At 60.1% G+C, this 228636-nt stretch carries 209 protein-coding genes, 2 tRNA genes, 1 other RNA gene, 1 pseudogene and 1 riboswitch (1 of these 214 only partly in view); of the genes and pseudogenes, 119 read left to right on the top strand and 94 right to left on the bottom strand.

Annotated features, from left to right (window positions below; all coding sequences use genetic code 11):
• A protein-coding gene (locus tag ACGHU1_RS10425; protein ID WP_390586601.1) for a dihydroorotase family protein crosses the window boundary here: on the top strand, positions 1–1013 show its 3' portion. The gene continues 217 nt to the left of window position 1, outside the view; 1013 of the gene's 1230 nt are visible here — the last part of the coding sequence; its start codon lies off the left edge, out of view; it ends in the stop codon at positions 1011–1013.
• 81 nt (positions 1014–1094) lie between these two features.
• On the opposite strand, the gene ACGHU1_RS10420 is transcribed toward ACGHU1_RS10425, so the two are convergent.
• The 3 genes from ACGHU1_RS10420 to ACGHU1_RS10410 are packed head-to-tail and all read right to left on the bottom strand — an operon-like array spanning position 1095 to position 3827.
• On the bottom strand, positions 1095–2438 hold the full coding sequence (locus tag ACGHU1_RS10420; protein WP_390586598.1) for a tetratricopeptide repeat protein: 1344 nt from the start codon (positions 2436–2438) through the stop codon (positions 1095–1097).
• 27 nt (positions 2439–2465) lie between these two features.
• The gene (locus tag ACGHU1_RS10415; protein WP_390586596.1) at positions 2466–3089 is read right to left on the bottom strand and encodes a hypothetical protein; all 624 of its coding nucleotides are present in this window, start codon (positions 3087–3089) and stop codon (positions 2466–2468) included.
• Positions 3090–3104: 15 nt separating this feature from the next.
• Positions 3105–3827: an AAA family ATPase gene (locus ACGHU1_RS10410; protein ID WP_390586593.1), complete on the bottom strand. Its 723-nt coding sequence runs from the start codon at positions 3825–3827 to the stop codon at positions 3105–3107.
• Positions 3828–4181: 354 nt separating this feature from the next.
• Between ACGHU1_RS10410 and ACGHU1_RS10405 the strand changes: the two genes are divergently transcribed.
• The 5 genes from ACGHU1_RS10405 (at position 4182) to ACGHU1_RS10385 (ending at position 8233) form a co-directional block, all read left to right on the top strand.
• Positions 4182–5189, top strand: a complete 1008-nt coding sequence (locus tag ACGHU1_RS10405; protein WP_390586590.1) for an SPOR domain-containing protein — start codon at positions 4182–4184, stop codon at positions 5187–5189.
• A 79-nt stretch (positions 5190–5268) separates the two neighbouring features.
• Complete coding sequence (locus ACGHU1_RS10400) at positions 5269–6555, top strand: DUF418 domain-containing protein (protein ID WP_390586587.1); 1287 nt, start codon at positions 5269–5271, stop codon at positions 6553–6555.
• A 114-nt stretch (positions 6556–6669) separates the two neighbouring features.
• Positions 6670–6861, top strand: coding sequence for a bacterioferritin-associated ferredoxin (locus ACGHU1_RS10395; RefSeq protein ID WP_390586585.1), 192 nt, complete (start codon positions 6670–6672; stop codon positions 6859–6861).
• Between the two features lie 161 nt (positions 6862–7022).
• Complete coding sequence (gene bfr, locus ACGHU1_RS10390; protein ID WP_390586583.1) at positions 7023–7505, top strand: bacterioferritin; 483 nt, start codon at positions 7023–7025, stop codon at positions 7503–7505.
• Between the two features lie 263 nt (positions 7506–7768).
• The gene (locus ACGHU1_RS10385; RefSeq protein ID WP_390586581.1) at positions 7769–8233 is read left to right on the top strand and encodes a hypothetical protein; all 465 of its coding nucleotides are present in this window, start codon (positions 7769–7771) and stop codon (positions 8231–8233) included.
• Positions 8234–8297: 64 nt separating this feature from the next.
• Here the strand turns inward: ACGHU1_RS10385 and ACGHU1_RS10380 are convergent, their stop codons facing one another.
• Genes ACGHU1_RS10380 through ACGHU1_RS10365 form a run of 4 tightly spaced genes read right to left on the bottom strand, consistent with a single transcriptional unit; the run spans position 8298 to position 10782 of the window.
• Positions 8298–8780 (bottom strand): DUF2721 domain-containing protein, encoded by a 483-nt coding sequence (locus ACGHU1_RS10380; protein WP_390586579.1) that lies wholly within the window; start codon positions 8778–8780, stop codon positions 8298–8300.
• On the bottom strand, positions 8780–10225 hold the full coding sequence (der, locus tag ACGHU1_RS10375) for a ribosome biogenesis GTPase Der (RefSeq protein WP_390586633.1): 1446 nt from the start codon (positions 10223–10225) through the stop codon (positions 8780–8782). Before der ends, ACGHU1_RS10380 begins: the two co-directional genes overlap by 1 nt.
• Before the next feature lie 52 nt (positions 10226–10277).
• Positions 10278–10562: a DUF3297 family protein gene (locus ACGHU1_RS10370; protein ID WP_390586577.1), complete on the bottom strand. Its 285-nt coding sequence runs from the start codon at positions 10560–10562 to the stop codon at positions 10278–10280.
• Positions 10563–10602: 40 nt separating this feature from the next.
• The gene (locus tag ACGHU1_RS10365) at positions 10603–10782 is read right to left on the bottom strand and encodes a hypothetical protein (RefSeq protein ID WP_390586574.1); all 180 of its coding nucleotides are present in this window, start codon (positions 10780–10782) and stop codon (positions 10603–10605) included.
• 253 nt (positions 10783–11035) lie between these two features.
• Here ACGHU1_RS10365 and ACGHU1_RS10360 point away from each other — a divergent pair.
• Together ACGHU1_RS10360 and tig are read left to right on the top strand one after the other, a co-directional pair.
• A tRNA-Leu gene (locus ACGHU1_RS10360) sits at positions 11036–11120 on the top strand.
• Between the two features lie 79 nt (positions 11121–11199).
• Positions 11200–12771 (top strand): trigger factor, encoded by a 1572-nt coding sequence (gene tig / locus ACGHU1_RS10355; RefSeq protein ID WP_390586572.1) that lies wholly within the window; start codon positions 11200–11202, stop codon positions 12769–12771.
• 22 nt (positions 12772–12793) lie between these two features.
• Here the strand turns inward: tig and ACGHU1_RS10350 are convergent, their stop codons facing one another.
• The gene (locus ACGHU1_RS10350; RefSeq protein WP_390586569.1) at positions 12794–14371 is read right to left on the bottom strand and encodes an amidase; all 1578 of its coding nucleotides are present in this window, start codon (positions 14369–14371) and stop codon (positions 12794–12796) included.
• Positions 14372–14539: 168 nt separating this feature from the next.
• Here ACGHU1_RS10350 and ACGHU1_RS10345 point away from each other — a divergent pair, with 168 nt between their 5' ends.
• From ACGHU1_RS10345 to ACGHU1_RS10325, 5 genes are all read left to right on the top strand, one after another.
• On the top strand, positions 14540–15838 hold the full coding sequence (locus ACGHU1_RS10345; protein WP_390586566.1) for an acyltransferase family protein: 1299 nt from the start codon (positions 14540–14542) through the stop codon (positions 15836–15838).
• Positions 15839–15923: 85 nt separating this feature from the next.
• Positions 15924–16628 (top strand): ATP-dependent Clp protease proteolytic subunit, encoded by a 705-nt coding sequence (locus ACGHU1_RS10340; RefSeq protein ID WP_390586563.1) that lies wholly within the window; start codon positions 15924–15926, stop codon positions 16626–16628.
• A gap of 195 nt (positions 16629–16823) precedes the next feature.
• Complete coding sequence (gene clpX / locus ACGHU1_RS10335) at positions 16824–18098, top strand: ATP-dependent Clp protease ATP-binding subunit ClpX (RefSeq protein ID WP_390586560.1); 1275 nt, start codon at positions 16824–16826, stop codon at positions 18096–18098.
• Positions 18099–18443 (top strand): DUF1648 domain-containing protein, encoded by a 345-nt coding sequence (locus ACGHU1_RS10330; RefSeq protein WP_390586557.1) that lies wholly within the window; start codon positions 18099–18101, stop codon positions 18441–18443. It begins immediately after the preceding gene.
• Entirely contained in the window at positions 18430–18786 is a 357-nt protein-coding gene (locus tag ACGHU1_RS10325; RefSeq protein ID WP_390586554.1) for a low molecular weight protein tyrosine phosphatase family protein, read from the top strand. The genes ACGHU1_RS10330 and ACGHU1_RS10325 overlap by 14 nt, the downstream gene beginning before the upstream one ends.
• Positions 18787–18906: 120 nt before the next feature.
• On the opposite strand, the gene ACGHU1_RS10320 is transcribed toward ACGHU1_RS10325, so the two are convergent.
• From ACGHU1_RS10320 to ACGHU1_RS10290, 7 genes are all read right to left on the bottom strand, one after another.
• On the bottom strand, positions 18907–19476 hold the full coding sequence (locus ACGHU1_RS10320) for a fasciclin domain-containing protein (protein WP_390586552.1): 570 nt from the start codon (positions 19474–19476) through the stop codon (positions 18907–18909).
• A gap of 153 nt (positions 19477–19629) precedes the next feature.
• Positions 19630–20415, bottom strand: a complete 786-nt coding sequence (locus ACGHU1_RS10315) for a hypothetical protein (protein WP_390586551.1) — start codon at positions 20413–20415, stop codon at positions 19630–19632.
• Positions 20412–20993, bottom strand: a complete 582-nt coding sequence (locus ACGHU1_RS10310; RefSeq protein ID WP_390586548.1) for a sigma-70 family RNA polymerase sigma factor — start codon at positions 20991–20993, stop codon at positions 20412–20414. The genes ACGHU1_RS10315 and ACGHU1_RS10310 overlap by 4 nt, the downstream gene beginning before the upstream one ends.
• Positions 20993–21976 (bottom strand): cation diffusion facilitator family transporter, encoded by a 984-nt coding sequence (locus ACGHU1_RS10305; RefSeq protein WP_390586546.1) that lies wholly within the window; start codon positions 21974–21976, stop codon positions 20993–20995. Before ACGHU1_RS10305 ends, ACGHU1_RS10310 begins: the two co-directional genes overlap by 1 nt.
• A 5-nt stretch (positions 21977–21981) precedes the next feature.
• Complete coding sequence (mtgA, locus tag ACGHU1_RS10300) at positions 21982–22653, bottom strand: monofunctional biosynthetic peptidoglycan transglycosylase (RefSeq protein WP_390586543.1); 672 nt, start codon at positions 22651–22653, stop codon at positions 21982–21984.
• A gap of 156 nt (positions 22654–22809) precedes the next feature.
• Positions 22810–23715 carry an RNA polymerase sigma factor RpoH gene (gene rpoH, locus ACGHU1_RS10295; RefSeq protein ID WP_390586540.1) on the bottom strand — a complete coding sequence of 302 codons (906 nt, stop codon included), beginning with the start codon at positions 23713–23715 and terminating at the stop codon, positions 22810–22812.
• A 113-nt stretch (positions 23716–23828) separates the two neighbouring features.
• Positions 23829–24782 carry an RluA family pseudouridine synthase gene (locus tag ACGHU1_RS10290; protein WP_390586537.1) on the bottom strand — a complete coding sequence of 318 codons (954 nt, stop codon included), beginning with the start codon at positions 24780–24782 and terminating at the stop codon, positions 23829–23831.
• A 70-nt stretch (positions 24783–24852) separates the two neighbouring features.
• On the opposite strand from ACGHU1_RS10290, the gene ACGHU1_RS10285 reads away from it, so the two are divergent.
• From ACGHU1_RS10285 to ACGHU1_RS10265, 5 genes are all read left to right on the top strand, one after another.
• On the top strand, positions 24853–25266 hold the full coding sequence (locus ACGHU1_RS10285; protein ID WP_390586535.1) for a Mov34/MPN/PAD-1 family protein: 414 nt from the start codon (positions 24853–24855) through the stop codon (positions 25264–25266).
• A gap of 197 nt (positions 25267–25463) precedes the next feature.
• Entirely contained in the window at positions 25464–26117 is a 654-nt protein-coding gene (locus tag ACGHU1_RS10280) for a histidine phosphotransferase family protein (protein WP_390586532.1), read from the top strand.
• A 4-nt stretch (positions 26118–26121) separates the two neighbouring features.
• On the top strand, positions 26122–26859 hold the full coding sequence (locus ACGHU1_RS10275; RefSeq protein ID WP_390586529.1) for an N-acetylmuramoyl-L-alanine amidase: 738 nt from the start codon (positions 26122–26124) through the stop codon (positions 26857–26859).
• Positions 26860–26915: 56 nt separating this feature from the next.
• Positions 26916–27343: RNase P RNA component class A (gene rnpB, locus ACGHU1_RS10270), an RNA gene on the top strand.
• 75 nt (positions 27344–27418) lie between these two features.
• The gene (locus ACGHU1_RS10265) at positions 27419–28207 is read left to right on the top strand and encodes a hypothetical protein (protein ID WP_390586526.1); all 789 of its coding nucleotides are present in this window, start codon (positions 27419–27421) and stop codon (positions 28205–28207) included.
• Here the strand turns inward: ACGHU1_RS10265 and ACGHU1_RS10260 are convergent.
• Complete coding sequence (locus tag ACGHU1_RS10260) at positions 28204–29688, bottom strand: FMN-binding glutamate synthase family protein (RefSeq protein WP_390586524.1); 1485 nt, start codon at positions 29686–29688, stop codon at positions 28204–28206. The two genes, ACGHU1_RS10265 and ACGHU1_RS10260, sit on opposite strands and share 4 nt — an antisense overlap.
• Before the next feature lie 113 nt (positions 29689–29801).
• Positions 29802–30599 carry a metallophosphoesterase family protein gene (locus ACGHU1_RS10255; protein WP_390586521.1) on the bottom strand — a complete coding sequence of 266 codons (798 nt, stop codon included), beginning with the start codon at positions 30597–30599 and terminating at the stop codon, positions 29802–29804.
• Between the two features lie 312 nt (positions 30600–30911).
• Here ACGHU1_RS10255 and ACGHU1_RS10250 point away from each other — a divergent pair, with 312 nt between their 5' ends.
• Positions 30912–31832: a TorF family putative porin gene (locus ACGHU1_RS10250; RefSeq protein ID WP_390586518.1), complete on the top strand. Its 921-nt coding sequence runs from the start codon at positions 30912–30914 to the stop codon at positions 31830–31832.
• Positions 31833–31932: 100 nt separating this feature from the next.
• Here ACGHU1_RS10250 and ACGHU1_RS10245 read toward each other — a convergent pair whose 3' ends face one another.
• The gene (locus ACGHU1_RS10245) at positions 31933–32589 is read right to left on the bottom strand and encodes an SIMPL domain-containing protein (RefSeq protein ID WP_390586631.1); all 657 of its coding nucleotides are present in this window, start codon (positions 32587–32589) and stop codon (positions 31933–31935) included.
• 187 nt (positions 32590–32776) lie between these two features.
• On the opposite strand from ACGHU1_RS10245, the gene ACGHU1_RS10240 reads away from it, so the two are divergent.
• Positions 32777–33214, top strand: a complete 438-nt coding sequence (locus ACGHU1_RS10240; protein WP_390586515.1) for a VOC family protein — start codon at positions 32777–32779, stop codon at positions 33212–33214.
• A 34-nt stretch (positions 33215–33248) separates the two neighbouring features.
• On the opposite strand, the gene nhaA is transcribed toward ACGHU1_RS10240, so the two are convergent.
• Positions 33249–34442, bottom strand: a complete 1194-nt coding sequence (nhaA, locus tag ACGHU1_RS10235) for a Na+/H+ antiporter NhaA (protein ID WP_390586513.1) — start codon at positions 34440–34442, stop codon at positions 33249–33251.
• A 134-nt stretch (positions 34443–34576) separates the two neighbouring features.
• Between nhaA and ACGHU1_RS10230 the strand changes: the two genes are divergently transcribed.
• From ACGHU1_RS10230 to ACGHU1_RS10210, 5 genes are all read left to right on the top strand, one after another.
• Positions 34577–35986: a glycosyl transferase family protein gene (locus tag ACGHU1_RS10230; protein ID WP_390586510.1), complete on the top strand. Its 1410-nt coding sequence runs from the start codon at positions 34577–34579 to the stop codon at positions 35984–35986.
• Positions 35983–37122: a hypothetical protein gene (locus tag ACGHU1_RS10225; RefSeq protein ID WP_390586507.1), complete on the top strand. Its 1140-nt coding sequence runs from the start codon at positions 35983–35985 to the stop codon at positions 37120–37122. The genes ACGHU1_RS10230 and ACGHU1_RS10225 overlap by 4 nt, the downstream gene beginning before the upstream one ends.
• Positions 37123–37205: 83 nt before the next feature.
• Positions 37206–38120 carry a sulfite exporter TauE/SafE family protein gene (locus ACGHU1_RS10220; protein ID WP_390586504.1) on the top strand — a complete coding sequence of 305 codons (915 nt, stop codon included), beginning with the start codon at positions 37206–37208 and terminating at the stop codon, positions 38118–38120.
• The gene (locus tag ACGHU1_RS10215) at positions 38117–38896 is read left to right on the top strand and encodes a TIGR02186 family protein (protein WP_390586501.1); all 780 of its coding nucleotides are present in this window, start codon (positions 38117–38119) and stop codon (positions 38894–38896) included. The genes ACGHU1_RS10220 and ACGHU1_RS10215 overlap by 4 nt, the downstream gene beginning before the upstream one ends.
• Positions 38897–39062: 166 nt before the next feature.
• Positions 39063–40736 carry an ATP-binding protein gene (locus ACGHU1_RS10210; protein WP_390586498.1) on the top strand — a complete coding sequence of 558 codons (1674 nt, stop codon included), beginning with the start codon at positions 39063–39065 and terminating at the stop codon, positions 40734–40736.
• 8 nt (positions 40737–40744) lie between these two features.
• On the opposite strand, the gene ACGHU1_RS10205 is transcribed toward ACGHU1_RS10210, so the two are convergent.
• From ACGHU1_RS10205 to ACGHU1_RS10190, 4 genes are all read right to left on the bottom strand, one after another.
• The gene (locus ACGHU1_RS10205; RefSeq protein WP_390586495.1) at positions 40745–41479 is read right to left on the bottom strand and encodes a 7-carboxy-7-deazaguanine synthase QueE; all 735 of its coding nucleotides are present in this window, start codon (positions 41477–41479) and stop codon (positions 40745–40747) included.
• A gap of 337 nt (positions 41480–41816) precedes the next feature.
• The gene (locus ACGHU1_RS10200; RefSeq protein ID WP_390586493.1) at positions 41817–42650 is read right to left on the bottom strand and encodes a hypothetical protein; all 834 of its coding nucleotides are present in this window, start codon (positions 42648–42650) and stop codon (positions 41817–41819) included.
• Between the two features lie 237 nt (positions 42651–42887).
• Complete coding sequence (locus ACGHU1_RS10195; RefSeq protein ID WP_390586490.1) at positions 42888–44135, bottom strand: hypothetical protein; 1248 nt, start codon at positions 44133–44135, stop codon at positions 42888–42890.
• A gap of 100 nt (positions 44136–44235) precedes the next feature.
• Positions 44236–46995 carry a valine--tRNA ligase gene (locus ACGHU1_RS10190; RefSeq protein ID WP_390586487.1) on the bottom strand — a complete coding sequence of 920 codons (2760 nt, stop codon included), beginning with the start codon at positions 46993–46995 and terminating at the stop codon, positions 44236–44238.
• 158 nt (positions 46996–47153) lie between these two features.
• On the opposite strand from ACGHU1_RS10190, the gene ACGHU1_RS10185 reads away from it, so the two are divergent.
• Genes ACGHU1_RS10185 through ACGHU1_RS10170 form a run of 4 tightly spaced genes read left to right on the top strand, consistent with a single transcriptional unit; the run spans position 47154 to position 50720 of the window.
• Positions 47154–48266, top strand: a complete 1113-nt coding sequence (locus ACGHU1_RS10185; protein ID WP_390586484.1) for an MlaE family ABC transporter permease — start codon at positions 47154–47156, stop codon at positions 48264–48266.
• Positions 48267–48269: 3 nt separating this feature from the next.
• Complete coding sequence (locus ACGHU1_RS10180) at positions 48270–49076, top strand: ABC transporter ATP-binding protein (protein ID WP_390586481.1); 807 nt, start codon at positions 48270–48272, stop codon at positions 49074–49076.
• A 55-nt stretch (positions 49077–49131) separates the two neighbouring features.
• Positions 49132–50079 (top strand): MlaD family protein, encoded by a 948-nt coding sequence (locus ACGHU1_RS10175; RefSeq protein WP_390586480.1) that lies wholly within the window; start codon positions 49132–49134, stop codon positions 50077–50079.
• 14 nt (positions 50080–50093) lie between these two features.
• Positions 50094–50720: an ABC-type transport auxiliary lipoprotein family protein gene (locus tag ACGHU1_RS10170; RefSeq protein WP_390586477.1), complete on the top strand. Its 627-nt coding sequence runs from the start codon at positions 50094–50096 to the stop codon at positions 50718–50720.
• A 1-nt stretch (position 50721) separates the two neighbouring features.
• On the opposite strand, the gene ACGHU1_RS10165 is transcribed toward ACGHU1_RS10170, so the two are convergent.
• The 5 genes from ACGHU1_RS10165 to crcB are packed head-to-tail and all read right to left on the bottom strand — an operon-like array spanning position 50722 to position 53975.
• Positions 50722–51435, bottom strand: coding sequence for an ATP12 family chaperone protein (locus ACGHU1_RS10165; protein WP_390586475.1), 714 nt, complete (start codon positions 51433–51435; stop codon positions 50722–50724).
• The gene (locus ACGHU1_RS10160) at positions 51432–51671 is read right to left on the bottom strand and encodes a hypothetical protein (protein WP_390586473.1); all 240 of its coding nucleotides are present in this window, start codon (positions 51669–51671) and stop codon (positions 51432–51434) included. The genes ACGHU1_RS10165 and ACGHU1_RS10160 overlap by 4 nt, the downstream gene beginning before the upstream one ends.
• The gene (locus ACGHU1_RS10155; RefSeq protein WP_390586471.1) at positions 51668–52333 is read right to left on the bottom strand and encodes an HAD-IA family hydrolase; all 666 of its coding nucleotides are present in this window, start codon (positions 52331–52333) and stop codon (positions 51668–51670) included. Before ACGHU1_RS10155 ends, ACGHU1_RS10160 begins: the two co-directional genes overlap by 4 nt.
• A gap of 2 nt (positions 52334–52335) precedes the next feature.
• The gene (locus ACGHU1_RS10150; RefSeq protein WP_390586470.1) at positions 52336–53571 is read right to left on the bottom strand and encodes an RluA family pseudouridine synthase; all 1236 of its coding nucleotides are present in this window, start codon (positions 53569–53571) and stop codon (positions 52336–52338) included.
• Entirely contained in the window at positions 53568–53975 is a 408-nt protein-coding gene (crcB, locus tag ACGHU1_RS10145) for a fluoride efflux transporter CrcB (RefSeq protein ID WP_390586468.1), read from the bottom strand. Before crcB ends, ACGHU1_RS10150 begins: the two co-directional genes overlap by 4 nt.
• 268 nt (positions 53976–54243) lie before the next feature.
• Between crcB and rpsU the strand changes: the two genes are divergently transcribed.
• The 5 genes from rpsU to ACGHU1_RS10120 all read left to right on the top strand — a co-directional run bounded on the left by rpsU (position 54244) and on the right by ACGHU1_RS10120 (position 57220).
• Complete coding sequence (gene rpsU / locus ACGHU1_RS10140; protein ID WP_006834591.1) at positions 54244–54450, top strand: 30S ribosomal protein S21; 207 nt, start codon at positions 54244–54246, stop codon at positions 54448–54450.
• Between the two features lie 153 nt (positions 54451–54603).
• A complete protein-coding gene (locus ACGHU1_RS10135) occupies positions 54604–55194 on the top strand; it encodes an FKBP-type peptidyl-prolyl cis-trans isomerase (protein WP_390586466.1) in 591 nt (196 codons plus the stop codon).
• 21 nt (positions 55195–55215) lie between these two features.
• Positions 55216–55518 (top strand): Asp-tRNA(Asn)/Glu-tRNA(Gln) amidotransferase subunit GatC, encoded by a 303-nt coding sequence (gene gatC, locus ACGHU1_RS10130; RefSeq protein WP_390586465.1) that lies wholly within the window; start codon positions 55216–55218, stop codon positions 55516–55518.
• 1 nt (position 55519) lies between these two features.
• Complete coding sequence (gatA, locus tag ACGHU1_RS10125; protein WP_390586462.1) at positions 55520–57001, top strand: Asp-tRNA(Asn)/Glu-tRNA(Gln) amidotransferase subunit GatA; 1482 nt, start codon at positions 55520–55522, stop codon at positions 56999–57001.
• Positions 57002–57220, top strand: a complete 219-nt coding sequence (locus ACGHU1_RS10120) for a hypothetical protein (RefSeq protein WP_390586460.1) — start codon at positions 57002–57004, stop codon at positions 57218–57220. It abuts the gene before it with no gap.
• Positions 57221–57253: 33 nt separating this feature from the next.
• Here the strand turns inward: ACGHU1_RS10120 and ACGHU1_RS10115 are convergent, their stop codons facing one another.
• The gene (locus ACGHU1_RS10115) at positions 57254–58114 is read right to left on the bottom strand and encodes an FkbM family methyltransferase (RefSeq protein ID WP_390586457.1); all 861 of its coding nucleotides are present in this window, start codon (positions 58112–58114) and stop codon (positions 57254–57256) included.
• A 104-nt stretch (positions 58115–58218) separates the two neighbouring features.
• Here ACGHU1_RS10115 and gatB point away from each other — a divergent pair, with 104 nt between their 5' ends.
• The gene (gatB, locus tag ACGHU1_RS10110; RefSeq protein WP_390586455.1) at positions 58219–59718 is read left to right on the top strand and encodes an Asp-tRNA(Asn)/Glu-tRNA(Gln) amidotransferase subunit GatB; all 1500 of its coding nucleotides are present in this window, start codon (positions 58219–58221) and stop codon (positions 59716–59718) included.
• A gap of 4 nt (positions 59719–59722) precedes the next feature.
• Positions 59723–60712, top strand: coding sequence for an esterase-like activity of phytase family protein (locus ACGHU1_RS10105; RefSeq protein WP_390586453.1), 990 nt, complete (start codon positions 59723–59725; stop codon positions 60710–60712).
• Between the two features lie 69 nt (positions 60713–60781).
• Here the strand turns inward: ACGHU1_RS10105 and ACGHU1_RS10100 are convergent, their stop codons facing one another.
• The 3 genes from ACGHU1_RS10100 to ACGHU1_RS10090 all read right to left on the bottom strand — a co-directional run bounded on the left by ACGHU1_RS10100 (position 60782) and on the right by ACGHU1_RS10090 (position 66462).
• A complete protein-coding gene (locus ACGHU1_RS10100) occupies positions 60782–61084 on the bottom strand; it encodes a hypothetical protein (RefSeq protein WP_390586451.1) in 303 nt (100 codons plus the stop codon).
• Between the two features lie 232 nt (positions 61085–61316).
• A complete protein-coding gene (locus ACGHU1_RS10095; protein WP_390586449.1) occupies positions 61317–64169 on the bottom strand; it encodes a M16 family metallopeptidase in 2853 nt (950 codons plus the stop codon).
• Between the two features lie 70 nt (positions 64170–64239).
• Entirely contained in the window at positions 64240–66462 is a 2223-nt protein-coding gene (locus ACGHU1_RS10090; protein ID WP_390586447.1) for an acylase, read from the bottom strand.
• Between the two features lie 225 nt (positions 66463–66687).
• Here ACGHU1_RS10090 and clpB point away from each other — a divergent pair, with 225 nt between their 5' ends.
• The 3 genes from clpB (at position 66688) to ACGHU1_RS10075 (ending at position 75221) form a co-directional block, all read left to right on the top strand.
• Positions 66688–69264, top strand: coding sequence for an ATP-dependent chaperone ClpB (clpB, locus tag ACGHU1_RS10085; protein WP_390586446.1), 2577 nt, complete (start codon positions 66688–66690; stop codon positions 69262–69264).
• 344 nt (positions 69265–69608) lie between these two features.
• Positions 69609–73070 carry a TonB-dependent receptor domain-containing protein gene (locus ACGHU1_RS10080; RefSeq protein ID WP_390586444.1) on the top strand — a complete coding sequence of 1154 codons (3462 nt, stop codon included), beginning with the start codon at positions 69609–69611 and terminating at the stop codon, positions 73068–73070.
• Positions 73071–73223: 153 nt separating this feature from the next.
• Positions 73224–75221: an alpha/beta hydrolase family protein gene (locus ACGHU1_RS10075; protein WP_390586442.1), complete on the top strand. Its 1998-nt coding sequence runs from the start codon at positions 73224–73226 to the stop codon at positions 75219–75221.
• A gap of 125 nt (positions 75222–75346) precedes the next feature.
• Here ACGHU1_RS10075 and ACGHU1_RS10070 read toward each other — a convergent pair whose 3' ends face one another.
• Positions 75347–75901 carry a hypothetical protein gene (locus ACGHU1_RS10070; RefSeq protein WP_390586441.1) on the bottom strand — a complete coding sequence of 185 codons (555 nt, stop codon included), beginning with the start codon at positions 75899–75901 and terminating at the stop codon, positions 75347–75349.
• A 304-nt stretch (positions 75902–76205) separates the two neighbouring features.
• Between ACGHU1_RS10070 and ACGHU1_RS10065 the strand changes: the two genes are divergently transcribed.
• A complete protein-coding gene (locus ACGHU1_RS10065; protein WP_390586439.1) occupies positions 76206–79091 on the top strand; it encodes a TonB-dependent receptor domain-containing protein in 2886 nt (961 codons plus the stop codon).
• A gap of 119 nt (positions 79092–79210) precedes the next feature.
• Here ACGHU1_RS10065 and ACGHU1_RS10060 read toward each other — a convergent pair whose 3' ends face one another.
• From ACGHU1_RS10060 to ACGHU1_RS10050, 3 genes are read right to left on the bottom strand one after another with little or no spacing between them, the layout of a single operon-like run.
• A complete protein-coding gene (locus ACGHU1_RS10060; RefSeq protein ID WP_390586438.1) occupies positions 79211–80128 on the bottom strand; it encodes a class I SAM-dependent methyltransferase in 918 nt (305 codons plus the stop codon).
• Positions 80125–81750: a putative 2OG-Fe(II) oxygenase gene (locus tag ACGHU1_RS10055; RefSeq protein WP_390586436.1), complete on the bottom strand. Its 1626-nt coding sequence runs from the start codon at positions 81748–81750 to the stop codon at positions 80125–80127. Before ACGHU1_RS10055 ends, ACGHU1_RS10060 begins: the two co-directional genes overlap by 4 nt.
• Positions 81732–82463 (bottom strand): 2OG-Fe(II) oxygenase, encoded by a 732-nt coding sequence (locus tag ACGHU1_RS10050; RefSeq protein ID WP_390586435.1) that lies wholly within the window; start codon positions 82461–82463, stop codon positions 81732–81734. Before ACGHU1_RS10050 ends, ACGHU1_RS10055 begins: the two co-directional genes overlap by 19 nt.
• Positions 82464–82620: 157 nt before the next feature.
• Between ACGHU1_RS10050 and ACGHU1_RS10045 the strand changes: the two genes are divergently transcribed.
• From ACGHU1_RS10045 to ACGHU1_RS10025, 5 genes are all read left to right on the top strand, one after another.
• Positions 82621–83793 carry an acetyl-CoA C-acetyltransferase gene (locus tag ACGHU1_RS10045; protein ID WP_390586433.1) on the top strand — a complete coding sequence of 391 codons (1173 nt, stop codon included), beginning with the start codon at positions 82621–82623 and terminating at the stop codon, positions 83791–83793.
• Between the two features lie 42 nt (positions 83794–83835).
• Complete coding sequence (locus ACGHU1_RS10040) at positions 83836–84621, top strand: SDR family NAD(P)-dependent oxidoreductase (protein WP_390586431.1); 786 nt, start codon at positions 83836–83838, stop codon at positions 84619–84621.
• Positions 84622–84835: 214 nt separating this feature from the next.
• Positions 84836–87007: a S9 family peptidase gene (locus tag ACGHU1_RS10035; protein WP_390586430.1), complete on the top strand. Its 2172-nt coding sequence runs from the start codon at positions 84836–84838 to the stop codon at positions 87005–87007.
• Positions 87008–88192: 1185 nt separating this feature from the next.
• Positions 88193–89065 (top strand): crotonase/enoyl-CoA hydratase family protein, encoded by an 873-nt coding sequence (locus ACGHU1_RS10030; RefSeq protein WP_390586426.1) that lies wholly within the window; start codon positions 88193–88195, stop codon positions 89063–89065.
• A gap of 60 nt (positions 89066–89125) precedes the next feature.
• Positions 89126–89641 carry a MarR family winged helix-turn-helix transcriptional regulator gene (locus tag ACGHU1_RS10025; protein WP_390586424.1) on the top strand — a complete coding sequence of 172 codons (516 nt, stop codon included), beginning with the start codon at positions 89126–89128 and terminating at the stop codon, positions 89639–89641.
• Between the two features lie 92 nt (positions 89642–89733).
• Here ACGHU1_RS10025 and ACGHU1_RS10020 read toward each other — a convergent pair whose 3' ends face one another.
• The 7 genes from ACGHU1_RS10020 to ACGHU1_RS09990 form a co-directional block, all read right to left on the bottom strand.
• Entirely contained in the window at positions 89734–90735 is a 1002-nt protein-coding gene (locus ACGHU1_RS10020; RefSeq protein WP_390586422.1) for a type II secretion system F family protein, read from the bottom strand.
• Positions 90736–90753: 18 nt separating this feature from the next.
• Positions 90754–91725 carry a type II secretion system F family protein gene (locus ACGHU1_RS10015; RefSeq protein WP_390586420.1) on the bottom strand — a complete coding sequence of 324 codons (972 nt, stop codon included), beginning with the start codon at positions 91723–91725 and terminating at the stop codon, positions 90754–90756.
• A 131-nt stretch (positions 91726–91856) separates the two neighbouring features.
• Positions 91857–93140: a pilus assembly protein CpaE gene (locus ACGHU1_RS10010; protein ID WP_390586418.1), complete on the bottom strand. Its 1284-nt coding sequence runs from the start codon at positions 93138–93140 to the stop codon at positions 91857–91859.
• Between the two features lie 3 nt (positions 93141–93143).
• Entirely contained in the window at positions 93144–93788 is a 645-nt protein-coding gene (locus ACGHU1_RS10005) for a CpaD family pilus assembly protein (protein WP_390586415.1), read from the bottom strand.
• A gap of 19 nt (positions 93789–93807) precedes the next feature.
• Complete coding sequence (locus ACGHU1_RS10000; RefSeq protein ID WP_390586413.1) at positions 93808–95397, bottom strand: type II and III secretion system protein family protein; 1590 nt, start codon at positions 95395–95397, stop codon at positions 93808–93810.
• A gap of 80 nt (positions 95398–95477) precedes the next feature.
• On the bottom strand, positions 95478–96581 hold the full coding sequence (gene cpaB, locus ACGHU1_RS09995; protein ID WP_390586410.1) for a Flp pilus assembly protein CpaB: 1104 nt from the start codon (positions 96579–96581) through the stop codon (positions 95478–95480).
• Between the two features lie 88 nt (positions 96582–96669).
• Positions 96670–97152 carry a prepilin peptidase gene (locus tag ACGHU1_RS09990; protein ID WP_390586407.1) on the bottom strand — a complete coding sequence of 161 codons (483 nt, stop codon included), beginning with the start codon at positions 97150–97152 and terminating at the stop codon, positions 96670–96672.
• Between the two features lie 111 nt (positions 97153–97263).
• Between ACGHU1_RS09990 and ACGHU1_RS09985 the strand changes: the two genes are divergently transcribed.
• The 3 genes from ACGHU1_RS09985 to ACGHU1_RS09975 all read left to right on the top strand — a co-directional run bounded on the left by ACGHU1_RS09985 (position 97264) and on the right by ACGHU1_RS09975 (position 99635).
• Positions 97264–98262 carry an alpha/beta fold hydrolase gene (locus ACGHU1_RS09985; RefSeq protein WP_390586404.1) on the top strand — a complete coding sequence of 333 codons (999 nt, stop codon included), beginning with the start codon at positions 97264–97266 and terminating at the stop codon, positions 98260–98262.
• A 5-nt stretch (positions 98263–98267) separates the two neighbouring features.
• Positions 98268–99395: an NAD(P)/FAD-dependent oxidoreductase gene (locus ACGHU1_RS09980; RefSeq protein ID WP_390586401.1), complete on the top strand. Its 1128-nt coding sequence runs from the start codon at positions 98268–98270 to the stop codon at positions 99393–99395.
• 63 nt (positions 99396–99458) lie between these two features.
• Complete coding sequence (locus tag ACGHU1_RS09975) at positions 99459–99635, top strand: YegP family protein (protein ID WP_390586398.1); 177 nt, start codon at positions 99459–99461, stop codon at positions 99633–99635.
• Between the two features lie 61 nt (positions 99636–99696).
• Here the strand turns inward: ACGHU1_RS09975 and rnhA are convergent, their stop codons facing one another.
• From rnhA to ispH, 3 genes are read right to left on the bottom strand one after another with little or no spacing between them, the layout of a single operon-like run.
• Positions 99697–100152, bottom strand: a complete 456-nt coding sequence (gene rnhA / locus ACGHU1_RS09970) for a ribonuclease HI (protein ID WP_390586629.1) — start codon at positions 100150–100152, stop codon at positions 99697–99699.
• A 22-nt stretch (positions 100153–100174) separates the two neighbouring features.
• Complete coding sequence (locus tag ACGHU1_RS09965; protein ID WP_390586396.1) at positions 100175–101149, bottom strand: homoserine kinase; 975 nt, start codon at positions 101147–101149, stop codon at positions 100175–100177.
• Between the two features lie 21 nt (positions 101150–101170).
• Positions 101171–102160, bottom strand: a complete 990-nt coding sequence (ispH, locus tag ACGHU1_RS09960) for a 4-hydroxy-3-methylbut-2-enyl diphosphate reductase (RefSeq protein ID WP_390586393.1) — start codon at positions 102158–102160, stop codon at positions 101171–101173.
• A 105-nt stretch (positions 102161–102265) separates the two neighbouring features.
• Here ispH and ACGHU1_RS09955 point away from each other — a divergent pair, with 105 nt between their 5' ends.
• From ACGHU1_RS09955 to tatC, 9 genes are all read left to right on the top strand, one after another.
• Positions 102266–102916 (top strand): hypothetical protein, encoded by a 651-nt coding sequence (locus ACGHU1_RS09955; protein WP_390586391.1) that lies wholly within the window; start codon positions 102266–102268, stop codon positions 102914–102916.
• 91 nt (positions 102917–103007) lie between these two features.
• Positions 103008–104756 carry an arginine--tRNA ligase gene (gene argS, locus ACGHU1_RS09950; protein WP_390586388.1) on the top strand — a complete coding sequence of 583 codons (1749 nt, stop codon included), beginning with the start codon at positions 103008–103010 and terminating at the stop codon, positions 104754–104756.
• Between the two features lie 52 nt (positions 104757–104808).
• A complete protein-coding gene (locus tag ACGHU1_RS09945; protein ID WP_390586386.1) occupies positions 104809–105522 on the top strand; it encodes an SPOR domain-containing protein in 714 nt (237 codons plus the stop codon).
• 106 nt (positions 105523–105628) lie between these two features.
• Positions 105629–106651 carry a beta-N-acetylhexosaminidase gene (nagZ, locus tag ACGHU1_RS09940; RefSeq protein WP_390586383.1) on the top strand — a complete coding sequence of 341 codons (1023 nt, stop codon included), beginning with the start codon at positions 105629–105631 and terminating at the stop codon, positions 106649–106651.
• Positions 106652–106719: 68 nt separating this feature from the next.
• Complete coding sequence (locus tag ACGHU1_RS09935; protein WP_390586627.1) at positions 106720–107508, top strand: segregation and condensation protein A; 789 nt, start codon at positions 106720–106722, stop codon at positions 107506–107508.
• A gap of 65 nt (positions 107509–107573) precedes the next feature.
• Complete coding sequence (gene scpB, locus ACGHU1_RS09930) at positions 107574–108197, top strand: SMC-Scp complex subunit ScpB (RefSeq protein WP_390586625.1); 624 nt, start codon at positions 107574–107576, stop codon at positions 108195–108197.
• 82 nt (positions 108198–108279) lie between these two features.
• On the top strand, positions 108280–108519 hold the full coding sequence (locus tag ACGHU1_RS09925; RefSeq protein WP_390586381.1) for a twin-arginine translocase TatA/TatE family subunit: 240 nt from the start codon (positions 108280–108282) through the stop codon (positions 108517–108519).
• A gap of 54 nt (positions 108520–108573) precedes the next feature.
• Positions 108574–109011, top strand: coding sequence for a Sec-independent protein translocase protein TatB (gene tatB / locus ACGHU1_RS09920; protein ID WP_390586379.1), 438 nt, complete (start codon positions 108574–108576; stop codon positions 109009–109011).
• A 9-nt stretch (positions 109012–109020) separates the two neighbouring features.
• Positions 109021–109833 (top strand): twin-arginine translocase subunit TatC, encoded by an 813-nt coding sequence (gene tatC / locus ACGHU1_RS09915; protein WP_390586377.1) that lies wholly within the window; start codon positions 109021–109023, stop codon positions 109831–109833.
• Positions 109834–110053: 220 nt separating this feature from the next.
• Here tatC and ACGHU1_RS09910 read toward each other — a convergent pair whose 3' ends face one another.
• From ACGHU1_RS09910 to ACGHU1_RS09900, 3 genes are all read right to left on the bottom strand, one after another.
• Positions 110054–110275: a hypothetical protein gene (locus ACGHU1_RS09910; protein ID WP_390586376.1), complete on the bottom strand. Its 222-nt coding sequence runs from the start codon at positions 110273–110275 to the stop codon at positions 110054–110056.
• Between the two features lie 421 nt (positions 110276–110696).
• Positions 110697–112352, bottom strand: coding sequence for an amidohydrolase (locus ACGHU1_RS09905; RefSeq protein ID WP_390586373.1), 1656 nt, complete (start codon positions 112350–112352; stop codon positions 110697–110699).
• 5 nt (positions 112353–112357) lie between these two features.
• Entirely contained in the window at positions 112358–113272 is a 915-nt protein-coding gene (locus ACGHU1_RS09900) for an NAD(P)-dependent oxidoreductase (protein WP_390586372.1), read from the bottom strand.
• A 205-nt stretch (positions 113273–113477) separates the two neighbouring features.
• On the opposite strand from ACGHU1_RS09900, the gene ACGHU1_RS09895 reads away from it, so the two are divergent.
• The 4 genes from ACGHU1_RS09895 to ACGHU1_RS09880 all read left to right on the top strand — a co-directional run bounded on the left by ACGHU1_RS09895 (position 113478) and on the right by ACGHU1_RS09880 (position 122299).
• On the top strand, positions 113478–114743 hold the full coding sequence (locus ACGHU1_RS09895; RefSeq protein WP_390586623.1) for a threonine ammonia-lyase: 1266 nt from the start codon (positions 113478–113480) through the stop codon (positions 114741–114743).
• A 198-nt stretch (positions 114744–114941) separates the two neighbouring features.
• The gene (locus ACGHU1_RS09890) at positions 114942–115787 is read left to right on the top strand and encodes an arginyltransferase (RefSeq protein WP_390586370.1); all 846 of its coding nucleotides are present in this window, start codon (positions 114942–114944) and stop codon (positions 115785–115787) included.
• A 30-nt stretch (positions 115788–115817) separates the two neighbouring features.
• A complete protein-coding gene (locus ACGHU1_RS09885; protein WP_390586368.1) occupies positions 115818–118085 on the top strand; it encodes a BamA/TamA family outer membrane protein in 2268 nt (755 codons plus the stop codon).
• On the top strand, positions 118085–122299 hold the full coding sequence (locus ACGHU1_RS09880; RefSeq protein ID WP_390586365.1) for a translocation/assembly module TamB domain-containing protein: 4215 nt from the start codon (positions 118085–118087) through the stop codon (positions 122297–122299). The genes ACGHU1_RS09885 and ACGHU1_RS09880 overlap by 1 nt, the downstream gene beginning before the upstream one ends.
• Here ACGHU1_RS09880 and ACGHU1_RS09875 read toward each other — a convergent pair.
• The 3 genes from ACGHU1_RS09875 to ACGHU1_RS09865 form a co-directional block, all read right to left on the bottom strand.
• Positions 122293–122886: a fasciclin domain-containing protein gene (locus ACGHU1_RS09875; protein ID WP_390586364.1), complete on the bottom strand. Its 594-nt coding sequence runs from the start codon at positions 122884–122886 to the stop codon at positions 122293–122295. The genes ACGHU1_RS09880 and ACGHU1_RS09875 overlap by 7 nt on opposite strands.
• An 11-nt stretch (positions 122887–122897) precedes the next feature.
• On the bottom strand, positions 122898–123905 hold the full coding sequence (locus ACGHU1_RS09870) for a hypothetical protein (RefSeq protein ID WP_390586361.1): 1008 nt from the start codon (positions 123903–123905) through the stop codon (positions 122898–122900).
• Between the two features lie 61 nt (positions 123906–123966).
• On the bottom strand, positions 123967–124632 hold the full coding sequence (locus tag ACGHU1_RS09865) for a lysozyme (protein WP_390586360.1): 666 nt from the start codon (positions 124630–124632) through the stop codon (positions 123967–123969).
• A 715-nt stretch (positions 124633–125347) separates the two neighbouring features.
• Between ACGHU1_RS09865 and ACGHU1_RS09860 the strand changes: the two genes are divergently transcribed.
• The gene (locus ACGHU1_RS09860) at positions 125348–127237 is read left to right on the top strand and encodes a hypothetical protein (protein WP_390586358.1); all 1890 of its coding nucleotides are present in this window, start codon (positions 125348–125350) and stop codon (positions 127235–127237) included.
• Between the two features lie 111 nt (positions 127238–127348).
• On the opposite strand, the gene glnA is transcribed toward ACGHU1_RS09860, so the two are convergent.
• The 5 genes from glnA to ACGHU1_RS09835 all read right to left on the bottom strand — a co-directional run bounded on the left by glnA (position 127349) and on the right by ACGHU1_RS09835 (position 132253).
• Positions 127349–128758, bottom strand: coding sequence for a type I glutamate--ammonia ligase (glnA, locus tag ACGHU1_RS09855; RefSeq protein ID WP_390586357.1), 1410 nt, complete (start codon positions 128756–128758; stop codon positions 127349–127351).
• Between the two features lie 80 nt (positions 128759–128838).
• A complete protein-coding gene (locus tag ACGHU1_RS09850; RefSeq protein ID WP_390586355.1) occupies positions 128839–129177 on the bottom strand; it encodes a P-II family nitrogen regulator in 339 nt (112 codons plus the stop codon).
• A 214-nt stretch (positions 129178–129391) separates the two neighbouring features.
• Positions 129392–130327 carry an N-acetyl-gamma-glutamyl-phosphate reductase gene (argC, locus tag ACGHU1_RS09845; RefSeq protein WP_390586353.1) on the bottom strand — a complete coding sequence of 312 codons (936 nt, stop codon included), beginning with the start codon at positions 130325–130327 and terminating at the stop codon, positions 129392–129394.
• A gap of 30 nt (positions 130328–130357) precedes the next feature.
• The gene (locus tag ACGHU1_RS09840) at positions 130358–130711 is read right to left on the bottom strand and encodes a hypothetical protein (RefSeq protein ID WP_390586352.1); all 354 of its coding nucleotides are present in this window, start codon (positions 130709–130711) and stop codon (positions 130358–130360) included.
• 144 nt (positions 130712–130855) lie between these two features.
• Complete coding sequence (locus tag ACGHU1_RS09835) at positions 130856–132253, bottom strand: leucyl aminopeptidase family protein (RefSeq protein WP_390586350.1); 1398 nt, start codon at positions 132251–132253, stop codon at positions 130856–130858.
• 65 nt (positions 132254–132318) lie between these two features.
• On the opposite strand from ACGHU1_RS09835, the gene ACGHU1_RS09830 reads away from it, so the two are divergent.
• On the top strand, positions 132319–133173 hold the full coding sequence (locus ACGHU1_RS09830; RefSeq protein WP_390586348.1) for a PdaC/SigV domain-containing protein: 855 nt from the start codon (positions 132319–132321) through the stop codon (positions 133171–133173).
• 32 nt (positions 133174–133205) lie between these two features.
• The gene (gene map, locus ACGHU1_RS09825; protein WP_390586347.1) at positions 133206–134033 is read left to right on the top strand and encodes a type I methionyl aminopeptidase; all 828 of its coding nucleotides are present in this window, start codon (positions 133206–133208) and stop codon (positions 134031–134033) included.
• On the opposite strand, the gene ACGHU1_RS09820 is transcribed toward map, so the two are convergent.
• Positions 134030–134698, bottom strand: a complete 669-nt coding sequence (locus ACGHU1_RS09820) for a hypothetical protein (protein ID WP_390586345.1) — start codon at positions 134696–134698, stop codon at positions 134030–134032. The genes map and ACGHU1_RS09820 overlap by 4 nt on opposite strands.
• A 180-nt stretch (positions 134699–134878) precedes the next feature.
• On the opposite strand from ACGHU1_RS09820, the gene ACGHU1_RS09815 reads away from it, so the two are divergent.
• Positions 134879–135187 carry a hypothetical protein gene (locus ACGHU1_RS09815; RefSeq protein WP_390586343.1) on the top strand — a complete coding sequence of 103 codons (309 nt, stop codon included), beginning with the start codon at positions 134879–134881 and terminating at the stop codon, positions 135185–135187.
• On the opposite strand, the gene ACGHU1_RS09810 is transcribed toward ACGHU1_RS09815, so the two are convergent.
• Positions 135184–135834 (bottom strand): heme exporter protein CcmB, encoded by a 651-nt coding sequence (locus tag ACGHU1_RS09810; RefSeq protein ID WP_390586342.1) that lies wholly within the window; start codon positions 135832–135834, stop codon positions 135184–135186. The genes ACGHU1_RS09815 and ACGHU1_RS09810 overlap by 4 nt on opposite strands.
• Positions 135831–136445, bottom strand: a complete 615-nt coding sequence (gene ccmA / locus ACGHU1_RS09805) for a heme ABC exporter ATP-binding protein CcmA (protein ID WP_390586340.1) — start codon at positions 136443–136445, stop codon at positions 135831–135833. The genes ACGHU1_RS09810 and ccmA overlap by 4 nt, the downstream gene beginning before the upstream one ends.
• A 61-nt stretch (positions 136446–136506) precedes the next feature.
• Here ccmA and ACGHU1_RS09800 point away from each other — a divergent pair, with 61 nt between their 5' ends.
• Positions 136507–136812 carry a 4a-hydroxytetrahydrobiopterin dehydratase gene (locus tag ACGHU1_RS09800; RefSeq protein ID WP_390586338.1) on the top strand — a complete coding sequence of 102 codons (306 nt, stop codon included), beginning with the start codon at positions 136507–136509 and terminating at the stop codon, positions 136810–136812.
• On the opposite strand, the gene ACGHU1_RS09795 is transcribed toward ACGHU1_RS09800, so the two are convergent.
• From ACGHU1_RS09795 to ACGHU1_RS09780, 4 genes are all read right to left on the bottom strand, one after another.
• Positions 136813–137640 (bottom strand): SDR family oxidoreductase, encoded by an 828-nt coding sequence (locus tag ACGHU1_RS09795; protein WP_390586337.1) that lies wholly within the window; start codon positions 137638–137640, stop codon positions 136813–136815.
• Between the two features lie 57 nt (positions 137641–137697).
• Positions 137698–139668: a S9 family peptidase gene (locus ACGHU1_RS09790; RefSeq protein ID WP_390586335.1), complete on the bottom strand. Its 1971-nt coding sequence runs from the start codon at positions 139666–139668 to the stop codon at positions 137698–137700.
• A 136-nt stretch (positions 139669–139804) separates the two neighbouring features.
• On the bottom strand, positions 139805–140905 hold the full coding sequence (locus ACGHU1_RS09785; protein ID WP_390586333.1) for an endonuclease/exonuclease/phosphatase family protein: 1101 nt from the start codon (positions 140903–140905) through the stop codon (positions 139805–139807).
• Between the two features lie 416 nt (positions 140906–141321).
• Positions 141322–141939 (bottom strand): DNA-3-methyladenine glycosylase family protein, encoded by a 618-nt coding sequence (locus ACGHU1_RS09780; protein ID WP_390586331.1) that lies wholly within the window; start codon positions 141937–141939, stop codon positions 141322–141324.
• Between the two features lie 127 nt (positions 141940–142066).
• Here ACGHU1_RS09780 and ACGHU1_RS09775 point away from each other — a divergent pair, with 127 nt between their 5' ends.
• From ACGHU1_RS09775 to ACGHU1_RS09630, 30 genes are all read left to right on the top strand, one after another.
• Positions 142067–142384 (top strand): 2Fe-2S iron-sulfur cluster-binding protein, encoded by a 318-nt coding sequence (locus ACGHU1_RS09775; RefSeq protein WP_390586328.1) that lies wholly within the window; start codon positions 142067–142069, stop codon positions 142382–142384.
• A 42-nt stretch (positions 142385–142426) separates the two neighbouring features.
• The gene (locus ACGHU1_RS09770) at positions 142427–143449 is read left to right on the top strand and encodes a cysteine synthase A (protein ID WP_390586326.1); all 1023 of its coding nucleotides are present in this window, start codon (positions 142427–142429) and stop codon (positions 143447–143449) included.
• Positions 143450–143462: 13 nt separating this feature from the next.
• A complete protein-coding gene (locus tag ACGHU1_RS09765) occupies positions 143463–143876 on the top strand; it encodes a hypothetical protein (RefSeq protein WP_390586324.1) in 414 nt (137 codons plus the stop codon).
• Entirely contained in the window at positions 143857–144654 is a 798-nt protein-coding gene (locus ACGHU1_RS09760) for a hypothetical protein (RefSeq protein ID WP_390586322.1), read from the top strand. The genes ACGHU1_RS09765 and ACGHU1_RS09760 overlap by 20 nt, the downstream gene beginning before the upstream one ends.
• 404 nt (positions 144655–145058) lie before the next feature.
• Positions 145059–145571: a division/cell wall cluster transcriptional repressor MraZ gene (locus ACGHU1_RS09755; RefSeq protein WP_390586319.1), complete on the top strand. Its 513-nt coding sequence runs from the start codon at positions 145059–145061 to the stop codon at positions 145569–145571.
• Positions 145568–146521, top strand: coding sequence for a 16S rRNA (cytosine(1402)-N(4))-methyltransferase RsmH (gene rsmH / locus ACGHU1_RS09750; RefSeq protein WP_390586318.1), 954 nt, complete (start codon positions 145568–145570; stop codon positions 146519–146521). Before ACGHU1_RS09755 ends, rsmH begins: the two co-directional genes overlap by 4 nt.
• A complete protein-coding gene (locus tag ACGHU1_RS09745; RefSeq protein ID WP_390586315.1) occupies positions 146518–147081 on the top strand; it encodes a hypothetical protein in 564 nt (187 codons plus the stop codon). The genes rsmH and ACGHU1_RS09745 overlap by 4 nt, the downstream gene beginning before the upstream one ends.
• Positions 147078–148874: a peptidoglycan D,D-transpeptidase FtsI family protein gene (locus tag ACGHU1_RS09740; protein WP_390586313.1), complete on the top strand. Its 1797-nt coding sequence runs from the start codon at positions 147078–147080 to the stop codon at positions 148872–148874. The genes ACGHU1_RS09745 and ACGHU1_RS09740 overlap by 4 nt, the downstream gene beginning before the upstream one ends.
• Positions 148871–150370 (top strand): UDP-N-acetylmuramoyl-L-alanyl-D-glutamate--2,6-diaminopimelate ligase, encoded by a 1500-nt coding sequence (locus ACGHU1_RS09735; protein ID WP_390586312.1) that lies wholly within the window; start codon positions 148871–148873, stop codon positions 150368–150370. Before ACGHU1_RS09740 ends, ACGHU1_RS09735 begins: the two co-directional genes overlap by 4 nt.
• Positions 150367–151827 carry a UDP-N-acetylmuramoyl-tripeptide--D-alanyl-D-alanine ligase gene (murF, locus tag ACGHU1_RS09730; RefSeq protein ID WP_390586310.1) on the top strand — a complete coding sequence of 487 codons (1461 nt, stop codon included), beginning with the start codon at positions 150367–150369 and terminating at the stop codon, positions 151825–151827. Before ACGHU1_RS09735 ends, murF begins: the two co-directional genes overlap by 4 nt.
• Positions 151828–151849: 22 nt before the next feature.
• Positions 151850–152920 (top strand): phospho-N-acetylmuramoyl-pentapeptide-transferase, encoded by a 1071-nt coding sequence (gene mraY / locus ACGHU1_RS09725; protein WP_390586307.1) that lies wholly within the window; start codon positions 151850–151852, stop codon positions 152918–152920.
• Between the two features lie 10 nt (positions 152921–152930).
• Entirely contained in the window at positions 152931–154310 is a 1380-nt protein-coding gene (murD, locus tag ACGHU1_RS09720; RefSeq protein ID WP_390586305.1) for a UDP-N-acetylmuramoyl-L-alanine--D-glutamate ligase, read from the top strand.
• Complete coding sequence (locus ACGHU1_RS09715; RefSeq protein WP_390586303.1) at positions 154307–155566, top strand: FtsW/RodA/SpoVE family cell cycle protein; 1260 nt, start codon at positions 154307–154309, stop codon at positions 155564–155566. Before murD ends, ACGHU1_RS09715 begins: the two co-directional genes overlap by 4 nt.
• A complete protein-coding gene (murG, locus tag ACGHU1_RS09710) occupies positions 155563–156798 on the top strand; it encodes an undecaprenyldiphospho-muramoylpentapeptide beta-N-acetylglucosaminyltransferase (RefSeq protein ID WP_390586300.1) in 1236 nt (411 codons plus the stop codon). Before ACGHU1_RS09715 ends, murG begins: the two co-directional genes overlap by 4 nt.
• Positions 156795–158231: a UDP-N-acetylmuramate--L-alanine ligase gene (gene murC, locus ACGHU1_RS09705; RefSeq protein WP_390586298.1), complete on the top strand. Its 1437-nt coding sequence runs from the start codon at positions 156795–156797 to the stop codon at positions 158229–158231. Before murG ends, murC begins: the two co-directional genes overlap by 4 nt.
• Positions 158228–159202, top strand: a complete 975-nt coding sequence (gene murB / locus ACGHU1_RS09700; protein ID WP_390586295.1) for a UDP-N-acetylmuramate dehydrogenase — start codon at positions 158228–158230, stop codon at positions 159200–159202. Before murC ends, murB begins: the two co-directional genes overlap by 4 nt.
• Positions 159199–160209, top strand: coding sequence for a D-alanine--D-alanine ligase (locus tag ACGHU1_RS09695; RefSeq protein WP_390586294.1), 1011 nt, complete (start codon positions 159199–159201; stop codon positions 160207–160209). Before murB ends, ACGHU1_RS09695 begins: the two co-directional genes overlap by 4 nt.
• Positions 160202–161113, top strand: coding sequence for a cell division protein FtsQ/DivIB (locus ACGHU1_RS09690; RefSeq protein WP_390586292.1), 912 nt, complete (start codon positions 160202–160204; stop codon positions 161111–161113). The genes ACGHU1_RS09695 and ACGHU1_RS09690 overlap by 8 nt, the downstream gene beginning before the upstream one ends.
• Positions 161113–162465, top strand: coding sequence for a cell division protein FtsA (gene ftsA, locus ACGHU1_RS09685; RefSeq protein WP_390586622.1), 1353 nt, complete (start codon positions 161113–161115; stop codon positions 162463–162465). Before ACGHU1_RS09690 ends, ftsA begins: the two co-directional genes overlap by 1 nt.
• Positions 162466–162645: 180 nt before the next feature.
• Positions 162646–164370, top strand: a complete 1725-nt coding sequence (gene ftsZ / locus ACGHU1_RS09680) for a cell division protein FtsZ (RefSeq protein ID WP_390586291.1) — start codon at positions 162646–162648, stop codon at positions 164368–164370.
• Positions 164371–164511: 141 nt separating this feature from the next.
• Entirely contained in the window at positions 164512–165903 is a 1392-nt protein-coding gene (locus ACGHU1_RS09675) for a tetratricopeptide repeat protein (RefSeq protein ID WP_390586290.1), read from the top strand.
• 144 nt (positions 165904–166047) lie between these two features.
• The gene (locus tag ACGHU1_RS09670) at positions 166048–166554 is read left to right on the top strand and encodes a YbjN domain-containing protein (protein ID WP_390586288.1); all 507 of its coding nucleotides are present in this window, start codon (positions 166048–166050) and stop codon (positions 166552–166554) included.
• Positions 166555–166598: 44 nt separating this feature from the next.
• The gene (locus ACGHU1_RS09665) at positions 166599–167411 is read left to right on the top strand and encodes a pyrroline-5-carboxylate reductase family protein (protein ID WP_390586286.1); all 813 of its coding nucleotides are present in this window, start codon (positions 166599–166601) and stop codon (positions 167409–167411) included.
• Positions 167412–167556: 145 nt separating this feature from the next.
• Positions 167557–168330 (top strand): Bax inhibitor-1 family protein, encoded by a 774-nt coding sequence (locus ACGHU1_RS09660; RefSeq protein WP_390586284.1) that lies wholly within the window; start codon positions 167557–167559, stop codon positions 168328–168330.
• Between the two features lie 186 nt (positions 168331–168516).
• A complete protein-coding gene (locus tag ACGHU1_RS09655) occupies positions 168517–169503 on the top strand; it encodes a hypothetical protein (protein WP_390586282.1) in 987 nt (328 codons plus the stop codon).
• A 71-nt stretch (positions 169504–169574) separates the two neighbouring features.
• Positions 169575–169786, top strand: a riboswitch (cobalamin riboswitch).
• 117 nt (positions 169787–169903) lie between these two features.
• Positions 169904–171847: a TonB-dependent receptor plug domain-containing protein gene (locus ACGHU1_RS09650; RefSeq protein WP_390586280.1), complete on the top strand. Its 1944-nt coding sequence runs from the start codon at positions 169904–169906 to the stop codon at positions 171845–171847.
• A 50-nt stretch (positions 171848–171897) separates the two neighbouring features.
• Entirely contained in the window at positions 171898–172956 is a 1059-nt protein-coding gene (gene obgE, locus ACGHU1_RS09645; RefSeq protein WP_390586277.1) for a GTPase ObgE, read from the top strand.
• Positions 172957–173003: 47 nt separating this feature from the next.
• On the top strand, positions 173004–174137 hold the full coding sequence (proB, locus tag ACGHU1_RS09640; RefSeq protein ID WP_390586275.1) for a glutamate 5-kinase: 1134 nt from the start codon (positions 173004–173006) through the stop codon (positions 174135–174137).
• Positions 174138–174142: 5 nt separating this feature from the next.
• Positions 174143–175057, top strand: a complete 915-nt coding sequence (locus ACGHU1_RS09635; protein ID WP_390586620.1) for an NAD-dependent epimerase/dehydratase family protein — start codon at positions 174143–174145, stop codon at positions 175055–175057.
• 106 nt (positions 175058–175163) lie between these two features.
• Positions 175164–175580, top strand: coding sequence for a hypothetical protein (locus ACGHU1_RS09630; RefSeq protein ID WP_390586272.1), 417 nt, complete (start codon positions 175164–175166; stop codon positions 175578–175580).
• Positions 175581–175642: 62 nt separating this feature from the next.
• On the opposite strand, the gene ACGHU1_RS09625 is transcribed toward ACGHU1_RS09630, so the two are convergent.
• The 6 genes from ACGHU1_RS09625 to cobA are packed head-to-tail and all read right to left on the bottom strand — an operon-like array spanning position 175643 to position 180240.
• Positions 175643–176254, bottom strand: a complete 612-nt coding sequence (locus ACGHU1_RS09625; RefSeq protein ID WP_390586269.1) for a hypothetical protein — start codon at positions 176252–176254, stop codon at positions 175643–175645.
• A 47-nt stretch (positions 176255–176301) separates the two neighbouring features.
• A complete protein-coding gene (locus tag ACGHU1_RS09620; protein WP_390586266.1) occupies positions 176302–177111 on the bottom strand; it encodes a phosphoadenylyl-sulfate reductase in 810 nt (269 codons plus the stop codon).
• Positions 177098–177565 carry a DUF934 domain-containing protein gene (locus ACGHU1_RS09615; RefSeq protein WP_390586263.1) on the bottom strand — a complete coding sequence of 156 codons (468 nt, stop codon included), beginning with the start codon at positions 177563–177565 and terminating at the stop codon, positions 177098–177100. Before ACGHU1_RS09615 ends, ACGHU1_RS09620 begins: the two co-directional genes overlap by 14 nt.
• Positions 177558–179186, bottom strand: coding sequence for a nitrite/sulfite reductase (locus ACGHU1_RS09610; protein WP_390586260.1), 1629 nt, complete (start codon positions 179184–179186; stop codon positions 177558–177560). The genes ACGHU1_RS09615 and ACGHU1_RS09610 overlap by 8 nt, the downstream gene beginning before the upstream one ends.
• Positions 179186–179485 carry a DUF2849 domain-containing protein gene (locus ACGHU1_RS09605; RefSeq protein ID WP_390586257.1) on the bottom strand — a complete coding sequence of 100 codons (300 nt, stop codon included), beginning with the start codon at positions 179483–179485 and terminating at the stop codon, positions 179186–179188. The genes ACGHU1_RS09610 and ACGHU1_RS09605 overlap by 1 nt, the downstream gene beginning before the upstream one ends.
• A complete protein-coding gene (gene cobA, locus ACGHU1_RS09600) occupies positions 179482–180240 on the bottom strand; it encodes a uroporphyrinogen-III C-methyltransferase (protein WP_390586254.1) in 759 nt (252 codons plus the stop codon). Before cobA ends, ACGHU1_RS09605 begins: the two co-directional genes overlap by 4 nt.
• A gap of 200 nt (positions 180241–180440) precedes the next feature.
• Here cobA and ACGHU1_RS09595 point away from each other — a divergent pair, with 200 nt between their 5' ends.
• Entirely contained in the window at positions 180441–181106 is a 666-nt protein-coding gene (locus ACGHU1_RS09595; protein WP_390586252.1) for a hypothetical protein, read from the top strand.
• 27 nt (positions 181107–181133) lie between these two features.
• Here the strand turns inward: ACGHU1_RS09595 and ACGHU1_RS09590 are convergent, their stop codons facing one another.
• From ACGHU1_RS09590 to ACGHU1_RS09575, 4 genes are read right to left on the bottom strand one after another with little or no spacing between them, the layout of a single operon-like run.
• On the bottom strand, positions 181134–182258 hold the full coding sequence (locus ACGHU1_RS09590; RefSeq protein ID WP_390586249.1) for a mechanosensitive ion channel family protein: 1125 nt from the start codon (positions 182256–182258) through the stop codon (positions 181134–181136).
• The gene (gene metC, locus ACGHU1_RS09585; RefSeq protein WP_390586246.1) at positions 182255–183475 is read right to left on the bottom strand and encodes a cystathionine beta-lyase; all 1221 of its coding nucleotides are present in this window, start codon (positions 183473–183475) and stop codon (positions 182255–182257) included. Before metC ends, ACGHU1_RS09590 begins: the two co-directional genes overlap by 4 nt.
• Entirely contained in the window at positions 183472–184326 is an 855-nt protein-coding gene (locus tag ACGHU1_RS09580; protein WP_390586244.1) for a sulfurtransferase, read from the bottom strand. Before ACGHU1_RS09580 ends, metC begins: the two co-directional genes overlap by 4 nt.
• A gap of 59 nt (positions 184327–184385) precedes the next feature.
• Positions 184386–185288, bottom strand: coding sequence for a hypothetical protein (locus tag ACGHU1_RS09575; protein WP_390586242.1), 903 nt, complete (start codon positions 185286–185288; stop codon positions 184386–184388).
• Positions 185289–185304: 16 nt separating this feature from the next.
• Between ACGHU1_RS09575 and ACGHU1_RS09570 the strand changes: the two genes are divergently transcribed.
• From ACGHU1_RS09570 to ACGHU1_RS09560, 3 genes are all read left to right on the top strand, one after another.
• A complete protein-coding gene (locus ACGHU1_RS09570) occupies positions 185305–185694 on the top strand; it encodes a hypothetical protein (RefSeq protein ID WP_390586240.1) in 390 nt (129 codons plus the stop codon).
• A gap of 158 nt (positions 185695–185852) precedes the next feature.
• On the top strand, positions 185853–186323 hold the full coding sequence (queF, locus tag ACGHU1_RS09565) for a preQ(1) synthase (RefSeq protein WP_390586237.1): 471 nt from the start codon (positions 185853–185855) through the stop codon (positions 186321–186323).
• Positions 186324–186508: 185 nt separating this feature from the next.
• The gene (locus ACGHU1_RS09560) at positions 186509–190573 is read left to right on the top strand and encodes an autotransporter domain-containing protein (RefSeq protein ID WP_390586235.1); all 4065 of its coding nucleotides are present in this window, start codon (positions 186509–186511) and stop codon (positions 190571–190573) included.
• Positions 190574–190727: 154 nt separating this feature from the next.
• Here ACGHU1_RS09560 and ACGHU1_RS09555 read toward each other — a convergent pair whose 3' ends face one another.
• Positions 190728–192011 (bottom strand): NADH:flavin oxidoreductase/NADH oxidase family protein, encoded by a 1284-nt coding sequence (locus ACGHU1_RS09555; RefSeq protein ID WP_390586233.1) that lies wholly within the window; start codon positions 192009–192011, stop codon positions 190728–190730.
• A 139-nt stretch (positions 192012–192150) separates the two neighbouring features.
• Positions 192151–192226, bottom strand: a tRNA-Thr gene (locus ACGHU1_RS09550).
• Between the two features lie 178 nt (positions 192227–192404).
• Between ACGHU1_RS09550 and ACGHU1_RS09545 the strand changes: the two genes are divergently transcribed.
• Positions 192405–192812 (top strand): TM2 domain-containing protein, encoded by a 408-nt coding sequence (locus tag ACGHU1_RS09545; RefSeq protein WP_390586231.1) that lies wholly within the window; start codon positions 192405–192407, stop codon positions 192810–192812.
• 15 nt (positions 192813–192827) lie between these two features.
• Here ACGHU1_RS09545 and ACGHU1_RS09540 read toward each other — a convergent pair whose 3' ends face one another.
• Both ACGHU1_RS09540 and ACGHU1_RS09535 read right to left on the bottom strand, forming a co-directional pair.
• Positions 192828–193727 carry a hypothetical protein gene (locus tag ACGHU1_RS09540; RefSeq protein WP_390586229.1) on the bottom strand — a complete coding sequence of 300 codons (900 nt, stop codon included), beginning with the start codon at positions 193725–193727 and terminating at the stop codon, positions 192828–192830.
• Complete coding sequence (locus tag ACGHU1_RS09535) at positions 193727–195079, bottom strand: replication-associated recombination protein A (protein ID WP_390586228.1); 1353 nt, start codon at positions 195077–195079, stop codon at positions 193727–193729. Before ACGHU1_RS09535 ends, ACGHU1_RS09540 begins: the two co-directional genes overlap by 1 nt.
• A 103-nt stretch (positions 195080–195182) precedes the next feature.
• Between ACGHU1_RS09535 and ACGHU1_RS09530 the strand changes: the two genes are divergently transcribed.
• Both ACGHU1_RS09530 and ACGHU1_RS09525 read left to right on the top strand, forming a co-directional pair.
• Positions 195183–195836: a PadR family transcriptional regulator gene (locus ACGHU1_RS09530; protein WP_390586226.1), complete on the top strand. Its 654-nt coding sequence runs from the start codon at positions 195183–195185 to the stop codon at positions 195834–195836.
• A gap of 128 nt (positions 195837–195964) precedes the next feature.
• Complete coding sequence (locus tag ACGHU1_RS09525) at positions 195965–196402, top strand: hypothetical protein (protein ID WP_390586224.1); 438 nt, start codon at positions 195965–195967, stop codon at positions 196400–196402.
• 7 nt (positions 196403–196409) lie between these two features.
• On the opposite strand, the gene ACGHU1_RS09520 is transcribed toward ACGHU1_RS09525, so the two are convergent.
• Positions 196410–197597: a glycosyltransferase family 4 protein gene (locus tag ACGHU1_RS09520; RefSeq protein WP_390586221.1), complete on the bottom strand. Its 1188-nt coding sequence runs from the start codon at positions 197595–197597 to the stop codon at positions 196410–196412.
• Positions 197598–197754: 157 nt separating this feature from the next.
• Between ACGHU1_RS09520 and ACGHU1_RS09515 the strand changes: the two genes are divergently transcribed.
• The 4 genes from ACGHU1_RS09515 to ACGHU1_RS09500 all read left to right on the top strand — a co-directional run bounded on the left by ACGHU1_RS09515 (position 197755) and on the right by ACGHU1_RS09500 (position 202237).
• A complete protein-coding gene (locus ACGHU1_RS09515) occupies positions 197755–198933 on the top strand; it encodes a phosphoserine transaminase (protein WP_390586218.1) in 1179 nt (392 codons plus the stop codon).
• 99 nt (positions 198934–199032) lie between these two features.
• A complete protein-coding gene (gene serA, locus ACGHU1_RS09510; protein ID WP_390586215.1) occupies positions 199033–200616 on the top strand; it encodes a phosphoglycerate dehydrogenase in 1584 nt (527 codons plus the stop codon).
• Between the two features lie 85 nt (positions 200617–200701).
• A complete protein-coding gene (locus tag ACGHU1_RS09505; RefSeq protein ID WP_390586214.1) occupies positions 200702–201823 on the top strand; it encodes an ATP phosphoribosyltransferase regulatory subunit in 1122 nt (373 codons plus the stop codon).
• A gap of 21 nt (positions 201824–201844) precedes the next feature.
• Positions 201845–202237: a RidA family protein gene (locus tag ACGHU1_RS09500; protein ID WP_390586211.1), complete on the top strand. Its 393-nt coding sequence runs from the start codon at positions 201845–201847 to the stop codon at positions 202235–202237.
• Here ACGHU1_RS09500 and ACGHU1_RS09495 read toward each other — a convergent pair.
• On the bottom strand, positions 202234–203271 hold the full coding sequence (locus ACGHU1_RS09495) for an alpha/beta hydrolase (RefSeq protein WP_390586209.1): 1038 nt from the start codon (positions 203269–203271) through the stop codon (positions 202234–202236). The genes ACGHU1_RS09500 and ACGHU1_RS09495 overlap by 4 nt on opposite strands.
• A 178-nt stretch (positions 203272–203449) precedes the next feature.
• Here ACGHU1_RS09495 and ACGHU1_RS09490 point away from each other — a divergent pair, with 178 nt between their 5' ends.
• Positions 203450–204739 carry an adenylosuccinate synthase gene (locus tag ACGHU1_RS09490; RefSeq protein ID WP_390586206.1) on the top strand — a complete coding sequence of 430 codons (1290 nt, stop codon included), beginning with the start codon at positions 203450–203452 and terminating at the stop codon, positions 204737–204739.
• Positions 204740–204782: 43 nt separating this feature from the next.
• Positions 204783–205352, top strand: a complete 570-nt coding sequence (locus ACGHU1_RS09485; RefSeq protein WP_390586204.1) for a murein L,D-transpeptidase family protein — start codon at positions 204783–204785, stop codon at positions 205350–205352.
• On the opposite strand, the gene ACGHU1_RS09480 is transcribed toward ACGHU1_RS09485, so the two are convergent.
• On the bottom strand, positions 205349–205723 hold the full coding sequence (locus tag ACGHU1_RS09480) for a DUF6768 family protein (RefSeq protein ID WP_390586203.1): 375 nt from the start codon (positions 205721–205723) through the stop codon (positions 205349–205351). The two genes, ACGHU1_RS09485 and ACGHU1_RS09480, sit on opposite strands and share 4 nt — an antisense overlap.
• On the bottom strand, positions 205720–206295 hold the full coding sequence (locus ACGHU1_RS09475; protein WP_390586201.1) for an RNA polymerase sigma factor: 576 nt from the start codon (positions 206293–206295) through the stop codon (positions 205720–205722). Before ACGHU1_RS09475 ends, ACGHU1_RS09480 begins: the two co-directional genes overlap by 4 nt.
• A 128-nt stretch (positions 206296–206423) precedes the next feature.
• On the opposite strand from ACGHU1_RS09475, the gene ACGHU1_RS09470 reads away from it, so the two are divergent.
• On the top strand, positions 206424–207404 hold the full coding sequence (locus tag ACGHU1_RS09470; protein WP_390586199.1) for a MarR family transcriptional regulator: 981 nt from the start codon (positions 206424–206426) through the stop codon (positions 207402–207404).
• A gap of 14 nt (positions 207405–207418) precedes the next feature.
• Here ACGHU1_RS09470 and ACGHU1_RS09465 read toward each other — a convergent pair whose 3' ends face one another.
• The 4 genes from ACGHU1_RS09465 to argH are packed head-to-tail and all read right to left on the bottom strand — an operon-like array spanning position 207419 to position 211222.
• Positions 207419–208294: an NAD(P)-dependent oxidoreductase gene (locus tag ACGHU1_RS09465; protein ID WP_390586197.1), complete on the bottom strand. Its 876-nt coding sequence runs from the start codon at positions 208292–208294 to the stop codon at positions 207419–207421.
• Between the two features lie 19 nt (positions 208295–208313).
• On the bottom strand, positions 208314–209573 hold the full coding sequence (lysA, locus tag ACGHU1_RS09460; protein ID WP_390586194.1) for a diaminopimelate decarboxylase: 1260 nt from the start codon (positions 209571–209573) through the stop codon (positions 208314–208316).
• Between the two features lie 24 nt (positions 209574–209597).
• Positions 209598–209849 carry a hypothetical protein gene (locus ACGHU1_RS09455; RefSeq protein WP_390586192.1) on the bottom strand — a complete coding sequence of 84 codons (252 nt, stop codon included), beginning with the start codon at positions 209847–209849 and terminating at the stop codon, positions 209598–209600.
• The gene (argH, locus tag ACGHU1_RS09450; protein WP_390586618.1) at positions 209846–211222 is read right to left on the bottom strand and encodes an argininosuccinate lyase; all 1377 of its coding nucleotides are present in this window, start codon (positions 211220–211222) and stop codon (positions 209846–209848) included. Before argH ends, ACGHU1_RS09455 begins: the two co-directional genes overlap by 4 nt.
• Positions 211223–211265: 43 nt before the next feature.
• Between argH and ACGHU1_RS09445 the strand changes: the two genes are divergently transcribed.
• The 8 genes from ACGHU1_RS09445 to ACGHU1_RS09410 all read left to right on the top strand — a co-directional run bounded on the left by ACGHU1_RS09445 (position 211266) and on the right by ACGHU1_RS09410 (position 220495).
• Positions 211266–211856, top strand: coding sequence for a TlpA family protein disulfide reductase (locus ACGHU1_RS09445; RefSeq protein WP_390586189.1), 591 nt, complete (start codon positions 211266–211268; stop codon positions 211854–211856).
• A gap of 254 nt (positions 211857–212110) precedes the next feature.
• On the top strand, positions 212111–214126 hold the full coding sequence (locus tag ACGHU1_RS09440; RefSeq protein WP_390586187.1) for a hypothetical protein: 2016 nt from the start codon (positions 212111–212113) through the stop codon (positions 214124–214126).
• A gap of 206 nt (positions 214127–214332) precedes the next feature.
• Entirely contained in the window at positions 214333–214779 is a 447-nt protein-coding gene (locus ACGHU1_RS09435; RefSeq protein WP_390586185.1) for a hypothetical protein, read from the top strand.
• An 87-nt stretch (positions 214780–214866) separates the two neighbouring features.
• Entirely contained in the window at positions 214867–215271 is a 405-nt protein-coding gene (locus tag ACGHU1_RS09430; RefSeq protein ID WP_390586182.1) for a YybH family protein, read from the top strand.
• A 1-nt stretch (position 215272) separates the two neighbouring features.
• On the top strand, positions 215273–216652 hold the full coding sequence (locus ACGHU1_RS09425; RefSeq protein ID WP_390586180.1) for an SMP-30/gluconolactonase/LRE family protein: 1380 nt from the start codon (positions 215273–215275) through the stop codon (positions 216650–216652).
• A complete protein-coding gene (locus tag ACGHU1_RS09420; protein WP_390586178.1) occupies positions 216646–217602 on the top strand; it encodes a sulfotransferase domain-containing protein in 957 nt (318 codons plus the stop codon). The genes ACGHU1_RS09425 and ACGHU1_RS09420 overlap by 7 nt, the downstream gene beginning before the upstream one ends.
• 206 nt (positions 217603–217808) lie before the next feature.
• On the top strand, positions 217809–219146 hold the full coding sequence (locus ACGHU1_RS09415; protein ID WP_390586176.1) for a DUF418 domain-containing protein: 1338 nt from the start codon (positions 217809–217811) through the stop codon (positions 219144–219146).
• A complete protein-coding gene (locus tag ACGHU1_RS09410; protein ID WP_390586172.1) occupies positions 219143–220495 on the top strand; it encodes an APC family permease in 1353 nt (450 codons plus the stop codon). Before ACGHU1_RS09415 ends, ACGHU1_RS09410 begins: the two co-directional genes overlap by 4 nt.
• A gap of 800 nt (positions 220496–221295) precedes the next feature.
• Here the strand turns inward: ACGHU1_RS09410 and ACGHU1_RS09405 are convergent.
• The 8 genes and pseudogenes from ACGHU1_RS09405 to ACGHU1_RS09370 form a co-directional block, all read right to left on the bottom strand.
• On the bottom strand, positions 221296–222309 hold the full coding sequence (locus ACGHU1_RS09405; protein ID WP_390586170.1) for a Rieske 2Fe-2S domain-containing protein: 1014 nt from the start codon (positions 222307–222309) through the stop codon (positions 221296–221298).
• The gene (locus tag ACGHU1_RS09400) at positions 222309–223460 is read right to left on the bottom strand and encodes an ATP-grasp domain-containing protein (protein WP_390586169.1); all 1152 of its coding nucleotides are present in this window, start codon (positions 223458–223460) and stop codon (positions 222309–222311) included. The genes ACGHU1_RS09405 and ACGHU1_RS09400 overlap by 1 nt, the downstream gene beginning before the upstream one ends.
• Entirely contained in the window at positions 223453–224631 is a 1179-nt protein-coding gene (locus tag ACGHU1_RS09395; RefSeq protein WP_390586166.1) for a hypothetical protein, read from the bottom strand. The genes ACGHU1_RS09400 and ACGHU1_RS09395 overlap by 8 nt, the downstream gene beginning before the upstream one ends.
• 43 nt (positions 224632–224674) lie before the next feature.
• Positions 224675–225523 carry an MBL fold metallo-hydrolase gene (locus ACGHU1_RS09390; protein ID WP_390586163.1) on the bottom strand — a complete coding sequence of 283 codons (849 nt, stop codon included), beginning with the start codon at positions 225521–225523 and terminating at the stop codon, positions 224675–224677.
• Entirely contained in the window at positions 225520–226509 is a 990-nt protein-coding gene (locus ACGHU1_RS09385) for an NAD-dependent epimerase/dehydratase family protein (protein WP_390586160.1), read from the bottom strand. The genes ACGHU1_RS09390 and ACGHU1_RS09385 overlap by 4 nt, the downstream gene beginning before the upstream one ends.
• 26 nt (positions 226510–226535) lie before the next feature.
• Positions 226536–226970 (bottom strand): 3-oxoacyl-[acyl-carrier-protein] synthase III C-terminal domain-containing protein, encoded by a 435-nt coding sequence (locus ACGHU1_RS09380; protein WP_390586616.1) that lies wholly within the window; start codon positions 226968–226970, stop codon positions 226536–226538.
• A 24-nt stretch (positions 226971–226994) separates the two neighbouring features.
• Positions 226995–227177: pseudogene (locus ACGHU1_RS09375) on the bottom strand (3-oxoacyl-ACP synthase); the annotation flags it as partial.
• 12 nt (positions 227178–227189) lie between these two features.
• Positions 227190–227531, bottom strand: coding sequence for a hypothetical protein (locus ACGHU1_RS09370; protein WP_390586157.1), 342 nt, complete (start codon positions 227529–227531; stop codon positions 227190–227192).
• Between the two features lie 100 nt (positions 227532–227631).
• Between ACGHU1_RS09370 and ACGHU1_RS09365 the strand changes: the two genes are divergently transcribed.
• On the top strand, positions 227632–228231 hold the full coding sequence (locus tag ACGHU1_RS09365) for a TetR/AcrR family transcriptional regulator (RefSeq protein WP_390586156.1): 600 nt from the start codon (positions 227632–227634) through the stop codon (positions 228229–228231).
• Positions 228232–228636 lie beyond the last annotated feature (405 nt).

The following is a 228636-nucleotide window of genomic DNA, read 5'->3' as shown; positions in this document are numbered from 1 at the left end:
GCTTTGGCGGGATCACACGCGCCGCCTTGATGCCTGACCAATCCCCGCCGCTCGATTACCCGAGCCGGGTCAATTACATCGCGAAGAGCGGTAAGCCGGATTTGTGGGTCCACCCGCTGGCTGCGGCAACGCGCGGGCTGGAGGGCAGCCAGCTTGCCGAAATCGCACTGATGAAGGATGCTGGCGCGCGCGGCGTTGCAACCGGTCGCGGATGGATCGCCGATAGCGGGGTGATGCTGCGACTGCTGCAATATGCGGCGATGCTTGACCTGATCGTGGTCGCGCACCCGGAGGATTGCGGTTTGAGCGCAGGAGCGGCTGCGACGGCGGGTGAGATCGCAACGCGGCTTGGTCTGCCAAGTGCACCTGCCGAAGCGGAAGCGCTGGCACTTGCGCGCGATATCGCGCTCGCTGAGATGAGCGGTGCGCGGGTGCATTTCCGCCAAGTCACGACCGCTCGCGGTTTCGATCTGGTGCGCGCGGCCAAAGCGCGCGGCGTTAGCGTCACCTGCGGAATTACCCCTGCGCATTTCATGCTTTCAGACCTCGCAACCGCCGATTTTCGGACCTTTACCCGGCTTTCGCCTCCGCTGCGCTGCGAGGCAGACCGGCAGGCCGCTTTGGCCGCGATTGCAGACGGCACTGTCGATGCGATATCGAGCGGGCACGACCCGTGCGGTGCGGAAGGCAAGCGGTTGCCCTTTGCCGATGCTGACCCGGGAATGGCCGGGGCGGAGACGGTACTTGCGATAGCGTTGGGACTGGTGCGCGACGGTGTGATTAACGAAACCCGCGTGTTTGAGCTGCTGGCAGGCAATCCGGCAAGGTTGCTTGGCGTGAAAGCGGGCGCTCTGGCTGAGGGATATGAGGCAGATATTGCCGTCATCGATCCTGAGGCCCCGTGGTTTGTGGACCGGACCAAGATGGAATCGAGCGCAGACAACACCCCGTTTGATCGGCAGGGCACGCAGGGAAGAGTGACGGCACTGATTAAAGGCGGCGTTGCCCTCTGACTACACCCGCTATCACCGGGCAAAGAAAAAGCCCCCGGAGGTCAGATCCGGGGGCTTTTCGCGTAAGAAATTCGGGCCGCTTTAGCGAGTGCGTGCGGCAACCCGTACGACCTGCTTCACAGCGCCCGCTGGCGGAGTTGCCGCTGCGTAAGAAAAACAGCCAGCGACTGACGATTTGACCGCTGAACACATCTGGTTCGCGCTCGACTGGCCGAAACCGGCCGCAGCAAGGCGGAAATAAGTCTGCCCGTTCACGACGGCTTCGGTAATGACCGAGTCGCGCCCTTTAAGCTGCGGGAATTGGGCTTTGAATTCGTTCCACTTCGCCTCGGCGACAGCGCGGCTGTCAAAGCTGCCGAGCTGGACAAGGTGTGTTGCCGCTTTGCCGGTGGCAACCGCCATGCGGCGCTGCGATGCGGCTTTGACAACACGCTTTGGCGCAGGCTTGGACGCGGCTTTCGCCGGGATGTCCTGAACAACCGCTTTTGAAATGTAGCGCATCGCCGGTTTTGCTGCAGGCTTGGCAGCTGCGGGAGCGTCAGTCACTTCGGCGACTGCAACCCTTGGTGCTGCTGGTTCGGTAGTCGCTCCAAACGCGAGAGCTTCCGTTTCGGAAGGTGCAGCTGCAACTTCGACCGGTGCCTGGTCTGCGGCTTCGGCCACCATCATTTGCTGGCTGGGGAAGTTCGACAGCGCAAGATACCTTGGCTGGCCGCCATCGCTGGTCGGGCGGACGTTCAGCAGCCCGGCAACGCGAACCTGATAATCTTCGGGTTTGGCATTGGCTGCCCAGTCCGAAATGCGTGCGTCAAGCTCGTTTGCAGGAACATCTTCGGCAGCCATCACCCGCGCGGCGCGCCAGTTTCCGGCGAGCGCATAGGTGTAGGCGAGATTCTGGCGAACCTTGGCCGTGTTCTGTCCGCCGCGCAGCGTATTGGTAAGGATGTGCACGCCGCGTTCCGGCTGACCGGCCAGCGCAATTGCTAGGCCCATGTCGGCAGGATTGATCGCGCCTTCCCATTCATTCAGCATTGCAAGCGCCGACCCGTGGTCGCCCAGCGCCGTCTTGGCCAAAGCATAGCTCAATACTGTGCGCGGATCCTCGTCGCCCAGCTCAAGCGCGTCGTCAAAGCTGGTTGCTGCCGAATTGAAACGGCCTGCTTCGAGATAGGCTGCGCCCAGCATGGCGCGGAAACTGGAATTGCGAGGCTCTGCCAAAACGGCGGCCTCTGCATAGGTGATCGCTTTGTTGACCTGACCCTTTTCAAGCGCGCTTTGCGCCTTTGCAAAGGAGGTTGCAGCCGGAGCCGCAGCGTTGGTTGAACACCCGGACAAAGCGACGCTGGCGAGCGCCGTTGTCATGATCAGGCCAATCTTGGGGGCGCTGATGCGACCTTTAGTGATGCGATCCGTTTTACCGACCATTGTCCAAATTTCCCTGTGTGGTGATGCTTATTTAAGCGGCACGGCGCCGTTGTTGAGCGACATGCGTGCTGCAAGCGCGTCAAGTTCTTCAAATTGCTCGAGCATTGTGTCGAGTGCTTCGGTGACCAGTGCCTGCGCGCTGATCCCGCGCATTGTCGAGGCAAGACGTAACTTAAGGTGGCGTTCGGTATCCAACCTTAATGTGAATGCGGCCCGTTTTGAGCATTTGCTGGGCGCTACAGCAGGTTTTGCTGCCTGGCGGGCCCGTTTCGCTATTTTGGCGGATTTCACGATCTGTTCGTCGATCTTGCTCGGCTCGGCCTGTGCGGGCGCATGTTCGGAAAGACGCTCTGACAGTTCGTTTTGCTGACGGCGAATTGCCGGGCGCTTGGGAACTGTGATGCTTTCGTTAGCAGCTTTGCTGACAATCGAGACAATATCGGCACTGCCGACACCGTCGGGCAGGGCAGGCATTTCATTATCCTGACCCATGTCATTCCAGCCAAGGTCTTCGAGCTGTTCGTCGGCAAGAGCGGCCATTGCGGCGGGATCCTGCGGCAAGGGCGCCAGTTGCGGACGCATTGCGGGTTTTGCTCCGCCCTTGCGGGCAAGCAGTGCTGGATTCAGCGAGGCGAAGCTGGCTTCTGACATCGCGCAACCCGCCTTTTACTGAGCGACCCGGCGACCGAAGCCGCCTTGGGGACGTCCTGCGTTGACAGCCTGCGGCTGACCTCCGCCCGGTGCAGCGGCAAAGATGGTGCGGCGGAAATTTTTCTCGAGACGATCCGAAATATACTTCCAAAGCGCGGTAATCTCTGCAGCGCTGCGGCCATCCGGCTCCACTTCCATGACGGTGCGGCCATCGATCATCGATGCTGCAAAGTCCGTGCGGTGGTGGAGGGTTATAGGTGCAACCGTGCCGTGCTGCGACAGCGCAACGGCTGCTTCAGATGTGATCTTTGCTTTAGGAGTTGCTGCGTTGACGACAAAAACCAGCGGCTTTCCAGCGCGCTCGCACAGGTCGACTGTTGCACCAACAGCGCGCAGATCATGCGGGCTGGGGCGGGTCGGAACCACGATGAGTTCGGCAACGGCAATGACCGATTGAATGGCCATTGTAATGGCTGGCGGCGTGTCGATCACGGCCAGCTTGAAACCCTGTTGACGCAGAACCGCTAGGTCGTTTGCCAAACGCGAAACGGTGGTTTGGGCAAAGGCGGGATATTCCGCTTCACGCTCGTTCCACCAATCGGCTAGTGATCCCTGAGGGTCAATGTCGATAAGTACGACCGGGCCAGCGCCTGCGCGCTGGGCCTGGACGGCCAGATGTCCGGAAAGGGTCGTTTTCCCCGATCCGCCTTTCTGCGATGCCAAAGCAAGTACACGCAACGCCTGGGTCCCCCTGAATTGAACCATGTCGCCGCCCAATCGCGGCTGGATGACCATGGGATCGCAGTATACCCCTAATTTTGGGTTAATGAGGCGGCGTTTTCCTTGCCTTCGCGTTGAGGAAGCCAAAGGGTTTGAAGGCGATTTCGCCTGCGCAAGAGCGGATGCTGTCAGTTCACGCAAAGACGTCGGTATTGTGAGCCATTGATTGCTCGCGCGCCTGAAGAGGGCGTCACTAAACCATTTGCTAACCATAAGCGCGTATTTCCCCTGCTCAGTTTCAACGCGATCCCGCTGCTTTCGGGATCAGGCCCGTCTCGGTTTGGCGGGCCGGGCAAGAGGGAAACCGAGATTATGGCTCGTTCAATTCTTTATGCTTCGGCAGCTTTATGTGCGGTGATTGCCATCCCGGCTCAGGCAGACGTCAAGGAAGGCGTGGATGCGTGGAGCGCGGGCGATTATCAGCGCGCCGTCAGCGAATGGAATGGTCCGGCTGAGGCTGGCAATGCCGATGCGCTGTTCAACCTTGCGCAGGCTTACCGGTTGGGCCGGGGCGTGACCGCCGATATTCGCAGGGCGCGCGAATTGTATGCGCAGGCAGCAGATGCAGGGCATGTAAAGGCGGCAGACAATTACGGTCTGTTGCTGTTCCAGCAGGGCGAGCGGGAGGCCGCAATGCCGCTTATCAAGTCAGCCGCCGAACGCGGTGATCCGCGCGCGCAATACGTGCTTGGCCTGTCGCATTTCAACGCCGATCATGCCGAAAAGGATTGGACACGTGCCTATGCCTTTATCACGCTGGCGCATTCTGCCGGGCTGCCCCAGGCGGCGTCTGCGCGCGCGCAGATGGATGAGTATATCTCTGCCCAGACCCGCGAAACCGCGCAGACCCTTGCCCGCCAGATCGAAAATTCAGCCAACCAGCGCCGCGCAGCAGACCTCGCGGCGGCCGAGCTTGCGCTGCGCAGCCGGCCTACCAGCGATTTGGGGGTTAAGGTTGCTGCACTGCCGGCAGCGCCGGCCGCTCCTTCTATGTTCGCAACGACTAGCGCCAGCATTCCGGCTGCGGCATCGCCCGTCGCCTATTCGAAACCTGCACCCAATCCCGCACCAAAACCCGCTGGTAAAAACGTGAGCGAATGGCGCGTCCAGCTCGGCGCTTTTGCGGTAGACGGCAATGCAGAACGTTTGTGGGCCAAGCTTTCCGGTAATTATGCCCTTGCAGGGACAAGCCGGAAACTCATCCCGACCGGGCGCGTAACCCGGCTTCAAGCGTACGGTTTTGAGAGCCTTGATGCTGCGAAAACAGCATGCGCCGCGCTGAAACGTGAAGGGCAGACCTGCCTCGTCACGAACAAGTGATCGGCTACTGCGCATATAATCCTTTCCCCCCATCGCTCTCATGCTACCATCGCGTGAAAGATCGTGTGGGGGATCAACAATGAACGAAGCGGTTATTCAGCCAGCAGCACCAGCAGCCGCGCCGTCCGCGCACGCGCCGGTATCCGGTGCAGAGCGTATTTCCAGTCTGGATTTCATTCGCGGTATTGCCGTCATGGGTATCTTGGCGGCAAATATCGTCGCGTTTGGCCAGCCATTTGCCGCTTACATGTATCCGCAAGCGTTTCTGACCGAGCACGGGGCTGCGTCTGACTGGCTGCTGATCGCGCAATTCGTCATCATCGATAACAAGATGCGCGGCCTGTTCACGCTGCTGTTCGGGGCAGGGATTTACCTGTTTATGGAGCGCACATGGGCGCGGGGCGGCACACGCTGGCGTCAGATGTGGCGGCTGGCCGTTCTCTTGATGTTTGGCCTGCTGCACTTCTTCGTCATCTGGATGGGCGATATCCTGCTGTATTACGCGCTGATCGGCTTTGCCGTGGTTCCCTGCCTGCGCTGGAGCGCGAAGACGCAATTCATCACAGGGCTAATCGCCTATATCGTCGGCGCGCTCCTTTACGCAGCGGTGCTGACTTTCCCCTATGCCATTGCTGAAACATCCTTTGGCGACCAGAGTTCTATGGCAGAGACAAAGGCCAGTATGATCGAGGCGCAAGACGCGGCGATTGCGGATGGAGAGATCGAGACTGCCTATAAAATCTCAGGTGACTTTGCCGGTCTGATTCAACACCGGATCAGCGAACACTGGGCGGATCCGATCGGGAACGTATTTTTCTTCAGCCTTGAATCGCTGCCGCTGATGTTTCTCGGCGTTGCACTCTACCGGTTTGGGTTCTTCAGCGGGGGTTTCTCATCTGAGAAGATGCGGCGCTGGGGCTGGATCGGCGTGATTGGCGGCGCGGCCCTCACATTTGGGCTGGGACTATTTCTGAAAAGCGCCGATTTCGGGTATTATGCGATGCTGGCGGCCTTTGTCGGGTGGAGCCCGATCCCCCAGCTGATGATGGTGCTGGGCCTCGCGGCCCTGATGGTCGAATATTCGCCCGGGTGGAGCGGCTGGTTGTCCGAGCGGATTCGGGCGGCAGGACGCGCGGCGTTCACCAATTACCTTGGAACGTCGATTGTGATGGTGGCTGTGTTCCATGGTTGGGGGCTGGGCCTGTTTGGCGAGCTTAATCGACCGATGTTGTATGTTGTCACGCTATTGGCGTGGATAGCGATGCTTGCCTGGTCCAAGCCATGGCTCGATCGGTTCCGCTATGGCCCGCTGGAATGGCTCTGGCGGTGCCTGACCTATGGCAAGATGTTTCCGCTGAAGCGGTGACGTATCTGACTGGCGCACAGGCTGCACAGAAAATTGCCGCCTAAGGCTTGCTATTGCGAATAATTCGCATATCTTGGTTTTGCAAACGCTTCGCAGGAGTGATTCTTAACCCATATGTATATCTGCATTTGCAACGCGATCCGTGAAACCGACCTTCGTGTCGCAGCTTTGGGCCATGGCGGCGATGCCGAGGCGACCTATGCGACTTTGGGTAAGCGGCCCAATTGCGGCCAATGTCTTGCAAAGGCTGGGAAAATTATCGCCCAGGAACGCGCGCTGTCTTCTTGCGAAAACGTCGCAATCTAAACAGCGCACGCGCTACTGCGAACGGATCGCAAATACCTGATTCATAAGGATAAATTTGCGTTCGCCCCCTTGCTGAATGGTGAGAATGTGCGCATATAGAGCACACACATTCACTCATTGCGCCGTGCATCCACATGGCCCATGCAAAGGAACGAACCGCCATGAAGGGCGATCCGAAAGTAATCGAATTCCTAAATAAGGCTCTGACGAATGAGCTGACCGCCATCAACCAGTACTGGCTGCATTACCGCGTGCTGGATGATTGGGGCGTGACGAAGCTTGCCGAGTATGAGCGCAAGGAATCCATTGAGGAAATGGAGCACGCCGACAAACTGGCTGCGCGTGTGCTGTTTTTGAATGGCCTTCCAAATTTTCAGGCGATCCACAATCTGCGCGTCGGCGAAACGGTCGAGGAAATTCTGAAAGCGGATATGGCGCTCGAAGAAGATGCCATCCCGCTGCTTCGCGAAGCAGTGGAATACAGCGATAGCGCCCGCGACTATGTTAGCCGCGACCTGTTTTCCGGCATCCTCACCAATGAGGAAGAGCACGTCGATTTCCTCGAAACGCAGTTCGACATGATCAAAAATATGGGGCTGGAAAACTACGTCCAGCTACAAAGCAAGGCTGCGGGCGAGGAATAAGCGCTCAAACCGACTCAAAAAGGGCGGCTCGCGTAAAAAGCGCGGGCCGTTTTTTTGTCTCTATTCACCAAGATGCTGGGGTTTTGGCGCATTTATACAAGTGGTTAAAATTTCGTGTTTGACAGCGCCATGCACTATGGTCAGCAATGTGTTCAGGGAGAGTGATACGGGGGAAACCACAGCCGGGTCGCGCCTCATCAGAGAGGTCGTACACCTTCCAATTCGATTGGGTCGCAAATCCACTCGAAATTTGGAGCACACTTATGAAAGCTTTCACGAAAACGATACTCGGCTCAATCGCCGCAGCATCCCTGACTGTTGCCTCACCAGCGATGGCACAGATGGAAGTTTACGAAGATTACGAACCGTCCGAGGAAGTCATCGAACTGACATTCGTCAAAGTCGATGAAGGCCAGTTTGAAACCTATCTCGAAGGGCTGAAAAGCACGTGGGTTGCTGCCAACGAGATCCAGAAAGAACTCGGCTACGTTTCAAGCTACGGCATTTACGGTGTCCCGTATGGCGAGAACGATTTCAACATGGTTCTGCGCGTGACATTCCCGAACACGGCCATGATCGGCCCGAGCAAGGAACGCTACATGGCATTCCTCGAAGCTTACGGAAAAGCCAACATCGACCAGAGCAACACGACTGTCCTGGAGCTTTACAACAACATCCGCAAAATCCAGGGCACCTACCTGCTGCGCGGAGTTGAGATTTCCGAATAAGGCATCGACCTTCAATGACAAAAACAGGGGGCGGGGCCAGCGATGGCTCCGCCCTTTTGTTACCTCACGTTCGGCGATGCCTTTTCGTGTCCGGCCCGCGCGATGCCTGGCGGGTTTCGAGCAGGAAGTGGAACAGGGCACTGATCAGCAGGCTCATTGTGATGACCCACAAGAACGCGACCAGCGTCCCGATCTTGGCCTTTATGTAGACCGAGCAAAACAGAACCGCGATGACGATGCTGATCGTCACAGCCGCGGCTGTTGCGAGCATGATTGCGCGGCGCGAAAGTTTTCGTCGCAGGATCAGCCAGCTCATTTCCCGATTGATTTTTGCTGATCTCGCGCTTTCCTCCTGCTCGGAAAGACGCTCAATTCGGCCTGCAATCCAGTTCAGGCGCGTAACCATGACGTTCATGACGCTGCCAATACCCACCAGCAGGAATGCGGGCGCGAGGCTCAATTGCACCGCCTGCAAGGTATCAGGCGTGCTCGATGTGCGCTCGATAATTTCGTTGGCGATGTTTGCCGCACTCAGCAAGTCGATCATCACCGCTCTCCGCTGTAATTGCCCCCGCCACCTTTGTTGGCGTTGTACGGGTTCTTGGGACTTTTAAGCGTTACGCGCACGGGAACAGCGTCAAAGCCCAGCTTGGCCCGGATACCGTTCACCAAATAGCGTTCGTAGCTTTTGGGAAGATCATCCAGCCGCGTGCCGAACACGACAAAGCGCGGCGGGCGTGTGCTCGCCTGTGTGATATATCTCAGCTTGATCCGGCGGCCACCGGGTGCGGGCGGCGGATTGGCCTCCAGCGCATCGTCGAACCACCGGTTCAGCGCGGCGGTTGGCACGCGCTTTGACCAGCTTTCGCGAATTTCGAATGCAGCGCTAAGCATTTCATTCAGACCTTTGCCCGTCTTGGCGCTGACGGCAAACAATGGCAGCCCGCGAACCTGCGCGAGCCCTTCGTTAAGTGCGCCTCGAATGCCGTTGAAAATGCCGCTGGGGCTTTCTTCGCCGACCGAGCCTGCAATGTCCCACTTGTTGATCGCGATCATCAGCGCGCGACCCTCTTCAAGGACGTGGCTGGCGATTTTCAGATCCTGATGCTCAAGCCCTTGCGTCGCATCGAGCAGCAGGACCACGACTTCGGCAAAATCGACTGCGCGCCGCGCATCGGCGACGGAAAGTTTTTCCAGCTTTTCGGTCACATTGCGCTTTTTGCGCATTCCGGCCGTGTCGATCAGGCGAATCTCGCGTTGTTCGCCCGATTTCGGATCATCCCACGTCCAGTCGATCGCGATGGAATCGCGGGTGATCCCAGCCTCTGGTCCGGTCAGAAGGCGGTCTTCACCCAGCATACGGTTGATAAGTGTGGATTTACCCGCATTCGGCCGTCCAACAATCGCTAGTTTCAGCGGGCCGAGCGGTGCGTCCTCATCGTCTTCCAGTGCGGCGAGCGCGGCGGCCTCGTCTGCGGCCACGGCGGCGTCTGCCTTGTCACCGATAATGGGCCATAGTTCGCCAAACAGGTCAGCCACGCCTTCGCCGTGTTCGGCAGAGAGCGGCACAGGTTCGCCGAGGCCCAGCGAATACGCCTCCAACACGCCGCTTTCCCCGGACGAGCCTTCCGCCTTGTTCGCGACGAGCACGATGGGCACGTCATATTCGCGAAGATAACGCGCGATTTCATTGTCGAGCGGGGTCAGTCCGGCGCGCGCATCCACGACGAACATCGCCGCATCTGCGCCTTCAAGGCTGGCTTCGGTTTGTTTACGCATCCGTCCGGGGAGGGTGTAATCGTCCTCGTCTTCCCAGCCAGCGGTATCGACCACCGTGAATTCCAGACCGGCAATGTCGGCATCGCCCATACGGCGGTCGCGCGTGACGCCCGGCTGATCATCGACCAGCGCAAGCTTTTTGCCGACGAGCCGGTTGAACAGCGTCGATTTACCCACATTCGGGCGTCCGATGATGATGACCTGAGGTTTCATTTCGCCCATGCAAGTGGCCCCTTACCCGCCACTTGGCAAGCGAGGGCCGCTTTTAGTCCTTCTTGGCAACCGGCGGATTATCGCCGAGGTCTTCGTACCACGCCTCCACCGGGCCTGTCAGCTTGATTGTCAGCGGCTGCCCTTTGCGGTCAACGGTTTTGCCAGCTTGAACGCGGACCCAGCCATCTGTGATCGAGTATTCCTCAATATCGGTGCGGACGCGGTCCTTGAACCGGATGCCGACGCCGCGCTGCAAAGCCTCTGCATTGAAGGCAGGGCTGCGCGGATTGACCGAGAGGTGATCGGGCGGAGTGTCTGTTTTTGCTTCGTCTGTCATAAGGCGCGCCGAATACTGGCCTCTTTCATTCCGGGCAAGCTCAATCGGGCAGAACCGGCGTCTCGGGCGGATTTTGGCTTGGATTGTCGCGGTCGGGCATCGGCGCGGGCGTTTCATCCGGCGCGCTGTCCGGCAAAGGATCGGTGGTGCGACCGGGAGGCGATTCTGGCGGAGCGACAGGTTCGATCGTGTCCGGAGATGGTTCGGGCTGGGTGGCCATGGTCAGGGTTTCCTTTATCGAGGGACGATTGCCGGCTGGACTGCGCGCTGTGCTGGCGGCTGTTTGCATAGGGTAATTGCCGCCGCCGCGCGTGTCCTTATGGACATTTAACGGACGACAGCGCCCAGATGTTCCACACGCACCCGCAGTCAATATCACCGCTGCGCTTGCCCTTTTGCGCAAGCAAGGATAGAGGGCCAGCGCAGATGCGCGCGGGGGCTTTCGAGTTTCCCGCGCGGCTTCGTCTGGGCAAGCGGGCGTGGCGAAATTGGTAGACGCGCCAGATTTAGGTTCTGGTATCGCAAGATGTGGGGGTTCGAGTCCCTTCGCCCGCACCAATACCTCGCCCAGACCGAGCGCGAACGAAGGTCGACAGTTACAAACGAATGCAAGCTCAAGAAGGCTCTAGTACACCTCATGCAGACCAAGCAGACCACCAATGAAGGCCTCAAGCGCGCCTATCTGATCACCATCACCGCTGACGAGATCAGCGCAAAAGTGGATAGCGAGATCAAGAAGATCGCGCCGCAGGTGAAAATGCCTGGGTTCCGCCCGGGCAAGGTTCCGGCCAATCTCGTCAAGAAAATGCACGGCGAACAGCTGCACGCACAGACGCTGAACGATACGATCCGCGAATCGGTCGATTCTGTCCTTCAGGAAGAAAAGCTGCGTCCCGCCATGCAGCCGTCGATTTCGCTCGGCGAAGGATACGAAGAAGGCAAGGACGCGGAAGTCACGGTCGAGCTGGAAGTGCTCCCAGAAATCGACGCGCCCGACATTGATGGCATCAAGCTGGAAAAGCTGGTTGTCCCGGTGAAGGACGACCAGATCGACGAAGCAATCCAGAACATCGCTGGCCAGAACAAGAGTTACAAGGATGCGGCCAAGACCAAGAAGGCTGCTGACGGAAACCAACTGATCATCGATTTCGTCGGCAAGCTGGGTGATGAGGAATTCGAAGGCGGCAAAGCCGAAGATGCGGCGCTGGTGCTGGGTTCAAACACCTTCATTCCCGGTTTTGAAGAGCAGCTCGTCGGCGTGAAGACCGGCGATGAAAAAACCATCACCGTCACCTTCCCGGAAGATTACCAGGCCGATCACCTCGCCGGTAAGGAAGCTACTTTCGATGTAACGGTGAAGGCTGTTAAGGTCGAAACCGACACCAAGATTGACGATGAGTTCGCCAAGCAGCTCGGCCTCGACAGCATCGACAAGCTGAAAGAGATCATGAAAGGTCAGCTGGAACAGCAGACCGCCGGTCTGACGCGCACTCAGATGAAGCGCGCGCTGCTAGATCAGCTTGCCGCTGGACATGATTTTGCCGTGCCTGAAACCATGGTTGAGGCAGAGTTTGAGCAGATTTGGGCGCAGCTTAAGCAGGAAGCGGCTCAGGACGAAAATCCAGAAGACGCTCTCAAGCAGATCGAAGACGAAAAAGACGATTACAAGGCTATCGCGGAGCGCCGCGTGCGTCTTGGCCTGCTGCTGTCCGAAATCGGTCAGGCAAACGGTGTCGAGGTCAGTTCGCAGGAAATGTCGATGCTGATCCAGCAAGCTGCGCAGCAATACCGCGAAGAGGATCGCGAGCGCTTCATGCAGTATGTGCAGCAGGAGCCGATGGCCGCAGCCCAGCTGCGCGCGCCGCTTTACGAAGACAAGGTCGTCGACTTCCTGTTCGACAAGGCTGACGTGACCGAGCGCGAAGTCACGCAGGAAGAGCTGCAGGCAGCAATCGAAGCAGACGACGAAACCGAAGCCGAAAAGGCGAAGGCCGCTCCAAAGAAAAAGGCAGCGGCCAAAAAGGCTCCTGCGAAGAAAGCTCCGGCCAAGAAGCCAGCGACCAAGAAGGCGCCCGCAAAAAAAGCCGACGCTGAAGAAAAGCCAGCTGCCAAGAAGGCGCCCGCAAAGAAGGCTCCAGCAAATAAAGCCGCGGCAAAGCCAGCTCCAAAGAAGCCCGCCGGAAAGGCCCCGGACAAGAAGGCTGACTGATCAACCGGAAAACGGCGCGGGCTTACTCCTTCGCCGGTTTCCAGCGTTTGAATGAAGGCGCGGGCAGGGTGGCTGTCCGCGCCTTTTCATATGCAGCGCCCGCTTTCAGCACCGCGTGGTCTTCCCATTTCGCTCCGAAGAAACTGATGCCAACGGGCAGTCCCTCGACCGCGCCCATCGGCACGGTCAGATGCGGATAACCGGCAATTGCGGCTGGTGAGCCGAAGCCGATGGAGCCGTTGAAATTGTCGCCAACCACCAAATCGCTCACCCATGCCGGACCGCGTGTGGGGGCAACGAGGAATTGCACGTTGTTTTCGGCCAGCAGCGTGTCGAGCGTTTCCGCCCCTGCGATCCTGACTGCGTTTTCGCGCGCTTTCTCATAGGCTTCGCGGTCAGTCGTGCTTTCGGCGGTTTCGAAAATTCCCTGATCGAACCAACGCATTTCGACCGCAGCATTGGCCTCATTGAAAGCGATAAGGTCTGCAAGACTGCGCGGCGTCGGCTGGCCCTCCATCGCCGGAATGGACGAGAGGTATTTGCCCATCTCTTCGCGCAGCTCGAACAGCAGCACGGTGTAGCTGTCGCGGAACATCTCGCCGTTGGGTTCAAATTCGATATCGACCAGTACAGCGCCTGCCCGCTGCATATCGGCGAGCGCGCCGTCAAACACCTGCGCCACATCTTCACGGCTGCCAATCTGGCTACGCATCACGCCGATCCGCACCCCTTCTAACGAAGCAGCTTCGAGGCCGGCTGTGTAATTCGCCAAGCGCGGCGCGCCGATGGTGGAAGCATCGGCGGGGTCTTCGCCAGCAATCGCGCTAAGCAATAACGCCGCGTCGTACACTGTCTGGGTCATCGGACCGGCGGTGTCCTGCGTGCTGGAAATCGGCACGACATGGGTGCGGCTGACCAATCCGACGCTCGGCTTGAAACCGACGACCCCGTTGATCGAGGCCGGGCATGTAATCGAGCCATTGGTTTCCGTACCAATCGCGCCCCACGCAAACCCTGCCGCAATTGCCGCACCGCTGCCGGATGACGAGCCGCAGGTGTTGCGATCAATTGCGTAGGGGTTGCGCGTAAGTCCGCCAATTGCGCTCCACCCGCTGGTGGAATCGTTGGACCGGATGTTAGCCCATTCGGAAAGGTTGGTTTTGCCCAGAACCACGCCGCCCGCTGCGCGAAGATTGGCGATGAGCGGCGCGTCACGGCCGGTACGGTTGTTTGCAAGGGCATAACTGCCGGCTGTGGTCGCAAATTCGCGCGTTTCGATGTTGTCCTTGACCAGCACACTGCGTCCGCGCAGCAATCCTGTCGTGACGAGCGTGCGCGCCTCCATCGGCGCATCGGGATTGTAATCGATCACCGCATTCAGCTGCGGACCGGCATCATCCAGTGCCTGAATTCTAAGTATGTATTCCTCGACCGCATGCGCCTCGGCAAAGGAACTGGTGTCGACTGCAACCGTATCGCCTTGCTCGTCTGACGCGCTTTGTTTTGCCATAGCCGCGCCAGCACTGGCGGCGATCGAAGCGGAAAGAATGAAGGCCAGCGTCCGGTGGCCATCCTGCGATGCGGTGATTTTTGCGCTCATGCCGGAGTGATTGCGCGAATTTCTTCGCTCTGCAAGAGGCCGTCGCGCGAAAGGCGGGTAACCTTTTGGAAGGGCTACGTCTCAATAATGGACGCATGATTTGCTGTCATTGAGGATGACGGGGCGGTGGTTAGACGCGCATGCTCCGAACCGGCCGATTTTTATTGGATGACGATGCAAGCTGCCGAAACAGCCACACAGCCCGAGGCGCGAAAGCACTATCACGATATTGATGGTGCGCGTTCTGTGCTGATGTTCCTGTCGGTCGCTCTTCATGCGGGCACGGTTTATGCGCCTGCGCGGCCCTGGATCACGGCCAATACAGCCCGCGCAGATTTCTTTGACTGGCTTATCTTCGGCTTCCATTTGTTTGTCACCCCGACGTTCTTTTTCGTCGGCGGTTTCTTCGCGGTTCTGCTCCTCACGCGCCGCACGCCGGGTGATTTCCTCTGGAACCGGTTCCTGCGCAGCGCCGTGCCGCTGATCGCAGTTGCGCTTACTTTCAACATGTTGGAGCATTATCTGCGCTGGGGGGATGCAGGCGGCGAGGGCTCTGTGCTGGATTGGGTTTCCAGCCCCGCTTTCGTGAGCATTTGGGCAGATGGCACCTGGCAATTGCACCTCTGGTTTTTGGTCAGCTTGCTGCCCATGTTCCTGCTCGCGGCGCTGGTTCAAGTGATTTTGCCAAAGGACGCGCGTATCCGCTCCTTGGCCGCAACACTGGCTGACAGGTTTGCAGTGTGGATTTCCGGCAGTCTCGCTTTTGGATTTGCGCTGCTAGTGTTGGCGGCAGGGAATACCGCCAATTATTCTGCTGCGGCGATGGTTCCGGGTGGATACGATCTGATCTTTCCCGGCTTTCAGAGCCTTTACAAACTGACCTCGGAATTCCCGTTTTTCGTGGTTGGCGTCATGGCGGCATTATCGCCCCGTCTGCTCGCCGCGCTGTTCAAATGGCGCGCATGGATGCCTTTCGCTGCCGCTGCGGCACTGATCATCCAGCCTTATCCCGACACACAGCAAAGCTTTGCCGTGGGGCTGGGCATGTTGTTTTTGAACCAGCTGGCGATCTGGACGCTGGTGCTGTTCATCCTCCAGTTCTTTCACCGATTCTTCAGCGAAGGCGGTCCGCGCACGCGCTGGCTGGCCGACTGCGCCTTGTCGATGTATCTGTTCCACCACTGCTTCGTTTATATTTACGGACAAGCATTCACGGCGGCGGATTGGCCGATCTGGATTGAATTCGGCCTGGTCACCATCGGTGCAGCTGTGACGGTGATCGCTATCCACGAATTGCTGATCCGCCGTTTCGGGCTGCTGAGGCTGCTGTTCAACGGCAAAACCGATGTCGAGGCGGTCCGCCGCCAGCCGGGCGTTATCGCCGCCTTCTTCGGCTCACCGCATAGCCCACCGAAAGGACAGCAGGCGGGCGCACTGGGTTCTGGCGGGCAGCTTTCCCCCAGATGATTGATGCTGGAAAGGTTAAAGCCCTTGAATCCGGCATTGCCTGCCCCGACATTGCGTATCCGATATTCAAGAGGAACAATCCCATATGATCGACCTGTTCGGCAATTCCGGCGAAACCCACGGCACGCAAGGCCAATTCACGACTGACCCGCTCACCGGTGCACTGGTGCCGATGGTGGTGGAGCAGACCAGCCGGGGCGAACGCAGTTTCGATATTTTCAGCCGCCTGCTGCGCGAACGCATCGTGTTTGTAACCGGCCAGGTCGAGGACGGCATGGCTTCGCTGATCACGGCGCAGCTGCTGTTCCTTGAAAGCGAAAATCCATCAAAGCCGATTTCGATGTACATCAACTCGCCCGGCGGCGTGGTAACGGCCGGCATGGCGATCCATGACACGATGCAATACATCAAACCGCGCGTTTCGACCGTCTGCATGGGTCAGGCTGCATCGATGGGGAGCTTCCTGCTCGCCGCAGGTGAGCCGGGTATGCGCGTGGCCCTGCCGAATGCCCGCATCATGGTTCACCAGCCATCAGGCGGTGCGCGCGGTATGGCATCCGATATCGAGATCCAAGCGCGCGAGATCCTTCGCATTCGCACCCGCATGAACGATCTCTATGTCAAATACACTGGTCGCAGCCTTGAGGAAATCGAGAAAGCGATGGACCGCGATACCTTCCTCGAAGCGGAGGAAGCGAAAAAGTTTGGTCTGGTCGATAAGGTTTTTGAAACCCGGCCGGAAAATGAAGAATCTGACGATGAAAAAGGCTCCGGCGGCGCGCCCGAATAACGGGCGACTGCGCCTTGCGGCCCATCCCATGGGTGAACAAGAACAGCATTGGCCCGCGAAAAAGGTTAGAAAACTATTGCCCTCGCGGGCCAAAATACGCCTCCATGAGTTGATTCATCTGGAGTCGAAACTACACTCGGCGAATCCCCCAAGGCGCTTTGCGTCCTTTCGGCAAGGGGATTCGAGGATAACAGGATGACCAAATTGAGCGGATCTGACAGCAAAAGCACTCTCTACTGCAGCTTCTGTGGGAAGTCGCAACACGAGGTGCGCAAGCTTATTGCAGGCCCCACCGTCTTCATCTGCGATGAATGCGTTGAGCTGTGTAACGACATAATCCGCGAAGAGACGAAAGCGGGCATTGCAGGCAAGAAAGAGGGCGAAGTCCCCAGCCCGCGTGAGATCTTCGAAACGCTGAATGATTATGTAATCGGCCAGAACAGCGCGAAACGGAACTTGTCCGTCGCAGTTCACAACCATTACAAGCGCCTGAAACATTCTGGCAAATCGGGCGGCGACGTTGAGCTGGCGAAATCCAACATCCTTCTCGTCGGGCCGACCGGTACGGGTAAGACCCTGTTGGCGCAGACCCTGGCGCGCACATTTGACGTGCCCTTCACGATGGCCGATGCGACCACGCTGACAGAGGCGGGTTACGTCGGTGAAGATGTCGAAAACATCATTCTCAAACTGCTGCAATCGAGCGATTACAACGTAGAAAAAGCGCAGCACGGCATCGTGTACATCGACGAAATCGACAAGATTACCCGCAAGGCCGAAAATCCTTCGATCACGCGCGACGTGTCGGGTGAGGGCGTGCAGCAGGCTCTGCTGAAACTGATGGAAGGCACCACCGCCTCTGTACCGCCGCAGGGCGGACGCAAACACCCGCAACAGGAATTTTTGCAGGTCGATACAACGAACATCCTGTTTATTTGTGGCGGCGCGTTTGCCGGTCTCGACAAGATTATCGCGGACCGTCTGCAAAAACGCTCCATCGGGTTTGGCGCGCATGTGGCCGATCCTGACAAGCGCAAAGTTGGCGAACTGCTCGAAAAGAGCGAGCCGGAAGATCTGCTGAAGTTTGGCCTGATCCCGGAATTTGTGGGCCGTCTGCCGGTCATCGCGACCCTGCACGACCTCGATGTCGATGCGCTGGTCACGATCCTGCAAGAGCCGAAGAACGCCTTGGTGAAGCAGTATCGCAAGCTGTTTGAACTTGAAGACGTCGAGCTTACTTTCACCGATGAAGCCCTGAAAGCCATCGCTGAGCGTGCAATCCTTCGTAAAACCGGCGCACGCGGCCTGCGGTCTATCGTCGAAGGCATTTTGCTCGATACGATGTTCGATCTGCCCGACATGAATGATGTCAGTGAAATCGTGATCGACGATGAAGTCGTGGCGGGTAAGAAAGACCCGATCCGCGTCGTGGCGAACGACGATGACGGCGAAAAAGAAGAAGCGGCCTAAATGGTATCCGGCGGCGCCTTACTGGTCGCCGCCGCTGCTTCTTTGCTGCTGATCTTATCAGGGCTTTGGGCTGAAAAGCGTTTTGCCAGCTTCGACAGACTGCCCGCGCATTTCAATGGTGCGGGAAAACCAACCCGTTTTGCATCGCGTCGGCTGATGATATGGCTGACCCCGGTGATTTTTATCGCGTTGATCACGCTTGTAATTAGCCTGCTTGCGACCTTGCCTGAAAATCAGATCAACGGTGACCCTGACGATGCTGTCGTCCTGATGAGCACCATCATTATCGGCGCGCAGGCGTTCATCCTTTGGCTGACGACCCGCTGGGCGCGTGGGCAGGAGTGAGGCGGACCGCTCACGGCGGCGCAATTTTCTATTCGTCTGCGGAAAGAACCGCCTGCGAAGTCCAACGGCTGAGGCGATTTTCGCGGATACGTCCGGCATTGCCGTGCTGTCCGCCGGGGTGAACCGTGACGCAGACGAGCGGGTGTCCGATGAGCTGATCGAATGGGCTGACATCATTTTTGTGATGGAGCGAGAGCACCGCCGCAAATTGCAGGCAGCGCATGCCGGGGCGTTAAAAGACACGCACATCGCCGTGTTGGGCATCCCGGACGATTACGCATATATGGACCCAGAACTCACCGCGATCCTGCGGGCAAAGATGGCTCGCTGGCTTCCTCGCTGAATTGCAGAAAAAACCCCGCCCGGCCTGGAGGAAAGTGGCCGGACGGGGTGGTTTTTGCGTCGCTCCGGATGGGAGGGGTAGGGGACTTGGAACGACGCGAAAAATTCTATTGCAGCGGGATCAGGCTGGCAGGAACACTCCATCGGTCACGTGGATCGTGCCGTTTGAGGTCGATACATCTGCCTGCGTGACGGCCGTGGGGCGGCCCTTTGCATCAGTGATGATGATTGTATCACCGGCGAGGCGCGCGGTGAGCTTACCGCCAGCGACAGTGTCAATCGTGGCGCTGCCGCCGTGCTTGTTGATGAGCGCGACGAGATCGCTGCTCGTTACGTTACCCGCAACAGCGTGATAGGTGAGAATACCTGTCAGGGTGCCGCGGTTTTCCGGCTTCACCAGCGTGGCGACGGTGCCTTCTGGCAGCTTGGCGAAAGCTGTGTCGGTCGGCGCGAACACGGTGAATGGACCGGGGCTGGCGAGTGTATCGACAAGGCCGGCGGCCTGAACTGCGGCCACGAGTGTGGTGTGCACGCCGGTGCTCTGCGCGGTTTCGACGATGTTCGGCGCGGATGCCGCAGGCGTGTTGTGGTGGTGGGCTGATACTGGCGCGGCGCCAATTGCAGAAAGTCCGGCAGTCGCGGCGAGAGCTGCAAACGCAGCGGCTTTGATAGTCTTCGGGGTCACAGGCATTGGTATCTCCTTTGTCTGCAAGCCCCTCCCGGATCTTGCATGTGGAGCTACGCGGCCCTTTCAAAATCGGATGCGAAAAAGATTCCGATTTCCAAAAATATCGTTATGAAATAGCGTATTAACGCCTGAGACAGCACGGCGCATCCGGTTATGTCAAACCTGAGAGAAGGCACCTTCGGCCACAACCGGGCCTGCGCCGACACCTTCTGGCTTTCCGCCAATCGGTTCACGGGTAAGCAGCAATTGCACACCATCGCCAAGGTTGCGGGCAACCTCATCCGGCAAATCCATCGCGCGCACTTCGCCCGGAGTTACGACGCCCAGCGATTGCAAATCGCTGCCATCAGCGGGCACCAGCCACAGTTCGTGATCGTGCACGCCGTCGGCCGTGAGGCCAATCGCGCCAACCAGCATTTCCTCGGTCTCGGGAATATAGGTCACGTCGAGCCGCAATCCGGTTTCCCCAATGGGAACCTGCGCGACCAGCGGATCAGCACTGGCGAGGCGAGGCGTTTCGGTGCCAGCCGGGGCGACTACAGAAGTCTCTGAAGGTGCAAAGGCGAGCAGGGCCAGCGCGAGAGCCGCCGCTGCAGATGTAAGGCCTGCGGTCCACTGCCAGCGCCGCACTTTGGCATTGAGGGCAATGACGTTGGGACTGGCCAACCCGTCAACAGCGGTGCCGCCAACAGCCTGCGCCGATTGCTGCGCTTTCACACGGGCTTCGATTCGCGCCCAAAGTTCAGCGCTGGGCACCATCGGGGCGACTTCATCGAGCAGCGGCGCAAGCCGGTCTTCCCACTGGGCAACCTCTGCCGCGAATGCGTCATCCGTAACCAGACGCCCGCGCGCGGTCAGCAGCTCTTCACCTTCAAGCAGGCCAAGCGCATACTCCGCGGCGATCATGGCATCGTCACGCTTCATTTCGGTCTCAACAGTCATTCCCCTGCCTCCAGGCAGGTGCGCAGCTTCATCATGCCGCGCCGTATCCAGCTTTTCATCGTTCCAAGTGGCACATCCGCCGCATCGGCCAGTTGTGCGTAAGTCTTTCCATCAAAAAATGCCGCGCGGATATTGCCGCGGGCCGGGTCTTCGAGTGTCTCAAGACAGGTGTGAACACGCGCTGCACGTTCCCCGTCGATCATTATTTGATCGGCGAGCGGTGCGGCATCGGGGAGCGGTGCGGCCTCTTCGACCGGCACAGCTCCGCCGCGCACTTTACCCGTGCGCAGCCGGTCGATTGCGCGGTTGCGCGCAAACGTCGCCAGCCACGAAATCGGGCTTGCGCGTTCCGGATCGTAGCGATCGGCCTTTTGCCACAGGTTCACATAGACGTCTTGCAAGGCGTCTTCCGCCTCCTTCCTATCTCCCAAGATACGAAGGCATATTCCAAACAGTTTCACGCGGGTTGCGGAGTAAATCTGTTCCAGCGCTGCACTGTCCCCTTCACCAAGGCGAACCATTGCCGCGCGCAGCGCTTCGCGGGCTTCGTTGCTGGCTGGGGTAGGGCTGTCGGCCATCAGCAATCGGCCTCACAATCGGTGCCATCGCCGCGTTCGACCTGGATTGTCGCGTGATTGATCCCGAAATTGTCTTCGAGTGAATGCGCGATGTCATGCAGAAACGCGTCGTTACACGGGGCACCTGGCATCACCAGATGCGCGGTAAGCGCCGTTTCGGTCGTCGACATTGGCCAGATATGCAAATCGTGCACGGCTTCCACCCCTTTAAGTCCAGCCAAATGGCCGCGCACTTTGCCCACGTCAATCCTTGCAGGAACTGCAAGCAAGCCCAGCTTGAGGCTGTCTTTCGCCAGTCCCCATGTGCCCCATGCAATCATCGCAACAATTCCAACGCTGACCAGCGGATCTATCCACCAAAAACCGCTCAACAGGATTGCAAGACCGGCGATTACTACACCGACAGAGACAAGCGCGTCCGCCGCCATGTGAAGATATGCGCCGCGAATATTGAGATCTTCCTGTCCACGCATGAACAGCATCGCGGTCCCTGCATTGATCGCAATGCCGATCCCGGCGACAATAACCATGACCATACCTTGAGGCTCTTGCGGTTCAAAAAACCGGTGCGCGGTTTCATAAAGGATCGCGCCAATGGCCACCGCCAGCAGCAATGCGTTTGCCAGCGCGGCCAGAATGGTTGAGCTCTTATAGCCGTAGGTAAAGCGTTCGGATGGCGGTTTTTTCGCCGCTATGCTCGCAACCCACGCCAGCACGAGAGCAAGAACATCGGAAAGGTTGTGTCCCGCATCGGCGACCAGCGCCATTGATCCATAAAGAAAGCCGAAAGCCGCCTCGACCACCACAAACACCGAATTCAGGGCGATGCCGATAATAAATGCATTGCCGAAATCAGCGGGTGCGTGATGATGACCATGGTGGTTGTGCAGTCCGTGGCAATCATCGCCGCCCGCTTCGCCGGCGTGCGTTTGATCGACCGATTGCCCGTTTCCGGGATGGCTATGATTGTGACCCGAACCCATTGAGATCACTCATAGACGCAGGAATCGAGCCCGTCACCTTTAACCGTGTTCATACGCGAGGCGACAGTGCCGCCATACCGCGCAAGCCATCCGCCCGGATTTGTGACAGACCGCGTCTTCGGGCTGGGCAGGGCCACCGCCATCCGGGCGGCCTCTCGCTGTGAAAGCTGGGCTGCCGACTTTCCGAAATATCGCTGTGCGCCCGCTTCCGCGCCGTAGGTGCCGATGCCGGTTTCCGCGACATTAAGGTAGACTTCCATAATGCGCCGCTTGCCCCAGATGGTTTCAATCAGGGGCGTGAACCACGCCTCCAGCCCTTTGCGGAAATAGCCTCCGCCTTGCCACAGGAACACGTTTTTCGCGGTCTGCTGACTGATTGTGGAGCCGCCCCTGATCCGACCGCCTTGCGCGTTTTCTTTCATGGCTGTCTCGATCGCTTCAGTGTCGAAACCCCAATGCTCGCAGAACTTGGCGTCCTCGGAAGCGATGACTGCCGCGACCAGATTGGGGTCGATATTGTCGAGGCTTTCCCAGTCTTTTGTAATCCCGTTTTCATCCATCAGCATGGTCGCGGTGACAGGCACGGGAAGCCATTTGAATGCGACCACCAAAATCAGGCTGATGCCGACGAACCACAGGATTGTTTTTGCAAGGATGCGCACAAGGGTGAGAGCCATGCCAGTCATTTAGGGCCGGATGACCCTGCGCGCAAACGTGCTGTTGTGACGAGGGCAATGCGCACGGTGCTGTAAACAGAAACGCCGGAGGAAGTTCCCCCCGGCGTTTCAATGTTTGGTAATGAGGCGCCCCGTCGGAGCGTCATGAAAAGCTGATTACGCCATTCCCGGCAGCAGCCGATCTCCTGCGATGCGCTGCATGGCTTTTTGCAGCTTTTCAAAAGCGCGCACTTCGATCTGGCGAATTCGCTCACGCGACACGTCATAGACCTGCGACAGCTCTTCGAGAGTCTGCGGTTTTTCCGTCAGGCGGCGTTCGGCAAGAATGTGTTTCTCGCGGTCATTCAGGCTGTCCATCGCCTCGACGAGCATATCATGACGCACTTCGGATTCCTGAGCGTCGGCGACGAGTTCATCCTGTAGCGGGCCATCGTCCGTCAGCCAGTCCTGCCATTCACCGCTGCCGTCTTCGCCATTGCGCATCGGCGTGTTGAGCGAACCATCGCCGCCCATCATCATCCGGCGGTTCATGTTGACGACTTCCTGTTCCGGCACGCCCAGATCGGTTGCGATCTTGTTGACGTCGGCTGGCGACAGGTCGGTGTCTTCGTATGCTTCCAGCTGTTTTTTCATCCGGCGAAGGTTGAAGAACAGTTTCTTCTGTGCGGCGGTCGTGCCCATTTTGACGAGCGACCAGCTGCGCAGGATGTATTCCTGGATCGAAGCCTTGATCCACCACATCGCATAGGTCGCGAGGCGGAATCCGCGATCGGGTTCGAATTTCTTGACGCCCTGCATCAGCCCGACATTCCCTTCGGAAATGAGGTCGGAAACCGGCAGGCCATATCCGCGATAACCCATCGCGATCTTGGCGACGAGCCTCAGGTGGCTCGATACCAGCTGCGCGGCGGCATCGGGATCTTCGTGTTCAGCGTACCGTTTGGCGAGCATGTATTCATTCTCAGCCGTCAGCACCGGGTATTTCTTGATTTCCGACAGGTAGCGATTGAGGCCTTGCTCACCGCTCAGTGACGGGACCGTGGAGGTCTTTGCTTTACTCACTTTAGTCCTAACCTTTCTTGCGTCGACACCGGGTGCTGGACCCCTGATGGGCATCCGGCTTTTCGGGCCACACGGTTACATATAAACAGATTTCGTGGCTTTTGCCGCGACTTTCATCGATTAAAACGCCCAAGTTCGTCGATAAGTTCCTGCATATCTGCTGGCGTGGCCGCTGTGAAAGATACGGTCTCACCAGAGATTGGATGCACGAAACCCAATTCGGCGGCGTGCAGGGCCTGACGGGCGAATTTCCGTTCGGAAAGCAGGCTTTTCAACGATTTGGGAGTTTTCCCATACAGTGGATCTCCTAATAACGCATGACCAATTGACGCACAATGAACGCGGACCTGATGCGTGCGGCCTGTTTCAAGGCGGCATTCAATCAGGGCGCTATCATCAAGGCGCTTTAGAACCTTATAATGGGTGATTGCGTGTTTGCCGCGCGAGGAATTCTTTTCGAGCACAGCCATTTTCTTGCGATTCGCATCGCTCCGGCCGATTCGTTCATCAATCGTCCCGGCGGCGGGGATGGGGTGGCCTCCGCACAGGGCGAGATAGCGCCGATGGATCGAATGGTCGGCGAATTGCGCAGCCAGCCCCTCATGCGCAGCATCGGATTTTGCCACCACCAATAGGCCGGATGTGTCCTTGTCGATCCGGTGCACGATGCCCGGGCGCGCGACGCCGCCAATCCCGGAAAGCTGACCGCGGCAGTGATGCAGCAGGGCATTGACCAGCGTGCCGTTGGGATTGCCCGCTGCCGGGTGCACCACCATGCCCGCAGGCTTGTTTACTACCACAAGGTGCTCGTCCTCGAATGCGATATTCAGCGGGATATTCTGCGGCATAGCCTCGGCATCGGCGGCTGGCGGAACATAGATGGTGAACAATGCGCCGGGTGCAGCTTTCGCGGAAGGAGATGTCGCAGCCGCCCCATCAAGCTCGACATGACCGGCCGCGATCAGGGCCTGCACCCGCGCGCGTGACAGGTCGGTCGCATCGGCAAGCGCTTTATCGAGGCGCGCTGTAGCCGTAACCGTGCCGGTGATGGTTTTGCCAGAAGACATCGCATTTGCCATGCGCGATGGCATCGCAAGTGACAAGTTTGACCGCTTTGCCTAGGCAGGCCGGGTGCAATTGAAACTGACCAAAAACGGCGATTTGCCAGTTCCGCAGACGCTGATCGAAACGCTGGTCCGCGCTGCCAATGCTGCCGGTGTGCGCGAATGCTGCGGATTGCTGGTGGGCCGGGGCGGCGAGCTGTCCGATGCGATTGAAACCCGCAATGTCCATCCATCGCCCGAAACGCATTTCGAGATCGATCCGCAGCCGCTGATCGGTGCGCACCGCGCCGAACGCGGTGGCGGTCCGGCGCTGATGGGGTATTTCCACTCCCACCCGGCCGGTGATCCGCGCCCCTCTCGCACCGACCGGGCGATGGCTTCGCGCGATGGCAGGATATGGGCAATTGTTGCAGGCGGCGACGTGATGTTCTGGCAAGACGACGAAGATGGTTTTCGCGCGCTTTCATACGAGGTTGTAAGCGGCTAGGGTGCCTCTCCGAAAGCAGGGGGCAATTCTGGCGGTGCGTTCGCGCAGGATATTCCCGGCATTAGAAAACAAGCACTTTGACCGAGTGAAATCGAGATAGTTACCGCCACAACAATGATTTACCCCGTCCCAGGCATCCTGGACATATCCGTCCCGATGTCGCCATCTTTCTTCCAAAACGTAATCGAGGTGCCGGCATGACGTCGCAAACCGATCTCGCCGCGCTGCTGTGTTCGCGCCTGTGCCATGACATGCTTTCGCCCGTCGGGGCGCTTTCCAACGGATTGGAATTGCTCGCCGATGAGCAAGATCCTGAAATGCGCAAACGCTGTATCGAATTGCTTGAACAGAGCGCGAAAATCAGCACGGATAAGCTAAAGTTTTTCCGGCTCGCCTTTGGTGCGGCAGGTGGATTTGGCGACAATGTCCCGGTCGAAGAAGCGCAGGAAGTGATCGGCGCGCTGGCTGGCGACAACAAACGCATCGAATTGAACTGGGCCATTGGTGAAAACAGCCTGCCCAAACCCGCCGTTAAAGTCCTGCTCAACCTGTCGCAGATCGCGTTGGAGGCGCTGGTCCGGGGCGGGACGCTGGATATTGGCGCGGAAAAACTCGACGGTAACGTGGAAATCGTTGCGCGTGCCACGGGCAAGAAGATCGCCTTTGACGAAACGATCGGACATGCCTTGCAAGGCGAAGTTTCCGCCGCCGAAGTGACCAGCCGGACGGCGGCGGCCCACATGGTTGCCCTGCTGGCAGAGGAGCTGGGCGGCGGGCTGCAATACGCGCTTGGCGAGGGATCGCTGGTGCTCGGCGCGGTCATTCCCGAGCCGGAAGGGATGATCGGATAAACATATGGCGACACCGTTCGAACCGAAAAAAGACGATGCCGAGCTGGTCCACCGGGAGCAGCTGTCTCCCAATTTCGACGAGCGGTCGATGCCAATCACTATGGCGGTGATGCATTACACCGAGATGAAGCCGGTCGAAAACGCGCTGAACCGGCTGACCGATGCCGATGCCAAGGTTTCCGCGCATTACCTTATCACCGAAAAAGGCGAAGTGATCCGCCTAGTGCCCGAGGAAAAGCGCGCGTGGCATGCAGGCGCATCGTATTGGCGCGGGGTCAAAGACGTGAATTCCGCAAGCATCGGGATCGAGCTTGATCACCCTGGCCATCGCGGCGGCGGTTACCGCGAATTTGCGTCAGCGCAGATTGATGCGCTAATCCCGTTGCTCGCGCGGATTGTGAAGCAATACGACATACCGCGCGCCAATGTGGTGGGCCATTCCGATGTCGCGCCGATGCGCAAAGTCGATCCGGGCGAACTGTTCCCATGGCCGAGGCTGGCCGAATACGGATTGTGCCTGCCGATCCCGGAAAAGCTGGAGAAAGGCGATCCCTTCCATAACGAAGGCGCGTTTATTCTCGCGCTCGAACGGTACGGTTATGACATCACCGAGGGGCGCAAGGCTATCGAGGCATTTGAACGGCGTTGGCGGCCCGAATTGATCGAGGGCAAGGTCGATGCCCAGCTGGGCGCGATATTGTGGCACCTGCTGCTGGAACGCGACAGGGGCGCTTCGCGGTAGGCACGGCTTTGCAAAGGGTTCCCTAGGCTGCGCGCCTCGTATACAGGCAGCCACGTCAGGGGGCCGAGGCAGCCGCGGGGCCTTAGGGCCGCGAGGAAAGTCCGGGCTCCACGAAACAAAGGTGGCGGGTAACGCCCGCCGAGTGTCTGCCCGTGAGGGCGGGCGCTTAGGGAAAGTGCCACAGAGAGTATACCGCCGATGGAGGGAGACCTCACAGGCAAGGGTGAAAGGGTGCGGTAAAGGCGCACCGGGGCGCTGGTAACAGCGTCCGCATGGTAAACCCCACCTGGAGCAAGGCCAAATAGGGGTTTCGCGCCCAGAGTCTTCGGACGAAAGGCAGGAGCGTTTCGCTCTGGGAAACCCGGGTTGGCTGCTTGAGCGCGCGCAGCAATGTGCCGCCTAGATGAATGGCTGCTGCCGCAGAGCTGGTCCTTCGGGATACCGTTTGCGGATACAGAACCCGGCTTATGACGCCCCCTGACACATTTATAACGGGCTGAGGGCGACTGAACGATCGCCTTACGCCGGAACTTCGCCAATCAAAGGCAGTTGGACGCGCATGACAATTGATACAGCCACCAATCGCAGCGCGTTTCAGCGCGCCGCCATAATTCTGGCAGTCGTGATCCAGATTGGCGCGACATTCCTCCCGCAGCTGGGTTTCGGGGAGCCTATCGGCGACCGATCCGATAGCGTGCGCACTTTGATTACGCCTTCGGGCTGGGCGTTCGCGATCTGGGGACCACTGTTTCTCGGCTCAGCGATTTTTGCGATCTGGCAGGCATTGCCGGCGCAGCGGAAAAACGCGCTCGTCGATGCGATTGCATGGCCAGCGGCCATTGCGCTTTCGGCGCAGGGCGTCTGGGCGACCTACACCCAATTCGCCAATCTAACCGCCATTTCGGCGATCATCATTCTCGTGTCGCTTGGCGGATTGCTGCTGGTGCTGCGCCAGCTCGTCGCGGCGCGCAGCCTTTCATCCGGTGAGCGGTGGTTCGTCGCACTGGTGTTCAGCGCGCTCGCCGCGTGGCTGACCGCAGCGAGCATCGTGAATGTCTCCGCCACGCTCGCCTATTACGGCATTGGCGGCAATTTCACAGTGCCGTGGGCAGCGGCGATCATGGTCGCAATCGGCGGAGTTATCGCGGCCATTGCCGTGCTCAGCAGCCGTGGCAATCCATGGTATGCGGCGGTTTTCTGCTGGGCGCTGACGGCCATCTATTTCCGCGGCGGGCAGGAGGCGCAATCCATCGCCATTGCCTGCATATTCGCCGGAATAATCACGGTGGTTGCCGCAATTATTGGGCTGTCGAAGGCCAGCAACCGGCGTCACTGGATCGGCGTTTAGCCCGGCTGGACACCAACGGCGGGATACAGCTCATCTAGAGGGCGTGACCGGCCATCGGCGCAAACCAGCCGAACGTGATACCGTTTCATCCCGCGCGGGCTGGGCACGCCGACACTGTGAGCGATCACGCCCACTTCCTTGCGCATCTGCTTGACGAAATTCGCAACTCGAACCGCCTTGTTTGCCGGGTCCAGCCCGCGCTGCAGACTTGGGTCGTGCGTTGTGATGCCGGTGGGGCAAGTGTTCTTGTTGCACTTCATCGCCTGTATGCAGCCGAGCGCGAACATGAAACCGCGCGCTGAAATGACAAAATCCGCCCCTGCACAAAGAGCCCAGGCCACTTCGCTGGGCGTGACGAGTTTTCCGCTGGCGACCACGCGAATGCGATCTTTCAGCCCGGCCTCGTCCCGGATATCGACCAGCATCGGCAGCGCCTCTCTCAGCGTTAGGCCAACATTGTCGATCAGCGGCAGCGGCGCGGCGCCCGTGCCGCCATCGCCGCCATCAACCGTGATGAAATCGGGGGCGCTTTCCGGGCCGCGCCGGTTGATTTCCTCAAACAGCGTCTCAAGCCAGCCATACGCGCCCATCACCGTCTTGAACCCGACAGGTTTGCCAGTGACTTCGCGGATATGAGCGATCTGGTCGAGCAGTTCGTCATTTGAAGAAATGTCGATATGGCGGTTGGGAGAGATCGATGCCTCGCCCTGTGTGATGCCCCGGATCTCGGCGATTTCCTTGTTCACCTTGGAGGCGGGGAGGATGCCGCCTTTACCCGGCTTTGCGCCTTGCGAAAGCTTGATTTCAAACATGCGGACCTGATCGTGCGCCGCGATTTCGCGCAGCTTTTCGTCCGACAAATTGCCGTCTTCGTCGCGCACGCCGTATTTCGCTGTACCGATCTGGAAAACGAGGTCGCAGCCGCCCTCCAGATGGTACGGGGCAAGACCGCCTTCGCCGGTGTTGAGCCAGCATTCCGCCTTTGCTGCGCCGTGCGACAAGGCGCGGATTGCGGGCGTAGACAACGCGCCGTAGCTCATGCCGGATATGTTGAACACCGATGGCGCGTCATAGGGGATGCGCGCAGCCCCATCGCCAATGCGCAGCGGCGCCGATGTTTCCGCATCACGTTCCAACGTGGGCCACGGGCAATTGACGAAAATTGGCGTTCCCACCGGATCAAGATTGCGCGTCGAACCGAATGCTACATTGGTGGATTTTGCTTTCGAGGCATCATCCACCCAGTCGCGCTGTGCGCGGTTGAACGGCATTTCCTCGCGGTCCATCGCAAAGAAATACTGGCGGAAGAACTCGCCCAGTTCTGACAGGATGTAGCGCATCCGGCCGATGACCGGATAATTGCGGCGCACGGTGTCTTCGGTCTGGAAACGGTCGATGAAAAACAGGACAATCAGGCCAAGCACAGCCAGCCCGATGATAAAGACGAAGATGTCGCTGAGCGCCTCGATAAATGTCGTCACGGCTGCCTCTCCCTGCAATCGGCGTTATGCCCGGCTTCGCGATTAGCGGCGAAACCGCTATTTCCAAACACCGTCAAGCGCGTTCGGTTTCGCAGGTGCAATCGGCCCGGCTGTCAGGCAGCGATGCCGAGCACGCCGATTTCGTCCCCGTCCATCCTGGTTTGCAGCATCCGTTTCGTGTCACCTTCCAGCACGAGCGCGGTCAGCACGCCCGACCGGAAAGCGCCGGTATCAATGCCGATCCGGTTGCCGCAGTCCAAGACTTCATCGAAAATCGTATGGCCGTGGACGACCACTTTTTGCAAAGGCCCCTTGTGGTCGAGGAAGCGGTCGCGAATCCACAAAAGATCGCTGCGTTTCTGCCGGTCGAGCGGCATGGCAGGATCGATGCCCGCATGGACAAACACGTAATCGCCAGCGACAATCATTTCCTCGAAACTGTCGATGTAATCACGCTCAGATTGCGGGATGAGCTGGGGGATGAAGGCAAACATTTCTTCCAGCGTCATCGCGTTGAACTGTTTTTTCGTCAGGCCATAGCTCATGATCGTTTCGCGCCCGCCATGTTTCAGGAAATGGCGCAAAATGTCGGGTTTCTCGAAAGACTGGAGGAACATGTCTTCGTGATTGCCAGCGAGGACGCGGACGCTGCGCTGTGATTGCCATTGCCGGGTCCGCGCGATCACGCCTGCGCTGTCCGGGCCGCGATCAACCAGATCGCCCAGCAGGATAACTTCGCTCTGAGCAGGCGGGCTTTGCGCATCATCTTGTTCGATGGCGTCGATCAGGGCTTCATAAAGATCCAGCCGCCCGTGGATGTCCCCTAGCAGGTAATACCGTTTACCGGCAGGGACCGATGGACCCGGCACGTCGGGTTTCGATCCGAAGAGAGAGCGGAGCTTGGTAAGCATGGCTGTGTCGTTTGCGGCCCTGTAGTCTGCGTAGTGGGTTGAATCGGTTGGGGGACCGAGACTGCGCGGCGTTGACCGTGCACATAAGCATCGACGCCCTGAACGGCAAATGAGTACGCGTTTTCCGCCGCCACCTTCAGTGGTGCATAAATCCCACAAGAGTGTGACTTTGTGGAAGCGTGCGCAATTTCCCTTGTGTAAGAGACGCAATGTGTGCACGATTGTTCCACATTCGGATGAGATCGCCCACAAAAATGGCGGCCGACGGATGTGCAGGTGGGACGAAGCAACAACATAAATAAGGAAGTTGTCATGCTCACGTCCATCCGCGGCCTTTCGGCTGCAACACTTTCCGCGGGCCTTTTGTTCTCTGCTGCGCCCGCATTCGCTTCTGATACGGTTTCAGAAGAAGCGAAAACAAATACCAAAACCAGCGATGTGCAATTCAGCGATGAAATGATCGCCGCTGCCGCCGTGCTGGAAGAAACCGACGCCGATGCGCCAGTCCTCTCACTGACCCCGGCAACAGAGCGTGCAAACGCACCTGTAGAGGCGGACACGGCCAGCAATGCTGGCGGTGAGAGCGGGATAACCTTTTCCGCAAACGTGGCTCTTGCCTCTGAATACCGTTTCCGCGGCGTCAAACTGACTGATGGCGAACTGGCCATTCAGGGCGGATTCGACCTCAGCCACTCCTCCGGTTTTTATGTTGGAACATGGGCATCCAATCTGGATGAACAGACCGTCGGTTATGGTTCGACCGAGCTTGACCTTTATGGCGGCTGGAGCGGCGATCTCAGCGATGGTGTGTCGGCGGATGTCGGCCTCATCGCCTACACCTATCCCGATGCAGGCGCCGGTGATTTCGATTACCTCGAAGTCTACGGCTCGCTGTCCTTCGCGATTGGCCCGGCTTCGGTCACAGGCGGCGTCGCCTATGCACCGGAGCAGGATTCGCTCGGCGGAACGGACAACCTGTATCTTTATACCGATGTCGGCTTTTCCATCCCGGACACGCCGGTTTCGATCACCGGTCACCTCGGCTACACCGATGGTTTCCTGACCTTTACCAATGACAGCGAAGCGATCGACTGGTCGATCGGTGCTGACGTGGCACTGGGTCCGGCAACGCTGAATGTGGCCTATGTCGGGGTTGAGGGCGATACCCTGATTGATCCGGCTGGCACGTTCACCGATGACGGCTTTGTCGTAACAATCAGCGCAAGCTTCTAATCATTCTGCTCAGTCGCAGGAGCGAACGCCCTATCCGCGTATAAGCGGAATAGCGGGACCTCTAAAGAGGCGCGGGATCAGCCAGGATCCCGCGCCTTTTTTAGTCGAGCGAGAAATTGACCGTCGTAACGACGCGGACCTTTTTATACGGACTGTCCGATTTGCCCCAGCCGCCGCTGTCACCGTCGCGCGCCTCGATTGAGAAATACCCCTGCGTCGCATTTTTGATCGCGCCCACACCCGCGCCGGAATCCTCGGCAAACTGCTGCGCCGATGCGCGCGCATCGCGGGTCGCCTGCGCCACCATTTCAGGTTTGATATCGTTGAGCCGGGTGAAGGTGTAACTCATGCCGGACCCTTCCTCCAGAAATACGCCGCGTCCGACCAGATCGAACTGCCGGGCGACGGCGCGCTGGGCGCGTTCGATATCGTCGGTGCGCAGCGCCAGCCTTTGGCGGACGGTGTAGGTCGTGACGCCGCGATTGGTGTAGCTGGAAACATTGGCACCGGTCGGCTGCAACGCCTTTTGCGGAAAGCCAAGGTCGTCAAAGAATGCCTCGATACTGGCGGTGTCGCGCCGCACCTTTGCCTGCGCTTCGGCAAGGCTCGCTGAACTGGCCGAATACGATATCGTCCATGTGGCAAGGTCGGCGGTGACATCCCGTTCTGCCAGCCCCCTTACTGTGACGGATCGTTCAGCCTCTTTTGCGCGCAGCAATCCATCGCCGAGCAGGTATCCGCCAAGGACAATTCCCATGGAAGCTATGGCCGCTGTGCCGAACCACCGCAGCGTCGCCGATCCAACGTTTGCCTTGCGCCTAGGTTTACCCTCCACCATGTCTGCCTCTGTAGTGTCCGTGTTATCTGTCATCGCATCCTCCTTTTCCTGCGATGAAGTGTGCATGGTTGTCGATGAACCGTTTTTGAATTGCCGGGAGATGAACATGGTCAAATACCTCCACTCTATGATCCGGGTCACCGATCCCGACGCAACGGTGGATTTTTTCAAGCTGATCGGGCTGGAGGAAGTGCGCCGTTTCGACGTTGAGGCCGGGCGTTTCACGCTCATCTTCCTCGCCGCCCCCGGTCAGGAGGGCGTCGCCGAGGTTGAACTGACCTATAACTGGCCCGCCGAAGACGGTAGCGAAGGCGAGCAATATGACGGGGGGCGCAATTTCGGCCACCTCGCATACCGCGTCGATGACATCTACGCGACGTGTCAAAAGCTGGCCGATGCAGGACACACCATCCACCGCCCGCCGCGCGACGGGCACATGGCGTTCGTCAAATCACCCGACGGCATTTCGGTCGAGCTGCTTCAGGAAGGCAATCTTGAGCCGCGCGAGCCGTGGGCAAGCATGGAAAACACCGGCAGCTGGTAAGGCCTGATCGGTAGATGAGCCGCCGGGCGAACGCTTACGCTTCGCTCGGCTGGTTCACCTGATCATCGCATTCAGCATCGGTGTGCGTCGTTGTCAGCCTCAGCACGATGTAGCCAAGCACGGCAGAGATGGCCGATCCGGTGAGGATGCCAATCTTTGCCTCTTCCACGAACATCGGCTGCTGCGGGAATGCAAGGCCGCCGATAAACAGGCTCATCGTAAAGCCGATGCCGCACAGGATCGAAATGCCCCAGATCTCCGGCCAGCTTGCATTGGCGGGGCGGGGGGCAAAACCGACCTTGTCCGCCAGCCACACGATCGAGAAGATGCCGACCTGTTTGCCCAAAACCAGCCCTGCGGCGATGGCGATGGGCAGCGGATCGGTGAATGCCTCGATACCCATGCCGCCCAGAGAGACGCCGGCATTGGCAAAACCGAAGACTGGTACGACCAGATAGGCGCTCCAAGGGGCGAGCCTGTGCTCCAGTTTTTCTAGCATCGAATTGCCGTCTGGGCGCTGCATCGGAATTGTCAGAGCCGCCAAGACACCTGCAATTGTTGCGTGAACACCGGTGTTCAGCACACAATACCATAGCACCACGGACATCAGCACATACGGCCATAGCGATCCGACCTTGGCCCGGTTCATGGCCAGCATAATGCCGAAAACTACTGCGGAAATCAGCAGCCAGACAAGCTTGATCGTGGGCGTATAGAACACCGCGATCACCAGCACCGCACCGATATCGTCGACAATCGCGACGGTCAGCAGGAACAGACGCAATGAGGCGGGCACACGATTTCCAAGCAGGCCGAGAACACCCATCGCAAACGCAATGTCGGTCGCGGCCGGGATGGCCCAACCGTTTGAATATTGTCCGCCGCCCGATACGGCGATGAAGACCGCCGCCGGGGCAAGCATACCCGCAGCCGCCGCCACCATGGGCAGGCGGCGCGCAGCCGGATCGGCGAGTGAGCCGGACACCAGCTCCCGTTTCACCTCAAGACCGACGACGAAAAAGAAGATCGCCATCAGGCCGTCATTGATCCACAGGTGCAGGTCATCCAGCTTGGGGATCGGGGTCCAGGCCAGCTCGCCGTAGAACAGCTGTTTGTATTCGGCTGCGAACGGGGAATTTGCTGCCAGCATCGCCGCTGCTGCGACAATGATCAGCAGAATGCCGGCGGAGGCATCGCTTACGAAGAGAGCGCGGACCGGCGCGAACATTCTTTTCAGCGGGGCCCTGCGGGAAGTGTTTGCATCAGACATGTTGCGGGCTCTCTTTGAGAAAACTTCAAGCGGTTGCAAGGGCTATCGCGGCCCGTTAGTCTCTTTTTCACACAGGGGATGGGGGTCGCACCTTGGCACTTTGGGGCTATGAACTGTGGCAATGGTTTGCATTGCTGCAACACGAACTGCTTTTATTTGCAGGAATATTCTTTCTTATCGGGGCGATAGATGATTTCGCGGTCGATCTTACGTGGCTGTGGCTAAAGCTGACAGGCCGGGCCAGGACGCCGGTGTTTGATCGCAAAGAATTGCAGCACACTTCGCTTTCGGGGGCAGCGGCGATCTTCATCCCGGCATGGAACGAGGCCGAGGTAATCGGGGATACGATTTCGCACACCCTGCAAAGCTGGCCGCACCGCGCCATGCGGCTGTATGTCGGTTGCTATCGAAATGATCCCGCGACGATGCAGGCCGCCATCCGCGCAGCTGGCGGTGATCCGCGGCTGAGGATCGTCATCCATGGCCGGACCGGACCGACCACAAAGGCCGATTGCCTCAACCGGCTTTACGATGCGATGCGCGATGATGAACGCCGCTGGGGCAAGCAGTTTGCCCAGGTCGTCTTTCAGGATGCCGAAGACATGGTCGATCCCGCTGCACTGGGCCTGCTGGACGCCGCAATCGCGGGCGGTGCCGACTTTGCGCAATTGCCGGTCGAGCCGCTGCCGCAGGCCGCCAGCCCGTGGCTCGGCAGCCATTACTGCGAAGAATTTGCCGAGGCCCATGCCAAGGGGATGGTCGTGCGCGATCAGCTGGGCGCAGCTCTGCCCGGAGCCGGCGTGGGCTGCGCCGTGTCGCGCAGCGCGCTTACGCAATTGAGCGCCAATCGAGCCGGCGGCCACCCGTTCGCATCCGATTCGCTGACAGAGGATTACGAGCTCGGGCTGGCGATTACGCGCAATGGCGGAACCAGCCGGTTTGTGCGCGCTCGCGGGGACGACGGGCGGCTGATTGCGACGCGGGCCTATTTTCCTGCGCGCCTTGACCATGTGGTCCGCCAGAAAACGCGCTGGGTCCACGGCATTGCATTACAGGGATGGGACCGGACAGGCTGGAGCAGCGGTCTGGCCGAGCTGTGGATGCGCGCCCGCGACCGGCGAGGCCCGCTGACTGCGCTGGTCCTGCTGTTCGGATACGCTCTGCTGGGCATCACCGCGATCAGTTGGACGGCCATCGGGCTGGGCTATGGGGAGCCAGCTGCGCTTTCCCCACTGCTCGAATGGTTGTTGATCGCGAATTTCGCCGCGTTTGTGTGGCGCGCGCTGATGCGATTTGGCTTCACGGCCCGTGAACACGGCGCAATTGAGGGGGTTAGGGCGGTGCTGCGCATCCCGGTCACCAATATCATTTCGATCATGGCTGGCTGGCGCGCGATTGCCGCCTATGCCATGACCCTGCGCGGGCGGGCGATTGTCTGGGACAAGACGCCGCACTCGGCCCATCCGGCGCGAACGATGACGGACAGGGCAGGGGCGGCATGAGCGTGCAGAAAACCCTTTCGCGCCGCGGCAGTCCGCTGGCCATGCTGGTGGCGGTGTTGGCCGTGTGGGCCGGCGGGCGGGCGATGACATGGGAAGATCCGTTTGCGCAGGCGATAAAGGATATCGCGGCCGAGGTGCCTTTCCTTGCAAGGGACGAAACCGGCGCTCTGCCGGGTGACGTCACCGTAAAAGGCGAAGCGAAAGAGACTGTAGGTAGCAGCGCTTTCCTGCATGCGCGCGCCGTCTCCACTGGCGATCACCGATTTGCGGTGCTCGGCGTGCAGGACAGGGGAGCAGCGCCGGCAGCCGCCGATGCGCTGGGGCACGAATTGCTGTGGCTGAGGGCAATGGGCGCAAAGCTGCCGGTCGGATCGCCGCATGGCCCCCGGCTCCACGGTCTGGAAACCCCGCAATCCGTTGCCGGCGTCACGCCCCTTGCGCCTGCATTCGAAGGTCGGCCAGCAGCGGATCGCTGGTCGCTGGATGCCTGGGCATTCTGGCGTCAGGGATCCAATGCCGCGCCGATTTCGCAGGGCCGCGTTCCTATATACGGAGCAAGCCAGGCGGGCGCGAACCTGCAATACCGGGTTGATCCTGCATCGCGGTTTGATCCGCGGGTCTATATGAGGGGTTACCGCGCGCTCGTTTCCGGCGGCGAAACCGAAATTGCTGCCGGTGCATCTGCGCGCCCGTTCGCCAGCATCCCGCTGCGCGTTTCTGCCGAAGTGCGCGCGGCTGAAAACCGATTTGGCCAGACGATCCGTCCCGCTGTCATCGCGACCACTGAATTGCCCGCCGCGCGCCTGCCCGCCAGCTTCCGATTGGAGGCATATGGCGGCGCTGGCTATGTCGGCGGCAAGGGCGCTACGCCGTTTGCCGACGGTCAAATCGCTGTGACCCGCGAACTTGCCGACATTGCCGGACCGGTCGATACGCGTGCGCAAGTAAGCATCGGCGCGGGTGCATGGGGCGGAGCGCAGAAAGACGCCAGCCGGGTGGACGTAGGCCCGACCATGCGCGTCGACATGACCATCGGGAAAGTGCCGGCGCGCCTCGCCCTCGACTGGCGCGAACAGATTACCGGCGATGCTGCCCCCGGATCAGGCGTCGCGGCGACTTTATCGACGCGGTTCTGATCGCGGCGGAACACTCGAAATGACGGGGATCGCGGCGGTATAGCGGCTATCATCGCGGCGCGCGCTGCGTTAGTGCTCAGCCCATGGATGTTTACCTTCCCATAGCGAATCTCTCGGTGAACGGATTGTTCATCGTGTTGCTTGGCGGGCTGACGGGCATCTTGTCGGGATTGTTCGGCGTCGGCGGAGGGTTTCTGACCACGCCGCTGCTGATTTTCTACGGAATTCCACCAACCGTTGCCGCTGCGTCGGCGGCGACTCAGGTGACCGGCGCCAGCGTGTCCGGCGTGCTTGCCCATTCGAAACAGCGCGGCGTCGATTACCGCATGGGCGCGGTCATGGTCGGCGGCGGCATTGTCGGCGCGTTGATCGGTGCGCTGCTGTTCAGTGCGCTGCAGGCGCTTGGCCAGATCGATGTCGTCATCAACGTGCTGTATGTCTTGATGCTGGGGACGATCGGATCGCTCATGATGCGCGAATCCATCGACGCGCTGCGGCCTGCGAAAAGCGGCAAGGCCAGCCAGCCCAGAAAACGCCGCCACCACCCGCTTGTCGCGGGGCTGCCGTTTCGCTGGAGGTTCTATCGCTCCGGCCTTTATATCTCTCCTCTCGCGCCGCTGATTTTGGGTGTGCTGGTCGGCATCCTCACCATGCTGATGGGCGTGGGCGGCGGGTTCCTGCTGGTCCCTGCCATGCTATATTTGCTGGGGATGAGCGGCAATGTGGTTGTCGGGACATCTTTGTTTCAGATCCTGTTTGTGACGATGGTGACGACGATGACACACGCCCTCACAACCAAGGCGGTGGATATCGTGCTGGCCGGATTGCTGCTGCTTGGCTCTGTCATGGGCGCGCAGTTTGGTACCCAGATAGCGATGAAGGCGCGGCCCGAAGTGCTGCGGCTGGTTCTGGCCGGTATCGTCATTCTTGTCGCGCTGCGGATGCTTTATGGCCTCGGCGTTCAGCCTGACGAGATTTACACGGTAAGCCCGCTATGATCTGTGGCGTGTGGGGGCGGACATCGAAAGCGGCGGCTCTGTGCATTGCGGCGGTGTTTCTCAGCGCGCAAAGTGAGCCGATCCTTGTCCCCGAGGTCAGCCAGTCACGGGTCGAGGTGCGGCAGGGATTTACTGGCGCAAACCTCCTTTTATACGGCGCGGTGATCGATCCAAACGGCGGCCGGCGCACAACCGAATACGATATCGTGGTGGTGCTGAAAGGCCCGACCGAGCCGATCCGCCTCCGCGAAAAAGAGCGGGTCGCGGGTATCTGGATGAACGCGGATTCCAGCGATTTCCGCTCTGCACCCTCGTTCTTCGCGGTCGCATCGTCCCGTCCCGTTGGCGAGATCGTGGATGAACGCACGGCCTCCATATACGAGCTTGGCACCGACTTCATCCAGCTTAGCCCCAGCGGATTGATCGAACCGGAGGAACAGGCGCGATTCGCAGCGGGCCTGGTTGATCTGCGCCAGCGCGGCGGATTGTACAAGGAAGACCCCGGCGGAGTGCGCATCAGCCAGGGGGTGCTGTACCAGGCGCGCATCGCCTTGCCTTCCAACGTTACAACGGGGCCATATACGGCGGAGACATTCGCCATCGCCGATGGCCGCGTTCTCGCCAGTGCGACGGCGGAAATCGCGGTCGAGAAAGTCGGGCTGGAAGGCCGGGTTGTCAACGCGGCGGAGCGGTCTTCGCTGCTATACGGGCTTGGCGCGATATTTCTGTCCCTTTCGATGGGCTGGATCGCTGGCAGGTTCTTCAGCCGGACCTGATAGTGCGTCAGGTGGAAGAATGCGGCGGGCAGCGAGCGGCTGGCGCGCACGCTTTCCGGCATTATCGTTGACGCGATTTTAACCGAAATCCTCCAAGGATGGCGTCTCATACGGGCGCTGCCGGGCGGTGCCTGAACCACATTACCGATTGGGTAAGGGACCGGAAATGAACGACATGTCCAACCAGAATTTCGCTGAAACCTCCGGCGAACAGGCACATGCGCCTGTGCAGGAAGGCGATAATTCGCGCACTCCGATTGGCATTGTGCTCGAAATTTCCGGTGCCGGTTCGCAGATTGCTCTCGACCTGCAGCGCCTGAATGAATGTATGGATGATGACGATCCCTCGATCATGCTTGCCGGACAGGTCGGCAGCCAGATCAAAATTCGCGTCGGTGATGCCTGGCTGCTCGCCAGCGTCCGTGACCAGCGCAAGGATCGCCGCAGCGAAAGCGGCATCATCGCGCATATCGACTTTCTTGGCGAAGGCGGCGAGGAAAAGCTCACCGGCCGTATCAACGGGTTCAAACGCGGTGTTACCCGCTATCCCGTGCCCGGCGCGATGGTCTATCCCGCCAGCACCGAAGATCTCGAACAAATCTACGCCAGCGATGGCCGCGCCAACATCACGATCGGCCGCGTTTTTCCGACCCGCGATATTCGCGCCGGATTGTATATCGACGCGATGCTGGGCAAACACTTTGCGCTGCTCGGATCGACCGGTACAGGTAAATCCACCAGCGCCGCGCTGATCCTCCACAAGATTTGCGAGGCCGCGCCCAACGGCCACATCGTCATGATCGATCCGCACGGCGAATATTCTGCGGCGTTCCGCCAGAGCGGCCAGATACTCGACGTGTCGAACCTGCAAATGCCGTACTGGCTGATGAATTTCGAAGAGCATTGCGAGGTGCTCCTCACCAGCGACGGCAACGAATTGCAGACCGACATGGACATTCTGGCCAAGTGCCTGCTCGCCGCGCGATCCAAGAACCGGCTGGCGGAAACGATGGGCAAGATCACGGTGGATTCGCCGATTCCATACCTGCTGTCCGATCTTTCCAACATCATTCAGGATGAGATGGGCAAGCTCGACAAGGCAACCTCTTCCGCGCCGTATATGCGGATCAAGGGTAAGCTGGATGAGCTGAAAGCCGATCCGCGCTACCAGTTTATGTTCTCCGGTATGCTGGTGGGCGACACGATGGCCGACTTTATCGGCAAGGTTTTCCGGATGCCTGGCAATGGTAAGCCTATCTCCATCATCGACGTTTCCGGCGTTCCTTCCGACATCACCTCCACCGTGGTCGCGGTGCTTAGCCGCCTTGTCTTCGACTTTGCGATCTGGGGCCGCGAGGAACGCCAGCGTCCGATCCTGCTCGTTTGCGAGGAAGCGCACCGCTATGTTCCGAACGAGAAAAACTCGGACGGTTCCTCGGTCGCGAAAATCCTCAGCCGGATCGCCAAAGAGGGCCGTAAATACGGTATCTCGCTTGGCCTCATCACGCAGCGTCCATCCGATCTTGCCGAAGGCGTGCTGTCACAGTGCGGCACCATTATCTCGATGCGTCTCAACAATGACCGCGACCAGGCGTTTGTGAAGGCTGCCATGCCCGAAGGTGCGCGCGGTTTCCTCGATTCCATTCCCGCGCTGCGCAACCGCGAATGCATCATTTGCGGCGAGGGTGTCGCTATCCCCATCCGCGTCAGTTTCGACACGCTTGAGGAACACAAACGCCCCGCCTCCGAAGACCCCAGCTTCGTCGATCTGTGGAGCACCGGCGGCGGCGAGGAAGAGATTGTCGAACGCGTCGTCCTGCGCTGGCGCTCGCAGGGGTAAGCATCGCGTCACGTGCCGCGCGTATCGCCGTATAGGTGGATGTGCATCCGGTCGCTCATGCGAAATCCGTGCTTCAGGCAAAGCGGGGCGAGCCATTGCTCGCGCTGTCTTAACGTCTCGCTATCGGTGCCTTCAGGCATGAGGAAAACATGACCCGGTTTGAACCGGTATTTGCGCTGCAATCCTAGCACTTCGTCGACGTCTTCCGGTGCGGCGATCACGAACTTGAAAAATGCGCGCGGGTCGCTGGCGTAAAAATCCAGCCGCTCCGGGATCAGCGCAAGATCGGCGGCATTGCCGCTATGGCTGAGTTTCGGGCTGACATTGTATTGATCGACGCGAATATCGACGTGACTTGGCGCTTTGGTGGTGCCGTTGGTTTCAATCTCGATTTCCATGTCGGGCAGATGCGCCAGCATATCCGCCAGCGCTCCGCCCTGCATCAGCGGCTCGCCGCCGGTTATGACCAGCCGCTTTTGCCCCAAAGCCGCAATCCGATCAGCGGCATCTTTTGGATCGAGCGAGACCTGATTGGCCTTGCGGTCGAAGGTCACGCCGCCGCGATGCTCGCGCTCATCACCCTCGAAATGCCACGTATAGGCCGTGTCGCACCACGTGCAGGCAAGGTTGCAGCGCGACAGCCGCACGAAAGCCACCGGCACGCCCGCGCTTGGCCCTTCGCCCTGTAAAGAGGCGAATATTTCCGGCCCGCCAGTGTCATCGGCGGCGAGGATTAGAGCCATCGCGAATTCCTATTGCCCGAAACACATGACACATTGTCCAACATGTCACCCGTGTCATACACACTCAAACCCGCAGCAATCAGCCATTCCGCACCTGTAGGACACGGATGACAACTCTCCAACTTCGGCGACATTTCAGCGGCGTAAATCATCCACCCGCGTTACAGCGATTGGCCCGCGTAGGAAAGGTGGGGGCGGAGTGATGACGGCGGATCGGCGGGTGTATAGCGGACTGTCCGCTCACGACCCAGAAGTGGGCATTTCATTTCCGGAAAGAAGTGCTCGAAAGCGGTCAGAAAGCGGCGCTAGCCGAACTGAGAATAGATTGACGCCAAATCTAACTTGCAATTGACCTTTCAATGGCGCTTCGAACATCGTTACATTCAGTGTTGTCAACTGGAGCAATAGAAGCGAGCTCCAAATCCTCGATTGAAAGCGCCGCAAAGCAAGCAGCTTTCCTGCGAACCTCTTCCCAATCGTCAATCCGGTCTGGATGAAAAGTTACCCTTAGTCGTGCTCCAGTCGTACCTCGGTATGGTTTGTTTTTCCCAAGGTACAGCGGCGAATGACCTGCAAATTCCTGTGGTACAACCAAGTCTGCGGTACATTTCCAATCGGAGGCGCAATCGACAATTACGGGGTTTCCGTCAAGATCACCTTTGGAAGGTTGATTGAAGAAGTACTGCATGGTGCTGCGCCCTCCAGGAAACCTCTCACTTGTGATAATCACATGGTCATCTGTCTCGGTGATCTCTCCATCCCAAATGTTAGTGATGCGCTCTGGTGTGAAATATGAAGATGGCTCATATCCTCCGAGCTGGATAAGAACTTCGTCGGGTTTCGCCTCCTCTCGAGTTCCCCAACCAAAACTTCTGTCCGGAGGCAATGCAGTCAAACGGTCGAGATCAAAACCAAGATAGGCAACGTCATAGATTTCCTTAGCCCAGGGCTGATAGTTTCTCGTTATCCTTGAAAGGTACGAGGTGGGCAGTGAGGCGTTCATTTCAGTCGGCCTAAGCGTAGTCTCGAAATATCGACCCGGTGCCTGTTCGTGCCAGCGGATTGGTGGGATCGTTATGTTTTCCTGCCAAGCTTCGCGGTAGAAGAAATCAGTCGGATCACTTGGAGGTTCCGGTGAGGCAGGTTGTCCACCGCATGCTGCGAGTGTCATCAGGACAATGCTAACGAGCGGCTTACAGTTCATAAGTCTTCGATAGCAAAAGGTGATTAACGAATGTCCCTCGTACTCGTGAGCGGACGTTCCGCTCCCACCCCCAGTTCCGGTCATAAAAACACGCCCGCCGTATCCTGAAAGCTGTCGGACCGCTTCACTAGGCTTTCAACCGATAACGGATCGCCGGTTTGCGACCCAATAGCGGACGCGCTCCAAAGCCTGACCGATCCGTTTCTATCCTGCTTTTAGCGTAAAGAACATTGCCGCCATTGCAAACATTACGACGATCCCTGTCAGGCTGAGCATCCTGACGCCGGTGCTTGGGCGGTGCTCTTCGGACATGGCGCAACGGGTAATAACGAGATGATTGAGTAGGGCGATGACCGGCCCGACCACGAAATAAATCGAAGTGACCAAATCGATAAACGCGCTGAAGCTTTCCATCATCAGCGCAAGGATGGTCAGGCTTAGGGCGGCCAGCAGCACCAGAAAAAATGCATATCCGCTCTGGCTCGCGCGGCCGCCAATATTGCCGCGATATTCTTCGTAAACCGCGCCAAATCCGCGCGCCGCACCATCGAATGAGGCGATCATAGTTGTCGCCATGACGCATAGGGCCGCAATCGCTGCAAGATAGGCAGGGATCGTGCCAAGCGTTTCGCGGTAAAGGCCGATTATCTGTGATGCGAGATCGGCGGCGCCGCTTTGCGGAGCGACCCCTCCTGCGTGCATTACCCCTGCCCCCATCACGCAAAAGCACAGCGCGAGGAAGCCGGTTAGCATGTAGGCGGCGAGAAAGCCTTTGCGCATGTCAGTCATGGACAGCCGCTCGCCTTCGATTTCATTCTCCTGCGCTTTGAGCGTCCAGAGTGAAATCTGAACCGATTGGCCAACAGGGCTGGGCATGAACCCGGCCAAGGCGATGACGAACAGCAGGGCCACCGGATCAAAGCTCCAATCGAAACTTGCCGCGCTTTGCCATTCCACCCGCGGTAGCGCCAACGCCGCAGCCGTGATGGTTGCGACCGTCAGGAACGCGATCAGGATTTTGTTGAGGCCATCCAGCCAACTGAAACCGCCCAGCAGCAAGAGCATCAAAGTTGCCCCTACCGCCAACGCAGCCAGGACAAGGATCGGAAGATCAACGCCCGTGATTGCGGCCAGTATTGCCGCCGTAGTCACGGTCACTGCCGCCAGCCCTATTGGTGCAATCGTCAGCGATGTGGCTGCATAAAGCGGCACAGCCCAAGAACCCAGTTCGCGGTAACCGCCGATGATCGTCTTTCGGGTAGCGTGAGCGTAATCCATGCCAAACCGGAAGGCTGGATATTTGAGTACGTTGATCAGGATAATGACCACGACCAGAGCCAGCCCGAACATGGCGCCTGCGCGGGTCGATTGGACCAGATGCGATACGCCGATTGCGGAACCTGAAAAAATGAGTCCAGGAGCCGCAGCCCGCTGCCATGCGCGAAAATCCATCAGCCCCCCAAAAACCTGATACTGCCGCGCCCCATCGGCAGCTTACACGCAACACCATCCTGCACAACAGCGCATGACATTCAGGTGTGGAGGTTGCGACCTACCCAAGCCGTGCCAGCGCGCCTTCCAGCCGTTCCACTTCTGCTGAATGGTGGGCGAAGTCGGCTTTGGCTTTCTCCACCGCTTCGGGTTTTGCGCGGTCGACGAAATTGGCGTTACCCAGCCGGCCTTCGAGGCTCTTTGCCTCTTTCTGCGAGGCGGTGAGAGCTTTTTCCAGCCGCGCTTTTTCCTCGGCGATGTCGATGATCCCTTCCAGCGGGATGATGAACACGTCGCTGCCGCCGCCAGCCTGCGCGGTGACTTGCATGGCGGGGCCGGAGGGCGCTTCGGACAGCGTCACAGGCGTCAGGCGCGCCAAGCGCTCGATCGCGGCGCTGCTGCGCTCTACCGTGCTGGCCGCCAGCGGGGAGGCATCGGGCAGGAACGCTGCCAGTTTGGCGCCGGGCGGAATGCCAAGCTCGTTTTTGGCGCTGCGGACATTGGTGGTGAGGTCGATCACCCAGTCAATCGCGTCGGTCGCATCCTTGGAAACCTCGGCGCGCGGATCGGGCCATTTTGCGGTGATGAGATCGTAGGGGCGTTTACCCTGCGAATGCCACAGCTCTTCGGTGATAAACGGCATGAACGGGTGCAGCATGACGAGGATCTGGTCGAGCGCCCATCCGGCCACTTCGCGTGTTTCGACCGCAGGCGGGCTGTCCGCATCGGCCGCAAACAGCGGCTTGATCAGCTCAAGATACCAGTCGCAAAACTTGCTCCACGTAAACTGGTAGATGGCGTTTGCCGCCGCATCGAAGCGCAGATCGGCCATTGCTGCGTCCAGTTCATCGCGGACCTGCTGGACCTCGCCAATGATCCACTGGTTCGCTGCGAGGCGCGCGGTCGGAGCCTTTAGCGTGGTGGATGCGCCGATGCCGTTTGACTGGCAGAAACGGGTCGCGTTCCAGAGTTTCGTGGCAAAGTTGCGGTATCCCTCGACCCGCTTTTCATCCATCTTGATGTCGCGGCCCTGGCTTTCCATCGCCGCCATGAAGAACCGCAGCGCATCCGCGCCGTACTGGTCGATCAGGCCCAGCGGATCGACGACATTGCCCTTCGACTTGGACATTTTCGCGCCGTCGGCTGCGCGCACGAGGCCGTGCAGATAGAGCTTTGGCCACGGAGCCTCGCCCATATTGTACTGCCCCATCATCATCATCCGCGCATCCCAGAAAAACAGGATGTCAAAGCCGCTAATAAGCAGGTTGTTGGGGAAGTGTTTCTTGACGAGATCGGTGTCGTCCGGCCAGCCGAGCGTGGCGAACGGCCACAGTGCGGAGGAGAACCACGTGTCGAGGACGTCGGGATCTTGCGTCAGGGCAACGCCTGCACCGGCCTGCTGCTGCGCCGCTTCGAGGCTTTCCGCCACAAAGACACTGCCGTCATCTGCGAACCACGCAGGAATGCGGTGCCCCCACCACAACTGGCGGGAGACGCACCATGGCTGGATGTTCTCCATCCAGTTGAAGAACGTTTTTTCCCACGTCTTGGGGACGATTTCAATGGTGCCGTCTTTCACCTGCTTGATTGGTTTGGCGGCGAGTTTTTCGGCGTCGACATACCATTGATCGGTCAGCCACGGCTCGATCACCACGCCGCCGCGGTCGCCGAACGGCGTTGCGATCTGGCGTGGTTCCGCGTCGTGTTCGACTTCCTCGCCCTTTTTCGTCTTGGCGATGTGCGGGATGAGGTAGCAATCGGCTTTCAAGCGCGCGACGACTGCCTCGCGCGCGCCGTCTACCCCGTCCCGCTTGAAACGGTGCAGGCCGATAAATTCATCCGGGATCAGCTCGTCTGCGACCTGGCAAACATTCGCGTCGCCATCGAACATGTTGAGCATCGCGGCGGGCGCAAAGCCAGCGCGCTTACCCACCTCGAAATCGTTGAAATCGTGCCCCGGCGTGATCTTAACAGCGCCGCTGCCCAGTTCCGGGTCGGCGTGTTCATCGGCGACGATAGGGATGCGGCGGCCCGTGATCGGCAGCACGACATGTTTACCGACGACGCTGGCATAGCGTTCATCACTGGGGTGCACGGCGACCGCCATATCGGCGAGCATCGTTTCGGGCCGGGTCGTCGCGACCTCGATGTAATCCTGCCCGGATGCAAGCGTCACGCCGTCTTCGAGCGGGTATTTGAAGTGCCAGAAATTGCCCGCAATCGTCTGCTGTTCGACTTCAAGGTCCGAAATTGCGGTCTTCAGCTTCGGATCCCAGTTTACCAGCCGCTTGTCGCGGTAGATCAAAGGTGCGGGATTCCCTTCCTCATCTTTGTTATTATACAGGTCGACGAACGTCTTCAGCACTGCCTTGGTAAAGTGCGGGTCCATCGTAAACTGTTCACGGGACCAGTCCATCGAACAGCCAAGACGGCGCAGCTGGTTGGTGATCGTCCCGCCGCTCTCCGCTTTCCAATCCCAGACTTTCTCGACAAATTCCTCACGCGTGTAGTTCGTCCGTTTGTCCTGTTTTGCCTCCATCTGGCGTTCGACCACCATCTGCGTCGCGATGCCCGCGTGGTCGGTGCCGACGACCCACAGCGCATCCTTGCCGCGCATGCGTTCATACCGGATCACGATGTCCTGCAACGTGTTGTCGAGCGCGTGGCCGATATGCAGGCTGCCGGTGACGTTGGGCGGCGGGTTCACGATGGTGAAGGGTTCCGCATCCTGGCGTTCGGGGCGAAAACCGCCGGTTTCTTCCCAATGTTTGTACCAGCGCGCCTCGATATCGGCGGGGTTGAATGTGGTGTCGAGGGTCATGATCTGGTGCCGTTTCTGATTGCTTTGGGCGCGGGCAGCTCGGCCCGCCCGTGTGAAAAGCCCAATGCCAGCCGCGATTGTGCCGTGCAACAATTCTCGCGCGGTAACTGGCAATACGCGCTTGTGATGCGCACGAATTGCTCTCATAGATCGGCGCGATGAATGGGGCCGCGCAATATACGCTGGATGAAACCGCCGATGGAGGCGCGCAGCTGGCGCTTTCCGGGCCGTTTCTGATCTCGTCCGTCGGCGCGGTTGACCACGAACTGTTTCGCATCAGCGGGCCGATCCGCGAAATCGAAGTGTCGGGTATCGACGATATCGACACGACCGGCGCGTACGTGATTGTCCGCCTTGCCTCCGATCACGATGCGCGCATCACAGGGGCCAGCAATTCGTTGCAGCGCGTGCTCGATGCGATTGACCGGTCCGGCAATGATGTCGACATCGGGCCCGACCGCCCGCCGGTATGGAAGCGCGTGCCCATCGAAATGGGCGAGAAAGTGTATGCCGCCCGCTCCGGCGTTTACGGCGTGGTCGGGTTCTTTGGCCTCATAATGCTCGGCATGGGAAACCTGATGCGCCGTCCGCGCAGTTTCCCGATGAAGGCGCTGGTGCACCAGATGGAGCTGGTGGGCGTTGCGGCGCTGCCGATCATCGGGCTGATGAGTTTTCTGATTGGGGTCGTCATCGCCCAGCAGGGCGCAGTGCAGCTTGAACAATTCGGTGCGGAGGCGCTGACGGTGAACCTCGTCGGCAGGCTGACCCTGCGCGAACTGGGCGTGCTGATGACCGCGATCATGGTCGCTGGCCGATCCGGCAGCGCGTTTGCAGCGCAAATCGGGACGATGAAACTGACCGAGGAAGTCGATGCGATGCGCACCATCGGCATCTCCCCGATAGAGGTGCTGGTGATCCCGCGCATCCTCGCCTGCACATTCATGATGGTACTGCTGGGCTTTTACGCATCGATGGTTGCCATCGTCGGCGGCGCTGTGGTGGGGCAATTGGCGCTTGGCATTCCGTTTTTCACATTTCTGGAACGGATACAGGAGGTCGTACCGACCTATGATCTTTGGGTTGGCCTGATCAAGGCGCCGGTTTTCGGCCTGATCGTCGCGCTGGCGGGCTGTTATCACGGGATGCAGGTCAAGGGGAATTCGGAGGAAGTGGGCAGGCGCACCACTATGGCCGTCGTTTCCGCCATTTTTGCCGTCATCGTGCTCGATGCGTTTTTCGCGGTGTTCTTCACCGAAATCGGGTGGGGATAGGCGATGCTGGACAGAGATACATCCGACCAGGCGCAGCCGCCCATCGTGGTAGAGGGGATCGTCAACCGGTTCGGCGATTTCACCGTGCATGACGGGCTGGACCTGACTGTGCAGCCGGGAGAGATCCTGGGCGTTGTCGGCGGATCGGGCACCGGCAAATCGGTGCTGATGCGATCCATCATCGGCCTTCAGCAACCAAATGCGGGCAAGGTGCACGTGCTGGGCCGCGACATTACCGAAGCGGACCCCGATGAAAATATCGGCGTGCGCTGTCAGTGGGGCGTGCTGTTTCAGGGCGGGGCGCTGTTTTCGACGCTGACCGTGGGCGAAAATGTCGAAGTGCCGATCAAGCAGTTTTTTCCCGACATCGACCCCAGCCTGCGCCGCGATATCGCCCGCTACAAGGTCAAGCTGTCGGGTCTGCCAGAGGATGCGATTTCCAAATACCCGTCGGAATTGTCGGGCGGGATGAAGAAACGCGCCGGGCTTGCGCGGGCATTGGCGCTCGATCCAAAGCTGCTGTTCCTTGATGAACCCACTGCCGGTCTCGACCCTATCGGTGCATCGAAATTCGACCGCCTGACCAAGGAGTTGCAGGAAACACTGGGCCTCACGGTGTTCCTGATCACCCACGATCTCGACACGCTTTACGAAATTTGCGACCGGGTTGCCGTGATCGCCGATCGCAAGGTGATCGCGGTGGGAACGATCCCTGAATTGAGGGAGACGAAACATCCTTGGATCGAGGAGTATTTTGGCGGTCCGCGCGGCCGCGCTGCACACTCTGCGCATATGCGCGAAAAGGGGTAGGGCGATGGACAAGTCGATGGACATCCACTCCCAAGTGCGGCCATAGGAGAAGCCAATGGAAACACGGGCAAATCATCTTTGGGTCGGTGCTGTCACGCTGCTGCTGATGGCGGCCCTGGCGGCGTTCATCATCTGGATTGCCCGGCTGGGGCAGGGCCAGCAGAACGAATACGACATATTCTATTCGCAGTCGGTTTCCGGCCTCGCGAGCGGCAGTCAGGTGTCCTATGCCGGGGTTCCGGTCGGGCAGGTGACACAGATCGCGCTGTCGGATGAAGACCCGGAATTCGTGCGCGTGCGCGTGAAAGTGAAAGAGGAGGTTCCGATCCTCGTCGGGACCACCGCGACCATTCAGGCAAGTTTCACCGGCGTTTCAACAATTCTGCTGGATGGTGCGCGCAAGGATGCGCCCGCGATCACCTGCGAGACAACCGCCTGTCCCGAAGGGCGCCCGGTCATCCCGCCCAAGGATGGCGGCATCAATGCGCTCCTGAACAATGCGCCGTTGCTGCTTGAGCGATTGGCGACGCTGACCGAAAATCTCAATATCCTGCTCGGTCCGGAAAATCAGGAACAGCTCACCGCCATCCTGCGCAACTCCAATCGCCTTACAGAGGAGCTGGCGCAGGCCGCGCCCCGATTGGAAGGCACTTTCACCGAACTGGAATTCGCACTGAAAGAGGCGGGTGAGGCGCTGGATGCGTTTGAGAAAGCCACCGAGACAACCGACCAGCTGCTGAATGAAGAAGGTCCGGCACTGGCGCAGGAACTGCGCGGCACTTTGGCCTCCGCCAATCAGGCTGCGGCGGCTTTGGCGGCGACGCTGGAAGACACACGGCCTGCCGCGCGGCAATTGCGCGAATCCACGCTGCCCGCGGCAGAGGCGACGTTGCAGGATCTGCGCGTAACCAGCCGCAGCCTGCGGTCGCTGACAGAGAAGCTGGACAATCAGGGCGCAGGCGCGCTGCTGCAAGGGCAGTCGCTACCGGATTATGAGCCATGAGGGGAACTGGACCGATGAATTCACCGCGCCGCTTTTCAGCGTCTGCCGTCAAAGCGTCCCTGATCGCCGCCGCTGCGCTGGGCCTGTCCGGCTGTATCAGCCTGGGGTCGGAGCCGCCCGAAAGCCTGCTGACATTAAGCCCGCAAACCAGCGCGCAGGCCGGTTCTGGCGCGCAGGCGAGTGTTTCGAATTCGTCGCAGTCAATCGCGATCCTGCCGCTCGAAACCCCGGCAAAGCTGGATGTGCAGCGCGTCCCGGTCAGCGTTTCCGCGACCGAGATCGCCTATCTTCAGGAAGCGTTCTGGGTTGAAAAGCCTGCGCGGCTGTTCCGCCGCCTGCTGGGCGAGACACTGCGAGCGCGCGGCAACACTCTGGTGCTCGACAATGATGATACGCCGCTTTTGGCAGCGCAAAGCGTGCGCGGCACCCTGATGGAAATGGGATATGATGCGGACAGTTCTTCGGTCATCGTACGGTTCGACGCGATCCGCACGCAGGCAGACGGCACGGTCATGTCGCGCCGGTTCGAAGCGCGCGAAACCGGGATTTTGCCAGAGGTTGGCTCTGTCGGCCCGGCGCTGAACAATGCGGCGAACACCGTCGCAGGCGAAGTTGCCGACTGGGTTTCCGCCGGATCGTGATTTAATCCGTCAGCCCATCAGCCGCTGCGCGCACGAATCTCCACGCCCCCAGAAAATCCGCCTGTCGCCGCGCCCTGTGCTCCTCGGCCTCTCCGTCGCGGCCCCATAGATCGGCCTGCCATTCTTCCTCGAGACTGGCCGCGCGCCATAGCTGCGTGGCTTCTTCGGCGTCGGAGACGCGGGCGGCGGACAGCGCAATGGTCAGCGATGCGGCGAGCGATGTCATGGCTTCGATCCCGGCAAGCTCGAATGCGCTGGCCGAACTCAGCGTGCCGCGCAGTTTTTCCAGCGCGGTTTCGCTTTGCGGGCGATGCATGACGCCGCTGATGCGGGTCAGCGCGATCTCTTCGCGGGCTTCGAATGCGGTGACAATCGGCTCCCACACCTCGACCTGGCGGGCGTAGAGATGTTCGTCGGGATCGGCGCGGTACAGCAGCGTGTCAGTGTCTCCGTACGCAACCAGTCTGCCGGCCAGTGCAGCGATATCCTTGCCAACGATGTCGATTGCGTAATCGGTCATATCGCGCAAGGGGAACAGCTGCGGGTCCAGTTCCTCGCCCTGAATATCCCATTCCTGCGCGAGCATCCGGGCAAGCGGCCGTGTCGGCACGATTTGCGGTGATCCTTTCACCGATTTCAGCCCGCGCCCATCCAGCGTGACTTGCCAGCCCCCGTCAACCTGACAGAGATCCACCGCATCATAAAAACGCTTCAATTCGTATCGCCCCCACCTTGCGATTTCCATTTGCGTGCCAGCAGCGTCGGGCCAAAGTAAAACGCCAGCAAACCGGCGACGGCCAAAACTACACCTACGGCATATGGTGCATCAATGACCGCGCGGGCGATGGCAATTCCGATAATTACCGCAGCAATTGAGCCGATGCGCACGCCGTTCATGATCCAGTACCGTTTCGCCGCAAGCGTTTCGGCGGCGCCGGGTTGCTTGCTCATTCGGGCGTCTCCAGCATCGCTCTCAGGTCTGCGACCGTATCGGCGACCTGCGCCGCGCCGGTTGCGATCAGTTCTTCGGGCGGGTGATAGCCCCATGCCACGCCGAGCGTGCGCACGTTCGCAGCGCGGCCCATCTGCATGTCGAAACTGGTGTCTCCGATCATAACTGCCTGCGCTGGCTGCGCGCCTGCCTCGAACAGGGCGGCTTCCAGCATGGCGGGATGCGGTTTCGACGGGTGGCGGTCTGCCGTCTGCAGGGATACGAACAGGTCGGTCAGCCCGTGCCCAGCTAGGCACGCGGTCAGTCCGCGATCCGATTTGCCCGTGGCGACTGCCAACGCCCAGCCATCTGCGTGCAGGGCGCGAAGCAGGTCGGCGATGCCATCGTATAACGGTTCATCAAGCAGACCTTCGTCGCGGCGTGCGCGAAAGCTGGATTTGTAAAACTCGGTGACCTCGCCCGCTTCCTCATCGGAAAGCTGCGGGGCGAGGCCGCGTATGGCAACCCCCAGGCTCAATCCAACGGCGCGGCGGACCTCGTTTTCATCGGGCGGTGTGTGGCCTGCGCGGGTAAAGGCCTGCTCCATCGCCCAGCACACATCGGCCTGCCCGTCGACCAGCGTCCCGTCGCAGTCGAAAACGGCAAGGCGCGTGCTGCTCACGATCACTTCTTTCGGCGGTCAGGGCGAGGCTTACCCTTGCCCTTGGTCTTGTTGCGGGCGGCGGCTTTCGCTTTGGCTTTCTTCTTTGTGGTTTCCGCCGAGATTGTGCGGGTCTTGCGTTCTCCGCGGCGGTCCTTGCGGTATTGTTTTGCATGGCGGCGCGCGGCCTGCTTTTTCTCTGCCGGAGTGCGCTCTGGCGCTTCGTCGCGGATGGGGGAGGCGTCGGACAGGTTCTCGTCAAAGCCCAGCGCCTCCATGCTGGCGGCGAAATGGTCCGGCAAGTCGGCAGTCACGTCCAGCTTTCCGCCGCCGGTCGCCGCGCCCGGCGCATCATTGTTGGGCTGGGAGATGATCAGGCGGCGCGCGTGCAGGTGCATCTTGCGGCTGATCGCGCCGGTTAGAAACGCGTCCTGCCCGCCATATTTGCCGTCGCCCACAATCGGGTGGCCGATCGCCGCCATGTGGACGCGCAGCTGGTGGGTGCGGCCCGTCAGCGGTTCCAGCTCCACCCATGCGGCGCGCGTGCCTGCGCGTTCGATCACGCGGTAGCGCGTTTTTGCGATCTGGCCGTTTTCCTCATCCACGTGCATTTTCTCGCCGCCGGTGCCCGGCTGTTTGGCGAGCGGCGCGTCGATGGTCCCTTCGCGCACATCGGGAATGCCGACGATCAGCGCCCAGTAAACCTTGCGCGCGCTGCGCCCTGAAAACCGGCGCGAATACGATGCCGCGCTGCCCGGAGTGCGCGCGATCAGCAGCACGCCCGACGTATCCTTGTCCAGCCGGTGGACAAGGCGCGGGCGGGGTGTGTCTTCATCTTCGACAAACGCATCGAGCAGCCCGTCGACATGTTTCGTCGTCTTGCTGCCGCCCTGTGTGGCGAGGCCGGGCGGTTTGTTGAGCACGATGGCGCTGGGCGTTTCGCGGATCACCATCGCGCGCGCTTCGGCGATGTCTTCCTCGGTCAGTTCGCGCTTGGGCTTTGGCCCCTTGTGCTTGGCCTCTCCGCCGGGCGGGACACGCAGGGTCTGCCCCGCCTCCAGCCGGTCTTCGGGTTTGGCGCGTTTGCCATCGACGCGGACCTGCCCCGTGCGCGCCCAGCGCGACACCGTGGCAAAGCCGATCTGCGGCAGATTGCGTTTGAACCAGCGGTCCAGCCGGATGCCGTCATCGTCCTGCGTGACGGTAAACTGGCGAACCTGCGCGGCGGGCGCCGATGGCGGTGCGGGTTTATCGGTCATGCGGCATCTCCCATAAGGATCAGGCCCAGATACAGCGCGATAATCCCGGCGATAACCGATGCCCCGGCATAAACGCACGCCAGCGCAACATCGCCGCGCTGGATCAGCAGAACGATCTCCAGACTGAATGCGCTGAAGGTCGTGAACCCGCCCAGCAATCCAACGCCCAGCAGCAGGCGCATGGTTTCGGTCCCGCCGCCTTGCCGTGCGAGCCAACCGAACAGGATGCCCATGGCAAGGCTGCCGATCACGTTTACCGAAAGGATCGCCCACGGAAACCCGCGCTCCGCGCTGCCGAGGGATGCCAGCGCCCCGCCGATTTGGTATCGCATGGCAGAGCCTGCCGCGCCGCCAACAGCGACAAGCGCGGTTGCAGCCAAGGGAGAGAGGGTGGCAGTTGTCATTCGCAGCCCTTTAACGAGCGAGGCCGCCTCTGCATAGCGTATCTGGGCGTATCTGGGTGCATCTGGGGCGCTCATGGCGTGAATTTGGCTCTTTCGGCCCGCTATGACCTTGCCATTTCGCGCCGATAGGGTTAAGCGGGCCTCAGTTTGAACGCATTCTTTGCCTGAAAAGGCGCAGAATCGCGTCGTTTTCAGCGTCAGATTTACGCGTAGGCCCCGCGATTCGACAGCGGGCCGCCGCGCTTTTGGAATGAGGTAGTAGTCGTTTATGCAAATCATGGTTCGCGATAACAACGTCGATCAGGCACTCCGCGCGCTCAAGAAGAAGCTGCAGCGCGAAGGTGTGTATCGCGAAATGAAGCTGCGTCGTCACTATGAAAAGCCCAGCGAAAAGCGCGCCCGTGAAAAGGCAGCAGCCGTACGCCGCGCCCGCAAGCTTGAGCGTAAGCGTATGGAGCGTGACGGCATCAAGTAAATGATGCTTTTCAGGCGCAAATACGCTTGAACACACACCATTGATAAGCCATCAGGGCGCGGCACAAGTTCCGCGCCCTTTTGCTATGCGAATTCCGCGCCGAATTTCTAAGCACGTTCCGCGAAACGCCGCGCATCCGTTCAGGGAAACAAAATGACCGAAATTACCCGCGTTCCTATCAAGCCTGTCTCGGAAGGCTCGCTGACCAAGCTGTGGCTTGGCATTGCGATTGCCATCCTGCTGGGCGCTGGCCTTGCCTGGGCGGCGATGCCATCCGGCCCGCGCGGGCTGGAGGTTGAAACCCTGGTTGAGGGTGAGGGGCCGATGGTCCAGGTCGGCGATGTGGCATTCGTCCGGTATAAAGGCAAAATCGCAGACACCGGCGAAGTGTTCGACGAATCGCGCGACATCCCGCTGCCCGTGCAGGGTCTTTTCCCAGAAGGCACGCCGTTCCCCGTGGACGAAGGCGCCACGATCGACGGGTTTTTCAACGGCCTGCAGCAAATGCAAAAGGGCGGCGAGTACGAGCTGTATATCCCGTCCGATCAGGCATACGGATCGGAGCCGCCCCCCGGTGCGCCGATCCCGCCGGATGCAGACCTGATCTTTGAAATCGAAGTGGTCGATTTCATGAGCAAGGACACGTTCGACCGGAACCTGCAAATCCTCCAGCAGCAGATGCAGCAGGGCATGGGCGCGCCGCCGCCTGCGCAGGATGCGCCCGGCGCAGCGCCCGGCAATTAATCTCGATTATCGGAAGCATATATGTCCGTAGACAAACAGACCGTCGCCAAGATTGCCGGGCTCGCCCGGATCAAGATGGGCGACGATGAACTCGAAACGATGGTGCCAGAGCTTAACAACATCCTCGAATGGGTGGAGCAGCTGGGCGAGGTCAACGTTGACGGTATCGAGCCGATGAGCGCGGTGATCCCGAACACTTTGCGCCTGCGCGATGATGTGATCGATGCCGATCCGAAAACAGCAGGCGGCCGCCGCGAGGATGTGCTCGCCAATGCGCCCGCCGCCGAACACGGGTTTTTCGGCGTTCCGAAGGTGATCGAATAATATGACCGACCTTACACAGCACGGCGTGAAAGCCATTCGTGACGGTGTGCGCGGCGGCGATTTTACTGCCCGCGAAGTCGCCACCAGCTTTAACGAAGCCGTGGCCGCGGCGGCTGACCTCAACGCGTTTATCGTGACCACACCGGATCATGCGCTGGCTGCGGCCGACGCTGCCGATAAAGCGCGCGCCGATGGCAAAGATATGGGGCCGATGGCCGGTGTGCCGATTGGTATGAAGGACCTGTTCGCCACGCACGGCGTGCAGACTACCGCCGCATCCCACATCCTCGAAGGCTTCATTCCGCAATACGAAAGCACCGTCTCGCAAAACCTGTGGGATGCAGGGGCGGGGATGCTGGGCAAGCTGAACCTTGATCAGTTCGCGATGGGAAGCTCGAACGAGACGAGCTATTTCGGCAACGTCTCTTCTCCGTGGCAGAAGGCCGGTTCAAATGCCGCCATGTCACCGGGCGGTTCATCGGGTGGTTCATCCAGCGCCGTCGCCGCGCGCATAGCGCCTGCTGCGACCGGAACCGATACCGGCGGTTCGATCCGCCAGCCCGCCGCCTTTACCGGCATTTGCGGGATCAAGCCGACCTATGGCCGCTGTTCGCGCTGGGGCGTGGTGGCATTTGCCTCCTCGCTCGATCAGGCTGGCCCGATGGCGCGTTCGGTTGAGGATTGCGCAATCATGCTGGGCGCGATGGCGGGCTTTGACCCGAAGGATGCGACCAGCCTCAAAATGGACGTGCCCGATTGGGAAAGCGCGCTGAACGCGGACCTGAAAGGCAAAAAGGTCGGCATTCCCAAAGAATACCGGATGGAGGGCACCGATCAGGCGATCCTCGATAGCTGGGAACAGGGCAAGGCGTGGCTGAAAGATGCAGGCGCGCAGATCGTCGATATCTCGCTCCCGCATACGAAATACGCGCTGCCCGCCTATTACATCATCGCTCCGGCAGAGGCGTCTTCCAACCTCGCGCGCTATGACGGGGTGCGATACGGCCTGCGCGATCTGCCCGAAGGCGCCGGCTTGCAGGACATGTATGCCGAAACCCGCGCCGCCGGTTTCGGTGACGAGGTAAAGCGCCGCGTGCTGATCGGCACATATGTGCTGAGCGCGGGCTTTTACGATGCCTATTACAATCAGGCGCAGAAGGTGCGGACGCTGGTCGCGCGCGATTTTGAGCAGGCGTGGGACCAGTGCGACATCATCCTCGCGCCGACCACACCGACCGCGTCATTCCCGCTCGGCAGCCTGAACGATGATCCGCTGACGATGTATCTGAACGATGTGTTCGCCGTGCCCGCTTCGCTCGCCGGATTGCCCGCGATGAGCGTACCCGCTGGCCTCAATCCCGATGGCCTGCCGCTGGGTCTGCAATTGGTCGGCAAACCGTTCGACGAACAGACCGTGCTCGATGCAGGTCTCGCGATCCAGCAGCGCAGCGGTTTCGATCATGCGCCGGAGAAGTGGTGGTAGATGGTTTTCACCGTTGTCTTTGCGACCATATTCCTCGTCGCCTTTGCGGTGATCGCTGGGGTTGTGATGTACCTATCCAAGACAATCGATCACGGAGAGGCGCGCTTTGACAGTAAAGGCAAGGTTATGAATGACGAACCTGCTGATATTGGCCCCGCGCGTCCTGCCCAACGATTGGCAGACCCCGGTGAAGCAGAGCGACGCGATAGCGAGGACTGATTACGCTTTCGCGGGCCTTTTTGAGATGCCCGATTATCGCGGTGCAAACATATTAAGCAACCTGTCGTCGCGCACAGCAATCATGTTGCCCATCCGATAGTGATCGTCTTCATAGCCATAGTCTTTGAATTCAACATGTGTGGGATAAAGACGGCCGAGCCGGTAGCCCGCTTCTGTCAGCAGACGACTGCAATTTTCGAGCGTTTCGTTCGCTGGTAGCCACGTCTCACCGTATTCAAATTGGATCATCGCTGGCGCATTGCCGCTAGTCAGCAATTGCTTTCCCCCGCGCAGAACTGAAAGATCATGACCTTCAGTGTCTATCTTCAACAAGACAGGTGGAGCCAACCCACGTGCAATCACTGCATCAATCGTCTTGACCGAGCATTCGACGGTCTTGATATCCGTACCGAATTCATCGGTGGCGCGGTAATTGATTGAACTGGTAGAATGATATTTGACGTTATAAGATACATCTACAGTGCATTCATGGTCTGAAAGACCGAAACGGTGCAACGCGACGTTTGGGTTGCTGCTGAATTGTTTTTCGAACGTGTCTGCGATCGTCGGCACTATTTCGAACGAATGGATCTTTGCTTCTGGGAAGAAACCGACTGCTTCTGTGGCCCAGCCCCCGTCATTCGCGCCAACGTCCCAAATTACCCCTACGTTGTTTCCCGCCCATTCGGCGAAGGTGCGTAATGCAAAGGATTCGCCGTTTTCAGCGAATTCATAGAACCCTTCATTGTAATAGGCCCGCAAGTATTTGGTCGAAATATCAGCCAACAACCGAAATGGCCTGCTGCGCCGGCGGGTGCGGATTGTCTGACGCGCAGATGCAGCCCAGCCAGATGACAAACGCCAAGACTTCGAACTGTTTGATTTTTCTGCCATATTTTATCTTACAGCACCGATCATAATGAACGTAGTACACGAAACATATGCGGTCTGTGCAAACACCCTTTCGTACCGTGCAAATCGCACTATAGACTGAGGTCATGAGCAATTACAAAATTCAGGGACAGACTGGCGATTGGGAGGTCGTAATCGGCCTGGAGGTCCACGCGCAGGTCACTTCCAATTCCAAACTGTTCTCCGGCGCCTCGACCACGTTCGGTGCGGAGCCGAATTCGCAGGTCAGCCTAGTCGATGCAGCGATGCCTGGAATGCTGCCTGTGCCCAATGCTGAATGCATCCGTCAGGCGGTGCGCACCGGCATGGCGATTGAGGCGGAAATCCACAAATGGAGCCGGTTCGACCGCAAGAATTATTTCTATGCCGACCTGCCGCAGGGATACCAGATCAGCCAGCTGTACCACCCCATCGTGGGTGAAGGGCAACTGCTGATTGAGGCGGATGAAAAGGGCGGCATACCCGAGGACAAGATCATCGGGATTGAACGCATCCACGTAGAGCAGGACGCGGGCAAGCTGATGCACGATCAGCATCCGACCATGTCCTATGTCGATCTCAACCGCAGCGGCGTTGCGCTGATGGAAATCGTGTCGAAACCGGACATGACCTCTCCGGCAGAGGCGGGGGCGTATGTGCGCAAATTGCGCAGCATCCTGCGCTATGTCGGATCGTGCGATGGCAATATGGAAGAAGGCTCCATGCGCGCCGATGTGAACGTGTCCGTTCGCAAGGTCGGTGACCCGGAGCTTGGCACGCGCACGGAAACGAAAAACGTGAACTCCGTTCGGTTCGTCATGCAGGTCATCGAATATGAGGCTGGCCGTCAGGTCGATGTGCTGGAAAGCGGCAGCAGCGTCGATCAGGAAACGCGGCTGTTCGACGTTGCGACCGGCACGACCCGTACGATGCGCTCCAAAGAGGACGCGCACGATTACCGGTATTTCCCGGACCCCGATCTGCTGCCGGTTGTGCTGGAGGAGGACTTCCTCGCCGATTGCCGCGCTAGCTTGCCCGAATTGCCCGATGCGAAACGCACGCGCTACACCGATGAGCTGGGCCTGACGCCGTATAACGCCCGCGAACTAACCGCAGAGGTTGAAACCTTTGGCAGGTTTGAAACCCTGCTGGCGGCCACCGCTGAAAAGATCGGTAAGCCAGAGGCAAAGGTTGCAACGCCGGTTGCCAACTGGGCGCTTTCGGTCGCGCCGGGCGTGATGAAGGCGCTGGGTGATGAAGGCGATGCCGCCCACGCCACAGCCGCGCGGCAGGCAAGCATCCTTGCGATGCAGGACAAAGGCGAGATTTCCGGCGGTCAGGCCAAGGAAATCTTCGAAATCGTCCTCAAAACAGGCCGCGAACCCGATGAAATCGCCGACAGCGAAGGCCTGAAACAGGTCAGCGACACCGGCGCGATCGAAGCGGCGATTGATGAAATCCTCGCGAACAATCAGGACAAGGTCGAACAGTATAAGGGCGGCAAGGACAAGCTGTTCGGCTTCTTCGTTGGCCAGACGATGAAAGCGATGCAGGGCAAGGCGAACCCGGCGGTGGTGAACCAGATACTCAAAGACAAACTGGGGTAATCCGGTGGCGGCGCGGACACGCTTCGCGCTGTTTGCAGCGGTAATTGCCTTTGCCATGATGGCAGCGGCTTATGTCTATTTGCACCGTCCGTTTGCGGTGAACTCGCCTGTTCTGTCTGCAGTGGCCCTATCCGAAACCGATCCTGCGCTGGAGCGCGTGGGCGATCTCATTTATCGCGGCGGCATTGATATTCCGCGCATGGATCGAAATATCGGCGGGCTGTCGGCGCTGCGCTGGGACGCGAAAAGCGGCCGATTGTTAGCGTTGACCGACGATGCGCGCTGGGTCTGGATCGTGCCGGACGAACCGGACGGAGAGCTCTCTGGCCTCGAGAACATTGATACCGGCGAATTGCTTGGCCCCGATGGCGCCACATTGATTGGAAAAGAGCAGGGCGACAGCGAAAGCGTCACCCGCAGTGCAGAGGGCGGCTGGCTGATCGGGTTTGAGCGCGATCACCGCATCTGGCGATATCCCTCACTCACCGGCCCGCCGGCACCACCAGCGCCGATGGCCGTTCAGCCGGAAACCGTACTCGGACCGCTTGAAAACAACAGCGGTGTCGAGGCCTTGGCCGGGGACGAAAACTCGCTGTTCCTGTGCGCTGAGCAGGTTTCACTGGGCGGTGAGCCAAACTGCGCTGCGATGTCGGAGCGCGGTGTGTTCGAGCGGCAAACGCATCAGGCGCCTGAGCCGTTGCTTGGGTATGGAGCAGCGCCAACAGACGCGGATATGGCCGCAGATGGGACGCTCTACATTCTGTTCCGCAGCTATTCCAAACTGCGTGGCAATGACGCGGCGATCATCGCAATCGATCCCAACGGTGCGCGGCGCGATCTGGCGGTTCTGGCCAGCCCGCTGACGGTCGACAATTTCGAAGGGATCGCCGTGCGCGAGGACGACGGGCGGTCATTCCTCTACATTGTCAGCGACGATAACTTTTCCGCCGATCAGCGCACGCTGCTGATGAAATTCGAAATCAGCCGCGACTGAACGGCGCGCATGCAAAAGGCCGCCAGAGCGCGAACTCCAGCGGCCTCTGCAATTTTTGAAAAAGCGCGCTTAGGCGGTTTTCGTACCGGTCAGCGGCATTGCGCCGAATGCGCCTGCGTTGACGTTGCCAGCCAGCGTGTCGCCTTCGACTGTGGCTTCGCAATCGAGCGTCATCGGCATCGGCACGGTCATGTTCATTTTCCATGTCATGGTGTTGCCGTCGATCTTGCCGTCTTCGACATCCATCGAACCCATTCCGCCGGCCATGTTGCCGGAGAATGTGCCGTCGCCGTTATCGACTACGGTGAAAGTGCCGCTCTGGTCGCCCATCGGGCTTTTGACTGTGGTATCGTAAGAACCTGAAAGTGACATCGTGTTTCTCCTTTGTATCGGGAGCAACAGCGTTGCCCCATTATCGTTCTCGAGCGCCGTCAGCTTGAAAAGCCGCTGACCTCTTGAGCCGTTGTTTACACGTGTGTCAGTGCCTTTCAACCTCAATCACACCGCTGGTCCCGGCCCGAAATAGCAAGGGCGAGAGCCGCCTGTGCGTGCTCTCGCCCTGCCATTTTACCGAAGGCTGCGGTGCCCCCAGAAAGCCGTAGCGTCAGTCTTCGCTGGGCAGCTCGCGAACTTCCAGCGGAAGGCCGAGGGTTTCCAGCTGCGACTGGACCTGGCTGGCATCGCCAACCACGACCCAGACAAAATTATCGACATTCAGCGCCGCACGGGCTGCCGCGTCGAGGCCTTCTGCGGTCTGGCTTTCGTATTGTTCGACCAGCTGCTCGTAATAATCGTCAGCGCGGCCATACAGGGCATTGCTTTGCAGTGCACTTAGGACGGCTGGCGAGGTTTCGAACCGGCCCGGCAGCTCGCCGATTTCCGAAGCGACATTGCGCTCCAGCTCTTCGGCGGTGACGCCGCTGGTGGTCAGGAATTCACGCGTTTCGCGAATCATCTCGGCGACGGAATCGCCAGTCCGGTCCGCCTGCACGCCGCCTGAGATGTTGTAGACGACCGCGTTTTCACGCGCCTGAGGCCCGCCGCGAACGCCGTAGCTCCACCCCTTGGTCTCCCGCAGGTTCATGTTAAGCCGTGCGAGAAAATTTCCGCCGAGCGAATTGTTCGCATTGGTGAAATCGATGAACGCCGGATCGCGCGCATCAAGCGGTGTGAGCTGCGCGCCCAGAATAAAGCTTTGCGGGCTGTTCGGGCGGTCGATCAGGATGATCCTGCCGCCTGCTGCGGGCGCACCGTCGAGCGAAAAGCTCTTGGCGCCCTTTGCCGTGGCGGGCGCTTCCCAATCGCCGAACACGCCGTTCAGCGCGGTGACGATTTCTCCGATGGGACGGTCCGAAATGACGAAAACTTCGCCATTGTCCGGGCGGATCCACGTGTCCTTGAAATTGACGAGGTCATCGCGCGTGATCGAACTGACACTCGCCACGGAATTGCTGCCGCCATACGGGTTGCTGGCGCCGAAAACTTCCGGTCCGATCGCGCGGAATGCGAGCGCGCCAGGCGATTTCAGCTGCTGTTTGATCCCCGTGATCGTCTGCGTGCGCACACGCTCCAGATCGTTTTCATTGAACGCGGGGTTGCGCATGATGTCGCTCATCAGTTCAAGCGACGGGGTGAGATTGGCCGACAGCGCGGACAGGGTGAAAGTCGAACGGTCGCTGCCGCCTCCCGTGCCGATGGTCAGGCCCAGACGCTCGCGCTCTTCGGCGATTTCCTGGCTCGACATATCGGCGGTGCCTTCGTCGAACAGCGCCATGGTGAGGTCTTCGAGACCGCGCTTGGCAACCGGATCGGCAGCCGAGCCTGCGTTGAATGACATGGTGACATAGGTCGCCGGGACAGCATCGCGCTGCGCATATGTCAGCTGCATTCCGTTGGCGAGCACCGCGCGCTCGACATCGGGGAAGTCCAGCGTCGCAATCGTATCAATCGGCGGAGCGGGACGTTCCACTGATACGGTGACCGTATTGTCGGCTGGCGCTGCTTCTGCTTCGTCGGTTTCGACAGAGGCCGCTTCTTCGTAATCGGCATCGCGCTCACCCGGCTCCAGCACCAGCGTAAAGCTTGGGCGGGTCAGCCAGTTCTGCATTGCTGCTGTCACATCGGCGGGCGTCAGGGTGGCGAGGACATCGAAGTTCTTTTTGTAGTTGGCCGGATCACCGGCGAGCACTTCGCCCCGGGCCAGCGTCACTGCCTTGCCGCCAAATCCGCCAACCTGTTCCAAACCGCGGATCGTGCCTGCCAGACGGCTGGTCGCCGCGCGGCGCACTTCATCTTCGGTTGGCCCCTCGGCGATATATTCCGCGATCAGTTCATCAAGGCGCGCCTCCAGCGTGGCAAGCTCAACGCCCGGTTTCAGCGTCGCGCTGACCGTCAGGATACCGACGCGTTGGAAATCGAAATTGCCTGCCGAAACGCCCACGGCGAGCTGTTCGTCACGGACCAGGATTTCATCGAGACGGCTTGAGGCAAGGCCGCCAAACACGCTCGTTCCAATGTTGAGAGCTGTCAACTCATCGCTCGTAATGCCGGGCGCAGGCCAGTATTTGGTAATCGTGGTGGCCGCGACCTGATCTTTCATGACGCTGCGAATATCTTCAGGCAGCACAGGGATTTCGGCCTGCGCTGGATTGTTTACCGGACCGCGCGCGATAGGGCCAAAATACCGCTCCATCAGCGGGCGGGCTTCGGCCGCTGAGATGTCTCCGGCCAAAACGACTGTCGCGTTGTTTGGGCCGTATTTGTCGCGGAACCAGTTGCGAACGTCTTCCATCGATGCGCTGTCGAGGTCGGCCATTGAGCCGATCACAGAGTGGCCGTAAGGGTGGCCCTCAGGAAACATCTTGTCGAGGATTTCGTAAAAGACGAGGCCGCCGGGCTGGTTATCACCCTGACGTTTTTCGTTCTGGACAACGCCGCGCTGGTTATCGAGCTTTTCCTGCGTCACCGCCCCCAGCAAATAGCCCATGCGGTCGCTTTCCAGCCACAGCGCACGTTCGAGCGCCGGGGTGGGGACAGTCTGGAAATAATTGGTGCGGTCGAAATTGGTCGTGCCGTTGTAATCGGTCGCGCCCATTTCCTGCAGATACTGGAAGTAATCGGCTGGCGCGTTTTCGCTGCCGTTGAACATCAGGTGTTCGAACAGGTGGGCAAAGCCGGTCTTGCCATCAGGCTCATCCTTGGAGCCGACATTGTACCACACGGCCAGCCCGACAACGGGCGCCTTGCGGTCTTCGTGAACGATCACGGTGAGGCCGTTTTCCAGCTCGAATTCTTCGTAAGGGATGCCGACCTGTGCGACCAGATCGGTCAGATCGCCTGCCGCTGCGGTTTCAGCAGTGGCGTGATTGCCATGCCCATCGGCAAAGGCGGGGGCGGCAGGCGCTGCGATCGCGATGGCGATGGCGGCCAGACTGGACGTTGCGAGGCGTATATTCATGAATTTGCTCCGGTTGCGACAGATGCTGGAATAGACCGTGCGCAATGCAGCGGTGCAATTCAAGCGGGAATTATTCGGCGTTGGTTACCCTGTATTGCCGTGTGGCATGGGCGATTGCATCTTCCCGCCAGAAATAGACGGGTTTTAATTTGTGATCGACGAACAGCTGCATCTGGTCGGTGTGATGCGGGCTTTCTGGCCGGGTGATGGCCGAGCCAAAGGGCTGGATCGAACGGGACGAGACACGCGCATCGCCTTCGCTGCCCGGCGCGGGCCATTCGACCCACTGGATAAAGCTGTCGCCGTGCACCAGGCTAAGCCGTCCGTCATCGTCCACTTCCCACGTGGTTGAGGCGCGCAATGTGTCAGAGCCGCCGTCCAGCGGCAGATCGACTTCGCCCTGACGCAGACGGATAAGATCGGACATGGGCGGATCGATCCGGCCGAAATGTTCTTTGAGATGGTCGGCTGCCTCTCTCAAGGCTTGCTTTGCGTCAGGGGCCTCGCTCTTGTTCTGATATTCCGCCGACATGAAATCGCGGATCATCAGCAGGGCGAGCGCATCTGCGCGGCCTTCATTATCGGCATCGAAATCCCACGTCAGCAGCAGGTCGCGCGCCTCGGCCAGATCACCTTGTGCCTCCATCGCCTCCAGGGCGCCCCACAGGTCGGCAACGTAGCCTTCGCGTTCATAAACCGTGTCGTATTTGATCCGCTCCAGGGTTTCCCTGTCCAGCAGGTTCGCCTCCGACAGCAATTTGTATGCCCGGCGCGAACGATTGGTCTGTTTCAGCTCGACGCCCAAGATGGGCGAGACATTTTCGGGGCGGATATCATCGGCTGCACCGGCGGCGGTGTAGGGTTCGTTATTCGCGTTATACAGCCAGCCTGAGGAGGGATTGATGATCTTTGGCAGTTCGCTGTAATCGACGCTGCCCTCCCAGATCAGGTCGCTGCGGCTGCCGTCCAGCACACCGCGCCAGTTTGCCTTCACATCTTCGGGCCGGTCAGGGATCGCGGCATTGTAGACATAGGCGATATTGCCTTCGCGGTCGGCATAGATGAAATTGGTGGACGGCACGGCCATGCGGGCCATCTGGGTTTGCCATTCGTCAAGGTTCTCCGCCTTGTTCAGGCGGTAATACGCATCGAGCTGCTGGACGCTGTCCATCCCGCCATACCGGATTGCGAAGAACCCTTCGTCATTTTCGATCACGGGGCCGTGGATGCTGCGATGGATGGTGCGCCGGATTGGCAGCACGACCGGACCCATGCGCACGGGCAGGGTAACAGTGCGGCTTTCCAGATCGCGCCATTCGCCATCGAGCCGGTACTGCGTCCCCGCCTCATTCATCTCAAGCTTGTAAACATCGGTCATGTCCGGGCGGTTGACCGTGTTGGTCCAGCCCAGATTTTCATTATGGCCCAAAAAAGGGAAGGGGGAGCCGGGAAAGTTCGCCCCTGTAAAATGCCAGCCTTCGCCGCTTTCCACGGTCAATTCATACCACGCCACACCGCCACGCAGAGGCTGATGCGAATTGGAGATCAGCGTGGTTGGTCCGCCCGATTTTTCCGGCGTGACGGCCCACGCATTTGATCCCAGCAGCGCGGCATCTTCGCCCCACGGCAGCGGGTGGACGCCGCGATGCGCCTGATCTGGCTGACTAAGTGCCGAAGGACCGGCAGGGGGTGTGTTTTCGAAACCGGGGATTTCCGGGCCGAATTCGCGCCGCAGCGGCGTGCCCTCGACCAGCGGCTGGATGATGTTGGCCAGGCCAAAGAAAAACGGCTGGCGCAGCACGAAACCTGCCGCGACATCCTCTCCATTGACGGGAAACAGATTGGCAAGCTTCACTTCATCAGGATTGTCGGCGGCAAACTGGTTGAGCCCTGCGGCATACGCTTCGAACAGGGCGCGCGTGTCTGCGGGCAGTTTCGGGTATTCGCGCATCGCCGTGCCGCGCGCATCGAGCAGATGATAGGCGTAATCGAACACCGCGCCGTCCTGACCCGCGATCGCGCCGTATCGCCCGCGGCTCATCGCAATGACATCCTGCAAAGTAAAAAAATCATCTTCCGATTGCGCCATGGCCACGCCGAACGCGACATCTGCGTCAGTCTCACCATAGATATGCGGCACGCCGTAAGGATCGCGGGTAATCTCCGCAGTGTATTCGCGCGGCGCCGGAGCGTCGGCGGTGTGGGCGGCAAATGGCTCCCAAGTGGCAAGCGCCACGAATGCGGCGATCAGCACCACAACCAGCGCAAAGGCGCTGCGTTTGACCCATTCCATAAAAAGCACGCTCCCCAATCTTTCGCGCAGATCATTGCCTGCGGGCAGCGACAGGTCAAGGGATGGAGCGGAGGAAAGCTGGCGACCTTTATCCAAGGGTTGCAATGCGTTTTGACGAACCCACCTAGCCAAGTAACACACCTGCGATGCAAAAAATGCGCGCATCCCTTGTGTTGCGAATATGCAACACTATCTGGAGCGGGTAATTCTGATGAGGGTAATGCCATGAATCTCGAAAAATTTACCGACCGCGCCAAGGGTTTCCTGCAAAGCGCGCAGACGGTTGCGATCCGCATGAACCACCAGCGGATCACGCCGCTCCACCTGCTGAAAGCTCTGCTCGAAGATGAAGAGGGCATGGCTGCAGGCCTGATCCAGCGCGCCGGCGGCGAAGCTGCGCTTGCCGTAAGCGCCGTTGATGCCGGGCTGGGCAAGATCCCGGTTGTGACCGGCGGCGGCGCGCAGGACACGCCGGGCCTCGACAATGACACTGTGCGGCTGCTGGACCAGGCGGAAACCGTCGCTGAAAAAGCGGGCGATAGCTATGTCACGGTTGAAATGATGCTGGTCGCCATCGCGCTATCCAGCGGCAAAGCGGGCGAGGCGATGAAGGCGGCTAGCGTTACCCCGCAGTCGCTTAATTCGGCCATTGACCAGCTTCGCGGCGGGCGCAAGGCAGACAGCGCGAATGCGGAAAGCAGCTATGACGCGATGGAGAAATTTGCCCGCGACCTGACGCAGGCCGCGCGCGATGGTAAGCTGGACCCGGTAATCGGGCGCGACGAGGAAATCCGCCGCACGATCCAGATCCTTGCCCGGCGGACAAAGAACAATCCCGCACTGATCGGTGAGCCAGGCACAGGTAAGACCGCCATTGCCGAAGGGCTCGCCCTGCGCATCGCCAATGGCGACGTGCCTGACAGTCTGAAAGGCCGCACCCTGATGAGCCTCGACATGGGTTCGCTGATTGCGGGCGCGAAATATCGCGGTGAGTTTGAAGAACGGCTGAAATCCGTGCTCGACGAGGTGAAGAATGCTGACGGGCAGATCGTCCTGTTTATCGACGAAATGCACACTTTGATCGGCGCAGGCGCAAGCGAGGGGTCGATGGATGCCTCCAACCTGCTGAAACCGGCCCTGTCGCGCGGTGAGCTGCACTGCATCGGCGCGACCACCCTCGATGAATACCAGAAATATGTCGAGAAAGACCCCGCGTTGCAGCGGCGTTTCCAGCCGGTCTATATCGAAGAGCCGAGCGTCGAGGACACGATCAGCATCCTGCGCGGGATCAAGGATAAGTATGAACTGCACCACGGGGTGCGCATCACAGATGGCAGCATCGTGGCCGCCGCGCGCCTGTCCGACCGGTATATCCAGAACCGGTTTCTGCCTGACAAGGCCATCGATCTGATGGACGAGGCAGCTTCGCGCATCCGCATGGAAGTGGAATCGAAGCCCGAGGAAATCGACGAACTTGACCGCCGCATCATCCAGCTCAAGATTGAAGAATCCGCGCTGGAGAAAGAGGACGACGCAGGATCGCGCGACCGGCTGGAAAACCTGCGCAAGGAACTGGCCGAACTGGAACAGCAATCGTCCGAACTGACGACCCGCTGGCAGAATGAGCGCGACAAGATCGAAGGCGAAAGCAAGATCAAGGAAGAGCTCGACCATGCCCGGCTGGAGCTGGAACAGGCCCAGCGCGAAGGCGATCTCGCCAAGGCTGGTGAGCTGTCATACGGCACGATCCCCGAGCTTGAAAAGCGGCTCGAGGCCGCAGAGGGCATGACCGAAAACGCATTGCTGCGAGAGGAAGTGACCGAAGAGGACATCGCCGGCGTCGTCGCCCGCTGGACCGGCATCCCGATGGAGCGGATGATGGAAGGCGAGCGTGAAAAGCTTTTGGAGATGGAGAGCATCCTTGGCAAACGCGTGATCGGCCAGAGCGATGCGATCGCGGCAGTATCAAAAGCCGTCCGCCGCGCGCGGGCTGGTTTGCAGGACCCGGGCCGCCCGCTCGGCAGCTTCCTGTTCCTCGGCCCCACCGGCGTCGGCAAGACGGAATTGACGAAGGCGCTCGCCGGGTTCCTGTTCGATGATGACAGCGCGATGGTCCGCATCGACATGAGCGAGTTCATGGAGAAGCACTCCGTCGCCCGCCTGATCGGCGCGCCTCCGGGCTATGTCGGTTATGACGAAGGCGGGGTGCTGACCGAAAGCGTGCGCCGCCGCCCATATCAGGTGGTGCTGTTCGACGAGGTCGAGAAAGCGCACTCCGATGTGTTCAACGTGCTGCTTCAGGTGCTCGACGATGGCCGCCTGACCGACGGGCAGGGCCGCGTGGTCGATTTCTCGAACACTCTGATCATTCTGACCTCGAACCTTGGCAGCCAGTTCCTCTCCAATCTTGGCGACGATCAGAAAGTTGCCGATGTGGAGGATCAGGTGATGGATGTGGTGCGCGGACATTTCCGCCCCGAATTCCTCAACCGTCTGGACGAGATCATCTTGTTCCACCGCCTCGCGATGGAGCACATGGCCCCGATTGTCGCGATCCAGGTGAAGCGGGTGCAGAAACTGCTCGACGATCGGAAGATCACAATCGACCTGACCGATGCGGCGCTGCGCTGGCTTGGCCGGGTGGGATATGATCCGGTTTACGGAGCGCGGCCATTGAAGCGCGCGGTGCAGCGATACCTGCAAGATCCGCTCGCCGAAATGCTGATCGAAGGCACTGTGAGCGACGGGACGACTCTGAAGGTCGATGAAGGCGATGGAGAGCTGAAAATAACCGCTGTATGACTGTTACAATACAGTGAAACAACCTAACTCGCCGGTTACGCAAAAGACGCAAAGGGTGGTATATTTCGTATGTGCCACCCTTTTTTGTATTTAATGAAAAGTCATGGTCCTCTCAAATTGCGAACTGCAACCCTGTCTGTGGGATTAACGCAACACAGGGGCAAAAAGGTTAAATTCACACGTTCGTCACTTTGACATCACTCCTTCGCTATTGCACAAATTTGCCACCGCAGGGGCTTAGTCGCAAATTGAGCAGGGGATTCTCTTCGCCGCATTGGGTAGTGTGGCGATCAGAGATTGTTTGACAGCGAGATTAAGCTCCGGTTGTCGCAACTGGAGTGATCATGAAAAAGTTTAACAGCAATTCCGTTAAGGCGTTGGCGTTCTCGGCTTCGGCCATTGCCTTCGTAATGGCCGGACCTGTTTATGCACAGGACGAAGGCGAAGAAGAAGCGCAAGAAGAAGGCGCTGATGGCGTCGTTGGCGACGAACAGGTCGACATCACAACCGGCGCCACGGGTGAGCCAAACACCCCGCAGGGCGGCATTACCGTCACCGGCTCGCGTATCGTCCGCGACACCTACAGCTCGATCTCGCCGCTTCAGGTGATCAGCACCGAAAACCAGCAGGCCATCGGCGCATTCGATCCCGCGCAGATCCTGCAGCGTTCGGAAGCAGCCTCGGGTACGCAGATTGACGCGACCTTCCAGGGCTTCGTTCTCGACAACGGTCCCGGTTCGCAGACGATCAACCTTCGCGGCCTCGACGCTGACCGTACACTGGTTCTCGTTAACGGCCGCCGCCTTTCGCCTTCGGGTGTTGAGGGCGCTCCGTCGAACCCATCGATCAACCTGATCCCGGCAACCCTCGTTGACCGCTATGACCTGCTGCTTGACGGTGCGTCTTCGGTTTACGGTTCGGACGCTGTTGCAGGCGTTGTGAACGCTGTTCTGCGCAAAGACTTTGACGGTCTTGAGCTGCAGGTAAACGGTGACATCAACCAATCGGGCGGCGGTGATGATTTCACCGTTAGCGGCGCATGGGGCTTCACCACCGACCGCGCTGTGTTCGGCATCGGCGCTGAATATCGCCGCGTTGACGAAGTGCTGATCAGCGACCGTGACTTCTTGTCGGGTTGCGATACGAATTACGAAATTGATCAGAACGGCAACATTCGCACAATCGACGTAGCATCGAACGCCTTTGCTCTCGAAGATAGCGGCGGCACCGTTGGCCTTTCGCAGCAGCCTTGTAAGATTTCGGGCGTCGTCGGCCGTATTCAGGCGGACCAGACCCGTGTTGGCTCGATTTACTTCGACACGCGCGACTATGGCGTCACCAACATCAATGGCGACGCAGTGCTGGGTAACACCGGCATTCCGTTCTTCTCCGATTCGACCAACGCTTTCGGAACGCCGGTAGATGCAAATGGCGACGGCATTCGTGACGTTGATTTTGCATTGGTGAACACCAACGCGGCAGAGCAGGATGTGACTTTCATCCCGGAACAGGAATACATCAACGTCTTTGCATATGGTGAGTACACCTTCCCGGGTGATGCAAACCTGACGCCCTTCTTCGAAGCGCAATACAGTCGTCAGGACACTTCGACGGAGAATAACGGTACGCCGCAATTCTTCCCGTGGGTGCCAGCTTCGAATGCGTTCAACCCTTGTAATATCGATACAAACCCTGACGGCATCGATTGCCGTTTGCAGGACAACGTGTTCAGCGGTCTCGATACGTTCGCTGGCGGTGCTTTCGCACTTCCAAGCGTAGGTTCAGTTGCAGCACGTCCGATCCCCGCCGTCCGCGGCGATCGGAACAATGTTGACATCAACCAGGAACAGTACCGCGGTGTGCTCGGCCTGCGCGGCGATCTTCCGTTCATCGGTTCGAGCTGGTCATTTGAAGTTGCGGGTGTCTATTCGCGGTCGGAATCGTCTTCGGTCCGTATAGGTATCCGTGAAGACCGTCTGGCTCTCGCGCTCGGTATTGACCCGACCGCCGATTTCGACGGTGACGGCGTCGTCGACAACGATGGCGACGGTATTGCTGATGATTACAACAGCCAGCCTGTTTCGCCTCTGCTTGCCGGCGGTGCCTGTGACACGAGCGGTTTTGCCAACCCTTCTATGGTTGATCCGACATTGCTCGACGCGACTTGCGTTCCGGTAAACCTGTTTTCCGCTTCGCTCTACGAAAACGTTATTGGTGACCTTTCAACCCAGGCGGAACGCGATTTTCTGTTTGGGGAGCGGTCCTTTGATACGACCTACGAACAAAAAATCATCAGCGGTTTTGTAACCGGTGATCTATTTGAACTGCCTGCCGGTCCGGTTGGTGTGGTTCTTGGCGCTGAATGGCGCGAAGACTCGATCGACTCGCAACCAAATTCGATCGCTTCGAACGGTCTCTTCTGGGGCTTCTTCGCCGATGGCGGTGCAAAGGGTTCCAAGTGGATTCGCGAAGCATACGGTGAAATCGACATTCCTTTGATCGCGGGTGAAACTCTGGTCGAAGAATTGACGTTCCGCGCTTCGGGCCGTGTCACGGACGAAGAGTTCTACGGCACCAACGGCACTTTCTCGCTGCAAGGCGGCTGGCGCCCGGTTTCGCCGCTTCTCATCAAGTTCAGCTACGGTACTTCGTTCCGTGCGCCGAACCTGCGTGAGAACTTCCTGCGTAACCAGTCCGGTTTCGGGAACATCTTCGATCCGTGCGCCGTACCGGATGTTGCGTTTGATTCGACTGATGGCGGATATCAAGCAGATCGCGAGACGCGTGATCCTGCGATCCTCGCGAACTGTATTCGTGAAGGCCGTGACCCTACGTCCGTCGGCATTGACCAAACGGGCCTGAATACAATTCAGGCAAGCAGCACGCAGATCTTCACCGGCGGTAGCCTCGACATCGATCCGGAAACCTCGCGATCGATCACGACCGGCTTTGCCTTTGAAGAAAGCTTTGCGAGCGGTTTCGACTTCTCGTTCAACTTCAACTATTTCGATATCAAGCTGAAGGACTCCATTGTTGAGCCGAGCTCGCAGTTTATCGTCAATGACTGCTTCACTCGCGCAGATGGCAACCGCAGTCCTTTCTGTGACCGTATCGAAGTCAGCAGCCAGCCTGCTGATCGCTTCCTGATCAGCCAGATCAATTCCGGGTTCATCAACCTGAACCAGGAATCGGTCCGCGGTATCGATCTGAACGCGACCTTCGGCAAAGACGTCACAGTCGGCGGCGAAGTTTTCGACATTGCGCTTGAATTCCGGGCAAACCGCCTGATCGAACGTTCGACTTTGTTTATCGATGATAACGGCAACGTGGACGAAGAAGACTTCGCCGGTGAGCCTAGCTTCCCGAGCTGGACTGGCCGTGCGACGCTGGCGATTGACTGGACCGACTTCCGTTTTACGTGGCAGACGTTCTACACTGGCCGGATGGATCAGGATCCCGATGGGCTCGATCCGTTTTCCGATGCATTCGGTAACGGCCCGGATGGCAACCCGACAGGCTTCTTTGCTGATACCTGTCTTGGCGGCGGTTCGGCAGACGGAACGGTCGCTGGTGATGGTGTATTCTGCCGCGACGTTGGTTTCCTCGAAGAGTATTTCGAGCACACCGCTTCGATCCGTTGGGATAATGGCGATCTGCGCATCATCGCGGGTGTCACCAACATTTTTGATACCGATCCACCGCTGATCGACACCAACGAAGTGTTCGGTATCTCGAACACTCCGATCGGTAACCCGTACGATTTCGATGGCCGCGAATTCTTCGCTCAGCTGCTTTACCGCTTCTAGGAGCCAGCAGCGTTTTATCGATTAAAAAAAGCGGCCTCTCGCACTTGTCGAGGGGCCGCTTTTTTGATTTAATTCAAGTGTTCATGCCGCTGGACGGGAGGCCAGGCTGCAATTTCGAACACTCAATCATTCTAGCTTGGGAAGATTCCTGAAATGAAATTTATGAAAGCCCCAATGATGGCCGCGCTGGTTGGCGTTTCGGCACTGGGTCTCACAGTAGCCGCCCCCACCGAAACACAGGCGCAGGCAAGCGTGCCTGTCGATGTCTGGGCATTGCGTGATGTCGTCAGAACCGTTCAGATTTCGCCGGACGGTAAGCACCTGCTTGTGCATATCAGCCCAAGCCGTGAAGGAGATTACCTGCTCCAGATTTTCAAAACCGACGATCTGAGCACGCCGTTCCGCACGCTTGCCGCCGATCCGATGGAAATCACCAGCGCGCAATGGGTTAGCGATAATATCATTCTCGGCAGCGCCTGGGAGGTAAAGCGCAAGAGCGTACGCCGCCAAGAAGGCAACGTGCGCAACTTTGCCACTTATTTCTACGATCTTGACGCGAACAAATTCGACCAGATCGAAGGCAATATGCAGGTTGTGAACCGGCTTCCTGATGAACCGAACCACGTGCTTATCGCGCAAGGTGCCGCTGTCGGCGACGGTGTCGGCAATGATCCGAATGCTGCGTTTCGCCCGCGTTCCTATTACAAGCTCGACCTTACAAACGGCGCGCAAGAGCTGGTTGTGCGCGGCACCCGCAAATACGCGGAGGTCTCATTCGATAACAAGGGCAACCCTCGTTTTGCGACGGGCATCGATTCCGATAACACGATCAAGTTCTATTATCGCCAGCCCGGCGAAAGTTCGTGGACCCAGTTTGGCGACACAATCGATCAGGACAAGAAAGAGAACCTTTACCGGATGCTCGGCGGTTTTCAGGGTTTTCAGGGCTTCAGCGCCGAGAATCCCGATATCGCTTACATCATCGATGCCCGTAATGGCGATGACAAGGCAGCGTTGTGGGAATTCAACGTAAAGACCGGTCAGTTTGGCGAAAAGCTTTTCGCCGCCGAAAACGCCGATGTAATGGGTATCGGGACGCATTCCGTTCCCGGTAATGACAAGCTTGCATTCGCATTCTATCCCGGTGCGAAGCTTGAGCGTCACTATTTCGACGAAGAGGAAAAGGCTCTTTACGAAGCGCTCGAGCAGCAGATCCCGTATGCGCATCAGGTCACCATTTCCAGCCGCTCATACGATGGCAGCCGGATGGTTGTGCGCAATACCGGACCGAAAGATCCAGGTTCGTTCTGGCTTGTTCAGGACGGAAAGCTGGCGAAACTCGGCAGCAGCAACCCTCTGCTGAACCAAGAACGCCTCGCTGATGTCGAATTCATCCGCTATCCTGCGCGCGACGGAATGATGATCCCGGGTTATGTCACGAAGCCACAGGGCGAAGGACCGTTCCCTCTGGTCGTCATGCCGCATGGCGGCCCCGCTGTCCCAGAAGTTGTCGGCTATGACGAATGGGGCCAGCTGCTGGCCGACGCCGGTTACATGGTGCTTCAGCCTGGCTACCGCCAAACGGTTGGTTGGGGAGCCAAGCATTTCGACGCCGCTTATGACGAGCATGGCGGGGCGATGCAGGACGATAAGGATGACGGCGCTCTCTATCTGGTAGAGCAGGGGCTGGTCGATCCAGACCGGATTGCGATGTTTGGTTGGTCTTACGGCGGATACGCTGCTCTGGTAGCGGCTGCGCGCGAAGATAATATCTATCAGTGCGCAATTGCCGGTGCCGCCGTATCCCGTGCGGATGTTTGGGCGCGCGACGTGATCAATTCACGGACGCCGAAAGCCATTGCAGACTGGTTCTGGACGCGCGGTGCAGTGACGGGATCGCATCCCTATAACGAAGTGGAGAAGGTCAACATTCCGCTTCTTATGGTCCACGGCGACTATGATGCGCGCGTGCTCTATTACCACTTCGAAGACTACAAAAAGGCATTCGAAGCTGCAGGTAAGACCGGTGAGTTTGTCACTCTCAAGGGGGCCGATCACACGAGCAACACGTTGATGTTCAACCACCAGCAGCAGTTCTATACCAAAATGCTCGATTATCTTGCCAATGATTGCGGTCCGGGCGGCCTGTAAAAAGGATCCTGCGCAATCGGCATTGCCAAACAAAAAGGCCCGGTCCTCTGTGACCGGGCCTTTTTCGTTCATGGTGGTGGGCGCTGGCAAAAATGGCTGGCGCCGTCACGGCGGCAAAAACAGCCTTACTGAATGCGCCGACCCCGAACACCCAACTGGCCGTTGATACGGACAAAGTAGGTGCCGAGCGATGCCTCTTTGAAGATCGCGGTATCGCCGGATTTGATCGTGCGCAGGCGGCGCGGCAGGTTCTTCATTTCCCAGACTGCCCCTTCGGCAGTGGTGAAACGGACGGTCTTTGACGAGAGATAGCGGGCGCTCGTGATTGTCGTCTCGAACAGCTCGTCTTTTTCTTCCTCGTCATCACCGCCCCCAAAAATGCCAAGATCGGGCAGGTTGAACCCGAACAGGCTGCGGCGGGTTTCGCGTGCTTCTTCGCGGTCGACCACACGGATATCGCCGGTATCAGCGGCGGTTACGATTGTGCCGACGGCGAGGTCAAAACATGCAAGCCGCTCTGCATCGTCGGCGATCAATTGGCAGGCTTTCAGCCCGTCCAGTGTTTCATCCTTGTCGGCGTCATCCGCCGATTGCGCGTTGGCTGCACCCGCTGCCAATCCGGCAGCCAGCAACATTGCAAGTGTTTTGCCCGTAATGAAAGCGAAGGTCGAAATGCGCATGATATTCCCTTGATAAACATCGGACAGAGCAAACCGGTGCGGTGCTGGATAACATGATTACTCGCTGGTCCAGGCAAGGGAAACCCTGAGATTGCGGGGGTGTAGCGTGAATGTCACACTTCGAAATCAACCTTTATGAGTAATCCAAAGCGAGATTGCGAACGTGGTTTGCGCTGTCATATGACTGCCCAATCCGAGCAAGTGCTTGCGACAATACGTGAATTGCCGACCGGTTTGGTCGGCACATCCAAGGGGAATTACATTGAACCGTTTTAGCAAAGGCAGTCTGCTGTGCGGAACGATTATGGCAGGCGCCATGGTCGCAACGCCCGCATACGCACAGGACGCAAACGACGAAGTCGTAACCGTTGAATCCGGTGCCGCAGCGGCCGAAGACGATAACTTCATCGTCGTAACTGGCTCGCGCATTCAGCGCCGCAATGTCGACACCGCCGCTCCGGTTGCTGTCGTGGGCGCTGAAGAATTTCAGCTTTCGGGCACGGTCAACGTTGAAAACGTGATCAACACCCTCCCACAGGTTGTTCCGGGCACGACTTCGTTCTCGAACAACCCAGGTAACGGCACTGCGTCGCTGAACCTGCGCGGTCTGGGTTCGACACGGACCTTGGTCCTCGTCAACGGTCGTCGATGGAAATTCTTCGATACGAACCAGACTGTCGATCTCAACACCATTCCAAACTTCCTGCTGGAATCGGTTGACGTTGTGACCGGCGGTGCTTCTGCTGTTTATGGTTCCGATGCCCTGGCCGGTGTCGTCAACTTCCGTATGAAAGAAGTTGTCGGCGTCGAACTTGGTGGTCAATACTCGATCACCGAGCGTGGTGACGGCACCCGTTATCAGGTCCATGGCGCCATCGGTTCCGATTTCGCAGATGGCCGCGGCAACGTCACTGTTTACGGTGAATACTTCAATCGTGAAGACATCTTCCAGGGCGACCGCGGGTTCTCCGAATTCGTTCTCGCGGGTGATCCCTTCACTCCAGGTGGCTCTTCGCTTCCGCCCGAGACGCGTCTTACCTACCAGGGTGATGGCGACGTAACCGGAACTGCTTTCGAAGCGAACAACAACCTCGCTATCTTCGGCACGCCGGGCTCGCTGCGCGCGTATGAAACACCGCGCGATCTCTACAACTATGCTCCGGTGAACTACCTGCAGCTTCCTCAGGAACGTTATCTCCTCGGCGGTAACGCCAGCTACGAGATCAGCGAAGGCTTTGAAGCTTACGGCGAAGTCTCGTACGCAAACAACCGTGTCGATTCGGAACTGGCGCCTACGCCGATCCTCGTGAACACCTTCCTCGACATTGATTCGCTCGTCTCAAACGGCTTCATCGATGCAGCGACCGAAGCTCAGCTTCGCCAGCTCGATGCTTCGGAAACCGGTGCTGATGCGGACAACGGCCAGGTCGATGTTCAAATCCGTCGCCGCCTTCAAGAAGCAGGCGGCCGCCGCAACCTCGATGAGCGCGCAGCATTCCGCGTCGTCGCCGGTGCTCGTGGTGGTATCACCGATTACCTGAACTACGACGCATACTATCTGTTTGCGCGCACTCGTAACTCCAACATCCAGCAGGGTAACGCGTCTGTTTCGCGTTTCACGGCGGCTGTTAACGGAACCGGCGATGATCAGATCAACATCTTCGGCCGCGACACGCTTTCGGATGATGATGTCGATGTATTCCGCATTCAGGCGCAGAATGGCGATATCTCTACCTTGCAGGTCATTTCTGGTGTCGTTTCCGGTACCTTTGGTGACTTCGCTCTTGGCGCTGCAGAGCCTGTTGGTTTTGCTGTCGGTGTCGAGCGCCGTCTGGTGTCATCGCAGTTCCTGCCCGATGAATTTCTCGCATCGGGTGACGTTGCCGGCTTCAACGCTGGTCTGCCAACAGAAGGCGGCTACAACGTTAATGAAGTGTTCGGCGAGCTTAACCTGCCGTATGAAACCGAAGGCGGTATGCGTTTCGAACTGAACGGCGCTGCGCGTTATTCGGATTACTCGCTTGACGCTGTTGGCGGTGCTTTCACTTATGCGGGTGGCGTTCAGTTCCAGCCGATCCGTGACATCACTTTCCGTGCACAGTACCAGCGCGCAATTCGTGCGCCTAACGTTGACGAGCTTTTCGCAGGTGCAGCTAACAACTTCCCGACCGCTAACGATCCGTGTGCGGGAATTGGCGCAAACACACCAACTGGCGGCACTCTCGCTACTTGTATTGCAAACGGCGTTCCCGCTGCTAACATCGGCATCGAAACCAGCCCGACAGTGAATCGCAACGAGGTGGTTCAGCCAGACGCGCAGATTGCAACATCGCTTGGTGGTAACCCCAACCTGTTCGAAGAAACGTCTGACAGCTACACCGTCGGTGTGGTGCTTCAGCCCAGCTTTATCCCTGGTCTGACTCTAACGGCCGATTACTTCAACATCACGATCGAAGACGCCATCGTTACGCTGCCGTTCCAGACATCCTTGGACAATTGCTTCAACGTGGCTCAGGATCTGAGCAGCCTCAGCTGTCAGCCGTTCATTGGCACACGTGATCAACAGGGTGCGTTTGGTCGCGATGTTCTGCCGACGCAGGGCGATGCGAACATCGGTGAGCTGAAGACGTCGGGTATTGACCTTGAAGTGAACTACCGGACCGATGTCGGCTTCTCCCTTATGGGTGAAGGTGATGCGGCTCTTGATTTGAACTTCCTCGGAACATGGACCGACGTGAACGACACATTCTCTGATCCGAACGATCCGAGCATTGTTGACCGTTGTGCAGGTCGTTTCGGCCTCACTTGCGGTGATCCGCAGGCGTCGTTCAAGTGGTTCACGCGCGCAAGCTACATCGATGGTCCAATGACCTTCTCGACCCGTTGGCGTCACCTGTCGGCCACCGACGATGATACCATCGATGGTGACCGTGTTGAGCGGATCAGTGCATACGACCTGATCGATCTGACATTGTCGTTCGATGCTTCCGAGAACTTCACCATCACAGCCGGTGTGAACAACCTGTTCGACACTCTGCCTGACACACCGATCTTCGAAAACGGTGTTGTGGTGAACGACACCAACTCGATCCTGGTTGGTGATGACAACTCGCAGCAGGCCAACACCTTCCCGAGCACGTTCGACGTGCTCGGCCGTGACTTCTTCGTCTCGGCACAGTTCCGCTTCTAATCGGACAACGGCGTCCCCGGCCTCGTGCCGGGGATACCAAAAGGAAAAGGGCGCTGGACCATCACGGTTCAGCGCCCTTTTCCTTTGTGTTTGGCCACCCTGTGCGGGTGCGGGACCGATTAGCCTGTGAACTGGCGGAAATCGGCGAATTCGCGTCCGGCAGGTTCACGCAGCGGCTTGATTTCTTCGCTGGTAATCTCGTGTTTCGCGAATGACTGTTCGATCGCATCACGCTTGTCAGCGTTGGTGCACGCACTGGCGAGCGAGCTGATCCGGCCAAGCTCGTTTTTCGCGTGCCCTTCGATTGTGGCGATCGTCTCCACAATCGATCCCACGCCGGATGCGCGCCCCATGAGGCAGGTGCGACGGACAGCTTCGGGGATTTCCCAAGCGGGTGATTTCTGGCCGAATTTCTCCGCGCCCTGCTGCGCAATCTTGCCCGCGTAATTGGCGCTCCAATCGATCCCCTGCGGCCCTTTTTTAAGCGCGACGCGCGTTTTCTTGGCCACCGCCTTGTCCTTAAGCGCCCATAGCAGCTCTTTGCGTCTTTGCTGGTTGTGCTCCAGAATGGGGCCATCCCCGCGGTGCATGATCAGGCCGATTTTGCCGCCGGGTTTCAGGACGCGCCGGATTTCCGCCGTGACCTTGGCAGTGTTGCCGTATTCAAACCCAAACTGACTAACCACCGCATCAAAGCTCGCATCGCCGAACGGTAGGTCCTCCATAGGAATACCGCTGCGGGTTTCGGTGCCTGCTGGGGCGGGGGGCAGAGATGGCGAAAGGTCGATGCCAGTTAAAACCAGATCGGGTCGCACCTGCCGCATCCAGTTGAGCACACGCCCGTCGCCCGTCGCCAGATCGATAACCCGCGCGTCCTTTGGAAGTTCAGCGGCAAAGCGTTGCCACGTATTGCGCTGCGCGGTTTCGATGGCCGCCCATCGTTGCGGCAGGCATCCGCCGCCTTCGCCGCTGGTGTTGCCGCGCGCATTCAGCGCCCAAAAGTCACCCCATGGGTCCTGCGAATTCGGCGTGCTCATAGTTCTGAAGGTCTTCCGTGGCTCACGACATCGAACGCGGTCGTCATGCGCTCTGCCGAGGTAAAAGGGGTCGTCCCGTGATAAAGCGTGCTGGGGAACAGAGCCAGATGCCCGGCGCGTGGCTGGATGGTTTGCAGCGGCTCCAGATCCAGTCCCAGATCAGGCGGAGGACGCCCGATTTCCAGCCATCCGGGCCGCTCGGTCTCTTCCGAGCTATCCTGCGGCACGACAAGGTAAAGGGCAGACGAAATCACGCCCAACGGGTGAATGTGCGAGGTGTGAAAGTCGCCGCCTCCGGTCAGCCGTACGGACCACGATCCAGCAAATTTCCACACGGCGCTGCGATGCCTTAGCAGCGGATGTGCGGCATCGTGATCGGGCAGCGCACTGCGATAATCCTCCAGCGTTTCACGGATCGCCTCGCGCAATTCCTGCATGATGGGGGAGACATTGTGAAACAGGATGCCCCGCGTCTGCGTCCCCCCGCGCAGGCTTTGGCCAAGCGGGATGGCCGAATTTTCGTGCATCACGCGAAGCTCATCAACGCAGCGTTCAATCAGGCCGTCCGCTCCGCGCAGTCGGAGGAACTGGACCAGCCCATCCTGCCCGTGTAGCCACTGCGCGCGCGGATCATCCAGCACCCGCCATACGATCCCGCGCAGCGCCCATGCGGCAATGTCCCACGGTCGCTCTGCCAATGACTGATCGAGCAACGCATCGGCGGCCTGCGCATCGCCGCCGCGCAGTCGGTGCCGCGCTTCGTGCAGAAGTCGCACCGCGCCGGTCATTTGCAAGGTGGCAAAAATAGCCTCTGCTCGGTCCCAGTCGCCAGCAGTCCCACTATGCACTGCCTCGAGAAAGGCGAAATGTTCGATGTTCGGAAATCGCGTGCGCGCCCCGGCTGCGATATCGGCGGCCTCTGCCGCGCGTTCCAGCCCGGCAAGGACTTCGCAATGCGCCATGGGGATGTTTGGGTCCTGCGGATGCTGCGCGGCAGCTTTCGCGTAATGGGAGGCAAAATCTGCCTCCCCATGAGCCAGCCGCATCTGCGCGAGGAAAAACTGTCCCGGCAGGTATCCCGGCGCCTGATCGGCAATCTGCTGCGCGACCATCAGCGCACCCTTCGCATCGCCCGACACGTCCAGCGCGTTTGCCTTGCCCAGCCAGAGATCGGCATCACCGGGATTATCGGCGATGGCAGCATCGAACCGGGCCAGCGCATCCGCCTCCCCGCGCTCCAGCGCGATCCGCGCGCGTCCGTGCATGGCGCGCGGGTGCCGTGCGTTAAGCGACAGGGCAACGTCGTACCAATCGGCAGCATCGGCAATCTGCCCCAGCGATTTGTGCGAGAGCGCGCGCGTGCTGGCATAACGGGGCGATGACCGGCCAGCCTTTTCGCGCGGAGCCAACAGTTCGATCACGTCGAGGTGCCGCTGCATTCGTTGCAGGGCAATTGCATGGTCCAGCGCATAGTCCAGATTGGCGGGCTGCGCTTTTGAGGCGGTCTCGAAATGCGCTACAGCGGCCCGCGCATCGCCAGATCTGAGCGCGGCATTTCCGGCTGCGTGTACCCGCGCCGCGTCCTGTGCAGAAACCGCCGGTGTCATTGCGAGCGCAGCCACCCCGTCACCGCCATCCGGCCGACAGGCGCGAAAGGCGGCACGTAACTGACCAGATGCGATTGCGGTACCTTAAAGAGGTTCAGCGCATTGAAACGCGGCCTGAACCCTTCGACCACATCGCCATCATCATCCAGAAACATCAGATACCCGCCCCAGTCGGGATGCCAGTCCGGCGGGGAGAAATTGAGCACATAGGCGACCTCCCAGCCTTCACCCACATGGCTGTCGATATGGCGGCCCAGATAATGGTTTGGCGCAAACAGAGTTGCCTGCCCGTCCGCTTTCTCCAGCGCATCAATCCCTGTCACCTCCCGCGCGAACTCCATGAAGTCGGGCGCGTTGAGGTGCTCCAGCAAAATTTCATGTGCGCTGCCGGGCGCCCATTGTTCCTGTATGGCGGTAAGGATCGGATAATGAGCAAATCGAAAACCGTATTCGCCTTGCGCGCTGTTCTTTTCTGCCTGAACGGCGGCCGCGTTGATTTCTTGCTGCCCTTGCGGCGTGCGCATCTTTTCGGCCGGAAAGCTCTGCCGGTTTTCGTCGCCTGCGCCGGTCGCCATGCCCCACGGCGTCGCTTTGCTCAGGACGGTGAGGATTTCGCGTGCGGTAGCCGGTGTCAGGACATCGCGCACCTGCACCCGTCCGGTCTCGCGGAAACGCTGTGCCAGCGCGGCGCGGTCCAGCGCGGGGTTGAGTTCAAACAGCTTATTCATCGCGAGATCATCCGTAGCGAGAGCGCCCATCACAAGGCAAGGGCGTGCGCAAGTTGCGAATGCCGCACCTGACCGCCAATTCGCCAGTTGATTTGACGCGCGCGCTCCCATAGTCCGTGGCAAACAAAAACGCATCACGAGAGAGAGGAACCCCCAGATGCCAACAGCTTATATCGTCGACGCCGTCCGCACTGCAGGCGGCAAACGCGGAGGCCGCCTTGCCGGTGTCCACCCGGTCGATCTGCTTGCAAAATCGCTGGACGCTGTGGTCGAACGCAGCGGCGTCGATCCCAAAGCGGTCGATGATGTAGTCACCGGCTGCGTCAGTCAGGCGGGCGAACAGGCAGGTCAGGTTGGCCGTATGGGCGTGCTCGCATCGAAACTGCTGCCGCAATCCACGCCGGCTGTCTCGATTGACCGGCAGTGCGGTTCTTCGCAGCAGGCGATCCAGTTCGCCGCGCAGGCCGTGATGAGCGGGACGCAGGACGTGGTGATCGCCAGCGGTGTGGAAAGCATGACGCGCGTGCCGATGGGTTCCAACATGACGCTCCATATGAAGGAAGGGCTGGGCAATTACATGTCGCCCGGCGTCATGGAGAAATATCCGAACGTCCAGTTCAGCCAGTTCATGGGCGCGCAGATGATCGCGGACAAGCACAATTTCTCGAAAGAGCAACTCGATAGCTTTGCGCTTGAAAGCCACATGCGCGCGATCAAGGCAACCGAGGCTGGCGCTTTTAAAAATGAGATCGTGCCGGTGCAGATTGAAACGCCAGAGGGCGAGGAGATGCACACGGTTGATGAGGGCATCCGTTTCGATGCCACGCTTGAAGGGATTGCGAGCGTCAAACTGCTGGCGCCCGATGGCAAGATCACAGCGGCCAGCGCGAGCCAGATTTGCGACGGGTCATCCGCCGTCCTTGTGGTCAGCGAAGAGGCGCTGAAACGGCACAACCTCACCCCAATGGCGCGCATCCACAACCTGACGGTTACAGCAGGCGATCCGGTCATCATGCTGGAAGAGCCGCTGTTCGCGACCGATCGCGCGCTGGAGCGTGCGGGCATGAAAATCGACGACATCGACCTTTACGAAGTCAATGAAGCCTTCGCTCCGGTTCCGCTGGCGTGGCTGAAGCACACTGGCGCCGATCCCGACCGTCTCAACGTCCATGGCGGCGCAATTGCGCTGGGCCATCCGCTCGGCGCGAGCGGTACAAAACTGATGGCGACGCTGGTTCACGCGCTGAAACGCCACGGCAAAAAATACGGCCTGCAAACGATGTGCGAAGGCGGCGGCGTCGCCAACGTGACCATCGTAGAGGCGCTCTAATCACCAACGAACAACTCCCCTAATTCGAGAGGAAATACCAAGATGGAAGTTTCAGCCAACACCCCAGCCGTCGTCACCGGCGGCGCATCGGGCCTGGGCGCGGCCACTGCGCGCGCGCTGGCGGCCAAAGGCGCGAAAGTCGCGATCTTCGACATGAACGAAGAAAAGGGCGAGGCCATGGCTGCCGAAATCGGCGGCGTGTTCTGCAAGGTCAATGTGACCAGCGACGACGATGTCGATGCCGGTTTTGCAAAGGCCCGCGAAGCCCACGGGCAAGAGCGCATCCTTGTAAACTGCGCGGGCATCGGCAACGCGATCAAAACCGCCAGCCGCGACAAGCAGTCTGGCGAGATCAAGCATTTTCCAATCAGCGCATTCGACTTTGTTATTCAGGTGAACTTGATTGGCACGTTCCGCTGCATCGCGAAATCGGCAGCGGGCATGATGACGCTCGACCCGATGAATGACGAAGGCGCCCGCGGCGCTATGGTCAACACCGCTTCGGTCGCTGCCGAAGACGGGCAGATGGGCCAGGCTGCATACTCCGCGTCAAAGGGCGGCGTTGTCGGTATGACCCTGCCAATCGCGCGCGACCTGATGCGCGAGGGTATCCGTATCAACACCATCCTGCCGGGCATTTTCGAAACCCCGCTGATGAACGCCGCACCGCCGCAGGTGAAGGAGGCGCTGGCCGCATCGGTCCCGTTCCCCAAACGTCTCGGCATGCCGGAAGAATACGCGAAACTCGCCATGTGCATGATTGAGACCGGCTATTTCAACGGTGAGGACGTGCGTCTCGACGGCGCAATCCGCATGGCACCGCGTTAATGTGACCAAAACCCTCGCCGTCCGCGCTGCCTGAATAGCCGGCGCGGGCGGCGGAGTTGGTTTGCGGCAGCTTTGCTATCGCTGTCCTGATATGGTTATGCTTTAGCCCATGTCGCAGATCACGATAATTCGCACGCGGCTTTGGGCCGCGCTTGCACCCATTTTTGCCATCGCCGTCGCTTTAATTTCGGCCACCCAGGCCAATGCGCGAGCGATGACCATTGAAGACGTGTTGCAGATTGTCGCGGTGGACCGTGCGACAATCGCCCCGCATTCAAACAAAACAGCGATATCGGTGCAGCGTCCGGCAGGTTCGGGCGAAGTCTATGGCCGCAACGCCTATGAAATCGACCCGTCTCGCAATGACATCTGGCTTGTTTCCCCGTCAGGAGACGCGATCCGCAACCTTACCAATGGCAGGGCGCGCGGGGCGGGGTATTGGTGTCCGTATTGGAGCCCGAATGGCCGGTACCTGGCCATGCTTTCAACCAATCCCGAAGGTGCAGAGCCGTTTGGCGGCAACAATGTCCGGCTGTACATCTGGGACAGCGAAACCGATGTACTGAAGCGCGCGGATGAGCGGGCGATCATGACGCAGACCCGCTATGGCAGCCCGCTCAATGAAATGGACTTGCGGATCAGCGGGAAAAATTCAGCAAACGTCTGCCGGGAGAACGATGAGAATGCGCCGTTCCTTTGGTTAGCCGATGATCGCCTGCTGGCCGTGATGATGCCGCCGGGGCAAAAATCTGCTCATGTGGACCGCTATGCCAAGTTCTATGCCGAGGCGGCGAAGCAGGGCCATCAGATCCGTGCAGGCGAGGCGGCGACCGTATCCCGTTCCGACAGCGGCGGCTCTCCGCCTGCCGCGCTGCAAACGGATCCGTCACAGCGATATTACGGCGATCTCGTCGTCATTGATGTTGCTGCCGATGCCCAGCTTAGCCTTGGCCGGGTGCCCGCTTTCCCGATGTTCGGTGCGCTTACCATCGCGCTTTCACCCGGCGGTAACAGGGCAGCTGTGCTTGCCCCGCGCCGCGCGATCCCGCCGCATTTACGGACGAGGCCGCTTCCCATCCGAAGCGAATTTGCCATCGAGAATGCACTCGGATTAATCACGCTTGATGATGAACAACCGATCCGCTGGGTGACGCCCGGTGCTGCTGCGCTATATCCCCTCGCAATTTCAGGCTGGGCCGCAGACGGCACCGGTTTTTTACTGCGCGCCCGGTCCGATGCATCGCTGCAAACCAGTGCTGAGTGGATGGTAGACGCGCGGACCGGCGAATTGACACCGCTGGAGACCGCCGCCAACTTTGAAACTCAGCTTTCGCCGCCCTGCCTAGATGAAACAGAGATCGTTCTGCCTGAAAATGCGCAGCTTCTTGACCGCAATTGCGAACGCGCCGTCTGGCAGATCGAAGGTCGGCAAGGCACCGAAATAGGGTTTTCCGCACGCGGCGATGCAGGCGAACCAGCCATTGTCATGCGGCTCAACAATCATCTGTCCGAGATTGCATGGAGTGAGCGGCGGATGATCGATTACTCCGATGTGCACGGAAACGCGCAGCAAATGGCGGTGATGTTCCCGCCCGATTATGATCCGCAGCAATCCTATCCGACGCTGTTTTGGGTTTATGGCGGTTACAGCCCGCGTTCCGTCGACAACTTCTTTTTCGACCCGCAAATGTCCGCATTTTACAACATGCAGCTGTATGCCTCGCGCGGCTATGTTGTCGTGATCCCGTCAATGCCGATCCCGCAATCGGATGCTTCTAGTGAGCCGATCAAGCACGTCGGGGATGGCGTGATCCCAGCGATCAATCATCTGGTCACGCTCGGCATAACGGACAATGCACGGGTCGGTGTGTTTGGTCAGAGCTTTGGCGGGTTTTCCGTTTATGCGCTCACCGGGCAAAGCAACCGGTTTGCGGCTGCTGCAGGGCTGGCCGGGCTTTCACAGATTGCGGTCGATTACGGCACGTTCGATCCGACTGCGCGCGGATTTCCGGGGATCGAACAGGACATGTCAGCCTCGCCGCAGATCTATGAAGCCGTGATCGGCCTGCGCTCCAGTCCGGGTGCCGATGCGCAGCTTTATCAGCGAAACTCACCGCTTACCTATACGGGTGAAATCAATACGCCCCTGCTCCTGATCCATGGCGAACATGACATTCGCGGAGGTCTGGATCAGGCAGAGGCGCTTTACTCATCGCTTTACCGAGAGGGTAAAACCGCGCGATTGCTGAGATATTGGGGTGAGAACCATTCGCTTGCCAATTCGCCTGCCAATGTGCGCGACATCTCGCGCGAATTGATCGAATGGTTCGATATGTTCCTGATGTGTGAAGATGCAGGGCCGTGCGCGACCATGCAAGGCGATTAGCCGCTCGCAGGAAGCAGCGTTTGTTTCAGCGGCAGCTCGTCGCCTGTTTGCTTTATGACCAGGTCGATCCATTCGCCGACTTGACCAATGTCCTCGGCAATCGCGCTGTCTGATGCGGGGGGGGGCCTCGGCGGCATCGCGATTGAACCCGCCACCCAGTTTGGCGTGGGCTGCAAATGCCGGGCCGGTTGCCGCGGCGTCAATCTGAGCATCGGTTGCAGAAGTGCCTGTGAAATCAAGCGTGGCTTTAATTGCGGATGCGCGGTGGCGGTTGAATTCGTCCCCGTCGAGCACCCGCAGCCGTTCGCCCAGCGCGCTTTTGGTGAGCGCGTGGAAATAGTTCTGGTTGAGAAACCATGCGAGGCCCGCCGCCTGCATGTCGGATATGCAGAACAGCTCGCGTTCGTTCATCCCGAAATCCATCCCGGCATAGGCTTGTAATTCCAGAAACAGGTTCCGGCCCCAGCGGCGCCCATGCATCCCCTTTCGCGCAACGCTGGAGAGGAATGTTTTCAGCGGATTGCTCATCAATATGGCGCGCGCCTGCGGCACTGCTTGCAGGAAATGCGGGATCAAAGCGTTGGAATGGTTGGAAGGTTTGACGAACACCGCCTCTCCGCCGGACCGCTTGCGGGCAAGCAGTTGGGCGACCTGCTTCACAAAAGGCAAAGCCCTGTCGCCGCCGCCTGCCAGGCTCGCGAATATGCCCGGCTCGCTAAGCCCGGCGCTTACGCCCGGAATATTCAACGCCTTGCTAAGCAAGGTGGAGCGGCAGAATGCGGTGTGAAAGATGAAATGGAGCGGGCCGGTTTCCGGCGCCAGCTCGGCCAGTTCGGAAAGCGGCAGCTCGGCCTGATCGGATGCAGCAGCGGGTTGATGATCGGCCAGAAATCCCGGTGACAGATAGGCGTCTTTGGCAATCTTCAGGAATGTGATTGTGCCCGCATTCCAGTCAATCCGGTGCGGGAGCCAATCGGCATCGCGCTCTATCTCTTGTGACAAATGCATTCCTGTTCTTACCAGTCTGCGGCGAGCAGGAAAGCCATCTGTGGCCTGCCGCTTTTCTTCCGGCGGTGAAACCTGCGCCGCGCTGCCGCTCTGCCACCAATTTTTCAAACCATTCCTTTTCATCGCAGGATCAGTGTTTCATGTATTCTAAAACGCAGGAATTGTCGGAGATAAAGTATGTCGCAATTTACCCAGATCCTCGTCGAAAAAGATGACGGCATTGCAACCATCACGCTCAATCGCCCGGACAAGATGAACGCCTATACCCGCACGATGGGCGCGGAAATCATGGCGGCTATGGACGATATCGACGACGATGACAGTGTGCGCGCGGTGATCTTCACCGGGTCTGGAGAGCGCGCCTTTTGTGCAGGAGCGGACCTGACACCGGAAGGGGGAGGGCACGTGTTTTCCGATCCGGCCGAGGTTGACGATCTGAGCGATCCGACCGTGCGCGACGGGGGCGGGCTGCTTACCCTGCGGCTGTTTGAATCGAAAAAGCCCCTGATTTCAGCGTGTAACGGTGTCGCGGTGGGCGTTGGCGCGACGATGCAGCTGGCGATGGATATCCGGCTGGCAAGCGAGACGGCGCGTTTTGGGTTTGTATTTGCGCGGCGCGGGATCGTACCCGAAGCCGCCTCCAGCTGGTTTCTGCCGCGTATTGTCGGGATCAGCCAGGCGCTCGAATGGTGCTATTCAGGCCGGGTGTTCAATGCCGCCGAAGCGAAGGAGGGCGGTTTGGTCCGGTCCGTTCATTCGCCGCAGGCTCTCATGATCGAGGCCCGCGAACTGGCGAGCGAGATTGCGCAGAACACCTCGGCCGTGTCGGTTGCCATGACGCGGGCAATGATGTGGCGCCTGATGAATGCGGACCACCCGATGGAGGCGCACAAGATCGATAGCCGCGCCATTTACCGCCTGTCGCGCGGCACGGACGCGAAAGAAGGCATTGCCAGTTTCCTCGAAAAACGCAGCCCCGAATATCCCGCCAAAGTGAGCGAGGACATGCCCGATTTTTACCCGTGGTGGGAAGACCGCGCCTACGAATGACGCGGCGCATGGCGCTCTGGCACTTGCAAACCGCGATGGTTTCATGTGAAACCGGTTTTCATGAGCACAAACCCTGTCCCTGTCGAACCTGAAACCGCCGCTGAAGCAACATTCGAAACGCAGCCTGACTGGCGGCTGGCGGGGTTTCTCCCGTATCAGCTATCCATCGCGTCCAACGCGGTCAGCAGCCTGATCGCAGAGCGGTATCGCAAACGGTTTGGCCTGAAAGTGATGGAATGGCGCGTGATGGCCGTTCTGGGCGACGGGGCGAATGCGGCCTGCACCCAGCAGGCGCTCACCCGGATTACCTTGATGGACAAGGTCGCGGTCAATCGCGCGTGCAAGGTGCTGGAGGAGCGCGGGCTGATCCAGCGTGTCCCCAATGAACGCGATGGCCGCTCGCACTTGCTCGAACTCACCGGCGATGGCCGCGCCATCCACGCCGAGGTGATGCCGCTGGCGCTTGCGACAGAGCGGGAGCTGTTTGAAGGCTTTGCGCCGGATGAACGCGCGGCGTTTCGCGAGTTTCTGGGCCGTATGCACAAACGCGCGGCAGGACTGGCCACCGGCGACTAGACGTAAAAAAGGTCGGCCAGGCGAACCTGACCGACCCCTTTTTTCATGCGGGCATCGTGCCTCGATGTACCCGCGTGACTTGTTCGTGTGTCTTATTCCTTGTTGATGAGTGCATCGGAGATCGAGCAGGCCGCTGGGCCAAGGATCACGATGAACAGCACCGGAAGGATGAAGAGAATGAGCGGCACCGTCATGATGGCCGGCAGACGCGCGGCTTTTTCTTCGGCGCGCATCATGCGCTCGTTACGGAATTCAGCCGAAAGGACACGCAGGGCGCTGGCCAGCGGAGTACCGTAACGTTCGGTCTGGACCATGGTGGTCACAACACCCTTCACCGCTTCGAGATCGACGCGGTAGGCAAGGTTGTTGAACGCATCGCGCCGTTCGTTGAGGAATGACAGCTCAATCGCGGTAAGGGCAAATTCATCACCCAGTTCCGGATAAGCGCGGCCCAGTTCCTTTGCCACCCGGTTGAACGCGGCGTCGACGGTCAAACCGGCTTCGGCGCAGATCACCAGCAGATCGAGCGCATCCGGCAGACCTTTCTGGATTTCCTTGGTACGCTTTGCCGCAGTGTTGGCGAGAAAGATTTCCGGGCCTTTGTAAGACAGGAAAAGCACGGCCGCCATGGCGCCCAGACGCTTCATCGGTCCCCAGTCCGGGAAGAAGTCGATGCCGTAAATCATCAGGAATGCGAGCGCACCGAATACGATCGGAAGGATCGCACGCGCGCCAATGATGTAGACGGCGAGTTCCTTGTTCCGGTAACCGGCATGGGCAAGTTTTTGCTGTACGACTTCGAGCTGGCTCTGCTGCAGCACTTTCATGCTGTTGAGCTTTTGCTTGACTGCGTCGGTCTTGTCGGTTCGGCGCACCAGGCTGGCGCGTTTCTTCGACCCCTGAGTAACGATCCCGGCTTTCAGTTCGTCGCGGCGCTCATTGAGCGATTTGACGCGTTTAGCCATTGGGTCCCTGATCGTGACCGCGGCGTAAACCGCCATGATCACGGCAAAGGCGGCGAGCCCGGCCAGCACGGTTCCGACGACAACTACGTCGAAGCCGAGAAGCGTTGGTCCTGCGGGTTGTTCAAGCATTGCTGTATTCCTTCCCGCTCAGATTTCGAAATTGACCATTTTGGCCATGATAAAGACCCCGATACTCATCCACACGAGCCCCCCGAGACCGGCGACGATCAGACGATCTTCGTAAAAAAAGCCGCCAATATAACCCGGATTGATCATCCAGATCAGGCCGAACACGATGAAGGGCAGGGAGCCAACGATGTAGGCAGATGCTTTCGATTCCGAGCTCATCGCCTTGATCTTCAGTTTCATCTGCGACCGCTTGCGCAGCACGTCGGCGAGGTTTGACAGTGTTTCTGCCAGGTTACCGCCCGTCTCGCGCTGGATGGCGAGGGTGATGCAGAAAAAGTTGAATTCCGGGATGCCGAGACGGTTTGCCGTGTCCTGCAGCGAATCTTCCATCGTCTTACCGATCTTGATCCGTTCCGTGATGCCCTTGAACTCGACCCCGACAGGGCCGGATACTTCCTGAGCGACCACTTGCAGCGTCTCTGTCACCGGCAGGCCGGAACGCAGGCCGCGCACCAGCAACTCGATGCCGTCCGGGAATTTTTCGTTGAAGGCGTTGGTCCGTTTATTGATCAGGAAACCGATCACGAAATGTGGGATGCCCCCGCCAGCGACCAGGCCGACACCCAATGCAAGAAGAGGCGCGCCCGATTGCATGAACACGGCCATCGCGACGACTACGGTGATCCCGGCCGATGCGTAGAGATACTGCGTAACAGTCCACGGTTTGCCGGTCCGGTCGAGCCGTGTGGCGAGCGCTTCCATCCGCGATCCAGAGCCGGCGACGCGGTGCGCCGATGGCTTACGCGCGGCAATCGCCTTTTTCAGCTGCGATTCAACCTTGGTGTCGGTGCTTTCCGAGTGGCGATAACGCAGCGATTCAAGGCGGCGTTTCTGGGCTTTTCCTGCGCCGGAATTGGTGGCGAGAAGGTAGCCCACCACGATCACGGCAAAGATTGCACCGGTAACGAGCAGAGTTTGGGTAAAGTCCATGCTATTGCTTTCCGCCAGGTTCCTACGTTGCGCCGCGTCGTCCGCAGCATTGGCTCGGTGCCGGTTGCCCGGCCTCCCGCAACCCGCGGCGCGTCCTTTTCAGGACCGCCTTGGGTGCGGGCGAAAGTGGCTTATTCAGCCGGTTCTTTCGCCGGAGCCTTTTCCTTTTTCGCCAGCAGCGACTTAAGATCGAAGCCGCCAAGCAGCGATTTTTTTTCTTCGGTCACCGATGCGAGATCCTCTTCGCTTGCGCCCATGATGCGTTCGCCGATCTGGCGGATCACTGCGCTTGCCTTGCTGGAACGGTTTGCCTCGACAAAGACCTGACCCAGCTTGGCAGCGTTCGATGCGGCTTTGATGTCGTATGGGACGACAAAGTCGATCTTGCGTTCAATCGAAGCCTCGAAATCGGCCTTGCTGATTTCTGCGACACCCGGCTGCACCTTGTTGGCAACAATCATCGGATGGGCGTGGGCAGCGTTGGTCTTGAGCCACGAGAGGACACGGATGGTGTCACGCGCAGATGCCAGCGTCAGCTCGCATGTGAGCAGCACAAGGTTCACGTCGGCCAGCAAATGCGGGAAGTTGATCAACATATTGCGCGGCATGTCGATGACGGTCATTTCGAACGCCTGGCGGAATTCTTCCTCCAGTTGGACGAAAGCCGATCCGTCGGTCATCAGCGGCTGGCTGATCGGTGCCTCTGCCGAGAGGATCGAGAGCTTTTCATTGGCGCGCGTCATCGCACGTTCGATGAAAAGACCATCAATACGGCTCGGATTGTCGATCGCGTCGGTCAGGCCGCGGCCCGGCTCCAGATCCAGCGCAAGAGCGCCGGTGCCGAAGTGGATGTCGAGATCGAGCAGGGCAGTCGGCGAATCATGCTCGCCGCTGAATAGCCATGCCAGCGATGTTGCCATCGTCGATGCACCAACACCGCCGCGTGTTCCCACGACAGCCGTGGAGATATGCTTCTTAACGGCATCACCGTCGCCCGCTTTGGGCGAGGTGAACACTGCAAGAGCCTGATTCAGCGAATCGTGCACCTGCTGCGCATTCAGCGGTTTGAGCATGTAGTCGTGGATGCCGCTGGCGATCAGATCGCGGTACAGGCGGACATCGTTGACCTGGCCGATGGCAATAACCACCGTGCCCGGCTCGCAGACTTCTGCCAGTGCGTTGATATCGTTCAGCGGATCACCGCTTTCCGAAAGGTCGACCACGAGGATCGCCGGGCTTGCGCTGACAGAGAGCGACTGGACTGCGTTGCGCAGGCCGCCCTTGTTGCACTTTTCCGGCTGCCAGCCCATCTCGATGACGACCGGGCGCAGTACGTCCAGCGCAGCATCGTCGCAGATGTATGCCGCAAAGGCATCACGATTTCCGGGAAGACCCGATTTCCATGGAGCGTTCATGGCTTACTCTCCTCCGCCTTGAGCTTGTTGCAGTCCGCCGGCCCCGGTCGGGGCAGCGTCGCGATAGGTACTGATGGCTTTTGTGCCCGTTGCGACAACGGTTTCGCCGGTGCCTTCCTGCCCTTCGAGCAGGTCTTGCGGGTTGGCGACCATCGCAGCGATGTTGCTGTTAACACCGCAGCCAAAGCCTTCGCTCAGACCGCTATTATAATTGGCGTCAGACTGGTTCGACCAATCTGGGCAACCGGGAACAGATGCGCTGGACCGGGTGATGACCACGCGGGCCTGGCCCGGCTGAAGATACCCCGCAGTCGTTGGTGCAGTCTGTTCGATGATGATGCCATACCGGCCAGCCAATTCGTTGATCGTGCTTGATACGGCAGGGCTGTTGGTCGGGTCTTCGACCGTGACCTTGTCACCGTAACGAAGGTCCATTGTTTCGAACCAGCCGTCGAGACGTGCCTGTTCCGAAACAGCCAGACCAGACGCGTTGGTGTTTACATCGAACGTGAAGTTCGTGCGTTCCACCACCGGCTGTTTCGTGCTGTAAAGCGAAGCGTTGGTCGGCATTCCGGCGCAGCCACCGGCTGCCAGTCCGATCGAGAGTGCGAGCGCCCCCGCGAGTTTGCTGTTACGTGCAATACGCATTGTTCTCACCTTTCCCGAATTAGAGACTGAAGCCAGGAGCCGCGGCATCTGCCGAACGGTTCTTCTTGCTGTTTTTCTTGTCGGCCCGGCGCGGATCTTTTTGCGCACTGGACGGGACGATGGCGGCTGGATCGGCATTGCTCACGTCGGGCATGGGCGCATCCTGATCGGCAGCTGTCGGCATCGGACGTTCTTCACCGGAAACACCGGAATTGTCCTTGTAGCCGAGGAACTGCTCAAGCTCGGTCGCCGAACGGAAACCGTCGGTCGGAAGCTTGATGTCGCGGGCATTGACCGGCTTCACCAGGTACGGTGTCACTACGATGACCAGCTCTGTTTCACCGCGGCGGAAATCGCGGCTGCGGAACAGATTGCCAAGGATCGGCACGTCGCCAAGACCCGGCGCCTTGTCGAGCGCGTTCTGCGAGCTCGCGCTCATCAGGCCGGCGATCATGAAGCTTTGGCCTGAGCCGAGTTCAACCGTCGTCTCCGTGCGGCGAATGGTCAGTGACGGAACCTGGAAACCGTTAAGTGTAACGGCGCCCTGGCTCGACAATTCGGACACTTCCGGACGGACGCGCAGTGAAATGCGGCCATTGGCAAGGACGGTCGGAGTATAAGACAGGCTTACACCGAAATCGCGATATTCGATTGAGACATTGCCGAGGCCCTGACTGATCGGGATCGGGAATTCGCCGCCTGCAAGGAAGGTTGCTGTCTCACCGGAAAGAGCGGTCAGGTTTGGCTGCGAAAGCGTGGTGATAAGGCCAAGCTGTTCTGACAGGTCGAGTGCGCCAAGCACGTTGATCCCGAATAGTTCACCCAAACCGGCGAGGGATGTTCCGCCCTGCGAATCGACCGATGGACCGACAATGGTCGTGCCGTCGGGCAATACGAAAGAGGTTTGAGCAGCTCCATTGCCGGCACCCAGTGGGCCGCCAAAATTGAATTCCTGTCCGCCGATGGAACGGCCCGTGCCGGTTCCAAAACGGAAACCGCTGGTCCCGTCTGCCGTCTGCAAGTTACCGCCGATTGCGCGGACAAGGCTGCGGCTGACTTCGGCGAATTTCACCTGCAGGTTGACCTGCAGCGGGGTCGCCGTTTTCAGGCGGGTTATCACGTTGGCGTCCTCGCCCAAGAATGCCTGCACAAGACGCTCTGCCTCTGCCGCATCTTCAGGAGCGGCAACGGTGCCTGTCAGTAGAACGGTGTTCGTTCCCATCGTTGCCACGTTGACGGATGCGTCCGGCATAGCGAGCGCCATCATCTGATCGACGCTGCCGATGTTCGAACCGACCCGGATATTGGCCGAAAAAATTACATCGCCGCGGGCGTTGCTGGCATAGATGGTGGTTTCACCGCCGGCCTTGCCAAAGACATATAGCTGGCGCTGCGATTTGACCTGCACATCGGCGATCCCGTCATTGGCGATGAAAACATCGGCCATTGATCCGGGGATCGTGATCAGTTCGCCTTTGCCGATCGACAGAACAATGTCCTGCGATGGCGAGACGACCTGCTGTGCGGTCGCGGTTGCTGCGGGCATCACAGCAAGCGGTGCTGCTGCAATCGATGCCAAGAGCAATTTGGCTTTAAATTGGCGTGTCATCTTACGACCCCCCATAGGTTTCCCTGTCGCCGCGGATGCGGACTTCGAACTTTGTGTGTGACGAAACATCATGGCTCCCCTCATCTCACGATCGACGAGCCGACCGAGGCAGCGGTTTGGCCGCCCTGTCTGACGTTGCTGGCCTGACCGCGAAGCATGGTGTTCGCCGCGCCGCCAACCGGCACTTCATCGGTGTCTTTGCCCCGAGTCACGCGGACTGTCGGACCGGCATAGACCGGAACGCCGCCAGCGGTTCCCGACACGCCCAGTGCGGGCGCGGTGCGCTGTGCCTGAGCGATTGCCTGGGCCCGGGTCTGTTCCTGACGGCGGAACTTGGAAACGTCCAATGCGGTCTGGAAGGTTTGCTTGCCATCGACCGGACGGCCGGCAGCGGTGCGCAGGATACGCTCTTCCTCTTCGGGCGTGGCGTCTTCGGGGATGTCGATATCGCCATTGGCAATCGCGCGGTCCAGTTCGACCTGATTGTCGGCGAGCGAGCGAAGGACCAGGCTAAGTGTGCCCATTGTCTGGGCAACGGCAACCTGTTCGGCCAGTTTTGGCGTCACTTCGATGGTGACAGTGCGGAATGCCCGAACCACGGTCTTGCCCGCTTCGTTCTGGACAGTCTCGGTCGACTGGTCGGTTGCAAGAACGCGCAGGTTCTGAAGAATGGTCTCGGCGCCCTGCAGGCTTCCATCGGTCGATGCAGCGGCAACAGCCTGTGTCAGGACGAGGTCAACACGGTCACCCGGGAAGACGAAGCCTGCAACACCGGTGCGTGCGGATACCGGAACGGTGACGGCGCGCATACCAGGGCCAAGCGCCGCTGCGAGAAAGCCGCGGTCGCCAGGGCTGACAAGCGAACCCTGAGTGACAGGTTCACCCGCAGTGACAGGAAAGCGTACCACGGTGCCCAGCAGCTGGTTCACATCCGATTCGCCATCAAGGAAATAGGCATCCTTGACCAGCTCTTCCGGCCATTGCTGGTAACCCAGCGCATCGGCGGTAACGATTGTGCCAGCAGGCAGCGCGCGATTTGCGACAAGCACCTTTGGACCTGTCGGTTCGGGGGCCGCGACGGCCTCCGGCGCAGCGCCCGATGCGAACATGCTCCGAGCTGCAAAAGCAGTACCGACCGCAATGATCAGCGCTCCAAGCAGCAGAACCAGCTTCTTCCTATCCATGGCTATTCTAGCCCCCTCGTTTCGGCCCGGCTGAATTGTCGGGCGGGTATGGTTTCAATCAGTAAGTCTGAATTGGTTAAGATGGAGTTCACGCCACCGGCATGTTTGTCGGAATGTAATTTGCCGCGAGAACCCACAGGCCGCCGATTGCGATGGCGACCCCGTATGGAATGGCCAGCCGTTCCTTCTGCCGGCGCAGGAAATGCCAGCCGCCCATGACAATGGTCAGCACGCCGCCAGCCAGCGCCATGATGACCAGCAATTGCATGAAGCCGGTCGGTTCAATCCAAAGCGCGAGTGCGGTGAGCAGTTTCACATCTCCGCCGCCCATCCCGCCAAACGCGAAAATCGCTGCAAAGACCGCAAAAGCGGCGAGGGCGATGCCGAACTGGATCGCCACTTCCGGCCACAGCGACATGCCGCTGCTCCACCAAAAAATCGGCGCGCCCAGCGCGATCGCCAGGTTCAGCTTGTTGCTGATCTTGCGGCTGCGCATATCAGTGAAGGCTGCAAACAGCAGCGCAATTGCCAAGGCAACCAGCAGACCGTAGTGAATGTAAAGAGTAAGCATTAGGCCCCCAAGAGTTGCCCGCCGGACGGTCCGGCAGGTCTCCTTGAAGGCTTTGGTACAGAAGAGTGCTTACCAAATAGTAACCATGACCAAAGGCCGGGTATCCATCACGTGAGCGACGCAACCATCCTGACCGGCTCGCAGGCCGCAGACCCGCCGATTGATCGGCGCGAGATCCCGCCTGCCGCAACCGAGACGATTTACGAAACCCGCGACGGGCACAAGCTGCGCCGGATTGACTGGCCCGGGGCTGGTGAGAGCGCGGGGGCGCGCGGATCGATCCTGTTTTTTCCAGGACGCGGCGACAATTACGAAAAATATCTCGAAAGCCTGGAAGAATGGCACCGGGCCGGATGGCGCGTAACCGCAGCCGATTGGCGGGGGCAGGCAGGCAGCGGGCGTCTGGGCGGGGACGAAGTGACTGGCCATATCGAGGATTTCGGCATCTGGATCGATGATCTTGCGGAATTCTGGGACAGCTGGAAAGCGTCCAACGGCGGCCCGCACATCCTCGCTGCGCATTCGATGGGCGGGCATCTTGTCATGCGCGCTTTGGTTGAAAAGCGGGTCGATCCCGACGCGGTGTTCCTCAGCGCGCCGATGCTGGGCATGAACGGACCGCCGCTGCCGCTGCCGATGCTGCACGGAGTGGCGCGGATGATGAACCGCGTCGGCGATCCCATGCGTCAGGCGTGGAAGTGGAGTGAGAAACCGGGCGAACTGCCGATCGGGCGTCAGACGCTGCTGACCCATGATCCCGACCGCTATCAGGACGAACAATGGTGGCGCGACCACCGGCCCGAACTTGTAATGGGCCCGGCAAGCTGGCGCTGGCTGGAACGCGCCTATGCCTCATGGCGGATGCTTGAGGAACCGGGCGCGCTGGAGCAGGTGAGGGTGCCGGTCCTGATCCTTTCTACCACATCCGACAAACTCGTCAGCCATCCGGCCAATGTCCGCGCGGCAGACCGGCTTCCCCAGGGAAAGCTGATCGAATTTGGCAATGAATCCGCGCATGAAATTCTGCGCGAAACCGATGATGTGCGCGGAAAGGCGATGCGCGCCATCGCCGACTTCCTCGATACCCACGCACCTGCAAAGGCCCGGTAAAGCCAATGTCGCTACCGGTTTACGATTTCGCGATTGTCGGTGCCGGCATGGCCGGGGCAAGCCTAGCGGCTGAAATCGCGCCCCATGCCAGCGTGCTCGTGCTGGAGGCGGAGGATGTGCCGGGCTATCATTCGACCGGGCGATCTGCAGCGTTCTGGGAGGAATGCTATGGCGGGCCGGGCGTTGTGCCGCTTACCCTCGCATCGGGTGAATATCTGCGCGATCACGGTTTTCTGCGCCAACGCGGCGCGCTGTATGTCGGCAAAAGCGAGGATAAAACGCAGATCGACGAATTCTTTGAAACCTTCCGCGGAACCGGGGTCACTATTGAACGGCTGGACCGGAAAGGATTAGAAGCGCGCGTCCCGGCCATGCGCGAGGGGTGGAGCGATGCGATCTGGGAGCCTGCCTGCGCGGATATCGACGTTGCCGGTCTGCACCAGCATTATCTGAAGGCGCTGAAACATCACGGCGCGAACCTTGTCTGCCGGGCGCAGGTCACCGCGCTCTCCCGAACCGATGATGGCGGCTGGATTATTCAGACCGCAAAAGGCGACGTCTTTCGCGCCGCAAAAATCGTCAACGCCGCTGGCGCGTGGGCAGACCCGCTGGCGCAACTGGCCGGGGCGAGGCCGCTGGGGATCGACCCGAAACGCCGCACCGTTGTGCAGCTTCGCGTTGATCCTGAGCCACCGGACAACCTGCCACTGGTGCTGGACATCAATGGCGATTTCTATTTCAAATCGGACGGGGGGCGTCTTTGGCTAAGCCCGCATGACGAAATCCCTAGCCAGCCCTGCGACGCCGCGCCTGAGGAGATTGACGTTGCGCAGGTGATTGACCGTTTTCAATCCGTCACCGACTGGACAATCGCGGCGGTAGAGCGGCGCTGGGCCGGACTGCGCAGCTTTGCGCCCGACAGGCTGCCGGTTTACGGGCCCGACCCTGAAATTGAAGGTTTTGAATGGTTTGCAGGGCAGGGAGGCTTTGGCATCCAGACCGCTCCTGCCGCTGCGCGATTAGGCGCTCAGATAATGCTGGGGCATAGCGCCGATGCCATGACAACCAGGATCGATCCGGCGGCATATTCGCCCGCGCGTTTTCACGGCGCACAAGCGCCTGCCTGCACCTAGCCAAGTGGTTTTCAATCTGTAAGGTGAGCGCCGAGTTTCGCAAATCTAATGAGGGAAAATGCAATGGCTCACAAATTTGAAATCTACAAAGACAAGGCCGAGGAATATCGGGTGCGTTTCAGTTACAATTCCGAAGTCATGTTCTCGACGCAGGGCTATTCCAGCAAATCGAGCGCGCAAAACGCCATTGATTCGATCAAGAAAAACGGCCCGAACGCACCTGTTGAAGACCACAGCTAAACGCGCCGTGCCTGACGGTTGAATAAAGCGGGCGCGCCCTTACCGGGTGGCGCCCGTTTTCTTATTCGGCCTCATCCTGCGGAAATGCAGCGATCTGGGCCTGTTCGCTCGCCAATTGGTCAACGCGTTCATTTTCGGGGTGTCCCGAATGCCCTTTGACCCAGTGCCATTCGACCTCGTGCCGGGCGGCAAGATCGATCAGTTCATGCCACAGATCGGCATTGCGCACCGGTTTCTTGCTCGCTGTGACCCAGCCGCGCTTTTTCCAGCCATCGACCCACTTGGTAATGCCGTCGAGCACATATTTGCTGTCGGAATACAGATTGACCGAGCACGGTTCTATCAAAGCGCCCAGCCCCTTAATCACCGCCATCATTTCCATTCGGTTGTTGGTCGTATCGGCCTCACCGCCTGATAATTCTTTCTCATGCTGGCCCATGCGCAGCAGCACACCCCAGCCACCCGGACCCGGATTTCCCTTGCAGGAACCGTCCGTAAATATTTCCACCTGTTTCATTGGCCGCTTCATTGGCCTGTCTTTACGCGCGGGAAAAGGCCTTTTCACCCAGTTCATCGTAAACGTGCCATCTTTGGGCAAATTCCATCGGATCCTTACGCGTGACAAGCGCATCGTCCGGGGTGTCTAGCCAATCTTCCGCGCGGCTGGCTACAAATCGCAAGGCTGCACCCTTGGCAATGTCGGGCAGGATCGCGCGCTCTTTATCCGTCAGCGGGCGCACGCTTTCATATCCGGCGACCATGGCGCGGCCCAAATCGGCATTGTAGCCGTTCGCTCCATCGAAACACCACGCGGCATGGGTGGTCGCCAGATCGAGCGCCATTGCCCCGGTGCAGGCGAAGTAGAAATCAATGAGGCCCGTGACCTCGCTTCCCAGCATCAGCACGTTGTCGGGAAACAGATCGGCATGGATATTGGCCTGCGGCAGAGCGCCCATGTCCAGCGCGGCGGCTTTATGCGCGTGCTGGATCATGGCGGGCAGGTCCGCGTTGATCGAGGCGAGCCCTTGCGCGCCGCATTTCTCTAGCACGGCGAGATTGTCGGCAAAGCCCATGGTGTTGGCGCGGCTGCGCGTGAAATCGCCGCTGCACAGGTGCATTTCGGCCAGCACCTGTCCCACGGCATGCGCCTGATCGGGGCTGGGCTGGGTCGGAGATACGCCGGGCAGAAATTCAATCAGGGCCACCGCCTTGCCTTGCTCCATCCGGTAGGCTGCCCCGGCGCTGTCATGGATGGTTCGCGGGACGGGGCATCCTTTGGCCGAAAGATGATCCAACAGGCCAAGGAAATAGGGCAGGTCCGAAAGCTCGATCCGGCGTTCATACATGGTGAGAATGAACCGCGCGCCCTGACCTTCCGCGCCGCTTGTTTCAATCAGCCAGTTTGAATTGGAAACGCCCTCGGCGATGCCTTTTGCAGACACCAGTTCGCCGACATCATAGTGGGCGATCAGCCGGGATAGTTCTTCCGCGCCAAGATGGGTGTACACCGCCATGGGTCAGGGCGCCGTGCCGCGTTACTCGGTCAGCTGGCGGGGCAGCTTGAAAACCATCTTTTCCTCAGCGGCGGTGATCGTGCGTTCCCGGATCGGCCGCAGCCGCCCGAGCGCATCGACAACCTCGCGCACCAGCACTTCAGGTGCGGAGGCACCGGCGGTCAGGCCCAGCGTTTGCACACCGTCGAGCCATTCCGGGTTGATTTCGTCCGCGCGCTGGATCAGCTTTGCCGGGGTGCCAAGCCGTTCGGACACTTCGACCAGCCGCAGTGAATTTGAAGAATTGGGCGCACCGATTACCAGCACCAGATCGCAATCCGGGGCCAGATCCTTGACCGCCGCCTGACGGTTGGAGGTCGCATAGCAGATATCCTCCGCCTTGGGCCCGCTGATGTTCGGGAACCGCCATTCCAGCGCCGCGATCACTTCTGCGGTATCGTCCACCGACAAGGTGGTCTGCGTGAGATAGGCAAGTTCCTGATCGCTATCGAAGGGTAGCTTGTCCACGTCCTCGATCGTTTCGACCAGTGTCATCTGACCCGGTTCGACTTGCCCCATGGTCCCGATCACTTCGGGATGACCTTCGTGTCCGACAAAGATGATATGGCGTTTCTTCTCGATCTGGCGTTCGGCCTGGCGGTGCACCTTGGACACCAGCGGGCATGTCGCGTCGAGATAGATCATGTTGCGCCGTTCAGCCTCGGCGGGCACCGATTTGGGCACGCCATGCGCGCTGAAAACGACCGGCGCGTCGGCGGGCACTTCGTCCAGTTCCTCGACGAAAATCGCGCCTTTGGCCTTCAGCCCCTCGACCACATATTTGTTGTGGACGATTTCGTGGCGCACATAGACCGGAGCACCGTAGCGTTCGAGCGATTTTTCAACGATTTCGATGGCGCGGTCCACGCCTGCGCAAAAGCCGCGCGGTGCGGCAATCAGGAGATCGAGCGGTTCGCCAGCGGGGGCGGCATCGCTGCTGGCGGCGTCTGAATTTGGAAAGGGCGCGTTCATACCGCCCCCTCTAGCGCTTTGTTGCGCGCACCGCTAGGGCGAGAGCGCACGCTGCGGCAATTGACGCGCGGCAATATGGATCGACAACTCAAGGACGTGTAATTCATGGCTTTTCGCACCCGTTTTCTTCCCGCGATTGCGCTGGCTGCTGGATTGGCAGGATGCGCGCAAGAAGGTGAACTGGTGGTTGATCAGGGCGTCGGTGTGACATCGGTCCTGTCATCGTGCCCTTCTGTCGGCATTCCCGATTACACCGGCGATGTCACCGTGTTCCGCACGGCTGGCGATGCGACGATCTCCAATCTCGATATGACCGCTTCGATGACGAACCTGCGCGCCACCTGCGACGATAGCACTGATCGCGTTTACAGCGAGGCGACGTTCGACGTGAATGTCCGCCGCAGCGATGTTCGCGGTGCCCGCACCGTTACGTTGCCGTATTTCGTCACCGTGCTTCGCGGTGGCAGCGCCGTTGTCACGAAACGGGTGGGCGAGGTTACCGTCAGTTTTGCAGACGGCCAGGAACGCGCCTCTGCCACTGGCAAGGCCGGATCGTTCGTGAACCGTGCTGATGCCACCCTGCCAGAGGATATTCGCGAGCGAATCACCCGCCGCCGCCGCGCAGGGGACGCTGATGCGGCGCTGGACCCGCTGGCCGCACCGGAAGTGAAAGCCGCAATCCAGCGCACGAGCTTTGAAATGCTGGTCGGGTTTCAGCTGACCGAAGATCAACTGGCCTATAACGCAACAAGGTAAGCCGGTAGCGGGCTGTGCCCGCCCGCAGCCATGCGGCCGTCAGACCGCCTAAGCGAAGGAAACGCGCACCAGTTGGCGCGCGGACAACAAGATGACCGAAATCCAGACCCTGTATGCCGCCTATGCGGTGAAAATCGAAAATGTCCTCACCGCTTTGGCGGGCGAGGGCGTGCTGCCAGCCGATGCCAGCTTTGCCAATGTAACGCTGGAGCCGCCGCGCGACCCTGCACACGGCGATCTGGCCACAAACGCGGCGATGGTTCTGGCCAAGCAGGCGAAGACCAATCCGCGCGCACTGGCCGAACAGATCGCGGCAAAACTCGCTGAGGAAGATGGCATCGCCAGCGCGGATATTGCTGGACCGGGCTTTATCAACCTGCGCCTTGATCCGGCGGCGTGGCTGACTGAACTGGGCGCGATCCACGCTCTTGCAGATGATTATGGCCGCTCCGCCATGGGCGGCGGGCGCACGGTGAATGTCGAATACGTCTCAGCCAATCCGACCGGCCCGATGCATATGGGCCATTGCCGCGGCGCGGTCGTGGGCGATGCCTTGTCCAGCCTGCTCGAATTTGCAGGCCATTCGGTCACCCGCGAATATTATATCAACGATGCGGGCGGTCAGGTCGATACGCTCGCGCGGTCCGCGCACCTGCGTTACCGCGAAGCGCTGGGCGAGGATATCGGCGCCATTCCCGAGGGGCTGTATCCCGGCGATTACCTGAAACCCGTGGGCGAAAGTCTCGCGCTGGAATTTGGTGAAAAGCATAAGGGCGAGCCAGAGGACGACTGGCTACCGATTTTCCGCGCCGAAGCGGTCACGCGAATGATGGAGCTCATCAAAAGCGATCTCGCCCTGCTGGGCATCCATCACGATGTCTTCGCATCGGAAGCGGCGCTGCATCTGGCAGGAAAGCCGGACGAGGCAGAGGCATGGCTGCGCCAGCATGACCTCGTTTATGATGGCGTCTTGGAAGCGCCCAAGGGCAAGGCGCCGCCCGAAGATTGGGAGCCTGTGGAGCTGCCCTTGTTCCGCTCGACCCAATTCGGCGACGATCAGGACCGCCCGATCAAGAAATCGAACGGCAAATGGACCTATTTCGGGGCCGACCTCGCGTATCACATGCAAAAGGCGGAAAACGCCGATGAGCTGATCGACATCTGGGGCGCGGACCATGCTGGCACGGTGAAACGGATCAAGGCTGCGGTTGCAGCGCTATCCGAAGGGAAGGGTGAGCCAACTCCCTTCGATGTAAAACTCGTGCAAATGGTCGCCCTGATGCGTGACGGTGAACCGGTCAAGATGTCCAAACGATCGGGCAATTTCATCACCATCGCCGACATGATCGAGGAAGTGGGCAAGGATGTGGTGCGTTTCACCATGCTGACCCGCAAACCCGAAGCGCAGATGGAATTCGACTTCGCCAAGGTGGTCGAGGCATCGAAAGACAACCCCGTTTTCTACGTTCAATACGCCCATGCGCGTATCTGTTCGACGCTACGCAAAGCGGCAGAGGCCGGTTTTGCGCCTTCGGATGACGCGCTGGACCGGCTGGGCGAGGAGGAGCTCGCGCTGATCCGCAGCGCCGCCCAATTCCCGCGCGTGATCGAAGCGGCGGCAAAAGCGCGCGAGGCGCACCGGATCGCATTTTATCTCTATGATCTGGCCGCCGACCTCCACGCGTTCTGGAATTTGGGTAACGACGACGCACAAAAACGGTTCATCGTGGAACAGGATGCCGGTTTGACGCAGGCGAGGCTTTTCCTGGCGCAGGCAATCGGGCAAGTGATCCGCAATGGCCTGAATGTGCTGGGTGTCGAGGCGGTTGAATCGCTCTGACGGTTAGCTAACATGGTTTTTGATCAGGTCCGCGTGAAAGGACGGAACGTCAGTGGTTATCGACGCCGAATTCGAAGAAATTGACAACAGCTCAGAAGAGCTGGACCTGTCGGAATCCGACAGCCTGCCTTGGTTAGAGGCGGATGAGGAGGATGAGGCTGCGGGAGGCGTGGACACGGCTCAGATCGCCGGCTTTGGCGCTGTGCTCCTGCTGCTTTTGGTGGGCATCGTAGGCGGCATCTATCTGCTGACAAACACTGGCGGTGACGGCGAATACATCGCCGATGGCAGCACCATCGAGGCACCCGAAGGCCCGGTTAAAGAACGCCCGGAAGATCCCGGAGGCAAGGAGTTTGCCGGCACCGGCAACGTCGCCCCCGTGGTTGGCGAGGGCCAGACTCGCGATGCCAAGATGCGCAACGACGAAGCCGAACCTGCTGCTACGACTGCGCCAGCGCAGGCCGCAACAGGCGGCGAAAAGATCGTGCCCGCTGATCCGGTTGAAACCCCTCCATCTGTATCCCAGCCTCAAGGCGTCGGCGTGCAGCTAGCCGCTTACGGATCGCGCAGCCGCGCACAGACCGGCTGGAACACCCTGATGCGTCAGACGGACGTTCTGAACGGGGTGAAAAACCGGATTGTCACCGGCGTGGTCGATGGCAGCACGGTCTACCGGCTTCAGGCGGTATTGCCGAATCGCGCCGCCGCCGAAGAATTGTGCCGCAAGATCAAGGAAGACGGCCTCGATTGCGCGGTCAAATCCTGAGGGGGCCGGCTGCGACAAGCTGCCCGTTTCGCACACAACGCATTTTTCCCCGCCGCAAGTCGTTAGCGCGCTTGCCTGACCGCCCCGCTCCTGCAAGTCTCCGAGCATGATCCCGGCGATTTTTGGATGCAGCGGCCCTTCTTTGACGGCTGATGAGCGCGCTTTTTTCCGCGATGCGGATCCGGCTGGCTACATCCTGTTCGGAAGGAACTGCGAGACACGCGATCAGCTTCGCGCACTCACTGACGAATTGCGCGCCCTGCATGGCCGCGACCGCCTGCTGGTGTCGATCGATCAGGAGGGTGGCCGTGTGGCCCGGTTGCGGCCGCCGCATTGGGGCGCGTATCCCGCAGGCGAAGCATTTGACAGGCTGTATGACCTCGCCCCCGCCAGCGCGATAGAGGCAGCGCGCGCCAATGCGGCGGCGCTCGGGCTGGAAATGTCCGCAATGGGCATCACAGTCGATTATCACCCTCCGCTGGATGTACGGCAGACCGGCGCGCACGATGTCATCGGGGACCGCGCGCTGGGGGGCAACCCGGTGCAGGTCGCCGCGCTCGGCAGAGCCATTCTGGACGGGCTGGCGGCAGGCGGAGTTGCAGGCTGTATCAAGCATATGCCGGGCCATGGCCGCACCAGCGTCGACACGCATAAGGAGATGCCCACCGTCTATGCCAGCGCGCAGGAACTGGAAAGCGATCTCGCGCCGTTCCGCGCGCTCAACACGGCACCCATCGGCATGACGGGACATCTGCTGTTTCCGGTGTGGGATGCGGAAAATCCCGCCACTCTGTCCGAGACAATTATCCGCGACATTATCCGCGGCGAGATCGGTTTTGACGGGCTGCTGCTGACCGATGATATCGACATGGAGGCGCTCGACGGGACGATCCCGGAACGCTCCGCTCGCGCCCATGCCGCGGGATGCGACCTGATCCTGAATTGCTGGGCGAAAATGGACGACATGGTCGGCATTTGTGAAAGCCTTCCGGTGATGTCCGAACAGACGGCGGGACGGCTCGACCGCGCGCTTGAAAACACACGCGTCGCTCAGGAAATGCCTGATGAGCATGGCGCATTAATGGCGAAACGCGACGCTCTGCTGGCGCTGACGGATCAGGCGGCATGAGCGAAACCGAGCAATCCGGCTTCATGCTGACAGGCGGTGCAATGGGCGCGGGCGAACCGACCGCCGAAATGCCCGACAATTGGCCCCAAGACGATGCGGCACGGCAGGGCGCGAAAACGGGCGACAAGGCGCTGTATCTGGAACTGGACGGCTGGGAGGGTCCGCTCGACCTGCTGCTGGACCTCGCACGGCGTCAAAAGGTCGATTTGCGCCAGATTTCGATCCTTGCACTGGTTGACCAATACCTCACCTATATCGAGCAGGCCGAAAAGCTGCGGCTGGAACTGGCCGCCGATTACCTCGTGATGGCGGCGTGGCTTGCCTACCTCAAATCATCGCTGCTCTTGCCGAAAGAGGAGCAAGAAGACCCCAGCCCCGAAGAGCTCGCCTTGCGCCTGCAATTGCGGCTCCAGCGGCTTGGTGCGATGCGCGAATCGGCGGCGCGGCTGATGGCGCGCGACCGGATCGGGCGCGATATCTTTGTGCGCGGCGCACCCGAAGGGCTGCGGATCGACCGCAAGACCCAATGGAAAAGCGACGCATACTCGCTGATTCAGGCTTATGGACAGGTCAAGGCGCGCACGTCCCCGCGCATTTATCACGTCGCTGACCGCCCCGTGATGACGCTGGACAGCGCGCTGGACCGCGTTTCTGCGATGCTCGGCGTTACGCTGGAATGGATGGAAATCCGAGACTTTTTGCCGCGTCACGCCGACCCTGCACTGCGCAAATCGGCGCTTGCATCCAGTTTTGTCGCGGCGCTTGAGCTGGCAAAGCGGGGCCGCGCCGAGCTTGATCAGGACGACGCCTTTGCCCCGCTGCGCATCCGCCGCCTTAAAGCAAAGGTGGAGGCGTGAGCGAAGAGCCGCGTCAGGACACCGTGCCGAGCGAGGATGTGGCACTGGCGGCAAACGATCCCGTCATGGCGCAGGACGAGGTCGAGCGCGCGCTGGAGGCGACACTGTTTGCTGCCGAAGAACCGTTGGGCGTGGATGCGCTGTCCGCCCACCTAGGCGGCCTGGAAAATGGCGCGGTGCGCGATGCGCTTCGCTCTCTCGCCGGCCATTATGCGGACCGGGGCGTGCATCTGGTCGAGCGAGGAAAACGCTGGCATTTTGAAACCGCGCCCGATCTGGCGCATCTGCTGCGGCGGGAGCGGGAACAGGTTCGCCGACTGAGCAGGGCAGCCACAGAAGTGCTCGCCATCATCGCCTATCACGAACCGGTCAGTCGCGGAGAGATCGAATCGATCCGGGGCGTCCAGACTGCAAAAGGCACTCTTGATGTGCTGATGGAGGCAGGCTGGATCAAGCTTGCGGGACGGCGCGAAGTCCCCGGTCGGCCGGTGATCTACGCCACAACGCCCGAATTCCTCGACCATTTCGGCCTTGGATCGCGCCGCGATCTGCCGGGTATGGATGAACTGCGCGCAGCGGGCTTGCTCGACCCTGTGGACGATGCGCTGGAAGAGGCGATGGAAAGCGCCGGGTCCGGCGGCGCATCCGGCGATGGCGAAGATGCGGCGGAAACATCGGAAGACAGCTGATTTTCACGCAATTGTCCTGACGACTGGCGCAAGCGGATGATCGCCCCTATATTGGCATCACACACAAATAGAGAGATTACGCATGGGCGGTATCGGTATCTGGCAAATTCTCATCGTGGCGTTGGTCATCCTCGTCCTGTTCGGACGCGGCCGGATCTCGGAAATGATGGGCGATTTTGGCAAAGGCATTTCCAGCTTTAAGAAGGGAATGACAGAAGAAGACGAAGCTGAACCTGCGTCAAAGGCGCGGATCGAAGCTCCGGCCAAAGACGTGACGCCCACTGAAACCAAGACCAGCGAACCTAGCGACAAAGCTGGCTGAACCATCGCCGCGCATCAATCGCCGCGCATTACGGTGCGCGCCTGAAGGGCCCCCATGTTCGATATCGGCGCAGCTGAACTTCTGGTCATTGTGATCGTGGCGATCCTAGTGATCGGCCCAAAAGAGATGCCGCGCGCAATGCGCACTGCCGGGCGCTGGATTGGCCAGGTTCGCAAGGTGTCCGCTCATTTCCGCACCGGCATTGATGCGATGGTTCGCGAAGCCGAGCTCGAGGACATGGAAAAGAAGTGGAAAGCCCAGAACGAGGCCATCATGAAACGCACCGCTGACGCTTCTGAGAGCGATGCAGGCGAGCCGGTGATGACAGGCCCGCCGCCGGTCGCGGCCGAAAGCGGGCCCGACACGATGACCGATGATCCTGTGCCCGGTATGTCGCCGTCAGATGAGAAGCCAAATGGTCAGGGCGACGACACCGCACCTGAACTGCCCCTCGCTCCGCGTAAAAACGCGGGCGGGAAATCGGCGGAATAGGCGGCGGGCATGGCATTCGAGATCAAGGATATCGACGAAACCCGCGCTCCGCTGCTCGATCATCTGGTCGAGCTGCGATCGCGGTTGATGCGATCGGTTTTCGCGTTGCTGATCGGGTTTGGCGTATGCTTTTATTACGCCGATCCGATTCTGGGATTTCTGGTCAAGCCGCTAAAAGATGCGTTTCCTGCAGGGGAGGGGCAGCTGATCTTCACGCGCCTGCCCGAATTGTTCTTCGTCGATCTCAAAGTCGGGCTGTTTGCGGGCTTCATGGTAAGCTTTCCGATTATCGCCAACCAGCTTTGGGCGTTTGTCGCGCCGGGCCTTTATGCGCAGGAAAAAAAGGCGTTTTTGCCGTTTCTGATCGCCACCCCGGTGCTGTTTATCGGCGGCGCATCCCTTGCGTATTTCGTGGTCATGCCGACCGCGTTCAAATGGTTTCTCGGCTTTGGCGGAGATGCTGGCGGGCTTACGGTGGAGGCTCTACCGGCGGCGGGAGATTACCTCGATCTGGTGATGCAGTTCATCCTCGCATTCGGGCTTACATTCCTTTTGCCGGTCCTGCTGATGCTGCTCCACCGCGCCGGGATCGTCACGCGTGCGCAGATGTCAGGTGCGCGGCGTTATGTGATTGTTGGGGTGGTTGCGCTGGCGGCAATAGTTACGCCGCCCGATCCGGGATCGCAGGTAATCCTCGCCCTGCCGCTGCTCGTGCTTTTTGAAGGTTCGCTGCTGCTGATGCGGCTTCAGGAACGTTCGGTCGAGAAATCCGCCAAGCGCAAGTCCGAGCAGGCCAGCGAAGACGCTGAAGCTCCATCCTGATCCGTGCTCGCATACAGGCCACGTGCGGTTTGACGTAACGAGCAAAGTGGCCCGGTTCGGCCAGAGCTAAACCTTCGAGTCTGCAATGCCCCATCTCTTCAGCCGTCCACGACGCAGCCGAGCATCTCGAACTGTTTTTAGTTCCACGCTGTCTAGTCGGATCGCAGACAAAAAAAGGGGCCCCGAAAGGAGCCCCTTTTAAAATTCGTGTCAGCCGATCTTACGGGCTGGTTGGTGCATCGTCGCCGCCGTCAGCAGCAATAACGATACCGCCGATGATCGCAGCTGCTGCGAGAAGAGCGATGATGATGCCGCTGCCGCCAGCAACTTCGCTTTCACCTTCAACAGGTGCGGAGGTGCGGTCGAAAGCTGCTTCTGCGATCGCAGGCGAAGCTGCGAGCGAAACCGCTGCGGTAGCCAATGCGAGGGTACGGATCTTCATCGTTTTGTCTCCAATTGAGCTCTAAATTTATTATTCGAACAATGGCTAGCCCGATTCACAATTCGTGGCAAGTCTTAATTTGGACCCGAGCGCGCTGCCACCCCGCACTAGAATATCGTAATTTCAATCTCTTACGCGATCAGCCGGACAAGATCACCAGACTTCACCGCGAAAACGCCGATTCAAATTTGTGCAGTTGCACAATTGCAACTTACCCTCTGAAACGACACGCATTTAATCAACTGGTCAGTGCGCAAAGCGTTCCGATTCGTCCAGACGTGCTCTCCGCTCTCGGTTTCACCGTATATTCGAAAATATTGCCAAACCAAGAAAGACTCGGCGGTTTAGGCAGTTATACTTAGACCAATTGAGTAATCAGTTGCACCGTCGCGGGTCGGGCTGCGCGATAAATGCGGCGGAATTACCTTTTCCGCTCGCCGCCGATCCAGACCTGCAAAATGCGCGTTGCGCGGATATCAGCCGGTGATGCGAGCATCGGATCGCGGTCAACCAACAGAAAATCCGCTCTCTCCCCGGCGACCAGTCTGCCAAACCGGCCATCGGCAAACCCTGCAAACGCGGCGTCGGAGGTAAAGCCCTTTAGCGCAGCCTCGCGGGAAACGGTTTCGCTTGGCAGCCATCCACCAAAGGGCTGGCCGTCTGCATCGGTCCGGCTGATCGCGACCGCGAAGCCTGCGAACGCATCGGCTGGTTCAACCGGCGCGTCTGATCCGAAGGCGAGCCTGCCGCCTACTTTCAATACGCTGCGCCAGGCATAGGCTCCGTCCAGCCGGTCAGGTCCAAGGCGGGCCTCTGCCATGGTTCGATCGGACGTCTGGTGAAGCGGCTGCATCGATGCGATCACGCCGTGTCTGCCGAACTCTTCAAGGTCCGCAGGATCGACGATTTGCGCATGTTCGATGCGCCAGCGGCGGTCCCCTTCATAGGTTTCGGACAATTCTTCAATCGCATTGAGCACGTCGGCATTCGCGGCATCACCAATTGCGTGGATCGCGCTTTGGAAATTGTCGAGCGCGGCGCGGCTCATCAGATTGCGCAATTGTGCGGGGGTCAGCAGCGGCAGCCCGGTCGTCGCCGGCTCGTCCTCATACGGTTCTTTCAGCGTGGCGCCGCGTGATCCGAGCGCGCCGTCGAGGTACAGCTTGATCCCGCCGAGCCGCAGCTTGTCATCATACAGCCACGGCGTCGGCTCTGCGCCCGCGATCAGCTCCATCGAGGCGAGGCTGTCGGCGTACGCCATGATGCGGATGTTTAGCGCGCCGCGGTCTCCAGCACGGCGGAATGTCTGCCAGTCCTCTATCGGCGTGCCCATATCGGCAACCGCCGTTACACCGTTGGCGATCAGGCGCTGCTGCGCTTTGGCAAAGGCGGCATCGCGGTCTTCGGGGCGAGGGGCGGGGACGACTTTGCCGACGAGGTCGATGGCGTTGTCGATGAAGACCCCGGTCGGCGCGCCAGCGGCATCGCGGATCACGCGCCCGCCTGCCGGGTCCTGCGTTTCTGCGGTCACTCCTGCACGGTCGATAGCCGCCGAATTGGCCCAGTTGGCGTGGTTATCGGCGCGTTCCAGCCAGACCGGGCGGTCCAATACAACCGCGTCCAGTTCAGCGGCGGTGGGAAAGCGGCCAAGACCCCATTTTTCCTGATTCCAGCCGCGACCCAGAATCCACGGGCGGCCCGGATTATCCTCGGCAAATTGGGCAATCTTTGCCAGCGCCTCTTCGAGCGAGCGCGTTTCCGAAAGATCGAGCGTCAGTTCGGCAAAACCGATGTCCATCACATGCACATGCGCGTCAATCATGCCCGGCAGCATCACGCGGCCTTCGCCATCAACGCCAAATTCAACGTCGCGCGGGCGGTCATCGCCGCGCTCAAGTATTTGCGTGATGATGCCATTGTCGTCGAACACCAGTCCGGTGAAACGCACCACGTCGCCGTCCTTATTGACGGTCACTCCATCAACATTGTCGACCAGCGTATCGGCAGCGGCAGGGACGGCGAAGAACCCGCCGATCAAAACGGCAGACGCCGCGAGGAGGCGGTGAGCGAAACGCATGAAATTCATCCTTTGGTCGGTGTGTCTTTTGACGCGGGCAGACGGGTGATCAGCGCGCTTGTATCCTTGCGCCCGCCGCCTGCCGCCTGAACGTCGGCATAAAATTGATCGACCAGCGCGGTGATTGGGGATGACAGGCCCAGCCGTTTGGCCTCGCCAAGAGCATAGCCCAAATCCTTGCGCATCCAGTCGATTGCGAAGCCGAAATCAAATTCATCGGCGGTCATGGTCGACCAGCGATTGTCCATCTGCCAGCTTTGCGCCGCGCCGCCTGATATCGCCTCATACGTCTTGTCGAGGTCCAGCCCCGCTGCCTGAGCCAGCCGGATTGCCTCCGACAGACCGCCCAGAACCCCGGCAATGCACATCTGGTTGGCCATCTTGGCCGTCTGACCAGCGCCCGCAGGGCCGACATGGACCGTTGATTTACTATAACACTCCATCACGGGCCGGGCGCGCTCAACCGCCGCGTCTGATCCGCCGCACATGATGGCAAGCTGGCCGTTCACCGCGCCCGCTTCGCCGCCGCTTACGGGTGCGTCCACGGCATCGATACCGCGCGCCTGCGCCTCGGTAGAAAGCAGGCGGGCCATGTCGGCCGATATTGTGGTGTGATCTACCAGAAGCGAGCCAGCGCGCATGGCGGAAAGCGCGCCGTCCTGACCCAAAGTCACTTCGCGCAGATCTTCGTCATTGCCGACACAAACAAACACGATGTCCGCGTCGCGCGCAGCCTGCGCCGGGGTATCGGCAAACGCGACTTTCAGCCCTTCGCCTTGCCAGATCTCGGCCCATTTATCCGCCCGGCGCGGAGAGCGGTTATAAGCGGTTACGCTTCGGCCTGCGCGGGCAAGATGGCCCGTCATCGGACCGCCCATCACGCCAAGTCCGAGAAATGCGACAGAAAGCGGTGAAGTCATGACCGCCAGCACTAGTCAGCTTTTGCGGTGCTGCCAATGCAAAGGGGCGGGGTTTTCCGTTCCCTTTCAGGTTTTATCACAGGCCCGGAGCTCTTCCGGGGATGCTGCAATCGGCAAAGCAGTCTTGCGGGGTGCAATTATGCTGAGGAACACGCTGCGTTTGGAATTGCCCTTGCGATTGGGACGGCCTAACCCCGCACGCACCATGACCGCCGAAACCGCATCCGCTGTGCCGCTAGCCGCCAGCACCGCCAGCCCTGATGAGCTGACCATCGACACTGTTCGCGCCGCTGCTGCGCGAATTGAGGGCGCTGTGGTCAAAACGCCGATGATGCGCTCTATCACGCTGTCGCAGATCACGGGCGCGGATATCTGGCTGAAGTTTGAAAACCTGCAGTTCACCGCCGCCTATAAGGAACGCGGCGCGCTCAATGCTTTGCTGCACCTTACCGAAGAGCAAAAGCAGCGCGGCGTCATAGCCGCATCGGCAGGCAACCACAGCCAGGGGCTATCCTACCACGGGACGCGTCTGGGAGTGCCGGTGCACATCGTCATGCCGCGCACCACGCCGACGGTGAAGATCATGCAAACCGAAAGCGTCGGCGGCAAAGTCGTGCTGGAGGGTGAGACCTTTGATGAAGCGCACGCCCACGCGCGCAAGCTTGAGGCGCAAATGGGCCTCACATTCGTGCACCCGTTTGACGATCCGCTGATCGCTGCAGGTCAAGGCACAGTGGCACTTGAGATGCTGGAGGTGCAGCCCGACCTCGATTGCATCGTCACGCCGATTGGCGGGGGCGGCCTGATCAGCGGTATGGCAACGGTCGCGCGCGCGACCAATCCCGATATCGAGGTGGTCGGCGTGCAGGCCGCGCTGTTCCCCAGCATGTTCGACAAGATCAAAGGTGAGAGCCATCCCTGCGGCGGCGACACGCTGGCCGAAGGGATCGCTGTTAAAAAGCCGGGCGAATTCACCAGCAAGGTGATCGCGGAGCGGGTCGATGACATCCTTCTCGTCAGCGAACCTTCGCTGGAAAAGGCGGTGTCGCTGCTCCTCCAGATCGAGAAAACCGTGGTCGAGGGGGCGGGCGCTGCGGGATTGGCGGCGGTGCTCAGCAATCCTGAACGGTTTGCAGGCAAGACCATCGGCCTGGTCCTGTGCGGCGGCAATATCGACACGCGGCTGCTTGCCAATGTGTTGCTGCGCGATCTGGCGCGGCAGGGCAGGCTGGCGCGTCTGCGCGTCACATTGCAGGATCGCCCCGGCGCCCTGTTCAAGGTGATGCGCCTGTTTGACGAGCACAACGTCAACATCATCGAAATCTATCACCAGCGTATTTTTACGACGCTCCCCGCCAAAGGCCTGATCACCGATATCGAATGCGAAGCGCGCGATGCGCAGCAGGTTGAACAGCTGATCGCGGCCTTGCGGGCGGAGAATTATATCGTCGAGGCGGTGGAACTGAACTGATCGGAAGGCCGGGCTCCGTTTGGTCCGATATCGTTTCTGTTTCGCGGCCAAATTGTGCAAAGTAAGGCGCTATTAACCATGAATCTTGGTTAAGGGTCTTTTACCTGGGAACCCGAAAAGGCATAACATCGTCTTAACAGGCAAAGAGCCGATTCCCGTATCGCCCCCGCTCGAACACCAAAGGACGCAGCCAAACCCGTGACGGCCCCGATCCGCTTCCCCCGTTTTTTTGTGACCAGTCCGGCGCCGTGCCCGTACCTGCCCGGTCGGCAGGAGCGGAAGGTTTTCACCGAGCTGAAGGGGGAGCATTCGGATCAGCTGAACGAGGCGCTGGGCAGGATCGGGTTCCGCCGCAGCCAGACTGTCGCTTATCGCCCCAGCTGCCTTGACTGCCAGGCCTGTGTTTCGGTGCGCGTTGTCGCGGGCGAATTCAAACCGTCCAGCACACAGCGGCGCGACATCCGGCGCAATTCCGATCTGGTGGTGACCGAATGCCGCCCGTGGGCGACGGACGAACAGTTTGATTTGCTCGCAAAGTATCTCAGCGTGCGGCATCCCGATGGCGGAATGTCGGCGATGGATGAACTCGATTATGCCGACATGATCGAACACACCCCGGTGACTAGCAATGTCGTCGAATACCGTGAGCCGACTGCCGATGGTTCGCCCGGCAAACTGGTGGGTGCCTGCCTGACGGATCGGCAGGGCGATGGGCTGTCGATGATCTATTCGTTCTATGATCCCGATCATGAAGGCCGCGCCGGGCTCGGCAATTTCATCATCCTCGATCACATCCTGCGCGCCGCAGCCGACAAACTGCCCTATGTCTACCTTGGTTACTGGGTCGAGGGGTCGCCGCGGATGCAATATAAAGTGCGCTATCGCCCGCTGGAACGGCTTGCCCGGGATGGCTGGCAGCGCATGGATAGCGACGAGCAGAGCAAGCTGATCGCCGAAGCGACCGCTCCGCGACAGAAAAAGGCTGGCACAGTGGAAGCTGCACGGGGTAAGGACGGGCAACCGGTCAAATTCCCAGCGAGCTAATATTTGCCACGTTTACAATTGCATCTTTTAATGGCGGGCGGTCTGTGCGCAGCCGTCGCATTCGCCCCGCAAGGTGCAGTGGCGCAGACGCAGGATCAGGGCGATAGTGCCCAGGAGCAGGCCGAACAGGCCGACGATGATCGCCAGCCTCAGCAGCCCGGTCAAACCGAACAAGCCCAGCCGCCAGCCTCTGAAGAGCCGCCACCGACTGCGGAAGAACTGCTTCCCAGCCGCACCCTTGATGACCTGATCCCGCCCAGCGCGGTTGAGGAAGCGTCGGAGTGGGCGCAAGAAGGCGCGGTATCTGTTCCCGGCGCAGAGGCGGATGTCGAAGAAGTTGCCGAGGCCGCCGAAAGCGAACTGGCCTCGCAGCCCGACCCCGCCATCGCCGCCACTCTGGACGGATTTGAAATCCCAGAGCCTGACCGGCTCGAGCCAGCAGAGGACGGCGAAGCCTTGGCGCAGATCGATGCGCCCGACCTGATCGAATATCCGGAGCTGGAAGAATTCCGCATCAGCGATGAACTGGTGCTCGCATTCCCGGCGGACAGCGATGCCTTTCCGGAACGGACCGATTTCCTGACCCGGTTCGACGCGCTGTCCACGATCGAGGCGCTGGAAAGCGGCGATGACACCGTGCCCCAGCTTGCCGCGCGGGCAAGGGCGGACGAAGAGCTGCTCAACGAAATGCTGCGCGTCTACGGCTATTACGATGGTGAGATTGCCCGCCAGTTATCGGGCGGACGGCGCGGCGATAATGGCGATATCTCGCAGGCGGATACCGATCCGCAGGTGCGTTTCGATATTCTGCCGGGTCAGCGTTACAGTTTCGGCGTGGTCGATCTCGGCTTGCTTGACACCGCGCCCGATTACGAGGCCCTGCGCCGCGCATTCGATATCAATGCGGGCGATCCGCTGCAATCGGACCGCATCGTGGCGGAGGAACAGGACCTGCGTCTCGCGCTGGGCGAAACCGGCTATCCTTTTGCCGAGGTTGATGCGCCGTCACTGCTGATCGACCACGCGCGCCGGGAAGGTGACCTTTCCATGCCCGTCGAACCCGGCGGCAAATACGTGTTCGCAGGCGTGGTCAGCAGCGACCAGCCGTTCCTGTCGGGCAGGCACCTGACGCGGATCGCGCGCTTTGATGAAGGCGATGTTTATCAGGCCAGCCTGCAAGCTGATCTGCGCCGCGCCATTCTGGCAACAGGCCTGGTGTCCAGCGTTGCCCTGACACCGCGCGAAGTGGCCCCGCCCGAAAACGGCGAGCCGGGTGAAGTGGTGCTGGACGCCGAATTCGAGCGCGCGCCACTGCGCACGATTGCAGGTGCAATCGGATACGGGACAGAGGACGGCATAAAGCTTGAGGCGAGCTGGGAACACCGCAATCTCTTCCCGCCAGAAGGCTCGCTCAAACTGCGCGGCATTGCTGGGACGCGCGAACAGCTTGCCAGCGTGACGTTTCAGAAAAACAATTTCCGCGGCCGCGATCAGGTGCTGACGGTGGATGCCTATGCTAGCGACATTGAGACAGAGGCGGTGGACGCCCGCACCGTCGCGCTGCGCGGCACGTTTGAAAAAATTTCAAACCTGTTGTTCCAGAAACCGTTTAGCTGGCAGGTCGGCGCGGAGGCGCTTTACACCGATGAACGCAACCGCGTGATCGGCGGTATCGAACGCGACCGCCAGACCTACAAGATTTTCGGCCTGTTCAGCAGCGCCACAATCGATGCCAGCGATGATCTGCTCGACCCGACAAGCGGTTACCGCCTGACCGGGTTCCTTGCGCCGGAAGTTTCGCAGTCCATCGGCACAGAGACATTTTACCTGCGCGCGCAGGCCGATGCCAGCTACTACAAAAGCGTCGGCAGCACCGTTCTTGCAGGGCGTATCAGGGCGGCCACGATTCAGGGGGCAGAGGCATTCGAGATCGCCCCGTCCCGCAGGCTGTATTCAGGCGGCGGCGGCTCGGTGCGCGGATATGCTTTCCAGGGGATAGGCCCGCGCAACGATCTGGGCGAAGCAACCGGCGGAGGCTCTCTGGTCGAAGTGTCGTTGGAGGCGCGCATTCAAACCGGCTTCCTCGACGGAGCGATCGAGGTGGTGCCGTTTCTGGATGCAGGATCGGTCGCGCTGGGTTCAACGCCTGATTTCCGCTTCATCAAATACGGCGCAGGCGTGGGTATTCGCTACAAGACCAGCTTTGGCCCGATCCGTGTCGATGTCGGCGCGCCGCTTAATCCGACCGAATTCGATGCGCCGGTGGTCGTGTATGTCAGCCTGGGTCAGGCATTCTGATGGCGCTGGATGATGCAGTGATGGAGGCAGAGGCCGACACTCCCGTGCGCAAGCGTAAGCGGCGCTGGGCAAAGCGGCTGGGCTGGCTGCTCGCGATCATCGTCCTTCCGATCGCGCTGCTCGCCCTGTTTCTCAGCTCGCCCATCGGCAAACGTTATGTCACCGAACAGATTGCGGAAGTCGCACCGGCATCGGGGCTGCGGTTTGAGGTTGGGCGGATCGAAGGCGATATATACGGTCAGGCAGTCCTCTATGATGTAGTCCTCAGCGATCCGCAGGGCGAATTTTTGCTGATCCCGGAAGTGGTGCTGAACTGGCGCCCGCTGTCGTTCCTTTGGCGTGGTATCGATATCCGCGAACTGACAGCAAAACGCGGCCGGCTGGAGCGGATGCCGGAACTGTTACCCGGCGATCCCGACGCGCCGTTGCTGCCCGATTTCGATATCCGCATTGACGAATTCGGGATTGAGAATTTCGTCATCGCTCCCGGCGTCGCGGGGGATACTGCGCACACGGTCGAACTGTCGGGTCAGGTCGATATCAGGTCGGGCCGCGCCTTGATCGAAACGAACGGGCGGGTCGGGGCCGACGACCGGCTGGCTCTGCTGCTGGATGCGGAGCCCGATGGCGACCGTTTCGACATTTCGCTCGATTATCAGGCTTCGGCGGACGGTCCGATTGCCATGATTGCAGGCCTCGATGATGCTTACAACGCCCAGATCGAGGGGGACGGCACGTGGACGCGGTGGCTGGGATACGCGCTGCTCACGCGGCAATCGGCTGGCGAAGATGCAGAGCGAATTGCCGCGCTACGCCTGACCAACAATGCCGGGACATACGGTGCCATCGGACAGATAAACCCGCCGGTCGAAGGCGGCGGCATTGTCGATCGCGCGCTGGGAGAGGCGGTTTCGATCGCCATGAGCGGCACGCTTGAAAACAGCGTGTTCGACGGGAAACTCGCCGCGATCAGCTCGGCGCTTGACCTGCGCGCGGACGGCGTGGTCGATCTGGCGGGCAACAGCTTTGATGAATTTGAAACGAGCGCGGTTATTCGCGACCCGGATTTGCTGGGTGCGGGCGTGCAATTGCAATCGGCTCGGCTGGGCGCGACGCTGGACGGCCCCTTTCGCGATCTCAGGATAGATCACAGGCTTTCTGCCGATCAGCTGATCGCCGGATCGACCGTGATTGAAGGGCTGCTACAATCAGGCACGGCAACTTTCGACGGGGAGCGGTTTGTCCTGCCGCTGAATACGCAGGTCGAACAGATCGTCACCGGATCGGAATTGATCGACCCCCGGCTGATCGGCGGAACGCTTACAGGCCAGCTGATCTATGCAGGCTCGCAGCTGGTCGCAGACGGGGCGCGTCTCCAGTTTCCTGACCTTTCCGCAGTGCTTTCCCTTCGCGGTAACACCGCGGCGGGCACATATGCGATTGCAGGACCGGTCAGCACATCCGGGCTTGCTTTCGATGATATTGGCACGGTCAACGGGGCGGCGGATGTCGTCTTGCGTTTTGGCACCGACGAGCCATGGAGCGTGCGCGCCAATCTGGACGGGCAGTTTACCGATGTAGCCAATGCGACGGTTGCAAATATCGCAGGCGATACGGTTGAATTTACCGGCGCGTTCGGGATGGCCGCAGATCAACCGATTGTCCTGCGCGATGTGGCCTTGGACAGTGAGCGGCTGACCGCGAGGTTCGACAGCCGTATTGTGGGCGAACGCACCTCGCTCACCGGTAGCGGCAACCATGTCGAATACGGCGATTTCACCGTCGAGGCAGAGATTGCAGGCGACGGACCGCGCGCCCAGCTGGTGCTCGCTGATCCGTTGCCTGCTGCTGGCCTCAGCGATGTTCGCCTGTCTATCGCTCCTAACGAGGACGGGTTTGCCATCGACGCAGAGGGCGGATCGCTCCTCGGCCCGTTTGAGGGAGCGTTTGGTCTGATCCTGCCCGCAGATGCGCCGACCCGGATCGGGATTGAGAGCCTGCGCGTCTACCGCACGAATGTAACTGGCGCACTGGTCCTGCGCGAGGCAGGGATTGCAGGCGATTTGGCCATTCAGGGCGGCGGTCTGGACGGCAATGTCGCCATCGCTCCGGCGGCTGGCGGCGCACAAAGTTTCGATGTCAATCTGACCGCTCGGCGCGCGCAGTTCGGCGGCGATACACCGATTGCGATCGCCAGCGCGGATATTGCCGCCAGCGGCACCTTCCGCGAAGGCAGCAGCGAAATTGTCGCCGATGTCCGCGGTGAAGGGCTGGAATACGGCGCGCTGAGCATTGCAAACTTCGCAGCGAAAGCATCGGTGAGTGATGGCCGGGGCGATGTGGTCGCCTCTATCGCGGGACGTCGCAGTGACCGGTTTACGCTAAAACTGGACAGCCAGATCGCGCCCGAACGGATCATGGTGTACACACGCGGCAGCTATAGCGGGCGTCCGATTACAATGCCGCGCCGCGCCGTGCTGACCGCGCAGGATGATGGCGGATGGCGGCTCGCGCCGACGCAAATCGGCTTTGCCCGAGGCTTTGCAATCCTTGAGGGGCAATTGGGCGGTGAGCGAACCACGCTGAACGCCAAACTGTCGCAGATGCCGCTGCGGCTGGCTGACCTCGCAGGCACGGATCTGGGGCTGGGCGGGCGTTTGTCCGGCATCTTCAACTGGAACCAGAACGGCGCGGGCCGGCCATCCGCCGACGCGCGCATCAGGATCGACGATTTTACCCGGTCGGGCCTGATATTGTCCTCCACACCGATTGACGTGCTGGCGGTGGCCAACCTCACCGCAAACCAGCTGACCCTTGGCGCCCGGTTGCGCGAAGATGAAACAGCGCTTGGCCGGCTCGACGCCCGGATCACCGGATTGGGCGGGGGAAGCGATCTGGCGGGCCGTATCATGAACGGACGGCTTGATGCAGCCTTTGCCTATGACGGCGGAGCGACTGCGCTGTGGCGGCTCGCGGCGATTGAGACATTCGATCTGACCGGCCCGATCAGCGTCAATGCAAATGCGGTCGGCACGCTTTCAAATCCGCGCATCACCGGCAATCTGGCGAGCGATGATCTGCGGTTGCAAAGCGCGATTTCGGGCACCGATATCGAGGACGTGACCGTGCGCGGGCGCTTTGCCGGGTCGCAGCTGGAACTGACACGTTTTGCAGGCAGCACGCGCGGCGGCGGCACTGTCATCGGCAGCGGCACGGTCGATCTTGCATCGATGAGCGGCAGCCGCGGCCCCCAGATCGACCTGCGCGCAGCGGCGACGGATGCCCGCCTGCTCGCCGCCAATGGTCTCGACGCAACAATCACCGGGCCGCTTCGTATCGTCTCGAACGGGGTCGGCGGCACGATAGCGGGGCGTGTGTCGATTGACCGCGCAAGCTGGGAACTGGGCGTCGCGGCAGAGGACATGTCGCTGCCGCAGATCACGACGCGTGAGATTAATCGGCTGGACAGCGACGCCGCAACCGTCAGCTCGGCTGCGGGCGCGTGGCGGTATCTGATCAACGCGAAAGCGCCGAGCCGGGTTTCGGTCGATGGGCTGGGGCTGGAGAGCGAGTGGGGCGTAGATATTGCACTGCGCGGCACGGTCGACGATCCGCGCATCGGCGGCGAAGCGCGGCTGGTTCGCGGCGATTACACCTTTGCCGGGACACGGTTTGAACTCACGCGCGGGCGCATCGCGTTTGATGCCGACCGGCCTATCGATCCAAGACTTGATATCGAGGCCGAAACGACCTCCAGCGATACCGAGGTCATTGTGGCGATCACCGGCAACGCGCAGACGCCGGAGATCACGTTCTCCTCCGAACCCGCTCTGCCCGAAGAGGAAATCCTTGCGCAATTGCTGTTCGGCGGATCGGTCACTTCGCTGTCAGCGACAGATGCGGTGCAATTGGGCGCGGCACTTGCGTCATTGCGCGGCGGGGGAGGCGGGATTGATCCCATCGGCCAGCTGCGCGATTCCATCGGCCTGGACCAGCTACGCATCGTCAGCGCCGATCCCGCACTTGGCAGGGAAACCGGGGTCGCCCTTGGCAAGAACCTGGGGCGCAAGGTCTATATCGAAATCGTCACCGACGGTCGCGGATACAGCGCCACGTCGGTCGAATACCGGGTGACGCGCTGGCTCGCCCTGCTTGGCACGGTCTCGACCATTGGCCGGGATAGCGTGCTGGCAGAAATCAGCCGCGATTACTGATCGGCAAGGGCAGGCGATCCGGCAAGGGATTGCGGATCAACCAGCACAGTGTCGATCGGGATGAGGACGCCGTTCTTAGCCGCAATTGCATTGCCGCTTAGCCGGGCGGTCTGCCCGCCTGCATTGGTGACGACAATATCCTCTCCGTCCAGCGTCCATGTCAGGTCGCCTGACCCGAATGGTGTCATGCTGACCTCTCCGCCATTATCGCCAATCGCGCTGCGGATTGCATCGGGGGTAAGCGCGCCCGGCACCATGTGTTCGCGCAGGATCGCAGCGACAATCGCGCCGCGGTCCTCATCTGCGAGCATTGCGGTGGCTTGTTCGCCTAGCGCCTCGAACGCGGTATCGGTCGGGGCCAGCAGGGTGTAGTTCGCCTCCCCTTCGAGCACACCTGCGAGGCCAGTTTTCTCAAGCGCATCCCCCATCACCGAGACATTACCTTCATCGGTGATCACTTCGGCGAGAGCATCGCCGCTACGGTCGGAGGTGCCCGGCGCGCCTTCCATCTCGGTATCGCTGCCGCAGGCGGAAAGCGTGAGGGCGAGGCTGGCGATCAGGCCAGCTTTAAACGTTGCGATTTTCATGTGGATCACACTCAGATTGCGAGGTCGATGGCAGAGGCGACAAGCATCGTCTCCGGATCGATTTCGTAGACGTAACCATCGGCATAGCGGTATCTTGCATTCGGGCCGTCGGCATAGCGGCCGCGATAGGCGTATGGCACGTTGTAAACGTCGTAACCGCGCGGCATCGGCTGACCGATGGTAATATCATCACCGGTAAGCAGCGCCGCGATCGAGGTGATTGCGGCAGTTTCCGGCTCAACGCGGTAGATGACGTTGTCGGCATACCGATAGCCGCGCTCATCATCGAGGCCGTAATAATCCGAATAATAGGCCGGCAGCCGCCGCGCGGGATAGGAGGTCGGCCAGATATTGCCGATGCCCAGCGCCCCGGCGAGCAGCGGGACAAATCCTGCAAGGTTGTTGCCGTCATAGCCCAGCAGGAACCCGTCATCGTAAAAGTAATCACCGCCGCGCGCGCCAAGCAGGCCGAAAAAGCCGGGGTCATAGCTGCGATATTGCTTGCGAGCCTGACCGGGCGGCAGACAGCCATTGCGTTTCTTGGCAAGTCCGGAAGGGCAGCCATCAATCAGCCGGGTATCGGCGCTGAAATCCTGGCGCAGCACCGGCAATGCAAAACCGACATCGATATTGATCCCGTCACGCCCGTCATTGCGGCGGGCGGAGGCACTCGAATTGCCCTGATTGCCATTGTTACGCCGCGCGGTGTTGTTGCCGTTTCCATTGCCGCGGTTGAAGGCGGCATTTCCATTTCCATTGCCATTGCCAAGGCTGTTTCCATTGCCGCGATCAGGCTTCGCATTGCCGCCAGCATTACCCCGGACGTTGCCATTGCCGTTCCCGTTTCCGCGATTTGGCTTGGCATTGCCACCACCGCCATTGCCGTTGGCCTTTGCAGAGGCTGCGGGCGGGCCGCCATTGCCTTTGCCCTTGTCGTTTCCTTTGCCTTGCCCTTGGGCGAGCAGGGCGGGGCCGGATAGCAATGCGATTGCTGCGGCGGACGCGATCCATGGCTTCATTTTAATCTCCATATCGAGGCACCAACGGGCATGGCACGGCGCAGTTCCTGCTCGCCAAGTGTCAGTGACTGTAGAGCTTTTGCTCTTCGTTGCGCCTTCGCACCAGCCCTTTCAGGACGCGCCCGCCTGCTTTGTTCCAGCGTGCAAATTCGCGCGCGGCAGCGTCATGATCGCCTGCGACATGCCGCTTTGTGAGGGTCGCGCGGGCGATGGCACCGGTGTTGTAGTGAAAGCTGACCATCGCATCGAATTGTCTTTGCGTGGTCGGCGCATCGCCGATGGCGCGGTGCACATCGGCGGCATACCGGTCAAGGTCGGCCACCAGCCGTTCATCGCATTGCGCCTGTGTCCAGACGGTGTCCGGTCCCACATGGCCGTGCAGGCCGCCGCGCGTCGCGCCCCAGCCGATGGTCCACGGCTCTGCCCCGGTGCCGGGATCGGGATAGGCTTCGACCAGACCATCGCGGCGCAGCCGGGCGCACCCCTCGAACCGTTTGATCAGGGCGATGCCTTCCGGTCCGACGCGGCGCTCCTCCGGCCTGAGACATGGACCGGGTGTGACACGGTCCCCAGATACAAAATCAGAGCCATGTTCGGCAGCATCGGTCAGCGCCTGATCGACCGCATCGACCTCGCGTTGGCGCAGGGCGCGTTTCAGGAAGGCGCGCAAGGCATCGAAAACCTGTTTGCGAGAGGACGCGGCGGACGGGGTGCGGGTATCGGGCATAGGGCTGACCTTTGATCATACGGGGAAAAGGGCCGGCGACCTAGGCGGAACAACGCGGAGTAGGAAAGCGCGCATTCGAACGGCGCGGTCCATGATCTCTCCACAATTCATCCATAACCGCATCTGCAGGGGCGTTTTCCAAGCCGGGGCGCTAACGGGATTGGACGATCTGTAAGCGAATTTTTGCAAATGCCGAGCGTCTTGCAAAAAGCGCTTAACGCCCGGCTTTATCGATCAATATGCCAATATGTATTACCTGATCGTCGACGTTGATCCGCAGCTGGCCGCAACCGGCACGGCGACATCGCTTGGCGCGTATGCCCGGGATCACGGGGTGAATAGGGGGACGTGGGATCTGGTGACTGGCCCGCGACGATTTCAAACATACCGAAAACCTGCTGCTGATCGACAAGGACCGGCGCATTCGCGACGTGTATAACGGCCTGTCCCGCAGCGCAATTGCCAGTTTGATCGCCGACATCCGCCTGCTCAAGGCGAAGAAACCGGCAGGTTGACCGCGTTCATGCGCCTCCTGCGGTTTTGCAAACCTTTCATAAAAGGTCTCGCGCAGTTGGGCGATGTTATACTTGTGAAGCGGCTTATCTGGTGTGACCGATAAGACAAAAATCCAATTTAATCCGTAATATACGTATTAAATCTCTTGGTTTGACGCGGCGCTAATTATAGGTTGCGCTCGCACTGGGAGGAAAGTTGAATGTCATCAATAAATCGGCGTAGCGTCATGCAGGGTATTGCAGGCGCAGGGGCCTTCCTTGTCGCGGGATGCGGCGGGTCCGGGTCCAGCTCGGCGCCGACACCCTCTCCTACGCCTACTCCGGTTCCCACGCCGACACCGACCCCGACGCCCACTCCCACACCGCCGCCGCGCACATTCGGGGAGGTGCCCTCGCGCCCTGACTATACCGAGCAGGTCCCATTCCGGCCTTCCTCTCCGTACCCGGTTGGCGTCACGATCGACTGGTATGTCGATGCCGTTAATGGAAGCGACGGGAATTCCGGCAGCCAGACGGCGCCGGTCCAGACCCTGGACCGCGCCCGCCAGTTGGCATCTCCGGATCAGGTAATTGGCCTGCGCCGCGGGCAAACGCATTTCCGGCCGTTTTCCTCGGGCCTTTCGGATATCGTCGAACAATCGGTGGTGGGATACGGTTCATCGGTGCTGCCGGCCACGCTTTCGGGCGGCGAATTGCTGTCCGGCAAAACCTTCACCGCGCAGGGCAACGGTGTCTACAAAACCACCCTGCAATTGCCCGTCCCCCATACCGCAGGCGGTTCGGGGCAATCGGGCACCATCACCACTTATCCCTTTGTCAGGATTGATGAAGACTATTTCGAATACGTCACGGGCGGAGCCAGCGTCAGCGCAAATCTTGACCGGCTGGCGAACGCAGCGGGGCCCGCATTCTGCATCTTCGGCACCGGGTCCAGCGTCCCCGACATGCGGGATGAGCCGGCGGGGCTGACCAATTTCGATCTGTTCGTCCGACTTGGCGGCGGGGCCAATCCCAACGGCCAGCCTATTATCGCGATGTCGCAGCCTAACACCTATATCTGGAGCTGTGAATTGCTGCAGGATATCGCGCTGCGCGATGCCTGGTCGAAAGACACATCGGGCACAGACCCCGCTAGCAATCGCGTGCCGCTGCTGCGGCGGGTGGAAAGCATCGGCGGCGGCTCCCACGGGTTCGTGGGAAGCTGCAATGTCGATGGTTTCCGCGCACGGGGTGTCGCGAGGCCGGGAATGGCCGGTTTCGACGAAGGGCGGGCGGCAGGCGGCGGCCTCAACCTGTTCAGCAGCCTGGACCGGAGAGACCAGACCTTTGATATCCGCGGCCTAGATCTGGAAAACTTCAACAACGCGTTTTACGGGCATACCAGCAGCACGGCCGATTTCTTTGCACGGCAATTGGTGGTTCAAGGGACAGACCAGGAAGGTTTTACCGATTTCAGGGTGCGCAATTGCTCTTCCTCTATCAAAACCGATGCCAGCGGCGGCAAACCAGCCATAGTCGAAGGGATATCGGTGGGATGCGAAATCGATCATGTCGATATCGATAGGTTCCTCACCACCGAAAGTGCAGTGTCCATCAACGGTGGCGGGGTCGTCATCTTCAAAAATTCATCCGCACCCGGCCACTCGATTTCCGTGTCGCTGACTTCCGAAACGCAGCACACAGTGCGCGGCGTGACGTTCTACTCTCCGAAAACTAACAGTTTCAGCTTTGGTCTGGACCTGTGTCAGGCTGTCGGTTCAGCGGTGGGCGCAGCGTCGCTACTGCTCGAAAATTGCGAACTGCCGACCAATCCGGATTACGCATTTCGCATCGGGCGCCGATCAGAATCGGAAGGGTTGGTGAACATCACCCTGTCTGGCAGCACCGTGACGGGGGATGTAATCGATCCTTCAAGAGGACGTCTGCCGCAAAGCTTTACCGCGAGAGATAGTGCAGTGTTTGGCTTTGCCGACCGGGAAAGCCGTCAGGCGGTGCGTGACTTGCTGGCCGCACAAGGTGTCGGCGGAACCATTGCTGATACGACGACCCTGATCCGGCTGGACGGCACCGTTGCTGAACGACCCGGCTAATCCTGCATCATGCCGCAGCACCTATAAAAAAGGCCGCCCGGTTTCCCGAGCGGCCTTTTTGTTGCGGTGCTGATTTTCAGGTGGCGAAGCTGAGCCGCTTCGCCCAGAAAATCAGGAGCTGTAATACATGTCGAATTCGACCGGGGCCGGAGTGGTTTCGAGGCGGATGACCTCTTCCCATTTCAGTTCCATGTAAGCCTCGATCTGGTCTTTGGAGAACACGTCGCCTTTCAACAGGAAGTCGTGATCGGCTTCGAGTGCCTCGAGTGCTTCGCGCAGCGAGCCGCAGACGGTCGGAACTTCGGCGAGCTCGGCCGGCGGCAAGTCATAGAGGTTCTTGTCCATGGCTTCGCCCGGGTGGATCTTGTTCTCGATCCCGTCGAGGCCCGCCATCAGTAGCGCGGAGAATGCGAGATACGGGTTGGCCAGCGCATCGGGGAACCGGAACTCCACACGCTTCGCCTTTTCGCCCGCACCGTAAGGGATGCGGCACGATGCCGAACGGTTGCGGGCCGAATAGGCGAGCAGGACCGGCGCTTCGAAACCCGGGACCAGACGCTTGTAGCTGTTGGTGGTCGCATTGGTGAAGGCGTTCACGGCTTTCGCATGTTTGATCACGCCGCCGATGTAAAACAGGCAGTTTTCCGAAAGACCGGCATATTCATTGCCGGCAAAGGTCGGCTTGCCGTCTTTCCAGATCGACATGTGGCTATGCATGCCGCTGCCATTATCTGCCTTGATCGGCTTCGGCATGAACGTCGCGGTCTTGCCGTAGGCATGGGCGACCTGCTGCACGACATATTTGTAGACCTGCACCTGATCGGCAGCGGTCGTTAGCGAGGAATAGGTGATGCCGAGTTCGTGCTGGGCAGCGGCCACCTCGTGGTGGTGCTTGTCCATGTTGAGACCCATTTCGAGCATGGTCGAAACCATCTCTGCGCGGATATCGACAGCGCTATCAACCGGCGCGACGGGGAAATAGCCGCCTTTTGCGCGCGGACGGTGGGCCATGTTGCCCATCTCGTATTCCTTGCCGGTGTTGGTCGGCAATTCGATGTCGTCGATGGCATAGCCCGATCCGGCATAGCCGTCTTCAAAGCGGACATCGTCGAACATGAAGAACTCAGGCTCCGGCCCGACATAGACGGTGTCGCCAATGCCGGTCGAGGCGAGGTAGGCTTCTGCGCGTTTCGCGGTAGAGCGCGGGTCGCGGGAATACAGCTGGCCATCGGACGGCTCGACGATGTTGCAGAAAATCGACAGCATCGGGGTCGCGCTGAATGGATCGACGTAAACCGAATCCATGTCAGGCTTCAGGATCATGTCGGATTCGTTGATCGCTTTCCAACCCTCGATCGAGGAGCCGTCGAACATCAGGCCGTCTTCCAGCGCGTCTTCGTCCATGACCCCTGCGGCCATGGTCAGGTGCTGCCATTTGCCCTTTGGATCGGTGAAACGCAGATCGACCCATTCGATCTCTTCATCCTTGATGCGTTTAAGGACGTCTTTGGTGCTAGCCATGTTGGTATTCTCCAGCTGATAGTTCGAGAGGTGTGCCCGCCATTATGACGGGCGAGAGCGGGATTGGTTCAATTCGGACGCTAGATCGCGTCATCGTTGGTTTCGCCGGTGCGAATGCGCAGCGCGGTTTCGATCGGGCTGACGAAAATCTTGCCATCGCCGATCCGCCCGGTCTGGGCCGCTGCGGCGACCGCTTCGACGACGCGGTCGGCCTGATCGTCGGCGACGACCACTTCGAGCTTAACCTTCGGAAGAAAATCGACGACGTATTCCGCACCGCGATACAGTTCCGTGTGCCCTTTTTGCCGGCCAAAGCCGCGCGCTTCCGTGACGGTGATGCCGGATACGCCAATCTCGTGCAGCGCCTCCTTCACCTCGTCGAGTTTGAAGGGTTTGATGATCGCTTCGATCTTCTTCACGTGCGTGGTTTCCCCCGAATGGTTTGTTTTGGCCTTATCCAAAGCGAGAATCGTGCCAAACACTGCGCAATACTGGCGTAGCCGATCCCCGCGCAGGCGCAAGGGTGTTGCGGGACAGGGGGCCAAAGGTGCTGATTTCAGGCGTCGCTGTGGCACTGCCTAAGAGACAATCTGCCCATGCCCAATTTTTGGGCAATGACAGCCGTCTCATTGGTTAACGCGCAAGGTTCAATCCGGAGGTTTCGGGCAACCCGCACATGATGTTGAGGTTCTGGATAGCAGCGCCGCTCGCCCCCTTGCCCAGATTGTCGAGCAGCGCGACCAGCCGCGCCTGTTCGCCGTCGCGCGATGCAAACACGAACAGCTCCATCCCGTCCCACGCCTTTGCCCCTTCGCGCAGTAAAAGCTCTGACAGCAGATCACCGCCCGGGTTCACGCGGACGACTTCGCTGCTTTCGTAAAAGCCGGTCAATTGGCTTTCGAGAAAAGCAGCCGAAGCGGCAGCCGGCATCGCGCCCAAAGGCAGCGGCACATCAACCATCATCCCGCGATGCGCGGCGATAACACTGGGGGAGAAGACAGGCGCATATTTCAGCCCTGCGACCCGCTGCATTTCAGGCAGATGTTTGTGCCCCAGGCCAAGGCCATAGGTGCGGAAAGCCAGATCATCCTCGCCCGCGAACCGATCTATCAGGGCATTGCCGCCGCCCGAATATCCGCTGACAGCGTTAACGGTGTAGGGCCAGTCGGCCGGCAGAACGCCCGATTTAACCAGCGGCGCGATCAGTGACAGGAAACCGGTGGGATAGCATCCGGGATTGGAGACGAATTGCGCATCGGCGATCCGGTCCCGCCCGGTCAATTCGGGAAAGCCATAAGTCCAGCCGGGCGCAGTGCGGTGCGCGGAAGAGGCGTCGATAAAACGGGTGCCGGTGCCCTCTGCCAGCGCGACTGCTTCGCGTGCAGCGTCATCGGGTAGGCACAGAATGGCGATATCGGCATCGGTGAGTGCGGTTTTGCGCGCCTCTGCGTCCTTGCGCTTTGAATCGTCCAATACGATTAGGTCAAATTCGCTGCGGCCATTGAGCCGGTCACGGATTTCAAGGCCGGTCGTGCCGGCTGCTCCGTCTATGAAAATGCGCGTTGTCATGGGGCGGTCTTAAGCGCTTTGGCCCCGCTTTCAATCGATAACCTGATGCGACCGGCAATAGCCGCTGGGGCCGTCCGGTCCGGCGCAGCCCCATACCCAGTCCCCGGCGCGGTCAAGCACTTCGAATCGTGTTCCCGCGGGCAGGGTGTGCATGATTTCGCTATCATCGCGCGCGGCCAGATACAGGTCCGCGCCGCCGTCCGCGATTTCGTGGATATGCGGCACGACATAGTGCGCCGCCAGATGGGTCGAGGCGAGCGCGATGTGGGCAAGATCGCCGCGAAGGGGCAGGGTGCCCGGCGCAGGTTTGGCGACCGGACCTTTCAGCCCGAGAATGCCGTCTGGCACGCTGTAATCGCCCTCTTGCACGCTGGTGCCGTTCATTCAGCCAAACCTTCTTGCCCCGCCGCTGTCACCGCTCTGACCCCGATAGGCCGCGCGGTGACTGCACAATCCAGCGCGCTTAGCCGCAAGCATTTGCGCGGGCAAGTATGGGGCGACAGGGCATTCTCGGGCACTCAATTGACCCTAACTGCCAAAACGGTTTTTGAGCATGTGCCAGCTTGCGCGAAGGCCGTATGCAGCGCCGCCTTTGGCGCGGCCCGGTTTTGCATAGGGGCGCCATGCGAAGGTGTCGAAATGCACCCAGTCAATGTCATCGCCGACAAACCGGTCGAGGAACAGGCCCGCGACGCTTGCCCCGGCATAGGGGTTGGTCTGCGCGTTGGAGATATCGGCGATGTCGGAATTGAGGTATTCGCGGTACGCCTCTGGCAGCGGGAGCCGCCACGGTTCGTCATCATTGGCTTTGCCCGCGTCGATCAGCGCCTGCGCGGTTTCATCGCGGCGCGCCATCATCGCCGCGTAATTCGGGCCGAGCGCAACGCGCGCCGCACCGGTCAGCGTGGCGAAATCGATGATCAATTCGGGATTTTCCTCGCTCGCACGGGTCAGCGCGTCGCCAAGGATTAAACGCCCTTCGGCATCGGTGTTGTGGATTTCGACTGACAGCCCCTTACGGCTGTCCAGCACATCGCCGGGGCGAAAGGCATTGCCCGCAATCGCGTTTTCAACCGCCGGGACGAGCAGGTGCAGGCGCACTTTTAGCCCGGCATTCATGATCAGTCCGGCGAGCGCGATGGCATGGGCAGACCCGCCCATATCTTTCTTCATCAGGCGCATTCCCGATGTCGGCTTTACGTCCAGCCCACCGGAATCGAAGCACACGCCTTTTCCGACGATCGCCAGCACCGGATCGCTTTCACTGCCCCATGTCAGGTGCATGATGCGCGGGGCATGATGGCGCGCGGCGGCGCGGCCCACGGCGTGGACCATCGGATACCCTTGTTCCAGCGCATCCCCCTTCGCCACGTTAAGCGTGCCGCCATACGCCTTGGCGAGCTTTTCACATTCTGCTTCCAAAGCGGCCGGGCCCATATCCTCGGCAGGGGTGTTGACGAGATCGCGCACCAGCATTTCCGCTTCCGCTTCCGCGACGGCGGCATCAATTCGTCCCGGCTGGCCGGTCAGCAGGATGCGCGGTCCCTGCGCGCCATCGTCATCCTTGTACCGGGTGAACCGGTATTGCGCGGTCAGCCAGCCGAACATCGCCGGACCAGCGCCCGTCTCCGCCGCTTCGCCGGCGAGGCGGTAAGTGCCCTCCGGTAAGTCTTCGGCAAGTTTGGCGAGGCACCAGCTGGAAAGCTCTTTCGGATCGGCGACGCTGCCGACTGCAAAATACCCATCGCCATCGGGCACAATGCCCACCTGATAACCGCTTCCATCGAATTTTTGCGCGGTGAGGCTGGCGCGCTGGCCTGCCGAGAGCGATTTGGCGAATTCGTCATACCCCTCCTTGTTCACGAGGTGGATGGCAACGGCATCTTGGCCGCGATCGGGCTGGATCAGGTCTTTGATATCGGTCATACTCTCCCAAGTAGTGACGGCGCGGCGCATGTCACGCGGAGATTTTACGGCGAAAGGGCTGGATAATGCGGAACGGTTTGATCGGAGGCGCGGCACTGGCGGCTCTGACAGCTTTGGCGGCGTGCTCCTCTCCCGAAGAGATGGGCGAGGATGTCGGTGTCGCAATTGCCGAAACCGCCTCCATCGCCAGCGCCAGCGCGCAGGCAGTGCCGGACGCGCCAAAGCCGGTGGCCGAAGGCGCGTTCCGGTTCGAAGATACAGAAGAGGAGGGCGGTGCCCAGCGCAGGTTCCTGTATACATGGCCCAAACAGGTCGCGGCGATCCCTGCTTTGGCCGAAGTGCTGGAGGAAGAGCGCACCGCGCAGCTTACCGAACAGCAGGAATTGTGGGCCGATATGGGCGCATCCTGCCCGCCCGATTCGGCATCGTGCCGCACCGCCACATACGAAGCGGAATGGAGCGTGGTGGCCGACACTGACCGGTTTCTGAGCCTTTCCAGTTCGATCTACACCTATACCGGCGGGGCGCATGGCAATTTCGGGCGCGGTTCAATCATCTGGGACCGGGAGGCGGGCCGGTCCATCGACCCTGTGCAGTTCTTTACCTCCCCCGCCGCGCTTGACGATGCAATCGGGGACCGGGCCTGCGCGATGCTGAATAAGGAGCGCGAGGAACGGCGCGGAGAGCCGGTGCCTGTGGTCGCAACCGATTGGCCCAACCAATGCGTCGATATTGCCGAAGCGGTGATTTTCCTCGGTTCCTCCAGCGGCGCCAAATTCGACCGCATCGGCGTTTATTACGGCCCCTATGTCGCAGGCCCGTATGCAGAGGGGGATTACGAGCTGACCCTGCCTGTGTCCGCCGCCATTCTGGAGGCAGTGGAACCCGCCTACCGCGATGCTTTTGCGCCAGCAAAGTAGAAATTGGCGGCAACCCGCGCTACATAACCCGGATGACCGAATATCAACTCGTAGAGAGCACCGACACCGTCTACCGCGACGGCACGATCAAGCTGCACACCGAAGAAGGCTTCGAAGGGATGCGGAAAGCCGGACGGCTGGCTGCAACCATCCTTGATGAAGTTGCCGATCTGGTGGTGCCCGGCGTCACGACTGCGCAGATCGATGACCGCGTGCGTGAAATGACGCTGGATGCAGGCGCGGTTCCCGCGACGCTCGGCTACCGCGGCTATGCGCATTCCAGCTGCATCTCGATCAACCACGTGATCTGCCACGGCATCCCATCGGACAAGGTGCTGAAAGAGGGCGACATCCTGAATGTGGATGTCACTCCGCTGTTGGATGGCTGGCACGGCGATACGAGCCGCATGTATTTTGCAGGCGAACCATCGATCAAGGCAAAGCGGCTGGTCGATGTCACCTATGACTGCCTGATGCTGGGCATCGAAGCGGCGGGCAAACCCGGCGCGCGGCTGGGCGATATCGGCGCCGCGATTGAGGCGCATGCCAAACAGTTCCGTTACGGCGTGGTGCGCGAATTTTGCGGCCATGGTCTGGGCCGGTTGTTCCACGATGCACCCGAAGTGGTCCACGCGGCGAAAGCGGGCACAGGGCCGGAGCTGAAACCCGGCATGTTTTTCACAATCGAGCCGATGATCAACCTCGGCAAGCCATGGGCGAAAGTGCTGGGCGACGGCTGGACGGCGGTAACCCGCGACAAATCGCTATCCGCGCAGTTTGAACATTCGCTCGCAATCACGGATGACGGCGTGGAGATTTTCACCAAAAGCCCGACGGGACGCGACAAGCCGCCTTATTAAAGCGGCAGGAAAAACGCGGCCAAAACCGCCACCATCACTGCAATAACTGCCACCGAGAACACCAGCATCGCTTTGGTTTCGGGCGTCAGGCGGCCGATGGTGATCATCTCGTAACTCAGCGCGATCAGGATCGTGATCGGCAATTGCACCCCAATGGCGACTGGATCGGGTAGGCCCATCACTTGCACAATACGGGCATAGGCGGGGGTCATCAGCGCCAGCGTTCCGATCAGCATGGCCTGCCGGTGCGCGTGGATGCGGCGCTGTCTGGCGAAATGCAGCGCGGCAAAATAGAGCGGGATGAACGTCACAAATGCCGCGATGTTGACCACTGTCACTTCGAACCGGCCAAGCTCTGCGCCAATGTTCCAAGAGATAATCACGCCCGAAACCAGCATCGCCCCGACCAGTGCGATGGATGCACGGCCCAGCTGCTTATGCAGGCCAAACTTTTTCCATGCGGCGAGAGAGGCCTGGTTCGCAAACAGCGCCAGCCATGTGAGCATCGTCGCCGCATGAAAGATCACCAACGGCGTGTATCGCTCCTGCGTTTCCGGTTGCATCAGCGCCTTCGCGCCAAACGCTATCACTGTGAACAGCAGCAGCATATTCCCGATCCGCCGCAATCTGATATTTGCGGCGATCTGATCTTCGGGTTTTAACACTTGTCCTCTACCCCTGCTTGCTGGACCCAGCACTGCAACGAGCGGCAAGAAAGCTTTATCCCTGCGACCCATGAAATATTTGCTTTCTGGATCCAAAAATCAGGAGTAAATCGCGGGCGTTGTGGTGAGTCGCCGCAACGCGTGGGCGTCCGCATTTTTGTACGCCCGGAACAGTCAAAGATGGCTACAACGATAAACGAGTTTCGGGAGGGAAATCCCGAACTCAGACTACGGGCCGGCGAATTGCTCGCCCGCTATCCCCACCTAGAGCTTCGCGAATTGCACGAATTGCAGGTGTTCTACACCACGGCGCCGGCGATCGACACGGCCTTGCTGACCTGCGATCCCATGCTGATCCCGAAGATCGTGCAGTTTCAGGCCGAACAACGCGGCATGCTCAAACGTCAGACTCAGCTTGGCGCTCTGGTCACGATCACCGTCTTGTACGGTTTTTCGCTCATCTATGCGATCTGCGCCGCCGTGACTTAAACGTCCCTGGCAGCCCTGATTGCGGCGCCTGCGGCAAATGGCGCGATGGCCACCAGCCCCAGACTTATAGCAGCAACGAAGCCGAGGCTTGCTTGATCCCCGCGAGCGAGCGCGCCCGCTCCGAAAATCAGGATGGGCAGGGCGAGGGGGATGAGGAGCAGGCCCGATAGGGCTGCGCCTGCGCGCAGGCTCGCGGTTAGGGCTGCGATCATTAGCCCAATAGCTGCGAGGCCCGGCGTGCCAGCCAGCAGCCCCAGAATCAGCAGGTGCAGCGTCGGTCCGTCGAGCGCGAGCAACGCAGCGGCGGGAAAAGCCGCAAGGATCAGCGGCGGGCCAAAACTGAGCCAATGCGCCAGCAGCCGCACCGCCATCATCACTTCTTCGGTCAGGCCGCGCAGTTTCAGCTGATCGAACACGCCCAGCTCTATGTCCTGCGCCACCAGTTTTTCCAGCGGCAGGATTGCGGCGAGCAGAGCGGCGATCCACACGATGCCGCCTCCGGTCCGGCCCAGCAGCTCTGTATCCGGCCCCACGGCAAAGGGATACAGCATCGCCACCGCGACAAAGAACACGACCGGCAACGCTGCGCCTCCGCCCGCGAAGGGGAAGAATTTGCCAAGATCGCGTTTAAGCAGCGCGCCGATCATGGTGTCTCGCTTTCGCTAGCGGGCGCGTAATCCTCGATTGCCAGTGTGCGCAGCCCCTTGATCGCCAGTGGCTGGTGTGAGGCGATCAGCGCGATGCCGCCGCCGCTGACATGCAGTGCAATCAGCGCGGTGACCTGATCGATCGCCGCCGCATCCAGCCCGCTTAAAGGTTCATCGAGCAGCCAGATCGGGACATTGCGGCACAGCAGCGCGGCGAGGCCTGCACGTTTCCTTTGCCCGGTCGAAAGATAGCGAACCGGCACGTCCATCAGCGGCTCCAGCCCCATGACCAGGCGCGCCCCCGCAGGATCGCCGCAGCCATCGACCCGCTCCCAAAAGCGAAGCGCCTTTCCAAGCGGCTGGTCGGGATCGAGCGCGGTGCGTTCATCCAGCAGGCCAGTTGCGCCTTCGCAGTGTATTTCGCCGGCATAGGGCGTGGTCAAACCGGCCAACGCGCGGATCAGCGTGGTCTTGCCCGTCCCGTTCGCGCCGGTCACATGCAGCGCCTCGCCCGAACTCAAAGCAAAGGACAGGCCGCGAAAAAGCAGCCGGTCACCGCGGCGACACGCCAGTTTGTTTGCCGAAATTGAAATTTTGCCAGAACTTTGCATGCAATCATGCGTTAGGCAAAAGCACCGCCTGTCACAACAACGCTTAAAGGAAAGCTCTCCGATGGTTAAGGTTCACGAACTCGACGAAAAAGAGCGCGAAACCCTGCTCGCTGATCGCCCCGACTGGGAGCTGACGCGCGAGGGCAAGGCGATCCAGCGCACCTTCCAATTTGGCGATTTCTCCGAAGCATGGGGCTTTATGAGCCGCGTAGCGCTGCTCGCCGATTCCCATGACCATCACCCCGAATGGTTCAACGTCTATGCCAAGGTCGAGATAACATTGACCACGCACGACGCCGGAACCGATGGCGGATTGTCTCAGCGCGATGCCAAGCTGGCGCGCGCAATTGACGAGATCGCAGTGTAACTATTTACCGAGCAGCGATGCTGCATTGCGCTGTTGTTTGCGGATTCGGCCGGGCATCCAGCGTTTGGTGAAATTCAGCTGGCGCGCGGTCTTGCCGACGAGATAATGCAGGCCGTCGCCGTGGACGGCGTTCCAGATCGTTTCCGCGACTTCTTCGACCGGGGTGATTTCCAGACCTGCTGCGCGCACACGCTTGCGCACCGGCTCGTTCGAGTGGCGATTGCCGGTGCCGTCCAGCAGCGGTGTCTCGATAAAGCTGGGGCAGATTGAACAGACCTTGATTTCTTCGGGTGCCCATTCCGCGTCCAGACTTTCCGCGATGCCGCGCACTGCAAACTTGGTCGCGCTGTAAACGCTCATCCCGCTGCCGCCGGTGATCCCGGCTGCGCTGGCGATATTGACGAGGCAGGATCCCGGCGCGGTTTTTTGCAGGTAGGGATAGACCGCCTGCGCGCCGTAAAGCACCCCGCGAAGGTTGATGTCGAGGCAGCGGTCAATTTCGTCGGTTTCCAGTTCCGCCAGCGGCCCGCCGGTTCCGATCCCGGCATTGTTGACCATCACGTCAATGCGCCCGCCCGCAGCGGTGGCAAACGCCTCCAGCGCAACGTCCCACGCCGCCCGGTCGCGCACGTCGAGTTTGTGCGCGTATTTGTACCCGCCTTCGATCAGGCCGAGCGTGTCTTCCATGCCCGCATTATTAACGTCGGCAATGCCAACGAACCATCCGCGTTCCGCGAAATAGCGCGCGGTTGCGCGCCCGATGCCCGATGCGCCGCCGGTTATGAAAATGCTGCGGCGCGGCTCGCCTGCCTGATCCTGTGCGCTCATATGATCCCTCTCCTCAATTGCTATTTGCAACCGGTTTAGGGAGGGCTGCGCGGTTTGTCATTCCCCCAGAGCGGTTTTCAGACCCTTTACGTGAGCGGCGCCTTCCACAATTTCGACCGTCGCAGGCTCCAGCACCTCGCCCAAAGGCTCGGCCCGCCCGCCCAGTGTTTCGCTAAGGAAATTTTCGGTCACGGCAAAGAACGAGATTGAGTTGGCAGGCTTGGCAAAGCCGTGCCCTTCGTCAGGGTAGAGCACATAAGTCACGGGGATGCCTGCATCCTTCATCGCGCCGACGATCTGGTCGCTTTCCGATTGCTTGACGCGCGGATCGTTTGCGCCCTGGCCGATCAGCAGCGGTTTGGTGATGGCATCCGCTTTATGAAGCGGGCTGGCGGCCTTGAGAAGCGCAAGTCCCTCTTCGGTTTCGGGATTGCCCATGCGCTCGTGAAAAATCTTCACCATCGGCGCCCAGTACGGCGGGATAGTGCCGAGCAGCGTTTCGAGGTTGGACGGGCCAACAATATCGACCCCGCATGCAAACACGTCCGGCGTAAAGGCGAGGCCCGCCAGCGTCGCGTATCCGCCGTAAGACCCGCCCATGATCGCCACCTTGTCTTCGATAGCGATACCCTCCGACACAGCCCAGCGGACCGCATCGATCAGGTCGTCATGCATGGCGAGGCCCCACTGCTTGTTGCCCGCGTTGATGAAGCCTTTGCCAAAGCCGGTCGATCCGCGGAAATTGACAGACAGCACCGCATAACCGCGATTGGCGAGCATCTGGTGGGTCGAATTAAAGCCATAGGTATCGCGCGCCCACGGCCCGCCATGGACCAGAAGGACCATCGGAACGGGCGCGGCTGGCCGCCCCGTGCCGTCCGCATCGCTGCCCGCTGGCAGGGTGAGATACGATGGCAGGGTCAGCCCGTCGCGTGCCGTAATCTCAACCGGGTGCATGGGCTGGAGCGGTGCGCCGTCCAGTTCGGGGCGGGAGACATAGAACGGCGTCAACGTGCCGACATCGCGGTCATAGATGTGCGTCGCAATCGGTGCGCCCAGCGGATCGTTCCACACGATCCAGATGCGGTCATCATCGGTGCGGCTCATGACGCCGTATTCGCCTTCAAACTGGGTGCGCAGCCAGTCGAGCGAGGCTTTCAGATCGTCGTCGAGCGCGGTCCATTCGGTCTTAAGGTAATTGGCCGAATACGCCAATATCTCGCCTGTCTGCTGGTGGCGGATCGTGCCTCCGATATCGGCCTTGTCATTCTCCGCAATAAGGGAGCGTTTCCCGCTGGCCGTGTCCTGCGCATACAGCGCAGCGGTGTCGCGGTCACGGCTGTCGAGCCAGTACAGGATCGAGCCATCGGTGGTGTAGCCCGCGGGCGCAGTGGTGAGCGAATCTTCCATCGCCGTGCTTTCGAACGGCTCATCCTCGACAGCGCCATCGGCAAAGCGGAAATAGTCGGTCCCGCCCGCGTCATTCTGCGCCATCGCCATGCGCAGCGTCAGCGTGTCGTCGGCCATGAACCCGGCATAGGTGTTGTTTTCATAAACCAGCGTGAGATCGCCGGTGTTGAGGTCGAGCAGGTGAACATCGTGCCATTGCGGATCGCGGTTGTTGAGGCCGACCAGCACCTTGTCCTTGTGCGTTTCAGATCCGCCAACAACATCCACCCGCGTATTCTCGAACGGGGTGAGGCAAGTCTCCGCTCCGGTCGCCATATCGATCCGGTAAAGCAGGAAGTTTTCATCCCCGCCCTTGTCCTGGATATACCCTACGCTCTTGCCATCGGGCGCCCAGAAATGGTCGCGGATCGGTCGGTCGGTGGAGTTTGTAATCGCCTTTGCATCATCGGGATTTGCGCGCGGAGCAATCCAGATGTTGAGCGTACCGTCCAGCGGTGCGAGCCAGCTAAGCCAAGTGCCATCGGGGCTGATCTTTCCCTGAGCGCGCGTCGGATTGCCGAACAGGTGCTCACGCGGGATCAGCGGGAATTGGTCGATAGCGGTATTGGCAGCGGTCATGGTGTCTCCCTTGGGTAAGGGTGACAGCTAAGGTCGCGGCGCAGAAATGCAATCGGGCGGCGTTTGAGAAGGGGGTTGGGTACCGCTTCGGCCGCGGACGTGCGGACACACGCGAGTGCCGACTTCTTCCGCTCCCTTAACCCGCTTCGCCTTCTATCCGGTCCTCAGCTGCATCTTCCTCGAATTCTTCCTGAACCTCATCTGCTTCGCGTTCATTTTCCGCGTCAGGACCATCGATTTCTTCGTTGCGCTGTTCTGCCGCAGCTGGGTTGAGGCACAACTGCGCGATGACAGGGCGGTGGTCCGAACCGACCGGCTGGCCCACATCCATGCTCTTGAGCAGAAATTCCCGCGTTACAAACAGATGGTCTAGCGGCCAGCCAAGCCACGTTTTATCAGCCGGGAATGTCGCATAGGTTCCGCGTCCGATGCGCGGATCAAGGAAACTGCCGATTTCTCGAAACAGTACGGTGGTGTCGGACCAGGCCACATCGTTGAAATCACCGATCGCCAGCACCGGCATGTCCAGTTCTCTTGACCTATCGGCAGCAGCGATGATTTCCGCATCCCGCTCCTCGGTGTCCTGATCTGGAACCGGGGGGCGCGGATGAAGCCCGATGACCCGGAATTCATCATCGCCCGCCATGAGCGTTGCGAAAATCGACGGCGTATCTTTCTGCGCCAGATCCTGGATCGATGCGTCGGTCATGGGCAGGCGGGTTGCGAACATCAGTCCGTATTTGTTGTCCAGCGGACGATGCAGCTGACCGGTATAGCCCGACATGACGGGAGCCATGGCATTGGCCCACGCTTCATCTGTTTCCATGAGAAAGAGGATGTCGGGATCAACATCGCGGATCAATTCTACCGTGCGCTGATAATCGCGGTTGTCTTGCAACACGTTCAGCGTGAGCACCGTGAAGCACCCGTTTTCTTCGCCGGGCCGTGTGTTTGCAACCTCGACACCTGCGACCGGTGTGTAGGGATAGACCCTGTATATTTGCCACACGCCCAGACCCGCCAGAATCAGCGGCAGCCAAGGGCGCCAGCCACGGTCGAAGAACCAGAGGCCAATCGCCGCAAGGATCGTCACGATCAGGATTTGAACTCTCGGGAAATCCCAGATCCGCACCCACCATTGATTGAGATCGGTCGTGCTGAGAAGAGTTCCGGCAATCAAGCAGATAGCGATTAAACGCAGGAGCCAGAGCCCTGCCGATTTCCATGGAAATTTCATCGAGTTATCCGTTTGGCCTTGTGACATTCGTAAGCAGCTAGCCGCTTTTCATCCTTTAAGCGAGACACCTTAAACGCAGACGAAATCGTAAAGGGCCAATGACATGTGGAAACGCCTGTTTTCGCACCAACTGACCGCCGTTCAATCCGTCAGAACGGGTAAATTTACTTGATGCCGGTAACTCAAAAACCCCACACCTTCGATTTCCTACACCTTGCTAATCGGCTAGCGCGGCGACAGCTCTTTCAAATCGTCGATCCCCGTCTTTTGCCGTCTCGGCTGCCGATGCGCGCGCGTTCTGTGTTGGACAAGTGTCACCCGTGTCCTACACCGCGTAATCCATCTAAATCAGCGGTTTAACCCTGTAGGCACCGCATGACATGTTGGAGAATGTGTCACCCGTTTCCCATGCGCCCCTAGAGCGCCGGGTTCGCATAATAATGCCACGTGAACACCGCCATTGCGCCCCGGTGCGGTGACCATTGCTCGCCAATCTCTCGCAGTTCTTTTTCCTTGGGCCGCTCGTCCAGTTCCAGCAGGCGCTTTACCCCCTCCTGCACGGCGAGGTCGCCTGCGGGCCAGATATCGCTGCGGCCCTCGGCGAACAGCAGGTAGATCTCTGCCGACCAGCGCCCGACGCCTTTGATCCGGGTCAGTTCCTCGATGGCGGCTTCGTCGCCCTCGGGCAGCGCTTCGAAGTTGACCTCGCCCGCTTCCACCAATTCGCACAGGCTGCGGGCATAGCCCTGTTTCTGGCGCGACAATCCGCAGGCGCGCAGCGTGTCGAAATCCCGTTCCAGCAGGCAGCCGGGCGTGAAATCAGCGCCCAGCTCCGCCTCCAGCTTGTTCCACATAGAGCTTGCCGCGGCGACGGAGACTTGCTGGCCGACGATTGTCCTCAGCAAAGTCTTATACCCCCGGTCCCGCTGGCGCGGCTCGGGATAGCCGACGCGCTGCAATTCCGCCGCGAGCCGGTCATCCTCATCCGCCAGAGCGTCCAGCCCGTAATTAATCTGCTGTGCTGTCAGGCCCACTCTTACTTTCCCTAGCTTGCGAGGCTGAATTCTTGTCTTATCTGCCGGAACGCCCTAGCAGCGCGGCTGTTTTACCGATAGCGCGCATTCTTGCGTTCAATGCCAATCCAAAGAGGAAGCGTACCCTATGCCAAAGCTCGTCGTCACCAGCCGTGAAGGTGAAACCAGCGAAATCGAGGTCGAAGACGGCCTGACCGTGATGGAAGCCATTCGCGACAATGGTTTTGACGAACTCTTGGCGCTGTGCGGTGGATGCTGTTCCTGCGCGACGTGCCACATCCACGTGACAGGCGGCGCAACGGACAAGCTGCCGGCCATGAGCGAAGATGAGGACGATCTGTTGGAATCCTCCGAGCACCGCACCGAAAATTCGCGCCTGTCGTGCCAGATCCCGCTGACGCCGGAACTCGACGGGCTTAAGGTGACTATCGCGCCGGAAGATTAATGTTGATTGCGGGACGTTGGGCAGCAGCCTAATTCCCACGCTATGAACATTACTCAACCTGTCGGCGATACACTCGCCCTGATCGGAAATACGCCGCTGGTCCGCCTTTCCGGGCCAAGCGAGGCGGCTGGCTGCGACATCTGGGGCAAGTGCGAATTTGCCAATCCGGGTTCATCGGTAAAGGACCGCGCGGCGCTTTACATGATCCGCGATGCCGAAGAACGCGGCGAATTGCAGCCCGGCGGCACCGTGATCGAGGGTACGGCGGGCAACACCGGTATCGGGATTGCGCTGGTCGCCAACGCGCTCGGTTACAAGACGGTCATCGTCATGCCGGACAACCAGTCGAAAGAGAAAATGGACACGCTGCGGGCATTGGGCGCGCGGCTGGTCCTTGTTCCGCCGACCAAATATGCCGACCCTGCGCATTTCCAGCACGTCTCGCGCCGCATGGCCGAGGAGACTGAGGGCGCGATCTGGGCCGGGCAGTTCGATAACGTCGCCAATCGCAAGGCTCATATCGAGGGCACGGCGCAGGAATTGTGGGAGCAGACCCGCGGCAAGATAGACGGCTTCACCTGCGCGGCAGGCACGGGCGGAACCATCGCCGGTGTGGGCATGGGGCTGAAAGAAAAGAATGAAGATGTTCGCATCGCTCTAACCGATCCGCACGGGGCGGCGCTTTACAATTACTACGCCCACGGCGAATTGAAGGGCGAGGGATCTTCGGTCGCTGAAGGGATCGGACAGGGCCGCATCACCGCCAATCTCGAAGGCGCGCCGATTGATACGCAGTTCCGCATTTCCGATGAGGAAGGCATGATCTGGGTCGAGCGGCTGCTGCGCGAAGAGGGCCTTTGCCTCGGCCTGTCCTCAGGCATAAATGTCGCAGGCGCGATTGCGCTGGGCAAGCAATTGGCCGCCGAAGGGCGCGATAATCCGCAGGTTGCGACAATCCTGTGCGACACAGGTTTCCGCTACCTGTCGACGCTCTACAACGCCGAGTGGTTAGCGGCGAAGGGTCTGCCGGTGTTCGATTGGCTGGCGCAAGGCGATAGCGCCTGATAGTCTGACACGCATGGCAAGACGCAAACTTTTCGGCGTGATCGAGAGCGACGGCACTGGTGCCCCCGGCACAGGTAGGGCTCCCGAAAACGCACCGCTTGGCGGGACGCGGGCGGAAGCGTTGCAGCGGCTTCAGGTCGGGCTGTTCGGCATCTTTGCGATGATGCTGCTGGTCGGTCTGGCAAGCATCATCGGCAGTCAGGCCGAATTGACCGAGGCGGAGGCCGTGCCTGATGCCGCGCCGACAACCGAACCGACAGAAGCTGCGCCGCAGCGCGATCCTCTGGTCGATGCAGGCGTCGTGCCCGACATTCCGACCGAGCCTTCGCCAACGCCGCAGCCAGCGCCCACGAGTGATGCGGGAACCGGGTTGCAACTGCCCCCAGAGCGACCAGCAAGCCCCGCCGATGTCGAACCTTCGCGCTAGCGCGCTGGCCATAGCGGCCGCGCTGCTCGCTCTTCCCGGTTGCAACGGTCCTGCGGCAGAAGCGGAGACGGCTGATCCGGCTGCTGCGACCGAGACAGCAAAACCTTCGCTGGGCGTCATGTCCAGCCTGCCGCTTTACTGGCCGCTCGGCGCGAGTTTCACGCAAATCACCTCGGGCACGGCGGATACTCCATGGCAGCGGGAGGTGCTGGAACAGCGATACGATCTGGTCCCGCTCGATACGCTGACACCGATTGCCGCCCTGTCGCCTGACGAACCGGATACGGACCCGCTCGCGAACCTCGACCAGATTGCGATCGTCCAGCCGCGCGGTCTTGCGCCGGCCGACAATGCCGCGCTCGATGCATGGGTGCGCGGCGGCGGGCAATTGCTGCTGGTGCTCGACCCTGCGCTCACCGCCGAATACGACCTTCCGCTTGGCGATCCGCAAAGACCGGTCGCGACCGCCCTGATCGTCCCTGTGGTTGCGCGTTGGGGATTGGCGATGAGCTTCACCGTGCAGGATACGTTTGCACAAGGCGTACGCGAAGTTCCATTGGGCGAGGGTGCGATAACCATCATGCAGGGCGGCGATTTGACCGTGACCGATGCAGCTGCTGCCGACTGCGAGATTATCGCAGGAAATGCCGTGGCCAAATGCGCAGTGGGCGACGGGCAGGTAACGCTGGTGGCCGATGCCGCTGTGTTCGAGCATCCCGAGCTCGCCGGGCAAAACGGCGAGATTATTCATGCACTTCTCGGCTTTGCATTCGACTGAGGCGCTGCTGGGGAAAATACGGGATCGGGCGGCCGCTGCGCGACTCCGGGCTGGGAATCGAGCCGAATTTCGCAGGATTTGAGGGGATTGCCGCGGTTTCCTACGGGAAAGTGCGGGAAGAGGCGGGTTTTTGCGGGTGTATTAAGCATACTGATTATCCAAAGAAACCTATATAAATCAGATACTTTCCGTTTAATCCCTATATTTCCCGCAAAAAGCCCTTTCATCATACTGTGATCCCCGATATTACCGTGTTCTATCAAACATAGCTGTTTGCCCCGCGTCGTCCGTCTGGTTCGCCGCGCTGCCTCCGTTTGCGCGGGGGTGGTGATGGGGAAGCTGTGTTTGCCGCAATCGGCCTTTCACAGGGGTGGGCCGACCGGGGAGAAAGGGAGTTGGGAGCCGTGTCTGCGCTCGGGACATATAGCGGAAAAGCCTATTCGCCTGCGGGCGATAAGGGTCGCTTTGTCCTGCCGCCAGCCTTTCGCAAAGCGGTCAAGGATAGCTCCGGCGGCAGCAAAACACTGTGCCTTGCCGCTCACGAAAAATTCGACTGCCTGATCGGGTTCGGCCTGTCGCGCATTGATGAGCTGCACAAACAGCTCGACCGCGAAGAAGAGCGCGCGACCCGTATGAACCTGACCGAGTTCGACCGCGATATCCGCGCCCAGCAATTGTTCGGTTTTGAACAGCTGCCCTTTGATGACAGCGGGCGTTTCGTCATGCCCGATCACTTGCGCGATCTCGGCAATGTCGATGGCGGTCTGTATTTCCACGGCGCGGGCGAGTTCTTCTTCGTCTGGAACCCGGATGAACTGGCCCGCATGGATAAAAGCTTTCGCGGGGCGCAGGTCAGCTGCGCCAGCCTGATGAAAGAGGCTGCGGCCAAAGCGGCAAAGAAAGGGGCGGGCAAATGACCGGCGCGCCTCACATCCCCGTCCTGCTCGATGAAGTCGTTGCGGCCATCGCTCCGCGCGAAGGGCTGTCTGTCGTCGATGCGACCTTTGGTGCGGGCGGATATTCCGCCGCGCTGCTGGACGGCGGTGCACGTGTCTATGCGTTTGACCGCGATCCCGATGCGATCCGCGAGGGCGCAGCGATGGTCCAGAAATATGGCGGCCAGCTTTCCCTCCATGCCGAACGTTTCTCCGAAATGCAGGCAGAGCTGGAACGCATCGGTGTCCCCCAGGTCGATGCGGTGGTCATGGATATCGGCGTGTCTTCGATGCAGCTGGATCAGGGCGCGCGCGGCTTTGCCTTTTCCAATGACGGCCCGCTCGACATGCGCATGAGCCAGGACGGGCAGAGCGCCGCCGATTTCCTGAACAATGCCGACGAAGCAGCGATTGCAGACGTGCTCTACGAATACGGCGAAGAACGTCAGTCGCGCCGCGTTGCCCGCGCCATTGTCGCCGCTCGCCCGCTGGAAACGACAGGCGAACTGGCCCGCGTCGTGCGCCGCGCCTTGGGACATAAACCGCATGACAAGAAAGACCCGGCAACCCGCACATTTCAGGCGGTTCGGATCCATGTGAACGATGAACTGGGGGAGCTTCGCGCTGGCCTATCTGCGGCAGAGGCGCTGCTGAAAGAGGGCGGCGTTCTGGCCGTGGTCAGCTTTCACAGCCTCGAAGACCGCATCGTCAAACGCTTTTTCAAACAGGCGTCGGGCGCTGGCCGCGCTGTGTCGCGCCATCTGCCGGGTGAAATTCCCGGACCCGATCCGGTTTTTACCAAGGTTTCAAAGGCGATCCGGCCATCGCAGGCCGAAATTGATCGCAACCCGCGCGCGCGGTCTTCAACGCTGCGCCACGCGGTTCGCACCAGCGCACCTGCGCGCCAGCACGATGAGGAGATAGCGGCATGATCGTAACGTCCACTCAAATGCGCTCGCTCGGCTGGGTTGCTCTTTTGGCGGTTTGCATATCGCTGTTCGTGGTGCTGAGCCTGCGGGTTCACGCGGTGAAAAGCGAAGTGCTGCTTGCAGAGCGGGAGATCGTTTCGCTGGAACGGCAGGCAAAGCTGCTGGAAACCGAATTCGAAACACGCGCCAGCCAGCGCCAGCTTGCCAACTGGAATTCGGTCGAGTTCGGATTCGAAGCGCCGCGTGCCGACCAATATCTCGAAGGGGAGCGTCAACTCGCCAGCCTTGGTCAGCCGCTTGGCCCCGATGCGCCGCGCCAGATCCGCGTTGCGCGCGCCGATACCGGCGTGGACGCCGAAATGGCTGCGGAACCGCGCGAAATGGTCTCGCCCATCACCGGTGCGCCCATCACGCTCGCTTCTGCTGCGGTTGAAGAGGATGCCAGCACCGTCATCGCCGATGCATTCGGGGATTTCCTGATCGAGGCGTCACCGATCCGCGCGGCGAATGCCCGCACATCGGCCAGCGCCAGCCTCGCCAGTGAAGCGGTCGGCGGCGAATGAATGCGATAAGCCCCGCTTTGGGATTTGCCTTTGCGGATGAACCGCGGTCAGCCCAGACAGGCAGACCGGGCGCAGGCCTTGCCGCGGCGCAAGGTCCGGCGATCCCGGCGGGCCGTGTTCAGCTGGTGCAATTGCGTTTCCAATCCCTGCTTACCGCCCGTTTGCGGGTGCTTTTGATCGCGGCGATATTTACTGCTGTGGCCGTCACTGCGATCCTGCGCATCACTTGGCTTGGCTTTGCCGGGTCGGCGCCGACGCAGTCCAGCCTTGCTGATCAACTGCTTCCGCCGCGCGGAGAGATCACTGACCGTAATGGCGCACCGCTGGCGCGGGCGTTTCCCGCCTACGCTCTGTGGTATGATCCCGATGCGATGGGCGATGGCGGCTCTCCATTGGTGGGCGATCCAGAGGACGTGGCGGCGAAACTGGCGAGTATCTTCCCCGATATGGATGCGGCCAAAACGGCCAAGCGGCTGGCGAGCGGCAAAAGCGGTTACCTGCGCCGCCGCGTGCTGCCCGAAGATGCAAACCGTGTGTTTGAAATGGGCGAGATCGCGCTGCAATTCCCGCAGGAAACGGATCGTCATTATCCGCAGGGATCGCTGGCGGCGCACGTGCTTGGCTATGTGGTCGAACAGCAAGGCGGCAAAATCGGCATGGAGCAGGTGCTGGAAGAGCGCCTGTCGGACCCGGACCTGCGCGGCGATCCTGTTGCATTGTCAATCGACGTCCGGGTGCAAGGCGCGCTTGAGGATGAGCTGCGACGCGGAATGCTGGCAACCGATGCGCTGGGTGCAGCGGGCATCGTGCTGGATGTCGACACGGGCGAGATCATGGCGATGGCCTCGCTTCCGGAATTCGACCCCAATGTTGTTGGCGCGGATGGTGCGCCCAATGTCTTCAACCGCGCGACCAACGGCGCGTATGAACTTGGCTCGACGTTCAAGCCGCTGACAGTCGCCGCAGCAATCGACGCCGGTATCGTGCGCGATCTGGGACGGGACTGGGATGCGACCACGGTAGAGGTTGGCAAACGCCGTATCCGCGATCTCAAACCCAAGGGCGAAGTCCTGAACGTGCCGCAGGCGCTGATCTATTCATCGAACACCGTGACCGCGCGGATCGCGGACAAGCTGGGCACGGAACGCATGCAGCAACTGCTGGTTGACCTGAACATGGACAAGCGGCCGTTCATTGAACTGCCGGCGCGCGGCAAACCGCTATGGCCGCAAGACCCGGCCAATCGCCACACCAATATGGTGATCGGCTATGGCCACTCGCTAGCCGTGACACCGCTGCATCTCGCCAATGCCTATGCGGCGATGGTCAATGGCGGTATCTGGCGCCCTGCAACCCTGCATAAGCTGAGCGCCGCCGATGTGCCGCGCGGAGAGCGCGTTTTCAAGGCATCGACCTCTTCACGGATGCGCCAGATGCTGCGCATGATCTCGATCTATGGAACGGGCCGCAGCGCCGATGCTCCGGGCTTTCGGGTCGGGGGCAAAACTGGCTCTGCGGAAAAGCCCAGCAATGGCCGGTACAGCCAGCGCAAGATTATCTCTACTTTCGCCGCCGCCTTCCCGATGGACCGCCCGCGCTATGTCGTGGTTGCGATGATTGATGAGCCGCGCGGCACGGTCGCCAGCTCTTTTCAGCGGACCGCCGCGTTTAACGCTGCGCCTGTTGTCGGGCGGCTGGTCCCGCGCATTGGCCCGATGCTGGGTGTGCGGCCCGATGCGAACCGCGACGTCGATATCTCCGACCTTCGGTATCTGGTTGAGAAGCGCAAATGAAGCTGGCCGATTTGATGGCGCGTGCCGGACTGGACGGGGTTGAGGCGGCAGGCGACCTGCGCGTCACCGGCTTCGCCATTGACCACCGCAAAATCGCGCCTGGCACGGTTTTCGGCGCGTTTCAGGGCGCCAATTTCAATGCCGAGGAATTTATCGCCGACGGGATTGAGGCAGGCGCAGTCGCGGTTGTTGCCCGTCCAGAGGCCGCAGTCGAAGGCGCGCTGCATGTAAGCAGCGAAGAGCCGCGCCGAACATTTGCGCTGCTGGCGGCGCAATTTTTCACGCCAGTGCCGCCGCATATCGCCGCGATCACCGGCACCAATGGCAAAACCTCATGCGCCGAAATGACCCGGCAGATTTGGCGCATGTGCGGAGAGCGCGCGGCCAGTATCGGCACGCTGGGTGTGACCACGCCCGATGGCAGCGTCTCCACCGGACTGACGACGCCGGACATCGTCACGTTCCTTTCCAATATGAGCGGCCTCGCGCGGGAAGGCGTAACCCATGTCGCCTATGAAGCATCCAGCCACGGCCTTTCGCAGTTCCGCAATGAAGGTCTGCCGGTCAGCGCCGCTGCCTTCACCAATTTCAGCCGCGATCACCTCGATTATCATGGCACAATGGAGGAATATTTCGCCGCCAAGATGCGGCTGTTTGGCGAAGTGGTCGACGCGGGCGCACCTGCGGTAATCTGGCATGGCGAGGGCAGCGATGACTGGTCCAGCCGCGCCATCGATCACGCCAGGGCGCAGGACTTGCGCGTGCTTACCGTGGGCGAGCAGGGTGAATTCCTCCGCCTTTCCGCGCGCGAAGCCACCCAGCTGGGTCAGACGCTGACGATCGAGCATGACGGGGAAAGCTACACTATCAAACTGCCGCTGATTGGCGCGTATCAAGCGGCAAACGCACTCGTTTCCGCTGCACTGGCGCTGGCGAGCGGGGCAGATCGTTCGCAGGTATTCGATGCCATTGGCCGCTTGCAACCTGTGCGCGGGCGATTGGAGCGTGCGGTCATCACTGCCACCGGCGCGCCCGTTTACGTCGATTATGCGCATACGCCGGACGCTCTGGAGGCGGCAATTATTGCCCTGCGTCCGCATGTGAGCGCGGATAGAGGCGGAAAGCTGATCGCAGTTTTTGGCGCAGGCGGTGACCGTGACACGGGCAAACGCGCTCCGATGGGAGAGGCCGCTTCGAAAAACGCAGACCTCGTCATTGTGACGGACGATAATCCCCGCGGCGAAGATGCTGCCGCGATCCGGCAGGCTGTTCTGTCGGGCGCGGGTTCAAATACTTCGGAAATTGGCGGACGGCGCGAAGCCATCGCTTCGGCCATCGCTCAGGCGGGACCAAACGACATTATTCTAATCGCAGGCAAGGGCCACGAAGAGGGCCAGATAATCGGGTCGGGAGACAACATGCGGGTATTGCCGTTCAACGATGTTCAGGTCGCACGTGAATGCGCGGCGCAATTTGCCTCGGGCGGCGCGTCATGAGCGCGGCCCACGCATTGCTGCGCGCCTGGCCCGCCGACCGCCGCGACGAATTGCCGCTCGCGCTGTGGGATGCTGCCGCGATTGCCAAGGCGACCGGCGGGACGGCCAGCCACGATTTTCGGGCCTCCGGTATCGAAATGGATTCGCGCGATGTGCGCCCCGGCGACGTATTCGTCGCTCTCAAAGGGGAGGCGATGGACGGGCACAAGTTCCTGGCCGCCGCTTTTAACAAGGGTGCGGTTGCCGCCATCGTGGACCGCCCGGTCGATTATCCGCATGTGCTGGTCGAAGACACAACAAAGGCGCTGCACGATCTCGCCCATGCGGCGCGCGATCGTTCGCCTGCCACGCGGATTGCGATCACTGGATCGGTTGGCAAAACCGGCGTGAAAGAGGCGATTTTCAGCGCACTCGACCGGTCCAGCAGGGGCGCAGCACACCGCAGCGTCCGCAGTTATAACAACCATGTGGGCGTTCCTTTAAGCCTTGCACGGCTACCAGCGCGCTCCAAATTCGGCGTGTTTGAAATGGGCATGAACCATGCAGGCGAAATCGCGCCGCTGACCGAGCACGTGCGCCCCGATGTCGCGCTCATCACCACCATTGCCCCAGTTCACATCGAACATCTCGGCAGTGAAGAGGCGATTGCGGACGAAAAATCGCAAATATTCACCGGCCTTGCAAAAGGCGGCACCGCGATCATTCCCGCCGATAGCGAGCACACTGCGCGCATGATCGGCCACGCAAAATCGCTGGGTGTCACCATCGTTACCTTTGGCCGCAGCGCCGATGCCGATGTGCGATTGCTCGATGCCATTCCCGTGGCGAGCGGCGGGTCGCTTGTCACAGTCGACATGGGCGATCAGCGGCTTTGCTATACCGTGGCAGAACCGGGCGAACACTGGATCGGCAACTCGCTTGGTGTCATGGCGGCAGTGCGCGCGGCGGGCGGCGATCTTGCGGCGGCGGGATTGGCCCTTGCGGAAATGGGCGGATTGAAAGGTCGCGGTGCGCGGCTGGATATCGAGGTTGCTGGCGGCAAAGCGTTGATGCTGGATGAAAGCTATAACGCCAACCCTTCTTCTATGCGCGCGACCCTGCGCCAGCTTGGCCAGACCCCGGCACACCGCCGCATTGCAGTGTTGGGCACCATGGGCGAACTGGGTGATTTTTCCCCGCGCTTTCACGCGCAACTTGCCGAACCGATTGGCGATGCCAAGATCGATCACGTCATTCTGGTGGGCGAAGAGATGCGCCATCTGGCTGCACAGCTGGGGAAAGGGACCGCCGACCCGCTTGGCTTTGTGCCCGGCTTCGACCATTGCCAAGACAGTGCCGAGGCCATCGCACAGCTAGAGCAATTCGGCCTGACCCACGGCGATGTGGTACTGGTCAAAGGCTCCAACTTCCTTGGTCTCGGAAAGCTGGTGACACACTTTACGAGCACGCCGGACTGATCCGGAGGGACGAGGGATCTGAATGCTCTATCTACTCGCTGAATGGCTGGGCTTTGAAGGGGCGCTGAACCTCGTACGTTACCAAACGTTCCGCTTTGGCGCGACGTTGATGACAGCACTGATTATTGGCCTGATCATCGGGCCGCGTTTCATCAATATGCTGCGCGTTCGCCAGGGCAAGGGGCAGCCGATCCGCGAAGATGGACCGCAAACCCACCTTGCCAAGGTTGGCACGCCGACAATGGGCGGGCTGATGATTTTGGTCGCGCTCATGATCTCGCTGCTGCTGTGGATGGATTTGCGCAGTCCGCTGGTCTGGGCTTGTGTCGCAGTGACGGCGGGTTTCGGCGTGATTGGGTTTTTCGACGACTATGACAAGGTTACGAAGAATTCGCACAAGGGTGTGTCGGGCAAAGTGCGGCTGCTGCTTGAATTTATCGTGGCAGGGGTCGCCTCGTATCTGATCGTCAGCCAGATCAACACCAACCTGTATGTGCCGTTCTTCTCCGACGTGCAGATCCCGCTGGGGCCGTTTTACTACGTCTTTGCAGCCTTTGTGATCGTTGGTGCGGGCAATGCGGTGAACCTGACCGATGGTCTGGACGGGCTGGCGATCATGCCGGTCATCATCGCCGCAGGCACGTTTGCAATCATCGCCTATCTTGTTGGCCGCGTCGATTATTCCGAATATCTCGGCATTCCGTATGTGGAGGGCGCAGGCGAATTGGCCGTGTTCTCCGCCGCGATCATGGGCGCGGGTCTCGCATTTCTGTGGTTCAACGCGCCGCCGGCTGCCGTCTTCATGGGTGACACAGGCAGCCTCGCATTGGGCGGGGCGCTGGGCGCGATTGCGGTGGCAAGCCATCATGAGGTTGTGCTGGCGATTGTCGGCGGACTTTTCGTGCTGGAGGCGGTTTCCGTCATCGTGCAGGTTTTCTGGTTCAAGCGGACGGGGAAGCGCGTGTTTCGCATGGCCCCCATCCACCACCATTTCGAACAATTGGGCTGGAGCGAAAGCAAGGTCGTGATCCGGTTCTGGATCATCGCGATCATCCTTGCGCTGATCGGTCTTTCCACGCTGAAGCTGAGGTAGCGACGCAAACGTGATCACCTCCGCCGCCTTTGCCGATAAACGCTATGCCGTCCTCGGTCTGGCGCGATCCGGCGCGGCGGCTGCCGAAAGCCTGCTGGCCAGCGGGGCGCATATCACCGCGTGGGACCGGCAGGATGTGGCGCGTGATCCGTTTGAGGGGCGCTGTACGCTGGCAGACCCGCTGGGCATCGATCTTACCGGGTATGACGGCGTTGTCGTGTCGCCCGGAGTGCCGCTCAACACCCATCCCATCAAACCCCATGCCGCAAAATACGGCGTGCCGGTGATTGGCGATATCGAGCTTTTCGCGAAGGCCCGCGCCGATCTGCCTGCGCACGTGGTCGCGGGGATTACCGGGACCAATGGCAAGTCAACCACGGTTGCGTTGCTCCACCATTTGCTGGTGGAGGCCGGGCTGCCCGCTCTTCTAGGCGGAAACATTGGTGAACCGATCCTTGCGCAAACACCGCTCCAGCCCAATGCGAAGGGTGCTGGCATCTATGTGCTGGAGCTGTCGAGCTATCAGATCGACCTCACCCGCTCGCTCGCCTGCGAAGTTGCTGCGCTGACCAATATCACGCCCGACCACCTCGACCGGTATGACGGGTTTGAGGATTACGCCTTTGCCAAGGGCCGACTGTTCGCGATGCAGGGTTCTGATCAATTTGCGGTGTTCGGGTCGACCGCCGGTCCAGCCGGCGCGATCATGCAGGCAGAACTGGCGCGCAGGCCGCAGGGCCGCGTTGTCGCCGCCGATCTTGATCGTTTCGCCGCCATGCAAAGCGAATGGCCTGGGCTGCAAGGTCCGCACAATCTTGAAAACGTTGCGGTTGCGGTCGCGGTTGCCCAGCAACTTGGGGTGACCGAGCGGGATTGGCGCGCTGCTTTGGCGAGTTTCCGCAACCTGCCGCACCGGATGGAGATGGTTTGCGAAGATGCAGGCGTCACCTTCATCAACGATAGCAAGGCGACCAACCCCGCCTCCACCGCGCCAGCCATCGCAGCTTTTCCTCCGCAGGAAAGCATTCGCGCCGGCGCGCGCCGCGTGCACTGGATTGTTGGCGGTCTGGCCAAGGAAGACGGCCTCGGCGAATGCGCGGATCACCTGAGCAATGTCGCAGCGGCTTACACCGTGGGCGAAGCGGGACCGATGTTTGCCGATCTGCTCACCGACCAGATCCCGAAGGTCGAGCGGTGTGAACTCGTTAGTGAAGCCGTAAACCGGGCGCGTAGCGCGGCGCAGCCGGGTGATGTGGTGCTGTTCTCCCCGGCTTGTGCCAGTTTTGACCAGTTTCGCGACTACGAAAAGCGCGGCGAGCATTTCCGGCAATTGGTTAGCATGATGGCGGATAGCGACGATGACACCAGCAATGGGGAAAACGCGGCGTGAGCGGCGCGGGAACCTATACCCCCTCGCAAAGCGGTAGAACCGCCGCGCAGCCATCCGGCAATGCGCGCAGGTTCAGCGATCAGGCGCGTATCTGGTGGCGCGAAATCGACAAACCTTTGCTGTTCCTCGTCCTGTTGCTGATGGCATTCGGAACCGTCGCGGTCGCCGCTGCGGCCCCTGCTGCGGCGGAGCAGCTGGGCCGAAGAGGGATCGAGGTCGGCGAGTTCTATTACCTGAAACAGCATATCGTCTGGCAGGTCATGGGTATTGGCGGGATGATCGCGGTCTCTTTCCTGGACCGCGATTCAGCTCGGCGTCTCGGCATCGTGGTGTTCGCGCTGTTCCTGTTTCTGCTTTTTCTGGTGCCACTGATCGGCGCGGAAAAGAACGGCGCGCGTCGCTGGCTGGAATTTGGAATGTCGCTGCAGCCCTCTGAATTCCTGAAACCCGGCTTTGCCATCATGCTGGCGTGGATATTGTCCTGGAAACTGCGCGATCAGAACCTTCCGGTGCTGACATTTGCCACCGCGATTATGGGGCTTATCGCAGGGCTGCTGATGCTTCAGCCAAACCTCGGCGCGACGATCCTGTTCGGAGGAATATGGTTCGTGCTGGTCTTGCTCGCAGGCGTATCAATCCAGCGCATTGGCGCGCTGATCGGGGGCGGCGTCGTCCTGCTGACCGCAGCGTATTTGTTTTACGACAACGCGCGTTACCGGATCGATTCCTTTCTGGGCGGGGGCACTGCATTCGATCAGGTCGACCTTGCCCAGCGCACCCTGCTGGCAGGCGGCTGGACCGGTAGCGGATTGTGGCTTGGCCGGCGCAAGATGAACCTGCCTGAACCGCACACCGATTACATATTTTCTGTGATCGGAGAGGAATTCGGATTGCTGATATGCGCTCTCATCGTGCTGGTCTATCTTGCCATTATCGGTAAGGCATTGATGCGGCTGGTGGACGAGGACAACCTGTTTGCCCTGCTCGCAGGCGCAGGGCTGGTCACGCAGATCGGTGGGCAAGCGTTCATCAATATCCTTGTAAATCTGCAATTGTTCCCTTCGAAGGGTATGACGCTGCCATTGATCAGCTATGGCGGATCATCCACGCTCGCCGTGTGTTTGACCATCGGGCTGCTATTGGCGATCACCCGGCGAAATCCGTTTCTGAAACGGGAAAGCTCCGGTTTGAAAGACCTGTTCGAGCGTCCGAAAGCAGATCGCCCGCAAGCCGGGCACAAGGAGGATCGCGCATGAGCGCCGAGACAAAACAGCACGTGCCCACCGGGGCAAGCAGGCATTTCGTGCTCGCGGCTGGCGGCACTGGCGGGCATCTGATCCCGGCATTCGCGCTGGCAACTGAATTGAAAGCGCGCGGCCACCATGTTGCGCTGATCACCGATGAGCGCGGCGCGAATATTCCGGGCAAGCCGGAGGGGCTGACCGCGCACATCCTGCCTGCTGGCCGTTTCGGCAAAAACCCGCTGCAATGGCTTCGCGGCGCGCGCGCCGTTTGGGAAGGGCGCGCCATGGCGCTGCGCCTGTTTGAGAGTTTTGAACCCAGCGCGGTGATCGGCTTTGGTGGATATCCCGCATTACCGGCTTTGCTCGCCGCAACATCCGCAGGTGTTCCCAGCGTGGTGCATGAACAAAACGCCGTGCTTGGCCGTGTCAACCGTCTGCTCGCCAGCCGGGTGGAGGCAATCGCGACATCCTATCCCGAGGTTGAGCGACTGAAACCCAAGTATGCCGACAAGACCCATCTGGTCGGCAATCCTGTCCGCGAGGAAGTGTTGGCCCTGCGCGATGAAGAGTTTCCGGCATTTACCGAGGATGGCCTGTTTCGCATTCTGGTGACCGGCGGCAGTCAGGGGGCGAGCGTTTTGTCCGATATTGTGCCCGATGGCCTCTCCATGCTTCCTCCGGCGCTGCGTGACCGTCTGCAAGTGACACAGCAATGCCGAAGCGAGGATGTCGACCGCGTGCGCGAAAGGTATGCAAACCATGCCATTCCCGCAGAACTCGGAACATATTTCGAAGACATGCACGAGCGGCTGGCGGACACGCATCTGTTTATCGGGCGTGCCGGCGCATCGACAATTGCAGAGCTGACTGCGGTAGGCAGGCCGGGCATTCTGGTGCCGCTGCCAATCGCAACCGACGATCATCAGGCGGCGAACACGCGTGAGGCTGTGAAAGCTGGCGGTGCCCGGATGATCCGTCAGTCGAGTTTTACTCCGAAAGAGCTGGCGAAACAGATACAGGCGATGGCGCAAAAGCCTGCCAGTCTTGGCAATGCGGCGCACGGCGCGTGGAATTGCGGACGGCCCAAGGCTGCGCAGGACCTTGCGGACCTCGTCGAAAATATGAGCGGAATTGATTTGATGGATGTGATCCGCGTCGGCGGCAACAATGCCCGCGCCGCAACGCAGGGCGCGCCTGCTGGTCAGGGCGCGGCCAAAACCAAATCGCGCGAGAATGCCGCGTGAAGGGCGTGCCGGCAGACATTGGTGTTGTGCACTTCGTCGGCATTGGCGGGATCGGCATGTCCGGCATTGCTGAGGTAATGAACAACCTCGGCTACACCGTGCAGGGCAGCGACATCAAAGAAAGTCCGGTGGTAGAGCGATTGCGCGAGCAGGGCATCTCGGTAAAGATCGGGCACGACGAGAAAAACGTCGAGGGCGCAGCTGTCGTCGTCACCTCCAGCGCGGTTCGCCGCACCAATCCCGAAGTCGCGCACGCGTTGGAGAACCGCATTCCCGTTGTGCGCCGCGCAGAAATGCTGGCCGAGCTTATGCGGCTTAAATCAACGGTTGCAGTTGCAGGCACGCACGGGAAAACGACGACAACCAGCATGATCGCCAGCCTGCTTGATTGCGGCGGGATTGATCCGACCGTCATCAATGGCGGCATCATCGAACAATACGGCTCTAACGCCCGCCTTGGCGACAGCGACTGGATGGTGGTTGAGGCTGACGAAAGCGACGGCAGTTTCCTGCGGCTGGACGGCACGATCGCGGTCGTCACCAACATCGATCCCGAGCATCTCGACCATTACGGCGATTTCGACGGGGTGAAAAAAGCCTTTGTCGAATTCATTCACAACGTTCCGTTTTATGGCGCGGCGATCCTGTGCATCGACCATCCCGAAGTGCAGGCGGTGATCAGCAAGGTCCGCGACCGCAAGGTCGTTACCTACGGCTTCTCGCTTCAGGCGGATATTTGCGGCGTCAATGTTCGTCCAAATGATGGCGGATCGACGTTTGACGTGATCGTGCGCCAGCGCGGCGAGGAGGACCGCCGGATCGAAGGTGTGCACCTGCCCATGCCGGGAAGGCACAACGTGCAAAACGCGCTCGCCGCGATTGCCGTCGCGGTGGAAATGGGCTGTCCAAATGATGTCATCTGCAACGGCTTTTCCAGCTTTAGCGGTGTGCGCCGCCGCTTTACCAAGGTTGGCAATATCCCGTTCGACACCGGCGCGGCTGTGATCATTGACGATTACGCCCACCACCCGGTCGAAATTCGCGCCGTCTTGGGCGCGGCGCGCGAACAGGTCGATGCAGCGGACAATGGCGGACGGGTGATCGCGGTCGCGCAGCCGCACCGATACAGCCGCCTGAATGATCTGATGGATGAGTTTCAAAGCTGCTTTAACGATGCCGATATCGTCTACGTCACGCCTGTTTACGAAGCGGGCGAAGACCCGATTGAAGGCGCAAATGCCGATGGACTGGTCGCAGGGCTGAAATCGCGCGGTCACCGATCAGCGGCCACGGTTGCGGATGAAAGTGACCTTGCCAGCACACTCGCGCAGGAAATCGGTGCTGGCGATGTGATCGTCTGCCTTGGAGCGGGGGATATCACCCGCTGGGCCGCTGGTCTCGAAACGGCGATTGAATCAAAGCGGGGTTCATGAACGCGATGACACAGCACGGCGATTGGTATGATCTGGACGATGGCTCTGCCCCGACTTGCGCGGTCGAAGGCGGCGCCGACGCGCCAGTCTCTATCGAAGGGATACGCGGCGATCTGACGTGCAATGCGCCGCTGGCGAAACTGGTCTGGTTCAAAAGCGGGGGAGCGGCGGACTGGCTGTTTGAACCTGCCGATCTTGACGATTTAAGGCTTTTTCTTGAACGCTTGAATGGTTCAATGCCGGTCATGGCGCTGGGCCTGGGGTCAAACCTGATCATCCGCGATGGCGGCGTGCCGGGGATTGTGATCCGGTTGGGAAAGTCGTTTTCGGAATGCGATATTACCGGCGCGACGACAATAGCGTGCGGTGCAGGCACGCCCGGCATTCTTGCCGCCTCCAGCGCGCGCGATGCGGGGATTGCAGGCCTTGAATTTTTGCGCGGCATTCCCGGCACTGTCGGCGGGTTTGTTCGCATGAATGGCGGCGCTTACGGGCGCGAGGTTGCCGATATCCTGATCGATTGCGACGTCATCATGCCTGATGGCGAGCTGGTGACACTGCCCGTCGCGGACCTGCGCTATACCTACCGTCATTCCGCTTTGCCCGACGGCGCCGTGGTCGTCGCCGCCCGGTTCGAAGGGACGCCTGGCGACCCCGAAGAAATCGGTGCTGAGATGGACCGCATCGCAGAGGCGCGCGAAAATTCGCAGCCGCTACGGACCAAAACCGGCGGTTCGACCTTCAAAAACCCAGAAGGGGGTAAGGCATGGCAATTGGTGGACGAGGCAGGGTGCCGCGGTTTCCAGATGGGCGGCGCGCAGGTCAGCGAAAAACACACCAATTTCCTCATCAACAAAGATGACGCCACCAGCGCCGATATCGAAGGGCTGGGCGAAGAAGTGCGCCGGCGCGTTTACGAAAAGTCGGGAGTCGAGCTTGAGTGGGAAATTCAGCGGGTGGGGCGGCCATGACTGAAGGTAACGGCAAACTCCACGTTGCGGTCCTGATGGGCGGCTGGGCCAATGAACGCGAAGTTTCCCTGATGAGCGGAAACGGGGTTGCCGATGCGCTCGAAAGCAGGGGTCACCGTGTCACGCAGATCGATATGGGCCGCGATGTGGCGGCGCGTATTGCCGAGGCTGCGCCCGATGTCGTATTCAACGCGCTACACGGGGTACCGGGCGAAGATGGCACTGTTCAGGGTATGCTTGACCTGATGGGCGTGCCCTACACGCATTCGGGTGTCGCCACGTCCGTTATCGCCATCGACAAACAGCTGACGAAACAGGCGCTGCTGCCTCATGGTATTCCGATGCCCGGCGGCAGGATTGTTGCTTGCGAAGACCTGTATGAACGCGATCCTCTGCCGCGCCCCTATGTGCTGAAACCCGTGAACGAAGGCTCATCCGTCGGCGTTGCGATTGTGACCGAAGACAGCAATGTCGGCAATCCGATTGCGCGCGATGCCGAGGGTCCGTGGCAGAATTTCACCGAATTGCTCGCTGAACCTTTCATCAAGGGACGCGAATTGACGACCGCCGTGATTGATGGGCCGGATGGCCCGCGCGCGCTGGGTGTGACCGAATTGATCATCGACAACGGCTTCTACGATTTCGAGCACAAATACACCGAAGGGCGCACCCAGCATGTCTGCCCGGCGCAAATTCCCGAAGAGATCGAGCGTTTGTGCCTGCAATATGCTATCAAGGCGCATAAGGTGCTTTGTTGCCGTGGGACCAGCCGGACGGATTATCGCTGGGATGACGAAGCAGGCGAAGACGGCCTGTTTGTGCTGGAGACGAACACCCAGCCCGGAATGACACCGCTCAGCCTGGTGCCGGAACAGGCCCGCCATGCGGGTATCGATTACGCCGAGCTGGTCGAACTGATTGTGCAAGAGGCGCTGCGGGTCCACTCCGCCAAAAGCAGAGCGGCCAAGAGCAAAGGGGCCAAGAGCAAAGGGGACGCACATGGCTAATATCAAGCGTTCCGGAGGCAAAGGCGTCCGCCGTGCAGCAAAAGCGCAAGGCAGGGCAGCAGGCGCGCGCCGTGCGAAGGCGAAGACAACCGGTTTTGTCGATAGCGCGATGGGCGTGCTGCCGTTCACCGAGGAACAGTGGAGCCGCATCTGGCTGACCGCGATTATCGGCGGCGCGTTGGTGATTGCCTGGTTCATCGCCAGCATGGCGGGCGTTCCCGCTCTTGCGCAGGCGCAATTGTCTAACATGGCAGCGAGCGCCGGTTTCGAAGTGAAGCAGGTCCGCGTCACCGGCACTGACCGGATGGACGAACGCGAGGTTTATGCCCGCGCACTCGTCCAGCGCAACCAGCCAATGCCGCAGGTCGATATCGAGGCATTGCGCGCAGAATTGCTCGAACTGTCATGGGTAGAGGATGCGCGCGTATCGGTGCAACTGCCCGAGACGCTGGCGGTGGATATAGTCGAGCGCAAGCCGCACGCGGTGCTTGAAAAACCGGACCGGCTGATGCTGATCGATGCAGGCGGCCATGAACTTGCGCCGGTGGCCCGCGAAGAGGCAGCGGGAATGCTGCGCATTTCGGGGCCGGGATCGGCGCAGCAGGTTGCACAGCTCGACCAATTGCTTGCCGCTGCACCGGCGCTCCAGCCGCAGGTTGTTGCGGCAGAATGGATCGGCAACCGGCGCTGGAACATCACGTTCGGCACAGATCAGGTTCTCGCTTTGCCCGAAGGTGAAACAGAGGCTGCGAGCGCGCTCGTCAAATTTGCGCGCATGGACGGGCAAAACCGCCTGATCGGGGGCAAGGTCGCAAGTTTCGACATGCGCGATCCGCCCCGCATTTACATGCGCATTCCGGGCCGGGCCGACGCGGTGCAGACACTGGCCGAGAACAGCCAATGATGGCTCAGGCGAAAACTGCTGCGCGGGCAAAGCCTGCCAAGGCCGCTTCGCCAAAGGCACGCCTGACGAAGGTGTTCGGCGCGGTCAATATCGGCTCATTTCGAATTTCCGCGATGATCATGGGAGAGACCGAGAACGGCGACCTGCTGGTCCTGGGATCGGGACATCGCGCGAGCCAAGGTTTGAAGCGTGGGTATATTACCGATATGCGCGCGGCCACCTACGCCATTCGCGATGCGGTGGAGAGGGCGGAAAAGAACGCTGGACAGGGCATCCAGAGCGTCTGGATCGCCTGCGCGGGGGCCGGACTTCAAAGCAGCGTGTCAAAGGTCGAGATCGATATTGGCGGACGCCGGATCGAAGAAGAGGACATCGAACACCTGCTGATCGCGGCGCGCGATACGATCCAGCCCGATGGCCGCACCGTGCTCCATGCACAGCCAGCGCATTACACGCTGGACGGAGCGCACGGCGTCGCCAATCCGCGCGGTCTCCATGCGGAGCGCCTCGGTGTCGATGTGCATGTCATGCTCGCCGATGGAGCGCCGGTCCGCAATCTGATGGAAGCAGTGCAGAGCGCGCATCTCGACGTGGAAGGTGTCGTCGCAGCGCCGCTCGCCGCAGGATATGCGTGTTTGTCAGAGGAAGAGCGCGAGCTTGGCGTGGCGCTTGTCGAGATCGGGTCGGATGTCAGCAACGTGTCGGTCTTTGCAGGGGGTATGCTGCTGGGTCTGCGCGCGGTCCAGATGGGTTCAGGCGACATTACCGATGCCATTGCGAGCGCATTCGGCATCCGCCGGTTTCAGGCAGAACGCCTCAAATGTGTTTCAGGATCAGCCATCGCCAGCCCCAGCGATCACCGCGAGATGATCCCCGTCAACGGACCAAACGATGGCTGGGAAGAGGGCGCTTCAGGCCCGGTCGCCCGCGGGGCAGATGACAAGAACCGCATTCCGCGCGCCGAACTGGTATCGGTCATCACGGGCCAGCTTTCGCAGCTAACGCTGGAAATTGGCAAGGCGCTGAAGGAAATGGGTTTTTCAGGTGCCCGGTCCGGCCAGGTTGTGCTGACCGGCGGCGGCGCTGAACTCGCCGGACTTGCAGAATACGCGCAAAGCGCGCTCGGGATGCCAGTGCGCATCGGGCGCGCGCCGTCGCTGACCGGCCTGCCAGAAGCGCACGCCACCCCCGGCTTTGCCACGCTGTCGGGTCTGTGCCTCTATGCAGCGGACGATCCGGTCGATATCCGAGCGGTCGGCGGACGGTACAGCACGGCCCACGGCTTTGGCGCGGCAGAGAGCGGAGGTTTCGGGCTAAGCCGCTTGTTTCGTGCGCTTAAAGAGTATTTTTGAGGCTATTAGGCGCTGTCACGCAGCGACAGGCCGTGTATGTGACAGTATAAACCACTGTGGATAAGGATTTCCGCGGTATAACGGGCTTGTTGCGTATGTGTCACAAGCCAGATGAGTAAAAAAGTAAGGTCAGGCGGTTTAAATAACAGGGACGCCCCGCCTGCTTAGAGGAAGATCAAAATGAGCATCAATATCGGACCGGCAGACCACGATGACATGCGTCCGCGCATTACTGTAATCGGGATCGGCGGCGCGGGCGGCAACGCCATCGCCAACATGATCGCCTCCGACATCGAAGGGGTCGAATTCCTCGTCGCCAACACTGACGCGCAGGCGCTCAGCAGCAGTCCTGCGGAAAAGCGCATTCAGCTTGGCCCGGACATCACCGGCGGCCTTGGCGCTGGTGCCCGTCCAGAAGTGGGCAAGGCCGCAGCCGAAGAAACGGTTGCCGATCTTGAAGAGGCGCTGGAAGGCGTCAACATGGTCTTTATCGCAGCAGGCATGGGCGGCGGCACCGGGACAGGCGCAGCACCCGTTATTGCAGAGGCCGCTCGCCGCAAAGGGGTGCTGACGGTCGGCGTTGTGACCAAGCCGTTCCTGTTCGAAGGCACACGGCGGATGCGCGCTGCAGAGGCGGGTATTGCCGAACTGCAGGACCACGTCGATACGCTTATCGTGATCCCGAACCAGAACCTGTTCCTGATCGCCAGCCCGGAAACCACTTTTAAAGAGGCATTCGGCCTTGCTGACGAAGTGCTTCAGCAGGGTGTCCGGTCAATCACTGACCTGATGGTCATGCCGGGCCTTATCAACCTCGATTTTGCCGATGTTCGCTCCGTCATGAGCGAAATGGGCAAGGCGATGATGGGCACCGGCGAAGGGCAGGGCGAAAACCGCGCTCTCGAAGCGGCGGAGCTTGCGATAGCGAACCCGCTGCTTGACGGGGTGAGCATGCAGGGCGCGAAAGGCGTTATCATCTCGATCCTCGGCGGCGAAGACATGAAGCTGCTCGAAGTGGATGAGGCCGCGAACCACATTCGCGAACTGGTCGATGAAGATGCGAACATCATCTGGGGCAGCGCGTTTAATCCCGAACTCGAAGGTAAGATCCGGGTTTCCGTTGTTGCCACCGGGATCGAAGGCAGCGGCTCGGGCAAGGCCGAAAGCACCCAGTCCATGTCGCTTTCCAATGCCCGTGCACCGAAACGCCCGATCCTCGACCTTTCGAGCGATACCGGTGCAGAGGCCGAGGGCGGTGATGACACCGCTCCACTCGACTTGACGGCTCCGGTTGTTGACGATGCAGAGATGGAAACAGGCGCAGGCGACGCGTCCAAGCCTGTCAACGAAGCCGAACCGTTCGACCTCAGCGGCATGCAGGCCGGCGACGACATGGGTGAGCCAGACGGCGATGATGTCGATGGTATTGTCGATCCGCTCGCGGGGCTGCGCACCGACGATGAAGACGATCTGGAATTTGATGGCGGAAATAGCGGTCTTACCGCTCCGGCAGAAGATGAGCAGTTTTCCAGCGGCGCTGGAAACGGATTTGCTGGCGGCGGCACCGATAGCGACGGCGATCTTCCGCCACTGGAACTTGGCGGAGACTTCGCCGAAGGGGACAGCGATGACCTGCTCGGCGATGCCGACAGGCTCGCAGCGGAAGACAAACCGGTTGGAGCTCGCGGAAGCGGTGCTGGCGGCTCTGCGGGCAGCGGATCGGCAGGATCCGGCGACGGCGCAAAAGCAGGCGGCGCAGCGGCTGGCGGCAGCACGCTGTTTGAACGCATGGCCAACCTGTCGCGGACTGGCGCTGATGACAAGGAAGACGATGATGAGGACGGCGACGATGATGGTCCCGCGCTCAGCATCCCGCGTTTCCTTGGGCGTCAGAACAACCAATAGAAAAAGCATGGCTGCGCGGCACTTTTTTGCTGCCGCAACACCGGTGCCCGTCGTTTCGGCGGGCGCTTGGTGCTGTTCGCCCCGCATTCAGGAGCGCCTGACTAGCATCGTGTGCGACACCGTTTAGCTATTCCAACATCTATGACTTTTGACCTTTCAAGTATCTTCGCCGGCAAATCCATCCCGTTGGGGCTCGCATTAGCTCTTGCGGCAGCGACAGGTGCAGCGCCGCTCGCCGCGCAAAGTTCGGGTGGCCGTGAGGTTGTGCAACCTCTTCCGTCGAAAGAGATCGAGCGTCTGAACGCCGCCCTTAAACGGCTCGCGAAACGGCCAAAGAGTATCGCGGCGCTGGTAGAAGCGGGCGAGGCGTCGCTAAATGTCGGCGATCTTGATGCCGCAATCGGCTTTTATGGCCGCGCCGAAGATCTCTCACCCAACAATCCGCGCGTAAAGCTGGGTATGGCCAGTGTGTATCTGCGTTCCGGCAGGCCGGTTGAGGCGTTGCCGCTGTTCGCCGCCGCGCAAAGCGCCGGTGCAGAGGCGAAGGAACTCTTGTCCGACAGAGGCCTCGCGTTCGATCTGGTGGGCGATTCGATCAATGCACAGGCGGTGTATGAGCGGGCAATTACCTTGCAGCCTGCCGATGACGAGGCAAAGCGGCGCCTTGCGCTCAGCTACGCAATCACCGGCAACCGCACGAAGTTCGAGGAAATCTTGCGCCCCATGCTGGACCGGCGTGATTTCGCCTCGTTCCGCACCCGCGCCTTTGGACTGGCCATCATGGGTGACCAGGATCGTGCCGCCGCGATTGTCGATGCAGTCATGCCCCGCGATCTCGCAGCCCGGATTACGCCCTATCTCGAATACATGCCGCGCCTCACCAAATCGCAGCAGGCCGCCGCCGCAAACCTCGGAATTTTCCCGAGCGCGGCAGATATCGGCCGCGAGGACCCGCGAATCGCCGCTTTTGTCGGTGAAGCCAGCCCAACTGCCTCAATCAACACGATGCAGCAGACCGCTGGCCGATTAGAGCCTTCGGGTGAGCCGCTAGGCAGTCAGAACGCAGTTCCGACCGCTACTTCGCCAGCGCCGATCCCGGCCTCTGTACCCAGCGCGAACGTGGCGGATGCCTTTTCCGATCTGGGCTATGGCACGATGCCGGGCAGTGCCGCAGGCGCCGATGCTGTCAATCTGGCGGCCATTCAGATCCCGCGCGAAACCACGCCATCCCCGCAGCCGGCCGCCGAACCGGTGAAGCCTGACCATCCCAGCCGCATCTGGGTGCAGGTGGCGACCGGACGAAATGTGTCCGCGCTGGTTTTTGATTGGCGCCGACTTTCCCGCCGCGCGCCCGATCTGCTGGGCGATTTTACGCCGCATGTGACCCCTTGGGGCCAGGCAAACCGGCTTCTCGCAGGGCCGGTGGAAAGCCGTGAGGCAGCACGCGACCTGATCAATGCTCTTGGTGAACAGGGGATCGACACGTTTCGCTATACAAGTCCCGAAGGCGCTGAAATTAAAGAGTTAAAGTAGTTAATACCGGTCATCCCCGCCTTTCTGTGCACAAGGTTTGAACAGGCGAAAACTGTTCTCCCCAGCCTCTGGCGGCCAAGCGATTGCCAAAGCCTATCGGGTGCAGGCATCCATCCTATCGATGATGCAACAGCCCCCCTCCCCATGAGAGCGCAAGAACACGATTTCCGTGCGCAAGATGACGCTGCCCCGGTCGATATGCTCGCCGCCCTGTTCGAGGCGCGCGGCTGGACCTGCGAAGTTGTTTCCGACGATGAGATGACAGGAGAGGTGCAGGGCAGCTGGGCAAAATATCAGCTGCGCGCGATCTGGCGTCCGCAAGACAATGTGCTGCAATTTCTCTGCCTGCCTGAAATTCGCGTGCAGGAAGACAAAAAGCAGCCGGCCTATGAGCTTTTGACGCTCATCAACGAACAGATGTGGCTTGGTCATTTCGATATCTGGTCCAGCGGCGATTTGCTGCTGTATCGTCACGGCGCGCTGCTGGGCGATGACGGAATGTTAAGCCTGACGCAGGCGCAGTCGCTGGTTGAAAATGCGATTGATGAATGTGACCGGTTTTATCCCGCATTTCAGTTTGTGTTGTGGGGCGACAAGGCTCCGCGAGAGGCGCTGGATGCAGCCATGGTTGACGCGCTGGGCGAGGCGTGAGCAGAACGCTGCTTTAACCGGCATTATCTCAAGGTGCATTCGCGATGACAGGCGTCAGGCAACTTCTCCTAATCGGCTGCGGCAATATGGGCGGTGCCATGCTGGCAGGCTGGCTCGCATCCGGCGTCGATCCGGCGCGCTTTGCGGTGCTTGATCCGATGCTGGAGAAGACGCCGGACGGGGTCGCGCTGTATCGGACGGCAGAGGAAGCGGCGGCGGCAGGATCGCATGACGCGGTGATGCTGGGCTTCAAACCCCAGCAATTGGGCGATCTTGCTGACGGACTTCAGGGGCTGACCGGCGACGATGTGACGGTGTATTCCCTGCTCGCCGGACTTACGATTGCGCAGCTGCAATCCGCTTTTCCCGGCGCGGGCGCGCATGTCCGCGTGATGCCGAACCTTGCCTCGCGTATCGGGAAATCGCCGATCATCCTGCTGGAAAGCGGGCTGGACGCGGTCGCACGTGACGATACTTTTGCGCTGTTTGATGCGCTCGGCACAGCCGTATGGCTTGATGATGAAAGCAAATTCGATCTTGTGACCGCGCTGGCAGGATCAGGCCCGGGGTTCGTTTACCGATTCATCGATGCACTAGCAGGTGCGGCGTGTGAATTGGGGCTGGAGCGTGCTCAAGCAGAGGCGCTCGCGCTGGCGATGGTGGACGGCGCATCGTCGCTCGCAGCAGTTGAAACGGCCTCTCCGGGACAGCTTGCCGACCGGGTCGCAAGCCCAGGCGGGATGACGCGTGAGGGGATGAACGTGCTTGATGCAAATGGCGCGCTGCATGATTTGCTCGTCAAGACGCTCAAAGCCACGGCAGAGCGCGGTGCGGCGCTATCGGCTGGAAATACCTGATTCCGTTCGACAAAGCTCACGATGTCAGGGTTAATACGCGTCAATCTCTTTCGTCCGGTTTTGCTTGAAATTAGCGCATAAAACACCGATATTGATCGGGACTGGGCGCACAGATTGCGCCCTTAACGGAGACTAGGGATCCAATATGTCTGATTGGAAAGACACTCAGCGCACCGGTTTCGGCTCGGTGCCGCGCGCCGGCGGAGACGTTCAGGGCGTGACTTATGATGAGGGCCTGCGCAAGCACATGCTCTCGATCTACAATTACATGGCGTCGGCTGTGCTGTTGACCGGTATCGTTGCGATGCTGTTCGTCAATTCGCCGCTGTTCGCGATGGCTTTTGAAGTTGTACAGACACCTGCGGGTGTCGCGCTTCAGGCGACCGGCCTCGGCTGGTTGATCAAGCTTTCGCCGCTTGCCGTGATGCTGTTCTGGTGGTTCGGCGCTAGCAAGGCGAGCCAGCCAGTGCTTCAATTCATGTTCTGGACGTTTGCGGTCCTGTTCGGGCTTTCGCTTTCGACCATTCTCGTGATTTACACAGGCGAGTCCGTCGCAGCGGCGTTCTTCTCGACCTCGGCGGCTTTTGCCGGTCTTTCGCTATGGGGCTACACCACGAAGAAAGACATTTCGGGTTGGGGCAGCTTCCTGATCATGGGTGTAATCGGCCTGCTCGTCGCCATGCTGCTGAACGTATTCCTGTTCCAGTCGGGCGCGATGTCGATGGTCATCAGCGTGATCGGCGTGCTGATCTTCGCAGGCCTCACCGCCTACGACACGCAGCGCCTCAAGAACGAATACCAGTATGTTCGGGGCACCGAGATGGCCGGACGCGCAATTATTCACGGCGCGCTCAACCTCTACCTCGACTTCATCAACATGTTCATCTTCCTCCTGCAATTGCTGGGTAACCGCGAATAGGCGGGGATGAACCAACTGGCCGGAGGCACTTTTCTTCGGACAAAGCGTTGAATTAATTGATGCCCGGGACCCTTTAGGGGGTTCCGGGCATTTGCTTTATGCGCCGATCGGACTATCGAGAGCCGCTTAATATCACCGCAAGCTCGACTGGCGCATGATGCCGGTCAGCAATGAGAGAGAAATGGTATGAAATCTGCGGATGATCGCCCCGCATCGGGTTCGCAGCAGGCGAATAAAGCGCCTGCCGGACTGCGGATAACAACCCTTGTGGTTGCAACTGCGATGTTGGCAGCGTGCGCGACTCCGCCGCCGCCTCCACCGCCGCCCCCGCCACCACCGCCGCCGCCGCCAGTGGCAGAGGTCGTGCCTTATCGCCCGATCCCGCCGGGCGGCGCCGCCTATGCGATGAAAATTCCCGAGCGCGGTCCGGATGGTCTCCACCTGACCGTGAACCGCGATTTGAACGAGGATGAACGGGTGTGGTATTTCCGGTCCGGCTGGAACGTCGCCGCGCTTAATTGCACCGCGCCGCAATACCAGCCGATCCTCGATGGCTATAGCGCTTTTATCAAGGATCACGCTGCCGAGCTTGGCGAGATCAACAGCCGGATTGACCGGCAATACCGCGAAGAGGCGGACACCCGCCGCGAGGCTCTGCTGGCGCGTGAAGCGATGATGACGGGCGTTTACAATTTCTGGGCGCTGCCGCCTGCGCGCGCAGGGTTCTGCCGCGCCGCGCTGGACATGTCGAACCGCGCGCTTGCCGCTCCGCCTGCCGATCCTGTGGCTTTTGCCGAAGCCAACTTTGCCTCGCTAGAGGCGCCGTTTGAAACGTTTTTCGCGGCGTATCAGGATTATCGTGAGCGATCTTCCGCATGGGATCTGAAGTATGGCGACCTATACGGACCCTCGCAGCCCGGCTGGGTGGCAGTTCAGGTCGCACGCGCACGCGGCGCTGTGGTTCCAGCCGTCGGTTTCAGCCCGCCTGCAGATACGCTCGCCAGCCCCGGCGTGCAGGCAGGTATGGTGTCTGACGGGGTTACCGGCGTGAATGTGCCTATAATTCCCGTACAGGAAAATTTCATATCGCAGCCGATCGTTGAGCCGATCCCCTCCAGTGAAACGCCCGAGCAACAGGCTGATCCGGCCCCGGCACCGCAAGGTTTGCGGTAACGCATCCGCGCGGTCCCGATGCACCCAGACGCGGCGCAGGCATCCTTGCCCGCGCGTTGAAACGCGTCTAATCCCTTTCGCAGCACTTCGGTAACGGGAATGCGGTGCGCTTTTGTTCGTCACGGACATCGGCAATTCCGCAGCTGTCCCTGCAACTGTAAGCGGTGAGTGACTGCTCTGCGTGCCTCCTGACGGGGCACAGCCACTGAGGATTTCCTTGGGAAGGCGGAGCAACCACGGTGACCCGTGAGCCAGGAGACCGACCGAGGCGTGTCGCTTGTTGCTGCGGTTCAGGGATTGATCCGGCGCGAAAGAACTTTCGTTTCGAGCGACGTTAGTCCAGCCGGGCGGGGAGACCTCCGCACGGCGTAACGTATTGCCGAAACGGGAGGAAACCGCGGTGAAAAAATATGTAAGGCTTGGCGGCGCTGCGAGCGCGGCGCTGATCTGGTGCGCGCCTGTCATGGCGCAGGATCAGGGCACGGAATATCTCTATCCCGAACCTGCGGAACGACCTGAAGTGCTGGTCACTGCGAGCCGCATCGACACAGAGGTGGAGACCGGGGATTACACCGGGTCTGCCAGCGTCATCACGCCCGAACAGATAGAGCGCCGCCAAGTGCGCGATATTGGTGATGTCCTGCGCGATGTACCAGGTATCGCAGTCAGCAGCGTGGCGGGGCAGACGCAGATCCGGCTGCGCGGATCGGAAGCGAACCACGTCCTCGTTCTGGTTGACGGGATTGAGGTTTCCGACCCGTTCGGCGGCGAGTTCGATATCGGTACGCTTCAGGCGGAAATCGGTAGCCGCGTTGAAGTTTTGCGCGGGCCGCAATCCGCGCTCTATGGCAATGACGCAATTGGCGGGGTGGTCGCCTATCAAAGTGCGAGGGGGCGCGATGCCGAAGGGTTTGCCGCACGTCTCGAAGGCGGCACGGCGGGCACGATCAACGGCTCAGCCCGGCTCGGCCTAGCTGGAGAGCGCTGGGATACCGCGCTTTCCGCGACCGTGGTGAGCACAGACGGTCAGCCCAATTCCCGCCCGATTGGCGGCGGCGAACGCGATATTGGCCGCGATAGCTACACCCTCTCGGGCAAGGCAGCGGCCGATGTTACGGACACGTTTGAACTGCGCGCGGCGGGGCGGTTCATCCGGACCGAGGGTGATTTTAACGACAGCGACTTCGACACAACCGCGCCCACATTCGGCTTCATCATCGACAGCCCGGGCACAAGGTTCGAAAACGAAGCGGTCTATGCGCTGGCAGGGGCGCGGCTGGAGATGTTGGACGGCGCGTGGAGCCAAGATGTATCCGTGCAGATCGCCGACATCACCCGCGACAGCTTCAACGCCTTTGGTCGCAGTTCCGGCAGTGAAGGCGACCGGCTGAAAGCCTCGTATGTCAACGCTTTCAGTATCGCTTCATCGCATTTCGTCACCTTTGCCGCAGATTGGGAGCGTGAACGGTTTCGCAACAACGATCCGTTCGGCTTCGCCTCAGCCACTCGGCAAAAGATCGAGAACGTCGGTTTGGTCGGTGAGTACCGTTATGCAGGCGAACGCTTGGACCTGTCAGCGGCGCTGCGCCGCGATATCAATGACCGCTTCGCCAATGAAACGACTTTCCGCATTGGAGCAGGCTTCGATGTGACGGAAAGTACGCGGGTGCGCGCTTCGGCAGGATCGGGGATCAAGAATCCGGGCTTTTTCGAACTTTTCGGATTTTTCGACGGTCGCTTTATCGGGAACGAAGATTTGGCGCCGGAAAAATCCACCGGCTGGGAAGTCGGGATCGATCATTCTTTTGAATTGGGCGATACCAAAATCGGCGTGACCTATTTCGACAACAATCTGGAAAACGAAATTTTCACGACATTTCCCGCGCCTGATTTCACCGCGACCCCGGCCAATGCTGATACGAAAAGCCAGCGCAGCGGGGTGGAAATCGCCCTATTCTCGCGGATTGCGCCGCAGTGGACGATTGATGCGGCCTATTCCTATCTCGACGCGGAAGAAAACGGCGTGAGCGAGGTGCGCCGGCCAAGGCACATTGCCAGCGCCGCCTTGGGCTGGACACATCCCGGCGATGCCGCGTCGGCGACGCTGGTGGTGCGGCATAATGGGGCTGCTCAGGATTTGGCGTTTACCGACCCGAGCTTTGTGCCGGTGCGCGTTACGCTGGACGATTACACCCTCGTAAATCTCAACGCCAATGTCCGTCTGACCGATGGGATTGAAGCATTTGCGCGGGTCGAAAACCTGTTTGATGATACGTATGAGCAGGTTTTCAGCTTCGTTTCGCCGGGCCGCAGCGCGGCTGCGGGGATCAGCGTACGGTTCTGACTTAACGCAATTTGGCTCGCTTTTTTCGAGGAAATGCATAGGTGCGTCCCATGCATTTCCTCGATCAGGCAAAAATCTACATAAAATCAGGCGCTGGCGGTCCCGGCGCTGTCAGCTTTCGGCGTGAAAAATACGTCGAATATGGCGGCCCCGATGGCGGCAATGGCGGCAAGGGCGGCGATATCATTTTCGAAGCGGTGCAGGGCCTCAACACCCTGATCGACTTCCGCTATTCCCAGCATTTCAAGGCGAAGCGCGGCAATCATGGCAGAGGCCGTGACCAGACCGGCGGCGGCGCACCCGACCTTATCGTAAAAGTTCCGGTCGGCACTCAGGTGCTGTCGGAGGACAAGGAAGAAGTGCTCGCCGATTTCACCGAGGTCGGCCAGCGTGTCGTTTTCCTCGAAGGGGGCATCGGCGGACGCGGCAACGCGTCCTATAAAAGCTCCACTAACCGCGCGCCCCGCCAGCATCAGCCCGGCGAACCCGGTGAGGAAATGTGGGTCTGGCTGCGGCTGAAGCTGCTGGCCGATGTCGGCCTGCTAGGCCTCCCCAATGCGGGCAAATCGACCTTTATCAACGCGGTCTCGAACGCAGGCGCGAAGGTGGGGGATTATGCCTTCACCACGCTGGTCCCGAAACTGGGCGTTGTCCGGCACAAGGGCCGCGAATTCGTGCTGGCCGACATTCCCGGCCTGATCGAAGGTGCAGCCGACGGCGCGGGTATCGGCGACCGTTTTCTGGGCCATATTGAACGCTGCCGCGTGCTCATTCACCTGATCGACATCGCTGGAGACGATCCCGCCGATGCGATGCAGGTCGTGCGCGAGGAACTTACCGCATATGGCGCAGGGCTGGAGGATAAGCCGCAGCTCATTGCGCTCAACAAGCTTGATCTCGCGGACAAGGAACTGGGCGAGGCATTCGCGCAGGAATTGATCGAGGCAGGCGCGGACAAAGTGTTTACCGTGTCGGGCGCAACGGGCGAGGGTATCGAGCAATTGCTGGATGCAGTGCTCGGGTATCTGCCCGACCGCACCTCGACCGAAACGAACGCTGCCGAGGTTGAGGAAACCGACGAAGATAACGACGAATGGTCGCCGATTTGACCGGGCCTCTTCTCAACGGAGCCGATCCGGCTTAATCGCGGTGCACCATGGCCGTGCAAAGACTTAGAGATTTTTCCGATCCGGCGCGGTGCGCACGGCTGGTTGTCAAGATCGGGTCGGCGCTGCTCGTCGATCCCGGCGGTAAACCGCGCGGCAGCTGGCTGCGCAGCATCGCCTCGGAAATCGCCGGGGCGCGTGCGCGCGGGCAGGAAGTGATCGTGGTATCCAGCGGATCGATTGCCATGGGCGCAGCGCAGCTTGGCTTGCCCGGCGGCGGGCGCGAGACGTTATCGCAGGCGCAGGCGGCTGCTGCGGTCGGGCAGGTCCAGCTTGCCTCGCTATGGGCAAACACGCTTGGCGAGCACGACCTTCAGTCGGGGCAAATGTTGCTGACGCTGGAAGATATGGAATCGCGCACGCGTTACCTCAATGCCCGCAACACACTGCGAGAGTTGCTGGATCGGGGCGTGGTGCCGATCGTCAACGAAAACGATAGCGTCGCTACCAGCGAGATACGCTTTGGTGACAATGACAGGTTGGCGGCGCGTGTCGCCCAGGCTGCGGACGCAAACGGGCTGTTGCTGCTGACCGATGTTGACGGGCTGTATTCCGCGAATCCGGATCAGCCTCATGCGAAACTGCTGCCGGAGGTGCACGGCGTGACGGACGAAATCCGCGCGATGGCGACCGGCGGTTCTGGCTCGGGCATCGGATCAGGCGGGATGACTTCGAAATTGCAGGCAGCTGAAATTGCCGAGCGGGCAGGCATCGCGCTTGGCATAATCAGGGGCACCCAAGACAGTCCGATTGGCCGCGCCATGGATACAGGGCGCGGCACGCTGTTTCGGCCGGTGCGCGACGACAATGCGTTCAAGTCGTGGATCGGAGGCCGGATGCGGTTTGGCGGTTCGGTTCAGGTGGATGACGGCGCGGCCCGCGCGCTGGGTGATGGCAGCAGCCTGCTGGCAATTGGCGTCACCAAAGTTATCGGCACGTTTGATCGCGGGGACGTAATCTCAATTGAAGACGCAGAAGGCCGCATGATCGCCAAAGGGATGACCGAATACAGCTCTGCCCAGTGCGACGCGATCAAGGGGCTGCGTAGCGAAGCGGTTGCCGCGAAAATCGGGCATGTCCCGCGTTCCGCTGTGGTCCACCGCGATCAGATGGTTATGCTGTGACGGATATGGGCACGATTGCGATTACAGGCGCCACAGGATTTGTCGGCAGCGCGGTTCTGGATGTGGCCCGGCAAAAGGCGTTGTCGGTACGCGCGCTTACGCGCAGGCCGCAGGCGGACGAGGCGCGGATAGACTGGGTTCGCGGCACTCTGGACGATGAAGAGGCGCTGGCGCAGCTGGTCAGCAGCGCCGACGCTGTGATCCACATTGCCGGGCTTACCAATACACCCAATCCGGGGCGTTTCGAGGCGGCCAACGTGACGGGCACGGCCAACGTGATCGCTGCTGCGAAAGCGGCGGGGGTAGGGCGGCTGGTGTTTGTGTCATCGTTGGCGGCGCGCGAACCGGACCTCTCCGCCTATGGCGCGTCGAAAGCGCGGGCGGAAACTGTGGTCAAAGACTGCGCGATGGACTGGACCATCGTGCGCCCGCCAGCGGTGTATGGCCCGCGGGACAAGGATATGTTCGAGCTGTTCCGGTCGGCAAAATTCGGCATCGTTCCCGTTCCGCCAGAGGGGCGAACATCGATTATCCATGTCGAAGATCTCGCACGGCTTCTCATCGCGCTGGTTCCGGGCAGCGAGATGACGCGCGGCAAAACGTACGAGCCGTGGGATGATAATGCGTTCGGGTATGACCACGCGGAGCTTGGAACGCTGATCGCCGAGGCGGTTGGTAATCCGGGCGCCTTGACCCCGAAACTGCCCGCCTCGATCATGCGATTGGGGGCCAGCGTCGATGGCCTTGTGCGCGGTTCCAAGGCAAAGCTGACACCTGACCGCGTCGGCTACATGCTCCACCCCGATTGGGTGTGCGACATGAAGAAGGCGCCGCCCCTGTCGCTCTGGCAAGCGGTCTGGTCCGGGCCGGAAGGGCTGAAGATGACTGCCGACTGGTACAAAAAAGAAGGCTGGCTGTAAGTCCCTTTGACTTGGCAGGATCAGACCCTAAACACTTTGTCAGGGGTCGCATGAACAGGGAACTCGCTTAGCGCGCGTTTCTACATGCATTTTGAGGACGAACATCATGAAATATATCGCACTTGCCGCAGCACTTGTGGCCGTAAGCGCCTGCTCGCCTGCTGAAACCGAGGAAGATACTGGCGCAGACGCAATGGCGGTTGAGGATCAGGCGATTGTGGAGCAACCGATGGCTGCCGACGGCATGCCCACGCCCGGCACATACGAAGTGACCAATGCGGCTGGCGAGGTAACCACAGAGGTGCTCAACGAAGATGGCACCTATGTCAGTACCAATGCCGATGGCACTACCGAAAACGGCACTTGGGAACAGCGTTCGCCTGGCGAATATTGCGCGAAGGCAGAGAGTGCAGAAGAGATGACATGCTACTCCGAATCCGTCGATGAAAACGGTGTCTGGAGCTCCATCGATCCGAATGACGGTGAAGTTTCAACCGTCGTTCGGGTTGATGCACAAAGCTGATCGACGCTTTATATAATCATAGGGCGCTGCATCGGGATACATCCACCGGGCAGCGCCCATATTTATAGGGTAAGCGACGCTGAGCAGTCGCGATTGCCATACGCCTCGGCATAGGATTTTTCCCAGCATTTCTCGAATCCCTCCAAGACGTTGAGATTGGGAGACCATGACATTTGGACGGTTGTTCCATCGGGGCGAGTGAAGCTGTTGTTCTCCGGCTCTGGAATGGTTTTCAGCCGTCCAATAGCGGCCTGCAGATGCTCACGATCCTTTCTCAAAAAGGCAATCGTGCCTGAGACATAGTGATTCCAGCCGAAATCGGCGTCGTCTTCAGGGGCGGTGTAAGTTCGACTGAACAAGGCGATTGCCTCTTTCGTCTGCCCGGCAAAGGCGCGCATTTGCCCCTCGTGCCAATAAAGGATCGAATTATGGTCGCGCTTTGCATGTCGCCAGATGCGGATCAGTTCGGCGGCCTCGGAATGGCAGCCATCCTTGGAAAGCGCACGCCAGCCGCCATCGGGGATGTCCTGATCAAATGCGTTCCTGTCCAGCGCGAGCATCGCGTCAAGATCGTATGAGCAATCGGGCCGCGCAGCGGGTCCAGGAGCAGCAGCAGCCTCGGCAGCGTTGGCAGGCTGGGCGGCGGCGAGGGTGAGGGTGACAGCGAGCAACATGGGTTGCAGGCTAACCACCACGCGGCTGATTTCAACCCGAACGGTTTTTAGAGGAACGGCTCTTCGCCGGGTTTATGGATGCCGCATTCAGTTTTGTCCCAGCCTTTCCACCGGCCCGAGCGCGGGTCTTCTCCGTCAGCCACGCGGTGCGTACACGGCTCGCAGCCGATTGACGGAAAACCCTGCGCAACCAGCGGATGGCGCGGCAGATCGTGATCTTCCAGATAGGCGACAATATCTTCGGCTGACCAATCGATCAGCGGATTGATCTTGAGCCGACCCTGTTCATCGGAGGTGTCGACTTCGAACCGGGGCAATTGCGCACGAGTCGATGACTGGAACGCCTTTCGCCCGGTGAAGCTACCGTCATAATGCGCCAGCGCCTTTGCCAGCGGCTTTACCTTGCGGATTTCGCAGCAGCCATCGGGGTCATAAGACCAGCGCAGCCCGCTTTCATCCTTTTCGGCCAATTCGTCCGCATCGGGGGTCAGCACATTGAGGTTGGTGAGACCAAGACGTTTGGCCACTTCATCGCGGTATCTCAGCGTCTCGGCAAAATGCTTCCCCGTCTCCAGAAAAAGCACGGGCACATTCGGATCGACCTGCGCGATCAGGTGCAGCAGCACGACGCTTTCCGCGCCAAAACTTGAAACGACCGCCAGATCGCCGGCGAGATCGCCCTTGATAACGCCTTCGAGCATTTCCTGCGTGGAAGAACCGCGAAACATGCGGTTGAGGCGCACGGCGTCATGCTCGGAGAAACGGGGCGCTGTGTTGAGGCGGTCGACCTTCCGGTCCAGCGCTTCGTCTGTTGCTTCGTCCTGCGTGAAAGGGGCCTGCGGATCAGGTTTGTCCATGGCGCAATTCCGGTATCGTGGTGCGGTCATCGGCGGCGTGCTGATACACGTTTTCCCAAACGGCAAAAGCGCGTGCGGCGTCGTCTTCGTCCAGCGGTTTGTCAGGGGCAAACGCATCGAAACCGCAGCGCCGCATATGGCTGAGCTGGTCGATCAAGATATCGCCGACAGCGCGCAACTCGCCGGTATAACCAGCCTCTCTCAGGATACGCGCGGCGGAATATCCGCGGCCATCTGCGAAGCTGGGAAAATTGACTTCGACCAGGGCTAGGCGGCCCAGGATTGGCAGCAATTCGCGTGCATCGTCGCCCGGTTCGATACGGACTGCGGTCGCATTGGTCTGATCGCGGCAGGCATCCACCGTGACAGCCGCATGGTCTGCCACTTCGTCCTCGCGAAACCGGAACTGCACCTCGTCAGGCGACGTGCCCAGATCATTGGTGGTTTTATCCATAAAGCGCCTCCTTGAACGGGGCCATGCCGATGCGGCGGTAAGTGTCGATGAACCGCTCTCCATCACCGCGCTGGGCGAGGTAAACGTCGGTGACGGTCTCAACCGCTTCGATCACGCCGTCCTCATCGAAACCGGGGCCGGTGATTTTGGCGAGGGAGACGTCCTCCGCCTCGCTCCCGCCGAGCGAGAGCTGGTAGTTCTCCTTACCCTTCTTATCGACGCCCAGAATGCCGATATGGCCGGCATGGTGGTGCCCGCAGGCATTGATGCAGCCGGAGATTTTAAGCTTCAATTCGCCCAGCTCGCTTGTTTTGCCAGACTTGTCGAAGCGTTCCGATATGCGCTGGGCAAGCGGGATGGAGCGCGCATTGGCGAGCGCGCAATAATCAAGGCCGGGACAGGCGATGATGTCTTCCACCGTGTCCATGTTGGGAGCGCCCAGATCCGCTTTGTCTAGAGCCGTCCATAGAGCGTGCAGATCGGCGATCTTCACATGCGGCAGAACGACGTTCTGCGTGTGCATGATGCGCAGTTCGTCAAAGCTGTACCGCTTGGCAAGGTCAGCCATCAGGCGCATCTGGTCGCCGGTTGCATCGCCGGGAATGCCGCCGACAGGCTTTAGCGAGATAACCGCGCTGACATAGCTGTCATGCTTGTGCCGGTGGGTGTTGCGGTCGACCCACAGGGCAAAGTCGGGATCGGAGCGGTCGAGCGTTTTGGGGCCGTTTTCAAACGCAGGATCGGAAAAGAACGGTTTAATCCGCTCCAGTTCCTCGCGCGGAGGCTCCACTCCGACATCGAGCATGTTGGCGAATTCTTCCTCGACCTGGCGAGTGTATTCATCCTTGCCCAGTTCGTGGACAAGGATCTTGATACGCGCCTTGTACTTGTTATCGCGGCGGCCATAGCGGTTGTATACGCGCAGACACGCCTCGGCATAGGTAATCAGCTGATCGAGCGGCACGAAATCGCGGATGATCGGCGCGATCATGGGGGTGCGTCCCATTCCGCCGCCAACGAAGAAACGCGCGCCGATTTCACCGTTTTTCTCAACAATCTGGATGCCGATATCGTGGAGGCGCATCGCTGCGCGGTCTTTCTCCGACGCGATCACGCAAATTTTGAACTTACGCGGCAGATAGGTGAATTCCGGATGGAAGCTCGACCATTGGCGCAGCAATTCCGCATAGGGACGCGGATCGACCAGCTCGTCATGCGTAGCTCCGGCAAAATGATCGGAAGAGATATTGCGGATGCAATTGCCGCTGGTCTGGATCGCGTGCATTTCAACCTTGGCCAGATCGGCCAGAATGTCGGCGGCATCTTCCAGCTTGATCCAGTTGAATTGCAGATTTTGCCGCGTGGTGAAGTGACCGTAGCCGCGATCATATTTGTCCGCGATATTGGCCAGCGCCGTCATTTGCTCGCTGTTCAGCGTGCCATAGGGGATCGCAACGCGCAGCATGTAGGCGTGCAATTGCAAGTACAGCCCGTTCATCAGCCTAAGCGGCTTGAACTGGTCCTCGGTCAGTTTCCCTTCGAGGCGGCGGCGTGCCTGGTCGCGGAATTCCTCGACGCGGGCATCGACCATTTGCTGGTCATAAGGATCATATTTGTACATCAGATTACCCAGTCGAGAGCTGCGGGGTCTTGGGGTTTAAGCGTCAAATCAGGACGGACTGTGGGGCCAAGCGCGCGGACGCGGTCCTTGATATGCGCGGGGCGAATATGGCCGTCCTCCTCGCGCGTGGCCTCCAGCAGGTAGGGCACGTTGACGCGGCGCGCGGCTTCTTCGGCGGCGAGAATTTCCTCGCCCCGCTCGCCCACGTCGGCGGCGTCATCGACATAGATCGACCACGCGGTGCCGGTCCACCAGATAACTTCGCCGGTTTTCAGATCGTTTCCGGTCAGGATTTTCATGTTGCCGCCTCCAGTGCGGTTTTAGCAATGGTGTGGCTGTCACGCGCGGTCACTTCGCCGATCACGATGAGAGCGGGGCTTTTGATCGCCTCGCGCTTCACAAGGTCAGGCAATTCTGCCAGCGGCCCGCGCACAACGCGCATGTCGGCGCGCGCAGCGTTCTCTATCACGGCGAGCGGCATGTCTGGGGCAAGCCCGTCCGCCATCAATTTTTCGGCAATTTGCGGCGCGGTTTTGACGCCCATATAGATAACCAGCGTGCGGCCTTTGCCAGCCAGACCGGACCAGTTCTGATCGGATAGCCCTTTGCACTGGCCAGCGACGAAGCTGACGATGCTGGAGGCATCCCTGTGGGTCAGCGCGATATGCGTTGCCGCAGCCGCGCCATTCGCGGCGGATATGCCGGGCACGATTTCAACTGCGATCCCTGCTGCCTTGGCATCCTCCGCCTCTTCGCCGCCGCGCCCGAAGATCAGCGGATCGCCGCCCTTCAGCCGCACCACATCGCGCCCGGCCTGCGCCTCGCGCACCAGCAGCGCATTGATCTGGTCCTGCGGCAGCGTGTGCCGGGATCGCTGTTTGGCAACGGATATCAGGCGGGCATCGGGGCGCGCCATGGCAAGGATTTCCGCGCTTACCAGACCATCGTGAACGATGACCTTCGCCCGTTCGATCAGGCGCGCGGCGCGAAGGGTAAGAAGATCGGGATCACCCGGACCTGCACCGACGAGATATATGGTTCCTTGGCTTTGCATGAGGCCGAAATGGTCGAGCGCGTCATTATGTGCCAGCGAGAATGGATTTGCAGGCAGTAAGCAAAGCTATCGCGGCGCGATTTATGATTGAGAAAGTGCGGCGAGGCAGCAGTCAGAAGCACTTAGCGCGGTATTCATCCGATCTTCTTGGGGCAACGCCAGTTTCCGCAGGGCCAATCACTGGTCAGGAGACATTTCCCATGCGTTCAGCCACCAAATCAGCCCTTGCCGCAGCACTCTGCACTTCCGCGCCCTTCGCAGCTTCGGCCCAGCAGCAAGCCGCACAAACCGAGGTTGCACCGTTAACTGCGGTTCAGCCTGCCCCCTCTGCCGATGCCTACCTGCCCGCCAACACCGAGGTGCGGATGCGGATGAACGAGACGGTGACGACAAAAGGCAAGACATGGAGCGAAGGCGATACGTTTTCGCTGACCGTGACCCACAGCGTCTTCCAGAATGGCTATGTCATCATCCCGGAGGGATCGCGGGGCGTAGGCCGTATCACCTGGCTCACCAACAAGGGTGCCTTTGGCAAATCGGGAAAAATGGAGGTCGAGCTTGAGTATGTCGAGGTGAATGGCCGCCGGATCGATATTGACGGCACTTTCCGTCAGGATGGTGAGGGCAACACGGTCGCGACGATTGGCGGTGTTCTGGCGGCGGGCGTTTTTGCAGGGTTCATCACCGGGCGCAGCGGGACCATTCCACGCGGGCGAGAGCTTACCGCTTTCACCGAACGCGCAATGCCGCTTGCGCTGCCGCAAATGGGAGCAAACAGTGCCCGGCGCGGAACACAGGCTCTGCCGGTCACGCCCAATCCTGTTCCGCACGATTTCAAGCCGGTGGGCCCATATTCAGGCGGCTGATCCTGGCAGCTGGCGCCTCCGCCTGATCTATTTTGCTGCTTTGGCCTTCTGGTCGGACAGAAGATCGATCAGGCGGTCCAGCTCCTTGCTAGAGCGGAGGTGGATGTCCTGCTGCGGGAACGGGATTTCGACGTCGTTTTGCTTGAACAATTCCCACACGCGGTCGTAAACATCGGACCGGATGTTCGCGAGGCCTTCTTCAGGGTCGCGAATCCAGAAGCGGATCTCGAAATTCACCGAATTGTCGCCGAATTCCATGATGTTCACACGCGGGCGCGGGCTGGTGAGGATGCGATTTGTATCCGCCACCGCCTGATACAGCAGCTCTTTGACCAGCGGAATATCGGAATTGTAGCTGACGCCCACGGGCGCGCGCACGCGCACATCGCGCGATGAATACGACCAGTTGACCACCTGATTGATCATCAGATTTTCGTTCGGGATCAGGTATTCGGTCTGGTCCCGGGTAATGACCGAAATCGCGCGAATGCCGATCTTTCGAATCTGGCCGAAACTTTCATTGCCAGATCCGTCCGTCACCGTGATCACGTCGCCCGGCTTGATCGACTTATCGAGCAACAGCAGGATGCCCGATATCAGGTTACCGAAGGTTTTCTGGAGGCCGAAACCAATCGCGAGGCCGAATGCGCCGCCGAAAAATGCCAGCGCAGTCAGGTCAATGCCCAGCAAGTCGATCCCGATGAAGAACGCCGCGCCCCATATCGCCATGGTCGTCAGCTTTTCGGCGAGGACGGTCTGGCTGCCATCAAGGCGGGTTGCGCGTTTCAGCGCCGCCCTAACCAGCCGCGTGGCCAGCCATGCGCCGGTAAGCACCAGTAGAATGACTGCAATGATCAGCAGTGCATCGAGCAGCGAGAACCGGAATGTGTCGGTTTCAATCGCCCATTCGCGCAGCGTCGACAGGAACGCCCCAGCGGTTTCGCTGCGTTCGCCCACACCCTCGACAAAATCGTCAGAGGCTTCCAGCACTTCTGTCGGAGCTTCGGGTGCTGGTTCGGGCGTGGATGTCGCGTCTGCCGCAGGGGTCTCGCCTGCGTTTTGCGCCGTGCCGTCCGCGCTCCCCGCTGCGGCATCGGCAGCGGGATCAGTGGTTTCGGTTACATCTGCTGGCAGCGAGGCGGCTGTCGTCATTCGTGATCCATCTTGGCAAGCGCCTGTGCGAGGTCCGCGATCAGGTCATCCGGGTTTTCCAGCCCGATCGATAGGCGAATGGCCGGACGGACGCCAGCCTTGCCATCAGCGGTATTGCCTGGCGTCATGACGGCGCGGTGTTGATCGGGATAAATGGGCAGAGCAAGGCTTTCAAACCCACCCCAACTGTACCCGATGCCAAACAGGTTCAGCGCGTCGGCGACCCTGCCGCTCGCCGCGGGATCATCGCTGCCGAGGGTGAAGCTAAACAACCCGCATCCGCCGGTGAAATCGCGCGACCACAGGGCATGGGACGCATCGCCGGGCAGCATCGGGCACATCACCCCGGTAACGCTCGGCTGGCCGTTTAGCCATTCGGCAATTCTAAGCGAGCTCGCGGTGCTTTGCTGCAATCTGATCGCCATAGTGCGCAGCCCGCGAGAGGCAAGGGCGGCATCATCGGGAGAGACGACCTGCCCCAATTCCTGCGAAGTGCGGCGCAGCGCGCGGTGCCAGCGTTCCCCTGCGCTCGCTGCGCCCATCATCAGGTCTGAATGCCCGCCGACATGTTTCGACAGGCTCATCATGGTAATGTCGCAGCCGTGTTCCAGTGGAGCAAAGCCTAGCGGGCTGGCCCAAGTGTTGTCGATCATGCTCACTGCGCCATGTTCGCGCGCGATCGCGCAAATGGCGGGGACGTCGCACACCTCCATCGTCAGGCTGCCGGGACTTTCCAGCCACACGGCGCGGACTTTCTCTTCGAACAGGGCTGCGTATGCATCCAAGTCGAGCGGATCGAAAAACACCGTCGACACGCCCATGCGTTTAAGCAGGCCGGTCGCCATGCTGCGCGAAGGGTCGTAGGCATTGTCGCTCATCAGCAGCCGGTCCCCCGGACGCAGAACCGCAAGCATACATCCCGCAATCGCGGCCACACCGCTGGGATACAGCACGGTGCCATGCGCGCCCGGTTCCATTTCGGTCAGCGCCTCTGCCAGCGACCACTGGGTTGGCGCACCGCGCCTGCCATAGAAAAAATCACCATCCGCGTTCGATTTGCCAGCAGCCTTGCGGTCTGCTTCGGTGTCGTAAAGGTGGGTTGAGGCGCGCCAGACCGGCGTGTTTACCACCGCCCCTGTCCATTCGCGCCGTCGCCCTGCATGGGTGATGCGCGTTTCGGGGTGCAGCTTTCTCTCGTCGCCGCCGTTCTCGCTCATGCCGGACCCTTGTTTTTGGGAGTGGCCGGATCGGCGCTCCATTCCTGCCAGCTGCCATCATACAGCGCGGTGTCGATTTTGCCGATCAGGTGCAGCGCGAACAATAACACGCTGGCGGTGACACCGCTGCCGCAGGTCGCGGTCACGGGGCGGTCCAGATCGACGCCCGCTTGCTCGAATGCTGCGCGCAGATCGGCAGGTGATTTGAATGTGCCATCGGCATTGAACAGATCGCCAAACGGCACATTGCAAGAGCCTGGGATGCGGCCATTTTCACCGCCATGCACCGGGTCGGTGCCTTTGCCATACACACGGTCCGCGCCGCGCGCATCTACGACCTGTTCGGCGCACGTTTCTATGTTGGCGAGCATATCCGCCTTGCTGCGGATGCGGGTGATTTGGGGGAAGTCTGCCTTGGGCACCGGACCCGCCGGGGTTTCGCCGCTTTCCAAAGGCCGGTTTTCCGCTTTCCATTTGGCGAGGCCGCCGTCGAGGATCATCACATTATCCCACCCATGCGCAATCAGGATGAACCATGCGCGAGCTGACGTTTTGACTGCGCTGTCATCATAAATGACGATTGTGCTGCCTTGCACCGCGCCAAGCGAGCCGAGCCGTTGCGCGAGCTGATCGCCCGTTGGCACTGCCGCTGGAACCGGGGAGGCTGGATCGGTGAGACTTTCCAAATCAAGGAAACGTGCGCCCGGAATATGGCCCGCGTCAAATTCTGCGCGCGCGTCACGCTGCGCAGCTGGAAGGTGGCGGGACGCATCCACTATCGTAAGGGTGCCGTCATTCAGCCGCGCTGCCAATTCCGCGGTTGAGATAAGGCTTTTCGCTCTTTCGTTCATGGCGCGAAGGGGTAGCGCGCCCTGCCTCCCGCGCCAAGGGTCACACAGCCACGCAGCATCTACGCTGCGGCGGGCTCTTTCACTTCCTGCGCGCGCAGACCGGTCATTCCGCCCGGCGGTGTGTCGAGTGGGATCGGGTGGAGCCGCGCGCCGCTGACCGCACTTGGCGTGCCGACAACAAACTTGCGCGTCTGCGATTTAAGGCCTTCGCAGGCCAGCGTCACAAGCAGCATGGGCACGAAAACCGGGGTGTTGGCCTGCCGGAACGCGCTCACCTCGCTCCACGGCATTTGTAGTTCGCCGGTTACGGTGCGCGCCTGATGCGGGCCGATCCGCTCGATCATGTGGAGCTCTGCGCCGTTGGAACCGGGTTTCATCTCCGTATCGCGCCGCGCGCTCGAAAGCACGGGATCGACAGTGATGCCCCGGACAGCGAAATCCGAACGATTGCGGATTTCAATGCGGTATTGCGCCGTGAATTTCATGACGCTGCGTGATGCCGCAACAATGCTGACCTGCAGGTCCAGTTTGGGAGGCGCAGCGGCTGTTCGCTCGCGCATTGGCGCGGGCGGGGCACTGGGCGAGGTTTTGCCAGTGGTGAAATCGGATCGCTGTGCTGCGATCATCTGGCGCACGCCGGCGGTCATTGCCGCCGCATTCACCGACTGCGCGCGCCCCGCACCGGGGGCGGCGCGTTTGCGCCACCATAAAAGGCCGCCAATCGCCGCCAGCAAGATGACCAGCAGTCCAATCGCCCACGTTAGCCATGATGTCCCGCCGCCAGCCTGCTCGACGGCGGGCTGGAAATCCGGGGCGGCAGATGGCGCGGCATCATTTGCCGTAACGCTCGGGATAGAGGCGTCATCGTAGAAACCGTCATCCTCGAAAGTGGGCACGGGAATGGCATCTGGCGCGCCTGTTTCCGATGGCTGCAATGCTTCGGCAGCCTGCCTGTCAGTCACTGTCGTTTCTGAGTCAGTGGAACTCGGCGCCGGCCTTGTAGGTGAAGGTGCGGGCGACGGGGCCGTCTGTCGCGCAGCAGGCTGCGCAGCTTCGCTTGGCGCTGTTTCCAGCACGGGCGCCGGAACGATAGTGGGCGAGGGCTGCGGCGCCGGAGTGCGCGTTTCTTGCGGAGCTGGAGACGGTGTCGGTGTCGCAATCGGGCGCGGTGCAATCGCTACGCCGTCCCTCACATCCACTGGACCCTGCGGTGCAGGGGTTGGCGAAGGCGTCGGTTCAGGCAAGGAGAAACTGCCCGGAGAGCTCTGCGCTGACAATGCTGACACGGGCGCGGTCAGCGCGATTGCACTGGCGCAGATTATTGCAATGCGCCGCCTTCCCGCCCGCGACACAATCGCTGGAGCGTGATTAAGCAAACTGGCTGGAGGCGATGATGTGCGCATGGTTGCGTTCTGGTTCTGAAACATGATCGGGTCAGCGGGGCGGAATGGTTAATAATAGAAGATGTGCTGCCCGCGTCCAGTTGACCGCTTGCGCAGCGCAACATTTCGCGGCAACAGCGCGGCATGGAAACCACACCTGAAAAGAAAACCGCCCCGCAATTTCTTGGCAAGGACACTCCGCTGCCAACTTCCCCAGAAGAAGCGCAGCTTGATTACGTTCCTAATCCGCGCAAGGGATTGCTGTATCTGGTCCGTTTTACGGCGCCTGAATTCACCTCTTTATGCCCTGTCACCTCGCAACCGGATTTCGCGCATCTCGTGATCGATTACGCGCCCGGCGACACGATTGTGGAATCAAAAAGTCTGAAGCTTTTCCTGGGAAGTTTCCGCAATCACAATGGCTTCCATGAAGATGTGACGGTCGGCATCGGGCAAAGGCTGGCGGAAGAGATGAAGCCTGTCTGGTTGCGAATTGGCGGGTATTGGTATCCGCGCGGCGGAATTCCGATTGATGTTTTCTGGCAATCTGGCGCGCCGCCAAAAGATTTATGGTTACCAGATCAGGCCGTTCAACCTTATCGCGGACGAGGGTAACCTCAGGGAATTCCGCCATAACAAATCATTAAATGGTTAATATTGGCTGAGAAAGCTCAAAGAGCCCTTTTCATTTTCTCTTCATATTGTAAGGATAAGTCCACTTGGCGAAGGGGGGATTGCGGTAGCGCAAGTTGATAAACCCTCCAAAACTGTAAGTTGAAATGATCCTTAAGGGGTATCTGATGACTATTGCTACTACTACGAAATTCCGTGTGATCGGCGGTGCTTCCGCACTTGCACTTTCCGCTGGTCTGTCTGGCACTGCTCTTGCGCAGGCAACAGCTCCTCTGGCCGCAGCGCCTGCTGCGCCGACTGCTCCAACAGCGCCTGCGAACGCAGAACAGTGCGCAGAAGTCACCACAGACAATTTCGTATGTGCGCCTGGCATCGATAATGATGGCGTCGGCGAAGACCCTTCGGCTGGCGATCCCGCTGATCCAATCACCATTACGATCGATGATGGCGCTTTCGTAACTGGATCAACCGGCTTTTCAACTGGCGCATCCGTGACCGGTGATGCAGGCACGACGGTTACAAACAACGGCGCGATCGTTGGTGGTGCGGATGGCGCGGTCATCCTGAATTCCGACGCGCTCCTCACCAATAACGGCTTCATCAGCTCCGATTTCTTCGTCGCTGTTCGGACCGGTAACGAAGTCACCATCGACAACACCGGCACGATCTACGGCAATTCCAGCGTTGCGCTGATTTCTGCCAATGACGGTCTGGTCATCAACAATTCCGGCCTTTTGCAAAACGATGCAGGCTCGGTTGTGTTCAGCAACGGCGATGGTTTTGCTAACACGGTAGTGACCGTGAACAATGCTGAAGCCGGCCAGATTTTCACCACTGCGGACGATTCGATTGTACTCGACATCGAAGAAAATGCGGTGATCAACAACTCAGGCCTGATCCAATCCTTCGGCGAAGACAGCGGCGCAATTGTTGTTGGTCAGACCGCGACAATTGTGAATGACGGCAACATCGCCACCAATGGCGATAGCTCGAACGCACTTTTGGTTGGCGAAGGTTCGATGATCACCAATAACGGTCTTATCCAGACGTTGGGCGATAATTTTGCCGATGCGATCAGAGCGAACGGCGCGATCACGGTTATCAACAATGGAACGATCTCGACCGCGGGTGAGAACTCGTTCGCTTTCTACCAGAACGCCGGCGAAGGATCGACGATCACGAATAGCGCTACCGGCGTTATCACGACTTCGGGTGACAACTCGATCGCAATTGCTGGCGGCACTGATGCGCAGATCGTCAATGACGGGACGATTTCTGCTTCTGGCGAATTATCGTCAGCTGTCGACACCTTTGGCGAAGACGCTGCGATTACCAATAACGGCACAATGTCGACTTCGGGCGACAACGCCGATGTTGTCTCCATCGGCAGCGGTGCGACCCTCACCAATAACGGCACGATCGCCGCGACCGGTGCGGATTCTGTCGGCGTCGAGCTGTTCGATGACGTAACTGTTATCAACTCGGCAACCGGTGTCATCAGCTCTGCACTTAGCAATGGTGTCGCGCTGACCAGCACCGATGCCCTGTTTGTCAACTTCGGTCTGGTTTCTTCAGCAACCGAAGCAGCCCTCACCACTGCCGATGGCGATGACTATTCGGTGTTCAACTATGGCACGCTGACCGGTGATGCCGGCACTGCTGTCGAACTGGGTGACGGCAATGACAGCTTCTTCGCTCTCAATGGCGGCAACGCAAACGGCGTTGTCGACGCAGGCGATGGCGGCGACACGCTGTACGTTCTCGTCACCAACGAAAACGAAGCCCAGTTCGACCTCAGCGATCTGGGAACTGAATATGTGGACTTCGAACGTTTCGCGTTCGGTTCGCAGAACTTCAGCCCGGTCAATGGCGATGATACCGATGGCACCGGCCGTCTGGTGCTCAATGGCTCCACTGATCTGTTTTTCACAATCTTCAACAGCGCATTCCTTGCCGGCGATGTAACTGGCACAGTCTTCCTCGACGCGGTTGAGAACCCGAACGACGGAACAACGCCAGAGCTGAACTTCATCATCGCAGACGGCGGTTCGATCGATGTCGAAGGCAACGACGGCATCCGCGTCGTCGATGACGGTTTCACGATTGCCAATGTCGGCCTGATCCGCTCCAACTTCGACGAAGCGATCGAGGGCGAAGGCTTCAATGATCTGACCGTTCAGAACAGCGGCACGATCCTCGCCGATTTCAATGCAGAAACTGCGATTGAATCGAATGACAATCTGACGGTTGAAAACCGCGGTGTCATCCAGTCGGTCAACTCGCAGGCAATCGTTGCCACCGGCACCGGTCTCAGCGTTTTGAACACTGCAACCGGCGAAATTCTGTCCGACAGCGTGAATGCGATCACCGGCGGTGATGACGTATCGGTCGAAAACGAAGGCCTGATCAGCGGCGTTGAAAGCAGCGCGATCATTGCCAACTACGGATCGTTCACCAACTCCGGCACAATTACGGCGACTGCACCGGGTGCAGGTGTTGGAGCGGGCATCTACCTTGAAGCAAGCGCCGAAGATTCCACCATCACCAACGAAGCAGGCGGTGTTATCGAAGGCGACTTCGGCATCTTCGTCGATCAGGCTTCGACTGGCGGCGTGACGGTTGCCAACTTCGGCACAATCACCGGCAATAACGGTGAAGCTGTGGTTCTCGGCGCTGGTGTCGATCAATTCCAGCAGTGGACCGGTGCAACAACCAACGGCAATGTCCGTTTGGGCGGCGGTGACGATACCTTCGTCCTCGAAGGCAGCATGTCTTCGATCCTCGGCACCGTCAGCGGCGGTGGCGGCGATAACACGGCCCTCCTCGGCGGTGTGCTCGACGGGGACAACCTGACGGACTTTGGCACTATCACGCTTGGCGAGCTATTCGACCTCACGGTGTCCGGCGATCGTACACTGACCGGCAATGTCAACGCTGTTGGCAACACAACCCTGGGCCTTGGCGTGGATACGCTGACCGTCGATGGCGACCTGACGCTGGACGATGGATCGACCATCACGGTTCTCACACCGCTTGACGAGGCCCTGCTGGGTCAGACGGTCGTTGTGCTGAGCCAGACCGGTGATTTCATCGATGATGGCGCGACCTTCGACATCATCGATGATGACTTGCTGCTCACCTATACGCGTGTTGGCGACGCGTCGGTCGCTGTGACTGCGGACAACCCGCTTGGCACGTCGAGCGATTCGAACATCGTGTCGATCAGCAATGCCGTGTCGAACGCACTGACAGCCGGTACGCTGAGCACGGCAAACTTTGCCGCACTCAACGATCTCGGAGATGTCGACGCGCTTCAGGCTGCTTTGGGCAGCGCACTGCCATCGCTTAGTGAAAGCATCGGCCGTGAAATCTTCGAAAGCAGCAGCGCAGCCAGCGAAGCACTGGATCGTCACCTCGCGGGTGAAGGTTCGGCTTTGTGGGGCCAGGTAATCGTTCGCGGTGCTGAACAGGACGCGCTCTCAATCACGTCGAATGGATACGAATCCGACCAGCTGATCTTCACTGCGGGTTTCGACTTTGCGGCGACTGACGGTGTTCGCATCGGTGCCCTTGCCAGCTACGCTGACATTGAAAACGACGATGAAACGGCGTTGAAGAGCTCCGAAGTCGACAGCATCAAGCTGGGCCTCTACGCAGCGATTGAACTGTTGGATCGCGGCTTCCTGAACACCGAAGTCGCATATCTGACCGGTGACGTGGAAACCGCAGCTGCCGGTTTCTCTGGTCCGATCACTTCGTCATTCGATTTCGACGGTTTCTCGGTTCGCACAACGGCAGGTTACGATCTGCTCGCGGACGAGAACGTTTCGGTCACGCCAAGCATCGGTGTGAACGCGGCACGCATCAACTTCGATGACACGGTTGAAACCGGCGGTTTCGGCTTCGCAGTCGAGCGCGGCGATGCCGAATACATCGAACTTCGCGGCGGTATCGAACTGGGTGCACAGATGTCCGAAGGTGTTGACGCTTTCATCAAGGGCACCGTGATCAAGGATCTGGTCGATACACCGCGCAGCTTCCTGCTGAGCTCCACAGAGCTTCCGGACTTCTTCGCGCGCCTTCCGCTGCGTGAGCAGGACCGCTTTGAGCTGGCAGCCGGAGCAAGCATCGACGTGTCGGAAATGTTCTCGATTGGTCTCGCTTACCAGGGCGATTTCAACGAAGATTACAGCGGCCACGCAGCCCGCGCGACACTGCGCTTCGGCTTCTGATCCGAACGTACATGTGACGACAAAAAAGGCCGGTCACCGAAGGGTGGCCGGTTTTTTTGTTGCGCTATCGCTTCACTGAGTAGGGGCAGATTTGGGCCCTATGACTTTGCAGCTGTTGCAGGCACGCTGGCAGTCTGCTCGCGGAAACTGCGCCTTAGCCGCCCCTTCGGGCCTGCATAATGGCTTTGCTGCGCGCATCGATAAGCCGGAATGCCTTGAACGCGGAAAATCCTTCGTCCGTGCGCCCCTCGTGACCCAGCAACCAAAGCTGCTGGTAAAACCAGTAGATGCCAGCGAAGCCGTTGATCGCCTTCACGGCTTGAAAACGTTTGAGGAAGCCGAGCCACGCCGGAATTAGATCCAGCCCGTCTTCGTACCGCGGCAATTCCTTGCGGCCTTCGATCAGCTGCTTCGGCGCATCGGTCACAACGCACATCGGCCGGCCCAGTCCGATCAGGTCGGCTGCGCCCATCTCCAGTGCCTGCTCCATCGCGGCGCGCGTCCTGAAGCCGCCGGTCACCATCAGCGGCACGGACACTTCGTCCTGCATCGCTTTTGCAAAATCGACAAAATATGCCTCGCGCGCGGCGGTGGAGGGGGCGACGTTTTGCGCCTCTTCGTCTTCCATTCCGGCCAGCCCCATCAGCTTTGGCTGTTCGTAGGTGCCGCCGGAAATCTCGATGAGATCGACGCTCGCTTCCTCAAGCCATTTGACCACCGTCAGACTATCCGCGAAATCAAAGCCGCCTTTTTGAAAATCAGCGCTGTTGAGCTTTACCGAAATGGGGAAGTCCGGCCCCACCGCTTCGCGCACGGTTCGTACCGTTTCGAGCAGAAACCGCGCCCTGTTCGCCAGGCTCCCGCCATAGGCATCTGTGCGCAGGTTCACTCGCGGACTAAGGAACTGCGACATCAAATAGCCGTGAGCTGCGTGGACCTGAACGCCGGTAAAGCCCGCCCGCTGACATGCCCTTGCCGCAATCGCCCAGCGGTTCGTCAGATCGGCGATTTCCTCCACGCTCAGGGGAACCGGCTTGCCAAACTGGCCGCCAGGCAGCGCCAGCGTCACATCGGAGGATGATTTGGGAGAGGGATTGACCAGCTTTTGCGTCTGGCGCCCACCGTGGCTGATTTGCGCCCACAGATGATTGCCGCCGCGAGTGCCTGCTTTTGCCCACCGCTCCAGCCTTTCGGCCATGTCAGCGTCAGGCTCGATGTCGATGACGACATTGCCGGGCCGCTCAAGATGATCCTTGTCGATAATGATATTGCCGGTGAGAAGCATTCCGGCGCCGCCATCGGACCAGATCCCGTAAAGCCGCTCCAACTCTTCCGTCGGGCGGCCGTGCGGGGTGGCCAGTCCTTCTGTCATGGCCCCTTTGGCAAGGCGATTGGGCAACACGGCGCCGCATGGCAGCGTAAGCGGTTGGTCAAGCATCAGCATCCCTCCAGATAAGTCGCAATTTGAAACCGATCTACGCAGATGTGACGGTCCGCACAAGTGTGCGCGGATGCCGCGCCGAGCAGCGCGGAGGAAACTGCAAATTTGTGGGAGGAACCGATGTTCGAGGAAGGAATGGTGCCGGCTGCAGGAGTCGAACCCGCGGCCTGATGATTACAAATCAACTGCTCTACCAACTGAGCTAAGCCGGCCTGTTTCCAATCGGAAGCGGTCCTCTAGTCCAAAGCATCGCGGCTCTCAAGAGGGAATGAAGGCGATTGCGAATTGCGCAGAACGAACCGCGTCGGCGTTTGGTCGATCATCGCGCGTTCCCGCTTGATAGCAGGGGCAAAGACGGCAATAGTTTGGATCGCGAGAAGGGACTAACGCATGGCCAGCGATGCACACACACAGATGGTTTACGAGGCGAACCGCAAATCGGTTGGGCTGACCTATGTCCTGTGGCTGCTGCTTGGCTGGGTCGGCGTGCACCGGCTTTATGCAGGTGCAACCAAATCGGGCATCGTCCAGCTATTGCTGGGGCTTAGCGTCGTCGGCCTTGTGATACAGATACCGTGGTGGCTGCTCGACAGCGTGCTGATCCCCGGTATCGTGCGCGAAAAGAACTTGGAAACGCTGGAGTTGATGAATTTCGGCACAAGTGCCGGTTCTCCGGCTCAGGGCGAAAATGCCGGACCCCCTACAATAGCGGACGCAAAACGCGAAGCCATGCTGGAGGATTTGCGCAGCACCGGATATCGTAAACAGCGCAGCGACATCTCCCACCTCTATCGCTAGGCAGCGGTCAGACGTTTACAGCGCGCCGAAGGTCCAACCTTCGGTGTAGGCGATTTCGGCGGTCAGGCATTTCGGCTCCCACCGGCGCTGCTGCGGCGCGACCTTGCGCAGCCATGCGGCCGTCAGCAGCGCGTCGGAGGAATGGTCGTCCACTTCTCCGGTCCGGTCGACCGGCGGGCACTCCAGCACATTAAGCGCCGCGTTCAGATCGGCGTAAGTCAGCAATTTCGTTCGCGCACCCAAGGCTGCGGTCTCTTTCGAGGCGAGGCCGGTGTAAATCTCGACCAGCATGGAGCCGCCGTTTGTAAGGCGCTTTTCCGGGACTGGGTCGACCGGCCAGACCGGCAGATCGCCGCGCAATTGGTGCAGCATCCGCATACCGGTGAGCGAGCTTTTGCCGACCTGCGCCGCGCCGACGAGGTTGAAATTGCTGACTGGGCGGCATTTCTGCGCGCGCTGGGCGGTTTCTGCCTCGCGAAAACGCCCCTCGCGCGTCACGGCGCCGGGCAGCAGGAAACGGTCGCCGACATGCTCTTTCGAATGGCGGAAGTAGCGCGCTAGTTCAGTATGTTGGATAAAGCTGTGTGCGCCCAGATGCGGATCGCCTTCACAAATCTCGTCGATCAGCGCCCACAGCCGCTTGGCGCTTTTGGGGCTGCCCTCCCAACCGGGAAAGAACGCGCCGCAATCGTTGAAGGGCAGGCTGATGCCAAGGTCGATGCCGACCAGCGAATTGGCGGGCAGATCATCGCGCAGGATTTCCATTACCTCGGGCCGCGAAAACCCGCGCTTTGGGGGATCGACTAGGACCGGCGCGCCGCCACCAGCCTCTGCAATGGCAATCGCGATTCCCCGGTGGCGTTCCCCTTTGGCCCCGGACCAGTCGATGGCAACGAAATGATCGAATTCGCGCATTATTCGTCCTGCATCTCTGCCGCGCCGCCGGGACGCTGACGCTGCGCCCGCAGGCGGTCCCAATATTCCATGCGTTCACGCACCTTGCGCTCAAAGCCGCGCTCTACCGGCTCATAGAAGGTTTGCGGCGCCATATCCTGCGGCCAGTAATTGTCGCCGGAAAAGCCCTCATCAGAATTGTGATCATACGCATAGCCTGCGCCGTAACCGATATCTTTCATCAGCTTCGTCGGGGCGTTGAGGATATTTGCGGGCGGCATCAGGCTGCCGGTTTCCCGCGCCGCCTTGAACGCGGCTTTTTGCGCGGCATAGGCAGCGTTCGATTTCGGCGCGGTGGCACAATAGAGGCAGGCTTGGACAATCGCGAGCTCACCTTCGGGACTGCCGAGAAATTCATACGCATCCTTGGCAGCAAGGCACTGCGTCAGCGCCTGCGGATCGGCAAGCCCAATGTCCTCGCTGGCAAAACGGACGAGGCGGCGCAGAACGTAAAGCGGTTCTTCGCCAGCCGTCAGCATGCGCGCCATGTAATAAAGCGATGCCTGCGGGTCCGATCCGCGCAAGCTTTTGTGCAGCGCGCTGATCAAGTTGTAATGCCCGTCGCGGTCCTTGTCATAAACGGCGACACGGCGCTGCAGGAACGCGCCGAGTGCCGCCGGATCAAGCGGCTTGTCCAGCGACGCATTATAAAGCGTCTCCGCCTGCCCCAGCAGGAAACGCCCATCGCCGTCGGCATGTCCGATCAGGGCGGCGCGCGCATTTGGCGTCAGGGGTAGGGGACCTTCGAGTTCTTCCGCGCGGGTGATCAGCGCCTCCAATGCCGTATGGTCGAGCCGTTCAAGGATCAGCACCTGTGCCCGGCTAAGGAGCGCGGCGTTGAGCGCGAAGCTGGGATTTTCGGTCGTCGCGCCTACCAGCGTCACTGTGCCGCGTTCGACAAAGGGAAGGAAACCGTCCTGCTGCGCGCGGTTGAACCTGTGGATCTCGTCCACGAACAGCAGTGTGCGCTGCCCCGCTGATGCCATCTTGTCCGCCTCTGCAAAGGCTTTCTTGAGGTCGGCCACGCCGGAAAAGACCGCACTGATGGAAACAAAGCGCATCGACACCTCATCCGCGAGCAGGCGCGCTATGCTGGTTTTGCCGGTTCCGGGCGGCCCCCACAGGATCATGCTCGACAATTTGCCCGCTGCGACCATGCGGCCAATCGCGCCTTCTGCCCCGGTCAGGTGATCCTGTCCGATTATTTCGGACAGCGCGCGCGGGCGCAGGCGATCTGCGAGCGGCGCATCATCCCTCGGCGCGTCGCTGCTCGATTGCCTCGCCGGCGCATCATTTCCAAACAAATCTGCCATTCGTGGATTGAGATAAGGCGCTCGTCGGAAAATACCATCCGGCACTTGAAACGATAGGTCCAAGATATATCTTAAGCGGCGTAAGAGATATCTGGAGAATACGATGACTTGGCAAAAATATGGAAAAGGTGGCTGGAACAATCTCGGCCCGATGATCGCAATGATGGCCGCTTCGGCGGCGAGCGAGTGGGACGACAGTGATCGCCGCCGTGGACGCCCGCGCCCGGATCGGGATTGGCAGGACGGCCCGCGCCGCCGCAAACGCCGTTCGCGCATGTTCGGATCGGGGGAACTTCGTCTCGCGCTGCTGGCTCTCATCAACGAAGAGCCGCGCCACGGATACGAGCTGATCCGGGCGATTGAGGATATGACCGGCGGCGGCTACGCGCCAAGCCCCGGCGCCGTTTATCCGACGCTGCAAATGCTTGAAGAGGAAGGCCAGATCAAACAGGCCAAACCCAAGAGCAAGGAGAAGGAAGAGGAAACCAGCAGCAAAAAGCCGTTCAAGGCAACGAAATCAGGCATTGCTGAACTGGAAGAGCGCGCCGACGAGGTCGCCGAACTCATGGGCCGCATCAACGAACACGGCGACCGCGCCGAAAAGGTCAAAGAGCGCTCACCCGACCTGTTCCGCGCAATGGGCAACCTTGGCAATGTGCTCAAAAACCGCGCGAAAGCGGGCAAGCTCGATCAGACCGCAATCGACCAGATCGTTGACATAATCGATGAGGTCGCGAAACGCATCGAACGCATGTAGGTACCGCCCGAACCAATCCAGCGGCGCGGCAGACGGTTAACCCGTTTGCCGCGCCGCTTTTTCACGCGTATCCATGCGGCAGGGGTAGGGGCTGTAGAACAAGGCCTCACCAAGAGGAGCGATGAAACATGAACAGACTTGGACAACCGAAAACGCCTTGGCACCTGTGGGTCATCGGGGTGGTCAGCCTGCTATGGAATGCCGGCGGCGCTGCGAGCTACACGATGACGGAACTTGGAATGCTGGAAGGGATGGAGATGCCGCCCGAACAGCTCAAATATTTCTACAGCTTCCCGGCATGGGCCGTCGCGTTCTGGGCGCTGGGTGTCTGGGGCTGTCTGTTCGGTTCCATCGCCCTGCTGTTTCGCAGCAAATGGGCGGTGACATTGTACGGCATTTCGATTGTCGGGCTGATCGGAACGACCGTTTACCAGCGCCTGTTTTCTGATTTCCCGGAATCGATGGACACCGCCGGCCAGACCCTTTTCGCAGTCGCGATCTGGGTCATTACAATCGGCCTGTTCCTCTATTCCAGCCGCATGAAGCGTGCAGGCGTGCTACGCTAACGCAGTCTTATGCAGCTTCGGCTTCGCCTGCTTCGGCCCGTTGCAGCGCGCGGCGGTCTTCGATCAGTCGACAATATGTGTCTGCCACGACCTGATTGATCGCCTCCCAGCTGTATTCGCGGCTGCGCGCCTCTCCCGCGCCGCCATGTGACATGCGCAGGGCTGGATCGGTGCAGTAAGGCCCAATTGCCTCGGCAAAGGCGGCGCTGTCGCCGGGGGGGACAAGCCGTCCTGTTACGCCATCATTGACGAGGCTGGACGCGCCCGTCGCGCCCGCTGCGACCACCGGCAGGCCGCAGGCCATCGCCTCCAGCGTGACGTTGCCGAATGTTTCGGTGATCGACGGGTTGAAGAAAACATCCCCGCTCGCCAGCGCCTCGCCCAGTTTCGCGCCGGTTTTGAACCCAGCAAAGATGCCGCCGGGCAGGTTGTCCTCAAACCAGCCGCGCGCCGGGCCATCGCCGATCACAAGCACTTTATGCGGGACCTGGCGCTTGCGCAGCTGGACGATGGTTTCGGCAAACACGTCCAGCCCTTTCTCCATCACCAGCCGGCCAAGAAACACGACCGCAACCTCATCATCGCCAAGGCCGAGCGAGCGCCGCCATTCAAGGTCGCGCTTTTCCGACGAGAAGACCGTACGATCCACACCGCGCGACCACAGCGAAATGTCATCGTGCATATCCATCGCCAGCAATTCGTCGATCATGCTTTGCGAAGGCGCGACCAGTGCATCGCAGCGATTGTAAAACCGGCGCAGCAACCTGACGACCAGCGGCTCTAGAAAGCCCATCTTGTAATAGCGCGGATAGGTTTCAAACCGGGTGTGCACCGATGCGAGGATCGGAATGTCATGATCCTGCGCCCAGCGCAGCGCCGCATGGCTGGCCACATCGGGAGAGGACAGGTGAACGACATTGGGCTGAAACCGGGACAGGTCGCGGCGTATTTTCGCATTCAGTCCGGTGGGAAAACGGTATTCACCGCGCCCGAATGGAAAGCCTACCGACGGCAGGCTGACAAGATCGCCGGTCGGCTCGAAAGCGGGCTCTGCCACGGTGGGCGAATACACCCGCACCTGCGCATTCCTGCCAAGCAGGGACGCAACCAGCCGGTTCAGCGCCTGGTTCGCGCCGTCACGGGTGTAATTGTAATTGCCGCTGAACAGGGCGATGCGGAGATCGGAAGTCTGCATTGCGTCGCACGTTTAGGGCAGTGCGCGCGATATTGCGAGAGGGAAGGGACGCAACAAATCCGGCATTGCTGCGTTGACTTCATGAACCACATCACTAGAGCGGCCGACGGGCCACGCGGTCCCAACGCCGCGCGAGCTCTCTGTAAGGAGAGAATACATGACTGACTACGCACGTGGGCTCTTGCACGAGCCGCCGCTCAAACCTGAGCGTCCTCAATTTTCATCCGGTCCGACTGTGAAGTTCCCCGGATGGTCCCTCGACAAACTGAAAACCGAATCGCTCGGCCGCTCGCACCGCTCCGCCGTGGGCAAGGCGCGTCTGAAATATGCGATTGACCTCACCAAGGAAATGCTCGGCATTCCTGACGATTACCTCGTCGGGATCATGCCTGCGTCGGACACCGGCGCTCTCGAAGCGGCGATGTGGACGATGCTAGATCCCGCGCGCCCGGCAACGGTTGCCGCGTGGGAAAGTTTTGGCAATGTCTGGATTCAGGACGCGGTCAAGCAGCTCAAACTGCCCAACCTGCAAACGCTTTCCGCCGATTATGGCGAAATCCCCGACCTTTCCACCATCCCGCAGCGTAATGACGTGGTGTTCACATGGAACGGCACGACCAGCGGCGCGATGATCGCGGATACCGACTGGCTGGAGCCGGGACGCGAAGGCATCACCATCAACGATGCGACCAGCGCCATCTTCGCGATGGAAATGGACTGGGCAAAACTGGATGCGACGACGTTCAGCTGGCAAAAAGTCATGGGCAGCGAAGCCCAGCACGGCATGTTGATCCTTTCTCCCAAGGCGGTCGAACGGATCGAAAGTTACGACCCTGCATGGCCGCTGCCAAAGCTGTTCCGCATGAAAAAGGGCGACAAGCTTAACCGGGCGATTTTCGAAGGTGCGACGATCAACACGCCTTCGCTGCTCGCAACGGAGGATTACATCGCCGCGCTTGAATGGGCGAAATCGATCGGCGGGCGCAAGGCTCTGTTCGAGCGGGCCAACAAAAACGCCGACATGGTCAAAAACTGGATCGAGGCGAAGCCGTGGCTGCGCAACATGGCGACCAACCCGGCGCAGCGCACCAATACCGGCGTCTGCATGATGTTTCAGGGCGACTGGTATGACAGCCTCTCCGCCGAAGATCAGGCGGGTGTGCCCAAGAAAATCGTCAAGCTGCTCGAAGAACGCAATGTCGGGTACGATTTCAATGGCTACCGCGATGCACCGCCCAGCTTACGCATCTGGTGCGGCGGCACGGTCGAGTCGGAGGATATCGAACGCCTCCTCCCTTGGATCGAATGGGCATACGACACCGTCAAGAACGGCTGACCGGCGGGCGGCCCGCAAGACGGGTCGCCGCCTTTTCTCACAACACATGAAGAACCGCCGGGCGCGCAGCATTGCGCCGGCTGGCCAAAGGAATTTTCCATGAGCAAACCCAAAGTCCTCATCTCTGACAAGATGGACCCCAACGCCGCCCGCATTTTCGAAGAGCGCGGCTGCGATGTCGATGTGATCACCGGCGAAAGCCCCGAAGAACTGAAAGCGCGGATCGGCGAATATCAGGGTCTGGCCATCCGATCCTCAACCACGGTCACGCCGGAGATTCTCGACGCGGCGACCAATCTGAAAGTCATCGGACGCGCCGGTATCGGTGTCGACAATGTCGATATCCCCTACGCCTCGGGCAAGGGCGTGGTCGTGATGAACACGCCGTTCGGCAACTCGATCACGACAGCAGAGCATGCGATTGCCATGATTATGGCGCTCGCCCGGATGATCCCAGCCGCCAATTCCCGCACACAGGCGGGTGAATGGCCCAAGAAAGACTTCATGGGTATCGAAGTCACCGGCAAGACGCTGGGCCTGATCGGTGCGGGCAATATCGGCGGAATCGTCGCCAGCCGCGCGCTGGGCCTGCGGATGAAAGTGATCGCATACGATCCGTTCCTGACAGAGGAGCGCGCGGTCGAAATCGGGGTTGAAAAGGTCGATCTCGACACGCTGCTGGCGCGGGCGGACTTCGTTTCGCTGCACACGCCGCTGACCGATCAGACCCGCAACATCCTGAGCCGCGAACGGCTGGAAAATGCCAAGCCGGGTATTCGCATTGTCAACTGCGCGCGCGGCGGGCTGATCGACGAGGTTGCGCTGAAAGATTGCCTCGAAAGTGGTCAGGTCGCAGGCGCGGCGCTGGACGTGTTTGCCGAGGAACCAGCGAAGGAAAACCCGTTGTTTGGCGCGCCCAATTTCATCTGCACCCCGCACCTTGGCGCATCTACTACCGAGGCGCAGGTCAACGTGGCGCTGCAAGTGGCCGAACAGATGGCCGATTATCTGGTGAATGGCGGCGTAACCAATGCGCTCAACATGCCTTCGCTGTCGGCTGAGGAAGCGCCCAAGCTGAAACCGTACATGGCGCTCGCCGAAAGCCTCGGCAGCCTTGTCGGACAGCTCGCACACGGCAACCTGACAAAGATCAGCATCGAACGCGAAGGCGCCGCAGCGCAGCTTAATGGCAAGCCGATCAGCGGCGCTGTTCTGGCCGGCTTCATGCGCCGGTATTCCGACACGGTGAACATGGTCAACGCACCGTATCTCGCCAAGGAACGCGGCCTTGCCGTGAGCGAAATCCGCCATGAACGCGACGGCGCATTCAACACGCTGATCCGCGTCACGGTCGAAACCATTGCCGGTCCGCGTTCGGTTGCAGGCACGCTGTTCGGTTCGGGCAAGCCGCGCCTCGTCGAGATTTTCGGCATCGGCATTGAGGCCGAGCTGGAAGGCAACATGCTCTATATCGTCAACGATGATAAGCCGGGCTTTATCGGCCGCATCGGGTCGCTGTTGGGTGAACGGGGCATCAATATCGGCACGTTCAACCTTGGCCGCCGCGACGCCGGCGGAGAGGCGGTCCTGTTGCTTAGCCTCGATCAGCCGCTGCCCGCAGATGTGCTGGCCGAAGCGGAAAAGGTCGAAGGCGTGAAGATGGTGACACCGCTGGTGTTCTGATGATGCTGCGTCCCCGGGTTTCGCGCGGCGAACCGGGTGTTCGGGGCTTGACCCGGGGACGCTATCACCGCAGGCGCTTTTCGCGATGACTGACACCACCAATCCCCAGACCTCCGATCTTCTGCCGGAGGGTCTCGAAGACCGCCTGCCAGCCTCTGCTGCGCGGATCACCACCGCGATGCGCGCCTGCCTCGATGTGTTGGATGGTCATGGCTATGACCGGGTGCGTCCGCCGGTGCTGGAATTTGAAAGCTCGCTCGCGCGGCGGATGCAGGGCATTTCGACCCGAACCATGTTCCGCTTCGTCGATCCGGCGAGCCTGCGCACCCTTGCTGTGCGCAGCGATATCACTCCGCAAATCGGACGCATTGCTGCGACCAGCATGGCCGCCGCGCCGCGTCCGCTGCGGCTTGCCTATTGCGGCGACACCGCGCTGATCCGGGCGAGCCAGCTAGACCCGGCGCGTGAACGCCTGCAATTGGGCGCAGAGCTGATCGGGGTAGACACCGTGGCGGCTGCGGGCGAGATCGTGACGCTGGCTGTGCGCGCGCTCAGCGCCGCAGGTCTTACCGGCATTTCGGTTGATTTCACGCTGCCTGATCTGGTCGACACTCTCGCTGCTAAGGCGATGCCGCTGGCACCTGAAACGGTGGAGCCGGTCCGGCGCGAGCTTGATACGAAAGATGCAGGCGGATTGAAAGCGGCTGGCGGAGAAGCGTATTTGCCGCTGCTCTACGCGACCGGCCCGTTTGAAGAGGCGCTCGCGAAATTGCGCGATCTGGACGCAGGCGGCGCACTGAAAAGCCGCCTCGACGGTTTGGAAGCGGTCGCTGCGCGCATCGGAGTTGATGCGCGCATCACGCTCGACCCGACAGAGCGCCACGGGTTCGAATATCAAAGCTGGTTCGGCTTTACACTGTATGCCAATGGCGTGCGCGGCGCTGCCGGGCGCGGCGGAACATACCGCATCGGCGGCAGTGAAGAGGCGGCCACCGGCTTTACGCTCTATGTCGATGCCGTGGCGGAGGCTGCACCGCAGCCGGACGCGCCGCAGACCGTTTATTTGCCAATCGGTTTCAGCGAAAAGAAAGCCGCACAATTGCGCGCCGATGGCTGGCGTACGGTCGAACAATTGTCAGATGGCGAAGACCCGCGTGCGCTGGGCTGCACGCATGTGCTGGATGATGGGAAGCCCGCCGCACTCTGAACACGCCGGTAAAAGGGGACGATGATGAATGACAAGGCCGTGCCTGTTTCGATTGATCCCGATCCGCTGAAACCATACGCGCTCTCGCCTGCATGGCGGGTTGGTGATCTGGTGTTCCTGTCCGGTCAGGCCGCGATTGCCGATGATGGCGCGATTGTGAGAGAGGGCGATTTCGACCGCCAGCTCGCCCAGACATTCGCAAATATCCAGCGCGTTTTAAAAGCTGCGGGCAGCGACATGTCGAAAATTGTCAAAGTGACAATCTACCTTACCGATATGTCGAATTTTCCGAAAATCGTCGATGCACGAATGCAGTATTTCACGCCGCCATATCCTGCCGACACAACGGTTGAGGTGACGGGGCTGGCTTTGCCGGAACTGATGATCGAGATCGACGTGACGGCGACCGTCTAAGGCAGAATTTCTGCCAGAAACGTTCCGATTGCTGCCGTTTGCTGGGAGCCCGCTTCGGTGCCGATTTCGCGGTTCATTCGCCCGTGATCGGTGTTGTCGATAGCCACCGCCCGCGCGTCAGCTCCTGCATTGGAAAGGCCGCTTACCAGCGCCTCCGACTGCTTTTTCGATTGCGCGCGTTCGCGGACATAGAGCGCCAACCAGTTCGGCGCATCAGGGCTGCCGACATGCGTGACGGATGAAAGCGCCATGTGCCGTGCGGGATCATCGCCGAAAACCGAGCTGTAAATTCCGGCTGCCTGCCGTTCGGCATTGGCGATGCTGTCCGCGATATCGTATCCGGCCCCGTCGAGCAGGATTACACCCCGGATCGCGCTGAACGCAGCGCCTGCATATTGCGGATCGGTGCTGACCAGCGCGGCCAGATGCGCGCCTGCGCTGTGCCCCATCAACACAATCCGGTCGGGATCAAAGCCGATGCTGGATGCCTGTCCACGCAAGGCCCGGATCGCGGCGCCGATGTCGCGGGCTTGCTCCTCTACCGGTGCGCCGGGCATCAACCGGTATCCGGTCGAGGCGAAATAGTAATTTTGGCCCGTGAAATACGCCGGTTTGGATTGCACCCGCTTATGATCGCCAGCCGTCCAGCCGCCGCCGTGGATGTGCAACACAAGGGGCAATTCATCGACTGCGCCATCAGGTGCGAAAACCTCGATCTGCTGGCGCTGATGATCGCCGTAAAACACTGTGCGATCAGGCCGGATTGCGGGCGCAGCCTGCTCTGTATTGCCGGACCTGTTGCCTCTGCGCGATGTCGCGCGTTCGCGCACCTCGGCAGCGCATCCTTCGGACAATTCGGACGCCTTTTCCTGCAAGCACGCTCTCATCTGGGACCGGTCCCGCCCGCACAATTGAACAATCTCGCGGATGCATTCGCGCGATGGGCGCTCGGCTTGCTGGGCCAGGAGAGGCACCGCGACAAGCGCGCTTGCGGCGGTGCAGGTGAGGATAAAGGCAGTGCGTTTCAACATCATTCTCCCGCTGGAGCAAACTTCAGAGCCGCACTGTTGCGCGGCGGCGGCGCGCGGCAAAGTAATAAAGCGTCGCAAAATGTATTACGAACGCCGGGAATGGCGGGCAAATCGCCTTGCCCTCCCTCTCGCAACCGCCTACGCCCCGCGCGGTTTGTTTACCTGAAAAGAAAGCTGAAAAATGGCCAACGTCACCGTGATCGGCGCCCAGTGGGGCGATGAGGGCAAGGGCAAGATTGTCGATTGGCTCGCCAGCCGCGCCGATGCCGTGGTCCGGTTTCAAGGCGGGCACAATGCCGGCCACACGCTGGTGATAGACGGCAAAGTTTTCAAACTCAGCCTGCTGCCATCGGGCATCGTATCGGGCACGATGAGCATGATCGGCAACGGGGTGGTGCTGGACCCGTGGGCTTTGCGCGAAGAAATTGAAAAGCTGGAGGCGCAGGGCGTCGTTATCAATGACGACAATCTGGCTATTGCAGACAATTGCCCGCTGATCCTGCCGATGCACCGCGATCTGGACGGCCTGCGCGAAACCGCGGCGGGCAAGGGCAAGATCGGCACGACCGGACGCGGTATCGGCCCAGCGTACGAAGACAAGGTTGGCCGCCGCGCGATCCGCGTGTGCGATCTGGCGCATCTCGACAGCCTGGACCCCCAGCTTGACCGGCTGTGCGCGCACCATGACGCGCTGCGGGCCGGGTTCGACCAGCCCCCGGTGGACCGCGAAGCCTTGATCGAAGAATTGCGCGATATCGCAGATTTCGTTCAGCGGTTCGCGCAGCCCGTGTGGAAACGGCTGAAAAAAGTTCGCAAGGCAGGCGCGAAAATCCTGTTCGAAGGCGCGCAGGGCGTGCTGCTGGATGTCGATCACGGCACCTATCCCTTCGTTACAAGCTCGAACACGGTGAGCGGCACGGCGGCGGCGGGCAGCGGACTTGGCCCGAATGCCACCGGTTTTGTACTGGGCATCGTAAAAGCGTATACGACGCGCGTCGGCTCCGGCCCGTTTCCGACCGAGCTTGACGATGAAGTCGGGCAGGGCATTGGCGAGCGCGGCCACGAATTCGGCACCGTCACGGGCCGTCAGCGCCGCGTCGGCTGGTTCGACGCGGTGATCGTGCGCCAGACCTGCTCCATCAGCGGCGTGACCGGCATCGCGCTTACCAAGATCGACGTGCTCGACGGGCTGGACACGGTAAAGATCTGCACCGGCTACCGGCTCAACGGCAATGTCTATGATTACCTGCCCAGCCATGCAGGGGAGCAGGCTGCGGTCGAGCCCATTTACGAAGAAATGGAAGGCTGGAGCCAAAGCACCGCAGGAGCGCGCAGCTATGCCGATTTGCCTGCCAACGCGATCAAATACATCCAGCGGGTGCAAGAATTGATCGAGTGCCCCGTCGCGCTCGTTTCAACCAGCCCTGAGCGCGACGACACGATCCTGATGCGCGACCCGTTTGAGGATTGATACCGGGTTTGCGGGAAAGGGCGGGGCGCGTTAAACTTGCCCTATGAACCGCTTTTTCGCATCGTTGCTGCTGTTGCTGCTGGCCGCGTGTGCCGGGCCTCCGGTGCAGGTTGCCGAGGCTCCGCAGCCGTCCGCGCAGATCGGGACAGAGCGGGCCGTACCAGCACCAGCCGCATCGCCTGCGCGCGCGCCGTTGGTGGCGGATTACCTGCTCGTCGATAAGTCTGAGCGGCTGCTGATCGCCTATCGCAATGGCAAACCGATCCGGTCCTTTCGCGGGCTGAAATTCGGCGCTGCACCGACTGGTCACAAACGGTTCGAAGGGGACGAGCGCACGCCGGAGGGGCTTTACACCATCGACACGCGCAACCCGCAGAGCCGGTTTCACCTGTCGCTGCGAATTTCCTATCCCAATCGCGCAGACCGCGCATTTGCCGCGCAATATGGACGGTCGGCTGGCGGAGACATCTTCATCCACGGCCAGCCAACCGGCTATCGCGGGCCGCCGCTGCCGGGCGACTGGACCGACGGGTGCATTGCCCTGACTAATGCCGAGATCGAGGAATTGTGGCGCATCGTGCCCGATGGCACCCCGATTGAAATTCGGGCCTAGTCTTTACCTTCGCTAAGCAGCGCGACCTGCACTTGCAGCTTTTTTACCTCGCGCAGGATGGTCAGCATGTTCATGCGGGCGAACATCCATTCCTTCAGGAAACCCTGCATCACCAGAACAGCAAGCGCGGCGATGGCCCACAGCGTGTGTTCCACAGGATCGCGGGTATGCGCCACCTGCCAGATCAGCGCGAGCAGACCGATGCCCAGCACCACTGAAACCGCGAACGCGATTTTCGCCCATCCGCCCAGCGGCCCTTTCCAGGTGTCGCCGATCTGTTGGAACATGCCGCGATCCGCTTCGAGGCTGGCGAGGAACGCCTTGTCATCCTCGCTTAAAGCGGCGGCGATTGTATCATCCTTGTCAGTCATTGGTCTTCTCCTTGAATGTCGGGATTGAGCGCGGCTTTCAATTTGCGGCGCGCGTGGAACAGGCGGGATTTGGCGGTGCCTTCGGGAATGTCCTGAACTGCAGCAATCTCAGGCAAGGTCAGCCCTTCGACAAAATGGAGGTGCGCGGCGAGCCGCTGATCGGCTGGCAACGCAGCAAAGGCTTGGGTCAGCGCCAGTGCCTCGTCTTGCGAGGCATCTTGCGTGGCTGGCTCCTGACGCTGCGCCGCCGCCTCAAAACCGCGCTGCTTGATGCGGCTGCGCAGATGATCGCTTCCGCGCCGGTGTAGGATTGCGAAGGCATAGCTGCGAAAGCGGGCCGGATTGCGCAGGCCGCCGATCCCCCGCCAGATACCGATCCAGCATTCCTGCGCCAGATCGCGGGCAAGGTCGCTGTCACCGGTAAAACGGTATGCGGCCCCGATGAGCCGCGTGTTCCAGCGGCGATGCAATTGCTCCAGCGCGCGGCGATCCCCCTGCTGCACCATCACGACGAGCAATTCGTCGAACAGAACGCCTGATTTCGGCGCGGAAAGGCGTGATTTGCGGGTCATTGGAAGGGTAGTCTGTGCCTATGCGCAAATGGTTCAATGCTCACGGAAAATCAGCCACAATTCACACCATTTACTTGACCTGATCCTGCTTTGTTCTACTCTCGTTCCGTTCTTGAGGAGATGATTCGATGGTGCAGGCAGGGCAGAAGGGCAGCGATTTCAGCTATGATATGGCGCAGGACAGTGCGGGCCTTCCCGCGCGGGTTGCGATCTTTGCTGATCGCCCGCGCGTGCGCGATAGCATTGCCGAAGATCTGACGGGCGCGGGTTTTCGCACTGTCGATGGCGGCGAGGTTTCCGCTTTGCTCGACGGCCCGATAACCCTGCTGGGCGATGTGGTGATGGTCGATTGTCCGGTTCTGGACAGCCGCGCTTTGGCTTCGCTGGCACGGCTGGATATGCGGGTGGCGCGGTCCGGCGCGCAGCTGATCGTTTCAACTTCGCTGGATGCGCTGGACGATGTGTTCGCCGCGCTCGACCAGTCGCAGCCGCAAATTCTGGTTCAGCCCAGCCGTGCGGAGCGTGTTGTCGCTGTCGGCAGAGTGCTTGCCAGCGTGTCGAATGCGCGGGTTCGCGAAATGGGCGAAGAGGACCGGTTGGCGCTGATCCGCCTGTCGCAGCAAGTGGATTCGATTGCGCAGCAGCTTGACCGGATTTCGCTGTCCGAAACGCCGCAGGCTGCACGATTGAGCGATGAGGTGCAGGAATACCGGGGGCCGGATAATGGCGTTAGCGGCGGGTTCCGTCCTACGCATCCGCCGCTGCCCGATCCGCGCACCGTCCGCCAGATGATATCCGCGCGGCAGGCGCGCTCACGCTTTTTCGAAGGTGAACTGTTTGCCGATCCCGCGTGGGACATGCTGCTCGATCTGACGGCGGCCTATGCCGAGCACACGCGGGTATCGGTCACATCTTTGTGCATCGCTGCCGGGGTGCCTGCGACAACGGCGCTGCGCTGGGTCAAGCAGATGGTGGATTGCGGTATTTTCGAACGGATCGCCGACACATCAGACAAACGGCGGGCGTTCATCACGCTGAGCGATTCCTCGGTCGAGGCGATGGCGCGCTATTTTGCGGAGATCGAAATCCCGCTCGCGCAGGCGGCCTGATCGGCGGTCGGGCGCTAGTCCGGGATTGCCGAGCGCAAGATTACGGTAAGGCGGCCCGTATCCTCGCTGTTTGCAGATTTGCAGCACTGCGGGGTTTGGCCCGGCTCCAGCGCCATTCTCGCGCTTTTGCAGGCGGCGCTGTCGCATAGCAACCGCTCGGCGTCGGCGCGCGCGCGGCCAAGGATTGCGGCGGGCACCGGTCCGTCGCAGCACACAGCATCCGCTTCGCCGAGCAGGCGCGCCTGCCGGATGGTGAGGTCTTCCGGGTCTGCGCTGTGGACCGCGAACTCAGCCGTCTCGCTCGCGGCATCTGAAAGCTTTCCGCGCGCCCAATCTTCGGCGCGGTCTGCCGACCCTTCATCCAGCGGGTCGAGTGCACCGCCTTCGCGCAGGGCCGCATCGATAGCCCGCCGCCGCTCGGCTCCGTCAGGCAAACGTTCGCGCAGCAAAGGCCGCGCGGCTTTTAGCGCATTCGCCAGTCGTCCCAGTGATTGCGGTAGAATGCGCTCCAGCCGCAAGCGAATATGCTTGGCCAGCCCCGCCGATGCGCCGCCTGTGCCAACTGCGATCAATAGCGGATTGCGATCAAGAATGCTTGGCGTGGTAAAATCGCACAATTCTGGGCGGTCGACGACATTGACGATCATTCCGGCACACCGGCAATTGATCGCCGCCACCTCACATGCGCGCGCATCATCGAACGCGATGAAGGCGATGCGAATGCCCTCATCCACGGCCTGTTGGTAATCATCGATGATCACGCCGCCCGCGCGCTCGACAAGCCGGCGTTTAGGCTCAGCTGCATCGCCTTCGCCCAGCACCAGCACCTTTTGCCCGGCGACCTGATGGAACAGTGGCAGGCTGCCAAGTTCAGACGCAGGCTTGCTCATCACAGAAACATCCCGCGCATCAGGCGAGCCATTCGGGCACCCGTTCCGCATCCATGATCGAGCCTGCGTCGATGCGGTCCGCAACTACGGCAAAACGGTCCCCGTCCACCAGCACTTCGGCGACGAACCCGCGCGAATTATAGCTGGATGCCATCGTCGCGCCGTATGCTCCGGCAGTGCGGAATACGGCGAGATCGCCGCCTTCCAGATGGTCGCATTCGCGCCCCATCGCAAAGGTGTCTCCGGTCTCACAGATCGGGCCGACGATATTCGCAGTCATATCGCTGCCGTTTGGTTCGACGGCTTCGAAATGGTGGTAGGCTCCGTAAAGGGCGGGGCGGGCCAGATCGTTCATGGCCGCATCGACGATGACAAACGGATGGTTCAGCCCGCGCTTTACTCTGACCACACGCGTCAGAAGCACGCCTGCATTGCCCGCGATCACGCGTCCGGGTTCAAAAATCAGGGACACGCCCCAATCCTTCGTCACCCGCGCAACCATCGCGCCATATTCGGCCGGGCTTGGGAATTCCTCGCCGCGCTTGTAAGGCACACCCAGACCGCCGCCCAGATCGACATGGGTGATCGTATGCCCGGCTCCGCGCAGCGCCGTGACGAGGTTGCCGAGTTTCTCGAAAGCGCGTTCAAGCGGGGCAAGCTCGCCCAGCTGGCTGCCGATATGCACCGCGACGCCGCGCAGATTGACGCTGGGTTCGCTCGCCAATTTGCCGAAGATCTGTCCGGCCTGATCAATCGGCACGCCGAATTTGTTGTCCGCCTTGCCGGTAGAAATCTTGTCATGCGTGCCTGCATCGACATCGGGATTGATGCGCAGCGCGCACTGCGCGGTCTTGCCCATTCGCGCTGCTATCTCTGCGAGTTCGAGGCCTTCTTCCTCGCTCTCGATATTGAACTGGCCAATTTCCGCTTCAAGCGCCTCTTCGAGTTCGCGCGCGGTCTTTCCCACGCCTGAGAACACGATCATTTCCGGTGCCATACCAGCGGCCAGAGCGCGGCGCATTTCACCGACGGACACACAGTCCGCGCCGTATCCCTGCCGCTGCAACACCTTGAGCACGGCAAGGTTCGGATTGGACTTGACCGCAAACGCGATGAGTTTGTCCGGCACATCATTCAGCGCTTCGCGAAAGACGCGGGCGTGGCGTTCCAGTGTGGCGCGTGAATAGACGTAAACCGGCGTGCCGACATCTTCGGCGATGCGCGGCAAGGCCACGTCCTCGGCGTGCATGACGCCGCCATTGATTTCAAAGTGATCCATAATTCGCTGTGTCTGTCTGAAGGTCTATTCGGGGGGAAGATCGAACGGGTCGTCTTCGCGTTCTTCGCTTCGGCGGCGGAGTTCCACGCTGCGTTCGGGCGCGGCGAGCGCATCAAGCTCAAGCAACTCCTCTGCCGTGGGCGGGTCGGGCGCACCATAGGGCGCAACCGGCAGGCTGGCATTGGCGAGCGGTTCAAGATCCTGCCGCGATCCGCACGCGGACAGCGCAAGGGTAAGGCCAAGTCCTATTGCCGGGAGCAAACCATTCCGCATCATTCGTCCATTCCAAGCTGCGCACGCGCGCGTTCCACCTGACTGCGTACCTGCTGCGGAGCCGTTCCGCCATAGCTGGCGCGCGCCGCGACGGAGGCATCGACGCTCAGCGCCTTGAACACACGTTCATCAATGCGCGTATCGATAGCGCGCAGGTCCTCCAGCGGCAATTCATCCAGCGCGGCGCCGCGCTGCTCGGCCAGCTTTACCGCAGCGCCGGTGATGTGATGCGCATCGCGGAAGGGAATGTCGGCCTCGGTAACCAGCCAGTCGGCCAAATCGGTCGCGGTGGCATATCCCAGCTGCGCTGCTTCGCGCATCCGGTCTGTCTTGAACGTGCTGTCGGCGATCATCCCGGTCATCGCGGCGATACTCAGCGCCATCAGGCCAGCAGCCTCGAACACGGGGGGTTTGTCGTCCTGCATGTCCTTTGAATAGGCGAGCGGCAGACCTTTCATCGTAATCATCAGAGCGGTGTGGCACCCGATCACCCGCCCCGCATGGCCGCGCACCAGCTCGGCGGCGTCGGGATTTTTCTTTTGCGGCATGATGGAGCTGCCGGTCGATAGCGTATCGGGCATACGCACGAACCCATAAGGCTGGCTGGCCCAGATAATCAGCTCTTCTGCCAGCCGCGACAGATGCAGCGCGCAGGTGCTGGCGGCGTAAAGGTAATCCATCGCAAAATCGCGGTCCGACACCGCGTCCAGTGAATTTGCGGTTGGCCGGTCGAAACCAAGTTCGCGCGCGGTCATATCGCGGTCGATGGGAAAGCCGGTGCCAGCCAGCGCCGCCGATCCCAGCGGGCTTTCATTAAGCCGGGTGCGCGCATCCGTAAGCCGAGAGCGGTCGCGCCGGATCATCTCGTAATATGCCATCAGATGATGGCCCAGCGTCACCGGCTGCGCGGTCTGCAAATGGGTGAAGCCCGGCATGATGTGATCCGCATGTTCACCCGCGCGCATTACAAGCGCGCGTTGCAATTGCTCCAGCCCAGCATCCATCTGATCGATTGCTTCGCGCACCCATAGGCGGAAATCAGTGGCAACCTGATCGTTCCGGCTGCGCGCGGTGTGCAGGCGGCCAGCGGCGGGACCGACAATGTCCGCCAGCCGTGACTCGGTCGTCATATGGATATCTTCGAGGTCCCAATCCTCGGGCACGCCGTCTTTTTCATACTCGGCGGCGATTTGGGACAGGCCTTTGCGAATGGCGGCGGCGTCGTCCTCGCTGACGATCCCCTGTTTGGCCAGCATCGCGATATGCGCCAGGCTGCCCGCGATATCCTGACGCCACAACGCCTTGTCAAACGGGATAGAGGCATTGATTTCGCGCATGATCGCGCTAGGCCCGTCGGCGAACCTGCCGCCCCACATCGTGTTGGACTGGGTGCTGCCGTTTTGTTCCAAGGAGTCGCTCATGATCCGGTTATCGCTCGTTCTGGCTGCATCGCTGATGATGCTTGGGGGGTGCGATAGTGGCCAAGAGAGCGCAGCGCAACGCGTCAGCGCGCCTGACGATGACGGCGCGCCGCCGCTTCCGGGTGAGATTGTGCGGACCGAGGCCGGAACACCGATACCTGCGATGACGTTTACCGATCCCTCCGGCGCTGAACTGGATACGGCGGACCTTGGCGGAACGCCGGTGCTGCTCAACCTGTGGGCGACGTGGTGCGCGCCGTGTGTGGTGGAAATGCCCATGCTGGATGCGCTCGCGGCGGAGATGGACGGAAAACTAAAAGTCCTCACTATCAGCCAGGACGTCCGCGGAGCGGAGCTGGTCGAGCCGTTTTTTGCGCAGCGCGATTTTCAATATCTCGAACCGTGGCTGGACGAGGACGCTGATCTCAGCGCCGCGCTAAACGACAGCGGGTTGATGCCGCTGACCGTGCTGTTCGATGCGCAGGGCCGGGAGGTGTTCCGCGTGGCGGGCGGTTACGAATGGGACAGCGAAGAGGCAGTGGCCGAGATATCGGAGGAGCTCGCCGCTTCCTCTGTCAGCGCGGAATAATCGGGCAGCGACAGGCCGGTTTCCGTCCGCAGCTGCCAATTCATGGTGCAAATCGGCACAATGGCTCTGGGTCCCAGTTCGCTCTGAGTGTGACATCTGGAATATGCGCGCGTGACCGAGCGCCGATGACCGGATTGCAATGACGCGATTTGGATGTAGTCTCGCAACGCAAGGGGGGCGAACTACTGGATCAGGTTCAAGCACGGGTCACGGCGCCGCTAACGCTCAATGTGGACGTCTTTGGTGAATTTCGCTTGGAAACTTCACGAGGCGAGCCAATTGCGCTCGCCAATCGCCGCGCGAACATGGTGCTGGCAGTGCTTTGTCTGGAGCCAGGCAACAGGATCGATCGCGAAGCGCTCGCGCGTTTGCTTTGGCCCGATCGTTTCATTCCGCAGGCCAAAGGCAGCCTTCGTCAATGCCTTCTCGATCTCAAGCGCAAACTGTCAGAACACGGGATTGATTGTCTTGTCATCTCGCGCAGTGAAATCGCCCTCGTACCCAAGAGCCTTCAATCCGATCTCATGGCGCTTGAGACGGCGCTTTCATCAGCTGATCCGGAAAGCGCGATTGACCGGTTGCTGGCGATCGGCAACCGGCCACTGGTCCAGGGTCCATCGCTGAATCCCGAATTCGACGAATGGATCACAATGCGGCGCGAGCATGTCGATGCGCGCGTTCGGGCGGCCTTGTCAGAGGCCATTCGCATATCATCGAAAGCCGCCCGCGAACGATTGCTTGAAGCTGCACGCGCTCGCTTTCCCTCATTCCGAACCTTCAATCGTATTCCCGATCAGGCGACGATTGCCGTTCTGCCGTTTCCACAAATCGACAGTGTTGGCGGCAATTTTTTCCTGGCCGACGGAATTGTCGATGAACTGTCCACCCGCCTTGCCGGAATACAGGGTATCGCGCTCGCCGGGCGGACTTCGGTCGCTGCCGTAACCGAAAAGAACCAAACGCTTACGGAAATTGCATCGGATCTCAATGTCTCCCATCTGATCGAAGGCGAGGTGCGGCGCGATGAACACGGCATCGAAGTCCGCATTGCGCTCATCAGCGGGCAAAGCGGCACCGAAGTCTGGTCGGACACGCTGACAGGAACGATCGAGGACTTCTTCGAATCGCGCAAGATGATCGGTGCCAATGTGATTGCCGCCATCTGCCGCGCATTGGGATTGACCGCGTCGCCCGCGCCCTCGCGCAGAATGACCCGCGACCGTGAGGCCTATGCGCTGTATCTGCAAGCGCGGGCGATGATCCAGAAAATCGGCGTAGAGGGTGCATTTGCCAAAGGGATAGCGTTCCTCGAGCAAGCGCTGGAAATCGATCCCGAATTTGCCGAATGCTGGACCGCACTCGCCAACGCGCAAATCATGACAGCCGCCATCACGCCTAGCCTTGAACGGGTTGCGCAATCCACCCAAGCCGCCCGCTGTGCAGAGCGCGCGCTGGCGCTTGATCCTGGCCAAGGCCATGCGTTCTCGATCCTCGGAATCCATGAATGGACACAGTTCAATCCCGCGCGCGGATTGGAGATGGCATTCGAGGCCTATGCCCGTGATCCAAACGATGCGGATGTCTGTTCGCGGCTTGGTTCGTGCCTGCTCTATCTGGGCAAGGCGCGCGAGGCGCTGCCGTATATCGAGGCGGCAGTCGACCGTGATCCAGTCTATGGTCGCAATTACGCGATGCTAACATCTGCTTATTTGAGTGTCGGAAAAATTGATGAGGCGCTTGGGGCGGGGCAGCGGATGGCCGATCTGGGCACGCCGGCCATCTGGCTTGCGCTTGCCCAGTTCGTTGCGGGAGACAAAGAAACCGCCGTCGAAACGCATTTCGGCGTGCGGTCTTTTATGGGCTCGATATTCATGCGGCCTCCCGGCGTTCCGCCAATGGATGATGCCGCGCGCGACGCCTATTTCGCCTTTGCTGCGCAGGGCATCTACAGCGGTAAGGAAACCGATCGCGCTGTCTATTGCCAGATGCTCGATGGCTTGCACTCTTCTATGCCCGATCCTTACGATTCAACGATAGCTTTTCCGGCCATCGCGATGGGGCACAGCGAGCTCACTATGAAAATCTATTCCGGATGCATCCATCCAAGCAACATGTTCATTCTCATGAGCCTGTGGATCGATCACGATCCGATCAACCGCACGATCCGCCATCCCAGTTTCATGGATTTCGCCGAACGCATCGGCATGGTCGAGGCGTGGGACCGGTTCGGCTGGCCCGATCTCATACCGGTAGACCCCAGAACCGCCTGACCGCCTTTTTTTGACGTTCTTTTGACGGTTGCCCCCGTTGCCCCCGCCTCGGTCTGGGGGCATCATAGCTCAAGAAATTCAAAAGGCATTCCAGCGGGTCATCTCCCGGTGCCAGGCGCGGTCGCGCTTGCGCATTGCGGCGGAGCTTTGTCCCGTTTCGGTGACCTTTCGAATGTCTGTGCAAATCAAGATTGTGGGGAATCTGAATGAAACGCATCAAGACCGCATTAGCCGCCGCGACCATCGCGCTGGCCGCGTCCGCCGCATCGCCGGCGCTCGCGCAGGATTATCCGCTCAAGCCGGGCGAATACGTCCAGATGAACGGCATTTACGTCGAAGATGGCGGGGAACTCACATACGCCGAATGGCTCGCCACCGAATGGAAAAAATTCCAGGAATACGCGAAGTCACAAGGGTGGATTTCGGATTACGGCATCTACGCCAATGTCAATCCGCGCGAAGGCGAGCCAAACATATATCTGGTTGTTCAGTTTGCCAGCATACCTGATGCCGCCGAACAGGAGCGCCGCGACAAGGCATTTGACCAATGGAGCCGCACGACTGTGAGCGAACAGGTCGCGGCGAGCGGTAATCGCGCCGAATACCGCACTGTCATCAGCAGTATGCTGCTTCAGGAATACACGCCGCGCTGAGGCGGGCGTTCACCGAACTCCGGCGGGCGAATATGCGACCCGTTCGCCCGTCGGGGTTCCTGCTCGAGATTTTGGAGGACATGCAGCATGGCCACTATCGCAGCACCCGCAAAATACCTGCACCGTGCCTACGTCGAGGCGATCAACTCCAACGACACCGCCACAATCCTCGCCCTGATGAGCGACGACATCGTGTTTCAGGTCCCCGGAGAACCCGAACTCATTGGCAAGGAAGCAATTGCCGAATGGGCCAACGGTTTCTTCGCCGCGTTCGAGGCATCGTGGGACAAGACCGAACTCGCGCTCGAACAATCGGGCGATCTTGCGGTCAGCCGTTACACCTACACCGCCCGCTATCGCTCGCGCGAGGACGGGTCGGAGCTGAGCGAGATCGGTAAAGGCACCTGCATTTATCGCCGCGCGCCATCGGGTGAATGGTTGCTGATGATCGATAGCTGGTCGACGCATGAGGCGGGCGATGCGGTGGGGTAGAATGGCGGGACGCATCCGCGCAAGCTATGCGATCCTTGCGATTGCGGGATTGCTCTCGATTGGCGGCGCCGCTCCCGTCACTGCGGAAAACTCGTCATCGCAAAGCGTTCAAGAGGCTGAAACCAGTGATGCTGGAGCCTTCTCATTCTTTCCTGCTGACCGCACGCTTACGCATGCAGAGGATGGCGTGGTGATGCCCGATGGTCGCCTGCTGGTGGGCGACTGGGATCACGGCCTGGTCACGCTCGACCAGGACGGAACCAAGCGTCCGTTCGGTGACTTCGCTGCGGCGGGCTTCAGGACCAGACCCGATCCCCAGTGGAACAGTCCCAATGGCATATCCTTCGAGCCCGATGGGCGCCATGTCCTGGTCGCCGACATCACCGGCGGGCACATTTATCGGGTCGATACGCAAACAGAGGAAGTGGTCCGCATCTACGATCACCCGTTCGGGGTGAACGCTGTCGTCCGCGATCTTTCCGGTGCGATCTGGTTCACCCAGTCGACCGAAAATGCCGCTGGCGCAAATTCCGAGGCGCGCATGTTTGCCGCCGCCGACAAGCCGCTCGGCGATGGCTCGGTCTGGCGGATCGCTGCCGAGGAACTCGGCAATCCGGAACCGAAGGCGGTGAAGGTTGTCGATGGCCTCGATTTCGCCAATGGCATCGTTTTCGATGCAGCGCGCGGTCGGCTCTATGTAAACGAGATTGTCGCCAGCCGCATCCTCAGCTTTGCGGTTGACCAGGCAACCGGCGCACTCACGGATCGCCGCGTGCTCGCAGCGTTGCCGACACCTGATAACATCGAGCTTGATGTTAATGGCGACCTGTGGGTCACAAGTCCCTTTGCCAACGCCGTCTATAAAGTCGATCCCGACACTGGTGACCGCCAGACCATTTTTGCCCCAACACCAGAGGTAAGCGGGCAGATTGTGAATGAATTCTACCGCAGACTGGATTCAGGCGAGCCGATCCTTTCGCTGCTTGGCCCTGACATGTGGGGCTCGATGCCCGGCCTCATGACCGGAATTATCCTTGGCCCTGATGGCACCGTCTATATCTCGGGGCTCGGCAATGCGCTGGTCAGGCTTCGCACAAAAACAGGTTCTTCAGCCGCCAGTCGCAATGACAATGCGGAAACTGAAATCCGAGCGGCCATCGCGGCTTGGCACTCATGCTTTCGTAGAGATCCAGAGATACGACCTGTTTGCTCAAGGCGGCGAGTGAATTTCGCGGCTACGCCTCGCTGCTGTGGCGCCGGGTTGGTGGCCGCTGGATTATCGCTGCGGATGTCTCGAATTGAGCCCCGCAAGGTTGCCATCACGCTGGCCGCCGGTGGCGGCTTGCGCCTGAACCTTCGAGAGGAAAACCAACCATGCTGATCCGAAAGCCCGAAAAGACCATTCGCACCTGGCACACTGACAGCCGCATCTGGGATGGATTCGAGCTGCGCGCTGGCGACATCATCGTCTGCACCCCGCCAAAGACAGGCACAACCTGGACACAGCGCATTGTCGGTATGTTGCTCGCGCAATCAACCGAGCCGCGCCATATCATGGACGAGCAACCCTGGCTCGACGCACGCTTCATCCCTCAGGGAGAGGTCGCAGCAGCGCTGACAGCCCAGCCGGGACGGCGCGGCCTCAAGACACATTCGCCGCTCACTGCGCTGCCGTTGCATGACGATGTGCTCTACATCAACGTCGCGCGCGATCCGCGCGATGCGGTGATGTCATTCCATAACCATTCGAACAGCTTTACCGAGGATTTCCTTGCGGGCCGCGACGCAGACGGGCTTGCCGATCCCGAGATCGCTGCCCCATTTCCGCGCGCGCCGGAAGATCAGCGGGCGTTTTTCCGGCGCTGGCTGCGCGATCCCGAACATGCGCCGTTCGACGATTTCACGATCGATGAATTCTGCGAGATCGAAACCAGTTTCTGGGAAGCGCGCGACCGGCCCAATGTGATGCAGGTCCACTATAACGACCTCAAGGCCGATCGCGCAGGCGAAATGCGCAGGATCGCGCAGTTCTGCGGGATCGAGACGCCCGAGCCGCTCTTTCGCGAGATGGTCGAGGCGGCTGGCTTTGCCAGCATGAAGCGCAGCGGTTCTCAGCTACTCGGACTTGCTGAGGTTGCGTTCAAAGGCGGGGCGGATTCCTTCCTTCACAAAGGCACGAACGACCGCTGGCGTGGCGTGCTGAACGAAGAGGACCTCGCCGATTACCGCGCAGCCATGAAAGCACGGGTTTCCGACGACTTGGCTCGGTGGCTGGAATTTGGACGATTGGCGGCACTGGATGCAAGCGAGCCAGCCGGGGCGGCCCGATGACGCGCCCGCGGCCCACCGCATTAGAAGGCGAGCTTGAGCGGCGTGTCGCAAGCCTGCTTGCCATCCTCGCCGGTTGTGTTGCCGTCCATCTCGCGTCTTCGCGTCTCATCACCCTTCCTGCTTGCCGGGGCGGCTTTCGGTGCGCGCTGGACCAGCGGGAAACCTCGTTACCTGAATTGCCGAAAATCTAAAGCGAAGGATCAAGCATGGCGACCGTTGCCAGTGAAGCACCCCTTATCGGCTCCGCGCAGGCGACGCCTGATACACCGCGAACCGAGCCGACAAGCGATCGCATCGTGGCGCTCGATTTTGTTCGCGGAGCAGCGCTGTTCGGCATCCTGCTCATGAACATCACCGGCTTTGGCCTGCCGCACGCCTACAGCAACCCCATGAACGCTGGAGGTGCGGAAGGGGCCAATCTCCTTTCTTGGATGATCATCCAGATCGGTTTCGAGGGCACGCAGCGCGGCCTGTTCTCGATGCTGTTCGGCGCGGGCATCATCCTGTTCACCTCCCGTCTTGAGGCCAAGGGGCGCAGCGACGTTGGCGACATTTATGCCCGCCGCAACCTTTGGCTGATCGCGTTTGGCATGGTGAACGGCTTTATCCTGCTGTGGAGCGGGGACATCCTCTATTTTTACGGGCTGACCGCGCTGTTGGTGTTTCCGTTCCGCAAGCTGGGTGTGCGGACGCTCATGATTATCGGGATCGCCGGAATGCTGGCAAGCGCGCTGTGGAACGCTAAGGACACTGCCGACCTGATGCGCTATCACGAGGCTTATGAGGCATCGCAGGTTGCCGGGGCGCAGCTTGAGCCGGGTCAGCAGGCGCTGGCCGATAAGTGGCAAGGCGCACTCGCCGATTACAGCCCCTCACCCGAGACGCAGCGGGACTATGTCCAGCAGCGCACACAAAGCTACGCCGCAGCCTTTGTGCAGGTCGCGGCGGAAACGGTTCACGCCGAAAGCTGGTATTTCTATCGCTGGTTTTTCGATATTTTCAGCATGATGCTGATCGGCATGGCGCTGTTCAAGGCGGGGGTGTTTACTCTTGAGCGATCGACCAGGTTCTATGTCGCGCTGATGCTGATCGGATACGGCGTGGGTCTGACGGTCAACGTGCTCGAGACCCGGCTGGTTATCGAAGGCGGTTTCGGCCTGCTGGCGATGAGCCAGTCGCAGATCACCTACGATCTGGGCAGGCTGGCCATGACGGCAGGGCATCTGGGCCTGCTGCTGCTGATCGCCCGCTCAGGTGTTTTTCCGCTATTCCAGCACGCGCTCGCCTGCGTCGGCAGAATGGCATTCACCAACTACCTCACGCATTCGCTGGTCTGTGCGATTTTCTTCGTCGGGCTAGGTTATTTCGGCCAGCTTGAAAGGCACCAGCTTTACTACGTCGTCTTTACGATCTGGGCAGTGCAGCTTGTCATTAGTCCGTTGTGGCTCAGCCGATACAGCATGGGCCCGCTTGAATGGCTCTGGCGCGGGTTGACCTACGGCGCGCTTCCAAAGCTTCGCCGCGGTAACGGTGCCGCAGCATGAGCGGGCAGCTCGGGAAGCGTCTCGGCCTGCCCTTTGCAATCGCCGTCTGCATCGGTCTGGTCGTCGGAACCGGGATCATGCGCACACCGGGCGAAATCGCCAACATGGTGCCGGACCCCGCGACCGTCATGTTACTGTGGCTGGCGGGCGGACTTTACGTTCTGCTGATGGCCAATGTCGCAGCCGAAATATCGTCGGCAATTCCGCGATCGGGCGGGCATTACATTCCCGTTCGTGAAGGATTGGGAGATGCGATGGGGCTTCTAGTCGGGTGGACGATGTGGATTGCGGGCGTCGCCGCGACAGCGTTTCTCGCCATCGCTGCGGCTGAGTTTTTCGGTTTGATTGTGCCAGCGGCGGCAGATCATGAAGCGATCGTCGCGCTCATCATCCTTTGCGGTGTGACGGCGCTCAACTGGGCGGGCGTTGAAGAAGGGCGCTGGGCGCAAATTGCCAGCACCGCCCTCAAACTCGCTCTGTTGCTTGCGGTAGTTTTCGTGGCGCTCATGATGCCTGATGGAGAATCCGCAGGCGAAATCGCCGCTCCGGCAGCATCCAGCGGGATCCCCGCCGAACCGCTCTCGATAATCACGGTTCTGGCCGGTCTGCAGTTCATCGTCACAGTCTATGACGGCTGGTATGCTTCGATCTACTTTGCGGGGGAGGACAAGGATCCGGGCCGCAACATTCCGCGTTCGCTGTTCCAGTCTGCGATTGTGGTCACATTTATCTACCTCGCAATCAATTGGGCGCTGATCACCGCGCTCGATTTTGAAACCTTGCGCGCGTCAACCTTGCCTATGGCCCAGGTGATCGAGGCGGCGACGGGACGCTGGGGCACTTTGGTCGTGGCTGTCATAGCGGTGCTGATGGCGCTGGGCACGCTCAATGCGGCCATCATGATGAATCCCCGCACACTGTTCGGCATGGCCGAGGATGGCCTGTTTCTAAAAACCGCCTTGAGCGTCAATCGCGGCGGTACACCCACTGTCGCGCTCGCATTGGGTTTTATTGTCGCGGTTCCGCTGATCTTTTCAGGCGGTTATGTGTTCGTATTCCGGCTGGTGGGCGCAATGATCCTGTTCGCATCATGCCTCTTTGTCCTCTCTTATTTTGCCCTGCGGGTGCGCCAACCCGATCTTGAGCGGCCCTATCGCGCAAAAGGGCATCCGGTCCTGCCGGCGCTGGTGCTGCTGATCAATTTCGCCCTGCTGGCCAGCTTTGTGATTGCCGAACCGTTCAGCGGCGCGATCATGGCGGGAATGATCGCGATCTGTATTCCGGTGGGCCTTTATCTGCAGCGCCAGCGGCGCCTCGCAGCCAAGGCCGAAAAGCTGGTAAGCTCATAGACGCAGCAAGTGCCCAGCTTTGCTGGCGGGTCGCGGGGCAATTGTGCCACATCATCGCGCGACATTTAGGATCAGCTGCAAATGTCTGCTGTCGGGATTAGTTGCCCGCGATAGCCCGGTCTGGCGCTGGGGTTCAAAGCCGGCATAGGCCAGACGTGGCGGTCTTTAGGAACCCTTTTGGCCACGATTCGCGAAAGGTCATTGTATACACGGCGTATTCTCTGAAACCGGACGTAATTCCCCCAGTGTGTCTATGTCTTAGGTTGCGGGTGAAACCTGCCAGAACACGAAGCGGGATTTTAGTAGCGAAAACGTAAGGACCTGTCGGCTAGGTGCATAACAACCTTGTTTCGGCATAATTTGTGGACGATCGTAAGAATGCTTATCTCGCTTGCGCCGTTAGCCTTGCTTGCACAAGTGGCTGCGCCTGGACCCGAGAATTGGGCCTATTTGACATGCATGACGTCGCGTGCAGCAGAGGTCGCACAGGAAGGACTGTCTGAAGGAGGGTTCCAGCAACGCCTTCAAAGTCTTTGCGAGAACGAAAGATCGAAACTTCGGAATGTAATTGTGCGTCAGCAGATTGCAGCTGGACGGACACGCGAGCAGGCCAACTCCGACGCCAATGTCTTCTTCGCAGAGATAATGGAACAGATGCTTAGTCTGCGACCAGTCGCGCCGAGGTAAAGAATTAGTGTTAGTAAGAGAGCAAGGGACGGGTGTGACGCTTGCACGTTTTCCCAAATTGAGTCGTTGGCGGACATTGGAATGGCGACGAAATGATGTCTGTTCAGCACCAGTCACAGTTCGGCTATGACAATTTCCTCTTCGCGATGTTCCAGCTTATGCCCCTGCCACAATTGATGCAAACGCGGGCCCAAGATATCGCCGGGCCCAGAGGTAAACTGCGGATGGCCGAAATGCGTCATCACTTTATGCTGGCGGGCGAGCGCATCGCGATCTTGCTTTACAACAGGGGCCAGGAACAGCCGAATTGCCGCTTGTTTAAGCCAGCCGGGCGCGAGTCCCTTGGGCGTTGAGAAGCGTGCAAAGGGCGTGAAGGTGTCATCGGTTGCGGGCGTGAAGATCGCAGTCACGCACAGGGTGAGCTTGGTCTCGCCCTCCCAGCGCGCCTGCACAATCGTCGGCGCGTGATAGCGTGAAATACTCCGGCTGCGGTCTTTCTCAAGAAAACGCGACATCAGGCCCATATCAGGCTGCGTCTGCTCAATCGTCATCGCAATTCCATCAGCGTGATGGGTCACGATCAGTTTCACCGGCAGGCGTTTATCGCGCCTCCGGATAAAGCCGTGATGCAAGTGATTGGTGTGGAACGGGTCCATCACATTTTCAATCGCATCAAAGGCGCGCCCCTGCCAAGCGCCCTGCTGCCACCAAAAGTGGTCGAGATCAGGATTGCCGAAGTCCGGCGGGAGGTCAGGCCGTGCGGGAGCTTCTTCGGTTAGCGCCAAAAAGATCGCCCCATGCGCTTCGTAGACGCGAACCGCTTCTGCGCGAAGCTTCGCGTCACTCCGGGTCTCGGTCATACACCCCGGCACCGCCTCGCACGCGCCGTTCACGCCGAAACGCCAGCCGTGATAGGGGCATTCGAGCGCGCCTTCATACACGCGGCCGTCGGAAAGCGGATAGTTGCGATGCGGGCAGCGATCGACCAGCGCGCCAAGTCCGGACTCACTACGGAACAGAGCGATGGGTGTGTTGCAGAGCGAGACTTTGCGCACGCCGCCACGCTTCACATCGCGCGATAGGGCCACCATATGCCAAGCGTCAGTCACTGCTTTGGAAACTGCCATCAGGCGAACTCCTCACCGTTCCATTCAATATCATAGGTCGTCGCCGCATTGGTTGAAATGCCATGCTTCAAGCCTGTGAGCGCAAAGCTCCCCGCATCTATCAACGCACCCAGGATTGGCTTGCGATCATCAGAGCGCGAGAGGACATCGCGACCTTTTTCCCAAGTCTCGCGCCATTCGCGAAGGCGTCCGTTGGCAATGGCTTGCGGCAGACCAAAAACGACCATTGCAGGGCCGAGGTAACAGTTTTCAGGAGGCAATTCCGGGGCTGGCTCGCCAGAACCGATTGATCGTGCCAATTGCCCGTCGCCGGCCAGCAAATGCACGCCGCTCGTCGCTCTGGGATTGCACTCAAGAAGGTTCGGCGTGCCGCTTTCATCGAAGATCACGTCACAGCCAAATTGACCATGCAACACGCCGAGCTCTACCAGCGTGTTTGCAACCTCTCGAAGCTGCTCATGGCGCGCATCATCGAGCGGTTCAAAGGCGAAACTAGCGCCTCCATCCAGCCGCCAGCGGGAAGAGTAGCTAGAACACGCGACCATCTCGCCGCTATGAGCGACTGCGTGCACACAAACTTCTTCACCGCGCACGCATTTCTGCGCCATCCAGCCCTTCGGATTGACTACGTCAAGCGCCCTCGAGTGAGGCGCCACCAAAGCCTGCTCACCAAAGCGGCTCATGCGCGGTTTGAACACCCAGTCACGGCTATTGGCAGCAAAGCGCTCCAAGTCTTCGGCGCAATCAATTGCGTGGCTCTCAGGTGAATTTAGGCCCCATTGCGCTGCGGCTTGCGCAAATTGCAGCTTGTCATGAAGCCTGGCCAGCATCGCTGCGTTGGGCGCGAACAGGCGATCGCCAACACTCTGCGCCAGTGCGGGTGCGGCCAAGTGGAACACCTCTTCACAAGTGGGCACGATCAGGTTGATACGATGCACGTCGACCAGCCGCTTTATGCACGCTTGGAACGCGGTGCCTTTTTGGCGCGGAGCAGGGTAAAGGTGATGGGTAGCAGGCACTGACGACCAGCGCGCCATGCGCACAGGCACGCTGTCAGCCAGATGCACATCCCATCCGGCAGTCGTAAATTCGCGCGCCATATCGAGCGCCGCAGCCGCGCGCGCTCCGGTGATGAGCACAGCTTTACCCATCGGTCCACACCACTTTGTGCCGCTTTGGTCCGGTCCATTTTTCGAGATCCTGCATGATAGTTGGATCGAGGCCGACAAGCTTTGATAGCGCCTCGCTTGCTCGTTCAGCCAGTTTTGTTTCTGCTTCGGGAGCAACCCGCAATGTAACTTTGCAGGGAACCCCAATGGCCTGCCACGGCACCGTCCCACCAAGCTCAGCCTCGACTGCCTCGACAATCTGCCGCGGCGTGAAAACGCGGCCTCCGATATGCCACAGATCGCCCACTCTACCTTGAGGCTGCATAATGGTGCGCCCACCAAAGCCGCAGAGGCAAGGATGGTCATCAATCTCGATAAAGTCGTCTGAGCGCAGCCGCACAATTGGCTGGCTCTTGCGGCGAAGATCCGTGAAGATCGGGCGGAAGCCATTGGTGCCTGGCACTGGCTCTAGCTCAAATTCAATGGCGTGCTCGTTGAGATGCAAGCGCCCATGCTCGCAGTCTGCCGCCAAAAAGCCTTCGGTCGCCTGAAAAATGGAACGCGGGCTAATGCCGAAGGCTTTCTCGGTCATATCCCTCTCGCACTGGCTAATCGGCTCACTGCCACAAAAGAGATGGCGCAAGACGGGTAAGTGCAGACCGGCTTTTGCAAACTCAAGAAGCCTATAAGGCGGCGCAATCAGGATAGTGGGCGCGAACGTTTGGAGCTGATCGGCCACATCTTCAATATCGTACTCAAGCGGGATATGTTTGTACGCGAAGCGCCCACCTTTCACATCGCTGTAGAGCGAATTACTCGCCCTCAAATGAAGCGCCAGACGTTGTTTTTTCAGGAGCGCAGATGAGGGGAGCAGCCGCGCCAGGCTCTGCCCGACATAATCCGCTCGCTCTGCGCTATCAGCGAGAAACAGGCCGCGATTGTCGCCGCTTGTTCCCGTCGACCAGCCCGCGCTGAATTCATTTTCGGCCTGCTCACCAGCTTCTGCAGCATCAGCCAGGCGGCGAAGCTCCGCATCGCTTATTCCATGCGAGTTCCATGCCCCATAGTCAGCGCGCAGCTCGCTTGGCTCAACAATCGGAAAGCTCGCAAGCGGCTGGCCGCAGTACGAGGCGAGCGCAGGTGTGCGCGCAATCCAGGGCTGCAATTGCGACCAGACACGTGCGCGGTGCCGCGTCAGTCTCTCAGCAGACATGCGCATTGCCCGGCGCGTTCGCCACCATGAGGCTAAGATCTGATCAGGTCTCATCATCGCCGCGGAAAGCGCGCGCATTTCGGGCGCAATGTGAGGGCAGGATTGCAAGTTCACTATTGTTGACCGATGCGGCGTGGAGCAGTTCAAGCGTCTTGCGGTAGGAGCGTGTTTCCCCCAGCAAAGCGGTCGTGATACGGGGCGGGGGGCGGCGCTCTTTGATCGCTTTACCCGACCACACGGCATCGGCGGCGAGCAGCACGGCCTGATCAGCCTCAGTCGTAAGAGCAAGACCCCAATGGCCCGCGCAATGCCCGGGCAATTCAACCGCAAGCAGGCTGCCATCGCCCAGAATATCGCGGCCCCTGTCAAACGGGGCAAAGGCACTCGGCAGAGCGCGCTCGGGCGCATCTTCAAAAAAAAGCGCGCTCGCATCCACATTGTTCGGCACCAACCCGCCAAGAAGCCCCTGCCGTACACGGCCAAAGCGGCCCGGCCTGCGCAAAGCGGTAAGCCCCGCTTTCGCGCAGTAGACCAGCTTATCCGCGAGATGCCGTATGCCGGCAACGTGGTCGCCGTGAAAATGCGAAACTATGGTGCCCGCAATCTGCGCCTCGTCGATATCGTGCTTCTTGAGCCAGGTCCGCCACTCAAGGTCCGTGCCGATCGCAACTGGAGTCGTCCAGCGATAAAGGCGCTCTGGGAACGGGTCAGTCGCTTCCTCGAAAGCGGGATCATAGCCGGTATCGAACAGGAAAAACCCGCGCGTTGGGTGCTTGATCACCCCAACCAGAGCGGGAAACTCGACGGCACAAAAGCTGCCGCCTGAAAGCGTCATGACTTCAGGATGGCGAGTGGAGCCACGCTCCAACCAGCGGAATCCTACGCGGGTCATGCTGGTTCTGCCATGCTTGCCATGTGATGCGCCTGTTCGAGCAAGGTCACCAGCCCATCATAACGCGGCGCGTAATCGAGCAGGCGCTTGGCGGGCTGCAGGTCGAAGCTTTGCGAATAGGCCAAAGTCGCTAGCGTATAGCGAGTGAGCAGCGGCTCCTCTTCACGCCCTGTGAGCTTTGCGAGGCCCTCCAACGATGCGGCCAAAACCCGCAAAAGCGGCATCCGGGGCGTCACAAAACGCGGGGATTTACCAAGTGCCTGAGCCAGCTGCTGAGCGACCTCTTTCACTGCGCGCGGATTGCCGCCAGACACATTGATCGCACGGCCCTTCAAATCATCTGCACGTTCCTCCGCCTCGCAAATCGCCCAAGCGGCATCGCGCAGATCTGTCAGCTCAATCAGAGCCATTCCGCCGCGCGGCATGGGAATTTTTTCGCGAGCGGCCATCTCAGCAAGCCTAGGCAGGATTACCCTGTCTCCCTCTCCCACAAGCGCGCGTGGACGGATGGCGCAGCAGGCAAGCACGTCATCGCGAGACGCCAGCACCAGCCGCTCCGCAGCACGCTTGGTTTGCGCATAGTGATTGAGCGGAGGATCGGCAGGCGCATCACTCTCACCAATGCCGACGCGGTCCTTGAAACTCGCAAAGATAGAAGGCGAGGAGATGAAGACAAAGCGCCTTAGGCTACCCTTCGTGGCCGCATCCAAAAGACGGCGCGTCACATCAACATTCGCACTCTCAAACGCCTCACGCGCACCCCAGCTTGCGGACAAGGCAGCGGCATGGATGACGCTATCGCAGCCTCGAAGCAGCGCGGTCAGGTCGTGTTCCTTTTCAAGGTCGAAGGCAGAAAATTCCGCGCCTGAGGCTTCAAGCGCTTGGCCAGCCTCCAACCGCCGGCCAACGGCACGCACTTCATGCCCGCGAGCAATCAGTTCCCGCGCGCAGGCAAGCCCAAGCCCGCCCGTTGCGCCGGTTAGCAAGATACGACGCCTTTTGAAATGCGCACTCATATGCGCACCACCATCGCGGTCGCGCTGATCCCTGCGGCTGTGCCGAGCAGCATGATAGTATCACCCGGTTTCGCTGCACCTGTTTCAAGCGCGTGAGCCAGCACGGTCGGGATAGATGCCGCAATCTGGTTGCCGTGATTGGCAAAGATGTTGACCACCCTCTCGCCGCGAGGGCCAAACAAGCGCTTGACGTGCTCCACGCCCGGCGCGCTTGCCTGGTGGCAGATGACGCAACCGAGATCGTCCTTTGTTAAATTGGCGTCGCTGAGCGCCTGCTGAATCACACCCGGTAAAGCCTTAGCAGCCGCTTTAAAAATGCCGAACGCATCCATCTCAAAATAAGAGCCTTCGACCAGCGCTTCGTAGCCTTTTCCCACGCGTAACTTGGTTCCGCCTGAGCGCAACTGAGCCAGACTATTGTACGCACCCATCGTCACACTTGATTGGCTTAGCAGCCCGCTTGTGCCTTGCTCATCTGCTTCAATCACAATTGCAGCAGCGCCATCGCCGAAGATGGAGCGCGTCTTAGGAATGTCTGGATTGAGGCCAGCGGTTGCGATGTCGCTGGCATAGACCAAAGCGCGCTTCCAACGGCCTGTAGCCAACCCCATCGCCGCGACGTCGAGGGCAGTCACAAAGGAAAGGCAGGTCTAATTGACGTCGAAACTGGGGATGCCTGATGCGCCAAGGCCAAGTTTGTCTTGCACCAGCGCAGATGTCGATGGGATTGGCTGCTCCATCACGCCGCAGCCGCCGATAATGACATCCACCGCTTCGCCTTCCCAGCCTGCATCAGCCAGCGCCGCCGTTGCCGCTTGTGCAGCCATAATCGACGTAGTCTCAGCATCGCCTGCGACATGCCGCGAAACGATGCCAAACTCGCTTTCCGTCCACCCTGCCGCGCAGCCATGGACATCGTCCATTTCACGCGAAGTGAGCACTTTGCGCGGTTTGTACACACCAGCGCCTGCAATCTTGAATCGGCTTAACACAAGTGCTCCTCCGGTTGATTCGCTAACACAGTCCCATACAATTAAACGATGTTCAATTAATAAATAGACAATGTTCAATTTCCGCGCTAAGAATTTTGGCATGGGAAGACGATCCGACCACACCGCTTCTGAACTGCGCGCATTGCTTATCGCGCGCGGGCATGAGCTGATGGCGGAAAGGGGCTTTGCGAAGTTTTCGGGACGCGAAGCCGCACGGCGCGCAGGCTACACCGTCGGCACGATCTACAATGTATTTGGCGGGCTCGATGGCTATCTGATCGCAATCAACAGTGAGACATTTCGCTTATGGTCCGCTTCGTTGGAGGCCGCGTTAGCGAACGCACCCAGCGATCCGGCTTCGCGCATTGAAGCGTTAGTGCGCGCCTATTTTGAGTTTGCAGAAACCAACCGCAACGCCTGGATGGCGATCTACGATCACCGTATTGACCGGTCGATAGAAATTCCACCCGAAGACACACTTGCTCGCGAAGCCCTTACCGGAATTGTCGACCGCGAAGTCAGCTCGGCACTGGGCTTCTCAGATAGCGGCGAAGGACGCCGACTTGTGCGCTCTTTGATCGCAACGGTGCATGGTCATTGCTCTTTATGGCTCACCGGCAGCTATGCGTTGATGCAAGAAGAAGATCCTGCTGATCAGGCGCTCGCACGCGTACTGGAGATACTGGCATCTCATGCATAAGACTGGCCGCCAAACGATCCTCCAAAGAAACAGCTCGCGATAGTTTGCCCGCTTTCGCTCTCAAAATCGGTCATACAGCATCGGTTCGATGTGGGCCGAGAAGAGAAAGCCGGTTTTCAATGGTTTAGAGATCATAAGCGGACTGTCCGCTTACGACCTCGTTTCAGACGAGCGATAAAACCCAACCATCTGTTCCGATCGTTTCTCCAGCTCTATAGGCATTTAGGAATGAGAATGCTGAGCTTAAAACTCGCTTGTCCCGCTTGCTAGGGCTAATTCCGCGAAAGGAAAATGGATGTTTCGGCTCTTAAACTATTCGGAGTTCAATCAGAGTGTGCGTTTTCCAGCATGGCTCGGCCTGCTTTTGGTTACTTTTTGTTTGATATCGTGGTCTTCGATGGCGAA

It is taken from the genome of Erythrobacter sp. MTPC3, assembly GCF_042854385.1.
Classification (GTDB): Bacteria; Pseudomonadota; Alphaproteobacteria; order Sphingomonadales; family Sphingomonadaceae; genus Erythrobacter.
Note: the sequence above shows the minus strand (reverse complement) of the source record. Positions and strands in the feature narration are given on the sequence as shown.

Coding starts and splice junctions, on each gene's coding strand:
- ACGHU1_RS09925 (WP_390586381.1), top strand. CDS start 108,280: ATGGGCGGTATCGGTATCTGGCAAATTCTCATCGTGGCGTTGGTCATC.
- ACGHU1_RS09865 (WP_390586360.1), bottom strand. CDS start 124,632: ATGCCCGATACCCGCACCCCGTCCGCCGCGTCCTCTCGCAAACAGGTT.
- der (WP_390586633.1), bottom strand. CDS start 10,225: ATGAAACCTCAGGTCATCATCATCGGACGCCCGAATGTGGGTAAATCG.
- ACGHU1_RS10420 (WP_390586598.1), bottom strand. CDS start 2,438: ATGGTCGGTAAAACGGATCGCATCACTAAAGGTCGCATCAGCGCCCCC.
- bfr (WP_390586583.1), top strand. CDS start 7,023: ATGAAGGGCGATCCGAAAGTAATCGAATTCCTAAATAAGGCTCTGACG.
- ACGHU1_RS09665 (WP_390586286.1), top strand. CDS start 166,599: ATGACAGGCGTCAGGCAACTTCTCCTAATCGGCTGCGGCAATATGGGC.
- metC (WP_390586246.1), bottom strand. CDS start 183,475: ATGAGCGAGAACGGCGGCGACGAGAGAAAGCTGCACCCCGAAACGCGC.
- ACGHU1_RS10220 (WP_390586504.1), top strand. CDS start 37,206: ATGGATGTTTACCTTCCCATAGCGAATCTCTCGGTGAACGGATTGTTC.
- ispH (WP_390586393.1), bottom strand. CDS start 102,160: ATGAACGCGCCCTTTCCAAATTCAGACGCCGCCAGCAGCGATGCCGCC.
- ACGHU1_RS10065 (WP_390586439.1), top strand. CDS start 76,206: ATGGCAGGCGCCATGGTCGCAACGCCCGCATACGCACAGGACGCAAAC.
- ACGHU1_RS10205 (WP_390586495.1), bottom strand. CDS start 41,479: ATGGCTCTAATCCTCGCCGCCGATGACACTGGCGGGCCGGAAATATTC.
- ACGHU1_RS10365 (WP_390586574.1), bottom strand. CDS start 10,782: ATGGCCACCCAGCCCGAACCATCTCCGGACACGATCGAACCTGTCGCT.
- ACGHU1_RS10170 (WP_390586477.1), top strand. CDS start 50,094: ATGAATTCACCGCGCCGCTTTTCAGCGTCTGCCGTCAAAGCGTCCCTG.
- ACGHU1_RS09815 (WP_390586343.1), top strand. CDS start 134,879: ATGGCTACAACGATAAACGAGTTTCGGGAGGGAAATCCCGAACTCAGA.
- ACGHU1_RS09455 (WP_390586192.1), bottom strand. CDS start 209,849: ATGATGCGGAATGGTTTGCTCCCGGCAATAGGACTTGGCCTTACCCTT.
- clpB (WP_390586446.1), top strand. CDS start 66,688: ATGAATCTCGAAAAATTTACCGACCGCGCCAAGGGTTTCCTGCAAAGC.
- ACGHU1_RS09595 (WP_390586252.1), top strand. CDS start 180,441: ATGCGTTCAGCCACCAAATCAGCCCTTGCCGCAGCACTCTGCACTTCC.
- ACGHU1_RS09515 (WP_390586218.1), top strand. CDS start 197,755: ATGACTGACTACGCACGTGGGCTCTTGCACGAGCCGCCGCTCAAACCT.
- ACGHU1_RS10180 (WP_390586481.1), top strand. CDS start 48,270: ATGCTGGACAGAGATACATCCGACCAGGCGCAGCCGCCCATCGTGGTA.
- ACGHU1_RS09630 (WP_390586272.1), top strand. CDS start 175,164: ATGAAATATATCGCACTTGCCGCAGCACTTGTGGCCGTAAGCGCCTGC.
- ACGHU1_RS10200 (WP_390586493.1), bottom strand. CDS start 42,650: ATGACACTCGCAGCATGCGGTGGACAACCTGCCTCACCGGAACCTCCA.
- ACGHU1_RS10195 (WP_390586490.1), bottom strand. CDS start 44,135: ATGGATTTTCGCGCATGGCAGCGGGCTGCGGCTCCTGGACTCATTTTT.
- ACGHU1_RS10160 (WP_390586473.1), bottom strand. CDS start 51,671: ATGAGCAAGCAACCCGGCGCCGCCGAAACGCTTGCGGCGAAACGGTAC.
- murG (WP_390586300.1), top strand. CDS start 155,563: ATGAGCGCCGAGACAAAACAGCACGTGCCCACCGGGGCAAGCAGGCAT.
- ACGHU1_RS10025 (WP_390586424.1), top strand. CDS start 89,126: ATGAGCACAAACCCTGTCCCTGTCGAACCTGAAACCGCCGCTGAAGCA.
- ACGHU1_RS09590 (WP_390586249.1), bottom strand. CDS start 182,258: ATGACGACAGCCGCCTCGCTGCCAGCAGATGTAACCGAAACCACTGAT.
- ACGHU1_RS10030 (WP_390586426.1), top strand. CDS start 88,193: ATGTCGCAATTTACCCAGATCCTCGTCGAAAAAGATGACGGCATTGCA.
- murF (WP_390586310.1), top strand. CDS start 150,367: ATGAGCGCGGCCCACGCATTGCTGCGCGCCTGGCCCGCCGACCGCCGC.
- ACGHU1_RS10120 (WP_390586460.1), top strand. CDS start 57,002: ATGGTTTTCACCGTTGTCTTTGCGACCATATTCCTCGTCGCCTTTGCG.
- ACGHU1_RS09760 (WP_390586322.1), top strand. CDS start 143,857: ATGTCGAACCTTCGCGCTAGCGCGCTGGCCATAGCGGCCGCGCTGCTC.
- ACGHU1_RS09670 (WP_390586288.1), top strand. CDS start 166,048: ATGAGAGCGCAAGAACACGATTTCCGTGCGCAAGATGACGCTGCCCCG.
- ACGHU1_RS09435 (WP_390586185.1), top strand. CDS start 214,333: ATGAAACGCATCAAGACCGCATTAGCCGCCGCGACCATCGCGCTGGCC.
- ACGHU1_RS10380 (WP_390586579.1), bottom strand. CDS start 8,780: ATGATCGACTTGCTGAGTGCGGCAAACATCGCCAACGAAATTATCGAG.
- ACGHU1_RS09525 (WP_390586224.1), top strand. CDS start 195,965: ATGAACAGACTTGGACAACCGAAAACGCCTTGGCACCTGTGGGTCATC.
- ACGHU1_RS09765 (WP_390586324.1), top strand. CDS start 143,463: ATGGCAAGACGCAAACTTTTCGGCGTGATCGAGAGCGACGGCACTGGT.
- ACGHU1_RS10000 (WP_390586413.1), bottom strand. CDS start 95,397: ATGACACGCCAATTTAAAGCCAAATTGCTCTTGGCATCGATTGCAGCA.
- ACGHU1_RS09870 (WP_390586361.1), bottom strand. CDS start 123,905: ATGAAGCCATGGATCGCGTCCGCCGCAGCAATCGCATTGCTATCCGGC.
- ACGHU1_RS09605 (WP_390586257.1), bottom strand. CDS start 179,485: ATGAAAATCCTGACCGGAAACGATCTGAAAACCGGCGAAGTTATCTGG.
- ACGHU1_RS09905 (WP_390586373.1), bottom strand. CDS start 112,352: ATGCGTTTCGCTCACCGCCTCCTCGCGGCGTCTGCCGTTTTGATCGGC.
- mraY (WP_390586307.1), top strand. CDS start 151,850: ATGCTCTATCTACTCGCTGAATGGCTGGGCTTTGAAGGGGCGCTGAAC.
- ACGHU1_RS09530 (WP_390586226.1), top strand. CDS start 195,183: ATGACTTGGCAAAAATATGGAAAAGGTGGCTGGAACAATCTCGGCCCG.
- ACGHU1_RS09390 (WP_390586163.1), bottom strand. CDS start 225,523: ATGACCCGCGTAGGATTCCGCTGGTTGGAGCGTGGCTCCACTCGCCAT.
- ACGHU1_RS10175 (WP_390586480.1), top strand. CDS start 49,132: ATGGAAACACGGGCAAATCATCTTTGGGTCGGTGCTGTCACGCTGCTG.
- nagZ (WP_390586383.1), top strand. CDS start 105,629: ATGATCCCGGCGATTTTTGGATGCAGCGGCCCTTCTTTGACGGCTGAT.
- ACGHU1_RS10015 (WP_390586420.1), bottom strand. CDS start 91,725: ATGGACTTTACCCAAACTCTGCTCGTTACCGGTGCAATCTTTGCCGTG.
- ACGHU1_RS09800 (WP_390586338.1), top strand. CDS start 136,507: ATGGTTAAGGTTCACGAACTCGACGAAAAAGAGCGCGAAACCCTGCTC.
- ACGHU1_RS10060 (WP_390586438.1), bottom strand. CDS start 80,128: ATGAGCACGCCGAATTCGCAGGACCCATGGGGTGACTTTTGGGCGCTG.
- ACGHU1_RS10245 (WP_390586631.1), bottom strand. CDS start 32,589: ATGGGAATTGTCCTTGGCGGATACCTGCTCGGCGATGGATTGCTGCGC.
- ACGHU1_RS09620 (WP_390586266.1), bottom strand. CDS start 177,111: ATGGACAAACCTGATCCGCAGGCCCCTTTCACGCAGGACGAAGCAACA.
- argH (WP_390586618.1), bottom strand. CDS start 211,222: ATGTGGGGCGGCAGGTTCGCCGACGGGCCTAGCGCGATCATGCGCGAA.
- ACGHU1_RS09470 (WP_390586199.1), top strand. CDS start 206,424: ATGGTGCAGGCAGGGCAGAAGGGCAGCGATTTCAGCTATGATATGGCG.
- cpaB (WP_390586410.1), bottom strand. CDS start 96,581: ATGGATAGGAAGAAGCTGGTTCTGCTGCTTGGAGCGCTGATCATTGCG.
- ACGHU1_RS10215 (WP_390586501.1), top strand. CDS start 38,117: ATGATCTGTGGCGTGTGGGGGCGGACATCGAAAGCGGCGGCTCTGTGC.
- scpB (WP_390586625.1), top strand. CDS start 107,574: ATGGCGCAGGACGAGGTCGAGCGCGCGCTGGAGGCGACACTGTTTGCT.
- ACGHU1_RS09625 (WP_390586269.1), bottom strand. CDS start 176,254: ATGTTGCTCGCTGTCACCCTCACCCTCGCCGCCGCCCAGCCTGCCAAC.
- ACGHU1_RS10020 (WP_390586422.1), bottom strand. CDS start 90,735: ATGCTTGAACAACCCGCAGGACCAACGCTTCTCGGCTTCGACGTAGTT.
- ACGHU1_RS09990 (WP_390586407.1), bottom strand. CDS start 97,152: ATGCTTACTCTTTACATTCACTACGGTCTGCTGGTTGCCTTGGCAATT.
- ACGHU1_RS09505 (WP_390586214.1), top strand. CDS start 200,702: ATGACTGACACCACCAATCCCCAGACCTCCGATCTTCTGCCGGAGGGT.
- ACGHU1_RS10095 (WP_390586449.1), bottom strand. CDS start 64,169: ATGAATATACGCCTCGCAACGTCCAGTCTGGCCGCCATCGCCATCGCG.
- ACGHU1_RS09490 (WP_390586206.1), top strand. CDS start 203,450: ATGGCCAACGTCACCGTGATCGGCGCCCAGTGGGGCGATGAGGGCAAG.
- ACGHU1_RS09520 (WP_390586221.1), bottom strand. CDS start 197,597: ATGCAGACTTCCGATCTCCGCATCGCCCTGTTCAGCGGCAATTACAAT.
- ACGHU1_RS09835 (WP_390586350.1), bottom strand. CDS start 132,253: ATGACCGATATCAAAGACCTGATCCAGCCCGATCGCGGCCAAGATGCC.
- glnA (WP_390586357.1), bottom strand. CDS start 128,758: ATGGCTAGCACCAAAGACGTCCTTAAACGCATCAAGGATGAAGAGATC.
- ACGHU1_RS10255 (WP_390586521.1), bottom strand. CDS start 30,599: ATGCTTACCAAGCTCCGCTCTCTCTTCGGATCGAAACCCGACGTGCCG.
- ACGHU1_RS10035 (WP_390586430.1), top strand. CDS start 84,836: ATGACCATTGAAGACGTGTTGCAGATTGTCGCGGTGGACCGTGCGACA.
- ACGHU1_RS09410 (WP_390586172.1), top strand. CDS start 219,143: ATGAGCGGGCAGCTCGGGAAGCGTCTCGGCCTGCCCTTTGCAATCGCC.
- mtgA (WP_390586543.1), bottom strand. CDS start 22,653: ATGGCTCTCACCCTTGTGCGCATCCTTGCAAAAACAATCCTGTGGTTC.
- ACGHU1_RS09695 (WP_390586294.1), top strand. CDS start 159,199: ATGACTGAAGGTAACGGCAAACTCCACGTTGCGGTCCTGATGGGCGGC.
- ACGHU1_RS10070 (WP_390586441.1), bottom strand. CDS start 75,901: ATGCGCATTTCGACCTTCGCTTTCATTACGGGCAAAACACTTGCAATG.
- ftsZ (WP_390586291.1), top strand. CDS start 162,646: ATGAGCATCAATATCGGACCGGCAGACCACGATGACATGCGTCCGCGC.
- argC (WP_390586353.1), bottom strand. CDS start 130,327: ATGACAACGCGCATTTTCATAGACGGAGCAGCCGGCACGACCGGCCTT.
- ACGHU1_RS09690 (WP_390586292.1), top strand. CDS start 160,202: ATGGCTAATATCAAGCGTTCCGGAGGCAAAGGCGTCCGCCGTGCAGCA.
- ACGHU1_RS10010 (WP_390586418.1), bottom strand. CDS start 93,140: ATGAACGCTCCATGGAAATCGGGTCTTCCCGGAAATCGTGATGCCTTT.
- proB (WP_390586275.1), top strand. CDS start 173,004: ATGGCCGTGCAAAGACTTAGAGATTTTTCCGATCCGGCGCGGTGCGCA.
- ACGHU1_RS10005 (WP_390586415.1), bottom strand. CDS start 93,788: ATGCGTATTGCACGTAACAGCAAACTCGCGGGGGCGCTCGCACTCTCG.
- ACGHU1_RS09830 (WP_390586348.1), top strand. CDS start 132,319: ATGCGGAACGGTTTGATCGGAGGCGCGGCACTGGCGGCTCTGACAGCT.
- murB (WP_390586295.1), top strand. CDS start 158,228: ATGAACGCGATGACACAGCACGGCGATTGGTATGATCTGGACGATGGC.
- ACGHU1_RS10090 (WP_390586447.1), bottom strand. CDS start 66,462: ATGGAATGGGTCAAACGCAGCGCCTTTGCGCTGGTTGTGGTGCTGATC.
- ACGHU1_RS09480 (WP_390586203.1), bottom strand. CDS start 205,723: ATGACTGACAAGGATGATACAATCGCCGCCGCTTTAAGCGAGGATGAC.
- ACGHU1_RS10370 (WP_390586577.1), bottom strand. CDS start 10,562: ATGACAGACGAAGCAAAAACAGACACTCCGCCCGATCACCTCTCGGTC.
- ACGHU1_RS09785 (WP_390586333.1), bottom strand. CDS start 140,905: ATGAAATTTCCATGGAAATCGGCAGGGCTCTGGCTCCTGCGTTTAATC.
- lysA (WP_390586194.1), bottom strand. CDS start 209,573: ATGGATCACTTTGAAATCAATGGCGGCGTCATGCACGCCGAGGACGTG.
- ACGHU1_RS09610 (WP_390586260.1), bottom strand. CDS start 179,186: ATGTACAAATATGATCCTTATGACCAGCAAATGGTCGATGCCCGCGTC.
- ACGHU1_RS10330 (WP_390586557.1), top strand. CDS start 18,099: ATGGTATCCGGCGGCGCCTTACTGGTCGCCGCCGCTGCTTCTTTGCTG.
- ACGHU1_RS10400 (WP_390586587.1), top strand. CDS start 5,269: ATGAACGAAGCGGTTATTCAGCCAGCAGCACCAGCAGCCGCGCCGTCC.
- rpsU (WP_006834591.1), top strand. CDS start 54,244: ATGCAAATCATGGTTCGCGATAACAACGTCGATCAGGCACTCCGCGCG.
- ACGHU1_RS09495 (WP_390586209.1), bottom strand. CDS start 203,271: ATGATGTTGAAACGCACTGCCTTTATCCTCACCTGCACCGCCGCAAGC.
- nhaA (WP_390586513.1), bottom strand. CDS start 34,442: ATGTTCGCGCCGGTCCGCGCTCTCTTCGTAAGCGATGCCTCCGCCGGC.
- ACGHU1_RS10415 (WP_390586596.1), bottom strand. CDS start 3,089: ATGTCAGAAGCCAGCTTCGCCTCGCTGAATCCAGCACTGCTTGCCCGC.
- ACGHU1_RS10310 (WP_390586548.1), bottom strand. CDS start 20,993: ATGGCCGACAGCCCTACCCCAGCCAGCAACGAAGCCCGCGAAGCGCTG.
- gatB (WP_390586455.1), top strand. CDS start 58,219: ATGAGCAATTACAAAATTCAGGGACAGACTGGCGATTGGGAGGTCGTA.
- ACGHU1_RS10280 (WP_390586532.1), top strand. CDS start 25,464: ATGACGTCGCAAACCGATCTCGCCGCGCTGCTGTGTTCGCGCCTGTGC.
- ACGHU1_RS09485 (WP_390586204.1), top strand. CDS start 204,783: ATGAACCGCTTTTTCGCATCGTTGCTGCTGTTGCTGCTGGCCGCGTGT.
- queF (WP_390586237.1), top strand. CDS start 185,853: ATGGAAACCACACCTGAAAAGAAAACCGCCCCGCAATTTCTTGGCAAG.
- ACGHU1_RS09405 (WP_390586170.1), bottom strand. CDS start 222,309: ATGGCAGTTTCCAAAGCAGTGACTGACGCTTGGCATATGGTGGCCCTA.
- ACGHU1_RS10115 (WP_390586457.1), bottom strand. CDS start 58,114: ATGGCAGAAAAATCAAACAGTTCGAAGTCTTGGCGTTTGTCATCTGGC.
- ACGHU1_RS09795 (WP_390586337.1), bottom strand. CDS start 137,640: ATGAGCGCACAGGATCAGGCAGGCGAGCCGCGCCGCAGCATTTTCATA.
- ACGHU1_RS10135 (WP_390586466.1), top strand. CDS start 54,604: ATGACCGAAATTACCCGCGTTCCTATCAAGCCTGTCTCGGAAGGCTCG.
- ACGHU1_RS09740 (WP_390586313.1), top strand. CDS start 147,078: ATGAATGCGATAAGCCCCGCTTTGGGATTTGCCTTTGCGGATGAACCG.
- ACGHU1_RS09555 (WP_390586233.1), bottom strand. CDS start 192,011: ATGCTTGACCAACCGCTTACGCTGCCATGCGGCGCCGTGTTGCCCAAT.
- ACGHU1_RS10190 (WP_390586487.1), bottom strand. CDS start 46,995: ATGACCCTCGACACCACATTCAACCCCGCCGATATCGAGGCGCGCTGG.
- ACGHU1_RS09860 (WP_390586358.1), top strand. CDS start 125,348: ATGTCATCAATAAATCGGCGTAGCGTCATGCAGGGTATTGCAGGCGCA.
- tatB (WP_390586379.1), top strand. CDS start 108,574: ATGTTCGATATCGGCGCAGCTGAACTTCTGGTCATTGTGATCGTGGCG.
- ACGHU1_RS09810 (WP_390586342.1), bottom strand. CDS start 135,834: ATGATCGGCGCGCTGCTTAAACGCGATCTTGGCAAATTCTTCCCCTTC.
- serA (WP_390586215.1), top strand. CDS start 199,033: ATGAGCAAACCCAAAGTCCTCATCTCTGACAAGATGGACCCCAACGCC.
- ACGHU1_RS10320 (WP_390586552.1), bottom strand. CDS start 19,476: ATGCCTGTGACCCCGAAGACTATCAAAGCCGCTGCGTTTGCAGCTCTC.
- clpX (WP_390586560.1), top strand. CDS start 16,824: ATGACCAAATTGAGCGGATCTGACAGCAAAAGCACTCTCTACTGCAGC.
- ACGHU1_RS10350 (WP_390586569.1), bottom strand. CDS start 14,371: ATGAGCGCAAAAATCACCGCATCGCAGGATGGCCACCGGACGCTGGCC.
- ACGHU1_RS09965 (WP_390586396.1), bottom strand. CDS start 101,149: ATGGCGGTGTACACCCATCTTGGCGCGGAAGAACTATCCCGGCTGATC.
- ACGHU1_RS09415 (WP_390586176.1), top strand. CDS start 217,809: ATGGCGACCGTTGCCAGTGAAGCACCCCTTATCGGCTCCGCGCAGGCG.
- ACGHU1_RS09580 (WP_390586244.1), bottom strand. CDS start 184,326: ATGAACGAAAGAGCGAAAAGCCTTATCTCAACCGCGGAATTGGCAGCG.
- ACGHU1_RS09885 (WP_390586368.1), top strand. CDS start 115,818: ATGGCGGGCGGTCTGTGCGCAGCCGTCGCATTCGCCCCGCAAGGTGCA.
- ACGHU1_RS09420 (WP_390586178.1), top strand. CDS start 216,646: ATGCTGATCCGAAAGCCCGAAAAGACCATTCGCACCTGGCACACTGAC.
- ACGHU1_RS09840 (WP_390586352.1), bottom strand. CDS start 130,711: ATGAACGGCACCAGCGTGCAAGAGGGCGATTACAGCGTGCCAGACGGC.
- ACGHU1_RS10395 (WP_390586585.1), top strand. CDS start 6,670: ATGTATATCTGCATTTGCAACGCGATCCGTGAAACCGACCTTCGTGTC.
- ACGHU1_RS09675 (WP_390586290.1), top strand. CDS start 164,512: ATGACTTTTGACCTTTCAAGTATCTTCGCCGGCAAATCCATCCCGTTG.
- ACGHU1_RS10150 (WP_390586470.1), bottom strand. CDS start 53,571: ATGACCGATAAACCCGCACCGCCATCGGCGCCCGCCGCGCAGGTTCGC.
- ACGHU1_RS10315 (WP_390586551.1), bottom strand. CDS start 20,415: ATGACTGTTGAGACCGAAATGAAGCGTGACGATGCCATGATCGCCGCG.
- obgE (WP_390586277.1), top strand. CDS start 171,898: ATGCATTTCCTCGATCAGGCAAAAATCTACATAAAATCAGGCGCTGGC.
- ACGHU1_RS09445 (WP_390586189.1), top strand. CDS start 211,266: ATGATCCGGTTATCGCTCGTTCTGGCTGCATCGCTGATGATGCTTGGG.
- ACGHU1_RS10385 (WP_390586581.1), top strand. CDS start 7,769: ATGAAAGCTTTCACGAAAACGATACTCGGCTCAATCGCCGCAGCATCC.
- ACGHU1_RS09500 (WP_390586211.1), top strand. CDS start 201,845: ATGATGAATGACAAGGCCGTGCCTGTTTCGATTGATCCCGATCCGCTG.
- gatC (WP_390586465.1), top strand. CDS start 55,216: ATGTCCGTAGACAAACAGACCGTCGCCAAGATTGCCGGGCTCGCCCGG.
- ACGHU1_RS10345 (WP_390586566.1), top strand. CDS start 14,540: ATGACGATGCAAGCTGCCGAAACAGCCACACAGCCCGAGGCGCGAAAG.
- ACGHU1_RS09425 (WP_390586180.1), top strand. CDS start 215,273: ATGGCGGGACGCATCCGCGCAAGCTATGCGATCCTTGCGATTGCGGGA.
- ACGHU1_RS09790 (WP_390586335.1), bottom strand. CDS start 139,668: ATGACCGCTGCCAATACCGCTATCGACCAATTCCCGCTGATCCCGCGT.
- ACGHU1_RS10185 (WP_390586484.1), top strand. CDS start 47,154: ATGAATGGGGCCGCGCAATATACGCTGGATGAAACCGCCGATGGAGGC.
- ACGHU1_RS09935 (WP_390586627.1), top strand. CDS start 106,720: ATGCCCGACAATTGGCCCCAAGACGATGCGGCACGGCAGGGCGCGAAA.
- ACGHU1_RS10250 (WP_390586518.1), top strand. CDS start 30,912: ATGCTCACGTCCATCCGCGGCCTTTCGGCTGCAACACTTTCCGCGGGC.
- ACGHU1_RS09365 (WP_390586156.1), top strand. CDS start 227,632: ATGGGAAGACGATCCGACCACACCGCTTCTGAACTGCGCGCATTGCTT.
- ACGHU1_RS09900 (WP_390586372.1), bottom strand. CDS start 113,272: ATGACTTCACCGCTTTCTGTCGCATTTCTCGGACTTGGCGTGATGGGC.
- ACGHU1_RS09615 (WP_390586263.1), bottom strand. CDS start 177,565: ATGGATAAAACCACCAATGATCTGGGCACGTCGCCTGACGAGGTGCAG.
- ACGHU1_RS09475 (WP_390586201.1), bottom strand. CDS start 206,295: ATGACCCGCAAATCACGCCTTTCCGCGCCGAAATCAGGCGTTCTGTTC.
- ACGHU1_RS10240 (WP_390586515.1), top strand. CDS start 32,777: ATGGTCAAATACCTCCACTCTATGATCCGGGTCACCGATCCCGACGCA.
- ACGHU1_RS10100 (WP_390586451.1), bottom strand. CDS start 61,084: ATGTCACTTTCAGGTTCTTACGATACCACAGTCAAAAGCCCGATGGGC.
- ACGHU1_RS10405 (WP_390586590.1), top strand. CDS start 4,182: ATGGCTCGTTCAATTCTTTATGCTTCGGCAGCTTTATGTGCGGTGATT.
- argS (WP_390586388.1), top strand. CDS start 103,008: ATGACCGAAATCCAGACCCTGTATGCCGCCTATGCGGTGAAAATCGAA.
- rnhA (WP_390586629.1), bottom strand. CDS start 100,152: ATGAAACAGGTGGAAATATTTACGGACGGTTCCTGCAAGGGAAATCCG.
- ACGHU1_RS09735 (WP_390586312.1), top strand. CDS start 148,871: ATGAAGCTGGCCGATTTGATGGCGCGTGCCGGACTGGACGGGGTTGAG.
- ACGHU1_RS10265 (WP_390586526.1), top strand. CDS start 27,419: ATGACAATTGATACAGCCACCAATCGCAGCGCGTTTCAGCGCGCCGCC.
- ACGHU1_RS09430 (WP_390586182.1), top strand. CDS start 214,867: ATGGCCACTATCGCAGCACCCGCAAAATACCTGCACCGTGCCTACGTC.
- ACGHU1_RS10305 (WP_390586546.1), bottom strand. CDS start 21,976: ATGGGTTCGGGTCACAATCATAGCCATCCCGGAAACGGGCAATCGGTC.
- ACGHU1_RS09545 (WP_390586231.1), top strand. CDS start 192,405: ATGGCCAGCGATGCACACACACAGATGGTTTACGAGGCGAACCGCAAA.
- ACGHU1_RS09540 (WP_390586229.1), bottom strand. CDS start 193,727: ATGCGCGAATTCGATCATTTCGTTGCCATCGACTGGTCCGGGGCCAAA.
- ACGHU1_RS10210 (WP_390586498.1), top strand. CDS start 39,063: ATGAACGACATGTCCAACCAGAATTTCGCTGAAACCTCCGGCGAACAG.
- ACGHU1_RS09655 (WP_390586282.1), top strand. CDS start 168,517: ATGAAATCTGCGGATGATCGCCCCGCATCGGGTTCGCAGCAGGCGAAT.
- map (WP_390586347.1), top strand. CDS start 133,206: ATGACCGAATATCAACTCGTAGAGAGCACCGACACCGTCTACCGCGAC.
- ACGHU1_RS09465 (WP_390586197.1), bottom strand. CDS start 208,294: ATGAGCAAGCCTGCGTCTGAACTTGGCAGCCTGCCACTGTTCCATCAG.
- ACGHU1_RS09880 (WP_390586365.1), top strand. CDS start 118,085: ATGGCGCTGGATGATGCAGTGATGGAGGCAGAGGCCGACACTCCCGTG.
- ACGHU1_RS10040 (WP_390586431.1), top strand. CDS start 83,836: ATGGAAGTTTCAGCCAACACCCCAGCCGTCGTCACCGGCGGCGCATCG.
- ACGHU1_RS09910 (WP_390586376.1), bottom strand. CDS start 110,275: ATGAAGATCCGTACCCTCGCATTGGCTACCGCAGCGGTTTCGCTCGCA.
- ACGHU1_RS09875 (WP_390586364.1), bottom strand. CDS start 122,886: ATGAAAATCGCAACGTTTAAAGCTGGCCTGATCGCCAGCCTCGCCCTC.
- crcB (WP_390586468.1), bottom strand. CDS start 53,975: ATGACAACTGCCACCCTCTCTCCCTTGGCTGCAACCGCGCTTGTCGCT.
- ACGHU1_RS10045 (WP_390586433.1), top strand. CDS start 82,621: ATGCCAACAGCTTATATCGTCGACGCCGTCCGCACTGCAGGCGGCAAA.
- ACGHU1_RS10290 (WP_390586537.1), bottom strand. CDS start 24,782: ATGTCTTCTGGCAAAACCATCACCGGCACGGTTACGGCTACAGCGCGC.
- ACGHU1_RS10050 (WP_390586435.1), bottom strand. CDS start 82,463: ATGAATAAGCTGTTTGAACTCAACCCCGCGCTGGACCGCGCCGCGCTG.
- ACGHU1_RS10075 (WP_390586442.1), top strand. CDS start 73,224: ATGAAATTTATGAAAGCCCCAATGATGGCCGCGCTGGTTGGCGTTTCG.
- ACGHU1_RS09775 (WP_390586328.1), top strand. CDS start 142,067: ATGCCAAAGCTCGTCGTCACCAGCCGTGAAGGTGAAACCAGCGAAATC.
- ACGHU1_RS09980 (WP_390586401.1), top strand. CDS start 98,268: ATGTCGCTACCGGTTTACGATTTCGCGATTGTCGGTGCCGGCATGGCC.
- ACGHU1_RS09955 (WP_390586391.1), top strand. CDS start 102,266: ATGGCTTTTCGCACCCGTTTTCTTCCCGCGATTGCGCTGGCTGCTGGA.
- ccmA (WP_390586340.1), bottom strand. CDS start 136,445: ATGCAAAGTTCTGGCAAAATTTCAATTTCGGCAAACAAACTGGCGTGT.
- rsmH (WP_390586318.1), top strand. CDS start 145,568: ATGACCGGCGCGCCTCACATCCCCGTCCTGCTCGATGAAGTCGTTGCG.
- ACGHU1_RS09770 (WP_390586326.1), top strand. CDS start 142,427: ATGAACATTACTCAACCTGTCGGCGATACACTCGCCCTGATCGGAAAT.
- ACGHU1_RS09660 (WP_390586284.1), top strand. CDS start 167,557: ATGTCTGATTGGAAAGACACTCAGCGCACCGGTTTCGGCTCGGTGCCG.
- tig (WP_390586572.1), top strand. CDS start 11,200: ATGCAGACCAAGCAGACCACCAATGAAGGCCTCAAGCGCGCCTATCTG.
- ACGHU1_RS09395 (WP_390586166.1), bottom strand. CDS start 224,631: ATGTCTGCTGAGAGACTGACGCGGCACCGCGCACGTGTCTGGTCGCAA.
- ftsA (WP_390586622.1), top strand. CDS start 161,113: ATGGCTCAGGCGAAAACTGCTGCGCGGGCAAAGCCTGCCAAGGCCGCT.
- ACGHU1_RS10340 (WP_390586563.1), top strand. CDS start 15,924: ATGATCGACCTGTTCGGCAATTCCGGCGAAACCCACGGCACGCAAGGC.
- ACGHU1_RS09635 (WP_390586620.1), top strand. CDS start 174,143: ATGGGCACGATTGCGATTACAGGCGCCACAGGATTTGTCGGCAGCGCG.
- gatA (WP_390586462.1), top strand. CDS start 55,520: ATGACCGACCTTACACAGCACGGCGTGAAAGCCATTCGTGACGGTGTG.
- ACGHU1_RS09560 (WP_390586235.1), top strand. CDS start 186,509: ATGACTATTGCTACTACTACGAAATTCCGTGTGATCGGCGGTGCTTCC.
- ACGHU1_RS09400 (WP_390586169.1), bottom strand. CDS start 223,460: ATGGGTAAAGCTGTGCTCATCACCGGAGCGCGCGCGGCTGCGGCGCTC.
- ACGHU1_RS09380 (WP_390586616.1), bottom strand. CDS start 226,970: ATGGGTGCGTACAATAGTCTGGCTCAGTTGCGCTCAGGCGGAACCAAG.
- ACGHU1_RS10275 (WP_390586529.1), top strand. CDS start 26,122: ATGGCGACACCGTTCGAACCGAAAAAAGACGATGCCGAGCTGGTCCAC.
- ACGHU1_RS09895 (WP_390586623.1), top strand. CDS start 113,478: ATGACCGCCGAAACCGCATCCGCTGTGCCGCTAGCCGCCAGCACCGCC.
- ACGHU1_RS09745 (WP_390586315.1), top strand. CDS start 146,518: ATGATCGTAACGTCCACTCAAATGCGCTCGCTCGGCTGGGTTGCTCTT.
- cobA (WP_390586254.1), bottom strand. CDS start 180,240: ATGCAAAGCCAAGGAACCATATATCTCGTCGGTGCAGGTCCGGGTGAT.
- ACGHU1_RS10080 (WP_390586444.1), top strand. CDS start 69,609: ATGAAAAAGTTTAACAGCAATTCCGTTAAGGCGTTGGCGTTCTCGGCT.
- tatC (WP_390586377.1), top strand. CDS start 109,021: ATGGCATTCGAGATCAAGGATATCGACGAAACCCGCGCTCCGCTGCTC.
- ACGHU1_RS09975 (WP_390586398.1), top strand. CDS start 99,459: ATGGCTCACAAATTTGAAATCTACAAAGACAAGGCCGAGGAATATCGG.
- ACGHU1_RS09535 (WP_390586228.1), bottom strand. CDS start 195,079: ATGGCAGATTTGTTTGGAAATGATGCGCCGGCGAGGCAATCGAGCAGC.
- ACGHU1_RS10225 (WP_390586507.1), top strand. CDS start 35,983: ATGAGCGTGCAGAAAACCCTTTCGCGCCGCGGCAGTCCGCTGGCCATG.